Genomic DNA, 230,686 nt, shown 5'->3' with positions numbered 1-230,686 from the left:
GAAACCTTACCTATGTATGAATCTATCTTCTTTGAGTTGCGAGAGCGTGCACGTTTTCATCTAGAAATTGAAAATGAACAAAATCGGCTTAAATTTGAAATTGTTGAACAGCTTCATCAAACTTTTCCTGGTTTAGAAAAATTATTTAGTAGTCGATATTCTATCATTGCACTTAACATCGCAGAACGATTTACTCATCCAGATATGGTGAGAAATATGGATATTGATACTCTTATTTCTTATATATTCAATTCGACTGATAAAGGTCTATCTATGAATAAAGCTGAAAATCACGCACACCAATTGGTTAACATTGCTCGGGAAAGCTATCCGAATGTCGATAGACATTCATTTCTTGTAGAAAAAGCACGGTTGTTAATTAGACATTTAAAACAATCTATACAACATCTTAAACAATTAGATGAAGACATGATTCAATTGGCGCAACAACTTGATTGTTTTGAACATATTCATTCAATACCAGGCATTGGAAAACTATCTGCAGCTATGATTATTGGGGAACTTGGAAATATTACGCGATTTAAATCTAATAAACAATTAAATGCATTTGTAGGCATCGATATCAAACGATATCAATCAGGTAGTACGCAAAGTAGAGACACAATTAATAAGCGTGGCAATAAAAAAGCAAGAAGATTACTGTTTTGGGTGGTTATGAATATAATAAGAGGGCAGCATCATTATGACAATCATGTAGTCGATTATTACTATAAGCTAAGAAAACAGCCTCATGAGAAAGCTCACAAGACTGCCGTCATCGCTTGTATTAATCGTCTCTTAAAAACGATTCATTATTTAGTAATGAATCAAAAATTGTACGATTATCAAATGTCCCCACATTAGCCAACCGTACAATCAAATACAGTGTAACACCTTATTCAAAAAAATTAAATTGAACGGGCTAATTTAGTAATGCTTATTTTAAACATTAAGACTTGACTAATCGTAGGAAAGAGGTTGGGACATAAATCCCTAAAAAAACAGCAGTAAGATAATTTTCAATTAGAAAATATCTTACTGCTGTTCTCTATTTATACAATACTTCGTATTGAATGGCTTCGCTTTCCTAGGGTGCCGTCTCAGCCTCGGTCTTCGACTGGCACTGCTCCCTCAGGAGTCTCGCCATTAATACTACGTATTAACGTGTAATTTTACTTTGAAATACTTTAAAAAAATAAGACACTTTGCCCAACTTGCACATAAATGTAAAATTCAATAAAATAAATTTTCTGTGTTGGGTCCCTTCGTATAATTTAATAAATACTACTAAACTAAATTAACGAGGTGCCTTATGTATAAAAATTATAACATGACCCAACTTACACTACCAATAGAAACTTCTGTTAGAATTCCTCAAAATGATAATTCGCGATATGTTAATGAAATTGTTGAAACGATATCTGATAGCGAATTCGATGAATTTATATGTCCTAATAACAAAAGAATAGGTTTTAAAAGATATGCATACCGTAATGATAGATATAGTTTTAAACGTGACTTCAAGCTATATGAATGTGATGACTGTTCATCATGTTCTTTGAGACATCAATGCATGAAGCCAAATTCGAAATCCAATAAGAAAATTATGAAGAATTATAATTGGGAATACTTTAAAACCCAAATTAATCAAAAGCTTTCTGAACCAGAAACGAAAAAATCTATAGTCAAAGAAAAATTGATGTAGAGCCTGTTTTTGGATTTATGAAGGCTATTTTGGGTTTCACTCGAATGTCAGTTCGAGGAATAAATAAAGTTAAACGAGAGCTAGGTTTTGTATTAATGGCACTTAATATAAGGAAAATAGCAGCTCAACGAGCTGTACATTATAAAATACATATCAAAAAAGCTGATTTCTATCAAATAAATAATAGAAATCAGCTTTTTTACATTGCCTAAGAACTTTAAGGAACTTAATGTCCCAAGCTCTTTTTTGTTATATCTAATTCGTAATTTATGATTGTTTATTCGGTCCTTTGATGTTCACTAAATGTGACTTTAAATCTTGTTCTAATTGTTGTAATTCTTTTTCAGCTAATTGTCGTTCTTCGCGACCGTGTTGTTGAATAATTAATGTTTCTTCAATTGTCTCAATAATGTTACGCTGTGTACGTTTCAATGTATCAAGATCAACAATGCCACGCTCATTTTCTGTTGCAGTTTCAATCGCATTTTGTTTCAACATTTCAGCATTTGCTGTTAATAAATCATTAGTTGTATCAGTGACAGCTCGTTGTGCAGCAACTGCATTACGCTGTCTCATTAATGTAAGCGCAATGGCCATTTGATTTTTCCATAGTGGAATACTTGTCAAAATTGAACTTTGTATCTTCTCGGCAAGTGCTTGATTAACATTTTGAATCATACGAATTTGTGGCGCAGTTTGCAAAGCTATTTGTCTTGAAAGCTGTAAGTCATATATGCGTTTATCTAGTCTATCTATAAATTGCTGCATATCTGCAACTTGTTGAATATCCATTTGATTAGTGGATTGCTGCGCTTGCTGTTGCAATTGTGGTAGCTTTTCATTTTCTAATTGCAACTTTTTTTGCTGTGCAGCAATGATATGCAATGATAAGTCATCAAAGTATTGTTTGTTTTTATCATATAGCGTATCTAATAATTCAATATCTCTTGTTAAATGTGTTTGATGTTTCTGCAGTTGAATCGTTATGCGATCGACTTGAGCACTAACTGATTGCATTCTTGAAAAGATTTCATTGATAGACGACTTTGCTCTGCTAAAAATTCTTTTTAACATAGATGGTTTATCAGTATTTAACTCATTTGGATTAACTGACTTTAGTTTTGACATTAGATCTGACAAAGTATCTCCAATAGGACCAACATCTTTACTTTGTACTTCATCCAACATTTGATGTGAAAATTGAGACATTTGTTTCTGTAAATCAGAACCAAACGCTAATAAACCTTCATTGTCTAAAGGGTTAATTTGTTTACTGATTGTGTCTACCTGTTTTTGTTGTTCAATTGTTAACTTTTCTTTTTGAATAGTAGTATTCGATAATTCTTTATCGCTTATAAAATCATCTAGTGGATGGCTTTCTTTGAAACTTTTATTTTCAGTCATCAATCATCTCTCCAATAGTTGCTATTTTACATCAATCTTGATGATGTTTTTGATGTAACTTATTTAATTCCATTTCAATATCTAAACGTTCATAATCATCTTCGTTGAGACGCTTTAAATCAGCGATTAATGTTCGTTTGACCTCATCCAAAGTAATTCGTGTTTGTTCTAACTTTTGCTGTTCATTAATTGATTTTTTGGGCATTTTTGCTAGACGTGTATATGCATCAACCAAATTTAAAGCATTATCAATATGAGAATAAAAAAAGCCTTCAACTTTATAAAATGATGCAGGTCTCTGTCTAACTGTCGTATAAATAGAACGTGAAATTTGGTATATATCATTAATCTGCCTAAAATCTTTAATTGATCTTATATTGACATACGTTTTTAAAATACCTCTAAGTTTTTGGTGTGTATGATTTAACTGATTTCGAATATAGCGATAGTCTTTTCTAGTCAAACCAATTTCGTTTAAATATTTGCGTGAAGTGAGTTTTTGTATCGGTAGGTATGTCATTAAAAAGCCAACAATACCAATAGACATATCAATTAAAAAAGATACATCAAGTGCAATCATCCCAAATATGCTTGTTAAAAACGCTACAGGAATTCCCACTAACACCCCAAATATATGAGAAATATTATATCTCACTGTCATCTTCCTTTATTTAGCATTTTATATTGATCGAAAATCCGATAATTTTTGATTTAGTTCTAACTCTTCAAGTTGATGGCTTGTTACATTTGATGCTGGTGAGGCACCTTCAATTACACCTTGAATAAATCTCTCTATATCTGCGTCATCCCCTTGTGCATATATCTCTACATAGTCATCTACATTTTGAACAGTACCGACAATGTTATAGTTCATTGCAATGCGTTGTGTAAAATATCTAAATCCGACGCCTTGAACGCGTCCGAATACTTGTAAATGTATATGTCTCATTTTTACCACCTCATAATGTTATTATACGTAGTTTTACTTAAAAAAACTAATAATTACTATAGTTACTACTTTGTTTGTTTCAAGTCGTCAAACTTGATTTTCAGAGGATAAAGGTATAAAAATAAGTATAGAGTTTTTGAAGTATGGAAGGGGTCTTTAATAATGTGGACAGTTACCAAAATTAGAGCCGATTATGAGGGATGGTGGTTATTCAGTGACTGGCCAGAAAACATTGTTGAAAAATATCAATATCAAGATTTTGATGACATGTTTAAGCACTATCAACAATTGATTAATCAATGTAAAGTTCAGTTCGATAATTATGTCACAGGCAAATATAATATTTATGCATTTTATAATAATTGTGACATGAACTATTGCGAAGATTGTGAAGAGGATTTACAAATATTTTATAGTTTCATTGTTTTACAAAATAATGAAGTATATTATAAACTACCAATAATTGATTAAATGAATATTTTTTATTATTGTATTGCAATTTGGTAATAACTGCACTATAATACAAGTTAAGCAGATGATTATTCCATATTGCAAAGAATATTTGAGTGAAATTTGCATGTATTTTTTGTAATATGCGAATAAGCATATTGAATGAATTTTAGTCTTGGAGGTTTCAGATTATGAAACAAGGTACAGTTAAATGGTTTAACGCTGAAAAAGGATTCGGCTTTATCGAAGTTGAAGGAGAAAATGACGTATTCGTACATTTTTCAGCAATTAACCAAGATGGTTACAAATCATTAGAAGAAGGTCAAGCTGTTGAGTTTGAAGTAGTTGAAGGCGACCGCGGTCCACAAGCTGCAAACGTTGTTAAACTATAATTCTTAGATTTGAATCATTGATTTTAACTAACACCTTACCAAGAAGTAAGGTGTTTTTATATGCTTATTACAAATACTTAACGCGATGAGTTTCTCAACCAAATTGAGAACTCTTTTTTTATATCTCCAACATTGTTTGCAATAGAAAAATATATTTATATAATATAATTATGGTGTACAACGACGAGGTGATTTTATGAAATATCTTATCCTTAGTTTAGTTGCTAATTTATTAGTTTTCGGTGTATTATCTGCAATTGGATTAAATATTAATATTTTAGCAGCAATGATGATTGTATTAGTGATTCCGATAATGATTTCTGGGATACTATTTTTCAAAACTAATATTGATAAAACATACATATTTTTTAACATCATATTTATAGACTTTTATTACTATATTTACAATGTACATTTAATGACTTTGCCAAAGTTTAATAATTATATTAAAGCAGAGATGATGGAATTAGAAGATATTGATGTATTAATTACAAGTAAAGATTTTGGATTTGATGAAATTCTGTTTTATACATTATATTTGTTGTTAATTCTTATCGTTTTATATTATTTGAAAAAGCAAGTAAAGCATAAAACCTAATTTCATGATGCTTGTTTAAAGTGTGGTATGTGTATGATGCTTTAAATTAGTTGAATAGGGCTAACTAAATATAAAGGATTAATGACAAAAAGAAATAAATACTTTCTAACTAAAAATGTGCTGTTCTTCCTTTTTTAGAGTATATGTCCAAGCATGTTATCTACAGTCATCTATAATGCATAAAAATTCCCCGAGTCACAGTATAATTTTCTGTGCTTCGGGGATTACTTTGTTTATTTTTATTTTGTATCATTAATAATGAGTTGTCTTAACGATTGTCGCTTTATAACTTCACGTGCTTTGCCATCTTTTAAGAAAAACACAGAAGGCTTTTGCATTTGATTGTAATTGGATGCCATAGAGTAATGATATGCACCAGTTGATAATATAGCAAGATAGTCTCCACGTTTGACTGATGAAGGTAATTTAGCGTCTTTAATAATGATATCACCAGACTCACATAATTTTCCAGCTATAGTTACACTGTCATCTGCTTCTTCATTTCTATTAACAAGCAATGCTTGATACTTTGCGTCATAAAGTGCAGTTCTGATATGATCACTCATACCGCCATCGATTGAAACATATTTATTAATCTCTGGAATTTCTTTAATGGTTCCAACTTCATATAAAGTAACGCCAGCTTCACCTACAATTGATCGTCCCGGTTCAATACCTATTTCTGGTGCATCTATACCTAGAACTTTAATTTCGGATTTTATTGCGTCTGTAATATCTTTAATACCACTTTCGATAGGGAAACTTTCGTCACCTTCAACATATTTAATACCAAAGCCACCACCAAGGTTTAATAATTCAACTTGAATGCCTTGCTCTTTAAGCCAACGTAAAACAATTTTAGCAGTTTCAATAAATGCTTCTGTACCTTCAATCTGTGAACCAATATGACAATGTACACCTTTTAATTTTAAGTGTTTAGATTGTTGGACTTTGTCAATTGCTTTTTTAGCTAAGCCATATTGAATTGATAATCCAAACTTACTATCTTCTTGCCCAGTTTGAATAAATTCGTGTGTATGTGCTTCAACACCTGGATTAACTCGTAATACAACTTGAACCGTATCATTAGCATAGCGGTCTATTAATTCAATTTCTTCTAATGAATCTATAACAAAATAACCGATATTATTTTCTAAAGCATACCTAATTTCATGTTTCGTTTTATTGTTACCATGGAAATGGATGCGACTCGGTTCAAAACCTGCTTCTAAAGCTGTATATAATTCACCTTCAGAAACAACATCTAACTGTAAATCTTCCTCAGCTACAAGTTTGACCATTTGAATGCAAGTAAATGCCTTTGAGGCGTATGAAATATTGTATTTTAATCCACTATCTTTAAATGCTCGATGGTAACGGCGCATCTGTTCTCTAATTTGTAGTTCATCATAAACAATGGTAGGTGTACCAAAGCTTTGCGCAATCGTTTTTAAACTAATACCATCCATTGTTAATTCGCCATTTTGATTATATTTAACAGTCATTTGAAATGTACTCCTTTTTTAAAGAATCATGATTCATAGCACTTAATTGTTCAGAATTTGCACCAACACCTTTAAAGGTATATTCATCGATGCGGATATCATTATTATAAAGAATAACTTCATCTTGTGCATGTACATTGCCATCTACTTCAACAAACATATGGCTCATCATTAATGCACGTATCGGGTAGCGTTTACCATTGATAAGTGCTTCATGTTTAGCACGAGTTCTTAAAATTCCATCGCCATAACCGATATCAATTACAGCTAATTTTGTATTGTTTTTAGTCACTTCAAAGGCAAAGCTATAACCGCAATAATCACCAGCATGTACTTCGCGCACTTGAATAACATGTGCTTTTACAGTTAATGACTGAACTATATCATGTTGATTCAGTGAACTATATGGTCTTGAACCGTATAACGCAATACCTACACGCGCATGTGTATGGTGGGGTAGTAATATTTGTCCTTCCCGATAAAAACTCGCACTATTTTGAGCATGGATTAGGTCGAACTGATAACCTTCAGATAAAAGTGCTTCAACAATTTCCATCCATTGTGAACGTTCAACATTATAATCTGACACATCGAATTCATCAGCATATCCAAAATGGGTCCATAAACCACTAATAATCATTTTTGCATTTTGATTATGATGGTGATCTTTCAATACTTCTTTAATTTCGTTTAAATCTTTAAATCCAGACCGATGTAATAAATTTTCAAATTCTAAGTGAACATGAATACCTGCTAAATCATTTTTATGGTTATAGTAATATGTCAACGACGGCAAAGTCATGTGTATTTGATGTTCACGGACTAAATCAAACTCGTAAACTGCATTCATTAAAAAGATTGTTGCATCTGGAGCAAGTTGTCTAATTTGAATTGCTTCTCGTAGTGATGTTGTGCTAAATGTATCTATACCTGCATGGATAAACTGAGTTACAGCAAATTCTAGGTCATAGTGATATGCATTATTTTTAACAACTGCCATTAATGGCTGATTGTTTTTGACTGTGATTGCATTTTGTAAAAATATTTTCTTATTTACAGACCATGTTGCTGTCAATGTATTACACCTCTTTGTAATTATTTAATAAATTTTCGTAAAAATTAACCACGTTTATTAACACTTTTTCATCAAAATTTAAATGTGATGTGTGCAAACCAGTTACAAAACCTTTATCTTCATTTCGTGTTCCTATAAAAACAAAGTAAGCTGGAGCTAGTTGTTGACCATAAAAACTAAAATCTTCCCCAAATAAGAATGGCGTTGGTTTGTCATAGACATTTAAATCAGCTTTTATTAAGGCGTCCTCAATTTGAGTACGTAATTTCGGACTATTGATTGTAGGGGGATAACCTTCTGCAAATTTAACTTCACAGTCTACATTAAACAGAAGCTTGACACTTTCTGCTATCTTGTGCATTTGATTTTTAACAATTGTTAAATCATCAATATCATATGTACGAATTGTACCTTCTAAATAGCCATTACTTGGTACAGTGTTAATCGCTTCACCAGCTTTAAAATGACCAATATGAACAATATTTCGTTTCAAACCGTTAAGGTGAAATTGTTGAATTTGTGATATTTGAGTTAATACATGTTGTAATGCTTCACCACAAGAATGACCTTGTTCTTTATCAGCAACATGACTTGACAGGCCTGTTAAGAAAAAGCGATACTCTGTTGCGCTGGCCGTAATTTCTTCATCTCTTATCACTGCAATGCCTTCATCAGCAAATGGGTTAACATGAATACCAAATACCGCTTCAATTGGATACTTATCAAAGGCACCGGCTTTTATTAATCGATTTGCACCGCCACCAGTTTCTTCTGCAGGTTGGAAAATGAAAACGACATTTTGCGGTAATTGACCTGCATCTTGCATGTCTTTGCAACGTTGTACAAAAAGCATTAATGCAGTTGTATGACCATCATGTCCACAAGCATGCATCACATGATCAGATTGACTGCGATAAGGCACATCATTTTCCTCTAAAATAGGTAACGCATCAATATCAGCTCTATACGCTATCGTATGTGAGCCATTACCTTCTAAGTATGCAATGACGCCAGTTTCCAATGGGCAATCGTATTTAATATTTAAACTATCTAAAAACGCTTTAATATAAGCAGTTGTTTCAAATTCATGTAAGCTTAATTCAGGATGTTGATGTAAATGACGGCGATGTTTCGTAACAAATTCTAATTCATTCATAATTATCAATCCTTTGTGTTAAATTACTATATAAATAGTGTAACGTATTTCGAAATTTGTGATCATAAGTTTATTCAATGATAAACAATAAGGTTGAGACATAATCGTATCTCAACCTTGAAATTATTATACGTTGACGTCACTAGTCATTCAGTTTTCTTAATGCTGCTACAATCTCTTTTTTAGTATCTTGTACTTCAGAAGCTTGCTTAATCACTTTTGCAGGTGTACCAGCAACAACTGCACCAGCTGGTACATCTTGTGTCACAATCGCGCCAGCTGCAACAATAGCACCTTTACCAACACGTACACCTTCTAAAATAACTGCATTTGCACCGATTAATACATCATCCTCGATTATAACCGGTGAAGCACTAGGGGGTTCAATCACACCTGCTAATACTGCGCCAGCCCCTACATGTACATTTTTACCAGTTGTAGCACGACCACCGAGAGTAGCATTCATATCAATCATTGTACCTTCGCCAACGACTGCGCCAATATTAATTGTTGCGCCCATCATAACGACAGCACCATCTTCAATAATGGCTTGTTCTCTAATAAACGCACCTGGTTCAATTCGTGCATTCGTATTTGTTAAGTCTTTTAATGGAATAGCAGAATTGCGACGATCCATTTCAATTTCTATATCTTCGAATTGACTACCATATGCTTCGTAAAAAGGTTTCCAATCATCCGCTTCACAAAAGATTACTTTAGATTGTTCTGAACCAAATACTTTAAAACTTTCTGGATATGTGATGCCTTCAAAATTACCATTTAAATATACTTTTATTGGTGTAGACTTTTTAGCATCACTTATATATTGAATAATTTCTTCAGCTGTTAAATGTTGTACCATAAAATAATCGATCTCCTTTAATATGTTTATAAGTTGTCAAACGTATAAAAGCCGTTTGGTTTATTAACTAAGCGTTCTGCTGCTTGTATTGCACCATTCGCAAAAATATCTTTTGATTGTGCACGATGCGTGATTTGAATCGTTTCATCAGTGCCAGCAAATAGAACTTCATGTTCACCGACAATCGTACCTCCACGAATAGAATGTATACCAATATCTTGTGGCTGGCGTTTTTCATTTAATTCATGTCTATCATACACAGGTGTTACATTTTCTTTCAAAGATACGATCACATCATACAATTTTTCTAACGTACCACTTGGTGCATCTACTTTTTTATTATGATGTGCCTCAGTCAATTCGATGTCGAAATCATCAAGTAGGGGAACAGCAGCTGCTAAAATTTTAGTCAATGCATGAACGCCATAACTCATGTTCGCGCTGAAAAATACAGGCATATTTTGACTCAATTCATCTAACTTATTAAGTAGTTTTTCTTTCTCGCCAGTTGTTGCCACAACTAATGGCAAATGAAACTCTTCATCTAATAAAGGGAACAGCAGATTTGGATTTGAAAAATCTATTGCAACATCGGCATCTTTAACATCTGCAATATGTTGATATTGTTGATATGGCGTTGTTGCTTTCGGTGTATTTTCAATGACCCCAACGATTTCATGTCCTTTTTCTTCTGCTAATCTAGCAACGCGTTGATTCATTGCACCATAGCCAATTAGTAATATTTTCACTCATTTTCACCCGCTTTAAATGTGTCATATGCTTCACGAAGCACTTTAGTATCTGTATCTTTTAGGCTAACCAATGGTAAACGTAATTCATAGTTTCCAAATCCTAAATAACTTGTTAAAGCTTTAATAGGAATTGGGTTAATATCAACTGATAGGGCTGATAACAGTGTGCCGATTGGTTTAAATTGATCTTGAATATCTAATCCACTTTGTTGAGCATCGTATAACGCTTGAAATTCTTTAGGAATGACATTGGCAATAACAGAGATAACCCCTTGACCGCCACGTTGATAGTATTCGACGACGTTGTCATCATTGCCACTATATAATGCAAATGAATTTGTATCAATGCGCTTTTTCACTTCTTCTAAATACTCAAAATCATTCGTAGCATCTTTTAAAGCAACTATATAAGGATGTTGACTTAATATTTCTACAGTTTCTGGTTCAATTGTCATGTTCGTTCTTGAAGGAACATTGTACAGTACGACTGGTAATTTCACAGCATCTGCAATCGCTTCAAAGTGTTTGACTAAACCACGTTGGTTCGTTTTGTTGTAGTAGGGCGTAATTAACATAATTGCATCAGCCCCTAAGGCTTTAGCTTGGATTGAAGCTTGGATTGACTTTTCAGTATCATTAGTGCCAGTTCCTGCTATGACAGGAACACGTTTATCTACAAGATCAATAACTGTTTTTAGAATGCGTTCTTTTTCATCTGTTGTTAAAGTAGGGCTCTCAGCAGTAGTTCCATTAACGATGATTGCTTGGGCATTATTTTCTAGTAAAAAATTAACGTGTGTTTTCAAAGCTTCAATATTAACTTTGTTATTTGTAAAAGGGGTTGTAAGTGCAACTCCAACACCCTCAAATAAATGTGTCATTTTAATTCGCTCCTTTTAAACGCATAACTTGTTCCAATACTTGTACAGCATTTAATGCAGCACCTTTTAATAAATTGTCTGATGTACACCATACATGGAAAGTATTTTCTAATGAATCATCTCTACGTATACGGCCAACAAACACTTCATCTTTATTAGTAGAATTGATTGCCATTGGATATTCATTGTTCTCTGGATTGTCTACTAAAACAACGCGGTCATCTTGATCAAATAATGCTTTAATATCTTCTGCAGTCGCTTCTTTTTCAAGCGTTACATCAATTTCAACACTATGACTATCTTGAACAGGCACACGTGCACATGTTGCTGTTACTTTTAAGTCTGGCGCATTTAAAATTTTTCTCGTCTCATCAATCATTTTTTGTTCTTCTTTTGTATATCCGTTTTCTAAAAACACATCAATATGCGGTAACACATTATTATAAATTGGATGTGGATATGCTTCTGGTGCTTTACCATTTACACCTTCAGCTAAATCTTTCTTACCTTTCATCCCTGAACCTGATACAGCTTGATATGTTGTATATGCCACTCGTTTTAAACCATAAGCATCTTGCAATACTTTTAATGGCACAACAGACTGAATCGTAGAGCAGTTTGGATTGGCAATGATACCTCTTGTAAAAGTAGGTTCATTGACTTCCGGAACGATTAAATCAATATCTTCTGCCATACGCCATTGACTTGAATTGTCTATAACGATTGCACCAGCTTTTTCAAAGAGTGGGGCAAAGTGTTCGCTTGTACCGCCACCAGCACTCATTAATACATAATCGAAATGTTCACTTGCACGAGCATCAGTTAATTCTTGAACTGTATATGTTTTTCCTTGAAATTCAACTTCTTTCCCTGCAGAACGTGCTGATGAAAATAATACTAATTCATCGAAAGGAATATTTTTACGATTTAATGTCTCCAACATTTTTGTACCTACTAATCCTGTTGAACCCACAACTGCTAATTTTGTCATAACTTGTCACTCCATTTTATAATAATTTCCAATTTTTAGAATATTTTAACAATCATTTTACCATTAAATGTTAAATGCGTCATATAGTTTTTCCACCGCTTGTTGCCCATTAAAATCATCAATGACGTATGAAATACTTATTTCAGAAGTTGTTGTTTGGTAGAAAGGTATATTATTTTCAATTAATGTCAAAAATGCTTTTGATGCCACACCTGACATATCACGCATGCCTGAGCCAATTAATGAAATTTTGACATAATGCTCATTGATTTTATAAGCTAATGCTTCATATTGATTCTTTAATGTTTCAAGAATCATAGAAATTTGATGAAAATCACTATCTTTAATCGTGAAGGATAGTTGTAGTCCATCCAAGTTGACGATTTGTGAAATCATATCAACATTTACAGCACCTTCTTCAAGTTCCGTAAATAGTTGGGTAAGTAGCTGATTGTCAGGTAGGGGATAACTAATTGTTACATGCATCATATGTTTATCCAAAGCCACACCAGCAACTGCTTTTTTCTCTAATATTTCTTCATTTGACATAATCCATGTTCCTTTCACGTTCGATAAAGTTTTTCCTAAATATAAAGGGATATTATAGTTTTTAGCTAATTCAACACTTCTTGTTTCAAGTACACCAGCACCTAAAGCGCTCATTTCCATCATTTCTTCATATGAGACGATGTCTAGTCGTTTAGCTTTTGGTAAAAGTCTTGGGTCAGTGGCATACACACCATCAACGTCGGTATAAATTTCACAAGGTATTTGATTACTAACAGCAAGTGCCACAGCGGTCGTATCAGAACCGCCTCTGCCTAAAGTTGTTAATTCCTGATGTTCATTGATGCCTTGAAATCCAGCAACTACTAAAATATCGTTTTCTTGAAAGGCTTGTTCAAATGTTTGAGGATTAATTTGAGCAATTTTACTTTTTAAATGATGGCCAATGGTTTTAATACCCGCTTGATAGCCAGTCATTGCTTTGGCATTCACACCGATATCATTTAATACCATTGATAAATAAGATACAGTTTGTTGCTCTCCGGTTGTCAATAATAATGCCAGTTCTTGTTGTTTTGGTGCTTTAGTCAAGGTCGATACATTCGTCATTAATTGATCTGTTGTGTTACCCATAGCACTTACAACGACAATTAATTGTTCATCTTGATTGACCCGCTCCTTTAACATTTCAGCGATCCTTTTTATTTTTGTAAAATCACTGACGGATGATCCGCCAAATTTCAACACACTTCTTGTTACCATATAATCCTCCTAATTGTTAGGAAGGGCACACAATAATAAAAAAAGAACAAGTTCGGAATGCGAACTTGCTCTTAATCTATATACAAGTGATGCACTCCATTATTTTTAAATAATGACAAACTCTCAGCTCTTAACCAAAAAGTCCAACAAATTATAACTGCTATTATAATCGCTTCGGCATCGCACCCTTTCAAATTTAGCTGTTAGCAGACAGTAATCTAAACTTTACTCATGATTGATGCGCCTCATCAAAATATTATTAAATTGGTATGTGTTCATTATACATATGACAAATATGAATGTAAACCGATAATTTAGATTTTTTGGAATAACCTGAAAATTCAAGTTATAGCGTTGCTTATATTTTAAAAGGTGGTGATAATGAGACTTTTTGAAAAATAAAATTCAAAATACTTATAGCATACTCCATACTCAATATGCACATTAAATAAATGTACTCTTTTAATGCGGTGATAACTGTATTTGTAATTTAGAGAAGGGGTGTTCACTGTGCTGATGTGCTAAAAAATAAAATAAAAAGGACACCTTGATGCTATAAATATTAGCATCGAGACGCCCAGTTAATGTCTATTAAATTGAATATAGTCTCGGACATGAATCAATGCCCTAGGCCCTGCAATGTTATATTGACAGTAGTTGACTGAATGAAAATGACTTTGTAGCTAGCTTTTTTCAATCCTTGTCGGTGCCACACATAGAGAAATTGGATTCCTAATTTCTACAAACAATACAAGTTGCGGAATAAGTCCCAATATAGAAGGTGACAGTAAGCCAACTTACAATAATGTGCAAGTTGGTCGGGCCTCAACACAGAGATTTTCGAAAAGAAATTCTACATATTATGTTTATTTTAAAACGCCGATTTCTTGCAAGTATTCTTCATATGGAATTTCTTTTGAAACGCCGCCTTGTTTATTTAAATCGATAACACGGTTTGCAATCGTGTTGATAAATTCGAAGTCATAAGAAGTAAAGATGATAGAACCTTTAAATGATTTAAGACCATCATTGACAGCAGTAATACTTTCTAAGTCTAAGTGGTTAGTAGGTTCGTCAAGTAAAAGTACATTCGCACTTGATAACATCATTTTACTTAGCATACAACGTACTTTTTCTCCACCTGAAAGCACACTAGCTTTTTTCTTAACTTCTTCACCACTAAATAACATACGACCTAAGAAACCACGTAAAAATGTTTCTGTTTGTTCATCTTCCGGTGCATATTGTCTTAACCAATCTACAAGGTTCATATTAACGCCCTCAAAGAATTCTGAGTTATCTTTAGGGAAGTAACTTAATGATGTTGTTACACCCCATTTATAAGAACCTTCGTCTGGTTCCATTTCACCAGCTAATATTTTAAGTAATGTTGTTTTCGCGATTTCACTATCTCCAATTAAAATTGCTTTATCATTTGGATTCATTGTGAATGAAATGTTATCTAATACTTTTTCACCGTCAATCGTTTTAGAAAGATTTTGAACGATTAATAAGTCATTACCAATCTCACGCTCAGGCGTGAATTTAACGAAAGGATATCTTCTTGATGATGGTTGAATATCATCTAATTCAATTTTCTCAAGTTGTTTTTTACGACTTGTTGCTTGTTTAGATTTAGAAGCGTTAGCTGAGAAACGAGCAATAAAGTCCTGTAACTCTTTCATTTTTTCTTCTTTTTTCTTGTTTTGTTCTTGAGCCATCTTTTGAGCTAACTGACTAGATTGATACCAAAAATCATAGTTACCAACATAAACTTTAATTTTACCAAAGTCTAAATCAGCGATATGTGTACATACGTTATTTAAGAAATGACGGTCATGCGATACTACGATAACAGTATTATCAAAGTTAATTAAGAAATCTTCTAACCAACTGATTGCTGGAATATCGAGACCGTTAGTAGGCTCATCCAGTAATAGTACGTCTGGTTCACCGAATAAACTTTGCGCTAATAATACTTTAATTTTTTGGTTGTTTTCTAATTCAGCCATTTTTTTATCGTGTAAAGTTGGATCGATACCTAAACCAGATAAAAGGTTAGCAGCATCAGCTTCAGCATTCCAACCATTCATTTCTGCAAATTCACCTTCAAGTTCAGCAGCACGGATACCATCTTCATCACTGAAATCTGGCTTCATATAGATTTCATCTTTTTCTTTCATAACCTCATAAAGACGTTCGTGACCTTTAATTACAACATCAAGCACGCGTTCATCTTCATAAGCATAGTGGTCCTGTTTTAAAACAGCTAGACGTTCATTTTTACCTAATGAAACATGTCCTGTTTGAGAATCTAATTCACCAGATAATATTTTTAAGAATGTTGATTTACCTGCACCATTCGCACCAATTAATCCATAACAATTACCTTCTGTAAATTTAATATTTACATCTTCAAATAGTTTACGATCTCCAAAACGTAAACTCACATCAGTTACTTGTAACATGCATTTTCTCCTTTTTTTCATTCGATATTCTAACGGAAGAATTATATCATATTATCGTCACAGTTTCGACCTCATATAAGTTGTAATGATAGAATGACTCACACATGTTATAATAATAAAGAATACAAGAATCGAAGGAGAATAACATGGCATTAGACAAAGATATAGTAGGTTCTATAGAATTCCTTGAAGTAGTAGGGTTACAAGGCTCAACTTACCTTTTAAAAGGACCAAACGGTGAAAACGTAAAGTTAAACCAATCAGAAATGAACGATGATGATGAATTAGAAGTAGGTGAAGAATATAGTTTCTTCATTTATCCAAACCGTTCAGGTGAATTATTTGCAACTCAAAATATGCCTGATATTACGAAAGATAAATATGACTTTGCTAAAGTACTTAAAACGGATCGCGATGGGGCACGTATAGATGTTGGATTACCCCGTGAAGTGTTAGTACCATGGGAAGATTTACCAAAAGTGAAATCACTATGGCCACAACCTGGTGATCATTTGCTAGTCACATTACGAATTGACCGTGAGAATCATATGTATGGAAGATTAGCGAGTGAATCTGTTGTAGAAAATATGTTTACAGCTGTACACGACGATAATTTAAAAAACGAAGTCATTGAAGCCAAACCTTACCGCGTATTACGAATTGGTAGCTTTTTATTAAGCGAATCAGGTTACAAAATTTTCGTACATGAATCAGAACGTAAAGCTGAACCAAGATTAGGTGAATCTGTTCAAGTTAGAATTATCGGGCATAATGATAAAGGTGAGTTAAATGGTTCATTTTTACCACTTGCACATGAACGTTTAGACGATGACGGCCAAGTCATCTTTGATTTACTAGTTGAATATGATGGTGAATTACCATTCTGGGACAAATCAAGCCCTGAAGCGATTAAAGAAGTATTCAATATGAGTAAAGGTTCATTCAAACGTGCAATCGGTCACTTATATAAACAGAAGATTATTAATATAGAAACAGGTAAAATCACTTTAACTAAAAAAGGTTGGAGTCGAATGGACTCAAAAGAATAATCATTTTTACACGTGTCGTAGGATGCGTGTTTTTTTATTCAATATTAAGTCGGACAGATGAAGTAGTTTTTTAAACATTCCTTTCAAAGTAAAAAATTAAATAATTCAAACGAATAGGCTGGGACATTAAGTTCTTAGGCAATGTAAAAAAGCTGATTTCTATTAATTATTTGATGGAAATTAGCTTTTTTGATATGTATTTTATAATGTACAGCTCGTTGAGCTGCTATTTTCCTTATATTAAGTGCCATTAATACAAAACCTAGCTCTCGTTTAACTTTATTTATTCCTCGAACTGACATTCGAGTGAAACCCAAAATAACCTTCATAAATCCAAAAACAGGCTCTACATAAATTTTTCTATGACTATAGATTTTTTTTCGTTTCTGGTTCAGAAAGCTTTTGATTAATTTGGGCTTTAATGTATTTCAAAGTAAAATTACATGTTAATACGTAGTATTAATGGCGAGACTCCTGAGGGAGCAGTGCCAGTCGAAGACAGGGGCCCCAACACAGAAGCTGACATATAGTCAGCTTACAACAATGTGCCGGTTGGGGTGGCTGAGACGGCACCCTAGGAAGGGACCCGTCATCAAAAATTCTATTTATAGAATTTTACAGTAATGTGCCAGACGGGCAAAGCGAAGCCATTCAATACGAAGTATTGTATAAATAGAGAACAGCAGTAAGATATTTTCTAATTGAAAATTATCTTACTGCTGTTTTTTTAGGGATTTATGTCCCAGCCTCATTTTTTGTGTACATATTTAAATTTCGATAATTTTTCAGGAAGCATTTTAATTTTACTAATGAAGCAATATTTTTTAGATTAACAAAAATTAATATTTACATTTTCTTAACAAATTTTTATGTAACATTTACAGTTTCTAAAAATGAGGTTAATAATTCAAGGTTAAGATAAAGATGTAATCAATACAAATACTATTTGTTGTTCATACAGGGAGGATATTTCAATGAAAAAATGGCAATTTGTTGGTACTACAGCTTTAGGTGCAACACTATTATTAGGTGCTTGTGGTGGCGGTAATGGTGGCAGTGGTAATAGTGATTTAAAAGGGGAAGCTAAAGGTGATGGCTCATCAACAGTAGCACCAATTGTGGAGAAATTAAATGAAAAATGGGCTCAAGATCACTCGGATGCTAAAATCTCAGCAGGACAAGCTGGTACAGGTGCTGGTTTCCAAAAATTCATTGCAGGAGATATCGACTTCGCTGATGCTTCTAGACCAATTAAAGATGAAGAGAAGCAAAAATTACAAGATAAGAATATCAAATACAAAGAATTTAAAATTGCGCAAGATGGTGTAACGGTTGCTGTAAATAAAGAAAATGATTTTGTAGATGAATTAGACAAACAGCAATTAAAAGCAATTTATTCTGGAAAAGCTAAAACATGGAAAGATGTTAATAGTAAATGGCCAGATAAAAAAATAAATGCTGTATCACCAAACTCAAGTCATGGTACTTATGACTTCTTTGAAAATGAAGTAATGAATAAAGAAGATATTAAAGCAGAAAAAAATGCTGATACAAATGCTATCGTTTCTTCTGTAACGAAAAACAAAGAGGGAATCGGATACTTTGGATATAACTTCTACGTACAAAATAAAGATAAATTAAAAGAAGTTAAAATCAAAGATGAAAATGGTAAAGCAACAGAGCCTACGAAAAAAACAATTCAAGATAACTCTTATGCATTAAGTAGACCATTATTCGTTTATGTAAATGAAAAAGCATTGAAAGATAATAAAGTAATGTCAGAATTTATCAAATTCGTCTTAGAAGATAAAGGTAAAGCAGCTGAAGAAGCTGGATATGTAGCAGCACCAGAGAAAACATACAAATCACAATTAGATGATTTAAAAGCATTTATTGATAAAAATCAAAAATCAGACGACAAGAAATCTGATGATAAAAAGTCTGAAGACAAAAAATAATAAGACGCAATTTCAAATGTGTCTTGAAACATGATTTTGATGGTGAATCATTATTTAGAGTACAAAGCTTGATTTATCGAGACGCTGATTTTGACATTCAGTTAGTCTACAAGCTTATCAACTTAAAATAGTGGTTCATCATTATTTTACAAATCTAATTATTTTGGGAGTAATAGAAAGAGGTTTGATTATGACTTCATCTACTAATGTTAAAGCTTTAATCGAAAAAAATAATAATAAAAAAGGGAAGCATAATGACAAAATTATACCAGTTATTTTAGCCGCAATTTCAGCGATTTCCATTTTAACAACACTAGGTATATTAATCACATTGCTTTTAGAAACCATCACTTTTTTCACCAGAATTCCAATAACTGAATTTCTATTTTCTACTACTTGGAATCCTACCGGTTCAGACCCTAAGTTTGGTATCTGGGCATTGATAATAGGGACTTTAAAAATCACAGTTATTGCGACTATATTTGCAGTTCCAGTCGGGCTTGGTGCAGCAATTTATTTAAGTGAATATGCAAGTGACCGTGCACGACGCATAATTAAACCGATATTAGAAATTTTAGCAGGAATACCAACAATTGTGTTTGGTTTCTTTGCATTAACCTTTGTTACACCAGTATTAAGATCTTTCATACCAGGTCTTGGAGAGTTTAATGCTATAAGTCCCGGCTTAGTTGTCGGTATTATGATTGTCCCTCTCATCACAAGTTTGAGTGAGGATGCAATGGCATCTGTACCAAATAAAATTCGAGAAGGTGCCTATGGACTTGGAGCAACTAAATTAGAAGTAGCAACTAAAGTCGTACTTCCCGCAGCAACATCAGGTATTGTAGCTTCAATCGTTCTCGCGATTTCAAGAGCAATTGGAGAAACGATGATTGTATCATTAGCGGCAGGTAGTTCGCCAACAGCTTCATTAAGTTTAACAAGTTCGATTCAAACAATGACTGGATATATTGTTGAGATAGCGACAGGTGATGCAACATTTGGATCAAATATTTATTACAGTATTTATGCTGTAGGGTTCACACTATTTATCTTTACCTTAATCATGAATTTACTTTCTCAGTGGATTTCTAAGCGTTTTAGGGAGGAGTATTAATATGGAAACGACAGATAATAATAGACAATCACTCGTCGATCAACAACTTGTCCAAAAACATTTATCATCCAGAACGGTTAAAAATAAAGTGTTCAAACTCATATTTTTAGCATGTACATTATTAGGACTTGTCGTACTTATTGCGTTGTTAACTCAAACATTGATTAAAGGGGTAAGTCATTTAAATTTACAGTTTTTCACTAATTTTTCTTCTTCAACACCATCTATGGCTGGCGTTAAAGGCGCGTTAATCGGTTCACTTTGGTTAATGTTAAGTATCATTCCATTATTAATCATCCTAGGAATAGGTACAGCTATATACTTAGAAGAATATGCGAAAAACAACAAATTTACTCAGTTTGTTAAAATCAGTATTTCCAATTTAGCTGGTGTACCATCAGTTGTATTTGGGATATTAGGTTACACTTTGTTCGTTGGTGGTGCGGGGATTGAAGCCTTGAAAATGGGTAACAGTATATTGGCAGCAGCGCTAACAATGACCTTACTGATATTACCAATTATTATTGTTTCAAGTCAGGAAGCAATTAGAGCTGTACCTAACTCAGTACGCGAAGCTTCTTATGGTTTAGGTGCTAATAAATGGCAAACGATAAGACGTGTTGTCTTACCAGCAGCGTTACCTGGTATTTTAACTGGATTCATTTTGTCTCTTTCAAGAGCACTGGGAGAAACAGCGCCACTTGTGCTAATCGGTATACCGACTATATTATTGGCAACACCTAGAAGTATATTGGATCAATTTTCAGCATTACCAATCCAAATATTTACTTGGGCGAAAATGCCTCAAGAAGAATTCCAGAATGTTGCATCGGCAGGCATTATCGTTTTACTAGTTATCTTAATCTTAATGAATGGCGTTGCGATTATTTTACGTAACAAATTTAGTAAAAAATTCTAATTTAAACAATCAATCTCATTTATCTATTAAAAAGGGAGTTTTAAATATGGCGCAAACACTTGCACAAACTAAACAAATATCTCAAAGTCATACGTTTGATGTCTCACAAAGTCATCATAAAACACCAGATGATACAAACTCACATTCTGTTATATATTCAACACAAAATTTAGACTTATGGTATGGCGAAAATCATGCATTACAAAATATTAATTTAGATATTTATGAAAACCAAATTACTGCCATTATAGGTCCATCTGGTTGTGGCAAATCAACATATATTAAAACTTTGAATCGAATGGTTGAGTTAGTACCTTCTGTGAAAACAGCTGGTAAAATATTATATCGAGATCAAGACATTTTTGATCAAAAATATTCTAAAGAACAATTACGTACAAATGTGGGCATGGTCTTTCAACAACCTAATCCATTTCCAAAATCAATATACGATAATATTACTTACGGTCCAAAGATTCACGGTATTAAAAATAAAAAAGTTCTTGATGAAATCGTTGAGAAATCATTACGTGGCGCTGCAATTTGGGATGAATTAAAGGATAGGTTGCACACAAATGCATATAGTTTATCCGGTGGGCAACAACAACGTGTTTGTATCGCGCGTTGTTTAGCAATTGAACCTGAAGTCATTTTAATGGATGAACCGACATCAGCATTAGATCCAATCTCAACATTAAGAGTAGAAGAGTTGGTTCAAGAACTAAAAGAAAAGTATACAATTATTATGGTTACACATAATATGCAACAAGCAGCTCGTGTATCAGATAAAACTGCATTTTTCTTAAATGGTTATGTCAATGAATATGATGATACTGATAAAATTTTCTCTAACCCATCAAACAAGAAAACAGAAGATTATATTTCAGGAAGGTTTGGTTGATATATAATGGCAATAATTAGACAGCGATATCAGGAGCAACTTGATGATTTAATAAAGGAATTACGTCGGTTAGGTGCAAATGTCTATGTGAGTATTGAAAATGGTATAAAATCATTAAGTATTGACGATAGAGGCTTTGCACGACAAACAGTTAAAAACGATAAACATATCAATCAATTAAATTATGATATTAATGAGCGAGTTATCATGTTAATTACAAAGCAACAGCCCATTGCGAGTGATTTGCGTATGATGATTTCTTCATTAAAAATCGCCTCCGATTTAGAAAGAATAGGAGATAATGCATCGAGTATTGCCAATATTCGATTGCGTACAAAGATTACAGATGATTATGTGTTAACCCGTTTAAAGACAATGGGTAAATTAGCTATGTTAATGTTAAAGGACTTAGATCAAGCATTTAAAAAGAAAGATACCGTATTAATAAGAGAAATAATTGAGCGTGATGAAGATATCGATGACTTATATAGTCATATTATTAACGCAACGTATCTTATTGATAACGATCCATTTGTCGCTGCACAAGCTCATTTAGCAGCAAGACATTTAGAACGTATTGGTGATCATATTATTAACATCGCTGAAAGTGTTTATTTTTATTTAACAGGTACACATTACGAACAATAACTTAAAGTTATTACTATAAAATCCCTTACGATAAATATATATTTCTATCATTCATAAACCCTCAAAAAACCAAGATTCTCACAATTAGTAATGTGAAAATCTTGGTTTATATTGTTCTACTATAAATTGTCTCGCATCTTAGTTATTTGCTTGCTCAATTTCATCTGTTAATTTTTCAACTTCATCGACTAAATCAGAAATATATTGAATTGTAGATTTAAGTGGCTGTTCTGTAGTAATGTCTACACCTGCAATGTTTGCAAGTTCGACAGGTGATACACTACCACCTTTTTTCAATGTTTCTAACCAAGCATCAACAGCTGGTTGGCCTTCATTTTTAATCTTTTGAGAAACGACAGTTCCGATTGTTAAGCCAGCAGAATACGTATACGAATATAATCCCATATAGTAATGAGGTTGACGCATCCATGTTAATTCAGCACCCTCAGTCATGTCTACTGCATCTCCAAAAAATTGTTTATAAACATTTAGCATTATTTCATTTAATGTCGGCGCATTTAAAGATTCACCTTGATCTACTTTGTGATACACTTCACGTTGATAAGCAGCTTCTAATAAATGGGTAACCATATTATGATAATATGTTCTAGATAAAATTGAGCCAATAACCCAACGCTTAAATCTTGGATTATCACTTGTGTTAAATAAATAATTGGCCATCAACATTTCATTCATTGTAGAAGGGGCTTCAACAAAGTACATTGATGCTTCTGATTCAAGATATGGTTGATGTTTTTGAGCTAATGTAAAATGACCTGCATGACCTAATTCATGTGCTAAGACAAATGCTTCAGCCATTTTACCAGTCCAAGAAATAAACACATATGAATGTGTAAAGTATGGACTTGCACAAAATGCGCCTGTATCTTTACCTTTATTTTGTGCAAAATCAATCCATCGCTGATCGTATGCTTCACGTAACATGTTTGTATAGTCATCACCTAAAACACTTAACGCACCGAAAATATAATTTTTTGAGTCTTCAATTGAAATCTCTGGTTCATAATCAGGGTCTACAGAAATCTTCAAGTCTTCAAAACGCATGTTATCTAATCCGTGAATACGTTGTAAAAGTTTAGCATATTTCTGCATAACTGGTGCCAAGTCACGCATAATCATATCGATTTGACGGTCAAACATATCACGCGTTACTTCTTGACTATGTAATAAATAATCGATGACTGATTCAAATCCACGTAAATCAGCTTCAATTTTTTCTTGTTGTACTTGCATATTATATGTAGCCGCGGTAGTATGCTGATATTTTCGAATCCCATCGCTAAACGATTTGAAACTTTTACGTCTAAACTCAGGCTCTTTATTATCTTCATAATCATTTTCAAACGTAGCATAGTCGACAGGGTACGTTGTACCATCATGTTCAAATGAATCGAATGTAATATCTAGCATTTTTGTCGTGCCGTATAAATCGTAAGGACTGTTTAGCGTAGGTGATAAAGTTGCTAATACTTGTTCTACCGACGCAGATAATTGGAATGGCTTTTGTTTTATTAACTGTTTAATATAGTGTTGATATGGACATGATTCTTCTAATTGTTGAAGTATTTCTTCTGGTAATTCAAGTATTTCTGACTCTACAAATGATAATTGGCTAACAATTTTACCGTATGTAGTAGATAATTTAGCGCTCAATACTTGTGCCTCGATATTACTAGTATCTACACTTAAACGTAGTTCTGCATAATTACTTAAGCGATCTAAGGCAATTAAAATATTTTCTAATTCAGCTAAAGCAGTATTAATTTGTTCGATTGAATTTAATGTTGTTGCATATGTATGATGAAATTGATTTGCTTGTTGTACTAGAGCGTCAATACTTTCATAATATTGTTGATCATCTTTAAATAAGTCTACTAAATCCCATGTTTCTGAAACAGGAACATCTTCTCTTAAAGGTAAACCTTGAGACATATAATCACTCCTTTGGTATAATACATTCATTATACATAATTTTGTCTCCTAAACGATAATGTTACGATTTCCATGTCGCAAGGAACAATGATTTTTCTAATAGTAGATAGAATATTGCTTGAAACTGACTGCTATTGTTTAAGTTTTTAAAAATTTATAATAAAATGTATACAAGGAAAGTAATGAAATAAAAGGAGAATGAATATGACATTATTCGATATGCCTAATTATTTATGGATCACAACATTAATAATGATTTTATTAACAATATTCTGTTGCTTAGTTTTAAATAAATGGTTTGTATCTGCAGTAATTACATTTGTTATATTAGGTGTGCTTGCATTTTTTATTCCAAATTTTCAAGATATAAAATATCAACCATTATTAGGATACGCTGCATTTTTAGCGATTATGAGTTTATTAATTAGTTTTCTATTATGGTATTTTACTAGAAATTGGCGTAAAGAAAGAAAAGCGCGTAAATTAGAAAAGCAAATTGAAAAATACGGCTATGAGGGCGCTGAACTTCGCCGTAAAGATAAAAAATAATATTCGACAACTATATGCACAAAATCATCGACTTTTAAGTTACACTGCAGTAACAATTATTTCGAAAGAGATGGAATACAGTGCTATAGTTGTTTTTGTTTTGACTTTTTTATATTTTACATGGTTGACTTGATTCAAAATATTATATTTTATAATGATTTTGTTAAAAAATTAAATATACTTCAATTTCTTTATGGATAATACTATAATGAACGTTGGTTCTTAATATGTAAGTTGCATATACATGCGCCATTCTCATGTAAAAAGAAAGTGTTAGTAACTTACACAAGGAGGGGGACTATTATGTTCATAATAAAGTCTATGTTGTATAGACTGATGCAAATGATAGTTGTTTTATTTGTTATTTCTACACTTACATTCATTTTAATGAAATTATCACCAGGCAATCCTGTTGATAAAATATTACATCTTGATGTAGCACAAGTGTCGACGGAACAAATAAATGCAACCAAAGATAAATTGGGATTAAATGATTCTTTATTGGTACAGTGGTGGCATTGGATGAATCATTTATTACATTTTAATTTAGGAAAAAGTTTTGAATCAAAAGAACCGGTAACACAGATATTATTCAACTATGCACCCATAACATTACTCATATCATTTTCAACATTAGTAGTGTCGTTATGCATATCTATACCGCTCGGCATTATAGCAGCCAAACGATTTCATAAGTGGACGGATAAAGTGATTAGAGTGATCTCAACACTATCGATTAGTTTACCAGCGTTCTTTATCGGTATTATTTTATTATTTATTGTCACAAATTTAATGAATATAGATAGCGTTATACTAAGTCAGTTTATATTACCTGTAATCACGCTATCTTTAGGTATGTGTGCATACATCATTCGTTTAGTGCGTTCTAATTTATTGATGTTATTGCAAAGTAATATCGTACAAGCATCAAGATTACGCGGTATGAATGAACGTTATATTTTAATTCATGATTTACTAAAACCAACAATTTTGCCGATTATCCCATTACTAGGGATTTCACTTGGCAGTCTAATAGGTGGTACTGTAGTGATTGAAAATTTATTTGATATACCTGGTATTGGTTATCTATTAATGGATAGTATTAAATCTCGAGATTATCCTGTTATTCAAGGATGCGTGTTATTTATTGGCTTCTTCGTTGTTATTATCAATACGATTGCTGATTTATTAACGTTATTACTTGATCCGAAGCAGCGTTTACAATTAGGAAATCCAAAAATCAAAACCAATACACCATTGATATCAGAAAGTAGTGACCGTCATGCATAAAATATTTTCAAAGAATAACCTGATATTTTTTGTATTCGTTGCATTTATTTTTGTGGTAATTGTACTGCAATTCTTTGTCAGTAGTGAAAATGCAACCAAAGTCAATTTATCACAAACTTTTGAACCTATTAGTTGGTTGCATTTATTAGGAACTGATGATTATGGGAGAGATTTATTTACCCGAATTATTATCGGTGCACGTTCAACATTGTTTGTTACTGTTTTAACATTAATAGCTATCGTTGTCATAGGTGTTACACTAGGTCTATTTGCCGGATATAAAAAAGGGTGGATTGAACGATTAGTGTTAAGGTTTATTGATGTTGGTCTGAGTATTCCAGAATTTATCATCATGATTGCTTTAGCAAGTTTTTTTCAACCATCTTTATGGAATTTAGTTATCTCAATTACATTAATAAAATGGATGAATTACACAAGGTTGACTAGAAGTATAGTTAATAGCGAAATGAATAAGCCTTATATAAAAATGGCACAATTATTTCATGTACCTACAAGAACAATATTAATACGTCATTTAACACCTAAAATTATACCGGCTATTATCGTTTTGATGGTCGTTGATTTCGGTAAAATCATTCTATATATAAGTTCACTATCATTTATTGGGTTAGGTGCACAACCGCCAACACCAGAGTGGGGCGCTATGTTGCAACAAGGTCGTGATTTTATTTCGTCTCATCCAATTATGTTGATTGCACCTGCTTCAGTCATTGCTATAACTATTTTAATTTTTAATTTAACCGGAGATGCGCTAAGAGATAGATTGCTGAAACAACGAGGTGAATATGATGAGTCTCATTGATATACAAAATTTAACAATAAAGAATACTTGTGAGAAATCTCTTATTAAAGGGATTGATTTGAAAATTTTTAGTCAACAGATTAATGCCTTGATTGGAGAGAGCGGCGCTGGGAAAAGTTTGATTGCTAAAGCCTTACTTGAATATTTACCATTTGATTTAAGGTGCACGTATGATTCGTACCAATTTGATGGAGAAAATGTTAGTAGATTGAGTCAATATTATGGTCATACAATTGGTTATATTTCCCAAAATTATGCAGAAAGTTTTAACGACCATACTAAATTAGGTAAACAGTTAACTGCGATTTATCGTAAGCATTATAAAAGTAGTAAAGAAGAGGCTTTGTCAAAAATTGACAAGGCTTTGTCGTGGGTTAATTTACAAAGCAAAGATATATTAAATAAATATAGTTTCCAACTTTCTGGGGGCCAACTTGAACGCGTTTACATAGCAAGCGTTCTCATGTTGGAGCCTAAATTAATCATTGCAGACGAACCAGTTGCATCATTGGATGCTTTGAACGGTAATCAAGTGATGGATTTATTACAGCATATTGTATTAGAACATGGTCAAACATTATTTATTATCACACATAACTTAAGTCATGTATTGAAATATTGTCAGTACATTTATGTTTTAAAAGAAGGTCAAATCATTGAACGAGGTAATATTAATCATTTCAAGTATGAGCATTTGCATCCGTATACTGAACGTCTAATTAAATATAGAACACAATTAAAGAGGGATTACTATGATTGAGTTAAAACATGTGACTTTTGGTTATAATAAAAAGCAGATGGTGCTACAAGATATCAATATTACTATACCTGATGGAGAAAATGTTGGTATTTTAGGCGAAAGTGGCTGTGGTAAAAGTACGCTCGCTTCATTGGTTCTTGGCTTGTTTAAACCTGCTAAAGGAGAAATTTACTTAAGTGACAATGCTGTGTTACCGATTTTCCAACACCCTTTAACTAGCTTTAACCCTGATTGGACGATTGAGACCTCATTAAAAGAAGCGTTATATTATTACAGAGGCCTAACTGATAATACTGCTCAGGATCAATTATTATTACAACATTTATCTACTTTTGAGTTAAACGCGCAATTATTGACTAAATTACCAAGCGAAGTGAGTGGCGGACAATTACAAAGATTTAATGTCATGCGTTCGTTATTAGCACAGCCTCGCGTTTTAATATGTGATGAGATAACTTCAAATTTAGATGTTATAGCTGAACAAAATGTAATAAATATATTAAAAGCGCAAACGATTACGAACTTAAATCATTTTATCGTTATTTCTCATGATTTATCCGTGTTACAACGCTTAGTTAATAGAATTATCGTTCTTAAGGATGGCATGATAGTCGATGATTTTGCAATAGAGGAATTATTTAATGTTGATAGACACCCTTATACAAAAGAATTAGTGCAAGCATTTTCATATTAGCTATTTAAGAATGCGATAATTCTAGACTTGTTATAAAATATAGATGAATTAAGTATATTAATTTAGACACTTATCGATTTTATTTTCTTTATTTAAAAATAATAATAAAAAGGAGTATCATTAATGGGATTACTTGATATTGCAAGTATTCGTTCTATAGAAAGAGGCTTTAATTATTATCAAAGTGAATGCGTCATTAACTTAAAATCATTTTCAGAAACGCAGCATGAGGCTGAAGTAAAGGGCAGTGGCAACAAAGTATATCGTTGTTATATTGATATGGAACATCCTAGAAAATCCAAATGTAATTGTCCTCATGCTGATGGAAGACGAGTGATATGTAAACATATGATTGCATTACTCTTTACAGCTAGTCCAGAAGCAGCAAATAAACATATAATGATGTTAAACGAAGTTGAAGAAGACTATCAATTACGCAGAAATATGTGGATTGATAGTCTTAAAGAAATGATTAATGATATGAGTGAAGAAGAACTCCGCGATGCATATTTAAACATGTTAATTGAACATGGAGAAATGGCAGAATTATTTGGATTAGATGAAGAGGAAGAAATGTTCGAGGACGAATTTTATTAAAATAGCCCCTATCGATTGATAATGATTATCATTTGATAGGGGTGTTTTTTATTTATATGATTTTAAGACTTTGCAAATAGCTTGTGTATTATTATTGATGTGTTTGATTTTATCAAGTTTCAATATTGCGTGTGTGTATGCTTCTGATGGTCCTATAATATAGCCACTACTAGCATGTTGTAACATGACAATATCATTGTGGTCATTACCAAATGCTATATATTTAACATCTGCATCAAATATATATTGTAATGCAGTATATTTGTTAATATTTTGCGCTGTTATATCAATGTTATACTCATTTGAATGGTGAATCATTTCCAATTCTTGATGGTATTTATCTAGCTCGTCTAATATAGTTGTAATTTGTGCCGGGTCTATATTTAATAAAATGATCTTGATTGGTGTGTCGATATTTGCAACATCAATACAACTGGCCAGCTTATGTGGATCTAAACGCTCAAAAATCGCGTTCTCAGCGTCAAGTTGTGCAGCATAATTCCAATCATCATCAATAATATAATCTAACTCATACTTTTGAATTATTTTTAAGATATGGTGATATGTATCTGTATGAATTGGTTTGATAACAGAAATCTTTGATTGCTGTGAAATCATAGCACCATTTGCGCCAATTAATGTGTGCTGATGAAATACTGATGGTAAAACTGGCAACAAATCACGAATCGGACGTGCTGATGCAAATATAAGTTCATGACCATCATGTTGTAATTGTAACAATGTATCAATAATAGTCTGGTCAATTAATCGGCCGTCAAAACAAAGCGTACCATCAATATCAAAGACAAATCTCATCAAATCACTCCAAACAATATAATACCATGATTATAGCATAAGTAAGTTATGTGACGATATTAGATAATGATTATGATGTAGGGTACCTTTTGCGTCACACACATTACTTCCTATAATATATATTATGTAAACTAGAATGTGAAATTCCATAAGGGGACTTATATAACTGTATGTTTGTGTAGTGTTTATGTCAGTAAGCTAAATTTACATTCATGTTATGTTTCATTAAACCAATTACTCACGTTTTGGTGCATATTAAATCTTTTATATCGATCATACATCTATCATCATTTTTATTTCTAAAATACAAACTGAATACTTTGCTAGAATTTGTTACAGCAATCATTGCTCATGCATTTTATAAATTACAATTAGACAAATATGACATTTGATATCACACACTTGCAAACACACACACATATATAATCAGACATAAATTGTTATGCTAAGGTTTATTCACCAAAAATATAATACATATTGGCTTGTTTTGAGTCATATTGAATGAATTAAAAAGTATACTCAACTCAATCATTTACAAATAGGTTGCGCAATTCATATTTATATTTATTGCAATCACTTGTTAAACTTGTCATTTAATATATCATTATTCGAGGCTTTATTAAAAAACATATAAAAAAGAGCCTATAGTATCAATAACTATAAGCCCTAACATCATTTACATCTATTTCTTTAATTTTTTACGTAATTTATCCAATGTTGTGAACAACCAATATTTCACTTTATGAATTGGTTTGTAGAAATCCCCTATTAATTCTTCGATTTGTACATTAAATCCACGTTTAAAGCGGTATACGCCATAATCTTCACTGTTTTCCGTAAAATCACCTGATAAACCATAGAAATTATAACGATCATAACCATTATCGAAGCAATAGTTAATCATAAACCAATGCATCATGTATGGTCCCATAAATTGATTATATTTTTCTGATGAACCCCCAGAGAAATAATTCACTTCATATGCATTTGCAAAATAAACGCCAGAAGCAAGGTTTAGAATTGGGCCGTCCGTTTTGCTCAATTCACTTGCATTCAATAATTCATGCTGATCATGATCAATTTGCTTATCTAATTCTGCAATTTTCTTCATTTGTTTATCTGATTTGTTTTCTTTCGCCATCATTTGATCACGACGATTTTCTTTGTCATTCAATTCCTGTTGCAACTTTAACACATATTCATCAAGGTCAATATATGCTAATGGTACTAATACTTTATCTCCATATGTGTCAATAAAGTTATAAAAATAATCATCTGTTTTTGAAACAAATCCAGCACGCTCTTCAGTTTCGCGATATAAATCTAGGAAAAGATTGAACTCATCACGTTCAAGGAATCTTACTTTAACACCATAGTTTATCGCTTTATTAATATTACGTTTACGTTGACTATCAAATGTCTTTTTCAATGTTTCAGGTGTTTTACCTTCAAGGTTTAATACGCCCATCCATCGTACTTGGCTTGATGTATCATACTCAGTTGTAAAGCCATGATGCTCGTAACCATGCGATTTAAACAAGTTTACTAAGGCATCATTTTTCTCGCGACCTTCAAATGGCACGATATCTTTATCATATAGATGATATAACCAATACGGATCTAATTTAACATATAAACATTGATGTTGCTGTAAATATTTATCTAACTCTTTTAAATAATAATCAACTAATCCTAAATCTGAAAAATCCATTACTGGACCACGATTCGAATAGTAAACATAACTTCCCATAGTAGGAATTTTAGAGAAAAGGCTTGCTGCAATTACTTTGTTATTGTCGTCTTTAATACCTAATAAAACTACTTCAAAGCCATCATTCTCACGGGTAACTATATTTTCTTTTACTTGGAAATAATGACTTTCCAATGATGGATTTTGTACAAAGTTGTCAAATTCGGTAACAGTTAACTCTGTAAATTTCATGTTTTGATAATTCCCTTCCTAAAAAATTCTGTCTTTAACTTTTTTAAGTGCGGTATATGCTGCGTAAACAGGTTTATTAATTGGTTTAATAAAGTCACCAACATATTCAATAATTTCAGCATTGTAACCTTTTTTGAATTTAACTACACCAGCATCTTCAGCATCTTCTGTAAATTTACCACTAACACCATAGAAATTATAACGGTCAATGCCATGATTTAATGCATAATTAATCATTTCCCATTGCACTGCGTAACTTCCGGCAAAATGACGGAAAGCATTTGATGTACCACCAGCATAATAAACAACTTCAAATGGATTGATAAAGAAGAAACCAGCAGAGATAGGTAATTCATTACCATGTTCTTCTTGTAGACGTTTACCTTCTTCAATCTTTTGCTCATTAGCATCAAGTTGTTGTTGTAAGTTATCTCGCTTGTTGTGTGCTTTTTTATTTTCAGGACGTTTTTCAATATCCTTTAACGCTTTATTTAAATCTTTATTTAAAATATCACGCTCTTCGTTTAGTTCTTTAATATATTCATCAAAGTTGATATACGCTAAAGGTACTAACACACGGTCTTTGTAATATTTTAAGCGATTGTAGTAAAATTTGTCATCACGATCAGCAAAAGCTTTTGATTCTGACGTATCTTCCATAAATGATCTAAAAATTGGTAGTTCTTCTTCAGATAAAAATCTTACTTTAACACCATTCTTTTTAACTTTTTTCGTGTTTCTTTTTCTAAGTCCATCCATATTTTTAATGATGTCATCTGCTGTTTTATCTTTTAAATCTAACACTGAGTGATAACGAATTTGTAGCACAGGATCAAATCCTTTATGGAATCCAGTATGTTCAAATCCTAAGTTACTCATTTTATCAAAGAACCAATCATTACCAGCATTACCTGTAATCTCGCCATCATGATTCAAGTATTGATATGGTAAATATGGATCGATATGTAGGTATAGACAACGATGTTTTTTAACATATTTTGATAATTCATTAAAGAAAAAGTGTACGAGTTCTTGATTTTCATAATCGATCACTGGACCGCGATTTGAATAAAAATACTTGAACACTTTCATAACAGGTACAGCAGTAAGTAAGCAAGCTGCAATGACCTCGTTATTATTGTTTTTTATTCCCACTAAATGTGTTTCATAACCTTCAGCAAGCTTTAACTCATAGTGGCCAACAGTTTGCGTGAAATGACTGTATGGCATGCTATCTGTAAAGGCACCAAACTCTTTAGCTGTTAAATTTGTAAACTTCATTATCATTACTCCTATTTGTCTCTCGTTAATTAATTTCATTTCCGTATTTGCAGTTTTTCTATTTCCCCTCTGCAAATGTCAAAAATAATAAATCTAATCTAAATAAGTATACAATAGTTAATGTTAAAACTAAAACATAAACGCTTTAATTGCGTATACTTTTATAGTAATATTTAGATTTTTGCATACAATTTCAAAAAAAGTAATATGAACGTTTAGGTTTGCTCATATTACTTTTGTATCATTTCTATTCAATTTTATAATTCACCGTTTTTCAATTTTTCAAACAGTATTCGACTAATTTTTTTAAATCAAGTAAACTTAATTATTCAATGTTTGTTGGATAGATTGTAAATATTTAATGATTTCCTCACGCGTGTTAGATTTAAATCGCTTAACGATTTCGCTACCAATGACGATGCCATCTGCAACCTCTTTTATATCTGCAACATGTTGTGGTGTTCTTATACCAAATCCTGCGACAACTGGCACATTGGCTATCGCTTTAATTGACTCAATTTTTCGTTTTAATTCTGGATGAAACGCACCGTTTTGCCCTGTTGTCGCATTCATCGTCACAGTATAAATAAAGCCTTCCGCATGGGATACGATATCTTTTATACGTTTGTCATCAGTAGTCATCGCAACTAACGATATGATTTTGACGCCATAGTGACTAAATTGTTGTTTTAAACGCTGCGATAATTCATATGGTAAATCAGGAATAATTAAGCCGTAGACACCAGTATCTCGACATTTTTCAAAAAACGCTTGTTCTCCATAATGACAAATAATATTATAATACGTCATTAATACATAGTTACACTTAATTTGATCACCATGTTTTTCTAATTGATTGAAAATATAATCTATCGTGATGCCTTGTTTAATCGCTTGTTGACCTGCTTCCATGATAACTGGACCATCAGCAACCGGATCAGAGAAAGGTACTCCAATTTCAATTATATCTGCACCATTTTCACTCAACAATGTTGCATTTTCAATCAAATCTTTATTGCCCATAATATAAGGTATAAATAATTTAGTCATTTGCAAGACCTCGCTCTGCCATATATTGTCTAATTGTTTCCATATCTTTATCGCCACGTCCAGAAATAGTTACTACAATAATATCTTCTTCCGACATCGTAGGCGCTAGTCTTTCAACATAACTCAGTGCATGTGCACTTTCAATTGCAGGTATAATACCTTCATGTTTTGTAAAGTTGATTAAAGCATTCATTGCTTGTGTATCACTTGCATTTTCAAAAGTTACTCTACCAATATCGTGGTAATAAGAATGTTCTGGCCCAATACCAGGATAATCAAGTCCTGCTGAAATAGAATGTGCTAGTTGCACTTGCCCACCTTCATCTTGAATTAAATACATTTTAGTACCATGTAATACGCCAGGTGATCCTTTGCCAATTGCAAGTGCATGTTTATCAGTATCCTCGCCTTGACCTGCGGCTTCAACACCGTATAATGCAACATCATCTTTAATAAATGGATAAAATGTACCGATTGCATTTGAGCCACCACCGATACATGCTACAATTGCATCCGGAAGTCGACCTTCTTTCTTCAATATTTGTGATTTTATTTCTTTACCAATCACACTCTGAAAATCTCTAACAATCGTTGGGAACGGGTCTGGACCTAATGCAGAACCTAATAAATAATGTGTATCATCTACATGACTTACCCAATATTGCAATGCTTTATTAACTGCATCCGATAAAGTCCCTTGACCATCTTCAACTGCCACAACCTTTGCACCAAGTAATTCCATTCTAAATACATTAAGTTGTTGTCTTTTAATATCTTCACTTCCCATAAAGACAACAAGTTCCATATCAAATAATGCAGCAACCGTAGCACTAGCTACACCATGTTGACCCGCACCAGTTTCAGCAACAAGCTTCTTCTTGCCCATTCTTTTAGCAAGCAACGCTTGACCTAACGCATTATTAATTTTATGGGCGCCTGTATGATTTAGATCCTCTCGTTTCAAATATATTTTAGCGCCACCTAGGCTTTCAGTATATGATGCAGCATATGTAAGTGGCGTCGCGCGTCCTACATACTCTGATAAATAGTATTCCAGTTCTCTTTGAAACTCTGGGTCTGCTTTTGCCTCTTTATAAGCTTTTTTCAACTCAATAATTGCTGGCATTAATGTTTCTGGAACATATTGCCCTCCGTATTCACCAAAGAAACCTAATTCATCTGCTTCCGTTTGTATTTGTTTATTCATTGTCTCTATCTCCTTTCACAATATTTACAATTGCTGTCATTTTTTCTATATCTTTTCGCCCATTTACTTCTATACCTGATGCAAGATCAAAACCTTGATGTGATAATTTAAGTTGATTAACTGTTTGAATATTTTCAGAGTTAATGCCTCCTGCTATCAAGTAAGGTATGTCTTTTATGTGCTTCAAAATAGTCCAGTCATATGTTTGACCGGTACCACCATACGACACTGAGGGTGTGTCGATAATAAATAAATCTACGAACCCTTTATATTTATTTATGTTTTGGATTATGTTTTCATCTGCAGCTAAAGCTTTAGTGATTTTAATGCTTGAATATTTCTTTTTAATTTCCTGTATAAAATCAATAGATTCTGTGCCGTGTAACTGTATTGTGTTAATTGACGTATTGCTTAATACGTGTTCAATTGTTGTTAAATCAGGATTTACCATGACACATACTTTATCGATATGATTTGGAACAGCAGACGCTAACTTTTTTATTTGGGTAATTGTTTGATGCCTTTTACTTTTTTCATAATGGATGAAACCTATCGCATCAATAGGTAATTGACTGGCCGCTGTAACATCCTTTATTGATGTAAAGCCACAAAATTTCAATTTCATCATGACTTCACCTTTTGCATTTTCAGTTGTGGTAAAAATTCAGATAGATTGTCACAACGCATAAGCGCCTCACCTATTAGTAAGCCATCGATACCACTATGCAAGATTTTTCTTACATCAGATGCATCGTGAATACCACTTTCAGAAATATAATAATGATTTGGTTTTTTATTTTCTAAAATAGTATTTGTATGTTCCACATTTGTGACAAATCGTTTTAAGTCCCTGTTATTTACACCAATCAATTTAGCATTAACCTTATAGGCACGTTCTAATTCATGGCGATCATGTACTTCAATTAACACTTCTAGATTTTGCGATATAGCGTAGTTATATAAATCTTTCAATTGTTTATCAGATAAGATGTTAACGATCAATAAAATCATAGATGCACCAGCTTGTTTAGCAACATCAATTTGAAGCGGGTCTATAATAAAGTCTTTGCATAATACGGGTAATGTTGTTTTTGTCGTCAATGCTTGTAATCTTTCAAAACTACCACCAAAGTACTTTTCATCAGTCAAAATGGATACAGCATTAGCACCATACTTTTCATAATCTGAGATTTGTTGCGATAAATCTCGTTCAGGTAAGTCATTAACTGTAGGACTCTTCGATTTGATTTCTGCAATAATTGCTAGCTTTGGTTCTTTCTCAATTGCATTTATAAAAGATTTTTTATTCTGAATCTTCACACTTTTTAAGGTATTAAGTTTGTCTTGATAATAGCCATTTTGTAAAAGTGACTGTTTATATTTAACAATTTCTGATAAAATCGTCATATTATTCACCTCTCATTTGATGGTATTTTTTCAATGCTTCACCATTATCAATCAATGTAGTTGCAAGTTCTATGCCTTCTGCGATGGTATCCACTTTCTCTGCAACATAAAGGCTTAAACCCGCATTTAGTAAGACAACATCACGTCGACTTGACTGATCTTTACCATTCAAGATATTCAGTGTGATTGCTAAATTTTCTTCAGGTGAACCGCCTTTAAAATCACTATTCGGCGCATGTTTCAAACCATAATCAGTCGCATTTAATGTGTAATTTTTGATTTCTCCATCTTCAGTCAATTCATATATCAAATTATCACCAGATAGTGTTGCTTCATCCATACCATTTGCACCATGTAAAACGATTGCACGTTTTCTACCTAAATCTTTAATCGTTTTAGCAACTAACTTTAACTTTGTAGGATCAAAGACGCCTACCATTTGATACGTTAAGTGATATGGATTAATTAATGGACCCACAAGGTTTAATATTGTAGGCTTTCCAATCATTTTTCTAACTGGTTGCATATACTTCATGATTGGATATGATTCAGTTGCACCAATGAATACAAGGTCTTTTTCATTTAATTGGTTAGGTGTATCATCAACAGTTGTTGTTTGTATGTTCATTTGATTTAACAAATCCGTACTACCTGAATTTGAGGTAATACTTTTATTACCATGTTTTATAACTTTTACGCCAGCACTTGCTACAACAAAAGCAACAGTCGTTGAAATGTTGAAACTATTTGACTTGTCACCACCTGTGCCGCACACACACATAGCCCCTTCATAACATGGTTGATGTGGATACATTGTATTAATTAAGCTACGTACAATATATGTTAATTCTTGTTGTTGGATTTCTCGCTCCGAATAGGAACTAAGTAATTCATATTTAATATCAGTTCCAATACTAGGAGAAATAAGTATATCGATTAGCTCTTTAATGTCGCTTTCAAGTAATATAGTTTCAGTTTTTATTCTTGTTAGTAATGTCATGGTTTTCATCCTTCCTTCACTAGATTAATGAAATTTGTAATTATTTTGACACCATAGTCTGTAGCAAATGATTCAGGATGGTACTGAATACCATAATGCGGTCTTTCTTTATGCTCGAATGACTGTATACAATCTTTGGTACGTCCAGTAATTTTCAATTCTTCTGGAAAATTGTCAGGGTTACTTATTAATGAATGATATCTCATAATTGAAAACTGTTCTGGTATATCTTGATATAACAGATGTTGATGATGCGATATAACCTTTAGTGTATCAACTTTGCCGTGCATAACCTTGTCGCCTTTAATGACTTCTCCACCGTAGTAACAAGTCAGTGCCTGAGCCCCTAAACAAATACCTAAAATGGGTTTGTGTTGATAGGTTGATATGATTTTCATTAACTGTTGATCGTCTAATGGATGCCCTGGACCAGGAGATATAATAACAGCGTCCACCGATTGATTCAGCACATTATCATCATCAGGGTATTGAACAATGACGTCAGTATGTTGAGCAACAATATCCACTAGGTTATATGTAAAGGAATCATAATTATCTACAACTAAGATCATGGGCTCACCTCCAATAAGCTTTTAGCTTTCAATTTCGTTTCATTCAGTTCTTTTTCAGGAATAGAATCATATACAACGCCACAACCAGCTTCTACGTTGATATACTGCTCATCTATCATCATCGTTCGAATTGCTAATGCAAAATCTAAGTTATGATTACAATTTATGTATCCAACACCACCACTATAAACGCCCCGTTTATGTGGATATTGTTCATATATTCTTTCAATTGCACGTAATTTTGGTGCACCTGAAACGGTACCTGTTGGTAATAAATTCGCAATAACTGTCATTGGCGATAAATTTTGATTTATTTTACCTGTGACTTCACTTACGATATGCATAACATGTTCATATTTTTCAATAACCATTAATTTAGTAATTTTTGAGGTACCGATTTTACTTACTCTATGAATATCATTACGTCCTAAATCAACTAGCATACGATGTTCGCTGCATTCTTTTGGATCATTAAGTAGTTGTTTCATATTCTCATTATCTATTTGTGTCGTCTCACCACGTTGAATCGTACCTGCAATAGGATTAGTTGTTACAATTTGATCTTTGACACTTACGAAACTTTCGGGAGAACTACCGACAATATATGGTTGATCGATATTAAGATAATACATATATGGACTTGGGTTTTGTCGTTTTAAATTTTGATACAGTTGAAACGAAAGTTGATTTAAATGCTGACTAGCATGATGCGCATATTTGTAAATTCTTGATGGCACAACTTGGAACATATCCCCTTCTGTTATTTTCTCTTTGAAATACTGAATCATTTCGATAAATCTTTCTTCAGAAATGTTTGATTGAATTTCTTTAGTTTTAAAATCAAAATCTTGTGTAGGCATGAATGGTTGGATTTTAGTTAAGTCTTCGATAGACTTAATAACTCGATTCTCAAGATCTGATTTTGTTGAATTTGAAAATTGATTCGTCGCGATGATATATAACTCATCTTTGTAATGGTCAAATACATAAACTTGTTCAACCATATATAACCTTACATCGTGCTGCTTGTGATCTTCTAATTGTATTGATTGCAATTTAGGAAATTCATGTCTTACTAAATCAAAGCTACACGTCCCAACATATCCAGATATAAACGGTAATGACTTAAGTTGCTCATCTTGAATATTATGATAGTCTTCATTTATTTTAGTCGTTAAATAATGGTACGGTCTTTCAATGATTTGATACGATTCTTTTAAAGTGCTTACTGATAATACATCATTATCTAAAGTTAAAGTGCCATAAATATCAAAAATAACAACTGAATAGCGACCTTTAGTTTGTTGTTGATTTGTACTTTCCAAAATGATCTTCTTGGAATGAAGTTGTGCTAAAACTTCGGGCGTTACATTTGCTTTTATTTTTTTATAAAATATATCCATTCTATACGCTCCTTTCAAAAAAGCGCCAGCATCCTTATCAATATAAAGGACGCTGACGCGTGGTACCACCTAAATTAACCGAATATTCGAAATATTCATAGTTCACTCTTTACTATATATAATTTTTCTGTTGCAGACAAAACCCAATTTCATTAATCTCGGTGTTAGTTCACATCATCCACTAACTTTCTGTTGCTACCTTTAATTAACTACTACATTTTGTCTAAATAAAAAGACACCACATAACGCATATACCTGTAAGGACGCGTTACCGTGGTGCCACCTTAGTTAACATAATTCATGTTCACTTTCAAAACTCATTCAATTGTTTTCCAAAGTCCAATTCACAAGATATGGCGTGCTAATTCCCATCACCCATTAGCTTTCTATTTGCTACGTTTCATATCTGCTACTATTTCTTTAGAAAATTCTAATTATTTTTATAGTTCATTATATTACATAGGTCGTTCACATTTGTCAACACTAATTGTTTACTCAATTGGTGATAAGCAATATGCATATAGTAATTTCTCTGTCGCTTTAATAGAATCAATATGTGTTCGTTCCATTGCATGAGATGATTCAATGCCAGCGCCAAATAAACCATGTCTGATATCCGCACCAGCATGTAAAGCTGCTGAAGCATCTGAACCATAATATGGATATATGTCTACTTTATATGGAATGTTATTTATTTTGCAAAGATTAACTAGGTGCGATTTCAATTGCTTATGATATGGACCTGAAGCATCTTTGGCACAAATAGAAACTGTATATTCATCCGATGCTTGACCGTCTCCCAACGCGCCCATATCTAATGCAATATATTCTTTGATTTTCGAATCAATTGATGCATTTGCACCGTAACCTATTTCTTCGTTATTAGAAATATAAAATTGCGTTGTATGTGGTAATATTATTTGCTCTTCTTTTAATTTCTTTAGTAATTGTAGTATCATCGCTACGCTAGCTTTATCATCTAAATGACGAGATTTAATAAAACCTGATGACGTGATAACTGTACGTGGATCAAAGCTAACAAAATCACCTACTGAAATACCTAAACTCTTTGTATCTTCTTCTGATGTAGTTACTTCATCAATTCTTATTTCCATATGCTTTTGGTCTCTAGTTATTTCATGATTATTTCTATATACATGAACACTTGTTTCATGCAGACAAATTGTTCCTGTATATATTTGACCAGCATCAGTTTTAATTTGGCAATATTCACCCTCAATCGCGTTATACGTGAATCCTCCAATTAATTCTATTGCTAAGCGGCCATCTTCTTTAATTTCTTTAACCATTGCACCTAAAGTATCAACATGAGCAGTAATACAGCGTTGTACTTCATCATTTTTGCCTGGCACTGTTATTAATAACGCACCTTTATTTGTTAGTGTTGTTTGATAACCCAAGTCTTTTGCATATTTTTCGACAAATTGAATTGCTTCTTCTGTGTCTCCTGAAGGACTATTAATACCTGTTAATGTTTTAATCATTTCTAATATTGGTTCCATTGATTTACCCCTCCGTTGCCATTGTGTTACTATACTCTTTATTGTAGATGATTTATCTCCGTTTATCTATTAATGCTATTATCGATTTTTATTTACTATTGCACTGTGTCAACAGCTCATTTACAATGTTATTATTCTGAAAATTTCGAAATAAGGTGATTTATATGACAACAGTTTTATTTGTTGGGCTTGGATTAATTGGTGGAAGTCTTGCTAGCAATATAAAATACCATAACCCTAATACTAATATTATTGCATACGATGCAGATACTTCTCAGTTAGATAAAGCTAAATCAATCGGTATTATTAATGAAAAATGTTTAAATTATAGTGAAGCTATTAAAAAAGCCGATGTAATTATTTATGCAACACCTGTTGCTATCACAAATAAATATCTTAGCAAGCTTATAGATATGCCAACTAAACCTGGTGTTATTGTTTCTGATACTGGTAGTACTAAAGCAATGATACAGCAACACGAATGCAATTTATTAAAGCATAATATTCATCTAGTCAGTGGTCATCCAATGGCTGGTAGTCATAAATCTGGTGTACTAAATGCTAAAAAGCACTTATTTGAAAACGCTTATTATATTTTAGTCTATAATGAGCCAAGAAATGAGCAAGCAGCAAACACGTTAAAAGAACTGTTATCACCTACTCTTGCTAAATTTATTGTAACTACTGCTGAAGAACACGACTACGTAACAAGCGTCGTAAGTCATTTACCTCATATCGTTGCATCTAGTTTAGTTCATGTTAGTCAAAAGAACGGTCAAGAACATCATTTAGTTAATAAACTTGCAGCTGGTGGTTTTCGTGATATCACTCGTATAGCTAGTAGTAATGCACAAATGTGGAAAGATATCACCTTGAGTAATAAAACGTATATTTTAGAAATGATTCGACAGCTAAAAAGTCAGTTTCAAGATTTAGAAAGACTAATTGAAAGTAATGATTCTGAAAAATTGTTATCATTTTTTGCCCAAGCTAAATCGTATCGCGACGCACTACCCGCTAAACAACTAGGTGGACTAAATACTGCTTATGATCTATATGTAGATATTCCGGATGAATCAGGTATGATAAGTAAAGTGACTTATATCCTGAGTTTACATAACATATCTATAAGCAACTTAAGAATCTTAGAAGTACGCGAAGATATATACGGTGCTTTAAAAATTAGTTTCAAAAATCCTACTGACCGAGAACGCGGTATGCAAGCATTGAGTGATTTTGATTGTTATATCCAATAATTATTAAGTCTCTTTTGATAAATTCCCATGTATTCTTAGATATTATTGTGAAAATCTATTGTGATATATGAAATATTTATCTTTAGAGACTTATTTTATACGAATCACAGTTATATATTCCTTAAACCGTATAGTCATTACATTTTATGTCCAGCCATTAAACCTAATCTGCCGTGTTTTGTACCTGCTTCTGTAAACGATACTGCTTTGGACACAATACCTTTGCCGTATTTCAAATGTAATTGGTCTATCGTTTTAGCTAGGCATTCGTCACGTTTGCGTTGGTATTCATCTTCAAACAGACTTAACTGTCGCTCATCCTCATTAATAAATTGACTCAAAGATATACTTAGCGTACGATATAGTGCTTGTTTATTACATAATTTATCTGCAAAATGCATTACTACTTTATAAATATCTTTTTCTAAGTTTGTTGGATCTTTCAAAGTATATTGCTTATGTACACCGCCTTCATCACTATAGCCAAAGGCAAAATGTATCGTTCTTGCTACTTTTTTTCTTGCTCGAACTCTGCTAGCAACATCTTCAATTAACTCTTGCATTACTACTTTTGCTTCATCAAAATGATAATCTCTCATTAATATTTGACTTTTGCATATCGATGGATTGCTGATCTTGTGCTTTTCACGTACTTTACTCTGATCTATCCCATTCGCATGTAGATGCATATCAACACCTAAAATACCGAACTCTTTTTTTAAAAATTTATATGGATATTTCGCTAAATCTCCTATAGTAAAAATTCCTCTTTTATTCAATTTGGCTTCTGTTCGACGATTAATACCCCAAAAATCTCGCAAGGGCTGAATTGGCCATAATTTCGTTGGTACATCTTGATATCGCCATTCAGCTATACCATTTTGACTATGCTTCGCTTCAACATCCATAGCAATTTTACTTAATAACATATTAGAACCAATGCCCACAGTACAATAAATGCCTGTTTCTTCATAAATTTCACGTTTAAGTCTTTCGCAAAATGCATGTACTGTAGAACTAAATCTATGATAGCTATCAGTAACATCCATAAAAAATTCGTCAATACTATATTGGTGTAAATCTTCAGGTGGAATATAACGTAATGCAATCTTAGAAATAGCAACTGAAACATTAAGATATTTACGCATACTTGGATTGATAATGTAAATATCATTTCTATGTGGTATTTCAAACAATCGCGACCCTGTCTTGATGCCTAATTCTTTTAATTTAGGTGTCGCAGCCAATATTACAGAACCCTGACGCTTAGTATCTGCAACAACAGCTAACTTTGTTTCTAATGGATCTAGCCCCTTTTCAATACAAGAAACACTCGCAAAAAAACTTTTTTGGTCAATACATAGAACATCCCTATCTTCTAATAAATGATAATTATACACTGTTATTCCTCCCTTACTTGAATCTTATTATATACGAACACGTGTTCTATTTCAACTATTTTAGAACAAATGTTCTGTTATTTTGCAAATGAATTTTTAAGTATTACATGATATACTCAAATTAATAATGATTAGGAGGTTTGGATGATGCCAATCGTCAATGTAAAATTATTAGAAGGTCGTTCGGATGAACAATTAAAAAATTTAGTTAGCGAAGTAACTGACGCCGTAGAAAAAACAACGGGGGCAAATAGACAAGCAATTCACGTTGTTATAGAAGAAATGAAACCAAACCATTATGGTGTGGCTGGCGTAAGAAAGTCAGATCAATAATTCTTCATAAGATGCATGCCAATTAATTCTTTGAAAACGAACAAGGCGACTTCTATCTGAGTATGATAGAAATCGCCTTGTTTATTTTTAATCTTCATCTAAAAAGTCTTTAATAGCTTGTTTATTTGTGTTTTTATTAATCTGTAATGCACTACCATCAGTATTTGTATTGACATCTTCGTATGAGTTCTTGATTGGCACAGTCAATGACTTAACATCTTTTTCACCTCGGATACCAAAACTCAAACCTGTTTGGAAAATCCCTGAATCAGGAATGTTTGTATTCACATAGCCTCTTAAAATACCTGCAACTTTTGGTAATTTAACAACTGTTCTAAAATTAACCATTTCTTTTTTCAATGTTTGCATCACTTGTTGCTGACGTCGCACGCGTCCGAAGTCACCTTCAGGGTCGTGACGGAATCTTGCATAACCAAGTAATTCTTTACCATTCAACCTATGGTTACCCTTTTTCAAAGATACACCAATATTTTTCGACATATCTTTTTCGACATTAATTGGTACACCTTCAGGCATTAATTCATCAATCATTTTCTCAAATCCAGTAAAATCAACTACTGCATAATATTCAGGATTAATTCCTAAATTTTTATCAAGTGTTTTTCTAAGTAGCTCTGGACCACCTAAAGCGTATGCTGAATTAATTTTGTGTTTTCCATATCCTGGAATATCTGCATAAATATCACGCATGACAGACATCATTTTCATCTTTTTATTGATAAAGTCATATTGAACAACCATGATAGAATCTGTTCTTGATTGTCCACCTTGTGCTTTATCTGCACCGAGTACAAGAATAGAAATTTTACCATCATTTTTTACTGGTCCATTAAATTGATGTACTTTAACATCTTTCGCATGTTTCTTGGCATATTCTACACCGCTATTGTAACTATGTACAATATATACAACTAATGCGATAAGTAAAATTACAACAATCAGAAGAATGATAGGTAATTTCCTAATTTTCTTCTTCTTTTTTCGCTTAGGCGCCGAAGTGCGATGTTCACTTTGACGTCTATATTCGTTGTCATTAGTTTCTTTATCCATATTTACCTACCTTATATCTTCAAAAATAGATTTTTGTGTACTATAATAATCACATATTAACGTTATATAAAAACAATTCAAAAAGCAAGTGATTTCTTAATAAATCGTACTAAGGTCTAATGAAAGGATGTCAAAAATGAATATTAATACAGCTTATTTTGCCGGAGGTTGCTTTTGGTGTATGACGAAACCATTTGACACCTTTGACGGCATAGAAAAAGTAACTTCTGGATATATGGGCGGACATATTGAAAATCCTACTTACGAACAAGTAAAATCAGGTACGAGTGGTCATTTAGAAACTGTTGAAATTCAATATGATGTTGCATTATTCTCATACAATAAGTTATTAGAAATATTTTTCTCAGTCATTGACCCATTAGATACAGGTGGTCAATATCAAGACCGTGGTCCTCAATATCAAACAGCTATTTTCTACACTAATGATCATCAAAAAGAACTCGCTGAGACTTATATCGAGCAGCTTAAAAATACGATTAATGCTGATAAGGCAATTGCAACAAAAATATTACCCGCGTCACAATTTTACAAAGCCGAAGACTATCACCAAGATTTTTATAAGAAAAATCCAGAGCGCTATGCAGAAGAACAAAAAATACGCCAAGAATACAAAAATAAGCAATAACATTTATACTTGATGAAACTGATTGGACTGATAATAAAAGTTAGGCGACTTAACTTAAGCTCATTTCAATATTAAAATACGGTACAGATAGGAAACTTAAATATTCTTATCTGTACCGTTTTTTATAAATCATTCTTTATAGAAACCAAAAAATCCAAGCGCATCAGGCATAACTGTATACCTCTTAGCACTTGGATTTTAATTATTTGTGACGTATTACACGCATTACTTTAGAAAGTGATTCCCAAAGCGAATTATCTTTACGATAAACTAAAAAGCGTGGTTCCCAATTCGGATTATATTTAGATTTATAACGACGTAATCCTTGGAAACGATATAGACCGTTGAAATGTTCAAAGACACGGCCTGCAAGTCGTTCTCTTAAATATGAATAATGCAATTGACCAACGTTCGATAACGTTGCCATACCCATATTAAATTTTGTATAACCTTGTTCTTTACTCCAAAGTAACATATGCAAGTATAGACCATCCATTAATGGTAAATCTAACTCTGGCAACCATCTAATTAAATCGACTGAAATGGCATCATTAAAGTATGTTGGCATTAAACTACAAAATGCAATTACTTCATTTTCTTCATTTCGCATTACACCAATTGGCGCTTTAGATAAGTATTCTTCATTAAATTGACCAACAGAGAAATGCATTTCCTGACGATTATCTAGCCATAAATCACTTACATGTTGAAGTTCATTTATAAATTCAGTTGAAAACGGTGGTTCAATAATTTCGAACGAAATATTAAGTTCATCGAATTTATTTAAAGTCGCTCTAAATCCACGGCGTTTTTTACCTGAAGTTGAAAATTGCGTTAAATCAATAATTGCTTCTTCACCTAATTTGAAAAATTGGTTACCGAAATTATGATATAAAGGCATGTGTTGATCTGTAACTTGATAGAATATAACATCATAGCCTAAATACTCAGCGTAATTATAGAATGCTTCTAACAATTCATCAAAGGCATTTTCATCACCTAACGGATCTCCAAGAACCACTAATGAACTTGCTTTATAACGATACATTAAAAATGCTGTTTTATTTTCATTAGTGAAAAACTGCTTGTCACCACTATATATCAAGTGACTCAAATAATTACCGCCGTACTGATTAATAATCTCCTCGCAATCTTCAATTTTAGAAGAAATACGTACTTGGCTAAATTGATAATCAAACAACCATGCAATCATACCTATGATGATAGCGATGATTAAAATCGTAAGCCAGAAGTAATAGCGCAATACAGATGTATGCATTTCAATCGTATAAATATCTAATGCATATAACGTTCCAGCAATAAATATATGGTTAACATATAAAATAAATAAACTGAATAAAAGCATTGCAACTATATTTCTCATTCTTACTGGGCGTTTCAACCTACGTGCTCTACGGAAAGCTACAATAAGCAGAACAAAAATAATAGCTAACCATGTTATTAAAATATATGAAGCGTAAGTGAAGAATGTCGCCACTGTGATTAATAAAATTGAAATCATAGCAAAGATAATGGCACGTCTACTTTGCTTATAAATACCAACTACATTCAGTAAAAGTAATAAACAAGCACTAGTATGAATTGCCAATAGAATATAATACGTTAAGTGATTTCCATCATATAAAGCATCGTAAACAATCGTTAAGTTATTTACAAAAAAGATCATACTTGTAAAGAATACTAAAATTGCTAATGATAATGATGGAATTTTAGCAATAATATCCTTTTGATAAGACATTAAAAATGACGTAACATCTTTAGCAGGAATAAAGTATTTAGATCCCTCAATGTACTTCTTAGCTGATGTACCAAATTCAAATGATGATAAAATTAATGCAATAATTACCGGTACAAAATAGTACGCAAAACGATATAGAAGTAGCATTAATAATACTTTTTCCTCAGGGACACCTAAAGTTTTAAATCCTAGTAATACAACTAAATCGAAAGCGCCGAAACCACCAGGAATAAAGCTGACTAAACCTGATAATGCAGCAATGATAAATATTGCAATAAAGGACATGAATGATACATGAGCGTCAACAATTACACCACAGAAATATAATACAACTGCAGCTGCTAACCATTCAACACACGACACTAAAGTGCAGTACAATCCTACAAAACGATTGTTTTTATCGGGTGGTCTAACCATTGAATAAATAATGAATAATGGTAAGAAAAATGACACTACATATAATACCCATCTTACCCATGTAATCTTATCTAAGATTAAAGATGCATCGAAAACATGGAATACAATTAGCAATGATAATAAGCTTAAACCTGTCAACATTGAAATAAGTATTAAGGATATAAAGTGAACTAATTTCTTTTTATCATGCGTATAGTTTTTATAAACCATTGCTCTAACGCCTGCACCAATAAAGCCACCGAAACCTACAATCGCATTCAATGCATTGATGATATAACTTACTCTTAAAACTTTGCCTAAGGATATATCCATTTTTAAAGCTCTAGATAAAATCACATCATACATTGATAGAATAACAAGCGATGCCCCACCACCAATAAATAGTAACACTAAGGACATACGGTTAATCTTACTAAATTCAACCAACGTATCTTTAAAGTTAATACCAGATAACTCCCGATACAATGTGATTGCTACAAAAATAAATAAAGCTGTAGCAAACGTAATTTTTAAGATTGAAAATATTTTGTTTTTAACTTCCTGATTCATTTTTTCACATCAATTCTAATTATTTCTGTTATAAATCAAAATATATCATATAAACCATAAAAATAGCATATCATTTACCTTTGATTTATATAACACTTTTGTCATATTGATATCTGTATTAAGAAGTAAATAGAAAATATTTCTATCTCAAACAGAACAATATGGTTATCTATACTGATTCATATTTAACATAAAGAAAATGATGAATCAATACTTATGAAAAATATTATTAATTAACAGCCGATTATGAGTGCTTCTTAATATATTAAAAATACCACTTATTTTTATTTTCGACATAATAATGAAGTACTAATCAAGTGGCAAATACTCGTTTCATTATGCATGTGCTTTATAAACGGCTAAACTTTCGTAAAAATTTATAAGCTAAACATGTGCTGATAATCATAAATGTAACTGCCCAACATTATAAGCACCATAAAAAATACCAACAAACATATAGTCATTGGTATTTTTTATTACTTATTCAACTATTTTATTACTTTCTTTAATATCATATTCACCTACATCATTACCATAGAAACGATTGTATCGACGTTTAAATAATTGGAATAAATGAGTAACTAATACTTTTAAAATAGCATATCCCGGAATACCTAAAATAACGCCTACAATACCAAGCAATTTGCCTGCACACAGTAAAATGAAAATGATTGTAAGTGGATGAATCTTAAGTGTTTTACCCATGATATTTGGTGAAATGAAGTGCCCTTCAACAAATTGTACTAAAGTCCATACTACTGCTAATTTTAAGAGCATCCACGGCGATGTTATAGCAGCTATTACAATAGCTGGAGAAATCGCTATAGTAGGCCCTAAATATGGTACAACACTTGTAACTGCCGCAATACTAGCTAATACTAAGCTATATTTCAACCCGATAACCGAATAACCGATAAACAACAGTATACCGATACAGAATGAAACGATAATTTGTCCTTGAATGTATGAACCAACTTGAACACTCATTTTTTCAAGTAGATCATGAAAATCTTTTCGGAATTTCGGTGGCATAATATTCGTTGAAAATTCTTTGAAGTGATGTCCATCTTTAAGCATAAAGAATAGTACAAATGGTGTTGTGACAATCACAACGCCAATATTAGCAATCGTTTCTGCAAACGTTGCAATTTTAGACCCAAAGCCATCTGTAAATTCACTTAACATAGATGGTATTTTCTTAGGTAAAGAATTTAACCAATCATTAATTTGACTATAATACGAAGAGAAAAACGTATTATTTGCTATTTTATCAATAGAATTAATTAATTTTTCTAGATATTGCGGTGAATTTTTAACTAAACTATCTACTTGCGAACCAATAATAGGTATCAATAAATTAACAATTAACGTAATAACACCTACTACAGCTAGATAAATAATAGAAATACCTGCAACTCTTGGTATTCTATAACGTTCCATCATATTTACGATTGGGTTAAATAGATAGAATAGAATTAAAGAGACGATGATAGGTGCTGCTATCGTCTTAAAAACGATGATAAAAGGATCAAAAACATATGATACTTTTTCGAAAATAAAAATAACAATACCCAACAATACTAGCGCTATTAATGAGAAGACTAAATCATTCCCACCAACAAACTTCATATACCGTGATTCGGTAAATTTTAAAAAATTCTTTCTTATATTCTTTTCATTTTCATTCAATTATAGATTCACCACCACTTAAAATATTCATAAGATGTTGTATAAAAACAGTCCACTTATGTAAAATTACTAACATCAATGATACCATACAAATACCCTTTACAGTAACGAAACGCCCGTGTAATACACTTAATTTAGGATTGATTAATCCTTTCTTCAAAATGATGAATGTGTAATGTTAAATATATAATTTCAGACTCACTGATATTAACATCAAATTGTTTTTGTATCATAGTTAAAATTTTATATGCTGTGTTATAGCAAATCGGATAGTGATTTTTAATCATAGACACAAAATCATCTTGTGCATGTATATATTCTTTTCTTCTTAATCGGCGAATTAAAAATTGTACGTGCCTTATAAAACGTTGGTATTGTAATGATTCCTTATCAACAGTTGTCACAAGGTCTGATTCAATGATATCTATACCTTTTTTAATAACATTATTGATCAAGGTCATCTCATGCATAGATAAATCTTCTGTATTAGATGCAATATGTAATGCAATAAATCCTATCTCATCTTCAGGAAAATGTACATCTAATGCTGCATTTAACTGATCAATCACCTGTTTAGCAATATGATATGCATCACTATATAACTGCATAGTTTCCATAACAAATGGATTGCTAATAACTTGATTTTGTTTTAAGCGTTTATAAGCAAATATAATATGATCCGTTAATGAAACTACAAGTTGTTTTGAATCAACATTCATCGCAGTATTAGAAATAAAATTCAACGAATCAATAATTACTTGTAATACATTATCATCAGCGATTTCAACTAAACTTTTATAATGTGCTTTTTGTTGCTCACTTTCTAATTTATAAATTTTCTCTATTGTAATAGTTTGGTCGTTTAACGCCATTCCCTCTTTTTTGTTAAAACCAATACCTTTACCGATTAAAATAACTTCTTGATCATTATTAGTACATACTACGACATTGTTGTTCAATGTTTTAGTAACAATATATTCTCCCATTATCATCACCTATTTTTCTATTATTAAGATTATATATCGGAAATGTCTAACTTGAAAGTATAATAATTTAAATACTTGTGTTCTATTACACGCCTATCCTATATGATATATCTTAATTTAATTTCGATGCCTCTCAAAGTGGAATAACTATAATAAAAAAATCTGACTCCCATATTTACAAATAATTCTATTTATTTATATATTATCTGAATTAATACTCAATACAAACTAAAACGTACTATTAAATTGTGCAAAGCTAAAATAAATTTATATTCATCTATCCAACAATATGTCTTATCAATGGTATAGTCTTTGCACACCAATGGAGGAAATAAATCTCAACCTTACTATATTAATATATAATCAAATCTTAGATTAACTAGTGTAATGATACAGATGATTATTGAGTACAAATTTAAAACCCTGAGATTTTCGCTTTAATTTGAAAACCTCAGGGTTTATTTGATTTTTATATAATGAATCGTTACATTAAAAATATTTATTTATCAGAGTTCTTATATTTGTTAGCGCCCCAAGCACTAATTCCAAATAAGTTAATTTCTAAGTTTTCAGGTTTAAAGACAGGGTTCTTGCCTTCTTTTTTCTGCTTTTGATAATCTTTCATCAATGCAAAAGCTACATTGGACAGTCCTATAATGGAAATAATGTTTACAATTGCCATTAAGCCCATAAATAAGTCTGCCGTATTCCATACTGTTTCTGTTTTTACAACTGCACCGACAAAGACAAGTACTACAACAAGACATCTAAAGATAAATAATATTACACGGTTTGTTGATAAAAATTCAATATTAGATTGACCGTAATAGTAATTACCTACCACAGATGAAAATGCAAACAGTGTAACTGCTATTGTTAAGAAAATACCTCCAGCAGAACCTAAATGCTCATTAAGTGCTGATTGAGTAACTGCAACACCTTGAGGTGCGTTATCACCAAATTTCAATCCTGAATATAGTAAAATCATGATTGCAGTTGCTGTACAAACCAACATTGTATCAAAGAACACACCTAATGATTGGATTAAACCTTGCTTAACAGGGTGTGGTACGGCAGCAGTTGCCGCTGCATTCGGCGCAGAACCCATACCAGCTTCGTTAGAGAATAAACCACGTTTGATACCTTGAAGAACCGCAGCACCTACAGCGCCACCAGTTACTTGTTCGATACCAAATGCACTTTTAATAATCGTACCTATCATAGGAACAATTTGATCTAAATTAAATAGCAATATTACTAAAACCATACCAATGTAAATGATAGCCATAATCGGTACAATTAACGAAGATAACGTAGCAATACTACGTACACCACCAAATATAATAATAGCTGTTACGATTGCTAAAATAATACCTGTGATTACTGGACTAATATTATATTGCGTATTTAACGACTCCGCAATTGTATTAGATTGCACTGTGTTAAATACAAATGCAAATGTAATTGTAATTAAAATCGCAAATACGATACCTAGCCATTTTTGATTTAAACCTTTAGTAATATAGTAAGCTGGACCACCACGGAATCCACCATCTTTATCATGTACTTTATAAACCTGAGCCAAAGTCGCTTCTATAAATGCACTCGCTGCACCTATAAATGCAATAACCCACATCCAAAATACTGCACCTGGACCGCCTAAAACAATCGCAGTCGCAACACCAGCAATATTACCAGTACCAACTCTCGAACCAGCACTAATCGCAAATGCTTGGAATGGCGAAATACCCTTCTTACCATCTTCTAAAGTTTCTGGACGTTCTACTAAAGCTCTAAACATTTCAGGTAACATTCGTAATTGAACGAATTTAGAACTAATCGTAAAGAAGAATCCAGCTGTCAATAATAGACCAATTAAATATTGAGACCATATTAAATCGGTACCAACATGGACAAATTCTTTAAACCATCCAGGTATTAAACTATCGAAATCTTTCAAAATAAACCCCTCGCATCCTCTACATGAATCATGTACCTTCTATAAAATTAGACCGAATTGAAACTTCAGTAAATATAGAGATACATCATCATTTCTTATACAATACAAGAGATTTATATTAGTTTGGTCAAAGTATATCGCTAATTTAACGATAAGTACTTGGTCAGCATTTAATATAAATCCCTTGAATTTAGTCAAAATTTAACATTACTGTATTTTATCATTTAATTTCGTGATTGCATATAGTTTTTAGCTAATATACATGTCTATTACTTCACCAAAATCATCTGTATCTACAATGAATGAGCCATTTGTATATTGTTCAGATTTATGAATATCATTAATTAAACCATGTTCTTCATTTGATTTTGAATATAATGTATATTGACTATGTTCACCTGTCACTACATGTGCAGCTACAATACGATGTGGATTTTTCTTTAATTCTTTTAATAAAGTTATTCCACGTTGTGCTCTTTTAGCAACTTGTAAGATTTTAAAACTAATACGTTTTAACGAGCCGCGTTGTGTGGCCATCAATATAGTATCATTTTCAGAAACACCTTCTGTCATAACAACGAAATCTTCAGCTTTAAGATTTATTGATTTAACACCAGCTGCCCTTAATCCGGTATCTGATAGTTCACTTGTATTATACGTTAATGACATACCTTTATTAGTAATGACGGTAATTAATTGATCTTTTTCAAAGCGCATAACACTAATCAAATCATCATTTTCTTTAACTTTAGTAGCAATTAAAGGTTTATTAAAACGCGTTGTTTTAAATAGAGGCACTGTACTTTTCTTAATCATGCCATTTTGAGTCGCAAAAACATAAAATGCATCTGTATTAAAGTCCTTTTCATTAAAGACATTAATAACCACTTCATCTTCTTCGATAGGAACTATTTGTGATACATGTTGTCCCAATTCTTTCCAACGAATATCTGCTAATTTATGAACCGGTATAAATAGATAACGACCTTTATTTGTAAATACTAGTACGGTATCTTGCGTATTTACTTCTTGATGTTTAAGTAAACTGTCACCATCTTTTAAACCAATATCTTCAACACCGCTAGCATTAAAGCTACGAATAGAAGTACGTTTAATATATCCATGACGTGTCATACTTAAAATAACTTCTTCACTAGGCACCATAACTTCTTTGTCAATTTTAATTTCTTCAATTTCTGCTTCAATTAAAGACAGTCGTTCAGATTTGAATTTCTTTTTAATTTCATTCAATTCTTCTTTTATGACATTCAATAATGCATCATGGTTATCAAGAATATGACGTAATTGTTTGATTAATGCTTCAAGTTCTTTATGTTCACCTTCAAGCGCAACTATGTCAGTATTTGTTAAACGATATAACTGTAACATTACAATTGCTTCAGCCTGTTCTTCTGTGAACTCGTATACTTCGATAAGGTTTTCTTTAGCGTCACGCTTGTTTTTAGAGCTACGAATCAATTCGATTACTTTATCTAAAATTGACAACGCTTTAATCAAACCTTCAACGATATGCATACGTTTTTCTGCATTATCTAATTCAAACTTCGTTCTATTTGCAACAACCTCAATTTGGTGATTCAAATAACTATCTATAATTTGACGAATACCCATCAATTTTGGACGACCATCACTAATAGCGACCATGTTGAAATTATATGAAATCTGTAAATCAGAGTTTTTATAAAGATAATTTTTGATTGATTCACTGTTCACATCTTTTTTCAATTCAATTGCTATTCGTAAACCAGTTCTATCAGTTTCATCACGTACTTCAACGATACCATCGACTTTTTTGTCAGCACGTAATTCATCGATACGTTTTACTAAGCTACTTTTGTTCACTTCATATGGAATTTCAGTAATAATTAACTGTTTACGTCCATTGCGTAAAGTTTCTTCTTCAACTTTAGAACGAACTATAATTCTACCTTTACCTGATTCATAAGCTTTTTTAATACCATCAACACCTTGAATAATACCACCAGTTGGAAAATCAGGACCTTTAATATATTTCATTAATTGATTGACTGTAATATCCGGATTATCAATATATTTAAGTGTTGCTTGAATCACTTCAGCTAAATTATGTGGTGGTATATCTGTCGCGTAACCTGCAGATATACCTGTAGAACCATTCACTAGTAAGTTAGGAAATCTTGATGGCAATACCATTGGTTCGAGTGTCGTATCATCATAGTTTGGAATGAAAGAAACTGTCTCTTTATTAATATCACGTAATAACTCTTCAGCTAGTAAGCTTAACTTAGCTTCAGTGTAACGCATTGCCGCTGGCGGATCATTATCGATACTACCATTATTACCATGCATTTCTATTAAGACATGTCGTAACTTCCAGTCTTGACTTAAACGGACCATTGCTTCGTACACTGAGAAGTCTCCATGTGGATGATATTGACCAATAACATCACCGACTGTTTTCGCACTTTTACGGAAATTTTTATCGTGTGTATTACCACTTGAATACATTGCATATAAAATACGACGTTGTACTGGTTTTAAACCATCACGAACATCTGGCAATGCACGCTCTTGAATAATATATTTACTATATCTTCCAAAGCGATCACCTAAAACATCTTCAAGTGATAAATCTTGAATTATTTCACTCACTAGATTTCCTCCTCATCAAATTGATCATTTTCAAGCACTTGTACTTCAGAATTATCTAAAATACTTTGGTCCTCTTGCATACCAAACTCAACATGCTTTTCAATCCATTCACGTCTAGGTTGTACTTTGTCACCCATTAATGTTGTTACACGTTTAGATGAACGCACTTCATCTTCAACTTGTACACGAATTAAAGTTCGTGTTTCTGGGTTCATCGTCGTTTCCCATAATTGTTCAGGGTTCATCTCACCCAAACCTTTGTAACGTTGTAACGTGAAGCCTTTACCAAGTTCTTTTTGTAATTTATTAAGCTCTTCGTCTGTCCAAGCGTATTCAACTCGCTTTGTTTTGCCTTTACCTTTTTCCAATTTATAAAGTGGAGGTAAAGCAATAAATACACGACCTGCTTGAACAAGCGGTTTCATATATTTGAAGAAGAATGTTAACAATAGCACTTGAATATGCGCACCATCAGTATCAGCATCAGTCATAATAATTACACGATTATAATTACTATCTTCAATTTTAAAGTCAGTACCAACGCCTGCCCCGATTGTGTGGATAATTGTATTAATTTCTTCATTTTTAAAAATATCTTCTAGACGTGCTTTCTCTGTATTAATTACCTTACCACGTAATGGTAATATCGCTTGGAATTTGCGGTCTCGTCCAAGTTTTGCTGAACCTCCCGCAGAATCACCTTCGACTAAATACAATTCATTTTTTTCAGTGTTTTTACTTTGTGCAGGTGTTAATTTACCAGATAGCAAAGTGTCTTTACGCTTGTTTTTCTTACCTGAACGAGCATCTTCACGAGCTTTACGTGCAGCTTCCCTTGCTTGTTGTGCTTTAATCGCTTTTTTCACAAGTGATTTAGACAATTGTCCTTTTTCTTCTAAATAGAATGGCAATTTGTCTGCAACAACTGAATCAACAGCACTTCTAGCTTCAGAAGTACCCAATTTAGATTTCGTTTGTCCTTCAAATTGTAATAATTCTTCTGGAATACGTACAGACACAACAGCTGTTAAACCTTCACGAATATCATTACCATCTAAGTTTTTATCTTTTGTCTTAAGTTCATTAATACGACGTGCATAATCATTAAATACACGTGTCATTGCTGTTTTAAAACCAACTTCATGTGTACCACCATCTTTAGTACGTACATTATTTACAAAACTTAAAATACTTTCTGAATATTGATCATTATATTGGAAAGCTACGTCTACCTCTATACCATTTGCTTCACCTGAAAATGTAGCCACGTCATGCAAAACTTCTTTTCCTTCATTGACATAACTAACAAACTCTTTGATTCCTTCTTCATAATGGTAATGCTCTTGACGCTCTTTACCACTGCGTAAATCATTAAGCGTTATTTTTAAATTTTTCAATAAGAACGCAGACTCTTGTAGTCGTTCGCTTAAAACATCAAAATTAAATGATGTAGATGCTTTAAAAATTGTGTCATCAGGTTTAAATGTTACTTTGGTACCTGTTTTCTTAGTTTTACCTTTTTTCACTAAACCAGAAGATGGCGAACCACCGTTTTTAAAACTTTGATGATATATATTACCATCTCGATGGATTTCAACTTCAAGCCATTCACTCAATGCATTTACAACTGAAGCACCAACACCGTGAAGACCACCTGAAGTTTTATAGCCGCCTTGTCCAAATTTACCTCCTGCATGTAAAACAGTAAAGATAACTTCGACTGTTGGTTTACCTGATTTATGTATACCTGTTGGCATACCACGTCCATTATCTTCTATAGAAATACTACCATCTTTATTAATTGTTACATCTATTTCGTTACCGTAACCATTCAATACTTCATCGACGGAGTTATCGACAATTTCATATACTAGATGATGTAATCCCCGTTTATCAGTTGATCCAATATACATACCAGGTCTTTTACGAACTGCTTCTAACCCCTCTAAAACCTGTATTGAATCATCTGAATAATTATTTTGTTTATTCATTGCCAATGATTTCGCCTCCTGCAAACGTACGTTCGTTTTTAAAACTATACAATAGTTATTCTTATATAAATCAGCGTAAAATGCAAGTATCAATTAACTTTCATAGCTTAATTCCATATATTAATCCCCGTTTTTAAAATTTTTAGCCGTAATTTAAACGAATATGATAAAATAGTCCTAAGATATTAAAGGATGTGTAATATTTATGATGATAATCGTCATGTTACTACTAAGTTATCTTATCGGCGCTTTCCCAAGTGGATTCGTAATTGGAAAATTATTTTTCAAAAAAGATATTAGACAATTTGGTAGTGGTAATACTGGCGCTACTAATAGCTTTAGAGTATTAGGTCGTCCTGCAGGATTCTTGGTAACATTTCTAGATATTTTCAAAGGGTTCATAACTGTTTTCTTCCCTTTATGGTTACCAGTTCACGCAGATGGCCCTATTAGTACTTTTTTTACAAATGGTTTAATTGTTGGCTTATTCGCTATACTTGGACACGTTTATCCTGTTTATTTAAAATTCCAAGGTGGCAAAGCTGTTGCAACTAGTGCAGGTGTCGTCTTGGGAGTCAATCCGATACTTTTACTAATACTTGCAATTATCTTCTTTATTGTATTGAAGATTTTTAAATATGTTTCTTTAGCAAGTATCGTTGCAGCAATTTGCTGTGTGATTGGCTCGCTTATCATTCAAGACTATATTTTATTAGTCGTTAGTTTCTTAGTTTCAATCATATTGATAATTAGACATCGCTCTAATATCGCAAGGATTTTTAGAGGCGAAGAACCTAAAATAAAATGGATGTAACAATTTTTTGACATTAGTCCATCATTGCATATTTTTTTGCAGTTGATGGATTATTTTATTTTTGCAAAAACAATTTTTTTAACTTAAAATTCAACTATACTTAGTTTTTTTACAAGAACATTTGAGACCGAGACATAAATCAATGTCATAGGCTCCACAATGTTATATTAGCTGTAGTTAACCGAACAAAATGCGCTTATAACTAGGTTTTTTCAATTCTGGTCGGGGGTCCCAACATAGAAGCTTATGGAAATTCAGCTTACAATAATGAGCAGGTTGGGGTGGGCTCCAACACAGAGAATTTCGATAAGAAATTCCACAAATAATACAAGTTGGCCCACTCCCATTCTGTAATAAATATAGGAGGTCATTGTTATGCAAATAGAACTTACTGATGCAGCAGTAACTTGGTTTAAAAATGAACTTGAGTTGCCTGAAAATAATAAAGTGCTCGTGTTTTTTGTAAGATATGGTGGCGAATTCCAACTCAAGCAAGGATTTAGTCCTGCTTTTACAGTTGAACCAAAGGAAGATGTTGATATTGGCTATGAACAACAATATGACGATTTAAATGTTGTCGTAGCGGAAAAAGATTTGTGGTACTTTGAAGATGACCACATTATTGTAAATGTAGTTGATCACGAAGATGAAATTTCTTATTCCACAAAATAACTAAAATAAAACGAACTTGTTTACACATTCTGATGTGTCCTGAACCTCGGAAGTTGTACTTTGGTTTAGCACATCTGATGTTGTATGAACAAGTTCGTTTTTGCTATATATTAGCTTATCTTCACGCTAATTACATTAATGTTAACGTATTGGCTATTTTTTATAGATTAATTGTTAATATTGCCTCTCCAAACATTTACAGTAACTTATAAAGAATCAATACCATCCATTATCTCTACTGTTTTCCCTTCATTATTGAGCGTTTGCACTTTACTATAAGCTTCATGCCAATCTGGGAAATAACGATCCAACCGTATAGGCTTAAAAGTATCTTCTTTAATGCAAATCAATTCTGTGGAACCTGTAGTTGCAAGTTCACCTTTTTCATTAAAAATCTCATATTTATACACTGAACGTAATCTCGAATATTTTTCACCCCAAGTTTTAACTTTAACTTTTTCTGGATAAAAAATAGACTTTTTATAATTGACATTGAGGTCAGTCACAGGTGAAATGATTCCTTGTTTTTCCATATCAGCATAACTAAAACCTAACTTCGATATATAATCCAACCGCGCAACTTCAAACCAAGTTGCATAATTCCCGTGATAAATTACACCCATCTTATCAGTTTCAGCATAACGCGCTTCTATTTCTGTAATACTATATATCATTTTAAGCCTTCTTTCAGTTTAACTTTATATCTCATTCTAACATAAAATACAAGAAGAGGCCGGCCAAGAACACAAAGGTTTTGAACCGACCTATTATATCATAAAGTTTATAGAAGTATTTTTGAGCACTATCAAAGTGCCTCAAATACCGATTAAAATTTTACTGTGATATCTATTTTTTATTGCGCTAATTTATTTCTTAAAACCATTTGTAAAATTCCACCGTGACGATAGTAATCCATTTCAACAAGTGAGTCAAAACGAACCATAGCGTCAAATTCTACCAAATCACCATCTTGCTTCTTAGCAGTAACTTTGACGTAGTCATGTGGTTGAACATTTTCATCAATATTAACAGAAATTTCTTCTGTACCATCTAGACCAAGAGAATCAGCTGATTCACCTTTTTTAAACTCTAATGGTAATACACCCATCATAACTAAATTTGAACGATGGATACGTTCATAACTTTGTGCAATAACTGTTTTAACACCTAATAAGTTTGTACCTTTTGCTGCCCAGTCACGAGATGAACCCATACCATAATCGTTACCAGCTAATACAACTAAACCTGTACCATCTTCTTTATATTTCATTGCAGCATCAAAGATAGGCATTACTTCATTTGTTGGCCAATAAGTTGTAAAACCACCTTCAGTACCTGGCGCTAATTGGTTTTTAATACGTATATTAGCAAACGTACCTCGAACCATTACTTCGTGATTACCACGTCTTGAACCATATGAATTAAATTCACGAATAGGCACTTGATGATCTTGTAAATATTTACCAGCTGGCGTATCTTTACCAATTGCACCTGCTGGAGAGATGTGGTCAGTTGTCACAGAATCACCGAATTTACCCATAACACGTAAACCATTTAATGGAACAATCGTACCCGGTTCTTTAGATAATCCTTGGAAGAATGATGGATTTTGAATGTATGTTGAATTAGGATCAAAGTCATATAGAGGTTGATCAGTTACATCAATCTCATTCCATAATTCGTTGTTATTGTATACGTTATTATATTCTTCAATAAATAATTCAGGTGTTACAACACTATCAACGGTATCTGAAACTTCTTTAATTGATGGCCAAATATCTTTCAAATATACATCTTCACCGTCATTACCTTTACCAATAGGTTCATTTTGTAAATCAATATCAACCGTTCCAGCTAATGCATAAGCAACAACTAACTGTGGTGAAGCTAGGTAATTGGCTTTAACAAGAGGATGGATACGACCTTCAAAGTTACGGTTACCAGATAATACAGATGTCACTAATAGGTCCTCATCAGCAATCGCTTTTTCAATTTCTGGTAATAAAGGACCTGAATTACCGATACAAGTTGTACATCCATAACCAACCAAGTTGAAGCCTAAATCATCTAAATAAGGTTGTAAGCCAGCATCTCTTAAATATCCGGTAACAACTTTTGATCCTGGTGCTAGAGAAGTTTTAACGTATTCAGGAACTTTCAAGCCTTTTTCAACTGCTTTTTTAGCAACTAAACCTGCACCTAACATTACATAAGGGTTAGATGTATTTGTACATGATGTAATTGCTGCTATTGCAATATCACCTGTTTTCATTGTAGCCTTTGATCCATCTTTAAAGTTAATTTCAGCTTTCTTATCAAATTCACTTTTATCTAAACCGTGTCCTTGGTTGCCTGCTGGAGCTGTTACAGAATTTTCAAATGATGATTTCATATCACTTAAGAAAATTAAATCTTGAGGACGTTTTGGTCCTGAAAGCGATGCTTCAACTGTTGATAAATCCAATTCGATAACATCTGTATAATTAGGATCTTCTTTCTCAACATCAAAGAACATATGGTTTTGTTTCAAATATTCTTTTACTAGCGCGATATGTTCGTCTGATCTACCAGTTAACTTCATATATTTAAGAGATTCATCATCAACTGGGAAGAATCCGCAAGTTGCTCCATACTCTGGTGCCATGTTTGCAATTGTAGCACGGTCTGCTAGTGGTAAATGTTGTACACCTGGACCAAAGAACTCCACAAATTTACCAACAACACCTTTTTTACGTAGCTCTTGAGTTACTCTTAACGCTAAATCAGTTGCTGTTGCGCCTTGTGGTAATGAATTTACTAGTCGTACACCAATAACCTCTGGAATTGGGAAATAAGAAGGTTGTCCAAGCATTCCAGCTTCAGCTTCAATACCACCAACACCCCATCCTAGTACGCCAATACCATTTATCATTGTTGTATGTGAATCAGTACCAACTAATGTATCTGGAAATGCAGTTTTTTCACCATCTACATCACGAACATGTACAACACTTGCTAAATATTCTAAGTTAACTTGGTGAACTATTCCAGTTGCAGGAGGAACTGCATTGTAATTATCAAATGCTTTCGTTGCCCAATTTAAAAACTGATAACGTTCATAGTTACGTTCAAATTCTAATTTCATATTACGTTCAAGAGCTTCTGGATTTGCATAGCTATCCACTTGAACTGAGTGGTCAATAACTAAATCCACCGGTACTTCTGGATTAATTTTAGTAATATCTCCCCCAACGTCATCCATTGCTTTACGTAAAGAAGCTAAATCAACTACGGCTGGTACACCTGTGAAATCTTGTAAAATAACACGAGAAGGTTTAAATGGTACCTCGCCTTCATTTCCATCTTTTCCAAACTGACTTAAAGCTTTAATATGATCGTCTGTAATTACAAAATCATCTTCTTGACGAAGTAAAGATTCTAACAAAACACGAATTGAATAAGGTAAATTGGAAACTTTAGTAATACCTTGCTCTTCTACAGCTTTTAAATCATAGTAAGTATAACTTTGGCCATTCAAGTCAAAATGTTTTTTTGATTGCTCTTTAAAATTTGCAGCCATTTAATGATCCCCCTTGATACATTTTTATATTTATATGCCTTGATTAAATTGTATTATTATATTTATTGATAAACAACTCATCATGCTTAGAAAACGCTTAATTTAGGTTTTGACTTTTTAATCAGAGTATATAAGCAAAACTTATCATACAGGTAAGGTGTAATAAGTATTTTTTATTAATTGAGAATAATTATCAATTTCGTGAATGATTCAATTCAATTTTCAAACGTATTATTTCATTGAGCAGAAAGAAAATTGTGGCGCCAAACTTTAATATTTCTTTTCAATGTCATTCTTTTGGTGGGAGTGGGACAGAAATGATATTTTCGCAAAATTTATTTCGTCGTCCCACCCCAACTTGCATTGTCTGTAGAAATTGGGAATCCAATTTCTCTTTGTTGGGGCCCATCCCCAACTTGCACATTATTGTAAGCTGACTTTTCGTCAGCTTCTGTGTTGGGGCCCTCACCCCAACTCGCATTGCCTGTAGAATTTCTTTTCGAAATTCTCTGTGTTGGGGCCCCTGACTAGAATTGAAAAAAGCTTGTTACAAGCGCATTTTCGTTCAGTCAACTACTGCCAATATAACTTCGTAGAGCATAGAATATTGATTTATGTCCCAGCCTGAGTTAATTTTTTATAAAAGTATAGTTAATTTTTGTTTATACCGTCAAACTTCACTTTAGCTTTGTCAAACCCCTTTCTATTAAGTTGTCAGAAATAAACCTATCTTAAAATATAAAAAAATCGAGAATTCGTAGTTTAATAACGAAATTCTCGTTCTTATCCTTTTGAATATACTCAATTTTCCACAAAAACAAACAAGTAGTATATCTGTTCTAGCTACTAGAATGACATACTACTTGTTATTAAAATACTTAACTAAACTTTATTAGTTATCTTTTTTCTCTATATTTCTACGTGACTGACGCTTTTCAAGAATGTCAGATTCATAATCTTCTTGTTGACTCTTGATATATTCTTGTAAGCGATGTTTATTCGGAGTCAATGTTAAACCTAGGAATTTACGTTCCTGGTTCGCATCCTTGTAGAAACTTACCATCATGAGTATGACGACAAAGGAGAATGGGAATGCACTTATAATTGCAGCACTTTGAATCGCATTTAAAGCTTCAGCGCCGTTACCGCCACCAGCTAATAAAAGTACAAATGCTATTAAGGCCTGTGAAATTCCCCAAACAACTTTTACCATACTAGATGGATTTAATGAACCAAATGTTGTTTGCATTCCTAATACAAATGTTGCTGAGTCAGCAGATGTAATAAAGAATGATGCAATTAATAATAATGCAATCAACGATAAAACAATGCCAAATGGCACATGATTAAACACTCCAAATAGCTGTGTTTCAGGAGTCATATCAAAAATTTCTTTGTGTTTCTTACCTGTCTCGATGCCTAATACACCAAAGACACTAAACCAAACAAAACTAACAATTGCTGGAACTAGCAAGACACCAGAAATGAACTCTCTAATTGAACGTCCTTTTGAAACTCGTGCAATAAACACTCCAACGAATGGACTCCAACTTAACCACCAACCCCAGTAATAAAGTGTCCATGAAGACATCCATTCACGTTTTTGAGGATTTAAAGCTGCTGTATCAAAACTATTAAACAAGAATGTGTTTAGTAAACTACCCGTAGAGCTAGTTAACATATTTAAAATAAGAACAGTTGGTCCAACAATTAAAGCAGCTACCATTAAAATAGTACCTAAACCAATGTTCAAGTTACTTAAGTATTGAATACCTTTACTTAATCCAGACCATGCACTTGCTATAAATAAGATAGTAACAACAATGATGATAATCGCTTGTACAAACGTATTGTTTGGAACATTGAACAAGTAATGTAAACCACCATTAATTTGTAGAGCACCCATACCTAACGAAACGGCTACCCCAACGATTGTCGCAAATACAGATAAAACGTCAATAAAAATTCCAATAGGACCTTCTACTTTATCACCTAAAAGAGGACGTAAAGTTCTAGATAATAAACCTGGTTCACCTTTACGGAATTGCGAATATGCCAACGCTAACGCAACAACACCATAAACAGCCCAAGCATGGAATCCCCAATGGAAAAATGTTGAACGTAGAGCTTCAGTATAAGCTTCAGTAGTTTTGGGATCTGCTGTAGGTGGCGTAGCAAAGTGCGCCATCGGTTCAGCTGCACCATAAAACACCAAACCTATCCCCATACCAGCACTAAACAACATAGCAAACCATGAAATTGTATTAAACTCAGGTTTGTCATTTGGTTTACCTAGTTTAAGTTTTCCAATAGGACTAAAAATAAGGAATATACAGAAGAACACGATAATCGTAGTAAGAATAAGATAATACCAACCTAACTTTTCTGTAATCCACATTTTAATATTATTGGTAACATAGTTGAATTGTTCAGGTAAAAATGCACCAAGTAATACGACTATAGCAACAACAATTGCACTATAGATGAAGACTGGTGAATACTTCTTTCCATTTGGATTCTCTGGTGAAGAAGAATTCATAATTAATTACTCCCTTCAATTCTATATTTAATTTTATGTAGTAGAATAAAAAGATTATCTAAACATTTTATTCAATAACTCACGCACCTTTATAGGATAACAAAGGTCTTTGCGATAATCAAATTTTCTTGAATAATCTATTTTCTAATTTTTTTATTTGTTGTATAATTGAGGTTACATTTAAAAAAGAGAGGTTGAGTGTAATGTTAAAAGAATTCAAAGAGTTCGCCTTAAAAGGTAACGTCTTAGATTTAGCAATTGCTGTTGTGATGGGTGCAGCTTTCAACAAGATTATATCTTCATTAGTAGAAAATATCATTATGCCATTAATTGGTAAAATTTTCGGATCAGTTGATTTTGCTAAAGAATGGTCATTCTGGGGTATTAAATACGGTTTGTTTATCCAATCTGTTATCGACTTTATTATCATCGCGTTTGCTTTATTCATCTTTGTTAAGATTGCAAATACATTAATGAAGAAAGAAGAAGCCGAAGAAGAAGCAGTTGTGGAAGAAAATGTTGTGTTATTAACTGAAATCAGAGATTTATTACGTGAGAAAAAATAATTTTTAAATAAAAAGAGATGGGCTAAGGTTGTTCTATACATTCCAAAGTACCATCTCTATTTTTTATGTTTTAATTTCTTTTGAATCTTGTTGAACTCTGATATTGATCTGATTTCACTTCTAAAACTAAAGGTATTCTATTTTTCAATTCGCTCACATGTGAAATAATCCCAACCATTCTACCAGTTGATTTAAGATTTAATAAAGTGTCTAACGCTGTTTCAAGCGTTTCTTGATCTAATGTACCGAATCCTTCATCAATAAATATTGATTCTAGTGAAATACCTCCTGATTGCTGCTGTACAATTTCGCTTAACCCTAAAGCTAATGCAAGCGACGATTGGAAAGTTTCTCCACCTGATAACGAGCTAATATGTCTAGACTTATTTGAATGCAAATCAAATACATCAATTTCTAGGCCACTAAGACCATGAGAAACCGCTTCTCGCCTAATTAGTTGGTATCGATTATCTGACATTGTTGCTAATCTCAGATTTGCTTGGGCAATAATTTGATCTAAATAGTAAATTAAGACAAAGTTTTCCAATGTAAGATTTTTGTTATTCTTACCACTGACAATTTCAGCCAATTGAAAAATTTCTTGTTGATCCTTTAATTCTTGATTTAAGTAATTAATATGCGAAACTATAGATTGTGTTTTATTAATATTATTTTGACATTGATAATGAACAGCAGAGTATTCATCTATCAGTGTATTCATCTTTTCTTTTTTTAGCTCATATTCATCTTTTAATTTATCAGAGTCCAATAACTCTTTATCCTTGGTTAATGATTCTAACCTAGCTATTTCCATTTCAAATTCATGATAACGTTTTTTATAAGTATCCCTTTTCTGCTCTAATTCCTCTTGCTCGCCCCTCCAGGCTATTATTTCATTTATATCATTGTCGTCAGTTAAATTCAGCCTCGACATTTCCATTTCAATAGATTGTTCATTCAATTCTAAGTCATTATTGTAAGTTTCTAGTTGATTTTCATAGTGATTTAGATTATTTTGCTCAATTAACTTTCTTTGAGACAATTGCATTAACTTATCTTCAATCTCCTTTGAGAGTTCTTGATGCTGATTCACATCTTGAACATACTTCTTATAATCCACCTCAAAATTAGTGATATTATTATATTTCGAGAGTGTTTCAAATTCAGTGATGAGATCTCGACATAATTTCAACTCAGATTCATTTTTATTTAGACGCAATTGTTTATTATGAATTTGCAACGTTAGATTATCTTTTTCTTCTTTCATTTGTTCTATAAATTTATTAAGATCTCTTTGATTATTCAATGCATTTTCATTTTCTAGCAGACGCTTATTCAATACTTCAAGTGAAAAATCACTTTGCGTTTTAATATTAATATTCGATATTTTTTCATTAACAAATTTAATTTCAGAATTATGCACAGCAATATTCGATTTTATAGCGTGGATATTTGCTTCAATTTCTTTAATTTCATTTTGACGTTTAGCAATACTTTCAAAATCAATATGATGCCCTAAATCCTGAATTTCATTACCACATATCGGACATTGATCTCCAATATTTACAGCAGATTTAATTTCACTTATAAAGCTTTCTTTATCATTTAAGTCCAATTTTGTTTTATCGTAGCGATCTAATTTTATTTCGAGATTCTTCAATATAGATGTTTCTTCATTAATTTGATTCTCTAACTCTTGCTTACTACCTAATAGTTTATCTAATTCAGCTTTAGCTTTTTCATTTTCTTTAATTATATTAATTTCATTATTTATGTTCGTTATCGTATTATTTAGTTCGATAATTTTCTCGTAATCACTTTCGTTATTACCTATTGAATCTTCGACCGTTTCTAAACCTTTAATTAGATCATTTAATTCATCACCTAATTGTTCACCCTCAGTTCTCAAGCGTTCAATATTGAGATAACCTTGTTGATACTTATTAATATCGTTAAATAATACTCTAGTTTTATCAATAAAAGAGATTTTACTTTCAATTAAATCTCCATTTTCTTCTAACATTTTTTTCTCTTTGTCTATGTTTCGCTTATCACAATCAAGATTCAATATTTTATTATTGGTTTTAGAAATATCTTTTTTGCTATTAGCAATTTTAGTTTCAATTTTTTCTCTATTTTCAATATAATTCAATAGGTTTGTAATATCTTGTAACAACTTTAACTTAGCTTCAATTCCCTCTATTTCAGGTTGTTGTTCTTTCAATTGAACGAAATCAATTTTATTTTTGTTGAGTTGATTAATATTATCTTTTAATATATTATTTTCTAATGTTTTCTTTTCTATTATTTCAAATTCTTTAATAGCAGTTTCTTTACTTTCATTTACAGATGCTAGTATTTCTTTCGACCTAGCTTGTAAAAGTGGTATATTTTCAATCAATTTGTCTATCTGTTGAGTGGCAACCTCTAATAAGCCTTTTATATTGTCATCATCAAATGATTCAATTTCTTGCCATAAAAGGTCAATTTGTTGATATCTATTCTCGATTTGAGCTTTTTCTTTTTTTACTTCTTCTTTTAATATTTCTCGTATAGCTTCAAATTTTTCACTGTCAAACAGTGTTCTTAATATCCCTTGCTTTTCACGACTGTTTGATATTAAAAAGCGTTTGAATTCACCTTGAGGCAAAATAAACAATTGTCGGAATTGATCTGCATTTACTCCTAATAATTCAATAATGAATTGGGTACCTGAAATTACTTTACTTTCTCTAATTTCATACTTGCCATCCACCATCTCAAATACATCAAATTTAGCGTTCGTTTTTGTTGTATTACCTTCTTTGATATAAGGGCCTTGTCTATGCACTTTATAAATTCGATGATTTAATTGAAATTCAAATGTTACTGACATCGGCTGTTTACCATCAGCGAAATGACTTCTCAAATCATTTTCTTCTCTTTGTTCAGTTGATGCTTTACCAAACAAGGCATAAGTCATTGCATCAAAAATCATTGTTTTACCCGATCCAGTCTTACCACTTATTAAAAACAATTCATTATTATCAATTTTAGAAAAATCAATTTCTTCTTTTAAAAAGGGGCCGAAATTATTCAACTTTAAATGTAATGGTTTCATTCATTAATCCTCCTTTCTCAATTCGTTTTCTAAAATATTTTTTATCTTTTTAGATTGGATATCCGATAATTCTTTATCAGTTATATGTTTATAAAACATTTCGATAATTGACATGTCATCTTTTTCACTTATTTCTATAGCATTATTTTCTTCATTGTAATTAAAAGTTTCATTCGTCAGCGCTAAAGTATTAGGATAAATTTGTTTTAAACTCATCATTGGATCAGTAATATGAGACATATTTTTAAGTTTAAAATGTAAATAATTATCTTTATTTTTCACATGAACTTTTTCATTAATAACATCATTATATTCGCCTGAGATAATTTCCAATTGTCTAAGTGGCTTAAGAGGAATAAATACATCGTTAATAATGCCATCATTAATTGTTACACGTCTATACCCTTTAGCTTGACCCGCTTCCGAAAATGAATACTGCAATAAGGAGCCACTATATTTAATTTTGTCGTCTTCTATACTAAATGGATGATGCAAGTGACCTAGCATGACATAATCAAATATATCAAAAACACCTTTCTGAACTGATTCAACCGTTCCAATAGTTAATGGTCTTTCAGAATCAGATGTCTTTCCACCTTGAACAGTCAGATGACTAATTAAAATATTGACGGCATCTTCATCAATTTCCGGTGCTATTGTTTCAATACAGCGCGTAATTCCCTGTTGATGTGTTTCAATGGTGTCATCTTCAAAGTAGTGTTTCATTTCGCTCACAGTAGCATAAGGGAGTGTATAAAAATTAACCCCATTTATCTCTATTGGTGAATTAATCGATGTAAAATCTGTTCTTATAAATAACTGATTATGTTCAAACCAACTCGCCCCATAGTTTAACCTCTCTTTACCATCGTGATTTCCACTAATCATAATTATTGGTATACGCAGTTCTAAATTTAACTTTCCAATCGCTTGTTCTAATAACATGATTGCATCTTTACTTGGATATGTTGTGTCATATAAATCTCCAGCTATCACAATGATATCAGGTTCTTCTTCTTTCATTTTTTCTACGAACATATCTAAAATATACGCTTGATCTTCTAAAAGCTGTTTGCCATTTAATATTTTCCCTAAGTGCCAGTCTGCTGTATGTATAATTTTCATTACTGCCTCCATATAGAACATTTGTTCGCTTTTATTTTAATATAATCATTTCACCTTTTCAAGTAAAATTAAAACCACTCATTGACTGATTTAGAAGTCGATCACAAGTGGTTTTAAAAGTAATTAATTGATTAATGTTTTCTTTAGTTTTTTGTATTTATATAGCATTGCTGCTCTCCAAGGAACAATCATACAGAATGCTAATAAAAAGAACATGCCGCCTAATTCTCCAGGATCTATTTCATTACTAATGAATATTTTCATCACAGTACGAATGATAAGTAATGAAATCAAAATAACTGGAAATGCTTTAGATCGTTTCATATAAATTTCTGTACCTTTGACTTCAAATCGAGAAGTCCAAATTAGAACTGTAGAAAAAAGCAAACCAATTATAAAGGCTTCTAGCATTTCCGATCCTGTTAGCCTAAAATATGGAACGACGTACATCAATGCACCGGTCGCCATAAAAAACGGTGGCAAAACTATTTTTTTCTCATTTACCGGATAATTTTGAGCTTTCATACGAATAACTATAACTATAGTTCCCATAAATAAAGCTACAATGATTGAAAATATTAAATAGAGCACGCAGACACCTTCTCGTTAAATAAACTCTCTGTAAATCATACAAAATGAATTATAGCATTTCTCAGTCTATTCGTCATTTTGTTAACTTTAATTTTAATAAACATATTTGTTTTTATTAATTTGATTATAAAAAGAGGCTATTTCCATATCTGGAAAATAGCCTCTATCAATTGCGAATTTACTTTTTCGCACTCTTCATATTTTGATCCATATTTTTATTCATCATCGTCATCATTTGATTAATTTTCTTCTGAGAAGGTTTTTGACCCATTTGCATCATCATCATACGAAGCATTTCTTCGTTGATTGGTGGGTTTTTCTTCAAGTAGTCCATCATATATTTTCTAGCTAAAAGGAAACCTCCAATTAAACCTAAAATTAATGCAGCTACTATAAAAATAATTGCTAACCAAGTTGCCATTGTTTCACCCGCTTTCTTTATCCTACTGAATTTTACTAAATTCATCACATTATTTCAAGAACTAGTTTATTCAAGTATTTTAATATCGATACTAAAAATAATATCAAAAATCATGCTGTTATAACAGAGGTTTTAAAGATTAATCTGAAATAGTATATTTTCAAAACTTATCACTTATGATGTAGTTTGAGTGCTATACTCTAAATTTCAACACTTTAAAAGAAGCCTAAGATTATGCATCCTAGACTTCTAAACATACTCGCTTTATAAATTATTCTTATAAGCTCATAACTTGGTTTAAGATATTTTCTTTTGTAAAGCCATATTTTTCAACTACTAGATCGCCAGGTGCACTTGCGCCAAAGCCGTCAATAGCAATAACTTTACCTGCAGTACCCACATATTTATGCCATCCTAGCGGTGAAGCCATTTCAATCGCAACACGTTTTGTTACGCTTGATGGAATAACTGATTCTTTATATTCTTCAGATTGTTGTTCAAATGCATTCCAGTTAGGCATTGAAACAACACGCACTGATTTACCTTGCTTTTCAAGATCTTTAGCAGCTTCAACTGCAAGATTAACTTCTGAACCTGAAGCTAATAATAGGAATTCTGGTGTCTCTTCAGAGCCATAAACTGTATAGGCACCTTTTCGAACGCCTTCTTCAACTACATCTTCTGGTACATCTAAAACCGGTAAGTTTTGACGTGTCAATACTAATGAAGTAGGTGTAGATTCAGATTCTAAGGCAACTTCCCATGCTACTCTTGTTTCATTACCATCTGCAGGACGGATAACATTCATATTTGGAATGGCTCTTAGTCCAGCTAATTGTTCAATTGGTTCATGAGTAGGACCATCTTCACCTACTGCAATTGAATCATGTGTGAAGATGAACGTAGCATTTAATCCCATAATTGATGATAAGCGTAACGCTGGTTTTAAATAATCACTAAATACGAAGAATGTTGCACCATATGGATGTAAACCTCCATGTGCAGCCATACCATTTACAGCAGCACCCATAGCAAATTCACGTACACCAAACCACACATTTTTACCTTCAGGTGTTTCAGAACTATAATCAGTTGCATCATTTACATTGGATTTGTTTGAACCAGCAAGGTCTGCTGATCCACCAAAGAATGAAGGGACAGTTTTACTGATTGCTTGAATAACAGTACCAGAATCAGCACGAGATGCACCATTATGACCCAGTTCAAAACGTGGTAATTCATCCTTATAATTTTTAGGCAATTTACCACTAATCGCTAATTTAAATTCTTCTGCTAATTCAGGATATGTTTCTGCATATTTTTCTAATAATGAATTCCATTGAGATTCATCTTCATTAGCACGTTTTAACAAAGTATTTTGGAAAATTTCGTATACTTCTTCTGAAACATTAAAACGTTTTTCAGGATCTAAACCGTAATTTTCGAATGTTAATTTTCTTTCATCTTCACCTAAAGGTGCCCCATGAACACCATTAGTTCCTGCTTTATTCGGTGAACCAAATCCGATTGTTGTTTTAACTTCAATAATCGTTGGTCCTTCTTGAGATTTAGCTGTAGTAATCGCTTTATCAATTTCTTCTAAATCATTACCATCTTTAACTAGTAAGTAATTCCAACCATATGCTTCAAAACGAGCTTTTGTGTTTTCAGAAAAAGCTTTGTTTAATTCGCCATCTAATGAAATATCATTTGAATCGTATAAAACAACTAATTTACTTAATTTATTATGTCCAGCAAATGAAGCTGCTTCATGCGAAATACCTTCCATTAAATCACCGTCAGAAGCTAATACATATGTGTAATGATCTACAACATTATATCCTTCTTTATTAAATTTCCCTGCTAGGTGATCTTCTGCTAAAGCTAATCCTACTGACATAGCAAAACCTTGTCCAAGTGGTCCAGTAGTAACTTCTACACCATCTGTATGTCTGTATTCAGGATGACCTGGTGTTTTAGAACCCCATTGTCTAAATTGCTTTAATTCTTCTAATTCTAAACTACCAGAAACATGTAACAAGCTATACAATAATGCTGAACCATGCCCTGCAGATAATACGAAACGGTCTCTATTGAAGTAATCTTTAGATTGTGGATTAAAATTCAGATGACGTGTCCACAAAGTGTAAGCCATTGGGGCAGCTCCCATAGGTAATCCTGGATGACCAGAATTCGCTTTTTCGATTGTGTCGATACTTAGTGCACGTAGCGTATCAACAGCTAATTGATCTTTTTCATTAAACATCTTGTGTATCTTCCCTTCTTCAATTTTATCAAATACATTATAACTTATTTTAAAATAAAAAGATAAGTAAAATACTTATTTCAAGTTATAATGTCAGAAAATTCTTTACAGATTTGTGATTTAATTTTTATTATCTCTTTTTTGTTGTATCTCTTTAATTTTTTCAGGTGTTACATCATTACCTTCTGGATCAATTACTTTAGTATTTTCAATTTGTTGTTTAAACCCTTTTCTAAAACTCTCAAGATAAGCTTTTCTTAAGGCTGTTTGCTCCTTTGCTTCTTCTTGAGTTAATCCTACTTCTTTTTTCTTTTTAGCTAACTCGTTAATTCTTTCGATATTCAAATCAGAATTACTCAATTAAAAAACCTACCTTCAATTTGTTTATTCAATCATTATAATACTTTAACAAAATATAACAAATTTAAGACCAGCAAAAAAGTAATAAAAAAACGCTATTTCGCAAAAATAGGCAAAATAACGTTGTGACAATGTATCAATTTATTAAAGCGAACACTTTCCCATCTCTTTGTTCGCCATTGTTTGTAGGGTCTTTATGTTCGTATGCTTTATTTATCGTATTGTTCTTAATTTGATGGTCAGTCATTTCGTACACTTGTTCCGAGTGAGCACTAACGTTCGCACTTAACAAGAATATTGCAAAGGCTGCACTTGAAACTAAAAATATGATGATATATGTTGATACGTTTTTATATTTATTGTAAAACATCATTTCCACTCCTAGAACATTTGTTTGTATAAGTAATTTATCAGAACTTATGTTCTGTGTCAATATTTTAACGAACAAATGTTTGTTTTGGTTGTGAATTAATGATATACTGTATTTAAATTAATTTAGGGAGTGCCTATATATGAGAGAATTAACAAAACGACAAAGCGAAATATATAACTATATTAAACAAGTTGTTCAAATGAAAGGTTATCCGCCTAGTGTTCGCGAAATTGGTGAAGCAGTTGGCTTAGCATCCAGTTCAACTGTTCATGGTCACCTTTCACGTCTTGAAGAAAAAGGATATATAAGAAGAGATCCAACGAAACCACGTGCTATAGAAATTGTAAGTGATCAAACAAATGATAATATTAATATGGAAGAAACGATTCATGTGCCAGTTATTGGTAAAGTCACAGCAGGTGTTCCTATTACCGCTGTAGAAAATATTGAAGAGTATTTTCCATTACCTGAACACTTAACATCGACACATAATAGCGACATATTCATATTAAACGTCGTAGGCGACAGTATGATTGAGGCTGGTATATTAGACGGAGACAAAGTAATTGTTCGCAGTCAAACCATAGCAGAAAATGGAGACATTATTGTTGCTATGACTGAGGAAGATGAAGCAACTGTCAAACGCTTCTATAAAGAAAAAAATCGTTATCGATTACAACCTGAAAATAGTACAATGGAGCCAATTTACCTCGACAATGTTGCTGTAATTGGGAAAGTAATTGGTTTGTACCGCGAAATGTAATATTTTAAACCGTTATATATTATCGTAATTGTTAAACCCTCATTTTTATAAATTTTGGACCTCTTGAAAAAGTTTCGTTTTCAAGAGGTTTTATTTATTCTAATCTAAATTCAGTTCAAACAGAAATTGCGAATTGTTAGATAATCTCATTCTTTAATATAAATTTTGAATTACAGATTCCTGCAAAATGTTACACAAATTAAAACTCGCCCCCGTAATAATTTACAGGAGCGAGCCATTATTATTTTTTTCTTTCTTTTTTATTAAGTATATCTTTGACGCGTTCAAGTATATCCGCATCTTTTGGTTTATCTGTTGTCATCATGTTTATCTACTTCCTTACAGACAAACATTACCCTTTAATCTCATGCCAAAAACATTAACCAGTATAATTTTCTGTCCAAAAAGGTTGTTTTTCATCATTAAAATCAACACCAACACCTAATATTTTAAACGTATCATTTAAAATATTTTTTCTGTGACCAATAGAATTCATTAATCCTTGATGTGCATAGATACTACTAACTTGACCATATGCTAAATTCTCTCCGGCTGAGTTAAATGTAATACCATCTTTTTTCAATCGATCAAATGGTGATTGACCTTTTAAATTTGTATGATCAAAATAATGATTGTTGGCCATATCTTTACTATGCTTACGAGCAGTTTCAGAATTCTGTTTAGAATACTTCAATGTAGATAATTGATTTTGTTTTCTTTCAGCATTAACTATATCAAAATTTTGTAGTTCAAAACTATCTGCAAGCGATTTCGAAGGTGCTCCATATTGTTCTTTTAATCTATTTTCCATAGCATCACTTACTTGTAAAACAGCTGTTACATTATTACGTCGATGCTTATCATAAAATACCGTCGTATAAATGTGATTTTTATGGAAAACATCATATTCTTTATTATTTTGTTCGTAACGCACTCTAGCTTTAACAATCTCTGCCTCTGGTTCGCCTAATCTTTGCCTTACAACCGATTTCGGTGTATTGTATTTAATTTTTGATTTTGAAGTAATGATATTTTGATTTGTATATAACGCATTTACTTTATCTTTAATATAGCTTACCATGATAAAATTATTGTAATCGTCATCATAATACGTATACCACTTCGTACCATATTCATTAAATGTCACTCTTTTTGGTTTATTTAATGTTTTCTCAACATCTGATTTCGACATGTTCATTTGTATATTATTAAAGGCAAATTGTTGTTTCTTCGGTGTATCCAATTTATTTTCCGCAGAAATTGTTTCTTTATTGATGTGAATGTCAATATATTGTCTTACTTCATTTTGTAAATGAATGAATGGTTTAAATTCTGTTATTGGCGCAATGATAATAATTGATAAAAACGCAACAACAGTTACTATGAATTTTTTAATTTACATCACCTACTATAAATATTAATCTCTATCACCGTTGAAAATAGAGTTTCTAACAATAACATAATCTACAGTACGTAATGATTTCAAGTCTTTTCCACCGGCATATGAAATTGAGCTTTGTAAATCTTGTTGCATTTCTTTTAAGGTATCCATTAATGAACCCTTATGTTCTACAAACATTTTTTTACCTTCTACATTTTTATGTTCGCCTTTTTGAAATTCAGATGCACTACCAAAATATTCTTTATACTGTTTACCATCAAGTTCTACAGTTTCACCAGGTGATTCTTCGTGTGCCGCAAATAATGAACCAATCATGACCATTGATGCACCAAATCTAATTGATTTAGCGATGTCGCCATGCGTTCTTATACCACCATCGGCAATCAAAGGTTTACGAGCTGCTTTACTACATATGTTTAATGCCGCTAACTGCCAACCACCAGTACCAAAACCTGTTTTAATCTTTGTAATACAAACTCTACCAGGACCTATACCGACTTTGGTAGCATCAGCACCAGCATTTTCTAATTCTCTAACACCTTCTGGCGTACCAACATTACCAGCAATAACAAAACTATCAGGTATATGTTTTTTTATATGTTTAATCATGTTTATCACTGAATCTGAGTGACCATGCGCAATATCTATTGTAATATATTCGGGGATTAATTTTTCTTGAGCTAACTTTTCAATAAAATCAAATTCCGCTTTCTTTACACCAACTGAAATAGATGCAAATAAGCCTGAATTTTGCATATGTTTTATAAAAGGTATTCTTGCTTCTTCATCAAAACGATGCATGATATAAAAGTAATCATTTTCAGCAAACCATTTCGCTAATTTCTCATTCATAACTGTTTGCATATTTGCAGGAACTACAGGTAGCTTGAATTTTTTCGGACCAAATTGGATAGTTGTATCACATTCAGACCTACTTTCAACTATGCATTTATTAGGTATTAATTGAATATCTTCGTAATCAAATATTTTCACTTTAAATAGCCCCTTTAAAAACTAATTATTTTTAAATGCAAATTAAAAACCGAATGTTTCCTTATTAATATGAGAAAACATTCAGTTTATAGCATTCGTATATACTGTACATTGTTTTATTGATATTGTAAATGGGCTAAAGTACGAAATTTGATTTTACCAACTTGATTTTTTAACACCTGGAATTTGTCCTTTGTGCGCATGTTCTCTAAACGCAATACGAGACATTTCAAATTTACGTAATACACCTCTAGGTCTTCCAGTTACTTTACATCTTCTAGTTAAACGAGTAGGTGATGAATCTCTTGGTAATTTTCTTAACGCTTCGTAATCACCTTTTGCTTTTAACTCTTTACGTAATTCGTAATATTTATTTACTAACTCTTCTCTTTTTCTCTCTTTTGCTATTTTAGATTTCTTAGCCATATATAGTTACCTCACTTTTTATCAAATCGTAATTATTACGATTTATATAATAACACAATCCTCACATAATTCAACAGTAAAGTTTCATTTCTTTGTTAAATCATTTTCTAAACCATCATATTTAACATTAAAGTGTATTGTCGAACATTTATAAAACATATCCAGAATTACTTCGTACTTATTAAATTCCGCTTTAAAATTTTAAATTCTACTATATTAAATACTCTTTCAAGCATTTGCTAACAACGAGCATTCGCTAACAAAGTGACTTTATAAAATCAGTAATCTATTTCCTTCTATAAATATTCTCAAATTTTAATAAAGTAACAACTAATACAATCATATATTGTTCTATCGATGAAACTCAATTCGTTAATCACTCTTCACAAAAATTTCATAAAAAAGCGAGCTCCCCAATATAATAGGTAAGCCCGCTTTATTTTCAAATCGTCGTATTTGAATGATAAGAATTACTTAGTTTCACGATGTAACGTATATTTGTTTAATCTTGGGCAATATTTTTTCATTTCAATACGCTCAGGATTATTACGTTTATTTTTAGTAGTGATATAGTTACGATCGCCACATTCTGTGCATGCTAATGTTACGTTTACGCGCACGTTAAACACCCTCTCTTGTTAGGAATCTTTACGATTTATTATGATATCATAAACTGCTCAACTACGCAATATAGAAACTACATATCAAATTTATTTTTCAAAGTTTTCGTATGTTTCATCATTTTCAGTTTCAAGATCAATAGAATTTATATCAATACCTAATGCTTTTGCAACACCTTTACCATATTCTGGGTCAGCTTTGTAACAATGACGAATATGACGTCGTTTAACATCATCCGTTACGCCTTCCATTGCATTTGCTGTATTTGTAAAAATTCTTTCTTTAGCGTCCTCTGATTGTAATCTAAACAATTTACCTGGTTGTTCAAAATAATTATCATCATCTTGACGTTGATTATATTCATAGCCGTATCCATCAGTTGGGAATGGTGGCTTTTTATATTCAGGTTGAGAATCAAATTTACCATGGTTATTTGGATAATAATGTGTTCCTCCACCTTGGTTATTGTCAACTACGCGCATTTGACCATCTCTACTAAAAGGACAAATATTTTCAATACCAACACCTTTAGGTTGGTTTACAGGAATCTGCCAATGATTAACTCCTAATCGATATCTTTGCGCATCGCCATATGAGAATAAACGCCCTTGCAGCATTTTGTCCGGAGAAAAATCTAATCCTGGAATAATATTAGTTGGTGCAAACGCAGCTTGTTCAACATCCATAAAGTAATTATCTGGATTTCTATTTAATTCAAACTCTCCAACTTCAATTAGAGGATACTCATCGTGATACCATACTTTTGTTAAATCAAATGGATTATCTTTATGGTTTTTAGCTTGTTCCTCAGTCATTACTTGAATATACATTGTCCATTTTGGATAATCACCTTTTTCAATGGCTTCGAATAAATCGCGTTGAGATGAATCACGATCTGTAGCTATAATTTCAGCAGCTTCTTCATCAGTTAAGTTTTCAATACCTTGTTGCGTTCTAAAATGGAATTTAACCCAAACACGTTCACCAGAATCATTATACATAGAGTATGTGTGAGAACCGAACCCATGCATATGACGTAAATCTTTAGGAATCCCTCTATCTGACATTAAGATCGTTACTTGGTGCAATGCTTCTGGAAGACCCGTCCAGAAATCCCAGTTATTTTGTGCATCTCTCATATTTGTTCTAGGATCTCGTTTCACCGCACGATTTAAACTAACAAATAACTTTGGATCTCTAAAGAAGAATACTGGTGTGTTATTCCCTACTAAATCCCAGTTCCCTTCTTCAGTGTAGAACTTTAACGCAAATCCTCGAATGTCACGCTCCGCATCAGCAGCACCACGTTCTCCTGCTACAGTAGAGAAACGGGCAAACATTTCGGTTTGCTTACCTATTTCAGAGAATATTTTAGCATTCGTATATTTTGTTATATCTTTAGTTACAGTAAATGTCCCAAATGCACCAGAACCTTTGGCATGCATTCGACGTTCTGGTATTACTTCTCTATCAAATTGAGACATTTGCTCTAAAAAGTAAATATCTTGCATTAAAAGAGGTCCCCTAGGCCCTGCTGTCATACTATTTTCTCGATCTGATACTGGATGCCCAAAAACACCAGTTAACTTTTTGTCTTGTTGTGACATAGTCATCCCTCCACAATTTATAATAATTATAATTTAATACATATTATAATTTAACCCCATCAGAATTACAATTAAACATGCTCAAGATGATTAAAAAATCAGAAAATTTTAATTTTTTCGCTTTACAGTGCTAAATAGTTATTGAATAGTACACTTAAAAAGCTTACAATAATGGGTATATTTAAATAGATGGGAGACTAAATATGGAAGATAATAAAATGAACCGTAGTCTTAACTCAAGACACATTTCCATGATTGCTATAGGTGGTGCAATTGGGACTGGTCTATTTGTAGCTACTGGTAATATCATTTCTCAAGCTGGTCCTGGAGGCGCTATACTCGCTTATCTTGTTATTGGTGTCATGCTATATTTCTTAATGTCATCAATTGGAGAGTTGGCAACATTTTATCCAGTATCAGGTTCATTCAGCTCTTATTCAACACGCTTTATTGACTCATCTCTAGGCTTTACCATGGGATGGTTGTATTGGGCATTGTGGTCATTAGTTACAAGTGTTGATGTCATAGTAGCGTCAAATGTGCTTTATTTCTGGGACACATTTAAATTTTTCCACCCCATTACTTGGAGCTTAATCTTTATTACAATTTTACTATTATTAAACATTTTTTCTGTAAAATCATTTGGAGAAACTGAGTTTTGGTTATCATTGATTAAAGTGTTAACAATTATCGTATTCGTTATTTTTGGCTTTTTAATGATTTTTGGTATCTTAGGTGGTCATGCATATGGATTTGAAAACTATACAAAAGGCCAAGCACCGTTTGTTGGTGGTATCTCTGGTTTCTTAGGCGTATTATTAGTCGCCGGATTTTCGGTTGGTGGTACAGAAGTAGTAGCAGTAACTGCTGGTGAATCAGATGACCCTAAAAAGTCTATGCCTAAGGCAATTAAACAAGTATTTTGGCGTATTCTTTTATTCTATGTCTTATCAATTGCAGTAATTGGTGCAATTATTCCGTACACAGATCCATCATTATTAAGAGCAAGTAGTTCAATAAGTCAAAGCCCATTTACAATTGTATTCGATAGAGTAGGCATAGCCTTTGCAGCATCAGTAATCAACGCGGTTATTTTAACTTCATTATTATCCGCTGCAAATTCAGGTGTTTATACAACAGGAAGAATGTTGTATTCCTTAAGTTCAGACAAAAAAGCACCCCAATTTTTAAGTAAATTAAACAAGACAACAAAGTTACCTTTAAGAGCACTATTAACAACTTATGCAGTCGTTGTTATTGTTATTATTTATGCAAACTTTAATTCAAATGCCGTTTTTAATTTACTTGAAATTATTGGTTCAATGATTATAGTTGTTTGGGGATCAAGCATTTGGTCACAAATACGATTGCGACAAGCTATTAAAAAACAAGGTCAAGATCCTAATAAGGTTCTACCATATAAAGCACCTTTTTATCCATTAGGACCAATCATTGTCATCACTACGCTATTATTCTTGCTATTTGGTGGTTCAGTTGAATATATTTTAAAAGATCAATGGTTAAATGCTTTTAAAAACTTTTTACCTTTAATCATTCTAGCGTTGATTTACTTTATTCATAAAATCATTCACAAAACAAAATTTGTAAAGCTAGAAACAATTAATTTAAAACCACACGATTATGACAATCAAAAATAAATAAATAAATAAATTCTCACACGGCAGATGCTTTAGATTATCTATAGCATTTGCCGCTTTTTAATGGTGTAAAGCAGATATACTTTAATATCTTTTTCTAGTATAAAGTGTATTAACTAGTATTCTGTTTATATTTTATTATTACCATGTTACCATTCTTTATTTTAGATATTTTGCATATCGTGTATAATATAGATAACAATAACTTTTCAGGGGTGAAATTCAATGATTGGACAAACAAATTTATTTGATGATGTGCTAAAGCAAGATGAAAGATTTGTTATTGTAGTTCAAGCATTAGAAGAAAAGAACGGACAATTATTAAAGAGAACTTTAAGGGAATATCCCGGTTTAAACCATAAACAAATGAATGATTTATTTATGCACTTAAAGGAATTATTTTCCGAAGAATCATTTGCTGAAAACCAATCAGCGTTCAGTATTACAGTTTATACAAATTTAGATTATACTGCTGACCAAATATATGCTCATGTAAAACGTTTCAGAGGTAAGCATGACTGGACACAAACAGCTAAATAAAATCAAGATGCTTGCAGTGATTTTAACAATTAATGTTAGATTGTCACTGCATTTTTTAATGCATTCGTTATTATTCAGAATGATCAAATTTATTTATCTACCTTCAGTGACTAGTTAATACTTGATTTATTCAAAAAATATACATTTACTCTATTCGTTTGATATCATTACTAATCTAAAATATGTATTTCAAATCCTCCATAGTATAACTGAAGTCATTTTCACAAAAATAAAAAGCCTTAACCACAAGATATCTTATTCAAATATCATGTGTTAAGGCTTATTTTAAAATTTATAACAATTTTTTGAGCGCATGTGGAATACCATTTTCATTATGATCCAACGTAACTTCATTTGCATATTGCTTAAGTTCATCTGATGCATTCCCCATAGCAATAGCTAGACCTGCGACTTCAAACATTGATTTATCATTCATACTATCACCAAAAGCAATGACTTGATCCACCGAATATCCCAATTTGTGACATAACGCTTTAATTGCATTACCTTTTGAAACGTCTTTGGCCATAAATTCTAAGAAGAATGGCTTACTTGTCGTAGCATCTACATTATCATTGAACACACCATTCAAATCAATTCTAGCTTCTGTAATATTCGCTACATAATCTACACCCATGACCTTGGGTACATCGCCTTGAATATACGCTTTGATATCATCAACACGTTTCATCGGTAAACCTGTTAATTCTGCTTCAATATTCATATACTCATGTTCGCTGTCGTAAATAATTTGACCATCATGATATGTAAGAACGAAAAAGCCTCTATCTCGACAATAATCTACAATTTCATCGAAATCTTGCTTACCAATCGATTTACTTACTTCTACTTCTTCATTAGTCATGTTAATCGTTTTACTACCGTTATAACTAATAATATAGCTATGATGTTCAGGTAATTTTAAATCTCTAGCAGTTGGAATCATACCTTCAGTAGGTCTACCAGATGCTAAAACAACATAATAACCTTCATCTTGAATTGCTGTTAAATAATTTGCAGTTTCTTCTGATATCACATTATCTGAATTTAGCAATGTGTCATCCATATCTAAAACGACAACTTTATAATTTGTCATATCGCATTAAATCTCCTCTCTATTCTGCATTTAATACTATTTTACAATATAAAGCGTCTATTGGTATACAATTCGTTCTTTAACACCACTGATATTAATATCGACCAATTCAGAATGGCATGATACTACCTGACTATTTAAAGAGCGAACCAATTCCCCACTATTTTCTTTACGACTAAATATTAAAATAGTTGGTCCAGCACCACTAATTACAGTTGCATAGGCATTATGTTGAATAGCAATTGTTTTCACTTCATCAAATTCAGCAATTAAATGCTGACGATACGGTTCATGAAAGCCATCTTGTTGCATGAGTTTACCTGCTAATTCATAATTGTGCTGTGCTAATGCACAAATCATTGTATTACTAATTGCACTACTTTTAACCGCTTCACTATGTGTTAATTTTTGTGGTAAAGCACGTCTTGATGCTTCTGTTTTTAGTTCATAAGTTGGTATCGTTACAATCACATCCACGTCTGGTATGTCGATATGTGCAACTGACGTTTCTTTCGAGACATCATTATAATATCCAGCGATTAAACCACCATAAATGGTCGGCGCAACATTATCAGGATGTCCTTCGATTTCAGTCGCTAATTGTAATACCTCATGTTTAGACAGTTGGATATCACCAAAATAATTTGCGATATATATAGCTCCTACTAAAGCAGAAGCTGACGAACCTAACCCTCTTGCCAATGGAATATCACTTCTCATTTCGATACATAAATTAGGCAAGTCAACACTATATTTAGAAGCAACTTGTTGTGCTACATGATAAATAAAGTTTGTTTCGTCAGTAGGCAATTGCTTAGATGCATCATCATGGAAAATATATTCCCATTTTGTCCCTGATGTTTCCTTTACAGACAGATGCAAAAATTTATCTAAAGCCATACCTATAGAATCAAAGCCAACTCCAAGGTTGGCTGTTGATGCAGGAATTGTTAACTCCAAAACATTCGACATGTTATAAAGCTCCTTTAATATAATCGATAATGCTATCTTTATCATTTGGCAATGGCTTTATCGGATTATCTAGTAGTGAAATAGCAGTATCAGGATCTTTTAATCCATTACCAGTTAAAATAGCAACTACTTTTTTACCTTGAGGTAATTTACCTTGTCTATGCAATTTAATTAAACCTGCAATAGAAGCATTACTCGCTGGTTCACTAAAGACACCTTCTTTAGTTGTCATTAACTGATATGCTTCTAGAATTTCATCATCAGTAACACTATCTATTAATCCATTTGATTCTTTAAGAGCATTAGTCGCCTTATCCCAACTAGCAGGATTACCAATTCGAATAGCAGTTGCAATCGTTTCAGGATTTTTAATGACTTTATTTTGAACAATTGGTGATGCGCCTTCAGCTTGGAAGCCAAACATTTTCGGCAATTGTGATCCTTTAGCTTCATGATATTCTTTAAAGCCTTTCCAATATGCAGTAATATTACCTGCATTACCTACAGGAATCGCTAAAATATCAGGTGCTTCACCGTCTAATTGTTGTACAATTTCAAATGAGCCTGTCTTTTGTCCTTCGATTCTAAATGGATTGACAGAGTTTACAAGCTCGATTTCGCCACTTTTTGCAATTTCTTTTACAATTTCTAAAGCTTCATCAAAGTTTCCTTCAATAGAAACGATTTCTGCACCATACATTACTGCTTGCGACAATTTACCTAATGCAATTTTACCTTCTGGTATTACGACGATAGCTTTTAAACCTGCTCTCGCTGCATATGCTGCTGCAGACGCTGATGTATTTCCAGTCGAAGCGCATATTACAATTTTCTTACCTTGCTCTTTTGCTTTTGTCACAGCCATTACCATACCGCGATCTTTAAATGAACCTGTCGGATTGGCACCTTCATACTTCACATATAAATCTATACCTAGTATTTTAGACATATTTTCACAATGAATGAGTGGTGTATTTCCCTCGTTCAATGTTAATTTTGGTGTATTTTCATTTACTGGTAAATGTGCTTTAAACTCTTCTACTAATCCTTGCCATCTTCTCATTATAATTAAACTCCTTCTACTGGGTATACTTTGTCAACTTCGTATCCATGCTTAGTGATTAATTCTTCCGGTGATGATTCCAATCCAACTATAACAGCGGCATATGATTGATTATCGTAATTTGCAACTCTTAATGATCGGTGAAATGGTAATATTGCTTTTAACTCATTTTCAAAATTTTCAATTGAACCTTTGACATGATTCACTACTACAAAGAAATTGGATTTTTCTTTAATATTAATTTCTGCATCTGAATCCATCATTTCCCTTGTTTTATCTGTCTTTAATTCAAAATGTGGTGGCAATGTGTGTAAATCTGATTCAAAGAATAATGCTACATTCAATAAATCACTGACAACGGCACTACCTGTTGCTAAACTGCCTGCTCCTTTTCCATAAAACATCGTGTCACCAACAGCATCACCAATGACATAAATCGCGTTATATTCATCCTCTACAGCTGCTAATTGATGCTTTTTATCAATTAACGTTGGTTCTACCGATGCATTAACTTTGCCATTTTCATATATTCCCTTACCAATCAATTTAATTTTATACCCCAGTTGATCGGCTACATTAATATCAGTTAAAGTTACGCCACTAATTCCTCTTCGTTTAACGTCGTTTAATTTAATGACTTGGTTAAATGATAAATATGATGTAATGACAACTTTACGCGCTGCATCTACCCCTTCTACATCATCAGTTGGATCCGCTTCAGCAAAACCAAGTCTTTTCGCTTCATCAAGTGCTTCCTCAAATGTCGTTTGCTCTTTAGTCATTTTAGATAAAATAAAATTAGAGGTACCATTTAAAATTCCCATAAATTTTGAAATATTATTCGCATTCAAACCATTATTTATGGCATTTACGATCGGAATACCACCTGCTACACTCGCTTCAAACTTTAAAGCTACACCATTTTCTTCTGCTAAATCTTCTAAAAGTTTAAGATGTACTGCTAATAAATCTTTATTCGCGGTAATAACATGTTTTTTATTTTTAAGTGCTGTTCTTAACCAATCTACAGTTGGTTCAATTCCTCCCATGACTTCAACGATAATATCTAATGAATCATCATTTAAAATTTCATTAACATCTTCAGTTAAATGATATTGGCTAATATTTAGCGGTCTCTTTTTAGATTTATCTCGAACAAGAATATGCTTTATGACAATATCTTTATTTAATGTATCTTGAATTTGCTGTCGGTTCTCTTCGATGATTTTAACAACACCAGATCCGACAGTACCTAATCCTAATAATGCTATATTTAATTTTTTCATTTTATGTACCTCCGTTTGTGCTTTTGAGAAAAACAAATGTATTATTGAAAAACACTAGATGATAGTATAGTATAGAATTATTCTTTATTTTTGTAAAGTTCGTAATATTCAAAATATAAATACATAATATCATTCTTACTTACAAAACTGAATACAATTTTCTGATTTTTTAGAAAGGTTGGCATGCACTATGAAAGTTTCCAAATTCGGTGGTAGCTCCGTCTCCAATGCTACTCAAATTAAAAAGGTTTTAAATATTGTTAATTCTGATCCAGAGCGAAAGATTGTTATCGTTTCTGCTCCAGGTAAAAGACATGATAATGATATTAAAACAACTGATTTGTTAATCAGATTATATGAAAAGGTCATTAATCATCTTGATTATCATGATAAAAAAAGAGAAATTATTCAGCGTTATGATGATATTGTAAAAGAATTGCAAATGGATGAAAGTATTTTACGGACGATAGATATGACTTTGGAACATTATATTAATCAATTAAAAAATGAACCGAAGAGACTATTAGATGCATTACTTTCTTGTGGTGAAAATTTTAATGCGCAATTGATAGCTTTATATAATAATAGTCAAGGTATACCAACAAAATATATATCACCGAAGGAAGCGGGTATTTTTGTTACTGACGTCCCACAAGAAGCACAAATATTAGATAGTGCTTACTCTGAAATTAAAAAATTAAGAGATTATGATGAGAAACTAATTATCCCAGGATTTTTCGGCGTATCTCATGAAGGATATATAGTTACATTTCCACGTGGCGGATCAGATATAACTGGCGCCATCATATCAAGTGGTGTTAGAGCTACAATTTATGAAAATTTAACCGATGTGTCTGGTATTTATAAAGCTAATCCAAATATCATCAAAGATCCTGAATTAATCGAAGAAATCACTTATCGAGAAATGCGTGAATTATCTTATGCTGGTTTTAGTGTTTTCCATGATGAAGCCTTACAACCACTTTATAAAGATCGCATCCCTGTGGTGATTAAAAATACGAACCGCCCTCAAGATAAAGGTACATTTATAGTGCATGATAGAGAAATAAATGCGAAAAATGTGATTAGCGGTATAAGTTGTGATAAAGATTTTACCGTTATTAATATCAAAAAGTATTTAATGAATAGACAAGTCGGCTTTACTAGAAAGATATTAGGTGTCTTAGAGGATAATAATATTTCATTTGATCATATGCCTTCAGGTATTGATACTATCAGTATCGTTATGCGCTCAAAACAAATTCAAAATAAAGAAACAAAAGTATTAAATGAAATTCGTCAAAAATGTGATGTTGATGAGCTAAGTATTGAGCATGATTTAGCAATTTTAATGATTGTCGGCGAAGGTATGAATAAAGTCATCGGTACTGCAAATAAAATTACACATGCCTTAGCTGAATCAAAAATTAACTTAAAAATGATTAACCAAGGTGCTTCGGAAATCTCGATGATGTTTGGAATTCATGTAGATGATGCTGAAAAAGCTGTATTATCTACATATGAGTTTTGCTATCACGGGGTTGCATTAAAAAACTTGTGTGATAAAAACTAATATAAAAGCAATTCGTAACACATGTATTCAACTGCGTTATGAATTGCTTTTTCTTAATTATTTATTGTTCTCTGGATTGCATCCTTAATACGTTGCTCACCTACTACAAATTTTAAAATAAAAAATTGATAGTAGCTTAATGCATCTATGACACGTTTATAATTGGAATAATGATGATACTGATGGTGTTGCATTAAATCATACATTAGAACGATTTCCGGTTTAATATAATCCACATCCCAATTTAAACTATGGAAGTAAATGTTACTCTTAGGTATACGTATATTCGGATCCAATCTAAAAATCCATTCATCGTTTACTACATCATAAACGAAAATACTCATTATTGTTGTATCATCATATTGCACATAAACTTTTGCAATTTTTGAAAGTGATAAATCTTCTTTAGCTATTGCTTGATCTTGCTTATCTATGTATAGTAACGCATATGATTGCGGAATAACTTTCACAATATCACTTAAACGCTTACGTTCCACGCATATTTCAACAATAGAAGGTAATTTTAATTCATCATTTAAGAAAAGCTGCATGGCAACTTCACCGTGAAATTTAAATAATTGCGATGATGTTTTCATTAAATTGTCCACTAATTGTTCTTTAGCATTCATTTCATTCACTCTCAAATACACCTCCTAAGCAAGCGCTTTCACAAATATCATTATACATTTTAAAATTAATGAATTCAATCTTCAAAATACTATGAGTGACCTAATTCTGTCATTTAAATGACCGTTATAACATAAATTCGACATAAACTTGAATTCACGAATCTTTCACGTCATATTCATTGAACATCAATATCTGTCAGTTTATAATTTGATTATAACAATGATGAACTAAAATCAACTAATAAAAATGTGGGAAATTGAATAACAATTAATCTTTATTAATTATTATTGTATACAAAGTTAAAGAAGTCAAAAAGGATTGGTGAAAAAATGTCTTTTTATGTTGTACTTATCATTATCATTGTAGCATTAATTGGTATATTAGTTTTAAATCAAAGGTATAGTAATAGTAAAATAGATACCGAAGTTTATGCAAGAAAGCAACTTATTAAAAAGAACAAAGCATTAAGTGCAGAAAATGCTGAATTAAGAAGTCAAATGCTGAGTTCTAATAATGATGTTGGCCACCATGCATACAAAAATGCTAAAAGAGAATTACGCAAGATTTTAGATAGCTATCTCGAAAATGGTAAATTAAAATATTACGATATTATCGTTACAAGCAATTTAGCTACTAAACATCCGTTTTTCGAGTATGCACGTTCATTTGATTTTATCATTGTTTCAGATATCGGTTTAATAAACGTTGATGTAAAAAGCTGGGGTGAAAAAACATTTTATCACTTTGATGTACCTGATGAGCATGATACAGAAATAAGCAATAGTAATATTGAAAAAGTTGTCGGTCATTACATTAGCCAGCAATATCATGATCAGTTTAATTCATCAAGAAAGTCTATCTATACTTTTACAGAAACAGTTCAACCAAATCGTGTTATTTATGATTTTTATGACTATGATCCGTATCAATTAGCAGCTAATAATGCTAAAGCATTAAAGGATCATATTGAACAAAACTTTAACTTTAAAGTCCAAAGTACCGGTGTTATTTACTTTAGTGATGGTACAGTTAATATCATTCAAGGTTCTGAAGAAAGAGATAAATATGTTGATACCGTTTCAACAAAATCTTCGTTACGACGTATTATTAGCGAAGCCATAGAGCTATCTAAACACCCTTTAAATAAAGAACAGGTTGATCAAATCACAGCTATATTCAAGTAAAATCAAAGGCATAATAATCCATTACGCTCGATACGCACTATGGTTATTATGCCTTTAAATTATTTCTTTATATAAATTTATGGTAATAATAAATCGATGCTTCAAGTATATTTTACTTTAATATATATAATCACCTATTTAATTATTTACTCCAAATATTTAATTTCTGTTGTTTAGCTTTATTTTGTGCTTCTATAAATACATTTCTATATTTGCCATTTGGTGAAAAATACTTCTCTCTAGCAAGTCCCTTTTCCACTAATTCCTTATTGTACATACGATCTTTACTTATCCATACATACGCCAATGTTCTACCATAGCGATCTTGTTTTTCTTTATCATATTCTAAATAAACATCTTGATTTGTTAATGTCTTCTTACTATAATTTGATGCTTCTTTGCCAAATGGTTGTACAGGCGTATTCGGTTTCACCGTTTCTGGCGTATCAACCCCTATAAGCCTAACTTTAATTTCTTTACCATTTTGATTTGCAATAAATGTATCACCATCCACAACTCTTTGAACATGTACTTTATCTTTACCATTTAAATCTTGTACAGTTTCATAATTTGTTCCCTTTTTAAAAGGACCCGTATGATTCATAAATTGAAATGCTAATACACCTACAATAATGATGGCTACCACAATCATAGCAAGCGATTTATTTGACTTCATTTTGCCACCTACTTCTCTTTTTTCATTCCGATTAATCATATAAAAGTTAAGAAATATCGTCAATAGCCATATCTACATATTTCAATATTTTGGAAAGCTATAGCATGATATAATGTTATTGTTAAGGAGTGAAAATGAATGAACATTTCAAATGAAAATACAGTCACATTAATTGCAGTAATTATCGCAATTATTATTGGTATTTTCCTACAAATATTTTTCAAATTACCATTAATAGTGACGGCAGTACTATCAATTTTATTGGGTATCTTTGCAGGCTTTATCGTTTACCTGATTGTTTCGTTTTATAATAAACGAAAACATTAGTTAACAAATCTAACTTGCGAGTACCAAAATAAAAGTATTGAGTAAGATTTTGATTATTGACTCACTTTCAAAGTCTCTTAAATCAAAACACTCAATACTTTTTTGTTTATATTTAGATCCAACCTTTTTCATTTGCCTTTTTCCAAGCATCAAAACGATTATCTGCAAATAATTTATCAATTATAACAGATGTATAATTTCTAACTGTTCCATCTGTCAAAAATAATTTTTCACTTATTTCTTTACTACTTAAACCATTGCCAATTTCCCTTAATACAATTTGTTCTTTGGGCGTTAATGGGTTTTTATCTACAAAAAATGAAGTCATCAATGTGGCGCTATATTCTTTCTCTCCGTTATTTACTTTATTAATGGTTTCCACCAATTCTTCTATAGAACGTTCTTTTAAAACATATGCATCCACATCATTCACAACTGCTTTTTCAAAGTATCCCGGTCTTTTAAAAGTTGTTACAATAATCACTTTAATATTCAAATGCTTTTTTCTAATTTCCGCTAAAACTTCAAGTCCAGTCATGCCTGGCATTTCTATATCTAAAATAACAACGTTAGGATTATATTCTTCAATAAGTTTCATTGCATCGAGACCATTATCAGTATCTGCTAAAATTTCAAAATCACCATGTAGTTTAATTAATTGAACCATTGCCTGTCGTAACATATTTTGATCTTCTGCAATAATTAAAGATGTCATGCTATTCCTCCTGTTGAGATTTCAATGATTATTTTAGTTCCATTTGTTGAGTCGACTGCTAAAGTTCCATTTAAATGTTGTACACGCTGTGAAATACTTTTCACCTCACAATCACTATCGATACCTTTGCCATCATCTTCAATCATAAGCAGTAATTTATGATTGTTTACAGTTTTTAATTTACCATGAACTTTTGAAGCATTTGCATGTTTAATAACATTATTTATCGCTTCACGCGTAATCATAACTAACATAGATTGTTTAGTAGGACTTAATACTTGCGCTAATTCTTTATTTTCAAATGTAAAATCAATATCAGCATCTTTTAAAACTTTACGTATACTATCAATCTCTTCAATAAATGATGGTAATTTTACATCATCAATAATTTCTCGAACTTTGTTCAATGATTCACGAGATAATTTATTAATTGCTAATAATTCAGCTTTTACTTTTTCTACATCAGTATCTATTAGTTTATAAGCTAATTCTGATTTTAATGATAAACTTGCAAACACATGCCCTAACGTATCATGTAAGTCTTGACCAATTCTATGTCGCTCTTGTTCAGCAATTAATGTATTAATATGTCTATTTTTTTCTGCTATTTCTTTTTGATATTCACGGTTTTTCATTTTTTTAAAATTATCTAGCATTATTAACGATATAACGACATAATAAACCATCATTGCAACAAAATAGTTGTTATACAATAAGTACGTTATTATTGTACATATAATCATTGTTAGTATGAAAAGATTAGTTGCCGTTTTTTTAACATTATTTTTAAAAGTAAATGGAACGGCAAAAGCACTATAAAAGAAAAACAAACTTAGCATTGGATGTACACTGAAAACAAAATAACAAATAATAAAATAATGAATAATCAACAAAATGTAAAACATTAATGTATTAAGTCTATTATTTACTATAACTAATATAAGATACGACAACGAAAAGACAATGACTGATATAATATACAACCATTTGGGACCATATACTTCATTAAAAAATATACCGGCAATAGGAAAAATCAGATAAAGTATAGACGATATTTCAGCAATTGAAGTATCTTTTAAAAATTTCATATTTTATTCCGCCCTTTTAAAATGACTAATACAATATACTGCTATTATACTCCCTAAAGCATACAAGAGTATTATAGCAAATGATATTAAATTGATATGATGATTTGAAGCAATATCTACACCTAGTTTACGCAAATGATAGCTCGGTAAAACATGAGCAACATGTTGAAGCCAATTTGGAAATGTGTTTATCGGAAACCACAATCCACCTAATACTGCTAAACCAATTGTTACGATATTAGCTAAAGCACTTGTTTTTTGAATATCATTTAACAAAGAAAATAATATGCCAAAAGTTATTAATAGAGACGCACCTAACCATAAAAATATTCCTGACTCTAACCATTGAACTGCACTCATTGCAACACCTTTATAAAAATGTCCAACCATAAAAATAACTAATATCGCTATTGCAAATTGCAGCATAGTTTTCACTACTTTTGAAATATAATAACTAGTAAAAGTAAATGGTGTTACCATTAATCTTTGGCGCCATTCATTTTGTTTTTCATTAATAATATCTAATGGAAAAGTTAGTAAACTAAAACTTAACAAACTATAAACCGTCATACTATACATATACTCTTTATAAAATTTAGGTTTAACATCTTCCGGCAAATTCAATATCGAAGTAAATAATATATAGAAAATAACAGGAAATAAAATAGATAATATTAATGTTGTTTTTTTACGCAGTATAACTTTAAATTCGATTTTCAAGTAACTTAGTATCATAATTAGATCCCCTTTGCTTTTTATTGTTGAAGTATGAATCAACAATTGAGACTTTTTGTATTTCAATATCATCCAAATTAATATGAAGTTGTTGAAGATATAAAATCGTATCATTTACATTTGAAGTAATAATTTTGATAGTGCCATTATGATTTTTTTGAATAACTAAATCATCTTTATCTGGTTTTAACTTTCTTTTATATTCATCGGATAACGTAATCTGAGATTGCTGATTGGTTCTAATATGTGACGTTGAATCATTAAGTTTGATTTCTCCATTTTCAATGAGAATAATTTTGTCTGACATACGTTCGACTTCTTCAATATAGTGCGATGTATAGAGTATCGTTCGATTATCTTCTTTTAAATTTTCAATAATTGACCAAAAATATTCTCTAATTTCTATATCCATAGTCGATGTTGGTTCATCTAATAAGATCAATTGTGGTTGTCCGATTAAAGATAATACAAAATCGAGTAATCGTTGTTGACCACCAGAAAGTTTATTTACAAATTGGTTCAGTTGACTAGAATCAAATTTCGTCAGTTCTATTATTTCTTCCAATGGTAATGGATTTTCGTAAAATGATTGATATAAGTTGATAATCTCAATAACCTTTAATTGATCTGGAAACATCGTTTTTTGGAACATTATACTGCGATTTTCACTTTGTAATAACTTGTCTTTATCAAATATCTCACCAGAATTAGCATTAACATTACCAATTAATATATCAATTAACGTTGACTTTCCAGCACCATTTTTTCCAATTAAAGCGATACATTTACCTTGTTCAATATCGAACGAAATATTTTTTAGAACACATCTTTTATTAAATGACTTGTTGATATTAGATATTTGAATCAATTTAATCACCTCTATTTTTTTCTTAATTTAATATTAGTAAATTTATTTGATTTAAAATAGGATACTTTGTCATAGATTTGAAATGACAAATGTCATCATTAGATTTACATAACATATTTATCGTTATTTAATTTTGGATAAAATAAAAAGAGCCTCTATAATCGAGACTCCTTACAAATAAATTATAAAATTGGCGAAACTAATTTTGCTAACGATTCTTTGAATTTAACAGACAGCGGTCTATTGGCATATGATTCTTCAGTAAGTTGTTTTGATTTTGTAATATCATGTTCATAAGCCACCCTTAAATCTTTAGCAAGCTTTTCATCATATACAAAAGCATTGACTTCAAAATTCAATTCAAAACTTCTAAAATCCATATTAGCTGTTCCGACTGAAACCATTTCATCATCTATCAAACACATTTTAGAATGTATAAATCCATTTTCATACGTGTAAATTTTTACGCCACTAGATAGTAAATCTGAAGCATTTGAATATGTCGCCCAATATACTAATGGATGATCTGGCTTACATGGAATCATTAAATGTACATCTACACCTGATTTAGCAGCAATTTTAATGGCATTTATATATGAATTATCCGGAATGAAATATGGTGATTGTAAATATACAGATTTCTTTGCACTCATAATCATTTTTGTATAACCGTATTCAATTTGATGCCAGTCACTAGCCGGGCCACTTGCAGCTATTTGAATTGGTGAATTGCCCAATGGTCCGTTCTTTTTAGGGAAATACTTAACATCATATTCAAATTGTGGACGGTGCGCTTGCGAATTCCAGTCTAAAATAAATCGCAACTGCAGTGCATCAACCGCATCCCCTTGTATACGTAAATGCGTATCTCTCCAATATCCTAATTTTCCTAATCCTAGATATTCATCACCAATGTTAAATCCTCCGACATAACCTAGTTGACCATCGATTACGATGATTTTTCTATGATTTCTATTATTCATTCTGAAATTCAATAACGGTAATTTTGAAGCAAAAAATGCTTCAACTTCTCCACCTAACGATTTAAAATGATCAAAATTTGCCATCTTAACATTTTTAGATCCAACATCATCATATAATATTTTTACTTCTAGACCTTGTTTCAATTTTTCTTCTAAAGCATGTAAAATTCTTTTACCTAAACCATCTAAAGCGAAAGTATAGTACTCTAAATGGATATATTCTTTTGCATTTTTAATATCTTTTAAAACTTGATCATATAAATCATTTCCTTCAATGAAATGATCAACTTTATTATTTTCAGTTAAAAAACCATCTTGATCCATCAAAAGCATACGTACTAAATCATGATGTTTTTGAACTTGTTTGTTATCAGTACCATAATTACCTTTATCAAAGCTTTCTATTTGTTGTTTTAAAAGTCCATCGAAATCCGTTAACACGTTACCATTGTTTTTATTCAATTTGCGTGCCGAAACGGTTCTACCAAAAAACAAGTAAAGAATAAAACCAATCAATGGTAAGACAAAAAGTACAAATAACCACGCCCATGTCGAACTGGCTGTACGTCTATTTCTTTCTAAAAAAATAATAATAAACGCAAGTACCAAATTAATGATAAAGGCAATTGCTAAAATAATGGTAAAAAGTGTTCCTAAATCATTTGAAAATGAAAATTGCATAGTTTATTTCTCCTATAAAGAAAGGCACAAAAAACTTTTGTACCTTTCGTTCCAGATTATTTATTTACAGATAGAGTTAATATTGCATTAAACTCTTCTTCATTATTTGGAAATGTTCTTTCTTCAATTTCTTTTATTGTAATATTTACTAATTTCAAATTTGCAGCTTCTTCAGAACCTAAAAATTCGTTAATATTTGATTCTAATAATTCTAAAGTCTCAGCTGTAAAAGTTTTAAGTTTAATTTGTTCCATTTAAATCCCCTCTTTTCTCTATTTCCTAAATCATAGAACTTTTAACAGTAAAATTCAATCATTAATACATGTGTTCCAGCATGAAAAGTCGCTATGATTAAAAATTAATTAATTTTCTTAATGTATTGTTTGATGTATAATATATTTATTCAACTTCGCGATAATGCGATACAAACTTTAACAATTCACAATACATTTTAAATATCGAACTAGTTTTGAAATTAGTTTATCATATTAAAATGCTGATATTAGTTTTAGGGGGAAATGTAGTGATCTCATTTGAAAATGATTATTTAGAAGGTGCTCATGAAAAAGTATTAAAACGATTAGTAGATACAAATCTTGTACAAGCTTCGGGATATGGCTTTGATCAATTCACAGCTCAGGCAATTGAAAAGATTAAAGATACAATTGATTGTCCAAATGCTACTATCCGTTTTTTAGTAGGTGGAACGCAAACCAATCAGGTTGTTATTAATTCAATGTTAGAAAGTTACGAAGGGGTTATTTCAGCAGACACTGGTCATGTTGCTGTGCATGAGGGCGGTGCAATTGAATATAGTGGACATAAAGTAATTACTATACCCTCTAAGGAAGGAAAAGTTAGTGCTTCAGATGTTGAAACTTACATGGAGACATTTAAAAGTGATTTTAAAAAGGACCATATGGTATTCCCAGGAATGGTATATATTTCTCATCCTACAGAATATGGCACATTATACTCTAAATCAGAATTGAAAGAGTTATGTAAAGTATGTAAGCAATATCAGCTTCCATTATTTATGGATGGTGCACGATTAGGGTATGGATTGATGAGTGACCAATCAGATATGACTATTAAAGACATCGCTAAATATTGTGATGTATTTTATATAGGTGGTACGAAGATAGGTGCATTATGCGGGGAAGCCATTGTTTTTACGAAAAATAATGAACCGAAACAATTTACCACTCGAATCAAGCATCACGGTGCCCTTCTAGCAAAAGGACGGTTAACAGGCATACAATTTTTAGAATTATTTACGGACAATTTATATTTTAATATAAGCAGACATGCTATCGAAATGGCAAATAAGATGAAAGACGGGTTTATAAATAAAGGCTATCGTCTTTACTTTGATTCTCCAACCAATCAACAATTTTTTATTTTAAGTAACGAAAAAATAGCAGAGTTAGAACAAAAAGTTAAATTTGCTATTTGGGAAAAATACGATGATCAACATCGTGTTGTTAGATTCGCAACCAGCTGGGCGACAACCGAAGAAAATTTAAATAAACTATTAGAATTAATCTAATAATGCTGTTATATGTCATCTGGCAAATCATTTATTAATTAATCAAGATCAGTTGAGTAGTTGTGTTTATTTATATATGAAACTGCTCATTTGTAGCCGTTGATGATATAAAATTACATTATTCCAAAACAAGGTACTACAGATTATTGAGTATCTTGTTTTATTTTATATATTTAAAAATGTTAATTTGTGCTGTATTTACTTTAATTTGACGAGATTTGAGAAGTATTATGATGGTTATAGTTATTTTTTGAAAGTGATGTATTAACAATCGAATTACTAAGTATATATTTGTAAGAATATCTATGTTTAGTTTAAATGAAATGCACTATTTAAGTTTTTAATATGGAGATGTTTGTGACTTTTCGATGATTAAGATTTTTATAGGTGTGCATCATTTCAAATAAACTTTGTGTTTAAAATTTAGCTTAGGAAATCGATAGGTTTAGATGAGGATATTGTTGAAGGTGTCTGTATTGTATCCTTAGTTGTTATAAAAGCCCAAAAATAGCACCGCTTTCTCTTTATCTGTGTAGAAAGGATGCTATTCTGTAATTATTTGTATGTCTTTAATATCTGATTCATCAATAGAATAAAAACCTAAATCTGTTTCTAAATCCATGCAATAGTTACCAGAATCACTTTCTAACGGATTTTCAAAATCTATAACAAAACCTTTTAATTTTTCATCATTTTTTAGTGTAACTATAACATTTTTACGATATACATCTTTGATTAACATTTTACTTCTCCTTACTTACAAATGGTACTATATGAGAACCAGTTTTGGAATAATGTATTTTACCATATGCAGCATTAATATATTTTCCACATGCATAAGCTTTTCCTATAGTTTTTTCGAAATTAATTATTTCCTTACGATTAAATCCAAATTTATCCACTAATATTTTGCCAGTCATTGAACATTTCTTTAATAAATCATTTAATTCTTCTATAGAGAGTATTGTATAGCTAGGAAACCTCTCATCATTCTGCAATGCATAAATTTTATTTTTTAAATATAATTTATGACCTAAAAAATATCTATTCTGTTTTTCAGGATTTATTTCTATTTTTATTTTACCACTTTCAATCATTTCTTTAACTTTAAATATTTTTCCGTTGAGTGAATAACATTTTAATAAATAGTTAAAATTGGGTGTAAAATAGCACCTCAATCGTTTATTACAAAAGTATACTTATTTTAAAACTTCAATATATTTGATTTGGCTTTCATCAAAATCATATAAATCTATTCCGTCATCTAAATGTATAGAATCTTCTCCACTTTCGTTATCTATTTCATCGTCATAATTTGTAACTTCTCCAATAAATTTTTGCCCATTAGTTAACTCGATCAATACTTTTTTACCAATGTAAGTCCATAATTTCAATCTTTAACATCCTTTCCATTTGGGATTATGCGGCTCCCAGATTTTGAATAATGCACTGTGTCCCATTGAGTAATTATTAACATTCCATCAATATAGTCTTTCCCTATAATTTTTCCAACTTATTTATATTCGCTATTCTCCACCAAATTCTTTTAAATATGTTAACTTTTGTGATTCTGCTATTATAGTAAATAGTTAAAAAAGTGTATAAAAAAAACCAGCTTCTCTTTATCTGTGTAGAAAGGATGCTATTTTGTAATTATTTTAATAATCTAATACTTTTTATCTCAGTTTCATCAAACGAATAAACAGCAAAATCAGTCTGTATATCTACAACAAGATTTCCTGTTTCGCTCTCGAATTCATTTTCATAGTCAGTTACAAACCCTTCGTATTCTTCATTATTCAAAAGCGTAATAATAACATCTTTACGATATGCATCTTCAATTCTCAATACTTTTCACCTACTTATCAATATAAGGTACTATATGAGCACCTGTCTTCGAATAATGCACTTTTCCCTTTATGGTTTCAATATACACATTTTCGATATGTATTTTTCCAATAATTTGATTAAAATTAATAATCTCTTTCAAATCAAATCGCTCATCACTTAATATTAGATTGCCTGTTGACATTTTTCTCTTAACAATTCACACAATAAATCTATAGAAAGTATTGTATAGCTAGGCAATTTCTTTTTATTTAAAATGGCTCTTTTTTTATTTTCATTATATAGGTGATGACCTAATATATATCTATTTTATTTTCCGCAATTTATTTCTATTTTTATTTTACCATTTTTAATCATTTCTTTCATCTGGTTTTTAGCTTTTTCCTGTAATTATGCTTCTTTTACTTCTACTTGATATTTACCTTCACGCTCTTTAAAGAACTTGTCCCGCCAATTGCCAACATGTGGCATTGTGGTACTTCTACACCAAGGATGCATAGGTGGAGCATTCACACCTGGTATCATATCTTTAACTTTAAATATTTTTCCGTTAAGTGAATGACATAATTTAGATGTTTTACTATCTATTTTGGCAACATATTTATATTCGCCATCTTCACCAAGTTCTTTTAAATATGTTAACTTTTGTGATTCTGCATTTTCAGTAAATAGTTAAAAAAGCGTATAAAAATAGCACCACTTTCTCTTTATCTGTGTAGAAAGGATGCTATTGATATTTAGACTTTGATTGATTAATTTCTTTTTCTAATTCTTCTTTCTTCGATAATTCATCCATATGCTTAAAAAAATCTTCTATAGAAATGTAACCATCTAATTGTTGAATTGACATAATGTATTACTCCTATTTGTCCTTTCGTTTTATATATGTTTTATTATAAAGTTGCTTTAGAATATTATCAACTATCGCTTCATTATTTCTCATAGTTATAGATTGTTTTATATCTTTCATAATTTTATAAACTTGAGACTGATTATATAATGAAGTTTTACTTATATGTTTTACTACACTATAGTTAGTAACAATAGTCGTTGTTTGGATAGATTTATTTCCAATAAACATCTTTAAACCATTCAATGAAAATCCTGATTGTCCAGGATGGTTATGTAACATAACAATTGAATTCGGTTTACTGTTAAATAATAATTCGGTTGCTTTTTCCCCTGGTACAAAGGATACACTATCTTGATCACCATATACTTTTGTAACTTTAGCACCTTTTAATAAATAAGCTACTTCATTTTAGCTAACTTCTCAGCTTCTTGAACCGCATCTTTAATACGTTCATCTGATTTTTTGCGTTCTCTAGCTATACGCTCTTTAATCAATTGTGATACTTCTTCTTGAGAAAATGTTTTCTCATTCTGTTGTGATTGTTCATCACTGTTGTCTAGTTGCTCTTCGTTCTGAGTTACGTCAGTAATATTACTTTCATTTTTCTCCATGAGACATACCTCCGTTTATAGTCTGTCGACTGATATTCCATACTTGCTTTTAAAATGTCATCAGCACGTTTTGGACAATAAAAAATAACCTTCACATTGGAAGGTTAAAAAAGTGTATAAAAATAGCACCACTTTCTCTTTATCTGTGTAGAAAGGATGCTATTTTTCTAATTTTTGTTCTTTATTCTTATTTTCTAATTCTATTGCTTTCTTGTATTCTTTATCCAATAATTCTTGTGACTGTTTATTAGTTATTTCACCATCTAACTGTGCAAAATACATTTTAATCACCTAACTTTATATATTATGTTACCACTATTATATAATCTCTTTAGAATCATATCAATATCCTTATGATTGAATTTTTTTATATTCTTATTTTTATTATATTTTTTAATACAATCAATACAAGTTGATTTGCAATATTCTTTTGTCTTAGTTAAGTACTTTGTTTGACCTTTATTTGTAACAATTGTCAGTGTTTTAATAGAATTATTAAATATAAATAAATACAAGTCTGTAAGAGAAAAACTAGACTGCCCAGGATGGTTATGTAACATAACAATTGAATTCGGTTTACTGTTAAATAATAATTCGGTTGCTTTTTCCCCTGGTACAAAGGATACACTATCTTGATCACCATATACTTTTGTAACTTTACCATCTTTTAATAAATAAGCTACTTCATTGCTATCATTATTTTCTTTGGCATCTTTAAGCAAGGCTTTATGTTGTTCTTGTATAAATTGATTTTCTTCTTTGGTATGTGTTGGAATATCAACATATCTGACTTTATCAATTGCTTGATCAGTAATATATATTTTCTTTCCTAATACTTTAGCTTGTTGTAATTCATCTTTAGTTGTGTCATCTTCTACTTGATATTTACCTTCACGCTCTTTAAAGAACTTGTCTCGCCAATTGCCGACATATGGCACTGTGGTACTTCTGCACCAAGGATGCATAGGTGGCGCATTCACACCTGGTATCATATCTTTAACTTTAAATACTTTGCCGTTGAGCGAATGACATAGTTTAGACGTTTTACTATCTATTTTGGCAACATATTTATATTCGCCATCTTCACCAAGTTCTTTTAAATATGTTAACTTTTGTGATTCTGCTATTTCAGTAAATAGTTAAAAAAGCATATAAAAATAGCACCACTTTCTCTTTATCTGTCTAGAAAGGATGCATTAATACCATGCTATTTTATAATTTTCGGGAAATTCTTGCTTCTCGATAAAGTCTCTTACTACAGAAAAAGACTTATTACGATATAACATAAAATATTCTTCATTTTCTATTTCAGATAATGAGAAATCTATAACCTCTGCATCTTTTTTATTAAAAGTTACTGAACCTTTACCGTTACTTATATCATCTTCAGGTATATATTCATATATTATAACCTGTTCATCTTCTTTCAATTTTATTAATGTAAGCATTTAATCCACCTTCTTTTTTATAAAAATTGAATAATCGTATTTTTTTGATACAATTTTATGTGCATAATCATAGTTGAAATTATACTTATTCATCAAATAATGTTCAAGCGCCTCATGACGCAGCAGTATTAAATCTTGTTTTTTATTGTTTTTCCTTCTCTTAAACGTTGCCAACTTACTGCGATATTATATTCTGGATAATAACTTAAAATCGAATAATTCACTTTGAACATAACAAATCACTCCTTGTACAGTGGTGAAGCAAGTATTATTATTAAATTGTAGGAGTGAAATTCCCTCCTGACTGATTAACGCTCGAATGTCCATTCAATCTTTATAAAGTAGAGATTTATTAAGATTAACAATTTGGTACATTTGAGCTTTTTTATTTCCTTCACTCTCATCTTCTTAAACTTATATGTTCATTATACAAATATAAAAAGCTATAACAATATAATGGAAATGCCCCTTCGAAGTAGACATTGAAAAAATGAAAACTTTGAAGGGAGCATTTCAAGACGATCCATTCCAATCTATTTTATCATTTAAAACTTAACACTCATTTTCCCTTATTCGATGCTAATTTAGTGCAATAAATTCTAAATGAAACGACATACTCCTTTTTCACAAATTGGAATCTACTATTTTTGTATTTTAATCATTATAATATCCATTTACCATATGATTTTTATTAATAGTTAAATCAAATAAACATAGCTTGATTAATTTATACAGTAGTTATATTACAAAACTTTATTGGCATATTCATATAATTTTTCTGTTGTATTTAGGGTTAGATTATCTACTTCGCGTTTGCCCTGTCTTAATTGTGAAAGTACATATTGAGAAACTCCAGTTTTTTTAGAAATTTCATATCCTGTTAAATTACTTTCAATTAATTCAATTATCTTTTTCTTGTATTCTGACATTTTTTCATCTCCATATCTGTACAATGTTTTCTGCTTTTTTTCGAAATTCTGTGAACTTAACGTATTTTTTATCTATAAATGATTTTATTATTTTTCTATTCATTAATGGCTATCATCACTTCATAATAGTTAAATTTTATATTTTCAATTTTTGTTTCTACATATTAACGACTTTTCATCATCAATTACTTTGTCAAAGATAAACGATTTGTCTTGTATACCTTACGCCTTTTACAAAACTTCAATGTTTAGTATTCATTGAAGTTTACAGCCACTTCTAAAGTTTAACCTTTTATGTATTTTTATTAGATTAGTGTCTTTCAATATTCAAACTACTAACTCCAGTAGTCTATTAAATTTGAGATATTGAGATATCTTTAGAATTTAATTTTTCCGGAGTCATATAGACTTCTCAAATACTATACATTTATTTCATAATTTTGAACCCTAATATTACTAAAATAATTATAAACGTCCCTATTAAAAATTCTATTTTCTCTTTTTTATTTGTTTTTCGCACTTTAATAGTCATCTTCATTTTACTAATGGTGAGAAAGTAATATTTTATTCAAAGAATATGACTTCGTATTAAATCAAATCTCACATTCTTATTAGTTTGCAAATTCAATAGTCCTATCAGAATTGAAATCAAAACATTCAAACTATTTTATCGTTTTAACTTCCTCGACCATTTTCACCTCCTTATAATCTATATAAATTATGTTTACCACACGATTCTTTACACTCGAAAAATTAATTTTGTTAAGAAACATTTAGCCATGTAACTTTGTAATAAAAACATTTTCAAATAAATGTACCAAAAACTTTCATGAAATAAAGTATACTTTTCAAATCTATTAATTTTAGAATCATAAAACCAAATGCTATATTACAATATAATTATCACAAATCATCATATATGCCAATTACACAATTTAATATAAAAAATTGTCAATGAAAAATTATGTGCATAAACATTATTACAAAATATGTATAGTATAGAATACTGCATTAAAGTTAACTTATTTACTGTGTTCAGCCTTTTATATCATCGCTTAAAGATCATTCAAGATTTAATGGCAATGATAATTTCATAATATGCATTTTTGATTATTTAACCATGTACAATTTCTAAAACTAAGAGATTATCTTATTGAGGTGGACAAAACGTGGACAGACAACCATGAAATCATTAGAAATTTAATTTCTTGTCCACCTAACCTAACAAAATATTTTTGTTAACATTCTGTTTTATTTTCTAATGTTCTTTGATATTCATATAACTTGATTATCGTTTTAAATTTAGCTTCTTTTATTTTAGTTTTACCTACCTTTAAATCAGTAACTGTTTGACGTGGTACACCTGAGTTTTTTGAAATACTATATGGTGTATTGTTAGTTAATAACTTTTCTATTTCACTTATAATAGTTTCAATCTCATTCATTATTAATCACACTCTCTTTCTATTTATAATTATAATAATCCTAATGCAGTAACTACGTTTAGCAATACATTGTTTCTTTGTAGTTGCCAAACTAGTTAATTCATAAACTAATACCTAATAGTATTGGCGTTTTTTTTATATATTGATAAAATTTCTTGTCTCCATCTATTCTATATTATATTATTTGATAATTTTTTATTTATATTCACATTAAGTTATCCATATTTAATATACTTTAAAATTAGATGACTTAAAAGGCTCACTCCATGATATTTCAAAAATATGGCCTTATTTTAATCTTCAATCATTATTTCTAATTGTTTTTGGTAATTATAGAGTTTTTCCGCTGTTTCTAAAGTTAAATTATTCACTTTTCTTTTCCCGCTTCTTAATTCACTTATACCACCATAAGAAACATCAGTGTCTTGATTAATTCTATAATTAGATATTGATTTATCATTTAGTAATTTTTCTATTGTATTATAAATTTCTTTAAACTGGTTCATAATTTTTGTCAAAATGAAAGAATAATTTATTTTTTTCTAGTTAAATTAATAATAAATAATATTAAAGTTGCAATGTTAAGATAGAGAGTTAATTTTTTCCTTAATTCTCTTGTCATAAATACCACCTCCCTATTTAATGTGGTAAAGGTCTTTTGCCCTTTACCTTTTTAAAAGAACGATTTGATAAAATTAAGTACTTGAATTATTAAGCTCGTCACAGCTATTCGAAATTTAATTTTGCTATTCGTTCTTTTTCTTTAACCATTCTTATCATTTTTTCTCCTATCCTCTTTATAGTTATTTAACATTCCACAAATTGGTGTAAGTGATATGTTTGAGTTCCCATATCCAATGTCAAGATTTATAATTTGCAATTGTAAATTATAATAACCTATATTTTTCAAAATCACTTTGTTTTATGATTAACATCCATCTAAGAGCACCTAAAGGTTTTTATGTAATGTAATAAACATTTCCATTTATACATATACATCTTGTAAAAAAGAAAGAACTCCATATATACTCAAAAGGTATACTGAAGTTCTATATTTTATATAAAATTATTATACTATTTTAAAAAACATAAGTAAATCACTAAACATGATTTCTTTCACTTTTAGAAAACTTTTAATACTATAAAAACACCCACTCAGTCACTAGTTTGGGCAGTTATTGTATGCCTATTGAACTCAATGCTTATATTACAATACCTTTTTCGCATATTCATATAAGATCTTTGCATTCTTTAAGCTTAAATTTTCTATTCTTCTTTCTCCACGGCGCATAGCATTAATATTACCGTAACTTATCCCAGTATCTTTATTAATTTGATAACTCGATATCTCTTTGTTTTCTATCAATTCTTTGATTGTATTGAATATTTCATCATAGCAATTCATAAATTAGATGAGGCGAAATTTTTAATTTTTTAGAATATCAATAGTAGTATAACTAAAATGAAAATACCGATCGATAAACAAAAAGATATTTTTTGTTTTGTTTCTCTTTTCATATAGTATTACCCCCTTAATAATGAGTAGTAAGGTCCCTCTTTTCGGGGTCTTACCTTAGAACGTTCTGCAAATGAATTCGATGAGAAGTAATATGAATATGGCTATTTTCAAGTAATACTCAACGTTTTCGCGACGTTCTTTTATCGCCTCATCTCATCACCTCCAAATATATTAAAATTCATGTGAACTAAAATATAAAATGGTCTTCCCCAGCTTTAAAAAAATAAATACACAAAACATTTACTTGACCAAAAGTTGCCCAAAACTTGACCAAATCCATTTTTTAACAAAAGTGGTCAAGTGAAATCCCATCTTTCCAAATCAAAAAAGAGCTAAAGCAAAACGCTCTAGCCCTTGATATTACTGATTTCCCATCATTGTTTAGCGTATTAATATTGCTTCATGTACTGATCTCTTTCCCATTCAGATACTTGAGTTCTGTAGTAATCCCATTCAATTGATTTTGAATTAATAAATTGATTATAGATATGATTTCCTAAAGCTTTTTTAATAACTTCATTTTCACGCATTGCTTTTAATGCAGTATAAAGTGTTGAAGGTAAGTCTTGAATGCCTACTGCTTCACGTTCTTCACGGTTCATTTCGTAAATATTTTGGTTAACTGGTTCTGGAACTTTTAATTTATTTTTAATACCATCTAGTCCAGCTTCTAAGATTGCAGCTAACGCCATGTATGGGTTTGCAGCTGGATCTACTGAACGTACTTCGATACGAGTAGATAATCCTCTTGAAGATGGTACACGGATTAATGGTGAACGGTTTTTACCACTCCATGCAATATAACATGGTGCTTCATAACCAGGTACTAAACGTTTATATGAGTTTACTAACGGGTTACATACAGCAGTAAATCCGCGTGCATTTTTAAGCACACCTGCTGTAAATTGATATGCAGTTTCCGTTAAGCCCATTTCAGTATTTGGATCAAAGAATGCATTTTCTTTACCTTTGAATAATGAAACGTTAAAGTGCATACCGCTACCATTCACACCGAATAATGGTTTAGGCATAAATGTTGCGTGTAAATTATGTTTACGTGCGATTGTTTTAACAACCAATTTAAATGTTTGGATATTATCACATGCTGTAACAGCATCTGCATATTTAAAGTCAATTTCATGTTGACCAGGGGCAACTTCATGGTGACTAGCTTCAATATCGAAGCCCATATCCTCTAATTCTAAAACAATATCACGACGACAGTTTTCACCTAAATCTGTAGGTGCTAAATCGAAATATCCACCATCATCATTAAGTTCTAAAGTTGGTTCCCCTTTTTCATCCAACTTAAACAAGAAGAATTCTGGTTCAGGCCCTAGGTTAAAGTCTGTGAAGCCTAAATCTTCCATTTCTTTTAATACACGTTTTAAGTTTGCACGAGGATCCCCTTCAAATGGTGTTCCATCTGTTTTATATACATCACAAATTAAACGTGCAACTTTACCTTGTCCAGCAGTCCATGGGAAGATTACCCAAGTATCTAAATCTGGATGTAAGTACATATCTGATTCTTCGATACGTACGAAACCTTCGATAGAAGAACCGTCAAACATCATTTCGTTATCAAGTACTTTTTCTAATTGGCTTACAGGCACTTCAACATTTTTAATTGTTCCTAAAATATCAGTGAATTGTAATCTTAAATATCTTACATTTTCCTCTTCTGCAAATTTACGAATGTCGTCTTTAGTGAAAGTACGTTTTGGCATTTTAAAATCCTCCAAATTTTATTTAATAAATCGGGATAAATCACCACGATTTATTGGCAAAGTTTCTCCAATAGGCTTTTGCGTGGCATCTACAATCATCTTTTTTCTTATCTCTTGTTCATCTGTTGTTAAATGCTCTTGTGAGTCATAAATGATTTGTTTAATCCCTTTGATATTAAATCCTTTTTCTAATAATGATTTAATTTCTAGTAATCTTTCCAAATCATTGAGTGAGAACAGACGTTTTTGACCTTCTGTTCTTTCAGGTTTGATGAGTTCATGTGTTTCATAGTAACGTATTTGCCTTGGCGTTAAATCCGTTAACTTACTTACTACACTCATAGAGAAGACAGCCATATTTCGTCTGATTGCATCATTCGATATCATTGTTCCTCTCCTCTACTTTTGAACTTGTTAATAACTTATCATAATTTTTTTAGGATTTCAAAAATATGTCAGGTTTTCTAACATAAAGCTTAAAACATTGATATAACTGCGATTTCGACTTCTAAAACGACATAAAACAATCTACAGCTAAAATATTTTTTCAATTTTTAAAAATAATCTGATAAATCTCCGCAAAAAATTTCACCCAAAACACATTATCATTTAGGGTGAAATTTAATCTATTATATAAGTCCTTGTTCTTTCAACTGATTAACAGCTCTTGTCACAGCAATTTTAACGTGTTCATATGTTAATCCTCCTTGAACATATGCTTCATAAGGAGGACGAATAGGTCCATCTGCAGATAATTCAATCGATGAACCTTGAATAAACGTACCAGCTGCCATAATAACATCATCTTCGTAACCAGGCATATAACTAGGTTCTGGACTAAAATGTGCATTAATTGGGGATGCGTGTTGAATACTTTGACAAAATGAAATCATTTGTTCTTTCGTTTCAAATTTAACTGTTTGAATTAAATCAGTTCGTTTTTCGTAGTACTTCGGCGTTGTGTTCATATTCATTTTTTCTAAAAATAAACTAGTAAACAATGCACCTTTAAGACTCTGACTGACAACGTGTGGTGCTAAAAAGAAACCTTGATACATTTCAAGCAATGCATTTAATGATGCACCCGCTTCTTTACCAATACCAGGTGCTGTCAATCTATAACCACATCGTTCAATTAAATCTTTTCTACCAGCAATGTATCCACCAATCTTAGCTAAACCACCGCCAGGGTTTTTAATTAATGATCCTGCTATTAAATCGGCACCACATTCTATAGGTTCACGTCTTTCAACAAATTCCCCATAACAGTTATCCACAAATATTAAAATATTAGGATGCACGTTTTTCAACCTAGTAATTACCTTTTCAATTTCATCTAGCGGAATTGAAGGTCTTTGATCATAGCCTTTCGAACGTTGAATCGCTATTACTTTGGTGCGCTCAGAAACCCCATCTAACACACTTTCAATATCGATCTTACCTTCTTTAAGTGCAATATCTTTATACGATACGCCGTGCTCCATTAAACTTTCAATACCATTTCCGTTTACGCCAATGACTTCAAGTAAAGTGTCATATGGACTACCCGTTATATAAATTAATTCATCACCATGTTTTAATAAACTTTGTAATGCAATAGTAATCGCATGCGTACCTGAAATAATTTGCGGACGAACAATTGCATCTTCTGCTTTAAATGCCTGCGCATATATTTCTTCTAAATGATCACGTCCAAAGTCATCATACCCGTATCCTGTTGATCCTTGTAGATCACTTTCGGTTGCTTTGACATGATGAAATGCATTTAATACTTTTTCTTGATTAATATATGCTGTTTCTTCAATTTCTTTAAAATATGGTGCTAACGTTGATTCGACGTCAGCTACTATCTTACTTATATCTTTCATTTGAATTTCGTCCTTTTATTATTTTTTAAATCCTTTTATACGATAAACATTTTCAATTTCATCATATTTAAGTTCAGTCACTAATGTATGTTGTTTTAGAAAATATAATCGATCTGCATTATTCGTCGCAATTGTCTCATCATAATAAGTTAATTGCCTTTTGATTTCATCAATAAATAACGTCTTAACAAGTAATTTATCACCATCATTTTTAGAAGAAACAAAAACATTAGGCAAATCACTTGCTGGACGATTTGATGCATGATCACATAAGTCCTTTTTATTAAAAATAACTATTTGAGAAATATGACTCATATCTAATTGTTTGATTAAATCATTAACTGTGTCATACTGCGTACGGTATTCAGGATGGCTACTATCTACGACATGTACTAATAAATCTGCACCTTTAGCCTCTTCTAAAGTTGATTTAAAAGCTGCAATTAACGTCGTAGGTAGTTTCTGTATAAAACCAACAGTATCTGAAATAATTAAATTAAATCCATCATTTATTTGAATTTGTCGTGTTTTAGGATCTAACGTTGCAAATAATTGATCTTTTTCATATGTCTCTTCATTTGCTAAAACATTAAACCATGATGATTTACCAGCATTTGTATAACCAACTAAAGCTACTTGAAACACCTGATTTTGATTTCTTTTATTTCGATATCTTTCGCGATGTTCTTCTACCGTCCGCAATTGATGTTTAATTTCATTCATACGAGTTCGAATATGTCTGCGATCCATCTCTAACTTCGTTTCACCAGGGCCTCTAGTTCCAATACCGCCACCTAAACGAGAAAGACTTTTACCATGGCCTTGCAATCTAGGTAATAAATAATCAAGTTGTGCTAGCTCTACTTGCAATTTACCTTCTTTACTTCTTGCTCTTAATGCAAATATTTCAAGAATCAACTGAGTTCTATCAATAATTTTTACACCTAAAGCTTCATTTAGTGATTTGGATTGTGCAGTCGTTAATTCATCATTTGTGATGACTACATCAATATCTTTGAACTCAATAAATGCTTGAATTTCTTCAATTTTACCTTTACCAACATAATATTTGCGATCTACACGATCTCTGTTTTGAGTAATTTGACCCAACACTTCAAGTTGGCAAGTCTCTGATAAAGATGATAATTCCTCCATTGTAGACTCAAAATTAAATTGCTTATCATCTTGAGCATGTACACCGACTAAGACAGCTTTTTCTAGTTTATTTTTAGTATCATGAATTTTTTGCTGAGCCATGTTATACATCTCCTTAATAAAATCCTACTCAAAGTATTCTATCATAGAGTTTTAGTAAAGACTATTACACGATTTTATGGTACATTTTAAGTAAATCGAAAGGATGATTCAATGGAGACAATTTATGATTTTGTAGTAGAAACAAATAAAGGTGTTACTTACAAATTAGATGAATATAAGGGTGACGTTATGCTGATTGTCAATACAGCTAGCGAATGTGGCTTTACTTCACAATTTGAAGGTTTACAATCATTATACGAGAAATACAAAGATCAAGGGTTTGTAATTCTAGGTTTCCCTTGTAATCAATTTGGTGGTCAAGAACCTGGATCAGGCGAAGAAGCAGCTCAAAACTGTAAATTAAACTATGGTGTTACCTTCCCTATGCATCAAAAAATAGACGTAAAAGGGGAACATCAATTACCTTTATTTAGATATTTGACTGCGGCACAACACGGATTCTTTAATGAGAAAATCAAATGGAATTTCACTAAGTTTTTAGTGGATCGCGAAGGTAACGTTGTTAAACGATTTGCACCTCAAAAAAAACCTGTTCAAATCGAAAGAGAAATAGAAAAATTATTATAAAATATACTAGCTCATAGCAAATAAAACGCTTCATATAAAGTCGTATCATATATTGACTCGACCTTTATATGAAGCGTTTTTATTACAAACATTCCTCTATTGTATCTTGTCATTTGAACATCATTTAATTGATGTCACATATGACTTTATTTCTATATCTATTTATCATACTTCAAACGTTATGTACACGAGTCATTAAATCGTGCCCATATGATTACAACTTATTCTTCACTTTCAGTAGATGCTTGACCTTCAGTTTCTACTGTATAAGTGCTGATCGCATGTTTGTAAATCAAGTGTTGTTTGCCTTGAGAATTTAAGCTTACGACATACTTGTCGTATTCTTCAATAACACCTTTCATTTGGAAACCGTTTAGAAAGAATACAGTTACTTCAGTTTGGTTTGCTTTAAAATTCTCTAGTGCTTTGTCTTGGATGTTTTCGTTTGCAATCATCTGTCGGACTCCTTTTACTTAATCTGGGTTGTAATCTCATCTAACATCATTTGAAGTGACATATTATCTTTATCTAACCAATGAACACTCATTTTATTCTTGAACCATGTCATTTGTCGTTTTGCATATTGGCGTGAATGTTGCTTTAAATCATTGACAGCATCTTCATAAATCATTTGTCCGTTAATCACAGGTATTAATTCTTTATATCCAATAGCTTGCATACTTTGGCAAGATTCATAGCCTTGTTCAACAAGTTGTTGCACTTCTCTAAATAATCCGTGATCCAACATAATATCAACACGTTTATTTATTCTTGAATATAATGTTTTACGCGACATTTCAATCCCTAATAATAATGTATCATAATTTTCAGTAAATTGTTGCACTTTCTTGCGATTACTCAAAAGTTTTTTTGTTTTTAAATAATATTCAATAGCGCGCAACACTCTTTGGCGGTTGTTAGGGTGAATATTTTCTGCAGAAACCGCATCAAATTGAGCTAAATAATCGTGTAGTTGCTGATTATCTAAATGTTCTAATGCAGATAACTTTTGTTTAACTATGGATAATTGTGCAGGTGTAACTGTTTCATCTTCTAATTCATAATTATATATTAATGATTGAATATATAAGCCTGTTCCACCTGCTATGATTGGAACTTTACCTCTATTCGTTATATCAGTAATTAAATCTTCTGCTAATCGCTTGAATTCATATGCTGAAAATGTATCATCAGGATTCAAGATATCAATTAAATGATGTGGAATACCATCCATTTCTTCAGGTGTTACTTTTGCAGTTCCAATATTCATATGTTTGTAGACTTGCATAGAGTCACCGCTTATGATTTCACCATTGATACGCTTCGCGAGTTCGATGCTAAGCTCTGTTTTACCTGAAGCAGTTGGCCCCACAATTACTACAATAAAAGGCTTATTTTTATTCATATTTAATTCCACTTTCTTTATTTTTTATAAAATTGATTCAACCATTTAAACAAGTCTTCCCAAATTTTGTCATGATCTTTTTCAAATAACACTTCATGACGTTTATGATGATAAAGATTCACTTTAACATTTTTAATGCCAGCTTTTCTATATATATTCGCCAATTTTAAAATCCCTTTACCATAATCACCTAAAGGATCGTCATATCCTGAAACTAATAATATAGGCATGGCATGATTTAACATTTTCATATTTTTTAATTGTGATGTATGTAGCATATAATAGGCTGTTTGATATAATAATTGATTTGACACATTAAATCCACTATATGGATCTTTAATAAAGTTATCTACTTCAATTGGATTACTAGAAATCCAATCACTTTGTGTACGTAATGGACGTATTTTTTTATTAAAACTATTTGATACTAACTGGTTAACCCATTCAACTCGTTTCTCAGCACCATAAATTTTTGTAATCAGTTGTAACACTTTAACGGTTGGTAATCCTTTCCATAATGGATACATACCAGTACCACTTAAAATTAGACCATCAACATATTGCGGATATGTTTCTACAAACAATCTAGCTATAACGGATCCCATTGAATGTCCGATTATAATGTATGGTTTATCAACATTGCCTCTCACTGTTTGCGCTACTTCAAAGGCATCACCGATAACTCGTTTCATATCATCGTAATGCCCTCTTGTTGATTCATCAATATTAATACCATGTCCTCGATGATTATGACGTATCACATCGAAGCCATGCTTTGAAAGTGCATGTGCTAATTTATCGTAACGTTCCATATGTTCAGCCATACCATGAAATATATGAATAATTCCTTTTGAATCTACATCTGTAAAATTCACTTTAACTTCAATATTCGTATTATCTTGTACAGTTAATTTAAATTGTTTTTCAGTCATCATCTCACACCTTTAATAACAACGTTTTTATATTCGCTTTTATTATTATCATACATTTAGTGATGCATAGTTTCAATTGACTAATGTATCTCGTATAAAAAAACTGATGCCCTTAAAACAGGACACCAGTTTATGATTGTACAAATTAATTATTCTTTAACTGCTGGTTGATTATTTCCATGTTGCGCTTCTTTAATTGCTTGCTCAACTTCTTCAGTATATGCTTCAATTTGAGCTGGAGAGTAATCAAGCATATCTGCCATAATATCGATGACAGCATCTTTATAATCTAATACATCTTTAATATTGAAATACATTTTACCAGAACGACGAACTAAGAAATCGTTAGGTTTGTATACCATTTCTTGTTGAATACTATAAACAAGTTCTACATAAATTTCTAATGGTAACTTGCTATCATGGTATTGAGATGTTTGCGCAATGTTGAACAATTCATCAACATTTGAACCATATTTAGATGCTAAACGTCTTGCAACATCTTCATCAATGCCGAATCCTTTAGCTACATCTACTTTTTGCTCTACAAACGCATCAAAGTTCTTGCTACCACCTACATCGCCACCTGAAATTGCCAGACCTTTTGTATTACATGGACTAAATGTTAAACCGTAGTCTTTTTTCAAGCGTTTAGATACTAAATCAACAATGTCTTGAGCCATGTGACGATAGCCTGTTAATTTACCACCTGCAATAGTTAATAAACCTGATTTACCTTCCCAAATTTCATCCTTACGAGAGATTTCAGAAGGGTCTTTGCCTTCTTCGTAAATTAATGGTCTAATTCCTGCCCATGTTGATTCAATATCTTCATCTGTAACATTAACACTAGGGAACATGTAATTAATCGCATCGATTAAATAGTCTCTGTCTTCTTGTGTAGTTAATGGTGAAGATTTGATATTGTCATAGAATGTATCTGTAGTACCTACATACGCTTTTCCTTCACGTGGAATTGCAAAAATCATTCTTCCATCTTTTTCAGTATCAAAGTATACCGCTTGACCTAATGGGAATTTTGATTGATCAATAACAACATGTACACCTTTAGTTAAACGTAATTTTTTATTATTGCGTGCATAATCACCACTTCTAACATCATCAACCCATGGACCTGCTGCATTAACCACTTTTTTAGCCTTAATTGTATAATTTTCATTAGTTAATTTATCTATAACTTTAACACCATTTACTTGTTGATTTTTATCATAAGTGAAGTGTTCAGATTTAGTATAGTTGATAATTTCTGCGCCTTTTTCAGCAGCACGCTTCATAACTTCAATAGTTAAACGCGCATCGTCAGTACGATATTCAACATAGTAACCGCCGCCTTTTAGACCTTCTTTTTTAACTAATGGTTCTTTAGCTAAAGTTTCTTTTTTAGATAACATTTTTTTACGTTCAGACTTCTTAACACCTGCTAAACGATCATACATTCCTAAACCAATTGATGTTGAGAATTTACCAAATGTTCCACCTTTATGCATTGGTAAAAGCATCCACTCTGGAGTCGTAACATGAGGTCCATTTTCATAAACAATCGCACGTTCTTTACCAGTTTCGGCAACTACTCCAATTTGGAATTGTTTTAAGTAACGTAAACCACCATGGACTAATTTTGTAGATCTTGAGCTTGTTCCTTGTGCAAAGTCTTGCATTTCAACTAATGCAACTTTCATTCCTCTTTCACTCGCGTCTAGTGCAATACCTGCACCTGTAATACCGCCACCAATAATTACTAAATCATATTCATCATTTCTTAAATTCTTTTTAATATGTTCTCTCTTAAAAGTAGACAATGCCATTCCAAAACGCCTCCTAAAAAATGTAAAAACGAGAGACTTGTCCCACATAAACAATCCTTCAATTGTACATGTTCGAACAAATCTCTCGCTTCTCGATTCAAATATTAACTTAAATTGATTGTATCACAATGTTTATACAAAAGTCTAATCTACAAGTTTATTCTGTTTTAAAAACTTGTGTTGCTTCAACAGCTTTTTTCCAACCTCTATATAATTTTTCTCTTTCGCCTTCATCCATTTTCGGATCGAATTTTTCTTCTAATTTCCAGTTTTTAGCGATATCATCTTTACTCTCCCAGAATCCAACTGCTAAACCTGCTAAAAATGCAGCACCTAAAGCTGTAGTTTCTTGAATTTCAGGTCTTTCAACAGAAGTATTAACAATGTCTGCTTGGAACTGCATAATAAAGTTATTTTTAACTGCACCACCATCGACACGTAAACTTTGGACATCAATACCAGAGTCTTTTGACATTGCTTCCATAACGTCACGAGTTTGGTAACATAATGATTCTAAAGTTGCACGGATAAAGTGCTCTTTTTCAGTTCCACGTGTTAAACCGAAAATCGCACCACGTGCTTCAGAATCCCAATATGGTGTTCCTAAACCTACAAAAGCTGGAACAACATAAACACCCTCAGTAGAGTCAACTCGTGTCGCATAACTTTCTGATTGTGGTGCTGAATTAATCATTCTTAATCCATCACGTAACCATTGGATTGCTGAACCCGAAACAAAGATGGAACCTTCAAGCGCATAATTTACTTTTCCATCAATACCATAAGCAATTGTTGTTAATAAACCACTTTCAGATTTAACCGCTTTGTCACCTGTATTCATTAACATGAAGCCACCAGTTCCATATGTGTTTTTCACGTCACCACGTTCGAAGCAAGCTTGTCCAAATAATGCTGCTTGTTGATCACCAGCTACACCAGCGATTGGTACTTCTTGACCATAGAAGTGGTAATCAATTGTCTTACCATATACTTCACTTGAAGGTTTAACTTCTGGCAACATATTTTTAGGTACTGTAAGTAGTTCTAATAACTCATCGTCCCATTCTAAATCATGGATATTAAACATTAATGTACGACTCGCATTTGAATAATCAGTAATATGCGCAGCTTTTCCTGATAATTTCCATACTAACCAAGTATCAATCGTTCCAAATAATAGATCGCCATTTTCTGCTTTTTCTCGTGCACCTTCAACATTGTCTAGAATCCATTTAACTTTTGTACCTGCAAAATACGGATCTAAAAGTAATCCTGTCTTATCTCTAAATGTTTGTTCATATCCTTGTTGTTTTAATTCTGAACAAATTGATTGTGTTTGACGTGATTGCCAAACAATTGCGTGATAAATTGGGCGGCCAGTATGTTTGTCCCAAACAACCGTTGTTTCACGTTGGTTTGTAATACCGATACCTGCAATTTGATCAGCTCTAACATCATTTTCATTAATTACTTCCGTCATTACAGCTAACACAGATGTCCAAATTTCATTTGCATCATGTTCAACCCAGCCTGATTGTGGAAAATATTGCTTAAACTCACGTTGTGCTACCCCTGCAATTTCCCCTTTTTGATTGAATAAAATCGCTCTTGAGCTTGTTGTTCCTTGGTCTATAGATAAAATATATTTTTCCATTAGTAGTATCTCCTTTATTAAAAAATAATCGCTAACCCATTGTACAAAATCTGTTAAATTTTGGCGAAAAAATAGCATAATCCATGAATCAAACATGTTAAATTATGCTATTTACGTTTCTTTTTATTTTAGTAAATTGATTCGATATCACCTTTTTTTGATGATTTATTTAAAATGTAACCTAAAATCAAAGTAATAATAACTACAACAATTGCAATTGCACAACCAATATTAAATGTATGTTTATAAAATACAGCGTATACCACTGCACCTAATAAACCACCGGCAATTGGTCCTAAGATAGGAACGATTGCATATGACCAATTTGAACCACCTTTACCAGCTATTGGTAAAATCGCATGTGCAATTCTCGGACCTAAATCACGTGCTGGGTTGATTGCATAACCAGTAGCACCGCCTAAACTTAATCCGATTGCAACAATTAATGCTCCGACAATTAAAGGATTTAAACCATCGGCAATTTTGTTTACACCGATAAATAAAATACCTAAAGTTAATGCCATTGTTCCGATAATCTCACTTAAAAAGTTGGCAAAGTAATTCTTAATAGCCGGTGCTGTAGAGAAAACACCTAATTTCGCGCCAGCTTCTTCTGTCGCTTTCCAATGTGGCAAGTACATTAACCATACAATTGTTGCTCCGACAATTGCACCTAACATTTGAGCAACAATATAACCAGGAACTAATGACCAATCAAAACTTCCGTCTAATGCAAGAGCTAAAGACACCGCTGGGTTTAAATGTGCACCTGAGAATTGACCGACAGCAAACACACCCATTGTAACCGCTAATCCCCATCCAGCTGTGATGACAATCCAATCAGCACCATTCGCAGCACTTCTCTTTAAATTGACATTGGCACAAACGCCACCACCAAAAAGGATTAAGATTGCAGTTCCTAGGAATTCTGCTAAATATACATTCATATTAAATGTCCTCCCAAAAAGACAAAGAGATTCCTACACTAGCAGTTTGGCTCGTAGAAATCTCCCGTCTCTATTCTATGTATTAACTTTTATTATATTTGTTATGATACTATCGATATGAAAGCGTTGTCAATGGTTTTTGTAAAAATTTTGTCAAATTTAATTTTTCAAGTCTTTATAAAAGTAGTTTAATTTGAAAACTAGAAATATCAATCCGCACTAATTTATTTATGACGCCATTTTGTTTAATTGACATTCTTCAGCCATATTTTTTATGACTAGTTGCATTTTTTACTAATAAACACCTCTAAAACTTTAATGATTTTAATCGTTTTAGAGGTGCTAATTATGTTATTTAATTATTCTTTGTATGATACCTTAAATACCTTATTACATATCCCATATGAAAACGGCTTTTTTAATATGTTATATGACTAAATCTCGTGAAAAATGAAATTTTTGCAGACTTATGATTTACCAAAGTTTATCATAACTAGTTGTTACATATTTCGCTCCATTTTTAACAGCTTCATTGACTTCATCTATTGTATTAATTAGGCCACCTGCAATGACTTGTGTGTTTGTTTCTTTCTGAATATGATGAATCGCTTTACTCGCAACACCTGGAAGTACTTCAACAAAATCAGGTTCAACTTTTTTTATCAAATCTATACTGCGTTTCAATGCTTGACTATCAATAATAAATACTCTAAAAATCGTTAAAGTATTTAATGATTTAGCTTTTTTTATTACTTTAGATTTAGTCGATACGATACCTTTTGGCTTGTATTGCTGAATAATAAATTCACTTGCAAATTCATCGTGGCTTAAACCTTTTATCAAATCTATATGAATAAAACACTCTATATGATTTTGCTTCAGCAATTCCATAATACTTTTTATATGTCCTATATGCATATCTAGAAGCACACACATTTTATAGTCTGTTTTAATCAGTTTCTCTAAATCTTTAATGTTTCTTATAGCAGGCAATATGTTGTTATTCACTTGATTCATCCTCTCTACATCACACGCTTAAATAATTTTTCTAATTCGTATTTTGAAAAATTAATGATTATTGGACGACCATGTGGACATGTAAATGGATCTTCCGCTTCTCTTAATTGATCAATTAAATCAGACATTTCATGTTTTTGTAAATAATGATTCGCTTTAATAGATTTTTTACATGACATCATGATTGCTACATCTTCACGTAATTTTTTAATATCTACTTTTTTCTCTTCCAAAATTAGCTCAATCATATCTTTAATGATTTCTTCTATTTCATCTTTAGGGAACCAAACTGGATAGCTACTTACAATATAATCATGACCACCAAAATGTTCTAACATGATACCTACTTGTTGAAGCTCATTTTTATATTGATCAATGACTAATTGTTCATCTTTTGAAAAATGAAATGTTAACGGGATTAATAAATCTTGTACTTCATTGGTAACTTCACCTATTTTATCTCGAAAATATTCATATTTTATTCTTTCTTGAGCTGCATGCTGGTCAATCATGTACATGCCAAATTCATTTTGAGCAATAATATACGTTCCATGTACTTGGCCAACAATTTCCATATATGGAATTCTTCGTTTAGGGTCTTTACTTTTTGTTCCTTTAATATCGTTTACATCATAATAATCATCAGACGCTTTATTCTCATAATTTTGCACAGATGTATCGTCATTCGAATCAAATGTTTGATCCATTTCTTGTAGAATTTCTTGTTGCTTTTTGAAGTAGTCTTCATCTTTTTCACGTGTATTATTATAACCGGAAGATTCATCATCAGCTATTAAACTTTCAGACGTTTTCGTTACGAATGGATTATATGAATCTTCTCTTATAACTATTTCATCGTTTTGATTTTCTACCATAAATGGCTTACTGTTACTTTCTTCAGATGAAAACGTCTTCTCTTGATTATTCTCTGTGTTTTGTCTTTGTTCAAATTCGATTTTTTGTTGTTCGAATGAATGTAACACTTTATTTTTTTTCGGCACATAATCCAAGTTATTTTTAGGAATTAATATACGGTCTTTAAATGCTTCTTGTATTTTGCTCACTATCAATTGATATAGTTGCTCTTCTTTTGATAAACGCACTTCTAGTTTTGTTGGATGAACATTTACGTCTACTAAGATTGGATCCATTTCAATATTAATATAACAAATCGGGAACCTACCTATTGTTAAGAGTGTATGATAGCCTTCTAAAATCGCTTTATTTAGCATAAAGTTTTTAATGTATCGTCCATTAATAAAAATAGAAATATAGTGCTTATTACTTCTAGAATGTTCAGGCTTTGCAACAAAACCTTCAATGTGATAATCACTTGTATCTCCAGATATATGTACTAAATCTCGTGCAACTTTCATCCCATAAATCTCTGCCATCACTTCATTAGTTCGTCCTGAACCATTTGTACTTAACATTGTTTTGCCATCTGAAATGAGTGCTATTCGAATGTCCGGATGGCTCATAGCCATTCTATTGACAATATCTGTTATTTTACCTAGTTCAGTGTATAAACTTTTAATATATTTTAAACGTGCTGGTGTATTATAAAATAATGATTCTACAAGTATATCTGTTCCTTTTTTCGCTTTTGCAGGCTTATGATTTAATATTTCACCATTTTCTACATATATTTCATTTCCATTAGCATTATCCGTGCAAGTCTTCAATGTTACTTTAGCAACTGATGAAATACTGGCTAGTGCTTCACCACGGAATCCTAATGTCCTAATATGAAATAAATCTTCATCTTGATCTAATTTACTAGTCGCATGTCTATGAAATACTAATCCTAAGTCTTCCGCTTCAATTCCGCTTCCATTATCGACTACGCGAATAGATTGGACGCCAGATTCCTCTACTTCAATGCTTATTTCTGTAGCGCCTGCATCTATAGCATTTTCCAACAGTTCTTTCACAACAGAACTCGGTCTTTCAACTACTTCACCTGCTGCGATTTTATTTGCTAATGAGGTTTGGAGTTCTTTAATTTTCCCCATTTTGCAACACCTCTATTTTAATTGATTTTGTAATTCACTTAACTTCACCAATGCCTCAATTGGTGTCATATTAGATAAATTCAAATTTTTAATTTGTAGTTCAATCTCGCTTTCTTGATCATTTTCAAACAAATCAAATGATGCTTGTTCAAAGTCTTTTTGAGATAAAGTATCAGTTGTTTCTTCAACACTTAAGTTTAAATTTTCTTGATTAATTTCAGGTTCATTTTCGACCATTTTTAAATTTGATATCGATGATTTTTTACCAGCAGACGCTTCAAACTCGCTTAGGATCACTTGTGCTCTGCTAATAACTTTTTCAGGTAAATCAGCTAATTTCGCAACTTGAATACCATAACTATCGTCAACTGCACCATCTTTGACTTTATGCAAGAATATAAGTTCACCTTTATATTCATTAGCAGCGACGTGAACATTTTTTAGACTTGGTAATGCTTGATCTAATGTTGTCAATTCATGATAATGTGTTGAAAATAACGTTTTAGCATGCGATGTTTCAGCTACATACTCTATCATTGCCTGCGCTAAAGCTAAACCGTCATACGTTGAAGTACCACGTCCAATTTCATCGAAAATAATCAAACTATCCTCTGTTGCATAAGTTAATGCCTTTTGTGCTTCTAGCATTTCTACCATAAACGTACTCTTACCTGAAACCAAATCATCTGCCGCACCTATTCTAGTGAATATTTGATCAAATATAGGTAACACTGCCTCTTTACAAGGGACATAAGCTCCCATTTGGGCCATTATACTAATTATGGCAACTTGTCTCATATATGTCGATTTACCAGACATATTCGGACCTGTAATTAAATATATAAATGTTTCATTATCTAATCGACAATTATTAGGCACATAGTCATTATAATCCATTACTCTTTCCACTACTGGGTGCCTAGATTCCACTAATTCTAATGTTTTATTTTCACTAAATGAAGGCCTAGTGTAATTATATTTTTGAGCAATTTCTGCAAAGCTCTGTAAACAATCTAGCTCTGAAATAATTTTAGCTTGTTGTTGTAAACGTTCAGTATATTTTTTAACTTCTTCACGTAGCTGAACAAATAATTGATATTCTAATTCGATGGCTTTGTCTTCCGCACCTAAAATGATATCTTCTTTTTCTTTAAGTTCATCAGTTATAAAACGTTCAGCATTCGATAACGTTTGCTTCCTCATATAACCAAATTCACTTGGTTCAAAATTTTGCAAGTTGGCACGTGTTATTTCTATAAAATAACCAAACACTTTATTAAAGCTTATTTTCAATGATTTTATTCCTGTACGTTGTCTTTCTTTGGCTTGTAATTCTGCTAACCATGTTTTTCCGTTTTTTGAAGCTTCAAGATATTCATCTAATTGCGTATTAAAACCAACTTTGAATAGTCCGCCATCTTTAACTGAAATTGGTGGTTCTTCTACTAAACTCTGTTCTAATATATCAAGTAAATCATCAAGGGGTTCTAGTTGATTAACTTGTACAAGCGTATTCTGATTCATAGAATTTAGTAATGCTTTAATATTCGGTATTTCAGAAATGGAATGTTTAAGTTGAATTAAATCTCTCGCATTAACATTTCCGTAACTAACACGCCCAACAAGACGTTCAATATCATACACTTGATTAAGATATGTTCTTAAGGTGTCTCTTTCTATGAAATGAGCACTAAATTCATCAACGATATCTAATCGTGCTTCAATTTGTTCTTTACTTATTAGTGGTCTATCTATCCATTGTTTTAAGCGGCGTGCTCCCATTGGTGTTTTCGTTTCGTCCATTAGCCAAAGTAGCGTTCCTTTTTTTGATTTTAATCGAATGCTTTCCGTTAACTCAAGGTTTCTCTTAGCATAAAAATCCATTTTCATATAATCTATAGCTGCATATTGAACAACATCCTCGATATGCGATAAATCACGTTTTTGTGTATGATGAATATAATCTAGCAATAATTGTGTCGCTTGATACATTAATTTATGTTCAGTTTGATTCACACTATAGATTTCTGATGATAACGTTTCCCTGACTGTTATTGTTTCTGTCACCATATTAATTTGTCTTTTTAAATTATCGGAAATATTGTCATTGATAACAACTTCGTTAGGGTTTATCGTCGTAATTTCATTTAATAAAGTCGCTTCATCATTAAAATGTGTAACCTTTAATTCGCCAGTAGAAACATCACAGTAACTAAGCGCAATTTCAGGTTGATTCATAACAAAACTTAAAATATAGTTATTTTGTTTATCATCTACACCACCTTGCTCCATCACAGTTCCTGGAGTCACAATTCTTACTACCTCACGTCTAACCATACCTTTCGTTTGTTTCGGATCTTCCATCTGTTCACAAATAGCTACTTTATATCCATTATTAACAAGTGTATCTATATAACTATCTGCAGAATGATACGGAACACCACACATCGGAATTGGATTTTCTTTTTTAGCATCTCTTTTAGTCAAAGTAATTTCAAGTACACGTGATGCCTCCTTGGCATCTTCATAAAACATTTCATAGAAATCACCTAGTCTAAAAAATAATAAGCAATCTTGGTATTCTGATTTTATTTTTAAATATTGCTGCATCATTGGTGTAACATTAGACATATTATTTCTTCACAACCCTTGTCTCTTTTTAAAATTTGTCTTTACAATATATTCGTTTGTAAGCTTTTTAATTATTAATTATTTAACTTATACATTTTAACATACTTACTTTTACAAACCTATTCATACCATATAATCACGAAGCATCTTAAATGTATAAGAAAACGCCTCAAACCTAATAAAATGTGTCAATAGCATGTTTAGAATTAAATTAAAATTCTAACATTCAAGACATTTAATTAAGTAAGGGCGTTCAATATTAAAATGAACAATGACTCTGTTTGAAATCATATATCATAAATTTATTTTATAAACCTTTGAAGAATACCACGTTTTTTTAGAGTAATTAATAAGAAATAACTTATAATAGATCCGATAGCACTTGAGACTATGAACGTAATCATTAACGGTTTAATGAAGAAGTCTTGAAGCCCGAGGAAATATGCTAATGGTATACAAATTAAACTTCCGATGACACCAGTTCCAAGTACTTCACCGACCGCGGCCATGAATATATGTTTACGATATATGTAAAACATACTAGCCAATAAAACTCCAATCATACTACCTGGAAATGCAAAAGCTGTACCAGTACCAAAAAGAACTCTTAAAATTGATGATATAAGCGCTTGAGCTAATCCATACCAAGGACCTACTATGACCGCACTTAATACATTTACAAAATGCTGTACTGGTGCTGCCTTAACTGGTCCTAGAGGAATGATGATAATACTGCTTAATACAACATTTATTGCAATTAAAAGTGCAGTTATAGCCAGTTCTCTTGATTTCATATGATTGTTCTCCTTTTTGTTTGTAATTAATCACTATGTTTGGCTTTATTATGGTCATTTAAACGTGTTTCCATTGTTGATACAAACATTTTCAATAATTGATTCGCTTCATATTGTGAAGTTTGAAACTGTTCAACTATGGGCAATGTATTTATTTCTGCTTCTATACTTTGAATGGTATGTTCCGACTGTTCTAGCGCATTTTGTTTCCCGTAATTTTGAAAGTTTACTGCTTGTTTTTGATGCTTTTTTAACATATCCATTTTAGTCTTTATCGTTTGGTTCTGATGAATCTGTGCTTCAATTTGTTGATATGTTTTGATAGTATCCAAATTTTTAATTTTATTTGCAATATTATCCGCTTGTTTCAACACGTCATCTTTATTATACATTTATTGAATCACCATTTCCGGCTCTACTTCCTTTACAAAACTGCCATTTAATGAATACTGTTTAGCTTCATCTATTCGTACTTCCACTAGTTTACCAATCATTTCTTTAGGCGCTTTGAAATTAACTAGCTTATTTTTATCAGTGTAGCCAGCAAGAACCTGATCATCTTTTTTACTACTACCTTCACAAAGTACTGTTACAGTTTGTCCTTCGTACTTACTCATAGCTATTTGTGAATAATGACCAACTTTTTTATTCAAACGTTGCAATCGTTCCTTTTTGACATCTAAAGGTACATTATCTTTCATTTTAGCAGCAGGCGTACCATCACGTTGTGAATACAAGTACGTATATGCATGTTCAAAACCAACTTCATCATACAGAGTTAAAGTTTCTTCAAATTGTTCCTCTGATTCATTTGGATACCCTACAATAATATCTGTAGTTAATGCTACATTAGGAATTCTATCTTTGATTCGTTTTACTAAATCCAAATAACTTTCTCGTGTATATTTTCTACCCATTATTTTTAATACTGCATTATTTCCAGATTGAACTGGCAAGTGGATATGCGGAACGATATTACCACCCTCTGAAATAACATCAATCATGTGATCTGTAAAGTCCCAAGGATGACTTGTTGTGAAACGAACTCTTGGAATCGCTATTTTAGAAATTGCTTGTAAAAGATCTCCTAAGTCATATTCTATATCCTGTAAATCTTTACCATAAGAATTTACATTTTGACCTAAAAGCGTTATTTCTTTGTAACCTTCACGAGCAAGTTCACGTACTTCATCTATAATGTCTTCAGGTCTACGGCTTCGTTCTTTACCTCTTGTAAATGGAACAATACAATATGTACAAAACTTATCACAACCATACATAATATTGACCCATGCTTTAATGTTGCCTTCACGGACTTTTGGAAGATTTTCAATAACGTCTCCTTCTTTAGACCATACTTCAACAACCATTGCTTTAGATAAGTATGCTTCTTCTAAAATTTCTGGTAAATGATGAATATTATGTGTACCAAATATCATATCTACATTTTGATACGATTTTAAAATTTTATTCACTACTGACTCTTCTTGTGACATACAACCACAAACACCGATTAAAATATCAGGTCGTTCTTTTTTCAAATGCTTCAAATTACCTATTTCACTAAACACTTTGTTCTCGGCATTTTCTCTAATCGCACATGTATTAATTAAAATAACATCTGCAGTGTTAATATCAGTCGTTGCTTGATAGCCTAATGCTTCAAGTATACCAGCAATGACCTCAGTGTCATGTGCATTCATTTGACATCCATATGTTTTAATTAAAAATGTACGCTCGTTCCCCATACCGCGATATTTTTCATCAATTTGGAAATCTCTATTATAACGAACTTCTTGTTTACCTCTTTTTTTCGCTTCTTTTAAATTAGGCGGCTGATAAACATGTTCAAAATATTTACTATAATCTTTTTCTGCTTTCTTATCTCTCTCAGCTAAAACATCTACAGAACTTGCTTTTCTTTGTTCTTCGTTCACTTTACAAAATCCTTTCTATTTGCCCGTATCATTTAATAATTATATTAAATTTAACTATAAAGTGCAAAAACAGTTAAAGTTATACGTCATCTCTAACAAGCCAATTCAAATCCAGTTTACTTCACTTTTAATGTTATTCATCATATTTTTCAGTTAAAGTTTCAATAGTGATGCCATCTGGCACATGATAAAACTTAACTTGGCTAATAATACTTGGACATTCAAGTTCCACCATTCGTTCATTTAATGATTGTATTAAAATTAAACATTCATTCATATTTCCTTGTACTGTCGTTTCTAACGGACCTACTCTAAAATGCATACCAGATTCGTCAATTATTTTAATCGCCTCGTCTACATAAGGTATAACATTGTCATTGTTTGGTGTTTTAGGAATTATTTGTATACTCATTAATGTGTCTTTCATTTTTAAAAACTCCTTTATTTTTTGTAATAGTAAAAAACTGAGTAGCATAAATGGATCTGTTATAAATACATTTATACGACTCAGTTTTAATTATTAAATAAATTGTTCAGTTAATGCATTGAAGGTGTCTTCAGTAATTTTGATATCTCTTTTAGCAAGTGGTGTATCATCTAACTCTTTAATTTGAGATTCATATGATGGTGTTTCTTTATCTTGATAAACAATACCAGTTACTAAAGATTCATGTTCAATAACAGTTCTAGTCGCTAATTGTTTATCTGTAGAATCATAATTTTCAATGTCATCAACACTTGTTAAATGTTCTTTAAACCAATCGTATGTGTTAATTTTATTATAAGTCACACATGGTGAAAAGACATTAACGAATGAAAATCCATCATGATTAATTGCATCTTCAATTAGTTTTGTTAATCCTTTAATATCACTTGAAAAACCTTGGGCTACAAATGTGGCACCAGATGATAATGCTAATTCTAAAGGCGCAACATTTTTTTCTATATTACCTTTTGGCGTTGTTTTAGTAACAAATCCTACTGCTGATGACGGCGATGTTTGTCCCTTTGTCAAACCATAAATTTGATTATCCATGACTATATACGTCATGTTCATATTTCTTCTTAAAGCATGGATTGTATGCCCCATACCTATAGCATAACCATCACCATCTCCTCCAGATGCAATAACAGTTAAATCTTTATTCGCCATTTTTACACCTTGAGCTAAAGGTAATGCACGTCCGTGAATAGAATGAACGCCATAAGAATTAATATATCCTGAAAGACGGCCAGAACATCCTATACCGGTGATGATAGCTACTTCTTCAGGTTCTAACCCTATATTTGCGGCTGCTTTTTGAATTGCAGCTTGTACTGAGAAATCGCCACATCCAGGGCACCAGTTAGGCTTAACATTATTTCTAAAATCTTTAAATGTCGCCATCTATACCATCTCCTTTATTTCAGTAGCAATTATTTTGCCTTTTTCTTCGATTTCATGTGGTAGGAAAGGTGTCCCATCATACTTTGTATAATTTTCAATCTTATCATGAATATTGACATTCATTTTTATAATACTAGCCAATTGTCCTTGATAATTGTGCTCCACTACAACGACTTTCTTCGCTTTATTAACTGCATCTTGAATAACGCTTGTTGGGAATGGATGCAATTGTCTAATTTGTATAGTGTTAACTTTTATGCCTTGTTGATTCAAACGGTTACTACCTTCTTGAATTGCACCTTTTGTAGAAATAAAACCGATATAAAGAATATCTGCATCCTCATGTTGTAAGTTAGCTTCTACTGGCGATTCAATTAGTAACTGCTCAATTTTACGCATTCGTTTTTCCATTTGTTGTTGTCTATTTGACGCAGATTCACTAGGTTTACCTTCTTCATTGTGTTCCACACCAGTTATATGATGAATACCTCCTTTAACACCGGGGATAGGTCTAGGAGAAACACCATTGGATGTTAACGCATAACGCTTGAAATAACCTTTATCATCTTCTTCACGTTCAATATCAGATTGAATGATTTCACCACGTTTAATTTCAATGCGATTATAATCTAATTTTTCAACAGTTTGTTTACCTAAAGATAATTGCAAATCACTTAAAACTATAACAGGGCATTGATATTGTTCTGCTAAATTAAAGGCTTCCATAGTTAAATAAAATGCATCTTCTGCATCAGTTGGTGCTACAACTATTTTTGGAATATCACCATGTGTACCATAAATCATTTGCATTAAATCTGACTGTTCTTGTTTCGTAGGTAATCCAGTAGAAGGTCCACCTCGTTGAGTATTAATAATGACTAATGGCGTTTCAGTCATACCAGATAATCCAATTGCTTCCATCATTAAAGATAAACCTGGACCAGCACTAGCCGTAAACGCTCTGACTCCACCATAATTTGCACCAATAGCCATAGTTACAGCAGCAATTTCATCTTCTGTTTGAATAACCGCTCCGTTTACTTTAGATATATTGGCAATCATATATTCCATAACTTCAGACGCAGGTGTAATAGGATATGCCGCCATAAATTGTGAACCTGCAGCAATTGCACCTAATCCAATGGCATCGTTACCAATCATATATAGATGTGGTAGTGCATCTGTTGACTCTAATTCAAAGTCCCCGTCGATTTCAGGTAAGCGGGATTGCATTAATTGATAACCTTCGTTTAATGCTTGGATATTGACTTCAACTACCTTGTCACCTTTTTTAGAAAACATATTAGTAATAAGTTCTTCAAATGTATTTGTATTCAAATTCATCAATGCGCTAGTAGCACCTATTGCAACCATGTTTTTCATTAATGCTGTACCTAATTCTTTAGCGGTTGCTGTAAAAGGTAATTCAATAAGCTGTGCATGACATCCTTCTGGTTTCACAGGTTTAGCCTTGGCATCAGCTAAAATAATACTGTCTTCTCTCATTTCATGATGGTTAACATCAATTGTTTCTTGGTCAAATGCAATCAAAATATCTAAATCATCACTAATTGCATGAACAGGCGTCGTAGAAACTCTAATTTTATTATTCGTATGTCCACCTTTGATACGACTTGAAAAATGTCTATATCCATATAAATAATATCCTTTTCTATTCATAGCCGTAGCGAAGATTTCCCCAGTTGATTCAATACCTTCGCCTTGTTGACCGCCAACTTTCCACGATAATTGTGGTTTCATAGTTATATGCCTCCTATGGATATATTTCATATTAAATGATAACAAAAAGAACCACCGATTTACTATGTAAACAGTGGTACTATATTAAATTCATACTAATGGACGATAGGGTCCAATTCGAATGTTTACTTACGTAATTTTAAAATGTTGAAAATGGATGGTCATCATTTATCAATATACGTTCGATGTGCTTCGTTTTACCTTCTTTGTCTAAATCAATAACAACACCAGATAATACACTTCTACCTTCATTTGGAACAACATGTCTTTGTGGCAAACTAGTGATAAAACGCTCAATTACCTCTGTTTTATTTATTCCTAAAATGCCGTCATAAAAACCTGTCATACCAACATCCGTTATATACCCTGTCCCCTTCGGTAAAATACGTTCATCTGCTGTTTGAATGTGTGTATGCGTTCCAACAACAGCGCTAGCTCTACCATCTAAATGCCATCCCATTGCATACTTTTCAGAAGTTGTTTCTGCATGAAAATCAACAAATATAAACGGAGTTTGTTCTTGTGCTTCCTTGACTAATTGATCTGCCTTTTTAAAAGGATCATCAATATCTGGCATAAACGCTCTTCCTTGCAGATTAATAACTGCAAGTTTAATATCATTAATTTGTATAAATCTCATACCAATTCCCGGCGCTTCATCCGGAAAATTCGCTGGTCTTACTAGTCGTTTTGCTTCATCTATAAAATCATAAATTTCACGTTGACCATATGTGTGATTACCCATAGTCATGAAATCTACACCATTTCTTAGTAATTGTTTATATATTTTTTCAGTCAAACCTTTACCATGTGCTGCATTTTCAGCATTTACAATTGTAACTGTTGGTTTATACTTTTGCTTCAGTTGAGGTATGTACGTTTCAATTGCGTCTCGTCCAATTTTACCTACGATATCCCCTATAAACATTATTCTCATGTTTTGTTCATCCTCTCATAAATACTAGTTTAATTCATACGTTCTAATATTTAAAGTAAATATTAAATTCTTTGAATTATTTTTCTTCAATTATAGAGAGACATTACTTTGTCTGAAAACTTCAATATGTTAGTATTAAGACATCAAAATAAATAGGAGTTGTAAATAAATACATGTCTATTAATATTGATCCAGAAAAATTTGCAGAATTAGTGGTTATGTCTAACCCATCAAAATTCGAAGATGCAGAGGATATAGCTAAAGAAAGTTTAAAGCTTTACATTAATGCATATCGTTTAGCAGAGAGATATTCAACAATTGCAACAAATTGTTATGATACTGCAGAAGTTATAAAAGAATTAAAGAAAACAGATTTACAATTAAAATAACTCAACTTAGAAATAAATCCTAATTAATATTGCAGAAGAGAAGATGTGTTACATCTTCTCTTCTTTTTTATTGGTTAGAAAAGCACTCATCTTTAAAGGTTTACATAATATAAATATAGTAATTATGAAGCCTAAAACATTTTTATTAAAAGCAATAACTTCTTATTTAATATAAGGTCCGTCTTACTTTCAAATAACTACTGTTTACTATAGTTATTACCGATAAAGTGCTGTCTAATTAGATTGAGACTACAACTTAAAAAAGCTCCCTCACTAATTTGTGAGGGAGACAAAAATTATTTCGCATATTCTACTGCTCTAGTCTCTCGAACAACTGTCACCTTGATATGACCAGGATATTGTAATTCATCTTCAATCTGATTTTTAATATCTCTAGCCAATCGATAAGATTTTAAATCATCAATTTCTTCAGGAGATACAATCACTCGGATTTCTCTACCTGCCTGAATCGCAAATGCTTTTTCTACACCATCATAACTTTCTGATAACGTTTCTAAACGTTCTAATCGACGAATATAATTCTCTAATGTTTCTTTTCTTGCACCTGGACGAGCCGCAGACAATGCATCTGCAGCAGCAACAAGGATAGATATAATAGATGTAGGTTCAACATCACCATGATGAGAATGGATTGCATTAATAACCGTTTCATTTTCACCATATTTTTTCGCTAATTCTACACCGATTTCAACATGACTACCTTCTACTTCATGATCAATTGCTTTACCAACATCATGTAAAAGTCCAGCTCGTTTCGCTAATGTCTCATCTTCGCCTAGCTCAGCAGCTAACATACTAGCAAGATGCGCAACTTCAATTGAATGTTTAAGTACATTTTGACCGTAACTCGTACGATAGTTTAAACGCCCTACAATTTTTACTAAGTCAGGATGCATATTATGTGCGTTCACTTCAAATGTAGCTTGTTCACCTGCTTCTCTAATAATATCGTCTACTTCTTTTCTAGCTTTTTCGACCATATCTTCAATTCTACCTGGATGAATACGTCCATCAGATACTAAGTTAACAAGTGCTGTTCTAGCAATTTCTCTTCTTATTGGATCAAAACCAGATAATATAACCGCTTCTGGTGTGTCATCAATAATTAAATCAATGCCAGTTAAAGTTTCAAGTGTGCGGATGTTTCGTCCTTCTCGTCCAATGATTCGACCTTTCATCTCATCATTAGGTAAGTTAACTACTGATACCGTTGATTCACTTGTGTGATCTGCTGCTAATCTTTGTACTGCTGTAGCTAATAATTCTTTTGCTGTTTTATCAACTTTTTCTTTAGCTTCTTTTTCTTTTTCTTTAACAAGTACTGCAATATCTTGTGACAGTTCTTCCTCTACTCTTTGAAGTTGCTCATTAATAGCTTCTTCTTGAGTGAGACCGGAGATGCGTTCTAATTCTTGTTCATGCTTCATTATTAACGTTTGAACACTACTCTCTTTTGCATCTACTTGTTGTTGTTTTTCTTCAATTTTTGATTCTTTTTGCTCTAAAATCTCATCTTTTTTATCTAATAGATCAGATTTGCGCTCTAAGTTTTCTTCTTTTTGAAGAAGTCGGGTTTCTTGTCTTTGAAGTTCGCTACGTCTTTCTCGTAGTTCTGCTTCAGTTTGTTCTCTTAGGATTTGGTTTTCTTCTTTTGCCTCAAGTAATTTCTCTTTTTTGATATTGTCAGCTTCTTTATGTGCTTGATTTACAATATCTTCGGCAGTTTGTCTAGCTTGTGATTGCTTTTGAAGCAACAAATTTCGGGCAACAACATACCCTCCAACAACTCCTAGAATGATCCCCAGCAAAATGAGTAGGAGGCTTAATAAATTCACACAAACACCTCCTTTTCTAGGGTTTGCTCTTTATATGAAATTCAATATGACTTTATGAAATTATATATAAATCATACAAATTAATTGTACGGTTTATAGGAGATAAGTGTCAAGTTATCAATTTGCACTTTTGCACTATATTGAATGCTATTTCTACTATTTTCTAAAGTTTTGAAGCTCGATTATAAAACTATTGATAATGTAATAATAAATAAAATAAAAAACCTTATAGTCTCGATTTGTAGTGTATCCCATAAAGTTAGATATTATTCTAGCTTTATGAGATGAATATCACTTTCAATCAATCCTATAAGGATATTTGCTAAGTTTAACTATAGATATAAATTTGTGTACTATTCTTCGTCAAATAATGACTTTGGTGCATCTTCTGTTTCTTCAACATCACCATCAGATATACCTAATTTTTCTCTCAATTTACGATCAATTTCTTCTTTAATTTGTGGATTTTCTTTCAAGTACATTTTAACATTTTCCTTACCTTGACCCATTCGTTCGCCATTGTAAGAATACCATGCTCCTGATTTATCAACGATGTCGTTTTCAACACCTAAATCAATAAGTTCACCCTCTTTAGAAATACCTTGTCCATACATAATATCAACTTCAGCTACTCTAAATGGTGGTGCCACTTTATTTTTAACGACTTTAATTTTAGTTCTATTACCTACAATTTCTTGTCCTTGTTTAAGCTGTTCTGCACGGCGTACTTCTAGTCTTACTGAACTATAGAATTTTAATGCACGTCCACCTGGTGTAGTCTCTGGATTACCGAACATAACACCAACTTTTTCACGAATTTGGTTGATGAAAATAGCAGTTGTATTTGATTTAGAAATAGCACCTGAAAGTTTACGTAACGCTTGTGACATTAAACGAGCTTGTAAACCAACGTGAGTGTCTCCCATTTCTCCTTCAATTTCAGCTTTAGGTGTTAAAGCAGCAACTGAGTCTACAACTACAATATCAACTGCACCACTTCTAACAAATGCTTCGGCGATTTCAAGACCTTGTTCACCATGATCCGGTTGCGATAAATATAAATTATCGATATCTACGCCTAATGCTTGAGCATATTCTGGATCTAAAGCATGTTCAGCATCGATAAATGCTGCCACCCCGCCATTACTTTGTACTTCAGCAATAGCGTGAAGCGCTACTGTTGTCTTACCAGAACTTTCAGGACCATAAATTTCAATAATTCGTCCTTTAGGATAGCCACCTACACCTAGCGCATTATCTAATGTAACTGAACCAGTTGATGTAGTTGAAACTCGGCGACCTATATTGTCACCCAACTTCATTACGGCACCTTTACCGAAAGATTTCTCCATATTTTTAATTACTGTATCTAAAGCTTTTTGACGATCGTTATCCAAAGCGAGACCTCCTAATTGAAATTGCTATCTTTTAATTATCTTACCAATACTATACAAGGATTCAAAATAAAATACAAGTGTTTTGCGAATATTTGTTCGTATAAAATCTTGAAATCAAAACGCAAAAACGAACAAACGTGCTTATATTTTTATCGATAATACAATTAATTTGTTGTTCTAAGCCAATTTAATAATCTTATGAGCGCATAATTTTGACTTCTGTTCTTTAATAAATTTCTAGATTTAGACATTTTAAATTGCTCAGTTTTAAATTCAAAGTTATTATCATAGCCTATATGGACTACACCATCATACTCTAATAGAATAATTGCTGATGACACATTAAACAATTTATTAACAAATTGCACTGCATCTTTTAATTGCTGCTCAATAGGTTTATTAATATCAACAAGGTTTTCATTGTGATTAATCATACCCTTTAGAACATCGTTTAAATCCACTTCTTTCAATCGATGATATAAAGCACCATTAGTAATACCATCATATATTACAAAAGGTTCATGAATTTTCTTTATTACAGCTTGCTCAATTAATGTGTCATCTGAACCATAATAATATTCTCCAATACGATCAAGAATTTCTTGTTTAACAGGTTGAATCAATGATTGTGCTTGTTCTTTTGAGTCGGCATTTGCAGTCAATCTAATATATACTTCATGACTTCCCGCCAAAGGCGCAATCGTAGGATTAGTCTGTTTATCGATAAGATCTATTAATATTGTTTCTACTTTAGATTCACCTATTCCCGCAAATCTTAATAGTTCAGAATGTATAATTCGATTATGGTTTATAAAATGTGACAACAATTCATTTTTCACCATTGGTTGCATTTCTTTCGGTGGACCTGGTAATAAAATAATTTGTTTGTTTTCAAAATTCACCATCATTCCTGGAGCCATGCCATGATGATTTGTTAATACAGTTGAACCTTCAATTACTAAAGCCTGTTGTTTATTATTAGGTGTCATTTCTTGTCCTTGTTCCTCAAAATAGCTTTCAATATATTTTAAAGAAGGCTCATCAATAACTAAATCTTTACCAACAATCTGGGCCACTGTATGCTTCGTTAAGTCATCTTTCGTAGGACCTAAGCCACCTGTTAAAATAACAGTATCATATTTTTCTAGCGCATGACGTACACTTGATTCTAAACGTTTTTTATTATCTCCAATAACTTTATGTTCTAATACATTTTGTCCAATTTCATTAAATACTTTAGATAGAAATTGTCCGTTGGTATTAGCGATTTGACCTAGCAATAGTTCTGAGCCTACAGCAATAATGGCAATTGACATTTATATCCCCCTTGTATCGTTTAATTCTTTTTTTCATGTATTCCATTTAAAAATTCACATCAATTTTAGATTCAATGTATCAGATGCTACAACACATTTGCCTAAAAAATGAACAAATATCGTTTTACAATATATCATTATAAACAATTGCGTGGCTAATTTCTAAAATTGGGATTAAAAAAACTAGATTCCATATGAAAATGAAATCTAGTATAAACAAATATTTATTTTTGTTTAAAAACATCTCTACCTTTATAAAAGTATTCAATACCAGATAAGATAGTAAAAATAACGCCAATGTATAATAAAATTTGTCCTAATGACAAACCAATCAATGTTGCCAATGGATCACCTAATAACAACCAAGTAATTGCTACCATAGTAACTGCTGTTTTAATTTTACCTAATTGACCAGCTGCACTTACGAATCCTTGTTCAATTTGTAGTAAACGTAAACCAGTTACGGCAAATTCTCTGGCAATAATAATGATTGCTACTACAGAATTTGTTAGTCCTAGTTGCACAAGTACAATTAAAGCACTTGCAACTAATAATTTATCCGCTAATGGATCCAAAAATTTCCCCATATTTGTAACTAAATTCCATTTTCTAGCTAAATAACCATCAACAAAATCGCTAAGGGAAGCCAATATAAAAATAAAACCACTGATTAATAACTCAATCCTTATTTCATATCCTCCTAGAAATGACACATTGCCAAATCCAAAATCAACTAACGCAAACAATATAAAAACTGGTATTAACACTACTCTAAAAACCGTAATCTGGTTCGGAATATTCATTATACATCCTCATTTCTCACTAATTTATTTCTGTTAAAATATTAAAACTAACATGATCCATAACAATAAAGTTATTAAAACTGTAATACCCATGATTACTAATAATTGTATTGGCTCTTTTGATTTACTCTTATAATCTAAGTCTTTATTATTATTGAAAACTGTAATTACTTCGTCCCATTCCGCTTGGTTCGATGGAATTTCATCTTGATGAGCTTGAATTAATTGGTTAGGTTCAATATTTACTACGCTTGCATATTTTCTAATAAATCCTTCGCTGTAATTTTTATTCGGTAGTTGATCGAATTCATTATTTTCAATATGCACTAGCATTTCACGTTTAATTCCAGTACGTTGCTCTAATTCTGTTAAAGTCATTCCTAACCTTTCACGTCTACCTTTTAGCGCTTCACCGACCGTTTTCAATTCATAGCCTCCTTACACTTACTCGAAGAAACCAAAACCACCACCAAACGGATCTCCAAAATCTAAATTATTCTTACTTTGGACTGTCTGTTTCTTCATTTCTTCGTAATGTATTTCTTGATTTTCATTTTCTCTCAATTCGATAATATAGTCAAAATCTTCCATTGTACAAGTACTTGTTTCAACAAATAAATCTGGATGTTCAACGACTTTGATTGATGGTAACGTCATAACTTCGTTAACAAGCTCTTGATGTTTTGGATTAGATTCTCTGGCAGTAACTGCACCATCAATAATGTATACATGATTGGCATCATATTCCCCTTTAATTAGAGAGCTACGTACAGTTTGTTTTATTAAAGTAGAACTAATAAATAACCATCTCTTATGTGCACAAACACTTCCCGCAACAATTGATTCAGTTTTACCAACTCGTGGCATACCTCTAATGCCAATCAACTTATGACCTTCTTCTTTGAACAATTCAGCTAAAAAGTCTACTAACAAGCCTAAATCTTCACGCTCAAATCGAAAGGTTTTCTTATCTTTTGCATCTTGCTCAATATATCTACCATGTCTTACTGCAAGACGGTCTCTTAATTCTGGTTTTTTAAGCTTTGTTATTTCAATTTCATTTATACCACGAGCTATTTGCTCAAAACGTTCAACTTTTTCAAGATTGTCTGTTTTAATTAAAAGGCCTCGTTTACCTTGATCAACACCATTAATTGTAACAATACTTATACCTAACATACCTAATAAACTAGATACATCACCTAAAAGACCCGGTCTATTAATTTCAATTTCGTATTCTAGGTACCATTCTTTTTTCTCTGCAACTGTCATGGTGAACCTCACCCCTTGTTTAATTAACAAATTATGATTCATTGTAATATTCATATTATAACATCAATCATAAAAACATTTGCTCATAAAAATAGTTATATATTTTAAATATACCAAGCACCATTAACTTTCTGTATAGTTCCAGTAACACTTCTAGCATTTGGGTGATATAAATAGGCGCATGTGTGAGCAACCTCACTCGGTAAAACCAATCGCTGTTGTGGTAATTCAGTTATCATTGCTTGAAGTTCATCTTCTTGCCACTCACTTGCCATATTACCGGCTACAAATCCAGGTGCGATAGCATTTACTGTCACTGATGTTAGTGCAAGCTCTTGACTAAGCGCCTTAACGAAACCTAATTGTGCACTTTTCATCGCCGAATAAATAGTTTCCATACTAGCTCCTGTCTCACCCCAAATTGATGAAATTACAATAATTCTTCCATTGGCACTTTGACGTAAAACATCAACGAAATATCTACATAATCGAATTAATTGCAAGACATTTAACTGATAACATGCATCAATATCATGGTCTTTCATATCTTGTAAAACACCATATAAAGACTGACCACTTGCATATATTAAACAGTCTAATGATTTAATGTCACCAAATGTTTTGTCAATATCAATTGTTTGAGATAAATCCGCTTGTATAAAACGAACTTTATCATCACTAAATTTGCTAGTTAATTCATTTATATCAGTACGATAATATTGCACATAAACTTCAAATCCATCAGTTAATAATTGTTTGACTATCTCAGAACCAATTGAACCAGAACCACCTAATACTAATGCTTTCATTACTTTTTAATCTCCAAACGACTATCGACTTGCTGATCTAAATTTAAATATAACGATGACGTTTCATTAATACTATCTAACGTGATATTTTCAACAATGTCTAACATGTCAAACACGCTAACACCTTCAAAATACAATTTAGTATATTGATTAGCAATATATTCAGGTGAGTTTAAACTTGATATGAATTCACCTATAAATTGCTTTTTCAAAAGTTCAAATGCTTCTGCATCTTGGAAATTGCCTTTTTTATCACGCAACTCATCTAATAATAATTTTTTTAATTTATCTGGTTCTTCAGTAGCGCTTGTCACGATTGAAAAACTATAAGTCGGCTCTAGTACAAATTGATAACCAAATGTATCATCGATAAGTCCTTCGTTTAATAAATTCTGATAAAAATCTGTTTCTTCCCCAAAAATTAACTCAAAGAATAATGACATTTCTAAATCACGTTGTACATATTTTTGAGGCGCTTCTTGTAATGGTTTATTTTTAAAACCAAGCATTAGTCTTGGTGATTGAATTTTCATAGATTCAGTAACAAATGCTTCTTTAACATCCTCCGGTTCATCAACAAGTCCTCGTTCGATTTTGGGTTGGTTAACTTTATTACGAGCATCCTCGTGTTGTTTTACTATTCGACATATTGCTTCAGGATCCACATCGCCAACAACAAATAAAACCATATTTGATGGATGATAAAACGTTTCATAACATAGATACAAATCATCTTTTGTAATATCGTATATACTTTCTACACTACCGGCAATATCAACACGTATTGGATGTTGTTGATACATTGCACGCAATGTATTAAACATTAATTTATATCCAGGTTGCTCTTGATACATTTTTATTTCTTCTGCAATAATACCTTTTTCTTTATCAACAGTTTCTTTTGTAAAATAAGGCGTTTCAACCATTGTAAGTAAACGTTTAATGTTGTTTTCAATATTATCAGTTGCACTGAACAAGTAGCTTGTACGATCAAAGCTTGTAAACGCATTTGCTTGTGCATTATCTTCAGCAAATGCAGTAAATAAGTCTTCTTCTTCTTTTTCAAATAATTTATGTTCTAAAAAGTGAGCAACTCCATCAGGTACAGTAACAAATTGGTCTTGTCCAAGGGGTTTGAATTGATTATCTAATGAACCAAATTGTGTAGTGTAAGTGACAAATGTCTTTTGAAAACCTGGTTTAGGGATAACAAATAATCGTAAACCATTTTCTAATTCTTGTTCGAATACTCTTTCGTCTATTAATTCATAATAACGCTCTTTCATTATTTACCCCCTCCTTTTGTCAACACATAGATTGTATCTAAAAATGCTTTTTCAGCAACAGAAACAATATCTTCGCGACTTACCTTCTGTATATCATTTATAAATGTTTCTTTGCTTTGTGGTTGCTCTAATAATATTTGGTTATGCATAATCTCTATAATACTTTTCGGACGATCTTCAGATTCATATCGATGAGAAATGATTACTTTTTTAGCTAACTCTAATTTTTCTTCAGTGAAATCTCCTGCTTTTATTTTTTCAAATTCACTTATAATAGTGTCTTTTGCAGTTTCGTACTTATCACTTGAAACCCCACTCAAAACAAATAAATAGCCATTTTTGCCATCAATTTGTGAATGTATAGAGTACGCTAAACTTTGCTTTTCTCGCACTTCATTAAATAAAACAGATGAAGGATCTCCTCCAAACATCATGTTAAATACAACAAAAGCAGCATATCCACTTTGTCCATATTGTGTTGGAAAACGATATCCCATATTTAATTTAGCTTGATCCACGTCATCATATTCAACAATATAATCAACTTCTTCATCGTGTAAATGATGTGTAGAATGTTGGAATTGATGTTTATCGAATGGTTTAAGTGCAAATTTTTCACGTATTTGTTTCTCAACACTTTCAGGTTCTACATTGCCGACAACATAAACAGAACATTGATCATTATTAATCATTGATTGATATGTATGATATAGTGTTTCAGCAGTAATATGTGGGATTTGTTCTAGTTGTCCTGTAGATAAGTATTTGTATGCTTCATTTTCAAACATATGGTCGAGTAATTTTAAAAACGAATATTGTGCTTTGTTATCTACCATTGCTTCTATTTTTTTGGCTAATAATGTTTTCTCTTGGTTAACAAAATTATCATTGAATGCTTTATTTTCAATTAATGGATTCCAAATGATTTCTTGTAATAAATCTAATCCTTGATTAAATAATGATTCACCGTTTCTTAAATAGCGTTCATTAACAATTTCTAATGAAAATGTAATGACATGCTGATCTTTGAATTTTGAAATTGTACTATTCACATACGCACCATATAAATCGGCTAAGTGATTATTAAACGACTTATCGGTTGGCCATTTCTTAGTTGCTCGAACTAATAATTTGCTTAATAATGATCTAGCTGTAATTGTGTCATATTCTAAAGGTGCCATAAATTTAAAAACTATAGTAGTTGTTTTAAATTTAGTTGTTGGTGAAACTTTGATATGTATATTTGGTTGAGATTGTCTACTCAAATATATAGCCTCCTCTATATCTTCTTACATCTATATTTTTCTAGTGATTTTAAATTGAACTAAGCTATTTTTCATATAATTTAATGAATACAAAATAGGTTCATCTAATTCATTGTAGTGCGTAATTTTTAATAAAATCAAACCTTCGTGTGGCGAAGCATTCAGTACTTCGGATATTCGAGGTTCATAATTTACCGCTTCAATTTCTGTATCAGCATAACAAATATTATGATTACTTTGTTCTTTTATCGCACTTAGAATCGATCCATTGCTCATTTGATACTCTGTACATGTTAATTCTTTTTTAGCAATTTTATCTAAACAATAGACGACCGGTTCTCCATCGGCAGTTCGTAATCGTTCTATAATGGTTACTGGATATCCTTCTTCAACGCTCAACAAATTTGCATCTAACATAGTTGCTGGTTGCTCATCAAAATTTAAGTATTCAGTTCCGCATTCAAATCCTGCATTTTTAATCATTTGCCCAATACTTATAAGTTCATTCAATGGATAAAAGAAAGGGGGCAGTGACTTAACACTTGTGCCCTCTTCAAAATTATCTTTAATGACTTGTTCAGTAATCAATGCCTGAATTGCTTCATAAACATCGTCGGTTTTTACATTTAATTCTCTGGCAATTGATAAATTACTTGGAAGTTGGTCACCATATTCCAATTTATTTTGCTTAATCAAATTTAAAATGTATTGTTTAACGTTATATACCGCATTCATTTCTGACATTTTTTTACACCTCGTCATTATTAAGATCTATTAAAACTTGTCTAGGCTTGCTTCCTTTTTGTGGACCGATTACCTGATTGCGTTCTAAATCATCCATCAACCTAGATGCTCTATTATAACCAATTCTAAATTGGCGTTGTAACAATGATGTACTTGCCTTTTGTTGTTCAACAACAAACAAATACGCTTCATCATATAAAGCATCTTCACTTTTCATTTCCGATTTATCCACTGGTGCATCTGGTTCCATTTCTTTTACATAATTTGCCTGTTGTTGTTCTACTACATAATTTACAACATCTTGCACCTCTTGGTCACTTAAAAACGCCCCTTGAATACGTGTTTGTGATGAGTCACCATTTCCAACGTATAACATGTCACCTTTACCAAGTAACTTTTCTGCGCCGCCAGTACCAATAATAGTTCTTGAATCTGTTTGAGAACTCACAGCAAAAGCTATTCTAGATGGAATATTATTTTTAATGATACCTGTAATTACATCCACAGAAGGTCTTTGTGTCGCTACAATCAAATGTATACCTGCTGCACGTGCCATTTGTGTGATACGTTGAATCGCATTTTCAACTTCTTTACCAGCTACCATCATTAAATCTGCAAGCTCATCTACAATAACAACGATATAAGGTAATTCTGGTTGCTTCTCATCTAATTCTTGATTTTGCTTACGGATTAATTCGTTATAACCTTTAATATTTCTAGTTGATGAATGTTGGAATAAATCATAACGTCTTTCCATCTCAGCTACAATTTTTTCTAAAGCTTGAGCAGCTTTATGAGGATTTGTAACAACCGGAATTAATAAATGTGGAATTCCGTTATAAACATTTAGTTCAACCATTTTCGGATCGATTAACATAAGTTTAACTTCATGCGGTTTAGCATTTAATAAAATACTTGTAATAATACCATTTATACAAACAGATTTACCACTACCCGTCGATCCTGCCACCAATAAGTGTGGCATTTCATTTAGTGGAACAGTAATTGGATCACCTGATATATCTCTTCCTAATCCAACTTCTAGTTTATTATTAGACGGGAATTTTTCATCTAAAACTTCTTTTAGTGAAACTAATGAAATTTTCTCATTTGGCACTTCAATACCTACTGCAGAGCGACCAGGTATTGGCGCTTCAATTCTAACATCTTTTGCTGCTAAAGCTAATGCAATATCATTATGCAAGTTTACAATTTTACTCACTTTAACCCCTTGAGCTGGTTGAATTTCATATTGAGTTACTGCAGGACCAATTTTAATTTGTGTCACTTTTGCATTTACACCAAAATCTTTTAATGTATTCTCTAGTACTTGTCCTTTACGTTGCACTTCAGCTTTAGATGTTGCTTTTTGTTTTGCAGGTTGATTAAGTAAAGTTAACGGTGGAACAACATACGATACATTCGTAACTTCACCAGCTTCTTCAATAGTGTTTTCACTTTCAACACTGTTATGAGTTTGTTCTGTTAATTGTTCTTGCTGATCTGCTTGATGATGATTTACGATGTTATTCGAACTATTCTCTGCATCAAACACTCGCTTTTTCCGACTTGGTTGACTCTGACTTTTACTTTCATTTTCAGTATGCCCATAAATTGGAATATCTCTTTCTTGAGGCACTTCCGTAAAATCACTCACATCTTTTATTTGTGGCTGTTCATTTTGACGTGCCTTTTGTTCTTCTTTAAGTCTCGCTTTTTCTTCACGCTTCAATTGTTTTTCTTGGTTTCTTTCCGACATTTTTTCATTAAATGAACCAAACCAAGCTTTTATATTTTCCAGTACAACTTTTGCGACTTCACGATGTTGATGGTTTGTTAATAAAATAACACTTGAGCATAATAATAAAATAGTAATAATACATACACCAAATAATGAAATTAAAGGTACGCTTAACTCTAATAAATAAAAGCCTAATACACCGCCACCAAAATTTGGGAAATGACTGTGTTGGTATGACTGATACACATAAGAAAGTACAGGTTCTCTTTCAGCTTTGATACCACTATTAAAATGAAAAACTAACTGTGATACAAATAGCAATGCAATTTGCAATACAATCGAACCAGCCGTTCGTCTAGTTTTAGGAATACGTTTAGAGTATGTAATAAAACCAGTTGCTAAGAGTACTAAAATATATGTTAAATATCTACTGTACCCAAATAAATAATTAAAGAAGCTGTCAATTAGACGACCTATTATTCCTAATTGGAAAACACCCAACACCATTAATACAACTACTAAAATAGCTATGACATAACGTATCGGATTATCATTCTTCTTTTTCCTCGAATTTGTTCTTTTTTTTGATGTTGTTTTTTTCTTAGCTGTCGATTTCTTTTTTGCTTGTGCCAATTGACGCACCTCCTTATGTTGCCTTAGTTAAAACGACGTTATTATATATAATTTCCTATTTGATGTTTAGAATATGTAGTCCAAACAGACGATGAAAGAGGTTAGAACAATATCATCTATGTATCAATTTACTTAAGATAACAGATTAATCGTTACCCCTTTCAATTGACCATCATAAAATATAAGTAAATTGTCCATGACAACCATTATATTTCAGTGACTTGTTCTGACCTCTTTTATGTTAATGACTTTTTGATTAAATTTCAGAAATTACTGGAATAATCATAGGACGACGTTTTGTACTCTCGAATAATAGTTTACTAATTTGATCACGCATATTTTGCTTAATTTCAGACCATTCTATGCGTTTTTCTTGTAAACCAGCCTCTACTATTTCACGTACTTTCTCTTCTGCTTCACGTAATAAGTCTTCACTTTCACGTACATATACAAACCCACGAGATTGAATTTCAGGTCCCGCAGCTATACGTCTATTTTTAGGATCTAACGTTACTACAGCAATAAAGATACCATCTTCTGCTAAAAGATGACGGTCTCTCAACACGATATTTCCTACATCCCCAATACCAATACCATCTATTAAAATATTTCCTGAATTTACCTTTTCATTTAATATCATATCTTTACCGTTGTAATTAATGACATCTCCTTTTTCCACAAGGAAAATCTTTTCTGGTGCAACACCTGCTTCAGCTGCTAGCTTCGCATGTGCTATCTGCATTTTAAATTCACCTTGTACAGGAATAAAGTATTCAGGTTTCATAATATTAATCATCATTTTTAATTCTTCCATGCAACCATGACTTGAAGCATGAATCTTCTTGTTATTTGGAATAATATGTGCGCCAGCACGTACAAGCTCATTTAATGTATTCGCAATGATAACTTCCATATTTGCAGAAGCCGTAATTGCTAAAAATACAGAATCGCCTTCTTCGATATTCATAATTTTATGCTTATGTTGCGCCATTTGACTTAAGGCTTCTACAGGTTCTCCTTGCATACCAGTAGCTATAATTATCACTTCATTTTTAGGATAATTATCAACTTCTGTTATAGGAATTAGCAAATCTTTAGGAATGTCGAAATACCCCATTTTACGAGCAATATTAAATGAACTTTCAAGTGATCTTCCTAAAAATGACACTTTACGATTTAGCTTGCTAGCAATATTTAAAACTTGCTGTATACGTATAAAGTTCGAAGCATAACATGAAACAATCAAGCGACCTCGCACTTTTGCAAAAGCGTCATACATATGATGTTCAATCACATTTTCCGGAGTATTATATCCAGGTTTCTCTGCCTCAGTAGAATCACTGATTAAGACAAATACACCTTCTTCACCAATCTCTGCCATACGTTTAATATCTGGTGCATAATGTCCATGTAAACTTTGGTCAAACTTAAATTCACCTGTATACACAATGGCACCATATGAAGTGTGAATACAAACACCTAAACTATCAGGAATACTGTGTGTCGTATTAAAGAAACTAATATTCACGTTTTTGAATCTCATAATTGAATCATTATTAACTGTGTAGTAGCGAACTTTTTTATCAATATTACGGGCTTTCATATTTTCTTTAATTAACGCTATTGTCAATTTAGATCCATATACTGGTGCATCTAATTGTTCTAAAACATAACTCACTGCACCAATCGCGTGCTCATGTCCGTGTGTAAGGAATATACCCTTCAATTTATCTTTATTTTCAAGTACGTATGAAATGTCTGGTATAACAATATCAATACCTAGCATTTCGTCTTCTGGAAACATAAGTCCAGCATCTAACATAAACATTTCATCGTCTACTTCAACGATATACATATTTTTAGCAATTTCGCCAACACCGCCTAATGGTATAATGCGAATATCTTTATTCTTTTTCTTTATTAAACTCAAAATCTTACCTCCTAAATTTGTTACCCGTCCATATATAAACTCACTATTCATTATAAGTTAAAAAACACTTGATGTACACTATTAATCACTATACATACAGGATAATTAACAGTTGCACACAAAATAATAAAGCGTTTTAAAATGTTCAATACAACAAATTCAAATTGGATCACTTCGTAAAAAATGGCATAAAAAAATCACATGACGATACATTGTCGTCATATGACTTTAAATATTATTCTTCTAATGCTCTGTGTGAAGCATTTACTCGACCTTGTTTATCAATTTCAGTAATCTTAACTTCAATTGTGTCACCGATTTTTAATACATCTTCCACTTTTTCAATTCTATTTTTTGAAATTTGTGAAATGTGAAGCAACGCATCTTTACCCGGGAATAGGCCTACAAACGCACCGTATTTTTCAATACGTTTAACAGTGGCTTGATAAGTTTGACCTACTTCCGCTTCACGTGTAATTTCCTCAATGATTTCACGAGCGCGATTTATCATAGCTTGATCAACGGCACCAATAAAGATAGTACCATCTTGTTCAATATCTAATTTAACGCCTGTTTCATCAATAATTTCGTTAATTTTTTTACCACCAGGTCCGATAACATCTCTAATCTTATCTGGTTTAATTGTCATAGTTACAACTTTTGGCGCGTAAGCACTTAATTCAGTACGTGGTTGATCAATTGTTTGTAACATATGATTCATTATTTCTAAACGACCACGTCTCGCTTGTTCTAGAGCCTCTTCGATAATTTCACGCGTTAAACCGTCAATTTTAATATCCATTTGGATTGCTGTAATACCTTCTTTAGTACCAGCGACTTTAAAGTCCATATCACCTAATGCATCTTCCATACCTTGGATATCAGTTAAAATCGTATAGCTATCTTCACGTGTAACAAGGCCCATAGCAATACCAGCAACTGGTGCTTTAATCGGTACGCCCGCATCCATTAATGCTAATGTTGATCCACAAATTGACGCTTGAGATGATGAACCATTTGATTCAAGTACCTCACTTACAATACGAATTGTATATGGGAAATCAGCAGTATCAGGAATAATATATTTTAATGCTCTTTCACCTAACGCACCATGTCCAATTTCACGACGACCTGGCGCACGTACTGGACCAGTTTCACCTACTGAAAAATTCGGGAAGTTGTAATGATGCATGAATCTTTTTTCTTCTTCAGGTCCTAAACCATCAATTAATTGATAATCGCCTAAAGCACCTAATGTTAAAACTGAAAGTGCTTGAGTCTGACCACGTGTAAATAGACCTGAACCATGCGTTCTAGGTAAAATACCAACTTCAGAATCTAATGGACGGATTTCATCAGGTTTACGGCCGTCTGGTCTAATTTTTTCATCTGCAATTAAACGTCGAACTTCTTCTTTCACTAATTCATTTAAAATTGCATAAACTTCTTTAATAAGTAATTCATTTTCTGGATCTTCTTCATCGATAAATTCATTGACGATTTCTTCTTTTAAGTTATCAAGATTTTCATCTCGTTGTTGTTTATCAAATGTTAAAACTGTTTCTTTAAGTCCCTTTTCTTCGGTTAAAGATTTTACACGTTCAACTAGCGCTTCATCACGCTCTACTGGAATAAATTCTTGTTTAACAGGTTGAATGTGGTCGACGATTTGTTGTTGGAAATCAACTAAACGTTGAATCTCTTCATGACCAAAGAAAATCGCCTCTAACATTTCTTGTTCAGTAATCTCACTAGCGCCTGCCTCTACCATGTTTACTGCATCTTTATGACCAGCTACTTCAAGGTCTAAGCGAGAAACTTCTTTTTCTTCTACTGTTGGGTTAATGATATATTTACCGTCAATATAACCCACATTTACACCGGCGATTGGCCCTTGGAATGGAATATCCGACACACTAAGCGCCATAGATGAACCAATCATTGCAGCCATTTGTGGTGAACAATCAGGATCTGCACTTAATACCATGTTCATAATTTGAACATCATGCTTATATCCTTTAGGGAATAAAGGTCTAATTGGTCTATCAATTAATCGCGCAGTTAATGTTGCATCGTCACCAGGACGTCCTTCTCTCTTTTTAAATCCACCAGGAATTTTACCCGCAGCGTACATTTTTTCTTCATAGTTCACTGTTAATGGGAAGAAATCTCCATCACGAGGTTCTTTTGATGCAGTTGCCGTCGATAACACGACTGTATCTCCATAACGAACCAATACAGCGCCATTTGCTTGTTTAGCTAATTGCCCTGTTTCAATCGTTAAAGATCTTCCTGCCCATTCAGTTTTAAAAACTTTCTTTTCTTGAGACATTATAAATCTCCTCTCTTGAATCTAATAGTTATATCATATCATTTATTATCGTATTTTAATATTAGTTATAAAATATTGAATTGGAAAAAAAGAGAGCGGGATATCCATCTATTATTTACAAAATAGACTTATCGTCCCACCCTTATCAGTATAAATATAAGTTATATTTTTTTAAAAAACATACTTTATTTTTAATATCTTGATTATTACTCTAGGTGTACTTATATCATCTTTATCTCATTGTAACCTTATTATTCACTCAATATTAGCTTAACATATAATAAATGTTAATATTTGTAAAAAACTTTTTTAATATAAATTAAGGTTGGAACATAAATATGCCCCAACCTCAAAGACGTTATATTAAGATTAACGACGGATACCAAGTGATTTAATTAATTCACGGTAACGTTGAATATCTTTACTACGTAAGTAGTTTAATAAATGTCTACGACGACCTACCATTTTTAATAATCCACGACGTGAATGGTGGTCTTTTTTGTGTGTACGTAAGTGTTCGTTTACTGCGTTGATTTCTGCAGTAAGTACAGCGATTTGTACTTCTGGTGAACCAGTATCAGTTTCGTGTACACGGTATTCTTTAATGATTTCGTTTTTACGTTCTTGTGAAATTGCCATAATCAATTTCCTCCTTAAAATGTTTGAATACTCCTTAATCCGAGTTAGGCGTTGGAGATTCGACCTACTAAGAAAAAGGTGTGGTATAGATTGTTTATATAACTATACGCAACTCTAGATATTATAAGCTACTTCATCACCAAAATCAACTGCTAATAAATATTTAGCACGCGATTTATCATCATTCATTTGTTTAACTAATGGGTCGATACCATCAAATTTAATCTCAGGACGTAAGAAATGATGCCAATTCACGGTCACTCGTTCACCATAAATATTATCCTCAAAGTCAAAGATATTCACTTCGATGACAACTTCTGCTTTGTTAGGATCATGAAATGTTGGCTTTACACCTATGTTAGCTACCCCTCGATATAATTTATTTTCAGTGCCGATTTCAATACTAACAGCATAAACACCTTTACGAGGCAACAAATAATCATCACTAGGTTGAATGTTAGCTGTTGGGAAGCCAATAGTTCTTCCCCTTTTTTCACCTTGCACTACAGTGCCTTTAATAGAATATATATAGCCTAAAGCATCATTCGCTTTTTGCAACTCACCATTGATTAAATCTTGACGAATAGAAGTTGTAGAAATTTTTTCATTTTCAATTTCTTGTTTACTCACAATTGTCGTATTAAACGCATCATATTCTTGAAGAACAGTCATATTACCTTTTCCAAATTTACCAAAAGTAAAATCAAAACCAGCAATGACTTCTTTTACATTATTTTTAATTATATAATTTTCAACAAAATCTTCAACGCTCACATTAGCAAACCTAGATGAAAAATTAACCACTATACAATAATCAATATCATGTTGGCTAATTTTTTCGATTTTATCTGAAAGTGGCGTTAAATACGTTGTTCGTTTTCTTTTAGGATTCAACACGACAGATGGATGCGGATCAAATGTCATCACCGCTTTTTTTAAACTGCGTGCCTCAGCTATTTCATTTAATATATCAAAGACTTTGTCATGACCTTTATGCATGCCATCGAAAAATCCGAATGCCATTGCAACATCCTCTGTAATATACTGTTTTGATTGTATAGGATGTGTCACTTCTATGACTTTCATAAATTCTATCTCCTTTAATTAAAGACTTTTTTAGGTTTAATTTCTGATTCTTTTGAAGGGTGTACCATATAAATTGCTAATACTTTTTCTGAATCATCATCAATAAATACAATTTGGTCTTTAATTTTGTTATCAAATTCATTTTTATTAAATTTCTGCCCATTTAAAATACGTTTTTTTATGTGCGAATCTTTAATTTTAATGCTTGGCAAACCCTTTAATCCATATTCTAAAGGAAACAATTTATTTTGCAATGAATCCTGCTCATGAAGTTCTTTTATTTGTTCTAATGTAAGGCTATCTTTCAACACAAATCCACCAGACTCGATTCGTGTTAATTTCGACATATGTGCCGGAAAGCCTAATTTCACACCAATATCAGTTGCTAGCGTTCTAATATATGTACCTTTACCACAGATGACGCGTATTTTAAAATGACACTCATTTTCTTTAAAATCTAATTCAGATATACGCCCAATGTCTTTAATATTAACTTTACGCTTTGGTCTTTCAACTGTTTCATTATTACGCGCATATTCATATAATTTTTTACCATTTACTTTGACGGATGAGTACATCGGCGGAATTTGTTCAATGATACCTTTAAAACTTTCTAACAATCGGTCAATATCGTCCTTATTAAAATCTGCTGAGTGTACACCTTTTGTTTCCAATGTATCACCCGTTTGATCTTCAGTCGTTGTACTTCTTCCTATCGATACAGTTGCTTCATAAGCTTTGCCCATATCCATAACATAATCACTAACTCTCGTTGCATTACCTATACATACCGGTAACACGCCTGCAACTTCGGGATCAAGCGTACCCGTGTGACCTATTTTTTTAGTTTTTAATATTTTACGCAATTTGAATACAACGTCATGACTTGTTAAACCGCGCTCTTTATATACTGGTAATATCCCATTATACATATAGTCACCTTCTTTTTTTAAAATATATTTTAATAGCGTATCAACTGAATTTATTCATAAAAAAACTGGAAAATGTTAACTATTTCTACACATCTATGTATTAACTGTTTAATGTTAATATACCGATATTAAGAAATTATCAAACATTTTCCAGATACCTAACACTAAATTATCTATCTTGTTTGTGTAAATCTTGAATCATTCGTTCAATTTTATTACCATATTCGATTGATTGATCATATTCATACATTAATTCCGGCATAATACGTAATCGCATTCTAGAACCTAATTCAGACTTAATGAAGCCTTTTGCTTTATCAAGTGCTTTAAATGTATTTTCTACTTCTTTATCGTTACCTAATACAGTTAAAAATACTTTAGCCTGCGATAAATCATTTGTTAAAACAACATCTGTAATTGTAATAAAACCAACTCGAGGATCTTTGACTTTATTGTTGATGATATCCATTAATTCCTTCTTCATTTGTTCACCAACACGCTCTGCTCTCATACTGCTCATTCTTGTCACCTCTTTATCTTTAAGTTCAATTGTTATTTGCATTTTTTAGTGTAACAATGCTTAAACAATTATTTTAGCTCACACGTTATTTTAATAAATTAAGCCTATAAAATCAAATAAAGTTTGCCGTAAGATAGGCATTTCAACAGAAAATTTTCCAATAATAGTCGACATTATATTTTGTCATTAAAAATCATTCTAGGCCACCACAAAATTTTATACAAAATCATGTCCATATAACGTAACTTTTAATAGGTAATCTATTCTAATAAAAAACCAAAAGCTAGTATCAAATATGCTCCCTATAAAGTAGACACTTAAAAAGTGCAATATTTATAGGGAGCATATCAATCTTAACTATACTTTTAGCTTGTAATTTATTTAATTAACGCTTAATTTCAACCATTTCAAATGCTTCGATAACATCGCCTTCTTTAAGGTCATTGTAGTTTTCAATTGTAATACCACATTCATAACCTTTTGCAACTTCCTTAGCATCATCTTTGAAACGTTTAAGTGTATCTAATTCGCCTTCATATTGAACAATACCATCACGAATAATACGTACACCAGCATTTCGCGTAATTTTACCTTCAGTAACATAACATCCAGCAATAGTACCAACTTTAGAAACTTTGAATGTTTGACGAACTTCAGCTTGTCCGATAACTTGTTCTTCAAATTCTGGATCAAGTAAACCTTTCATCGCTGATTCAATTTCTTCGATAACATTATAAATAACTCTGTGTAAACGCATATCAACATTTTCAGCTTCTGCAGCACGTTTTGCACCACTGTCTGGACGAACATTGAAACCAATGATAATACCATTTGAGGCATTAGCAAGTGTCACGTCTGACTCATTAATTGCACCAACCGCTGTATGAATGATACGAACATTTACGCCTTCAACATCAATTTTCATTAATGATGCAGCTAAAGCTTCAACAGAACCTTGAACATCACCTTTAATAATAACGTTTAAATCTTTCATTTCACCTTGTTTCATTTGTTCAAACAGGTTATCTAATGAAACATTTTTACTTTCTTGACGTTGTTGTACAATGCTAGCTTCGTGTCTTGATTCACCAATACGACGAGCTTGTTTTTCATCACTAAATACAACAAAGCGATCCCCAGCTTGTGGCACATCATTAATACCTGTAATTTCAACAGGCGTTGATGGACCAGCCGTTTTGATTCTTTGACCTAAGTCATTAACCATTGCACGGATACGGCCGTAAGTATTACCAACTACAATCGCATCACCAACATTTAATGTACCATTTTGTACTAATAATGATGCAGAAGGACCACGTGATTTATCTAATTCAGCTTCGATAACTGTACCAACAGCACGGTTTTTAGGATTTGCTTTAAGTTCTTGAACTTCTGCAACTAATCCTATCATTTCTAATAAATCGTCGATACCATCACCACTTAATGCAGAAAGTGGAACGAAAATTGTTTCGCCGCCCCAATCTTCAGGAATTAAACCATATTCAGTTAATTCTTGCATAACTCGATCAGGGTTTGAAGTTGGTTTATCAATTTTATTTACTGCAACAATAATTGGTACTTCTGCTTCTTTAGCATGGTTAATTGCTTCAATTGTTTGTGGCATAACACCATCGTCAGCTGCAACTACTAAAATTGTAATATCTGTTACTTGTGCACCACGCGCACGCATCGTTGTAAATGCAGCATGTCCCGGTGTATCTAAGAAAGTGATTTTTTTGCCATCGTTTTCAATTTGATATGCACCAATATGTTGAGTGATTCCGCCTGCTTCACCTGCTGTAACTTTTGTATGACGAATTGAATCTAATAAAGTCGTTTTACCATGGTCAACATGTCCCATAATTGTTACAACTGCTGGTCTCTCAATTGCTTCTGGATCATCTTTTTCGTCTTCGAAGTAGATTGATAAATCTTCTTCATTAATCACAACTTCTTCTTCAACCTCAACGCCATAATCATCGGCAATTAATTCGATTGTTTCTTGATTTAATGATTGATTGATATTAGCAACAATACCAAGTAAGAATAATTTTTTGATAATTTCTGATGATTCAACATTTAATTTATCCGCAAATTCGCCTACTGTAATACCTTCTTGATATGTCACTTTTGATGGTATTTCTTTTGGAGCAGCTGGTTGATTTTGTGGTTTATTATTCTTGTTATTTTTCTTATTATTTCTATTATTCTTTTTATTGCCTTTGTTGCCTTTATTATTTTGTTGTTGATTCTTTTTGTTATCTTTTTGTTGCCCTTTATTTTGGTTTTGATTGTTTGATTTTTGGTGATTATTTTGAGTGCTTTGTTTATTGTCATTCTTTTGTTCTTTTTTGAACTTTTTATCTAATGCTTTAATTTGGTCATCTTCCAAAGCTTGCATATGATTTGAAACCTCAATATTCATGCTTTTTAACTCATCTATAATCTCTTTACTCTTTAGATTTAATTCTTTCGCATATTCGTAAATTCTTTGTTTACTCATATAATCACTCCTTATGATATTCATCTATCATTGATAGCAACTTTTTAGCAAAGCCTGGGTCAGTAATCCCTACATTAACACGCTCACCTTTTCCAAGTGCTATTCCCAATTCATTTCGATTTCCAAACTTTCTGAATGGAACTTTGTAACTCTTACATTTATCTGTAATTAATTTAGCTGTATTATCAGACGCATCATTTGCAACAATAACGAGCTTTAAATTTCCTTTTTTTATCTCATTAACAATGACTGATTCACCTGTTTTTACTTTACCAGCTCTCATTGCTAATCCTAAAAAGTTTAATATTTGATCTATACTCATTTTGGGATCTCTTCTCTATAAATTAATCTAATAATTTCTTTATAAACAGGATCCAATTGCTCTTTAGATGCTTTAAAATATTTTTCTAAAATTTCTTTTTGTTGTGCTTTTTCAACCATAGCAACATCTTTAGAAACATATGCGCCACGGCCTTGTTTCTTTCCAGTAACATCCGCAAAGATTTCGCCTTCTTTATTAACAACAACACGAATCATATCTTTTTTGGGATGCATTTCATTTGAAAGAATACATTTTCGCATCGGAATTTTTTTCTTTTTCATAGATACTTCACTCCAACCTATTATTCAGATTCTTTCTCTACATTTGTTTCAACTGAAACATCATTTACCTCTTCGGTTGATTCTGTTGTGTCAGCATCTTCTAAAGCAACATCTTCTTCAGTTACTTTTTCAGCTTCAACTACTGGATAGATACCCGCTTCGCGCGCATCTGTTTCTGATTTAATATCAATTTTCCAGCCGGTTAATTTAGCAGCTAGACGTGCGTTTTGTCCTCTTTTACCAATCGCTAATGACAATTGATAATCAGGAACAACAACTATTGTAGATTGATTTGTTTCATCAACAATAACTTCTAAAACTTGAGAAGGGCTTAAAGCATTTTTTACAAATACTTTTGGATCTTCATTCCATTGAACGATGTCGATTTTTTCGCCACCTAGCTCTTCAACAACAGCTTCAACACGTGCGCCTTTGGCACCAACACATGCACCAACAGCATCTATATCATTGTTTTCAGAGAAGACACTAATTTTAGAGCGATCGCCAGCTTCACGTGCTACTGATTTAACAATTACAGTACCATCGTAAATTTCTGGAACTTCTTGTTCAAATAAACGTTTTAATAAACCTGGATGGCTACGAGAAACATAGATTTGAGGACCTTTTGTCGTTTGTTCCACTTTGTTAACATATACTTTGATACGTTCGTTAGGAATATATTTTTCGTTAGGACTTCTTTCTGCTTCAGATAAAACAGCTTCGATACGACCTAAGTTCACATATACATAACGATGGTCAACACGGTCAATAATTCCAGTAAGTATGTCTTCTTCTTTGTCTATAAATTCTTCAAATAAAATTTCACGTTCAGCATCACGAAGACGTTGCATTACTGCTTGTTTCGCTGCTTGAGCACCTACACGACCAAAATCTTTAGGTGTTACATCTTCTTCGTATATATCACCAATTTCATATGCAGGGTTTTTAACAAGCGCTGTACTTAAATCCACTTCATCTCTGTCGTCAAATACTTCTTCAACAACATCTTTACGAGCGATAACTTTGAAAGTACCTTGATCCATATTTAATTCCACACGGACATTTCTTGCACTATCATAATTCTTTTTGTATGCAGTAATTAAAGCTGCTTCAATAGCATCAATTAATACTGCTCTAGGAATCTTCTTTTCTTTTTCTAAATACTCAGTAGCTAATAATAATTCATTACTTGACACGTTTTTTCCTCCTCATCACGTTAAATCATAACTGCGTGACGTGCTTTTGCTATTTTGTCTCTCGGTATCTCTATATCTTTCGTTCTTGCTTTGATTTTAACTTGTACTACAATTGTTTCATTATTGACTTCTTGTAAAATGCCTAACCATTCCTTTTCACCTTCAATTGGTACATATAAAGAAACAAATACAGGTTTAGTTATTGCATTTTGGAAATCTTGTTCTTTTTTAATTGGACGTTCTGCACCAGGTGACGCTACGTCTAAATAATACATTTCAGGAATAGGATCATTTGCATCCATAGCTTCACTTATTTTTTCAGAAGCTAGCGTACAATCATTTAAATCTACGCCACCTTCTTTATCAATAGAGATTCTAAGAAAATGATCTCTACCCTCTTTGACATATTCAACGTCTACAAGTTCAAAATTCAAGTCTTCCATAATTGGTTTAACAATCACTTCTACTTGTTCTGTAATTTTACTCATACAGGCCTCCCTTTTTGGCAAATAGAAAAGAGCGGGAATCTCCCACTCTTCTGCCTGAGTTCACTAATTTTTAAGCAACTTAATTATAGCATAAGTTTATGCTTGAAACAAATGACTTCACTATTAATCAGAGATTCTTGTAAAAGTTTGTTCATTTATTTCACCATTACATTCGAATAGACTCGTAAGACGTTGAAAAGAAATACAGGCATAATTTTATGTCCAGCAACAATTTTGTATTTCTTTAACTACGCCATACGCATTAAATAAATACCTTGATTATTTCATTTTACATATCAAATATCGAAAGTTGAGCTTTATCTGGTAAATTCGGTAATGAGCCTAACTCATCTAAATACTCAATAATTTTCTGAGATAATCCAGCTTTTTTGTTTAAATCTTCTTTTGATAAAAATGGGCCATCGTCACGAGCTTCAACAATTCGTTTCGCAACGTTTTCGCCAAGCCCAGGCACTGATATGAACGGCGGAATAAGTGTATCGCCTTCAATGATAAATTCGAACGCCTGACTCTTTTCTAAACTAATCGGTTGCATGCGATAACCTCGATGCGCCATTTCATTCATAATTTCCAAGACTGTTAATACGTCTTTTTCTTTTTTACCTAGATCCATATAGCGAGAATACATGTCTTTTACAGTATTTCGAATGCTTGTTTTATCTTTAATCATCGTGATTAAATCAAAGTCTGACGCACGAATTGTAAAGTAAGATGCATAGTAATAAAGTGGATGATGTACTTTGAAATATGCGATACGTACTGCCATTAAAACGTATGCTGCTGCATGGGCTTTAGGGAACATGTACTTAATTTTAAGACATGAATCTAAATACCAATCCGGCACTTCATTTTCTTTCATCGTTTCAATCATTTCTTCAGTTAAACCTTTACCTTTACGTACTGACTCCATTATTTTAAAAGCCATTGATGGTTCTAAACCAGCATACATTAAATAAACCATGATATCATCACGACAACCAATTACACTTGATAAATCACATATACCGGTTTTAATTAATTCTTGAGCATTGCCTAACCACACATCTGTACCATGAGATAATCCTGAGATTTGAACTAATTCAGAAAATGTTGTTGGCTTTGTATCTTCTAACATTTGACGCACGAACCCTGTACCGAATTCTGGAACCCCAAACGTACCTGTTTTACATAAAATTTCATCTTCAGTAACACCTAAACTTTCAGGTGTACTAAATATTTGCATGACTTCTTTGTCATCTACAGGTATCGTTTTTGGATCAATGCCCGATAAATCTTGAAGCATACGAATCATTGTTGGATCATCGTGTCCAAGTATATCAAGTTTTAATACATTATCATGAATAGAATGGAAATCAAAATGTGTCGTCATCCATGCTGAATTTTGATCATCGGCAGGATATTGTATCGGCGTAAAATCATAAATATCCATGTAATCAGGTACTACAATAATACCCCCTGGATGCTGTCCAGTTGTACGTTTAACACCTGTACATCCTTTAACGAGTCGATCTATTTCAGCACCTCTTTTGTGGATGCCTTGATCATTCAAATAACCTTTAACATAACCAAAAGCAGTCTTTTCAGCAACAGTACCAATTGTACCTGCACGGAATACTTTATCCTCACCAAATAATACTTTTGTGTAGTTATGGGCATTCGGTTGATATTCACCACTAAAGTTTAAGTCGATATCAGGAACTTTATCTCCCTTAAATCCTAAAAATGTTTCAAACGGAATATCTTGTCCTTCTTTAATAAGTGGCGCTCCACAAGTTTCACACGTCTTATCAGGTAAATCGAATCCTGACCCTACTGAACCATCATTGAAAAATTCACTCGTTTTACAGTTCGGACAAATATAGTGTGGCGGTAACGGGTTTACTTCAGTAATCTCAGTCATTGTCGCTACAAAACTAGAACCTACTGAACCACGGGAACCAACTAAGTATCCATCATCTAATGATTTTTTAACTAAACGTTGCGAAATTAAGTAAATTACCGCAAATCCATTACCGATAATACTTTTTAATTCTTTTTCTAATCGATCAATTACGATTTGAGGCAGGTCTTCACCATACAGTTTACGTGCATTTGCATAACTTAGTTCTCTAATTTCTTCGTTAGCACCTTCCATACGCGGTGTGTATAATTCATCTTTAATAGGAACAACACGTTCAATTCGATCTGCTAATTCGTTTGTATTTTTCACAACAATTTCATGCGCTTTTTCTTCACCTAAAAAATGAAACTCGTTTAACATTTCATCTGTAGTTCTAAAATGTGCTTCCGGTAAAGTTGAGCGATTAAGTGGATTACCAGGTTGTGATGCTATTAAAATTTTACGTGCGATACCATCATGTTCAAACAAATAGTGTGCATTTCCTGTCGCAATAACAGGTATACCCGCTGTGTCACCTGCATGTATTAAACGTTGATAAATTTCATGTAATGTTTCAGTATCTCTAATAAGCTCTCTATCAATTAAATCTTGATAAAGTGCCGGTGGTTGAATTTCAATAAAATCATAATATTTGGCAATTTTTTCAACTTGGCTCTGGTCCTTCTGCATAACTGCCGTAAATAATTCACCTTCATCACACGCTGTACCTACCAATAATCCCTCACGATATTCATCTAACAATGAACGTGGAATTCGAGGTGTACGGTAGAAATACTTCACCAATGATGCACTTACAATTTTAAATAGATTTTTAAGACCTTGTTGGTTTTGTACAATTAATGTGACATGACTAGGTCTTGCACGTTTATATGCATCTTCATTACTGAGTTTTTTGTTGATTTCGTTATGATTTAATACGCCTAATTCTTTCATTTGTTGAACCATTTTTATGAAAATGTAAGCTGTTGCTTCTGTATCATAAATGGCACTGTGATGTTGCGTTAATTCTACGCCATATTTTTTAGCCAAGAAATTCAAACCATGTTTACCATATTCAGTATTAATCGTACGAGATAATTCTAAAGTATCGATAACACCATTCGTTGATGGTCCAAACCCAAGACGTTCATATCCCGTATCGATAAAGCCCATATCAAACGAAGCATTATGCGCTACGAATATCGCATCGCCAACCCATTCTTTAAACTCTGTAAGTACTTCTTCAATCTCAGGGGCATCTACTAACATATCATCAGTAATATGCGTCAAATTGATAATCGTTTCCGATAATCGTTCATGCGGATTACTAAACCTTTCAAACTTATCGATGATTTCACCGTTATGAACTTTCACAGCTGCAAGCTCGATGATTTTATCATACTGATTTGATAAACCAGTTGTCTCAACGTCGAACACAACATAAGTAGCATCTTTTAATACGACATCTTGTGGTTTGTATGCAATCGGAACACCATCATCAACTAACATACCTTCCATACCGTATATCATTTTAATGCCATGTTTTTCCGCTGCTGCGTGAGCATCTGGAAATGCTTGCACAACATTATGGTCTGTAACCGCAATGGCTGGATGTCCCCAGTCTGCTGCCTGTTTAACATACGCACCAATATTGGGTATACCATCCATTTGGCTCATTGCAGTATGCAAGTGGAATTCTACACGCTTTTCTTCAGCCTTATCTTTTTTTGTCGCTTTTTTAATCTCTTCAATATCAGACATCATCATAACTAAATCTCTAATAAATGTATCTTCTTCAATACGACCTTGAGCCCTAACCCATTTACCTACACTTAGCGCTTTAAAATGTTCTAAATCATCTTTGTTTTTACGAGTAAACATTTTTAAAACTAAAGAGTCCGTATAGTCAGTCACTTTAATTTCTACGATATGGCGACCACTTTTAAGTTCTTTTAAGTTTATATCAAAAATGACACCCTCTATTGCAACTTTAAACTCTTCCTCAATAATAGATTCAATTGGTTTAATATTTTCAATTTGAATCGGCTTACCAATTTGACACTTATCGACAGCACTTTCGTTGTTATCTTGTTGTTTCGCTTTTTCAGCTTTCATTTTTTCAAGTTTCTCTGTTGCCAATCGTGCACTTTGTTCGTCTTCTTCTTGAATATGTGCTTCTAAAGAAGCTAAGTTTTGTTCTTGATCATTATCATTTGTTTCGAAGATGATTTTATCGATATCAAAACCACAATTTCTAAACGCTTTGATAAGACTTCCATTACATGCCTTATCAAAATGATTTCGTTCAATGTCATTTGATACCATTACTTTTAATACTTTTCCAGACATAATAAGCTTTTTCTGTTTCAATTGACCTTTAACTTTTGGAGATAAAGCTGTTTGGTCAATACAGTGCCCAAAGTATTTAATTGCATGTTCATCTTGATTCGTGCCATTTGTTACCGTAAAACGACATGTAACGTTGGCGATATCTTTAAACTCTTGCTCTATTGCATTTATAAATAATAAATAATCTTCATGAGCTAAGAATTGTGGTAATGTAATATGAAATTCCCATGTTCTGTTTTTGTTAGAAACATCTATACGTGTCAGTTCACCTGAATTTAAAATTTCAGCATCTAATTGATTTGAAATTTTAATTTGATCAGCAAGCACTTTAAATTTTTGTTGCTCTGTCATTGCCAAGACAATTACCACCTTAAATAGAAATTACTTTTACGTGTTCGAACAATATTTAGATTATGTAGGCATAGTAATGATAGAAAATTAAATGCTTTATATTTGGCTAATCATAATATTGTTAAAACAAATTTATCTTTAATTATACTATGTCTTCAGTCATTTTTCATCGAATAATCATTATATCAAAAATAATAAGAGCAGGACATAAGCATCTGATTTCTTTCAGCTTTTTCCTACTCTTATAATTCATTCGATCTTAATTATTTTAAGTTATCATATTTATTTGTAATGACAGTCATTAAGTCATCAATGTGGACTTCTTCGCTATCACCTGTTAGACGTTCTTTAACTTCTACAATACCTTCCGATGCACGTTTACCAACAACAATTCGCAGTGGTAAACCAATTAAATCGGCATCATTAAATTTGACACCTGCACGTTCCTGACGATCATCGTACAACACATCAAATTTAGTATTAAATTCAGCATATAGTGCATCTGCTAGTTCTCGTTGATCATCTTTCTTAGGATTAATAGAAATTAAATGTAAATCAAACGGAGTAACTGATTTAGGCCAAACAATTCCATTATCATCGTGATTTTGTTCAACAATCGCACTTAGCGTTCTAGAAATTCCAATTCCGTAACAACCCATAATTAAAGGTTGAGCTTTTCCTTGGTTATCTAAGAATGTAGCATTCATTGATTCTGAATACTTAGTACCCAATTTGAATACTTGACCAACTTCAATACCTTCAGCAAAATGTGCAACGCCTGAACCATCACTTAACTTCTCGCCTTCTAAAATAAAACGGAAATCGCCATATTCATCAACGTTGAAGTCTCTGCCTACATTTACATTAATTAAGTGATAGCCATCTTCGTTAGCACCGACAACTAAATTATTTAAATCTTGCACAAAATTATCTGCATAAATTTTGATTTCTTTATCAATAACAGGACCTAGTGAACCCGGATTTGCACCAACTAAATTAACAATTTCGTCTTGTGTTGCTAATTCAATATTATCTGTGCCGAAATAAGATTTTAATTTAATGTCATTAATTTCATGATGGCCACGCACTAAAACCATAATATATTCGCCATCAACTTTGAAAATCATCGTTTTAACGATTTCATCTACTGGTCTACCTAAGAAGTCTGCCAATTCTTGCGCAGTCTTAACATTTGGTGTTTCAATTTTTTCTAAAGGTTGCACAGTAGTATGCTTATGATTTGGTTCGTAAACGACTTCTGCTTTTTCGATATTAGCAGCATAGTCACTTTCTTTACTGTAAACGATTGTATCCTCACCGATAGCACTTAATGCCATAAATTCATGTGTATGGCTACCGCCTATAGCACCTGAATCTGCAACTACTGGTCTTGCGTTAATGCCCACTCTCTCAAAAATACGGCTATACGCTTGATACATATCTTGATACGTTTGATCTAATGATGCTTCGTCAGCATGGAATGAATACGCATCTTTCATAATAAATTCACGCCCACGAAGTAAACCAAAACGTGGTCTCTTTTCATCACGGAATTTAGATTGAATTTGGAATAATGTCATCGGTAATTGTTTGTATGATTTCAATTCATTTCTTACTATTGATGTAACTAATTCTTCATGTGTTGGACCTAATGCAAATCGTCTTCCATGTCTATCTTGTAAACGCATTAATTCTGGGCCATATGCACCCCAACGTCCTGATTCTTCCCATAATTCAGCTTGTTGTAACGCTGGCATTAAAATTTCAACAGAATCGATACGTTCCATTTCTTGTCGCACAATTGCAGTAATATTATTTAACACACGTGTTGCTAGCGGTAAATAACTATAAATCCCACTTGTACTTTGTTTTATCAAACCCGATTTCAATAATAAACGATGACTTTGTGCTTCTGCTTCTGATGGCACATCACGCATCGTTGGTATAAAAACTTTGGATTGCTTCATAATTATTTATCCTCCTAAATTATAAGAAATATCGTCGAATATCATTCCACGTTACTAATATCATAATAACGACCATGAAAATGGCACCAATAGCAATAATCGTTGTTTCCGCTTTTTTATTAACTGGTTTTCTGAAAATCGCTTCATATATAACAAATAAAATACGACCACCGTCTAGTGCAGGAATAGGAATTAAATTCATAATACCTAAGTTTACACTTAATAACGCAGTGTATCCAATTAAGCTAATGATACCCGCTTTAACAACTGAGTCGACGTTATGATAAATACCAACCGGACCATTTAACATATCAAATGAGAATCCGCCCGTAAATATACTAGCCAACATACCGACTACAGCTGTAAAAATTAGTGTACTACCTTTCAAAAAGCTTTCAAATCCATATACAATTGGTTTGAAGAGCGTACGTTCACTCGCTGGTTGGAATCCGAGAACATACTTCGTCTCTGAACTTACTTTAGTCAGTTTTCTTTCAGTCTTTTTAGGTGTTAATTCAACTGACTTCGTTTTACCATCACGTTCAAATTTAACAGTTGTCTTATTATCTTTAACTTTATCCAACGCCTTATCAACATCATCAAATTCAGATATTTTATATTTGCCAATTTGGACGATCTTATCACCTTTTTGCAATCCTGCTTGTTGAGCTGGATACTTATCTGCGACTTGTTCTACAGTAGACGTAGGCGTGCCTTGATAATATGCAAGACCAATAAATAGGACTAAAGCTAATATAAAGTTAAATAACGGTCCCGCAAATAATGTTAAAAATTTCGGCCATGGCTTTTTATGTGCAAATTGTCTGTCTCTCGGAGCAATTTGAACTAAGCTACCATTTTCAACAAAGAAAGACTTTCTAGCAATTTTAAAATGATGTCTTTCATTATCATAAGCAGTGATACCTTCTATGAATAAGTCATCCTTAAAATCACATTTTTTAACTTCGATCGCTTCAATTTGTTGAAACTTATGATGATCATCTAATATGATATGTGTTATTTCATTTTCTTCATTCAGTTTAATTTTAACGTTCATACCGGGCTCGACTGGTGGCTCTTCTAAGCCATCTCCTGCCATACGAACATATCCACCAACAGGCAATAACCTAATAGTGTAAAGTGTTTCATTTTTTCTAAAACTAAAAATTTTTGGCCCCATACCGATCGCAAATTCTGGACACATAATGCCTGCTCTTTTCGCAAAAAACATATGGCCATATTCATGAACAGTTACTAGTACACCAAAAACAATAATAAATGCAATTATTGTAACTAAATAGCTCACTCGCTACACCTCGATTGTTTATAAATTTCTTTTATTTTAAAATTGATTGCTGTATACGTAACATAAGTCATTATAATATGATACTGACAAATCACAAAATATAACGTCTAATTTTCAAAGTTAATATTGCGTATAATTTTCAAAGTTAATATTGCGTATAATTTTCAAAAGGAGTTCTGAGATTCATTAAATTATCTCAGCAACTCCTCTTTACGTTTATTGATTTGTTCTCAGCATTAAGATTGTATTAATAAAATATTTAATAATGGTAACACAAACATAAAGCTGTCAAATCGGTCTAAAATACCACCGTGTCCAGGTAGTATTCGACCTGAGTCTTTAACGCCGAAATGACGCTTAAATCCTGATTCCACTAAATCACCTAATTGACCAAATAAACTTAAAATCAATGTCACTCCAAGTAATATCCATACATTCATATTGAAATCTACAAAATATAACATTGCAAGAGGCACTATCAAACTACAGAACAAGCCACCTATGAATCCTTCGATTGTCTTATTCGGACTTATTACTGGCCAAAGCTTATGTTTGCCCATCATTTTACCAAATAAGTAAGCCCCTGTATCTGTAAGCCAAACAATTAAAAAGGCATATAATATGTAATGTAATCCTTCTGATCTCGTTTCATAAAAGAACATAAAACCAATGCCTACATAAGCCACAGACATTAAGCAAAATGCAGCATCCATAAAACTAAATCTGTTTTTAGATAAGACAGTATAACTTAATACAATAAAGCTCATTGCAATTAAACTTTTTAATTGAATTACTTGTACCCATGGCCCTGCATGTTGTGGCAACATAATGATGATAAGACCAACTGCACTAATTAAACCAGGAACTGAAACAAATTTAATCATATTCATATTCAACAATTCTTTTAATGCAATCAATGCTAATATATTAGCAAATATCATTAACACAAGGCCGCCTTTTAACAAGATAGGCAAGAATACGATTAAGGCAATAATAGCTGTCAGCGTTCTAACTTTCATACTATACTACTCCTCACTCAATCCGCCAAAGCGTCTTTGACGTGACTGATAAATTTTTATACATTTAATTAATTCATCTTCGTCAAAGTCAGGCCATAATTTTTGATTAAAGATAAATTCACTATACGAAACTTGCCAAATCAAGAAATTACTTATTCTTTGTTCTCCTGAAGTACGAATTAACAACTCTGGATCAGGATAGTCTTTTGTCATTAAATGATTGTTTATATATGTTTCATCTATGATATCACTATTTAAACCTTGTTGATGAAGCTCGTCAAACATATTTTTAATACTATGAACAAGTTCTGCTCTGCCACCATAATTAATTGCAAATATTAATTTTAAGCCGGTATTATTAGCTGTCTTTTCTTTAGCATTATTAATTGCTTCTATCGTTGATTTTGGCAACTTATCAGTAAATCCAATTGTTTCAACTTTGACATTTTTTTCAATTAGTTCCGGTAAGAATGTCTTTAAGAAATTGACAGGCAAATTCATAATATAATTTACTTCACTTTCAGGTCTTGACCAATTTTCAGTGGAAAAGGCATATAAAGTTAAGTACTTAACACCAATATCACTAGCTATCCTAGTAATTTTTTTTATTGTTTGCATACCTTCGTAATGGCCTTTAATTCTAGGCATTTTTCGCTTCTTAGCCCATCGCCCATTACCATCCATAATAATAGCGATATGTTCAGGTATATTAGACGAGTCTAATTCTTCATTATAATTATTTATAGTGTTCTTTTTATTTATTAGCTTTTTAAACATGGTCTTTCCTCCGAGCCTGATCATCTCTGTCATATAGTATAAGTTACTAAACAATCATTATCATTTTATCATACTCATTTAATGCATTGAATAAGCAAATAAAAAAACTGTACCAAAGTCTGACTCGGTACAGTTTACACCAGAAATGTGACATACATACTGAGGTTAAAAATTACATAACTTTATTATAGCAATATACCTAATGCCTATTATTTATAAATTATATGTTTAATTAACTTGTTTAAACACCATTTTTATGCTCATTGTGAATTTAAATTATCACATGCATCTTTGATTTAATTAAACATGCCCATTTTAAATGTTACATTATCGTTTAATACTGGCATTTTAATATGTCATTGTATATTAGTTTTATACTGACATAATATCTTTTTCTTTATCAGCAATCATTTGATCAATTTCTTTTATTGAATTGTCTGTTGCTTTCTGAACATCTTCAGTACCACTTCTCAACTCATCTTCAGTAATGTCGCCATTTTTTTCATCTTTTTTCAACTGATCATTCATATCACGACGAATATTTCGAACAGATACTTTAGCTTCTTCACCAATTTTCTTAACATCTTTAACGCGCTCTTTTCTACGCTCTTCTGTTAAGGCAGGTACTGCAATACGTATCACTTCACCATCACTTGTTGGGTTGACACCTAAGTTAGCCGCTATTATCGCTTTTTCGATGTCAGCTACAGAAGTTTTGTCGTATGGAGAAATAACAAGTAAACGTGCTTCTGGAACATTGATGCTTGCTAATTGTTGTACAGGTGTTGGTGCACCATAGTAATCAACTGTTACGCCGTTTAATAAATTTGAATTAGCTCTTCCTGCACTGATATTAGCTAATTCACGTGATAAGCTTTCGATTGATTTTTGCATTCTTGATTTAGTTTCATTAATAATGTCACTCATTATTTTACACCTCTAAATTTATTTTGTAATTAACGTACCTATCTTTTCACCCATAACAGCACGTTTAATATTTCCTTCTTCCATAATAGAGAAAACAGTTAACGGAATGTTATTATCCATACAGAATGAGGATGCTGTTGAATCCATTACTTGTAAACCTTCTTGAAGCATTTGAATATGCGTTAAATGTTCATATTTTACCGCATCTTTGTTTACTTTAGGATCTGCAGAATATACACCATCTACATTATTTTTGCCCATTAAAATAACATCTGCTTCAACTTCTGCAGCACGTAATGCCGCTGTAGTATCTGTAGAGAAGTATGGGTTTCCAATACCTGCAGCAAAAATAACTACGCGTTTCTTTTCTAAGTGTCTAATTGCACGACGACGAATATAAGGTTCAGCCACTTGCTTCATTTCAATAGATGTTAATACTCGTGTATCACAATCCAATTGTTCTAAACTATCTTGTAATGCTAAGGCATTCATTACAGTTGCAAGCATACCCATGTAATCAGCAGTTCCACGGTCCATACCTAAGTCACTACCTGTTTTACCTCTCCAAATGTTTCCGCCACCAACGATTACTGCGATTTCACAGTCCATTTTAGCAACTTCAGCCACTTGCTCAGCAACACTTTTAATAATTACTGGATTTATGCCAAATCCTTTTTCTCCAGCTAACGCTTCACCACTTAGTTTCAAAACTACACGTTTATATTTAGAAATTTGAGCCATTTTCTTATCCTCTCTATCGTGAATATATGTAACATATACAAGTAAAGAAGACACAGTTGTCGTTTTATTAGAATGATTTACATTTTAATAAAGCAACATTAAAGGTGTCTTCTTCCTTGTTTTACTTTATGACAGATTATTTCATTTGTCCTTTAACTTCATCCGCAAAGTTTTCTTCGCGTTTTTCCATACCTTCGCCTACTTCATAGCGTACGAAGTCAACAAGTTTTCCACCTTTTGTTTTTAAGAAAGCTTCAACTGTTACATCAGGGTTTTTAACGAAGTCTTGATCTACAGCACAAATTTCTTGTAAGTATTTACGTAAACGTCCTTCCACCATTTTTTCAACGATGTTTTCTGGTTTACCTTCATTTAATGCTTGTTGTTTTAAAACTTCTCTTTCGTGGTTGATTTCTTCTTCGCTAACTTGTTCAGAAGAAACATATTTAGGGTTGATTGCAGCGATATGCATAGCAACGTCTCTTGCTGCTTCTTCGTCAGTTGAACCTTCAACAACTGTTAATACACCAATGCGTCCACCCATGTGTAAGTAAGCGCCGAAAGCATCGTTATCAGTTTTAGTTCTGATAGCAAAACGACGAACACTTAATTTTTCACCGATTGTTGAAATTGCTTCTTTAATTCTTTCATCAACTGATTTACCATTTGGTAAAGTTGTTTCCATTAAAGCTTCAACAGTTTCAGCTTTTGTATCTAATACTTGATTAGCGATTTCTTTAACTAACTCTTGGAATCCTTCGTTACGAGCAACAAAGTCTGTTTCAGAGTTGATTTCAACGATAACTGCGTCGTTACCTTTAGTTTCTACATGTACTAAACCTTCAGCCGCAATACGGTCTGCTTTTTTAGCTGCTTTAGCAATACCTTTTTCACGTAGGTAATCAATCGCTTTATCGATGTCACCATCAGTTTCAGTTAGCGCTTTTTTACAATCCATCATACCCGCGCCAGTTTTTTCACGTAATTCTTTAACAAGTTTTGCTGAAATAGTTGCCATTCATTATTCCTCCAATAAGTTATCATTTTATATATTATGATTTTAGCATTATTATAGGCAAGATTGCCAATACTCTAATTGAATATTTGTAATTTGCCTCGATTTTCTTTTTAAAAAAGGTGATAAGCATTAATATCTTATCACCCATTTAAACTATATCTAAGTCAGATTCAACAGTTGATTATTCTTCAGTTGCTTCTGTTTCTTCTGATTTTTCTTTTTCATCTAAATCGATGTTTTGTTCTGCAGCTACTTCTTCATTAGAAACGCCTTGTTGACCTTCTAAGATTGCATCTGCCATTTTAGCAGTTAATAATTTAACCGCACGGATAGCATCGTCGTTTGCTGGGATAACGTAGTCAATTTCGTCAGGATCACAGTTAGTGTCAACGATACCTACGATAGGAATATTTAATTTACGAGCTTCAGCAATTGCATTACGCTCTTTACGTGGGTCAACTACGAATAATGCTTGAGGCATTGATTTCATATCACGAATTCCGCCTAAGAATTTGATTAAACGGTCGTATTCTTTTTTAAGTTCTACTACTTCTTTTTTAGGTAATACTTCGAATAAACCATCTTCTTCCATTTTTTCAATTTCAGAAATACGTTTGATTCGTTTTGAGATCGTTTTATAGTTAGTTAATAATCCACCTAACCATCTTTGGTTAATGTAGAATTGACCAGCACGTTCTGCTTCAGATTTAACTGATTCTTGTGCTTGTTTTTTAGTTCCTACGAATAAGACTTGTCCACCATCTTCTGAAACTTGTTTCAAGAAGTTGTATGCCTCGTCTACTTTTTTCACTGTTTTTTGTAAGTCGATGATATAAATACCATTTCTCTCAGTGAAGATATATTTTTTCATTTTTGGGTTCCAACGACGTGTTTGGTGACCGAAGTGAACACCCGCTTCTAGTAATTGTTTCATTGAAATTACTGCCATTATAAATTCCTCCTATTGGTTAATTACCTCCATAGCAAACTATTGTAAAGACAATATACAAATATTGCACCCTTTACACAATCACGTTTGATATGTGTGTATTGGCTTTATAGCCGAAAATAAATATAACATAATGCCGTGTCTAAAGCAAATGTTTTTCAAGAATTTTTTCATAAATTTAAAGGTAATTCTATCATGTTAATGTGGAATATCAATTTGATTGAAAATTAGACAAAAATAAAGAAATGACTTCAACATAATCATCAAAGTCATTTCGTTGACTACCGCCAAGATAACATCGTCACGACTAGGACATTGAATTATGTCCCAGACTCATCGACTTATTTACTTTTTTCTAATTCATCTAAGAATTTTTCTTTTTTAACTTTAATGAAAGTACCTTTCATTCCTAAAGAACGTGATTCAATTACACCAGCACTTTCTAATTTACGTAGTGCATTTACAATTACAGATCTAGTAATACCAACTCTATCTGCAACTTTTGATGCGATTAATAGGCCTTCCGTACCGCCAAGTTCTTCAAAGATATGTTCAATCGCTTCTTTTTCAGAATAAGATAATGAATTAATTGCCATTGTAATAGCAGCTTTATCGCGCGCTTCTTTTTCTACTTCACTATGCTTCTCACGTAAGATTTCCATACCAATAACTGTAGCAGCATATTCACCTAGTACCAAATCATTTTCATTAAAATCATCATATACTCGACCAAGTACTAATGTACCTAATCTTTCTCCTCCACCTAAAATTGGGAAGATAGTTGTACGACTATCTATGAATAATTCTCTGTTTTCAGGTGGAAAAACTGTTAATACATTGTCGATATCAATATTTGATTCTGTTTGTTTAACTTCCATTAATCGTTCTGTATATTCACTTGGGATATGTCTTTCTTCCAACATTTGAATAATTCTTTGACTTTTTAATAATTCATTTAGACTCGACCCTAAAATTTTACCTCGACGCGATACAATAAATACATTTGTTACAGTTACGCTACTAATCGTTTGTGCTACATCTTTAAAATCAACCGCAATACCTTTGTGTTTTTGAAGTAACGTGTTTAACTCTCTCGTTTTAGATAATAAGCTCATGAATTTTTCTCCTTTTGTATATTTTTATAGAATAAATGCACTTAAATCTTTATTTGTTGAAATTGATTTTAATTTATCATCAACATATTGTGGGGTAATATCTACAACTGCATTCGGCATACTTGGTGCTTCGAATGATAAATCTTCTAGCATCTTTTCTAAAATTGTATGAAGTCGACGTGCACCAATATTGTCTGTATCTTGATTTACTTGATAGGCAATCTCAGCTAAGCGAGTAATTGCTTCATCGGTAAAGTTTACAGTAACTTCTTCTGTTTGAAGCAATGCTTCATATTGTTTAATTAATGACAATTTTGGTTCTGTCAAAATTCTTACAAAATCTTCTACCGATAAACTATCAAGTTCAACTCTAATCGGAAAACGACCTTGCAATTCTGGTATCAAGTCACTCGGCTTAGATACATGGAAAGCTCCAGCACCTATAAACAGCATATGTTCAGTATTCACAGTACCATATTTGGTTTGAATAACGCTACCTTCAAGTATAGGTAAAATATCTCTTTGAACACCTTGTCTTGAGACATCTTGACCACTATTATGATTATTCGTCGCAACTTTGTCGATTTCATCTATAAAGATGATACCCATTTGTTCTGCTAATTCAAGCGCTTCTTGGTTAGCGCTTTCTTGATCAATTAGTTCATCCGCATAACTATCAGCTAAGATTTTCCTTGCCGTCTCAACAGCAACTTCTCGCTCAACTTTCTTTTTAGGCATTAATTGATTCATCATCTCTTGCATTTGCTGATTTTGATTTGTACCTAGCATACCTAAAGCACCAGGATCTTGTTCGACTTTAATTCTTACCTTTTCTTTTTCAAGTTTGCCTTCTTCTAGCTGTCTCTTAATTTCAGAACGTTTTGTTTTAATTTCCTCAGTAGGTGGTTCTTCTTCATCTTCGTTATTTTGTCCGAAATTTGGAATTGCACCTCCGAAAAGTGACTCTAAAGGATTATTCGTTTGAGACGCTTTCTTTTTCATACTTGGAACTAATAACTTAACAAGTTTTTCATTGGCCTTAGCTGTTGCTTCATCTTGTACCAATGATTTTTTCTGCGCCTTGACTAATCTTACTGAAACATCAACAAGATCTCTAACCATACTTTCAACATCTCGTCCTACATAACCTACCTCAGTAAATTTAGTAGCTTCTACTTTTATAAATGGCGCGCCGACAACTTTGGCCATTCTTCTTGCAATTTCAGTTTTACCAACGCCGGTTGGTCCAATCATCAAAATATTTTTAGGTGAAATTTCTTGCTTTGATTCCTCATCTAATAAACTTCTTCTGTATCGATTACGTAGGGCAATTGCCACTTTACGTTTAGCATCATTTTGTCCAACGATGTATTCATTTAATTTAGATACGATTTCTTTTGGAGTTAATCTTATTCCAGCTGTATCCATTAATTTCATTCCTCCGTCTTTTAACTAAAATTAATTGCTCGTAATTATTTATCGTGCTCTGATTATTATAGTGTTTCGACAACAATATTATCGTTGGTAAAGACACAAATATCAGCCGCTACTTTCAAGCTCTCATATGCCATTTCTTCAGCAGACAAATGCGATGCATGGCGTTTCAATGCACGTCCTGCGCTTAATGCGTAGTTGCCTCCTGATCCAATAGCGATAAGGTCATCATCTGGGGCAATAACTTCGCCAGTTCCACTGACAACTAAAATTGCATCTTTATCCATTACAATTAGCATAGCTTCTAATTGACGTAATTGTTTATCGCCTCGCCATTCTTGTGCCAATTCAACAGCAGCTCTTTCTAAGTTACCACTAAACTGTTGTAATTTTGTTTCGAATTTTTCAAATAACGTAAACGCATCTGCTACACTACCTGCGAAACCAGCTAACACTTTACCTTCATATAAACGTCGCACTTTTCTTGCCGTTTGTTTCATGATGACTTGTTGACCAAGCGTTACTTGCCCATCTCCAGCCATAGCTGCTTTCCCATTATGTCTTACAGCATAAATTGTTGTTGCATGTAATGTTGTATTACTCATGTTTCATTCTCCTTTTTCGCTCGAGGATGTGCATTTAGATACACTTTTCTTAATTGTTGGTTAGATACGTGTGTATATTTACCAGTTGTTGACAAATTAACATGACCTAATAACGATTGTACTGTTCTTAGGTCTGCACCTTGATTCAATAAATGCGTTGCAAATGTATGTCTGAGCTTGTGGGGATGAATCTCACTCACGCCTGCTGTTCGTTTAACAATATCATTTAAAACATATCGTACACCGCGTTCAGTGATTGCTTCACCCTTCATATTTACAATAAGAAAATCATGATTGCATGACTGAATTGGTTTGAAATGTTCTAAATAATTTTCGATGCTTTGTCTACAATAAGCACCAAACGGTACAAAACGCTCTTTGCTCCCTTTTCCTAATACGGTAACACCATTCGCGTAAAAATCTATATCTTGTTTTTTAATATTCACTAATTCCGAAACACGGATGCCTGTAGCATACAACAATTCAAGAATAACTCGATCCCGTAAATTTTTTGAAGTGTCCTCTTCTACAGTTTTGAATAACGCTTCCATTTCTTCTTCGTAAAAGAATTGCGGAAGATATTTTTCTTTTTTCGGATGCACTAATTGAACAAATGGATTAATAATGTTCTCATCAAGCGTCATCCAATATTCATAGAAAGTTCTTAACGTTGAGATTTTACGAGAAACAGATGTTCTTTTCAAATGATTTGAATATAAATAGCTCAAATAATTTCTAGCATCTCTGTATTCAAAAGTATTCAACTCTAAATGTTCTTGTTCTAAAAATTGATTAAACTGAATTAAGTCATCTTGATATGATTTCAATGTGTGTTCCGAAAAATTCCGTTCAACTTTCAATGTATTTAAAAACGCATCTTGAATATGATTCAATACATTTACCCTCCATCAATAAGAATTGTAGCATATACAGCAAAGGGCTTACAGTAATTTGATAATCAATTCTAAATCTTTTGAGAATTAAATAATTGTAACTAATCGGAAAACCTGTTAATTAGAATACCTCTTTTTTAAATTAATTACTAAAAGTCTTTATTAATAGCCTTGCCATTTATTATTTCATTGCCTTTTAAATAAAGTTTATTTAAAACATTCTCTTACATGTTACATCAATCAACTTATTGCGTGTTATTTATTTAGATATTTTTTGAATGCGAATTCTAAATTGTCAGAAATACGTAACAATTCCAAAATTAAAAAGACTAGGATAAGTATTTTCCATTTAGAAAGTCATTACTTACTCGTTGATGACTTAAGAATGAATAGCATATCTAGTCTTTCTAACTATTTTATAAAGTTTTTTTGAAATTTTCTAAGTAATCCAAAGCTCTATTAGCTTGTGCTTCATAGCGTTCTTTTTTATCTTTAATTCTAGTTTCTAAAGATGGTAATAACCCGAAGTTAGCATTCATAGGTTGGAAATTCTTATTATTTTTAGCATGAGAAATATAGTAAGCCATACTTCCAATCATCGTTTCTCTAGGAAATACTACCTCACCTTTGCCTAATATTTTATGCGCAAGATTGATACCTGCAACTAAGCCGCTAGCTGCGCTTTCTACATAACCTTCAACACCAGTCATTTGTCCCGCAAACTGTATGTTTGGTTGTGAAATCAATTCATATTTCTCGTTTAATACGTCCGGTGAGTTAATGAAGGTATTTCTATGCATCACACCATATCTAACAATATCAACATTTTCTAAACCTGGAATTAATTTAATAACTTCTTTTTGAGCTCCCCATTTTAAATGCGTTTGGAAGCCGACAATATTGTAGAGTGTGCCAGCAGCATCATCTTGTCTTAATTGAACCACTGCATAAGGACGTTTCCCAGTCTTTGGATCTTCTAATCCTACTGGTTTCATTGGTCCAAATAGTAATGTCTTGCGTCCGCGTTCTGCCATTACTTCAAAAGGCATACAACCCTCGAAATATTTTTCTTTTTCAAATGAATTTACAGGCGCAACTTCAGCTTCTAATACTGCATCATAAAAGCGATTAAATTCATCCTCAGTCATAGGACAGTTTAAATATGCAGCTTCACCTTTATCATAACGGGACTTTAAGTAAACTTTATCCATATCAATAGATTCTTTTTCAATAATTGGAGCAGCCGCATCATAGAAATAAAGTTGATCTTTACCAGTAATGTCCACTATTTCTTGCGCAAGGGTTTCTGTAGTAAGTGGTCCTGTTGCGATAATTGTGTATCCATCTGGAATGGCATTAATTTCTTCATTAATAACTGTGATATTTTCATGATTTTTAAGTACTTCAGTTATATAACCTGAAAAATCGTGTCTATCAACTGCTAATGCACCACCAGCTGGAACTCGTGCCTTATCAGCCGCTTCAATAATTATAGAATTCAATCTTCTCATTTCTTCTTTTAAAACACCCACACCATTAGTTAAAGCATTTCCGCGTAATGAATTGGAACATACAAGTTCCGCAAATTTATCAGTATGGTGCGCTGGTGTTTGTTTAACAGGTCTCATCTCTATTAGATTAACTTTAATTCCTCTTTCAGCTAATTGATATGCCGCTTCTGAACCGGCAAGACCAGCACCTATTACATTTACAGTTTGAGTCATTTCTATACTCCTTTTATTGTCATTTATGTCTTTTAATTATGTTGTTATGTTTATATTATCCGCACTTATTTAGATTAATCCATTACTATCTTTAAAATAAGATTCACTAATGATTCTATTTAACAACCTTAAAATGTATCTAGGAAATAAAAATATTATTTCTGCGCTGCCTCTTTATAATCGCAATTTGAACATATTACTTGTGTTGTCTTGCCTTTTTTATTTTCAACAAGATATTGGTTACATTTTGGACAATCTCTTCCAATCGGCTTATCCCAAGAGATAAAGTCGCATTCAGGATATTTCGAACATCCATAAAAGACACGATTCTTTTTAGATTTTCTTTCTACGACGTCACCATCATTACATTTTGGACATTTAACACCAATAGACTTAACTATCGCTTTTGTATTACGACAATCCGGGAAGTTTGAGCAAGCCATGAACTTACCATAGCGTCCCATTTTTATAACCATAGGAGAACCACAAACTTCACAGTCTTCACCGGCTGGCTCATCTTTGATTTCAATCTTTTCCATCTCTTCTTCAGCACGTTCAACATCTTGTTTAAAGCTACTAAAGAAACCGTCTATTACTTTTCTCCATGTAATGTCGCCTTCTGCAATCTTATCAAGTAACGTTTCCATATTCACTGTGAATTCCACATCAATAATCTCTGGGAAGTATTCTTTCACTTGTTCATGAACTATTTCTCCCAACTCAGTAGGAACAAAACGCTTACTTTCTAATTTGACATAGTTACGCTTTTGAATCGTATCTATTGTCGGTGCATAGGTTGATGGTCGCCCAATTTTCAATTCTTCTAGTGTTTTTACTAATCTCGCCTCAGTATATCTTGGAGGTGGTTGTGTATAGTGTTGAGCTGGTTCAATTTGAGTTGCTGTGACTTTATCACCTTGCTCTAATTTAGGCAGTTTATTTTCCTTTTCGCTATCACTATCATCTTTAGTTTCTACATAAAGTGTCATAAATCCTTTAAACTTGATTGTTTGACCATTCGCTCTAAATTTAATGTCACCTTGTGTTATGTCTAATGAGACTGTATCAAGTATTGCTGGAGCCATTTGACTAGCAACAAATCGTTCCCAAATTAATTTGTATAATCGGTATTGGTCTTTCGTCAAAAATGACTTCATATCATCTGGCGTACGCATAGTACTTGAAGGTCTAATAGCCTCATGGGCATCTTGGTCACCTTGTTTCCCTGATGCTTTACGTTTAGAAGTGTAAGATTCACCGTATTTATCAGTTATATACTGTTTTGCTTCAGCTTTGGCAGTATCTGAAATACGTGTAGAATCGGTTCTCATATATGTTATTAAACCAATCGTACCTTGTTTTTTCAAATCTATACCTTCATATAATTGTTGTGCGACCATCATTGTTTTTCTTGCTTTAAAGTTTAATTTACGTGCCGCCTCTTGTTGTAATGTGGAAGTTGTAAATGGGTTTGCTGGATTACGCGTTTTTTCTTTTTTAGTCACGTTTGTAATTTCGAATTGATCTCCATCTAATGCAGCTGTAATTTTCTCAACATCTTTTTTCGTTTTTAGTTTAAAAGGTTTATTTTTATAATGAAGGAATTTAGCATTGAATTTTGATTTTTTGTATCTAAATTCTCCTTCAATAGTCCAATATTCTTCTGGTTTAAAGTTTCGAATTTCATTTTCACGGTCAATGACTAAACGAAGTGCAACAGATTGAACTCGACCCGCTGACAAACCTTTTTTTACTTTTTTCCATAGAACTGGCGAGATGTTATAGCCAACCAATCTATCTAATATTCGACGCGCTTGTTGTGCATCGACTAAGTTCATTTCAATTTCTCTAGGATTTTTAAAACTTTCTTTAACAGCGTCTTTAGTTATTTCGTTGAAAACAACGCGATTTTCTTTAGAATCTTCAAGCTCTAAAATTTTTGATAAATGCCAAGCAATTGCTTCACCTTCACGGTCGGGGTCACTTGCGAGAAAGACGTTTTTCGCTTTTTTTGCATGTTTTTTCAATTCTTTTACAACAGGACCTTTTCCGCGTATTGTTATATATTTTGGTTCGTAATTATCTTCAGTGTCGACACCCATTTGACTTCTTGGTAAGTCTCTGACGTGTCCCATTGAAGCTATAACTTTATATTTCTTACCTAAATACTTTTCAATGGTTTTTGCTTTTGCAGGCGATTCAACAATGACTAAATTATCTGCCAATGTCATTTCCCCCTCGCTAATCTAATTACTAAAGATAAATGATAAACGCTTAATTTTGCTTTTGTCAACGTTTTATATCTAAACAAATCATTTTCCCTGTCTATTTTTTATAGATTTTATTAAAAAATAAATTACAAAGGGTAACAAAAGAAATATGAAGCAACTCGTTATTTTTAGTTTTAAATATAGTAGTCTTCAAATATATCATTAGCGTTTAATACTACCTTAGCACCTTCTTGGATACGTAATAAATTACCTTTTGTCATAGGATTAAACATAGATCCAGGTAAAACATAAACATTTCTATTTTGCTCTAATGCAAAATCTATCGTGATGTGACTGCCACTTTGTTCCTTAGCCTCAGTAATTAAAACCCCTTTTGACAAACCGCTGATAATTCTATTGCGCTCAGGAAATCTATATTTAGCGATTGGTGTATGTGGTGGATATTCGGATATAACTAAACCTTTTTCTTCTATTTTATTTCTTAATGCTAATGTACTTTTGGGATAATGTGTTTGATGGCCAAAGGCTAAAACTGCAATTGTAGGGAGATTGTATTTTAAAGCTATTTGATGTGCCATTGCATCAGCTCCTTGAGCAAGGCCGGAAACAATTGTTAAATATTTGCTTTTATCATTTGATAATAAAAATTCTAAAGACTGTTGGGTATAACTTGTAGAATCTCTTGCACCTACTACTGCCAAATGATGCATATTATTTATTAATTTGATGTTCCCTTTATAGAAAAGAAGTAATGGAAATTGATATATTTCTTTTAATAGCACTGGGTATTCAGAATCCATATATGTAATGTAACTTACTTTTAATTTCTGCAGTTCTTTAATAATATCGTTATGATCAAGTTTTATAAAAGCATAGTATTTACGTAATAAATGAACATTTTCTTCCCTATTCACCCATTCACATAAATAACTATCTTTTTTTCTTCCCTCCTCTTTAATTACATTAGAATATGCCATTAAAAATTGATGAATTTGTTTAGTCGAAAAGTGTGCCCAGTATAACTTAAGCAAAAATAGTTTAATCAATAAATCAACTCCTTTTTGTAATCATACAAAATCATATTCTATTTTTGTTTTACATTTCTAATACAAAAACATTGTCGATGTAATGTTATTTTAAGGAGTAAAAATACTGACTTAAAAAGTGAAAAGTATGTTGGAAAGAATTTAAAATTTCAATTTCCAACATACTTTATAATTAAACCTTATAAATAAGTTTTGCAAATTTATATAGAATTGGTCTTACTGGTTTGATGAAATCACCAATTAATTCTTCAACATGTGCATTAAAACCCTTTTTAAATTGTTGAACACCAAAATCATCCGCCTCATTACTAAAGACGCCTGTTATTCCATAAAAATTATACCTATTAATATTATGTGATTTTGCATATTTTATCATATGCCATTGTAGATGATATGCACCCATATACTGATTATATTTCGGATTTGATCCACTTGATAGATAATAAACTTCATCATCAGTACATATAAATAAAGCAGCAGCTAAATCCAAAACAGGTCCATCTTCTAATATTAGTTCTTCGGTTTTACTAATTCTATTATTAATACTAGATAATTGCATATTTAACTGATTTAATTTTGATTTATTCTTTTTAGAATTTGGATTTTCATTTAATGCTCTGTTCACAGTCATCATTTCATTTTCGATTTTCAATAATTGTATTTTTAATTTATCTTGATATTCATTAAGATTTATACAAGCTATCTTTAACATTGCCTTATCTTTATATATTTCTTGCATTCGTTTAAAATAATCTTCATTCATGAAATGAAAACCATGTTTTTCTTCAGCCATTTGAAACAATTTATAAAATCGATTTGTTTCTTCAATAGATAAATCTTCAACCTTAACACCAATCTCAATAGTCTTTTTTATATTTCTTCTAGTTTGGTATTCCATTTCTTTTAAAAGTTGATTCTCATCTTTATCTTTTAAATCCAATACAGAAATCCACCTAATTTGACTTTTATTTGAATATCCTGTTGTATAACCTTGATGGAGATACCCAATTTTCCCTAGCATCTTTACTATCACTGAATTATTATAATTCTTTATTATCCTACCATTTGCATCTCTTAAATTCTCTATTAAATATGGATCAACAAGAATAAATACTCCTCTATTTTTATAAATGAATTTAGATAATTCTTTAAAAAAGTAACAAACTAATTTAGCATCGAAATAATCAAGTAAAGGACCTCTATGAGAGTAGAAATATTTGTAGAATTTAAAAATTCGTGCCTCTGTTAATAAACATGCAGCTATAACTTCATTTTTATCATTCTTCACTCCCACAATATGTGCTTCATGATTTATTTTATTTCTATAATTATATAATTCTATAGACTGTGTATAATGTTTGAAGTGCTTTTTGGTGTAGTTGGTAAATTCTTCTTCACTTAAAGTTGAAAATTTCATATTTCAATGTCCTGCCTTCGATTTAAATTATGCTTTTTTAAATGGTCTAATAAAAATCATATCATTTTCATAATTATGAACAACTTTATGTGCAACCTCTGCTTTACGCCATCCACCATTATTCCAGTTTTGATCTAAACTTTGGAACTTCATTAATTTTCCATCATAATCACCATTTAAGACAATAGCTGTATGACCATATCCTCCACCAAATCTTCCGCTAAAAACCACTAAGTCCCCAGGTTCAGCTTTGAAAGTTGGTGTGTTGTGATAAATTTTAGCTTCACTATTAAAATTATTTGCATATGGTATATCTTTAGCTCCATATCCTTTTAATCCATGACCATAAAGATGATTCCAATATACATTAACTAAATCGAAACATTGCCATCCATAACTACCGTCGAAATCCCATCCTCTATTCTCTAATGTTTTCAAATAATTTAATGTACTGCTATTACTATTACTTTTATTATTTGAAGACACTGTTTTTGGTTTTGGTTCTACTAATGGTGTCATTGGCACTTTTAATTTTTGACCAATAAATATTAAATTAGGATTTGCTATATTATTTGTATTTTGAATATTTGAAACTGTAGTTTTGTATTTTAATGCTATAGCACTAAGTGTGTCTCCTTTTTTTACAGTATAGATTTGTGTTTTTGGAGCTTCTCTAAAACTGTAGTAACCAAAGTAATTATTAGTAACTTTATTCATTTTCTTCTGATTAGAATTTTGAACTTCTAAGTTTGCAATTTTAATTTCTTTAGTAGGTTCATTGTTATTAACAACTAGATTGTTACCTTGGCTTGAGTTTTTCGGAGTATTTGAAATCTTTATATCTTGATTAATTTCATTTCCATTTGAAATTGCTGATTTGTTGTCTAACTTTAAACTTGTGTCCGATGTTTTAACAGCACCTTCATTTTTTATTTTGTCATTTGTCGTATTTTTATTAGCATTTAACTCTGATTTCGCGAATACATTTTGCTCATACCCTCTTGTAAAATCTTTAGATTTATCAATTTCATCTGCATATGCTTTGTTCGACATACCCAATGCCAAAAACATACCTATTGAAATTGACAAAATTCCAATACTAACTTTTCTAATTGAATAGCGTACTTTACTTTGTTGTTTATTCATGATGTAACACTCCTCGCAATAATATATAAATATTATAACATAGTGCACTATATGTTTTAATAAAAATTTGCTTTGTTTTATAAAGCTATTGAAGGAGGTAAAATAATTAACTTGTCTTTCCAAAATATGAAAAGTGTACTAAAATTCATCGCACGACAAATAGCCCATTTCCGATACTTTTATAAAGTACGGAATGGGCTATAGCCATTTATATCATCTTTTAACTTTATTTATTAACAGTTAATAATGCTTCATAAATACCTGCTTCTTTAGCAGCTTCAATTAATGTTGAACCAATTTCTGAAGGTGTTGCCGCTGTTTTCACACCACAACTATTTAATGTTTTAATTTTCTCTTCAGCAGTACCTTTACCACCTGAAATGATTGCACCAGCATGTCCCATACGTTTTCCAGGAGGTGCTGTTTGTCCACCGATAAAGCCTACAACTGGTTTTGTCATATTCGCTTTAATCCATTCAGCTGCTTCTTCTTCAGCTGTACCACCGATTTCACCAATCATAACAACTGCTTTCGTTTCGTCATCTTCATTGAATGCTTTTAAAACATCAATAAAGTTTGTTCCGTTGACTGGGTCTCCACCAATACCAACAGCTGTAGTTTGACCAATACCTTCTTCAGTCAATTGGTGCACTGCTTCATATGTTAGTGTACCTGAACGTGATACTACACCAACATGACCTTTTTTGTGAATATAGCCAGGCATAATACCAATTTTACATTCATCTGCTGTAATCACACCTGGACAGTTTGGACCAACTAAACGTGTTTTTCTACCTTGTAAGTAGCGTTTAACTTTAACCATGTCTAATACAGGAATATGTTCAGTGATACAAATAACCATATCTAAGTCTGCATCAGCTGCTTCTAAAATTGAGTCTGCAGCAAATGGTGCTGGAACGTAAATGACTGAAACCGTTGCCCCGGTTTCATTTTTAGCTTCTTCAACAGTGTTGAAAACAGGAACGCCTTCAACAACTTGACCACCTTTACCAGGCGTCACACCTGCTACTATTTTCGTACCATAATCAAGCATTTGTTTTGTATGGAAAAGGGCAGTAGACCCTGTAATACCTTGTACCATTACTTTAGTATTCTTATCTATAAATACACTCATCTTAGTGCTCCCATCCTTTCCTTATGCTTCTTTGACTAGTTTAACAATTTTTTGTGCACCTTCAGCCATTGTTGCTGCTGGTTCAATTGCTAATCCTGAGTCTTTTAAGATTTTTTTACCTAACTCAACATTTGTACCTTCTAAGCGTACAACTAGTGGTAAAGTTAAATCTACTTCTTTTACAGCTTCAACGATACCTTCTGCGATAACATCACATTTCATAATGCCACCGAAAATATTTACAAAAATACCTTTAACATTTTCATCACCTAAAATGATTTTAAATGCTTCAGTTACTTTTTCTCTAGTAGCGCTTCCGCCTGCATCTAAGAAATTGGCTGGGTTTCCACCGAAATGATTAATCGTATCCATTGTTGCCATGGCTAAACCTGCACCATTAACCATACATCCGATATCACCATCTAATGCAATGTATGATAAATCATGTTTAGACGCCTCAATCTCTTTCGGATCTTCTTCTTCTAAATCACGTAATTCTACAACATCTTTATGTCTGAATAATGCATTATCATCAAAATTAATTTTAGCATCTAATGCCAATACATCACCATCAGCTGTTATAACTAATGGGTTGATTTCTACGATTGAACAATCTTTTTCAATGAATACATTATAAAGTGCTAATAAGAATTTAGCTGCTTTGTTAACAGATTCTTTAGGAATATTAATATTAAACGCAATTCGTCTTGCTTGGAATGGTGAAAGTCCGATTACTGGATCGATAGTTTCTTTGAAGATCTTTTCAGGAGTCTTCGCAGCAACTTCTTCAATCTCAGTGCCCCCTTCTTCAGACGCCATCAATGTTACTTGGTCAGTCGCACGATCAATAACGAATCCAACGTAATATTCTTTTTGAATAGCACAACCTTCTTCGATATATAAACGCTTAATTTCTTTACCTTCTGGACCAGTTTGATGTGTCACCAAAGTTTTCCCTAATAATTCTTTTGCATATGTTTCTACCTCAGATAAAGATTTAGCAATTTTTACTCCGCCTGCTTTACCTCTACCTCCAGCATGAATTTGTGCTTTTACAACATAAACATCAGAATTTAATTCTTTTGCTTTCTCCACCGCTTCTTCAGCAGTAAATGCTACTCGTCCTTCTGGAACTGCAACGCCCATTGAACGAAATATTTCTTTACCTTGATACTCGTGGATATTCATCTTCCATCCTCCTGTTACTTAGGTTAAGTTCCCTTACAATTATAAAAAATGTAAGCGCTATTGTAAACTTAAATGCTACTTTTTTATCATTTAATTGAATTTTACGATTTACAGTAACGATTTTATAGGTTCAAAGCTTTTTCTATGCTCTTTCATAATGCCAATATCATCGATTGCTAGTAAATGTTGTTTGGTACCATAACCCGCGTTTTTTTCAAAACCGTATTCAGGATAATTTTTAGATAACTGTGTCATATAATCATCACGAAAAACCTTTGCCATGATACTTGCAGCTGCAATGGACACACTTCTTGCATCACCCTTGATTAAAGATACTTGAGGCAGTGCATTATCAAGCGTCATAGCGTCTATCAATAAATGCGTTGGTTGTACTGATAATCCATCAATAGCTCGCTGCATGGCGATTTGAGTAGCTTTATAAATATTAAATTCATCTATTTCTTCAGCTGTCGCGATCCCATATGCAAAAGCAGTAACTTCATTTTTTAGTGCTTCATTTAATTCTAGACGTTTCGTAACAGGTACTTTTTTCGAGTCATCAAGACCCAAATAATTGTGATTTGAATTTAAAATTGTTGCGCATGCAACGACTGGACCTGCTAAAGGTCCTCTTCCAACTTCATCAATACCACAAATAATAGCATTAGGATTCTCTTTTAATATTTCATTTTCAAAGTAAGTCATTTCAACATATTTTTCTTTTAAAGCTTGTTCTTTTTCTAACGCTTTTCTTCGTCTGGCTATGGCATTTTGTACACCTTTTCGCTCATCTAAAAAGCATTCATGATTTTCTAATTCTTCTATTGTATTAACCGCATTAATCAACTGCGTTACTTCTTTAATTGTTAGCGTCATTTGCTAATTCCTCAGTCATATCTTTAAAAATATCAAAACAATAATTTCCTATTTTAGCATTTCGAATATCGTAAATAATCAATTCAATGACTGCCTCGTAATCAATTTCATTACCACGTCGAATTAAGCCACGCTTTTTCCCTATCGCATCAAACCACGCTAAGATTTCTGCATCTTCAGGAACTTCGATTTTATAATGTGCTTTTAAGCGCGCTAAATCATTTTGAATTAAAAAGTTCAGACCATAGATGGCAACTTCATCTAAGTGCACAATACTATCTTTTATCGCACCAGTTAAACTCAACTTCTTACCGACTTCTTCATCTTCAAATTTAGGCCAAAGTATCCCTGGTGTGTCTAATAGTTGTAATGCATTACCAACTTTAATCCATTGTTGTTGTTTGGTCACACCTGGTTTATTACCAGTCTGTGCAATACTACGCTTTGCCAGTTTATTTATTAATGTGGATTTACCAACATTTGGAATTCCAACAATCATCGCTCTAATCGCTCTTGGCTTAAGTCCTTTTGCTTTTTCACGTTCAAATTTTTCAGCAGTCGCCTTAATTGCTGCAGCTTCCACTTTCTTTAAATTTTTACCGTGCTTAGCATCCACTGATACAGGATAGTATCCTTTATCAATAAAAAATTGTTCCCATTTTGACATCTCATTTAAATTAGACATATCTTTTTTATTTAATATAACAACACGTGGTTTTTGGTTAATAACTTCATCTATCATAGGGTTTCTTGAACTATATGGAATTCTTGCATCTACTAGTTCAAACACTACATCTACTTTTTTTAATTGTTCACTTACTTCTCTTTTGGCTTTCGCCATATGTCCTGGATACCATTGAATAACCATTCAATTCACCTTACTTTCGTCAATTCTTTTCTCATTATTAAAATCTATAACCTGTTAATTATAGAACAAATTCATTAATTCAACTATATTTATTTTAACATTGTCACACTTCTTAACAATGCTTTAGATTCAGGTATAAGTGATTATTCCAAGTTTTCTCTAATTAAAAATTTTCATTTAATAAATCTAAGCTGCTTATTAGGTGACATTCATCTTTATCAGTATGACATTTTTATTATTCAATATATTTGTTTAATGATAAACTGAAAATGATCCAAAGTTTAAGTAACTATGATAAGGTATCTGTTCCACAGTCATCTTCGTCTTTACCTATCAAGAACCTCATTAACTTTAGTTTCAGTTAAACTTAATTTTAAATTTGAAAGTTGAGGATAATGTTGTGTTAAAAAAGTGGCTAAATTCAAACGTCAAACAATTCTTTGTTATAACTTTCATTAGTGTAATATTAACGCTTATTTTATTTTCTACTCATATCTATGATTATATTGTGAATGGTACTGTTTTTAGTGGGGCTGGAGATGGATTCCGTCAAATGATGCCATTTCAAATGTATTTGTATGAACATCTAAGTAGTTTTTCTAGTTTATATGATGCATCGTTTGGATTAGGTGGCGATTATATGAAAGGACTATCATATTATTATTCGCTGTCACCTTTAATGTGGCTAAATTTTCTATTCATTAAAATAGGAGAAACGGTTGGTATATTTAATCCGACAGCAATACATTTTTGGCCGACAAACCAACTTATTATGGCTATGATACGAGCTATCATAACATTTGTCGTGACCTTCTACTTATTTAAAATATTACACTTTAAACGCTCAACAAATATGATCGCTACGATTTTATACGGCATGTCAACTGTCGTTATATACTTTAATTTTACTTGGTCATTTTATGGAAATTTATTATATTTATTACCATTATCGATTCTTGGTTTGGAAAGATATTTTCAACAACGCAAAATCGGTATATTCATTGTTGCGATAGCCTTAACACTATTTAGCAATTTTTATTTCAGTTATTATCAAGCTATTATTATAGGTTGCTACTATTTATATCGACTCATTTTCACTTACAAATATGACATTGTCTCTAGAACACAAAAATTAATTTGCGTCATATCTGCTACAGTTTTGAGTGTGTTATCAAGTGTATTTGGTTTATTCACTGGCATTTCTGCGTTTTTGGAAAATGACAGAAAGCAAAATCCCAATGTTGATATACCGTTTTTGACACCACTTGATTATCATTATTTTTTCTTTAGCGATGGATTTTATATTACGATTTCAATTCTTACTATCGTTGCATTATTGTCATTCAAACTGTATCGTTTTTACTTTTATAGACTTTTCGCAATAGTAACATGGATATTATTTATAGGTTCATTATCACAGTATTTCGACAGTGCTTTTAATGGTTTTTCATTTCCAGAAAGGCGTTGGGTGTATATCTTAGCACTATCATCAAGCGCTCTTTGCGGATTGTTTATTCAACATTTATCAACATTAAATATGAAATATTATTTAATCAGAACAATACCCGTATGCATCATCGCATTACTTTATGTATTACTATCACCGACACACCCACTTGCACTTATAGTAGGTATTATCCTGCTAATGGTGCTTGCCGTTATTTTAAAATTTAGTTTATGGCGTTATAAAAAATTAACCGTTGCAATATTAGTATTAATCGTTATGATTCAACAAATCGTCATTTTAGATAACAACAAAAATATGGCAATCAAACCTTATCAACAATCAATATCAACGTTGAAACAACATGATTATCATAGTAACTATGTAAACCAGCTTATAAAAAAGATAAATGAAAATGCAACTGGTCCATTTAATCGCATTGATTATATGTCAGACTATGCATTAAATTCACCATTTATATATCATTATAATGGCATTTCATTATATTCTAGTATTTTTAATGGAGACATATTAAAATATTATGACAAGACACTCCAAATTAATATGCCAATCGATAAAAACAGCACTTATAGATTACTTGGCAATCGTCAAAATTTACTATCACTTTGGAATGTTAATGATCGAATTAGAGTGAATCATGATGACAACTTACCATATGGATTTAAAATTAAGTCTGAACACAAAGACAATAAAGTTCGTTGGATTCATTCTAAAAATACCATCCATTATCCAAGTGCACATATTACAAATAAGGTCTTTTCCAATAAAGAATTAAAATCTCCATTAGATAAAGAACAAGCAATGTTACAAGGGATTGTTTCTAACAATACTAAAGATGTTAATACACATTTTAAAGCCAATAAAAATTTACTATCAGATTCAACAATTAAATTAAATAGTGCAGCCTGGCAATCTCCTACAAAACATTTATTACAAGTTAAACAAAATAATGGTGGTCTAACTGTACAGTTGCCAAAATCAGTTTCTAATCAATTTAAAGATTTGTATTTTGAAATGGATTTAGAATTACTTTCGCCGGATAAAGCTCATGATGTTAAAGTGAATGAATATACACAAGAAAGAAATAAACTCACTTATAAATATCGACGCTTTGTAACACCCGTAACGATACGCATTAAAGCTTCAGATAGAATTAGATTATCATTGCCTAAAGGTAAGTATCGCGTAAATTTAAAAGGGATATACGGCGAAGATTATACCACGCTTAAAGACGCTTCAAATTCATTAGAGGCTGTCAAAGTTAGTAAGACAAAGCAAGGTTATACTATTACTAAAAATAAAAATTCATCTGGGTATATTGTTTTGCCAACAGCATATAATCAAGGTATGAAAGCGACATCAGGTGATCAAAGTCTTAAAGTTGAACAAGTAAATGGTATTATGACCGGCATTAAAGCACCTAAAAATATAACAAAGATTCAATTGAGCTATGCCCCACCATACTATTATTTACTTATAACAATTACTATATTTGGCATTATATGTAGTATTATTTTCACGAGATGGGCAAGACAAAAATAATGTTGCTACGCATATATTTAATAAATCTACTAAGTCCTTTTCAATGGCACTTAGTAGATTTTTGTTTATATAACCATTTTGAGCAAACACGTTATGAATAAAGAAGGGAAAAACAATTACATTATCAGCTTTACTTTACCTAAACAGCAAAAAAAGCCATCTATATCACTCCATAAAAGTGACCTAGATGGCTTTGTTGTTTGAGTCGAATATGACTCATACATAGCTTTGTTTAAATGCTGATTAACGAATTTCTTGGATTCTAGCAGCTTTACCACGTAAACTACGTAAGTAATATAATTTAGCACGACGTACTTTACCACGACGTTTAACTTCGATTTTTTCAATTTTTGGTGTGTGTAATGGGAATGTACGTTCCACGCCAACACCTGATGAAATTTTACGAACTGTAAACGTTTCAGAAACGCCACCGCCACGACGTTTAATTACAACACCTTCGAATACTTGGATACGCTCACGAGTACCCTCAATGATACGTACGTGTACACGTAAAGTATCACCAGGACGGAAACTTGGTAAGTCTGTACGCAATTGTGATTTAGTTACTGCTTCGATTAATTTGTGATTTGTCATTATAAATTCTCCTCTTCAACCTATGTTCTTGCCTCGACAAATATATAGCAGCGGATCATAGTGATTTTTGTGTTTCCACACTCAGAATATGTTAGCACAATACTAACCTTTTTTCAATCCTATTTTATATCTTTCTAATATTTGCTTATCTTCATTAGTTAATGGATATTTTTCAATTAAGTCAGGTCTTTTATTATATGTGCGGATCAACTTTTGCTCATGTCTCCATGCATCAATATTGGCATGATTTCCAGACAATAAAACATCTGGAACTGTTAGACCCTTAAATTCACGCGGACGTGTATATTGCGGAAACTCTAATAACCCATCTGAAAATGAATCGTCTTGATGTGACTGTTCATTACCTAAAACACCTGGAATCAGTCTAACAATAGCATCAGTCATTGTCATTGCCGGTAACTCACCGCCAGTTAACACATAGTCACCCATTGATATTTCATCTGTGACAAGATGTGTTCGGATACGTTCATCGTAACCTTCATAATGTCCGCATATGAAAACGATGTGGTCAGCCTTGCTTAATTCAACAGCTTTCTGATGTGAAAATGGCTCGCCTTGTGGACACATTAAAATAACGCGTGTTTGTTCTGTGACATCTAAGTCTTCCATCGCATTAAAAACAGGTTCAGGCTTTAACACCATACCTTGTCCGCCACCATACGGATAATCATCTACTTGGTTGTGCTTGTTAATTGCATAATCTCTAAAATTAACCGTATTGATTTGTAATTTATTGTTTTCTTGGGCACGTTTCATAATTGAATGATTTAAAACACCATCAAACATTTCAGGAAATAAAGTTAAATAATCAATTTTCATTAATCCAACAATCCTTCCATTGGCGTGATGATAATTTTTTTATTTTCAACATCCACTTCTTTTACAACATCAGCAATATAAGGAATCAAATATTCTTTAGATCCTTTAATCACCCACACATCATTCGCACCTGTTTCAAATATATTAATTACACGACCTATTGGTGTTTCTTGATCATCAAAAACTGTACATCCTATAATATCTGAATAATAAAATTCATTTTCCTCAAGTACGATATCTTCATGATCACGCTCTTGATAAATAGAACTCCCTTTTAAATGCTCAATATCATTAATATTATTAATACCTTCAAATGTAAGCATATGAAGCCCTTTATGCACTCTATGTGACTTAACAGTATATTCAAGGTCGTTATTGTTATGCACAACTGTCAGCACTTGACCGGGTTGAAAACGAACGTCTGTAAAGTCTGAATTGGATTTTACTTTAATTTCACCTTTAATACCATGTGTGTTAACAATTTGACCAACTTCAACTCTCATTCTATTACCTCCAACTCTATGCTTTGAACACTTCTATTTTAATTGAAAATAATTCAAAGAAAAAGGGCACCATTATGGTACCCAATACGTTCTATATTACTAACATGTGATATTCCCAACGTATCATTGAGTAATAACTGTCAGTGTAAACGAGTTATTCTTATTGTTAGAACAATTTTACGCTAAATTACTTAGCTTTCTTTTGTTCGTCAAATTTTTTCATAATACCTTCTTTTGATAAGATATTGTGAACTGTATCAGTTGGTTTCGCACCATCATTTAACCATTTTAAAGCTAACGCTTCGTCAACTTTAATTTCTGGAGCATTAGCGCTCGTTGGGTTATAAGTACCGATTTGTTCGATGATACGTCCGTCACGTGGAGAACGAGCATCTGCTACTACGATACGATAGAATGGATTTCTTTTTGAACCTAAACGTGTTAAACGAATTTTAACTGCCATTTATAAAATCTCCTTTAAGTCATGTTTTAATTTTTATTTTCTACAAGAAATAATATTAACAGGTGTATGAATGTTTGTAAAGAGTTTTTTCTTTACCAGGAAAATTATTGAACCTTTTTCTTACAATAATAACTATGTGATTACTAAATTAGACTGTTAATAGGTTATAAAAATTCATAGTAGCCTTCACCACCTACGTGTTAAGTTAATTTATCTCGTAAGGACATGAATGGTACCACTTCTAACGCACATGTTCCACCAATATAACTTATTAATATTAGCAACAATAACCTCATGTTCTAGCAAATCCGCAATTTCAGTTTTTAATTATTATTGTGTATCTAAAAATATGCACCCCATAAAGTTATATTCTTTAGTATAACTTTCGGGATGCACATCTCATTGCAACAAAAATCAGCGTGTTATATTAAACATTAAAACGGTAAATTCATACCTTTTAACATATTTTGCATTTGATTGCGTTTACCTTTTTTACCTTTACCGCCACCAGTGAATTGTTTCATCATTTTCTTCATATCGTTAAATTGTTTCATCAAACGATTGACTTCTTGTAATGAACGACCAGACCCTTTAGCAATACGCTTTTTACGTGATACATTCAATGTGTCTGGATTGTTTCTTTCAGCCGGCGTCATTGACTGGATAATCGCTTTAATATGATCAATTTGCTTTTCACTCATATTAAGCTTATCTAGCCCTTTCATTTTATTCATACCTGGAATCATTTTCATAATATCATCCAGTGGTCCTAGATTTTTCACCTGATCAAGTTGTTCTAAAAAATCATCTAAAGTAAACGATGACTCACGCATCTTTTTCTCTAAATCTTTTGCTTTTTCTTGATCCACATCTTGTTGCGCTTTTTCAATTAAACTTAACACATCACCCATACCTAAAATACGTGATGCCATACGTTCAGGATGGAATAGCTCTAAACCATCTAACTTTTCACTCATACCAACAAATTTAATTGGTTTTTGTGTCACCGAACGAATAGATAAAGCTGCACCACCACGTGTATCACCATCTAATTTAGTTAAGGTAACACCTGTGACATCAAGTTGATCGTCAAAAGATTCTGCAACATTGACAGCATCTTGACCCGTCATTGAATCGACAACTAACATAATTTCGTTTGGTTTAGCAATTTCTTTTACTTCTTTTAATTCGTTCATCAATGCTTCATCGATGTGTAATCGACCTGCTGTATCAATGATTACAAAGTCTAAATGTTCTTCTTTAGCATGTTTTAATGCATTAGTTACAATTTGTTGTGGCTTTACTTGATCTCCTTCACTGTATACAGGAATATCAATTTGTTTCCCTACTGTTTGTAATTGATTTATCGCTGCTGGACGATAAATATCTGCTGCAACTAACATAGGTTTTTTGTTGTATTTTTTACGCATCAATAATGCTAATTTACCTGCAGTTGTTGTTTTACCAGCACCTTGTAAACCAACCATCATAACAACAGTAGGTGGTTTATTTGACATATTAATCGACGTATTTTCTCCACCCATCAACTGCGTTAATTCATCTTGAACTATTTTAATAACTTGTTGCCCTGGTGTTAATGATTGCATTACATCGGAACCTAATGCGCGTTCTGATACTGTTTTAATAAATTCTTTTACCACTTTAAAGTTTACGTCAGCCTCAAGTAACGCTAATCTTACTTCACGCATCATTATCTTTATATCAGCTTCAGTAAGTTTACCCTTACCACGCATTTTTTGCATCGTCGCTTGCAGGCGTTCTGATAAGCCTTCAAATGCCATATCGATGTCCTCCCTCAATTTATATCTATTCTAAGTCTTCTAATTGTTGAATATAACGTTGTATTTGTTCTGGATTACTTAAATGTTGTTTCATTTCATCATATATTTCTCGGCGTTGCTCAAATTTCTGGTATAATTCCAATTTCTTTTCATAATCTTCAACTAAATCGCCAGTTCTTCTTATATTATCATAAACTGCTTGTCTACTCACATTAAAAGTATCTGCGATTTCACTTAAAGAATAATCTTCGAGATAAAATAATTCCAAATAATTACGTTGTTTATTCGTCAATAAGGATTGATAAAAATCAAACAAATAATTCATTCGTAACGTTTTAACTAAATCATTTTGACCCATGATTATCGTCCTTTTCTTCTGTTACAATTTGATCATTTTCAACTGTTGTTATTTCTTCATTTTGTTCAATCATATCAGCGAATAAGCCGTAGACATAACTTTCAGGGTTAAATGGTTGTAAGTCATCTAATTGCTCACCTAAACCTACATATTTAACTGGAATGTGCAATTCATTACGAATGGCTAATACGATACCACCTTTGGCTGTACCATCTAATTTCGTTAATACAATACCTGTAACATTTGTTACTTCTTTAAAGTTTCTAGCTTGTGACAACGCATTCTGACCAGTTGTAGCATCTAAACATAGTAATGCTTCATGAGGCGCATCTGGCACTGCTCGATTAATTACACGCTTAACTTTTTCTAATTCTTGCATTAGATTTGTTTTATTTTGTAAACGTCCAGCGGTATCACAGATTAAAATATCAACACCTTTGTTTTTAGCGGCATTAATCGCATCATACATAACAGCAGCTGGATCAGAACCTTCACTTTGGCTAATTACATCTACACCAACACGTTCGCCCCAAACTTTCAATTGATCAATAGCACCCGCTCTAAAAGTATCGCCCGCAGCTAACATTACTTTTTTACCTTCCATTTTATATCGGTAAGCTAATTTTCCAATTGTTGTTGTTTTACCAACACCATTCACACCAACCATTAAAATGACATTCAAACGACCATCTTCTAAGTTCATAGCTTCTGAATTATCATCTTCTTGATGGTAAATCTCTACGATTTTTTCAACAATGACTTCACGCAAATCTTCAGTATCTTGAATATTACGTCGTTGTGCTTCCATACGTAATTCTTCAGTTAACGTCATCACTGTATTAAAACCGACGTCTGCAGTGATTAACATTTCTTCTAAAGCTTCAAAAAAGTCTTCATCTACTTTACGATATCTCGCTATCAAATTATTTAATTGTTCTTGGAAATTTTGACGAGATTTTTCGAGTCCTGCTTTAAATTTAGCCCCCATTTTTTGAGCTTCAATTTCTTCAAAATCTTCAATTGATATTAAGCCATCGTCATCAAAATCCGCTTCACTCAACTTGCGTGGCTTCTTTTTCACTTCAGCATTTTCTGCTAAATCATTTACGTCCTGCGTTGAACCTTCAGAATGTGTATCTTCTAATTTGTCTTGACCTTGTTCTTCTGTTAAGGATTTAACTTCTTCATTTTCTTTATTTGTTGCAAACTTATCTTTTAAGCGTTTAAAAAAGCTCATTATTGCTCCTCCTTCAACACATCATCTATTGTATTTAAATTCACACTCACAAGTTTAGTAACACCTGATTCTTGCATTGTTACGCCGTATAACCTATCTGCAAATTCCATTGTTCCTTTACGGTGTGTAATAACAATGAATTGTGTTTCGTCTGATAACTCATTTAAATATTTTGCGTATCTAATAACATTTGCTTCATCTAGTGCAGCTTCAACCTCATCTAATATAACAAAAGGTGCAGATCTTACTTTTAAAATTGCAAATAGTAAAGCAATAGCAGTTAATGCACGCTCACCACCACTCAGTAACGATAAATGTTGCAACTTTTTACCCGGTGGTTGTACCACAATATCAATACCAGCTGTTAAATAATCGGCTTCAGTTAATTGCAATTCTGCATCGCCTCCACCAAACAATTGTTTGAACACAGCTGTAAAATGTCCTTGAATAGCATGGAAAGTTTCTTTAAATCTTTCAGTAACCTCTTGATCCATTTCACTTATAATTTGCTCTAATGTTTCTTTAGCTTTACGAAGATCTGTACGTTGTTCACTTAAAAATGTATAACGTTCATTTAACTCTTCAAATTGTTCAATTGCATTTAAGTTTACAGGACCTAGTTCATCAATCGACATCTTCATTAACTTAACTTTTTTACGTAATGCGTCAATCGATTCATCACTCGTATATTCAGATTTCGCACGTTCAACAGTCAATTGATATTCATCATTTAAATGATCTATCGCATGATGAATTAATACATCTAGCTTTGATTGTTCAGCTTTAATATCTTGGTAGTGATTTTCGATAGCTAAAATATCTTGGTGACAAACTTGTAGTTTAGCTTCTTGCGCATCGATTTGTTCATTCAACTCAATACGTTGTTGTTTCAATTTATCTAATTCATCAGATAAGCGTGTTCTCGTTTCTTGTTGACCATTAATTTGATCTTTAATATTTTGAAAAGCTTGTTCGCCCATCACTTCATCCGAATTAAAGAATGCAATTTTTTCTTTAACATCTTTTAATTGATGTTTAGTTTGTTGATTTTGATTATTTAATCGATCTATTGTCTGTTGTTGTGTTTTAATACGCTCTTTAACCACAGCAAGATCAGATTGTTTCTGATGTAAGGTTTGTTGTGTTTTAGTAACGCTTTCCTTACCTTCTTTAGAAAGTTTTGTGTAGCGTTCAATTTCATCTTCTAGTCGTTTTAAAGATGCTTTAATACTTTCTAGATAAGTTTCTTTTTCACTCAAAGTTTGTCGACTTTTGTCACTCGTATAACCATCATTTTTTTCAAATTCGAATTCTTCATGATCATTTTTTATTTGTGTTTCTTGTGTAGTTAATCTATCGAGCTCCATTTCAAAATGATGCACTTGCTCTTTAAGTGTATTATGCTTTTGACTTTTTTCAAAATACAGTTCACTTAATTGATCACTTTTTATCTTCAACTCTTTAAATTGTTGTTCAAATGATTCTGTTTGACGCAAGTAATCTTCTAATTGGTGTCTCATTGTTGTCAACTCGTCTTTTTGAGACAGAATACTTTTTGACTTACGAGCGCCACCACCAGTCATAGAACCACCAGGATTTACAATATCACCTTCCAAAGTAACAATACGAGTTCGATATTTAATCGCACGTGCCAATTCATTTGCATGCTTTAAATGATCAACGATAATCGTATTACCTAATAAATTCCCGATAATATTTTGATATTCTGGTGCTACTTTAACTGCTTCCGAAGCAATACTAATAAATCCGTTTGCCTCTTTAGCAATAGATTTAATATCAGTCGCTACCACTCTACTCTGTATAACATTTAATGGTAAAAACGTCGCACGACCTAAATTACGTTCTTTTAAAAATTGAATAGCCTGGCGTCCATCTTTTTCTGAATCTACAATGACATGTTGTAATGAAGCACCTAATGCTGTTTCAATTGCCTGAGTTAATTTAGATGGCACATCAATAATTTCCGCAACTGCACCATGAATACCCTTTAATTCTTTATTTTTAGCTTTCAAAATATGTTTGACGCCATTGAAAAAATAAGTGTATTCTTCCTCTTGCGTTGCCAAACTATCAATACGTGTTTTCATTTTTTCGGTATATCGATATGCTTGATACAATTTCTCTTCGTATTCATTTTGTGCTTTTTTTGTATCAGTGAGATCTTTTTCTATATTTTTAATTTCTTTATCTACAGTAGAAAGTTCTTTGTTGGTCTGTTGATATTCTTTTTTAGTCGTTTTTATTTGACCCTGAATATCTTTCAATTGCTCAAAAACTTCAACTAACCGAGAATCTAGTCTTGATTTTTTAGCCTCATTCTCTTCTATAGTATGCTTTAAAAAACGAATATCATTGTTAACATCTGATTGCTCTGACATTAATGTATAGTATTCGTTTTTAATTTCTTCCAATTTTTCATCATGTGCTTCGTCTGAAACATATAGTTGTTCTTCAAGTTCACGAATGACAGCATTGAGTTCTTTTTGTTTACTTTTCAGAGACTTATAAGTATCTTGAGCTTCAGAAATCTCATTTGATATATTTTCTAAAAGCTCCATTAAATTTTCTTGTTCTTCTTCATATCGTGCATTTGTTTCAGATTGATTTTTCTTACGTTCTTCTAAAACATTTAATTGTCCCGTATATTTTTCAAAGGCTTCCGTAGCTTTTACTAATTGATAATTAAGCGATTCAACATCATTATCAAGTTGATGACGTTTACCTTTATATTGTTGAATTTGTTGGCTTAAACGTTGCTTGTCAGCTTCTTTATTTGCTTGTTGACCTTGTAAATCATTTAAACGTTGATCTAATTGTCTATTGTCATTTGTATATTGATCAATATCGTGCACTGTAACTACAATGTCACTATGTTTCATTTGATGTGAAAGTGTCTTATATTCTTTAACTATAGCTGCCTCCTCTTTTAGAGGTTCTACGCGACCTTCCAAATCATATAAAATGTCTTCTACTCTCGTTAAATTATCTTCTGTTTGGTCAAGTTTATTTAATGATTCAGCCTTACGTTTTTTATATTTAAGTACACCAGCCGATTCTTCAATAATTTGACGTCTATCAATTGGTTTAGCATTTAGTATTTCATCAACTCTACCTTGCGAGATAATGCTATACGCTTCTTTTCCCAATCCAGAATCTAAAAATAAATCGGCAATATCTTTTAATCTTGCACGGTCATTATTTATGTAGTACTCACTTTCACCACTTCGATACAATCTTCTTGTTACAATAACTTCGTTTTCATCAACACTGAGCTTTTTAGAATGATTATCTAATCTTAACTGTACTTCAGCATAATTTTGAGCTTTGCGATGTTCTGCACCTGAGAAGATAATATCTTCCATTTTTGAGCCACGTAATGATTTAGCCGATTGTTCACCCAACACCCATTTAATAGCATCTGTAATATTACTTTTACCGCTTCCATTTGGACCAACAATTGCAGTTACACCTTTATCGAATTGAACATTGGTTTGATCTGCAAAAGACTTAAATCCAATGGCATCTATTGATTTTAAATAAACCATCCTAAACTCCTTATCACAATTTTAAAGAACACATGTATACGATATTTTAGTATTTGTATATTTAATTTCGAAGTTGTTCCATAAAATATTAAAAATTCTTCCTTAAATCCTAAATCGAACACCTATATGTCGTATCATATAAATTTCTATTTAATTTGTTTTAATTGCTTATAGGCACTTTCAGCAGCACGTTGTTCTGATTCTTTTTTCGTTTTCCCTTTACCTTCAGCTATTGCTTCCCCTTGCAGAATAACTTCTGAAGTGAATAGACGATGATGTGCCGGTCCCTCTTCTTTTATTAAATTATAGGTTACATCACCTTTATTTTGCTGGTGCACATATTCTTGGAATTGTGTTTTAAAATCTACCACGCCTAATAACTCATTTTGTTCTACATGTGGGAAAATAACTTTCTCAGCAAATTTCCAAACTATATCTAGTCCTTGATCCAAATACAATGCCCCAATAAATGCTTCGAATGCATCTGATATTAATGATGGTCTTGTACGTCCCCCTGTTTTCTCTTCACCTTTACCAAGTAAAATCATTTCGTTCAATCCAATTTTATTCGCAAATATTACAAGTGAGGGCTCACATACAATAGTGGCACGCATTTTTGTTAAATTCCCTTCTGGCAAGTTGGGATGTTTATCAAATAAATATCGTGAAACCGTCAATTCTAATACCGCATCACCCAAAAACTCTAAACGCTCATTATGGTCTAAACGATTCATATTAAAATCATTAATAAAACTCGAATGCGAAAATGCTTGTTGGTATAAATCAATATTTTGATAAGTAAAGCCTAACTCTGTCATTTTAGTATCAAAGCGCTTTCTAAAACGATTAACTATCTCACTTTTCTTTTGTTTAGACATTATTTTATCTCCTTTATGTGTTGCTCTTGAATCATCTTTAATTTTACGTTAAAACTATTGATAATTAAAGAAAAAAACTGAGTCGACAATACTGACGACCCAGATGTAAGATTTATTATTTTTCAAGACTGTTAATAAATTTAACAGCATCACCAACAGTGTTGATTTTTTCAGCTTCTTCATCAGGAATTTCAGTACCAAACTCGTCTTCTAATTCCATTACTAATTCAGCGATATCAAGTGAGTCAGCGCCTAAATCATCTTTGAAAGATGCATCTTCAGTTACTTTATCAGCGTCTACACCTAAACGGTCAACGATGATATCTTTTACTTTATCGAAATTTTCCACGTCGATTCACCTCCTTTAAAAATGCCTATACATAGACTACTATATTTTCCCATTTTAAATTCTAAAAAACAAGTAGAAATTTTAGAAACACTTATCAATTTATTGATTAGTGTTTCTTAGGGAGAAATTCTCGAACCTTATCTAGGTTGCTTAGAATTTCCCCCGCAAAGTTGACTAGGTCAGGCAATTCTCCATTGGATGACCAGTCAACCACTGCGTCAATTAGCTTTAGCTCAGGCGTTCCTCTATCCCAGTTATCAATTTATTGATTACTGCGTCTTTATCTTGAGCTTTAGCTCAAGCGTTCCTCTAATCTTCTTATCAATTTATTGATTAGTGTTTCTTAGGGAGAAATTCTCGAACCTTATCTAGGTTGCTTAGAATTTCCCCCGCAAAGTTGACTAGGTCAGGCAATTCTCCATTGGATGACCAGTCAACCACTGCGTCAATGAGCTTTAGCTCAGGCGTTCCTCTATCCCAGTTATCAATTTATTGATTACTGCGTCTTTATCTTGAGCTTTAGCTCAAGCGTTCCTCTAATCTTCTTATCAATTTATTGATTAGTGTTTCTTAGGGAGAAATTCTCGAACCTTATCTAGGTTGCTTAGAATTCCCCCCGCAAAGTTGACTAGGTCAGGCAATTCTCCATTGGATGACCAGTCAACCACTGTGTCAATGAGCTTTAGCTCAGGCGTTCCGCTTATCAGTTATCAATTTATTGATTACTACGTCTTTATCTTGAGCTTTAGCTCAAATATATTACATGTACATTCCACCATTTACATGGATTGTTTGACCTGTAATATATTTTGCTTTGTCTGATGCTAAGAACGCTACTGTATTAGCAATATCTGTGTCTTGACCAAAACGTGCTAACGGAATTTGAGTTAACATTTGTTCTTTAAGCTCATCACTTAAAGCATCTGTCATATCAGAAACAATAAAACCAGGTGCAACTGCATTTACAGTGATACCACGAGATGCTAATTCACGCGCCGCAGATTTAGTTAAACCAATAACACCTGCTTTTGTTGCAACATAGTTTGCTTGTCCCGGATTACCTACTGCTCCAACAACACTTGATAAATTGATGATAGCACCACTACGTTGTCTTAACATTTGTGGTGTTGCTTTTTGGATACAGTTAAATACACCTTTTAAGTTTGTGTCAATAACATCATCCCACTCTTGTTCTTTCATACGCATTAATAAATTATCGCGAGTAATACCTGCATTATTTACTAAAACATCTAAAGAACCAAATTGGCTAACTACTTCTTTAATCATTGCTTTAACTTCATCAGCATCGGCAACATTTGCTTGAATCGCAAAACTGTCAACACCTTTAGCTTTGATTTCTTCGACTACTGCTTCAGCTTTCTCTTTGCTGCCTGCATAGTTTACTGCTACATTAAATCCTTCTTCTGCTAATTGTAACGCAATACTACGTCCAATTCCTCTTGATGCACCTGTTACTAAAGCACTCTTAGTCATTTTCATTCCATCCTTTCACATCTTCTAAAGTTTGAATTGATGTTAACTTAACATCTCTATTTATTTTTTTAATTAAGCCAGATAAAACTTTTCCAGGACCAATTTCAATAAAATGATCAACACCTTGGTCTATTAGCCATTCTGTTGAGTTAATGAATTGTACTGGTGAATATAATTGCTTGACCATATTAGATTTAATTACTTCTTTGTCAGTTTCACCTTGCGCATTTACATTTTGAACTACAGGAAACTTAGCATCACGCCATTCAAATTGATTAATGTAACTTGAAAAATCTTCTTCAATCACTTTCATTAGCGATGAATGGAATGGTCCAGATACTGCTAAAGGCATGACACGTTTTGCACCTAATGATTTACCTTTTTCTACTAGCTCATCAATTAAAGCTTTGTGACCTGAAACAACAATTTGACCTGGGCAATTAATGTTTGCTGGTTCAATTATTTTGTCATCAGATGATAATGACTTACAAATTTCATCGACTTTATCAAAATCTAATCCCAATACTGCAGCCATGCTTCCTACACCAGTAGGAAATGCTTGCGCCATTAATTGACCACGTTTTCTAACAATTTTAACTGCATCTTCAAATGATAATACGTCAGCTGCAACTAAACTTGAATATTCACCTAAACTATGCCCCATAGTAAAATCAGGATTCAAATTTTTTAGCGCTGCTAATAATGCCGAACTATGCGTCAATAAAGCTGGTTGCGTGTTTTCAGTTTCACCCAATTTACCTTCTTCATCAGTAAACATTGTCTCTAAAATATCAAAGTCTAACGTGTTTGCTGCTGAAGTTAAAATTTCAGTTGCTTGATCATTGTTGTTAAACAAATCTTGTGCCATACCAACTTTTTGGGCACCTTGTCCCGGAAAAATAATTGCTGTTTTACTCATTTGATTCACCTACAGTCTCTTTCATTGTTTGTACAATATTTTGTTCTCCTGCGATTTTCGCTTGTCTAATTGCAGAATAAAAAGCTTTAGCATTTGAACTACCGTGTGCTTTAACTACAGTACCTTCCAATCCTAATAATACGGAACCACCGTATTCTGAGTAATCCATCTTTTTAGCGAATTCAGCTAAATCTTTCTTCAATATTGCACCTGCTAATTTATTTTTAGTACTACTCATAATCGTATCTTTTAACATTTTACCGATTGATTTTGCAGTACCTTCTAAATTTTTAAGGACCATGTTCCCAGTATAGCCATCGGTAACTACAACATCTGTATCGCCATCCATTAATGTCTTCGCTTCAACATTCCCAACAAAATTCAATGAATGATCTTGATTTAATAACTCATATGATTTTTTCGTTAAACTATTACCTTTAGCTGGCTCGGTACCTATATTTAATAATGAGATTTTCGGATTATCAATACCTCTGATTTTTTGAGCATAAATATCCCCTAGTTGCGCATACTGTAATAAGTGTTCAGGTTTAGCATCAGCATTTGCACCAACGTCTAAAAAGACAAAACCTTTTCCATCAATCGTTGGCAATGTTACTACTAAAGCCGGTCTAGCTACACCTTTAATACGTCCAACAATGAATAAACCAGCTGACATTAAAGCACCAGTATTACCTGCTGACACACATCCATCTGCTTCACCAGATTTCACAGCTTCAGCCATTTTTACCATTGAGCTATCTTTTTTACGTTTAATCGCTCTAACAGGCTCATCTTCCATTTCAATCTTTTCAGAACAATGTCTAAATTCGATTCGTTCATGGTTCAGATTATACTTTTTTTCGTCACCGAAAAGTATAATTTCTAGATCTTTAAAGTCTTCAACAGCCTTTTGTACGGCTTCTAATACGATATCAGGCGCATTGTCGCCACCCATCATATCAATTGCTAATTTAACCATAATTTTATCCTCGCTTATCATAAAACATTTTAAAATTTCCTTTGAAAACTAATGTATGTTTAACATATGACTTTACTTCGACGTAATAATGTTTTGCAGTTTGATTTACAACTCGTGCTTCTGCTCTTACCGTATCATTTAATTTTACTTTTTCAATAAATTGAATGCTACTCTCATGAGTTAAAACTGTTGGTTGCTTAATTAGCGCAACACATAACGAATTTGCCTGAGCAAACAGCACATGACCACGCGCAATTCCAGTTTTATGAAAAACAGAATCCGATGTAATATCTAAAATTGATTGCGCTTTAACATTTGGATTGACTTGAATCAAATCACCAATAAATTCTTGTTCTTCAATAGAACTTATTTGGTCATAATTCTTTTCAGCAACTAATTTAATACGCTTCCTTAATTCTGGTATGTTTAAATAAGTGCGATCTAAACGAATTGTTTGTATACTCACTTGAAATAAGTCGCTTAGTTCATGGTCTGTGATGAAGGGATTGCTATCAATTTGTTGTCTGATTGCTTCTCTACGTTTATCTTTCTTTAGTTTCAACGTCTCACCCCTCATTTTTTAGTACCTAGTCTTAAACATTCCTCACATATCATAACACTTTCTATTTAACCGACTCAACAAATAACTGTATTATTTAGCTATTATTTAGTCGAAAATTTATAAATTGTTAAAATACCACTTTACATTTAAATAGTTCAAGTGTCATATCACTCAATTAACGAAGTGTTGCACTCAAATTGACAAATCAGCATGGTAATTAGTCAAAACTACGATGTAATAAATTTTCTTCAACAAAATGACGTAAATGTTGATACGTATTTTCAAAGAATACGCCAGATTGAATAAGTTCAGCTGCTTCATCACGAGCAACTTCTAACATACGATAATCTTCAACTAAATTGGCAACTAAGAAATCTGGCAATCCACTTTGTTTAACACCAAAGAAATCGCCAGGACCACGCATTTCTAAGTCTCGTTCACTCAATTCAAATCCATCCGTTGTTTGTGTCATAATTGTCATTCTTTCAATTCCTGTTTCTGTTTTAGGGGATGCAATTAAAACACAGTAACTTTGCTGGTCACTTCTACCTACACGACCGCGTAACTGATGTAAAGTTGATAATCCAAAGCGATCCGCATCATAAATCATCATAAAAGTTGCATTCGGTACATTAACACCTACTTCAACAACAGTAGTAGAAACTAAAACATCTATCTCATGATTGCTAAACTTTTGCATGACCTCATCTTTTTCATCGGCAGACAACTTACCATGCAATAACCCTACACGGGAAACACCATAATACTGTTGTAAAGACTCGTACAATGCGACAACATTTTGAACATCTTCGAGATGCTCAGAACTTTCTATTAGCGGGCAAATGACATATGCTTGACGACCTTTTTTCAACTCTGAGGTCATTTGCATCAAAACTTTATCGTATTGCTCATGCTTTGCCCAAGTAGTAATGATAGGTTTACGACCTTTTGGTAATTGTTTAATTGAAGACACATCCATCTCACCAAAAACTGATATTGCTAGTGTTCTTGGTATCGGAGTTGCTGTCATAAATAACACATTCGTCATTGCACCTTTTTCTCTTAAAAGCTGGCGTTGATTCACACCAAATCGATGTTGTTCATCTGTAATTACTAAACCAACATTATGGAAAATCACATCATCTTGAATCAAAGCATGGGTTCCAATTAAACAATCAATCGTACCATTTTCAAGTTGTTCTAAAAGTATCTTTCGTTTCTTACCTTTTACTGACCCAGTTAACAATGCAACGTTCATAGAATCTCCAAATAAAGCCATTAAACTTTCAGCATGTTGCTCTGCTAAAATTTCAGTTGGTACCATCAATGCTGATTGATAACCAGCCGTTTTTAACGCATACATACAAATTGCAGCAACTACTGTTTTTCCTGAACCTACATCACCTTGAAGTAATCGATGCATACGTATTGGTGCTTTTAAATCTCTAAAAATTTCATTAACACTGGATTTCTGTGCTTCAGTTAGTTCAAAAGGTAAACGATCAATAAATGATTTAACTTGGTCTAAGTCATAATCAATTTCAATTGCTTCGTCAGATGACTTTTCTAATCTATTTAGCCATTGCATACGTAATTCGAATAAAAACAGTTCAGTAAATGCATAGGTTCTACGAGCACGTAATAAATCCTCTTTACTTTTAGGATGATGTAATGTGTTCAAAGTAAAGTCCAAGGTCTCTAATTTATATTTTTCTCTTAGTTCATCAGTTAACCATTCATGAATTGTCACATCATTTAACGCTTGTCTAATTTGGTCTCGTATTTGCTTTTGTTTAATACCTTCCTTAATACGATAGACTGGTTCTAATTGAACATCTGCGTTTTCTTGAGTTTGTGTCCCTTGTGAATTAAAGAAAACCCTATTACCAGTAATTTCCTGTTTAACTCTATTCCACTTACCTTTAACAGTTATAGTTTGATTTAATTCGATTTTCTTTTTTAAATACGGTTGATTGAAAAAAATACATTTGACAGCAATATTATTTACCATTAAATGAACGGTTAATTTTGATTTATTTCTTCCAAAAAATGCAACTACTGGAGCTGTATATACTTGTCCTTCTATCGTAACGTTAGATTGATCTTCTGCTTGATTCAAATCAATCACTGTATTATCTTCATATCTAGTTGGCAAATAAAGAACAAGATCTTCCACTGTATGAATATTTAGTTGTTGCAATACTTCTATTTTCTTAGGACCTATACCTTTTAATTGTAAAAGAGAATATGGACTTTCTATTAAGTTTACTTTAGCCAAAATAAATCACCTATGTTTTATTTGATTTTACGTATCATTTAGTATGTTATTTATTTTATCATGACTAAGTTGAACATGACATTGTTAGCAACTCGAGAACGATACTTTTAACCCGCAATAACACTAAAATAGCAAAATAAAAAACTACCAACTGATGATTTATCATTGGTAGTTTTTTATTTTAAATTTTTATTCTACTGAAAAGAAATATTGATAAATTGGTTGTCCACCTTCATGAACTTCCACTTCTACATCTGGATATTGCTCTTCGATCCAGTTTATCATGTTATCTGTAACTGCTTGCTCTGCATCTTGACCAATAATCACAGTCAATATTTCACTATCTTCTGCTAACATCTCATTTAACAACTCAGTAACCGTTGTTAATTGATCACTTTGGCTGCTTACAATCTTATCTTCAATCAAGCCCATAAACGCGTCTTTTTTAATCTCAACGCCATCAATTTTCGTATCACGAACAGCGTACGTTAATGAACCAGATTTAACGTTATTTACTGAATCAGCCATTTGCGCTTTATTTTCGTCAAGTGTTGCGTCCACATCATATTGGAATAGTGCGCTTATACCTTGAGGAATAGATTTCGTTGGAATAACAACAGCTTCTGCATCAACAATACTCGCTGCTTGTTCACTTGCCATTAAAATATTTTTATTATTCGGTAAAATAATTGCACGTTTACATTTTGATTGTTCAATGACTTTAACGATATCTTCTGTAGAAGGATTCATCGTTTGTCCACCACTAATGATATGTGTGGCACCCATTGATTTGAATATCTCTGAAATACCTTCACCCATAGAAATAGTAATAATTGCTGTTTCAACCGTTTCCATTTTCGGTTTAGCTGTGTGCTGTTCTTTTCGAATCACTTCACGGTGCTGTTCTCTCATATTTTCAACCTTAAGTTTAATTAATTCACCATATTGTTGACCATAATTAAACACTTTACCTGGGTATTCGGTATGCACGTGAACTTTCACAATTTCTTCATCATTAATGACTAATAAAGAATCACCAAATTGACTCATATCTTGCCTGAATTCTTGTTCATCAAAGGCTTTTTTATTCTTTCCAAAACGAACCATCATTTCAGTACAATAGCCATAAATAATATCTTCAGTATTAATTACACCATGGAAATCATGTTCATCATGTACAAATTCATCTTTATCTATCTTTGCAACTTTAGCTTCAACTTTTTCACCTTTAAGCGCTTTTAAGAATCCTTCGTAAACGCATAACAAACCTTTACCGCCACTATCAACAACACCAACTTCTTTAAGTACAGCTAATAAGTTTGGTGTGTTTTCAAGTGATTCATTGGCTTTTACAATAATGTACTCCATTAATTCTATACAATCTTCAGTATTATTTGCTTTTTCTATTGCAGCTTGCGCAGCATCTTTTGCAACTGTAAGTATTGTACCTTCAACTGGTTTCATAACAGCTTTATATGCCGTTTCAACACCAGCTTGAAAACTTTCAGCTAACAATTTTGAATTAATTTCAGATTCACTTTCAATATTTTTACAAAATCCTCTGAATAATTGTGACAAGATGACACCAGAGTTACCTCTTGCACCCATTAGTAAACCTTTCGAGAATGTTTTACCTAATTCGCCGATATTTTTCGACAAATTATTCTCTACTTCTTCGCGACCTGAAGTCATAGTAAGATTCATATTTGTTCCTGTATCACCATCTGGCACTGGATACACATTCAAAGAATCTACCAAATCTGCATTGTTAGATAAATTTTGTGCCCCTTGTATAATCATATCGGCAAATAATTTACCATTAATTTTGCTAATCATTTCAAGTTGTCCTCCTAAGCTTTCTTGCCTGTATTATTCACACGTACACCTTGTACATATATATTGATTGAATTTACTGATACATTAAGTGATTTTTCCAAAGTATATTTCACTGTTGATTGTACATTATTGGCAACTTCAGATATTTTCACACCGTAACTTACAATAATGTACATATCTATATCCACTACGCCATTATTTTCAGTTACTTTGATGCCTTTAGCATAATTTTCATGTCCTAGTATTTCCGCAATACCATCTCTAACTTGTTGTCTAGATGCCATACCTACAATACCATAACATTCAACGGCCTTTCCACCTACAACCGAAGCAATCACTTCGTTTGAAATATCAATTTTACCGTAATCATTTGAAATCTCTAATGTCATATCTTTGTCCCTCCTAAATTTCAAAGTTTATTATTCGTTTTCCCTAATCACTTTTAAAATTTTACCACTTAGTGTAGTCATAAACGCTTTAAGTTTCATTGATTATTTTTATAAAATATCAATGGTACAACTTATCAGAATGACTTACGCTTAAATCACCTATTATATTTTGAGTAAACTGAATTTACACTCATGACGATTATCTATAGGCGTTTTCTTTTAATAGATGTAGTATCATTAAATAAAAATTTTAAATGTTTCATTCACTTATTTCTCTAAAATATCATACTACATAACTTCACAGTCTACAATTATATCACAAAACTCAGTATTTTTGACTTTTATGTGAAAATTATTCATTGTTTTTCAAATGAAACTATGCTATCTTAATTAAGTATATAAGTAGTTATGTGTATTTATATTTATTAAAGGAGGTACTCATATGGGTAAACAATGTTTCGTAACAGGTCGTAAAGCTTCGACTGGTAACAGACGTTCACACGCTTTAAACTCTACTAAACGTAGATGGAACGCTAACCTTCAAAAAGTTAGAATCCTAGTTGACGGTAAACCTAAAAAAGTTTGGGTTTCTGCACGTGCTTTAAAATCTGGTAAAGTAACTAGAGTTTAATAAATATATTGCACATAAAAAATGTGACCTTATGTGGAGGACACATTTACTTAAGAACTAAGAGCTCAACCTCTTAGTTCTTTTTTTGTTACCAAACAATACATAACGGTTCATAGTGAAATTCGAACTATCAATATAATTTGGTTAATACGTTTAATAATGGTTCTCTGTCAAATTGGACTTATGGGTTCAATATCGATTTTGGCACATAAATCAATGTACTAGGACCTACATTTTTCCTTTCAATAATAAATCACGCCATAATCTTCATTAATTACAGCGTGATTCATCTATTATAATGCTATAAATTCTATCTATAAACGTCACTTTATTAAATAACTCATGCACTTTATTAAAAATCCTCACAAATTTGAATATACTTAATTTAAATCTGTACTTCTAATTTGCAAAATCAACCCATCATGTACAGTTACTTTCGCTTGCAAAGACTCAATTTCATTTGAAATAGTTAAAGTAGAACCTATATTAAGCATTTGTCTAGCTAAATTATATTTAAAACCTGCTAGAGAAAGTTCTACATCATCAGTCATCGGTATAAATGAAATGTACGGATAACTCTTATCTTTTTCAACTGTATGTTGACCTTTAGGCAATAATTCAATTTTATTTTGTTGATCGATAACTTCTATATGAACATCATGTTTATAATATGCTTTTTTCAATAATAACTGAATTGCCCCAAAAAAGTGATCTAATCGTCCGCCTGTTGCACCATAAATTGTAATACTATCAAATCCAAGTGCAACAGCTTTATCAACCGCTAAAGCTAAATCCGTATCAGCTTTTTCAGCTTGAACTGGTTTGATTTGTAACTGTTCTGTTAGAAGTTGGCGTTCTTCTTTACTGACTGAATCAAAGTCTCCCACTGAGAAAAAAGGGATAATTTGATGCTTCAATAAAATCAAAGCACCTCTATCAACGCCGCCCCATTTACCTTCATTACTTTTGGCCCAAATATCTTGCGGCAAGTGTCGATTAGAACATAATAAATTTATATGCATATACACTCAACCTTTCAATGCTTGTGTGACTTTTTTATAATCTTCTTGTTTAAAGAAAAATGAACCTGTTACTAGCATTGTAGCACCATTTTCAACACAAACTTTCGCTGTATCGGTATTTACGCCTCCATCAACTTCAATATCAAAGTTTAATTGACGTTCCATTTTAATAGCATTAAGACCCGCTATTTTTTCTACGCATTGATCAATAAATGATTGACCACCAAACCCTGGGTTAACTGTCATCACTAGTACATAATCAACAATGTCTAAAATAGGTTCAATTTGTGATATTGGTGTACCAGGATTAATTACTACACCAGCTTTTTTATCTAAATGTTTAATCATTTGAATAGCACGATGAATATGAGGCGTTGATTCGACATGAATTGAAATCATATCGGCACCATGTTCTGCAAATGATGCAATATACTTTTCTGGATTTTCAATCATCAAATGTACGTCTATAGGTAATGTTGTGCCTTTTCTTACTGCATCTAATATTGGTAAACCAATAGATATATTAGGCACAAATTGACCATCCATAACATCAAAATGAACTCCGTCGACACCTGCTTCTTCAAGTCGTTTTAATTCATGTTGTAAATCCAAAAAATCAACAGATAATAATGATGGATATAGTTTTGTCATTTAATATCTAACCTTTCTATTTGAAATTTCATTAAATAGTTGTAAATAATGGTCGTATCTAAATTGCGCAATATTCCCTATCTCTAATTGATGCTTAACATTACAATTAGGTTCTTTGATATGATTACAATTCCTAAACTTACATGTTTCACCATATCGATTTAATTCAAGAAAATAATCTTTTATTTCATCTTTATCTATATGATCAAAATCTAAAGCACTGAATCCAGGTGTGTCTGCAATATAACCGTTTTGACGTTCGAATAGTTCGACATGTCTTGTAGTATGCTTTCCTCGATTTAATGATTTTGATATATCATTTGTCTCAAGATTAAGTTCTGGACGATAATGATTTAAGAAAGTGGACTTACCGACACCTGATTGACCACTAAGTACTATAAGTCCAGCTGGCCAAGCTTCTACAATTTTTTTTCGATCATCATCATTTCCAATAAATTCAGTCTCATAGCCAATATTTTCATATATTTTCAACAACTCATTAATTTCGAACTGCTTTTCAATTGGTGTTTTATCTTTTTTAGTCACCAAAACTCTCGCATTTAACTGATACGAATGTGCAATAACTAAAAATCGATCTAATAATTGCGTTGAAAAATTTGGCTCGACAGCACTCATTACAATTACTAGTGTATCTATATTACTTACAGGTGGTCTTTTCAACTCATTTTTCCGCTCAAACACTTGATGAATATAACCTTCGTTAATGTTTTGAACTTCAAATTCCACTATATCACCAACTACCGGTGAAAATTTTTTCTTTCTAAATAATCCTCGTGGTTTTGTATTGAAACGTTCGCCATTAACGTCTACTTGATATACCCCACTAATTGATTTCACTATTCGACCTGTCTTCAAAATGGCACCTCTCGATTAATTTTACTGCATTTATTATATCAAAGACTGGAAAATTAATATATAAATGATCATTTCAAATGATATAAATATTGTGAGAGTGATACAGAATTGATAGACAATGCTCACCTGTATATGATGACATGAAGCATTTTAAAACTACCGCAATCTCAACATAAAAATACCGAGACTTCCAAATAGAAACCTCGGTACATTTACTTCAATTATATTTATACATCATCATAGCTGACTTCTTTTTCAGCTACAGTTTTACCGTCAACTTTAACAATATAACTTGCTGTTTTTCCTTTTTCAATTCTTAAAGGAATGTCTATACGTTGATCACTAGTAATATCGAAACTACCTTTTTCAGTTGAACCGTCATTATCTTTATCTTTAATATAAACTTTAACTTTTTGTGACTTATCATTTTTACCAGTGTATGGTACATCTACCGATTCAGTTGTCGTTTTGACATCTGATGAGTCACTTTTTTTACCTTTAGAAACAACAAATGAAATCGTTGACCCCTCATCTACTGATTTTCCTTTAGGAGATTGAGAAATCACATCACCCTCATCAATATCGTCACTATACTCTTCCTTACTTTCAACTTTAAACCCTTTTTCTTCTAAGGCTTTTTTAGCTTTGCTAAAGGATTTATGTTCAAAGTCTTCTACATAAACTTGCTTAATGCCTAAAGATTCATATAGTTTAATATTAGAATCATGAATAGCGATTTCAGTATTTGCGGTTACACTTTGATTTGCAATGTATCCTTTTGGCGCTTGATTATTATATACTTTTTCAATCGTAACATCTTTAAGACCTAACGATTTTAATTTCTGCAAGGCTTCCTCCTTAGGTAAACCAATGACATTTGGCATTTTAACCTTTTCAGGGCCCTTTGATATAACAACATCAACACTGTCACCACGTTCAACACGTTCACCAGTATTAGGAGTTGTCTTAATAATTTCATTTTCAGGATATTTATCACTATAACTTCTAGAAATTTTACCCAATTTCAGGTTGTTTTTATTGAATATTTGCTCTGCTTCTTTTACAGATTTCCCGATTACATCAGGTGTCTCTTCGTATTTATTACCAAACATTGCCATTGCCACAAAAGAAACAAGTGCAATCATTAACAACGAAAAGATTAGTGATAAGAGCACAATCTTTCGTGTTGATTTCTTTTTAGGTTTTGGTTCGTACACCGTACCTTCTGGCTTTTGGAATTGCTGATGATGAGCAGGCCCATTTACAATAGGTACTTGCGTCGTTTCACGTTTAGGTTGATTCGACTTATGTTCACTAATATGCTTTGCTAGATCTTCTTTTTTCAAAGGTACCGCTATCGTTTTCATTTTATCGAGTTCATAGACATCTTCATTCGCTCGATTTTCATGTAAAACACTACTCAAATCATCTTTCATTTCTTGAATTGTTTTGTAACGATTCGCTTTGTCTTTTTCTGTAGCGCGTAAAATGACATTACTTAAAGATTGCGGAATATCCTTACGTACATCTGTTGTCACATTTGGCACAGAATCCTGAATATGTTTAATCGCAATGCTAACTGCAGTTTCTCCATTAAAGGGTGGTTCACCAACAAGCATTTCATATAACACAATACCTATAGAATAAATATCTGTACATTCATCCGTTGCCTCACCTTTTGCTTGTTCTGGCGAAAAGTACTGCACAGTACCTAACACATGATTAGTCTGAGTTAAAGACGTCTCACTTAAAGCTTTAGCAATTCCAAAATCAAATATTTTCAACGTTTTATTGCTGTCAATTAATATATTTTGTGGCTTAATATCTCTATGTACAATACGCATATCATGCGCATGTTTAATGCCATCCAATATTTGATTCGTAAAATTAATCGCTGTGTCAACACTTAATGGCCCATGACTTTCAATATACTCAGACAAAGTCGGACCTTCGATATATTCCATTACTAAGTAGTAACAGTCATCTTCTTCATCAACATCGATCATACTTACTATATTTTGATGTGATAGCTGTGATGAGTTATGTACTTCTCGTTCAAAACGTTTTAATGTTTCTTCTTTTTCTCTAGGTGGTATAAAAATCGCCTTAATTGCAACTTTAATGTTAAGTATCGTATCTTCAGCAAGATAAACGGTACTCATGCCACCGCCGCCAAGCTTATCTACAATTTTATATCGTTCATTTATTATTTTACCTATCATACTTTATCACCTTCAATAGCCGCGAGTATGAAAGTAACGTTATCTTTCGAATGGTTATCTAATGCCAATTGCATTAATTGATCACCATGATCTTCTATTGTACCTTCTTTTACTAACAAACGCTTAATTTCATTGTCTTTAACATAATCAGTTAATCCATCTGAATTTAATAATAAATAATCATAAAAATTTAATCGCTTAATAAACAAATCTGGACTCACACGTTTATCTGTGCCCATCACCTTCGTAATAATATTACGTTGTGGATGTGTAAATGCTTCTTCCGGCGTAATTTGACCCGTTAAAACAAGATGATTAACAAATGAGTGATCACTAGTAATTTGTTCAATTTGTCGACTATTAATAACATAGGCTCTAGAATCACCGACATTTGCTATCACAACTGATTTTTCAAAAACAAGTGCACAAACACATGTTGTACCCATACCTTTATATTCTGCATTTTCTTGTGCATAGTGATATAACTGAAAATTTATATCTTTTATATTATTACGCAACCAATTTTCAGCTTGATGTTGTTCTATAAGATTTTCCGCTTCAAAACGGGATTTCAACTCATCTGTAACAAATTTACTTGCAACTTCTCCTGCTTTATGGCCACCCATACCATCACACAGAACTAAAAGTTGTTGATTAGTTTGATTATAAAAAATACCACCCGCATCTTCATTCTTATCTCTATGTTGTCCAGTATCAGTAAAAAATTGTGCCTCTAGCATTTGTCTTTACCTCGTTTCTACTTGTCGTTCCTTTGCTCTTAATTGACCACAAGCTGCGTCAATATCCGAACCTTGTTCACGACGTATTGTGGCATTAATTCCTAGTCTCTTTAATTCTTTTTCAAATTTAAAGATATCATTTTTAGCCGTTTTCACATAATTTCTTTCTGGAACATGGTTGACAGGAATTAAGTTAACATGGCAGTTTAAGCCTTTTATTAAATGTGCTAATTCTCTTGCATGTTCTAGTTGGTCATTCACACCACCAAACAGACCATATTCAAAAGTAACACGACGATTTGTTTTTTCTTGATAATATTGAATTGCTTCGATTAACTTCTCAACATTATATGCACGGTTAATTGGCATCAAGCGTGATCGCACTTCATCTTTTGCGGCGTGTAAGCTTACAGCAAAATTAATTTGAATATCTTCATCCGCAAAGTCATATATTCTAGGAATGATACCTGATGTTGATACTGTAATGTGACGTGCACCAATATTTAAACTATTATCATCATTGACGATTCTTAAAAAGTCCATCATTTCATCATAATTTTCAAATGGTTCACCGATACCCATTATGACAATTTGAGATACGCGCTCTTCTGTAGCATCAAGGGCTTTTTGAACTGTTAAAACTTGTGAAACAATTTCGCCAGCTTCAAGGTTTCTTTTTAAGCCGCCAAGTGTAGAAGCACAAAACGTACATCCGATACGACAACCTACTTGTGTCGTTACACATACTGAATTTCCATAATCATGTCTCATTAAAACAGTTTCAATTGTATAGCCATCTTGTAATTCAAATAAGAATTTAATTGTACCGTCTTTACTTTCTTGTTTTACTACAGTTGTTAAAGTTGTAACAGTAAAGTTATCTTTTAAAAGCTGTCTTAAGTCTTTCGATAAGTTCGTCATTTCATCAATCGAATCTACTCTTTTTTGATATAACCATTCAAAAATCTGTTTCGCTCGAAATTTTTGTTGACCTTGTTCAACGAGCCAGTTTTGCATTTCGTCAAATCGCAATGAATATATTGATTGCTTGTCAAAATTTGGAAGAAATTTATTCTTCTTTTTCTTTTCAGCAGTTATCATTCCTAATTGTCCTTTCTTTTTATCTTAGTGATAAAGAATCCATCTGAATTAAAGTCTTGCGGCATGATTTGTAACGTTTTGACCAACTCTCCAGTTATCGGATGTTGAAACGGTTCAAATTCGAAGTTTTTATTATTTTTCAAAAACGTATAAATCACGTTTTCATTTTCTAGTTGCTCTATTGTACATGTGGAATAGATGATTTCGCCACCTATTTTTACATTGTTTTTTACATTTTCCAATATTTCAAGCTGTAAATCAACTAGTGACTCAATATGTTGTTTGCTTTGAGTATACTTAATCTCCGGCTTATGTCTCATTACACCTAATCCGCTACATGGTGCATCAACAAGTATCTTATCGTATGTTTTATCATAAGGTTTTGTCGCATCATGTTGAAAGGCTTTAATATTTGTTAATCGTAATTTTTTTATATTAAAATTAATTAAGTCTATTTTGTGATCATGTATATCTGAAGCGTCAACTTGCCCTTCTGGCATTAAAACTTCAGCAATGTGACAAGCTTTACCGCCAGGTGCACTACATGCATCTAATACGTGATCATGTCGGTCTACATTCATAATGTGTGCAACAAACATTGAGCTTTTATCTTGAATTGAAACGAATCCATCTTTAAATGAACGAGAATGAATAATTGGTTGTCCTCCTATATGGAGACAATAAGGTAAGTCATGATCTTTTTCAACGTCATAACCTTCGTCTTGCAACTTTTCAATAATATCATCTAATGATGCTCGCGTCAGGTTGGCACGCACAGTTGTTGATGTCGTTTCTAAAAATGACTGTAAAATTGTTTCAGTTTTTTCGAGACCATAATGTGTTGCCCAATGATCTATAATCCACTTCGGCATACTATACTCGATTGCCATTCTTTTTTTAGGATCTGCAATTTCATTAAAATCAGGTAAGTCACTACGCATCATTGTACGTAAAATACCATTTACGACATTACCATTATGATAGCCACCGCGTTCTTTTGCTATTTCAACTGCTTCATTAATAATGGCATGATTTGGAACTTTATCTAAATAAACATATTGATAAATACTCATCCATAATAATTGCCTAACCCATGCCTTAATCTTTGTTTTCACAAAAGGCTTTAAATAAAAATCTAACGTATATTTTCTTTTAACGGTTCCGTAGACAATTTCTGTAAATAAGGCTTTATCCATTGCATTTAATTCATTTTCTGACAACACTTCATTAATACGCAAGTTACTATACGCACCTTCATTTAATATATCTTGAATCGTGTCAAAAGCAAGACTTCTCACGTTTTCTATCATATAAGTTTCTTCCCTACTAGTGTGTTTTGCGCACCACTTAAATAATTGGCAGCTAACATTCTCTTTTTCCCAGCCAATTGCATATCTTTAATTGCAACAGCTTCATTATCATTTGTAGCAACAATAATGGCTTTTTTAGTCGTTTCTATAATGGTTCCAGGCTCGTTTATCTTATTAGTCTCAACGAGTTCAGCATCGTATATTTTCAAGTTAGTGTCATCCATAGTTGTATAAGCAACTGGCCATGGGGATAATCCACGAATTTGATTAAACACTTGTCTTCCTGGTTTATTCCAGCTAATTCGCTCATCTTCGCGTCGAATATTGGAAGCAAATGTTGCTTGCGTATCATCTTGAGGTACGCTTTCATTTGTGCCCTCTATAATAGATGGTAAAGTTTCTTTTAATAAATCTGCCCCTAATACACTTAATTTATCATGCATCGTACCGACATTATCATTTTCTTCTATTTTAATTGCTTGTTGCGAAATAATATTACCTGCATCTAATTTTTTAACCATATACATAATTGTTATGCCGGTTTCTTGTTCACCATCGATAATTGCCTGATGAATTGGTGCACCACCTCTATACTTCGGTAACAATGATGCATGTACATTAATTGCCCCAAGTTTTGGTAATGCCAACAATGATTCAGGTAATAATTGTCCAAAAGCAGCAGTTACAATTAAATCTACATCTAATTGAAGCAATTGTTCTAATTCTTCTGATCCACTTAATTTTTCAGGCTGATATACAGGTAAATCATATTTCATTGCAACTTTTTTAACTGGTGGTGGTGTCATAACACGTTTACGTCCAACAGGTCGATCTGGTTGCGTTACGACTGCAATGACATCATGTTCTGCAATAAGCATTTCTAAAACAGTTGTTGAAAAGTCTGGTGTACCCATAAATATTATTTTAGTCATTTATAAAATATGCCTCCACTTCTTTATCTGTTAAAATACGGTCCGCACGTTCTGTAAAAGGGATACCGTTCATTTGATCTATAATATGCAAAATCATTCTTGCTACATCTTCATGTGCAGTTAGTTCAACTTTGTTCCCATTGACGTCATAACTTTCGACAACTATCATTTTACTTCTTGTCACTTCGCCGTAAACATCTGGCAATGTAATTGAACCTTCTAAGTCTGTTATTGTTTCATTTGATTGACTAATAATTTTCGGATTAACAAGTTGTAATAATCCTTCCATTTCCATATCAATAATTGCCACTTGCAATGACTGATTAATTTGAGGTGCACATAAGCCAGCAGCTTCTTGTGCATACATTGTATCTTCTAAATCTTGTAATAATCTTTTTAACGAATCATCAAATTTTTTAACTGCTTGCGCTTTTTTCGTTAAAATAGGATGCGATGCTGGTACTAACTTTTTAATCGCCATAACTCTTACTCCTCAATAAAATTCATCAAACTATTATAACGTAAATATATTAAAAATGCGACCTTACATCATAGAATGTATATTTTTCAATTTGAAGATTGTCATGTGATTCATTACGTATATTTCACACGTAAAATAATACAATGCAACTGAAATGTAATCCTAAATTTATTGTAAGGATTGAATAACTGAAATTTAGATGATTGGGAATGCTTAAACTAGAATGTTTGAACTAAAAGTGGGTATAATAAAAAGAGAAGCTAATGTCATTATAAGCAATTCAACTGGAGGGAAAGAAATGCAAGTAAACAAAGTTATTTATATTTTATTAGCATTGTTCTTAGGTAGTTTTGGTATTCATAAATTTTATGCCGGCAAGAATATGCAAGGTATTCTACACTTAATATTCTGTTGGACAGGTATCCCACACATTTTAGCAATTATTAGTGCAGTGATTACTGTTTTCAAACCTGCTGATGAACAAGGTAATGTCACTTTATAAATTGATAAAAATAAATCCCGATGACAATCATTTATTATTTGCGAATCATAGAGTTATAGTTATTACGAACTCTATATGATAAGCAGTAATGCTGATTGTTTATCGGGATTATTATTGCGATTATTTAATGTAGTACACTATTTATTTTTCACACAGTAAATACTATTTTAAAGAATCATCTGACGCTGTTTCATAGTTTGATTCATACTCTTTAATATATTTACTTAAAACAACAAAATGTGCGTTACCAAAATCACTAGATGCATTTAAGAAATCCATATCTACTAAATTTAAAACTTTTGGATCTGGATTAGACTTGTCTTCATAATTTTTTGGTGAAAAAGTGAAATAGGCCAATGCCGGCAACACTTCATCTTTAGTATCCTTTGATCCATGTGTCATAAATGAAACGCTTGTTAAAGGTACTCCGAAAGATTTGATTTGAGCTACGCTATATGGAACTGGTTTTGGATGATCAAGTTTAGTTAGCTGACTTAATTTTTTTAACTTAGAATAATCGTCATATTTAATTGCATCATCTTTATGTATTACGTAAGATCCTGGTTCGACTGATGCATAAACTAACTTTCCATCTTTATATTTTGTCATAATTTCTGCGTAAAAAACAGGTGTGTTTGAATTGCCAATTTTCTTTCCATCTGGATCTACATACCAATAATCAACTTGTTTTACATCATCGTGTGTTTCAATCACTTTCCTTTTTATACCTTTCTTACCTTTAAAGAATGCATCAACATCTTTTATTGAAGATCCTTTTGAATCTTTAGTAAATCTATAATCTGCAAGTTCCACTTTACCCATTAATTCTTTGTAATCTTTCCATCCTTGAATCCCTTTACTATTCGTAAACGACTTTTCTGTCATTAATGGATCCAACTTATCAAGAGATGGCGCATCTTTAATTCCTTTCATTTTCTTCTCTATTTCTTCATATTTCTCTAAATCTGGATCTTTCTCTTCTTCCGATTCTTTTTTTACAGTTTCTTGTTTTGATTCTTCTGATTTCTTTGATGATAATTTATGATTCCCACCAAAAGAACAACCTGCTACGACTAAAAGCATAATTAAAAGTAAACATCCCAGTGTCTTTTTCATAAACTTTCTCCTCTTAAGTTATTTTGTTTGAATCAAATAAACATACATAAATTTAAAAAACTTATTTATATTGATATTTTACATTAACCATCAATATTTTTAAATACTTTAATTGATAATTTAAGAAAATTGTTTTGTCTAATAATTTAAGTAGTTAAAACATAGATAGATATAAAATAGTTTATAGCCATTAATTTATAAGTGTAAAATTTGCACTATTTCAATTTGCCATTTAAAAATAGTTTGTTTAATCATTAGTACTTTTATTCATCAGTAAGTATGGCGCTTGCATTAAAATCAGAATTCGTAAATGAAAATACTAATAAATTCCTTATCAAACCAAAATCACGTAAGTTATAAAGCCATATAAAAAGACAGAATATAAACTGCTAATTTAAATAGTTAACAGTTGTATATTCTGCCCTTTTTCTGTACTTAAAGTAAAAACAAGACCTTTCATACTCTTAGGAAACATTGATATTAAAGTGTTTTAGTCAAAAAATTACATCATCATCTGTGGATCAATATCAATCTTCAATGCTAATTTTTCTTTTATAAATTTTTCATGGTAATAGTCATCTAAAAATTGAATGGCTTTTAATAATCCAGGTTCACTTTTATATTTCACTAAAATTTGGAATCTAAATTCATTGTTGATTCTCGCAAGTGCTGCCGGAGATGGGCCTAGTACAAGCGCTTTTTCTGTTAAATGCTGTAATAAAATTTTATGAACATGTTGCGATGCTTCCATAACCTTCTTCATTTCTTTATGTGAGATTGTGAAATTAATCAAATAATAATACGGTGGATACTTTCCTAATTTACGATATTCCATTTCCTGACGATAAAATGTTAAATAATCATTTTTTTGAACATCCAATATTGAATAATGGTCTGGATTATACGTTTGAATGATGACTTGACCTGCCTTTTCATGACGACCAGCTCTACCAGCCACTTGCGTTAATAGTTGATAAGTACGTTCGCTCGCCCGAAAATCAGGTAAATTTAACATTGTATCTGCATTCAGCACACCAACTAAAGTAATATTTGGATAATCTAATCCTTTCGCAATCATCTGAGTACCTAGTAAAATGTCACCGTTACCTTTTTCGAATTCAGTCAATAACTTTTCATGTGCACCTTTCTTTGAGGTTGTATCTACATCCATCCTAATTATGCGCGCATCTTCAAATTCTTGTTGCAATAGTTCTTCAACTTTCTGAGTACCAGTACCTACTTGTCGAATGTGTTCACTCTCACAATTTGGACATTGATTCGGTGGCGTCTCTTGGTAACCACAATAGTGACATTTTAATAAGTCTGTCGTTTTATGATACGTTAATGAAATATCACAGTTTGGACATTGCGGTACATATCCGCAATCCCGACATAACATAAACGATGCATAACCACGTCGATTTAAAAATAAAACAACTTGTTCCTTTCGATTTAATCTTAATTGTATGGCTTCACGTAAATCTTTTGAAAACATTGACCGATTACCTTCACTCAATTCTTCACGCATGTCTACTATATCAATTTCAGGTAAAGCTTGTTGGTTCACTCTGTTTGGTAATGATAGCAAATGATAAACGCCTTTTTCAGCTCGTGCATAACTTTCAAGACATGGTGTTGCACTTCCTAAAATGACTGGGCAGTGATGATATTCACTTCGCCATTGGGCAATTTCTCTAGCGTGATATCTCGGATAATCTTCTTGCTTATATGTAGATTCATGTTCTTCATCAATGATGATTAACCCTAAATTTTTGAAAGGTGCGAACACACTTGACCTTGCACCAACACATACTCTCGCACGACCATCCCTAATTTTTTGCCACTCATCATAACGTTCCCCATTAGATAAGCCAGAATGTAATACAGCAACGTCATCACCAAATCGACGTTTGAAGCGTAAAACCATTTGCGGTGTTAGAGCGATTTCAGGAACTAACATCATCGCCTGTTTTCCTTGGCTTAAAACATCTTCTATCGTTTGTAAATATACTTCTGTTTTACCTGATCCCGTCACACCATGAAGTAAAAATGTTTCTTGCTCTTGGCTTACAATTTTAGCTTTAATCGCTTCATATGCTTTATATTGGTCTTCTGTTAATTGCTGTTTTGATTCTTGTTCGAAAACACGATCTTTAAATGGGTCTCTTTCAACAACCGCGTCATATTTTTCAACATAACCTTTTTTGATAAGTCCATCTAAACTGGATTTTGAAAAGCCCATATCCTCAATATCAGTTAAAAATATTGTTTTATGTTGTTCTTCAGACAAGTAAGCATACAAATCGTATTGTTTAATAACTTTCTCCAACTTAGCTAATACTTCATCAGGATGATACCCTTCAATGACACGAACAGCACGCTTGGTTTTTTTAGTTATATTTTGTGTGAGAATCGTTTTTTCTTCAACGATATCATCTTTTAACAATTTCATAAGCAATTGAATATCATTATTTTTTTGCGCATCTTTATAATAATAGTAACCATGCTTATCAAATTTTTGTAATAAAGCTGAAGGTAGCTCTATGTCATCTTTCATCTTAAATGCTTTTTTATACTTCGCTTTAATAGCACTCGGAAGCATCACTTCTAGCATAGAAATACGTTTAATGACATGAGTTGAACCCATCCACTCACTTAAAGCTATTAATTCTGATGTTAATTCAGGTTGTATATCTTTCACTTCTATGATTTTTTTTAACTTCGAAACGTCAAGTTGTGCATCAGGTTCTGCTGTTACTTCCATTACATAACCTTGAATCGTTCTTGGTCCAAAAGGTACAATCACACGCACACCAGGTTGGATGACAGATTCGAGTTGTTCAGGAATTATATAATCAAATTTATAGTCAACGCTCTTCGACGCGACATCGACTATGACTTTCGCTATCATTATTGCCACCTAGTTTCTAGTTCATCTAAAATTTGTGCAGCTAATACTACTTTTTTTCCTTTCTTGATATTTACCTTTTCATTATTTTTAAAATGCATTGTCAATTCATTATCATCAGAACTAAATCCGATAGACATATCCCCAACATTATTTGAAATAATCACATCTGCATTTTTCTTGCGTAATTTTTGTTGTGCATAATTTTCAATATCTTCAGTCTCTGCTGCAAAGCCTATTAAATACTGTGATGTTTTATGTTCACCTAAATATTTAAGAATGTCTTTAGTACGTTTAAAAGATACTGATAAATCACCATCCTGCTTTTTCATCTTATGTTCTAATACATCAACCGGTGTATAGTCAGATACGGCTGCTGCTTTTACAACAATATCTTGTTCGTCAAATCGGCTTGTCACTTGTTCAAACATTTCTTCAGCACTTTGAACATGAATAACTTCAATATCTTTTGGATCCTCTAGTGTTGTAGGACCAGCAACTAACGTCACGATAGCTCCTCGATTTCGCAATGCTTCAGCTATTGCATAGCCCATTTTTCCAGAAGAACGATTGGATACAAATCTGACTGGATCGATAACTTCAATAGTTGGTCCTGCTGTAACCAATGCGCGTTTATCTTGAAATGAACTATTAGCTAAACGATTACTATTTTGAAAATGAGCATCAATAACAGAAACGATTTGAAGCGGTTCTTCCATACGTCCTTTAGCAACATAACCACATGCTAGAAATCCGCTTCCTGGTTCGATAAAATGATACCCATCTTCTTTTAAAATATTAATATTTTGCTGCGTACGTTTATTTTCATACATATGCACATTCATAGCAGGCGCAATAAATTTCGGTGTCTCTGTTGCTAGCAACGTTGATGTCACCAAATCATCAGCAATACCTACACTCAATTTTGCAATTGTATTTGCCGTTGCAGGTGCAACAATGATTGCATCTGCCCAATCACCTAATGCAATATGCTGTATTTCTGAAGGATTTTCTTCTATAAAAGTATCTGTATAAACAGCATTTCGACTTATTGCTTGAAATGCTAATGGTGTCACAAATTTTTGTGCGTGATTCGTTAACATAACGCGAACTTCATACCCAGATTGTGTTAACTTACTTGTCAAATCAATCGCTTTATATGCCGCAATGCCACCTGTAACGGCTAATAATATTTTCTTCATATTCAATCTCCCTTAAATATCACTATGACATTTACGCTTTACATCATCATATGCGCACAAATGCTCATTACTTTTTTATAGATACAAATTTAGTATTATTATAACATCAATCATTGAATAAACTAAAAAAACACACCTACATAGGTGCGTTTGATTTGGATATCCCTTGACGTATTTGATGTACGTCTAGCTTCACATATTTTTAATGGTCGAAACTATTCTTTACCATAATAATCACTTGAAATAACAGGGCGAATTTTACCGTCAGCAATTTCTTCTAACGCTCTACCAACTGGTTTAAATGAATGATATTCACTTAATAATTCAGTTTCAGGTTGTTCATCAATTTCACGCGCTCTTTTCGCTGCAGTTGTTGCAATTAAATACTTTGATTTAATTTGTGACGTTAATTGGTTTAATGGTGGATTTAACATTATTTTTTAGCCTCCAAAATCATTTTTCTATACTTAGCTTCTACGCGCTCTCTTTTTAAGTGCTCAGCTTCTACAATACATTGAATTCTATTCTTCGCAAGTTCTACTTCATCATTAACTACAACGTAATCGTATAAATTCATCATTTCAACTTCTTTACGCGCTTCGTTAATACGACTTTGTATTTTCTCATTGGATTCTGTTCCTCTACCTACTAATCGCTCTCTCAAGTGATCTAAACTTGGAGGTGCTAAGAAAATAAATAACGCATCTGGAAATTTCTTTCTAACTTGCTTTGCACCTTCTACTTCAATTTCTAAAAATACATCATGACCTTCGTCCATTGTATCTTTAACATATTGAACTGGTGTACCATAATAGTTGCCTACATATTCAGCATATTCTATAAATTGGTCATCTTTAATTAAAGCTTCAAACGCATCCCTAGTTTTAAAAAAGTAATCTACGCCATCAACTTCACCTTCACGCATTTGACGTGTTGTCATTGAAATAGAATACTTATATGATGTACTTGGATCTTCAAATATTCGTTTTCTAACAGTACCTTTACCTACTCCAGATGGTCCTGATAAAACGATTAACAATCCTTTTTCATTATCCATGCCTTACGACCTCTCTAAGCTAATCTTCTATTATTTAAATATGATATCACATTGTTCTTTATATTGTATAGCATATTTGAAATTGCATGCCATAATTTCTATTAAGTCTAACAATATCGTTATATTGCACGATTAATTTTAATTAAATAAATTGAATTGCGAACTTTTAGATAATGTAAAATGTGTGGCATAATGTATGGTTCAATAACTATACCGAAAAGTTACAATCATGTTAAAATGAAACGAATGATATGAAGAAGGTGGAAGATAAATTATGGCTTATGATGGCTTATTTACAAAGAAAATGGTTGAGTCTCTACAATTTTTAACAACAGGACGCGTTCACAAAATCAATCAACCTGATAATGACACGATACTAATGGTTGTACGTCAAAATAGACAAAACCATCAATTGTTATTGTCAATCCATCCAAACTTTTCAAGATTACAATTGACTACTAAAAAATATGATAATCCATTTAATCCACCCATGTTTGCGCGTGTTTTTAGAAAACACTTAGAAGGTGGTATTATCGAATCGATTAAGCAAATTGGTAATGATCGTCGCATTGAAATCGATATAAAGAGTAAAGATGAAATTGGCGATACTATTTATCGCACTGTCATCCTTGAGATTATGGGTAAACATAGTAACTTAATTTTAGTAGATGAAAATCGCAAAATAATTGAAGGATTTAAACACTTAACACCAAATACGAATCACTATCGTACAGTAATGCCAGGATTTAATTATGAAGCACCACCTACTCAGCACAAAATAAATCCGTATGATATTACAGGTGCAGAGGTGTTGAAATATATCGATTTTAACGCAGGTAATATTGCTAAACAATTATTGAATCAGTTTGAAGGATTTAGCCCTTTAATTACGAATGAAATCGTTAATCGTCGTCAATTTATGACTTCATCAACATTACCAGAAGCATTCGACGAAGTAATGGCAGAAACCAAGTTACCACCTACTCCTATTTTTCATAAAAATCATGAAACAGGTAAAGAGGATTTCTATTTTATAAAGTTAAATCAATTTAATGATGATACAGTTACGTACGATTCATTAAATGATTTACTTGATCGTTTTTATGACGCGCGTGGCGAACGTGAACGCGTTAAACAACGTGCGAATGATTTAGTTCGATTTGTTCAACAGCAGTTGCACAAATATCAAAATAAATTAGCGAAGTTGATAGAAGAATATGAGCAGTCTAAAAATAAAGATACTGAACAGTTATATGGTGAATTGATCACTGCTAATATATATCGAATTAAGCAAGGCGATAAAGAAGTGACGGCATTGAATTATTATACGAATGAAGAAGTTGTCATTCCTTTAAATCCTACAAAATCCCCATCAGCAAATGCTCAATATTATTATAAACAATATAATCGTATGAAAACGAGAGAACGTGAATTACAACATCAAATTCAATTGACGAAAGACAATATAGATTATTTTTCAACAATCGAACAACAATTACATCATATTTCTGTCCATGACATTGATGAAATTAGAGATGAATTAGCAGAACAAGGCTTTATGAAACAGCGTAAAAATCAAACTAAGAAAAAGAAAGCGCAGATTCAATTACAACATTATGTATCAACTGATGGCGACGATATATATGTTGGTAAGAATAACAAGCAAAATGATTATTTAACAAATAAAAAAGCTAAAAAAACTCACACATGGTTACACACAAAAGATATTCCTGGTTCACATGTCGTTATATTTAATGATGCACCAAGTGATACGACAATCAAGGAAGCGGCTATGTTAGCAGGATACTTTTCAAAAGCTGGTAATTCTGGACAAATACCTGTTGATTACACATTAATTAAAAATGTGCACAAACCATCAGGTGCAAAGCCTGGGTTTGTAACATATGACAATCAAAAAACTTTGTATGCTACACCTGATTATGAACTTATTCAAAAAATGAAACAATCATAATCAAGTTGTCGACAAATAAACACCTCACAAAAGAAAGTAGTCCTTTCTTATGGTGAGGTGTTTATTTATTATTTAATGCGTTCATTGAAACGAAGTATCGTGTTTTTAAATAACGTATCATCATTTAAGTTACAAATTATCTTTGTGATTTTAAAAATGAGTGAAACTAAAATGCTAATGTGTACTTAAAATAGAAATACATAGGTAAAACGCATGCATAAGAAAAAGTGTTTCTTTATCATTCAACGCTGTGCGAATCCTTTTACTCAGGTAATGCTAATTGAAAACTTACTCCAAACTTATCTTGAACCCAAGCAAACTCTCTGTATGGTGGCATATTCGTTTTTGGCATTAAAATGGCACCTTCATCTTTTAATCCATTAAATAGTCGTTCCATTTCAATAGTATCTTTTACTGTAACAAATAATGAAATCGCAGGATTCATTGGTAATTCTGTGCCACTATTAGCATCAATCGCCATGAATACTTGTCCATTTAATGTAAATATTGAGTGTTGTACAGTCCCGGGATCACCAGGTCCATTTTCACCATACTTAGCCATTGTTATAATCTCACTATCTTCAAATAAGCTTGTGTATAGTTTAACAGCTTCTTCAGCTTGGTTATTAAACATTAAAAATGTCGTGATTTTTGGAATATCCATGCTATGCCTCCTATAGATTGAACTTCTATAACTACTATTATCTTAACATAATTAAAATGACAAAAGCGCGTCGTACCGTTATGTGCACGAATGACTAACGTCTTATTGGCCTGTTGATTAAATCACATAGTTAACGATAAAAATTACGCAAGATTAAAAATATGATACATATGTTAATAAATGATACTTATCATAGGTATTAATGTTTTGACTTATTGTCAAATTTGATTACAATTAAAATTAAGTTAAAGGAGGGACGTTATGTTACATTATGTGATTCCAGTATTAGTCCTATTACTCGTATTCTTAATTGGTTGGATTTTAATAAAGTTAATTATCCGCTAATAAATTTTTTATATAATAAAAGCTATAGTGTTTGTAATATTCGGATGCGGTTAAGCAGCCCCTGATATTAAACACTATAGCTTTTTTGTTTTTAAATTTGTCCTTGTTTACGTAATATATCCTTTACATGTTTAAATAAATCATCATTATGATCTATAGTTGTTTTATTTTTTATATGTTTTTGCTTCGTTGAACTTTCGTCGACATCGTGACTACTAGATAGATTGGAATCATTTGAATGATTGATAAATTCGTTACAATGTTTTATCTTCCCATATAAATCATTAGATGTTTTGTCATTCATTTGTTGAATTCCTCCTTCTAGTGTCTATATTATGCTAAGTTGTCTCTCCATTCAACTAATGTTTGGATATCTTCACTAGAAATTTTACCTTCATTTTCAGCTACTTCAATTAATTCATTGTAATCACTTAAAGTGTAAAAAGGTAGTTGAATATTGCTAAATGTATCATCTGCTTTTTTCAAACCGTAAGTAAAGATAGCTACAACACCTAATACTTCTGCACCTGCTAGTTTTAAGGCTTCAACTGCTGTGACTGAAGATCCCCCTGTCGAAATTAAATCTTCTATCACAACTACTTTTTTACCTTCACTTTTAGCACCTTCGATTTGATTTTGCTTACCATGACTCTTATTTGATGAACGAACATAATTCATTGGTAATTTTAATTTTTCAGCAATAAAAGCTGCATGTGGAATACCAGCTGTTGCAGTACCAGAAATAACTTCTACTTCAGGAAAGTGTTCTTTAATTAAGTTAATTAAACCATCGCGGATTGCGCCTCGAACTAAAGGATAACCTAACGTAACACGGTTATCACAGTAAATCGGTGATTTAATACCTGAACTCCATGTATATAAATCATTTGGTGATAATGTTACAGCTTCAATATCTAATAATGATTTTGCAATTTCTTTAGCCATTATACTAACCAACTTTCTTTAATTTTATGATAACTTTCGACTGGATTGTCACTTTGTGTAATCGGTCTACCGACTACAATATGCGTCGAACCAAGCTGTCTTGCTTCTTCCGGTGTCGTAATACGGTGTTGGTCATCTTGAGATGCACCTTTAGGTCTAATACCTGGTGTTACTTTTAAAAATGATGTACCTAACTTTTCAGTCAACATACGACTTTCAAGAGGTGAACAAACAACGCCATCTAAACCAGCTGCATTTGCTAACTTGGCATAATTTAAAACGGCCTCTTCAATCGATGTTTGTATATTTTGTTCGTGTCGTAACATGTCTTCTGTTGTTGACGTAAGCTGTGTTACTGCAATAATTTTTGTATCTTGATTATGTTTTCTTAATCCTTTAATGGCCTCAGACATCATTTTTACGCCACCAGCAGCATGAACATTTACCAGATCAACATTCAATTTAGCTAGTCCTTCCATCGCCTTACCAACTGTATTAGGAATATCATGCAGTTTTAAATCTAAAAATACATCATGGCCTCTTTCTTTTATCTCATTAATTAATTGAGGACCTTCTTGATAAAAAAGTTCCATACCTACTTTTACGAATAATGATTCATCAAATAAATCTAAAAATTGATTTACTTTTTCTTTTGATTCAAAATCTAATGCAATAATTGGTAAATCTTTCATCATATATGTCTCCCTTTATATTAAGAAATTCATTAAAATAATGAGGCTGTAATATAAACTTCTTTAAGTAAATGGTTAATTACAGCCCCACCGATACAGTTTGATTGATTTACATTTGACGCATTGTAAATGTCATACTTTCAATTACATTCGTTAAGGCATTAGCTGTATCTAAAGATGTCAAACATGGAATACCATTTTCAACTGTAGTACGTCTAATTTGGAAGCCATCCCTTTCTACTTCTTTACCTTTAGTCATTGTATTTATAACGATTTGAACATCACCATTTTGAATACGTGTTAATAAATCATTTTCGCCACCAATTTTGCCTACTACTTCTGCAGGTATGTCATACTCAGCTAATTTATTAGCTGTTCCAGACGTTGCTAAAATTTTATAGCCAACTTCATTTAAGCGTTGTGCCAATTTAACAACTTCCTCTTTATCTTTGTCACTGACGGTCATTAATACTGTACCGTGATCTTTAACTTCAACGCCACTACCTGTTAACCCTTTGAATAACGCCTTTTCTAATGTAGTATCTTTCCCCATCACTTCACCTGTTGACTTCATTTCAGGTCCTAAAGTAATATCAACATTTTTCAATTTATTAAAACTAAATACCGGTGCTTTCACAAAGACACCCTCAGCATATGGTTGAACCCCTTCTTGATAACCCATATCTGTTAGTTTTTCCCCAATGATTGCTCGCATAGCTAATTGTGCCATTGGAATATCAGTAATTTTACTTAAGAATGGT

General features: G+C 32.2%; 217 protein-coding genes, 3 pseudogenes and 1 riboswitch (2 of these 221 running past the window's edge). Of the genes and pseudogenes, 38 read left to right on the top strand and 182 right to left on the bottom strand.

The features are described 5' to 3' along the window. Both KI230_RS07005 and KI230_RS07000 read left to right on the top strand, forming a co-directional pair. On the top strand, positions 1 to 864 hold the 3' portion of the coding sequence (locus tag KI230_RS07005) for an IS110 family RNA-guided transposase (protein WP_276392259.1). The gene continues 336 nt to the left of window position 1, outside the view; the window shows 864 of its 1,200 coding nt (coding positions 337-1,200); its start codon lies beyond the left edge, outside the window; the stop codon is at positions 862 to 864. A gap of 571 nt (positions 865 to 1,435) precedes the next feature. Next, positions 1,436 to 1,917: pseudogene (locus KI230_RS07000) on the top strand (transposase); the annotation flags it as partial. A 55-nt stretch (positions 1,918 to 1,972) separates the two neighbouring features. Here KI230_RS07000 and KI230_RS06995 read toward each other — a convergent pair. Genes KI230_RS06995 through KI230_RS06985 form a run of 3 tightly spaced genes read right to left on the bottom strand, consistent with a single transcriptional unit; the run spans position 1,973 to position 4,058 of the window. After that, on the bottom strand, positions 1,973 to 3,109 hold the full coding sequence (locus KI230_RS06995) for a toxic anion resistance protein (RefSeq protein ID WP_000138413.1): 1,137 nt from the start codon (positions 3,107 to 3,109) through the stop codon (positions 1,973 to 1,975). A gap of 31 nt (positions 3,110 to 3,140) precedes the next feature. Then, complete coding sequence (locus tag KI230_RS06990; protein WP_001788788.1) at positions 3,141 to 3,770, bottom strand: 5-bromo-4-chloroindolyl phosphate hydrolysis family protein; 630 nt, start codon at positions 3,768 to 3,770, stop codon at positions 3,141 to 3,143. A gap of 18 nt (positions 3,771 to 3,788) precedes the next feature. After that, the gene (locus tag KI230_RS06985; RefSeq protein ID WP_001215907.1) at positions 3,789 to 4,058 is read right to left on the bottom strand and encodes an acylphosphatase; all 270 of its coding nucleotides are present in this window, start codon (positions 4,056 to 4,058) and stop codon (positions 3,789 to 3,791) included. Positions 4,059 to 4,220: 162 nt separating this feature from the next. Between KI230_RS06985 and msaA the strand changes: the two genes are divergently transcribed. The 3 genes from msaA (at position 4,221) to msaC (ending at position 5,498) form a co-directional block, all read left to right on the top strand. Further along, the gene (gene msaA, locus KI230_RS06980; protein WP_000269923.1) at positions 4,221 to 4,529 is read left to right on the top strand and encodes a regulatory protein MsaA; all 309 of its coding nucleotides are present in this window, start codon (positions 4,221 to 4,223) and stop codon (positions 4,527 to 4,529) included. 170 nt (positions 4,530 to 4,699) lie between these two features. Further along, positions 4,700 to 4,900: a cold shock protein CspA gene (gene cspA, locus KI230_RS06975; RefSeq protein ID WP_000809131.1), complete on the top strand. Its 201-nt coding sequence runs from the start codon at positions 4,700 to 4,702 to the stop codon at positions 4,898 to 4,900. Between the two features lie 196 nt (positions 4,901 to 5,096). Then, positions 5,097 to 5,498: a sarA expression modulator MsaC gene (gene msaC, locus KI230_RS06970; RefSeq protein ID WP_000876202.1), complete on the top strand. Its 402-nt coding sequence runs from the start codon at positions 5,097 to 5,099 to the stop codon at positions 5,496 to 5,498. A gap of 239 nt (positions 5,499 to 5,737) precedes the next feature. Here the strand turns inward: msaC and lysA are convergent, their stop codons facing one another. The 9 genes from lysA to KI230_RS06925 all read right to left on the bottom strand — a co-directional run bounded on the left by lysA (position 5,738) and on the right by KI230_RS06925 (position 16,457). After that, positions 5,738 to 7,003, bottom strand: coding sequence for a diaminopimelate decarboxylase (gene lysA / locus KI230_RS06965; RefSeq protein ID WP_000216946.1), 1,266 nt, complete (start codon positions 7,001 to 7,003; stop codon positions 5,738 to 5,740). After that, positions 6,993 to 8,078 (bottom strand): alanine racemase, encoded by a 1,086-nt coding sequence (locus KI230_RS06960; RefSeq protein WP_000127594.1) that lies wholly within the window; start codon positions 8,076 to 8,078, stop codon positions 6,993 to 6,995. Before KI230_RS06960 ends, lysA begins: the two co-directional genes overlap by 11 nt. Positions 8,079 to 8,082: 4 nt before the next feature. Then, positions 8,083 to 9,234 carry an amidohydrolase gene (locus KI230_RS06955; RefSeq protein WP_001003793.1) on the bottom strand — a complete coding sequence of 384 codons (1,152 nt, stop codon included), beginning with the start codon at positions 9,232 to 9,234 and terminating at the stop codon, positions 8,083 to 8,085. A 142-nt stretch (positions 9,235 to 9,376) separates the two neighbouring features. Next, positions 9,377 to 10,096 (bottom strand): 2,3,4,5-tetrahydropyridine-2,6-dicarboxylate N-acetyltransferase, encoded by a 720-nt coding sequence (dapD, locus tag KI230_RS06950; RefSeq protein WP_000249839.1) that lies wholly within the window; start codon positions 10,094 to 10,096, stop codon positions 9,377 to 9,379. Positions 10,097 to 10,122: 26 nt separating this feature from the next. After that, positions 10,123 to 10,845, bottom strand: coding sequence for a 4-hydroxy-tetrahydrodipicolinate reductase (dapB, locus tag KI230_RS06945; RefSeq protein WP_000698231.1), 723 nt, complete (start codon positions 10,843 to 10,845; stop codon positions 10,123 to 10,125). Continuing rightward, the gene (gene dapA / locus KI230_RS06940) at positions 10,842 to 11,729 is read right to left on the bottom strand and encodes a 4-hydroxy-tetrahydrodipicolinate synthase (protein WP_000149258.1); all 888 of its coding nucleotides are present in this window, start codon (positions 11,727 to 11,729) and stop codon (positions 10,842 to 10,844) included. The genes dapB and dapA overlap by 4 nt, the downstream gene beginning before the upstream one ends. A 1-nt stretch (position 11,730) precedes the next feature. Beyond that, the gene (locus KI230_RS06935; protein WP_000163541.1) at positions 11,731 to 12,720 is read right to left on the bottom strand and encodes an aspartate-semialdehyde dehydrogenase; all 990 of its coding nucleotides are present in this window, start codon (positions 12,718 to 12,720) and stop codon (positions 11,731 to 11,733) included. Between the two features lie 63 nt (positions 12,721 to 12,783). Continuing rightward, positions 12,784 to 13,989 (bottom strand): aspartate kinase, encoded by a 1,206-nt coding sequence (locus tag KI230_RS06930; protein ID WP_000258714.1) that lies wholly within the window; start codon positions 13,987 to 13,989, stop codon positions 12,784 to 12,786. Positions 13,990 to 14,070: 81 nt separating this feature from the next. After that, positions 14,071 to 14,246: riboswitch (Lysine riboswitch) on the bottom strand. A gap of 609 nt (positions 14,247 to 14,855) precedes the next feature. Next, a complete protein-coding gene (locus KI230_RS06925) occupies positions 14,856 to 16,457 on the bottom strand; it encodes an ABC-F family ATP-binding cassette domain-containing protein (protein ID WP_000942300.1) in 1,602 nt (533 codons plus the stop codon). 146 nt (positions 16,458 to 16,603) lie between these two features. On the opposite strand from KI230_RS06925, the gene cvfB reads away from it, so the two are divergent. Beyond that, positions 16,604 to 17,506: an RNA-binding virulence regulatory protein CvfB gene (gene cvfB, locus KI230_RS06920; RefSeq protein WP_045176525.1), complete on the top strand. Its 903-nt coding sequence runs from the start codon at positions 16,604 to 16,606 to the stop codon at positions 17,504 to 17,506. Between the two features lie 134 nt (positions 17,507 to 17,640). On the opposite strand, the pseudogene KI230_RS06915 reads toward cvfB, so the two are convergent. Further along, positions 17,641 to 17,932, bottom strand: a pseudogene (locus KI230_RS06915) (transposase); the annotation flags it as partial. Positions 17,933 to 18,480: 548 nt separating this feature from the next. On the opposite strand from KI230_RS06915, the gene KI230_RS06910 reads away from it, so the two are divergent. The 5 genes from KI230_RS06910 (at position 18,481) to phoU (ending at position 23,046) form a co-directional block, all read left to right on the top strand. Beyond that, the gene (locus tag KI230_RS06910) at positions 18,481 to 19,464 is read left to right on the top strand and encodes a phosphate ABC transporter substrate-binding protein PstS (RefSeq protein WP_214958240.1); all 984 of its coding nucleotides are present in this window, start codon (positions 18,481 to 18,483) and stop codon (positions 19,462 to 19,464) included. Positions 19,465 to 19,654: 190 nt separating this feature from the next. Beyond that, on the top strand, positions 19,655 to 20,581 hold the full coding sequence (gene pstC / locus KI230_RS06905; RefSeq protein ID WP_000204625.1) for a phosphate ABC transporter permease subunit PstC: 927 nt from the start codon (positions 19,655 to 19,657) through the stop codon (positions 20,579 to 20,581). 1 nt (position 20,582) lies between these two features. Continuing rightward, positions 20,583 to 21,500 carry a phosphate ABC transporter permease PstA gene (pstA, locus tag KI230_RS06900; protein ID WP_000450292.1) on the top strand — a complete coding sequence of 306 codons (918 nt, stop codon included), beginning with the start codon at positions 20,583 to 20,585 and terminating at the stop codon, positions 21,498 to 21,500. Positions 21,501 to 21,546: 46 nt separating this feature from the next. Continuing rightward, positions 21,547 to 22,398, top strand: coding sequence for a phosphate ABC transporter ATP-binding protein PstB (pstB, locus tag KI230_RS06895; RefSeq protein ID WP_000079447.1), 852 nt, complete (start codon positions 21,547 to 21,549; stop codon positions 22,396 to 22,398). Positions 22,399 to 22,404: 6 nt separating this feature from the next. Beyond that, entirely contained in the window at positions 22,405 to 23,046 is a 642-nt protein-coding gene (gene phoU / locus KI230_RS06890; RefSeq protein ID WP_000974847.1) for a phosphate signaling complex protein PhoU, read from the top strand. A gap of 138 nt (positions 23,047 to 23,184) precedes the next feature. Here phoU and pepF read toward each other — a convergent pair whose 3' ends face one another. After that, the gene (gene pepF / locus KI230_RS06885; protein ID WP_000077576.1) at positions 23,185 to 24,999 is read right to left on the bottom strand and encodes an oligoendopeptidase F; all 1,815 of its coding nucleotides are present in this window, start codon (positions 24,997 to 24,999) and stop codon (positions 23,185 to 23,187) included. 204 nt (positions 25,000 to 25,203) lie between these two features. Here pepF and KI230_RS06880 point away from each other — a divergent pair, with 204 nt between their 5' ends. The 7 genes from KI230_RS06880 (at position 25,204) to KI230_RS06850 (ending at position 29,712) form a co-directional block, all read left to right on the top strand. Then, entirely contained in the window at positions 25,204 to 25,548 is a 345-nt protein-coding gene (locus KI230_RS06880; RefSeq protein WP_000171798.1) for a 6TM ABC transporter family protein, read from the top strand. Further along, positions 25,496 to 25,681 (top strand): hypothetical protein, encoded by a 186-nt coding sequence (locus KI230_RS06875; RefSeq protein ID WP_001791844.1) that lies wholly within the window; start codon positions 25,496 to 25,498, stop codon positions 25,679 to 25,681. The genes KI230_RS06880 and KI230_RS06875 overlap by 53 nt, the downstream gene beginning before the upstream one ends. Positions 25,682 to 25,851: 170 nt before the next feature. Continuing rightward, a complete protein-coding gene (gene nikB, locus KI230_RS06870) occupies positions 25,852 to 26,838 on the top strand; it encodes a nickel ABC transporter permease (RefSeq protein ID WP_000469949.1) in 987 nt (328 codons plus the stop codon). After that, entirely contained in the window at positions 26,831 to 27,661 is an 831-nt protein-coding gene (nikC, locus tag KI230_RS06865; protein WP_000548932.1) for a nickel transporter permease, read from the top strand. The genes nikB and nikC overlap by 8 nt, the downstream gene beginning before the upstream one ends. Further along, on the top strand, positions 27,648 to 28,421 hold the full coding sequence (locus tag KI230_RS06860; RefSeq protein WP_000052310.1) for an ATP-binding cassette domain-containing protein: 774 nt from the start codon (positions 27,648 to 27,650) through the stop codon (positions 28,419 to 28,421). The genes nikC and KI230_RS06860 overlap by 14 nt, the downstream gene beginning before the upstream one ends. Beyond that, complete coding sequence (locus KI230_RS06855) at positions 28,414 to 29,115, top strand: ABC transporter ATP-binding protein (RefSeq protein ID WP_000571247.1); 702 nt, start codon at positions 28,414 to 28,416, stop codon at positions 29,113 to 29,115. The genes KI230_RS06860 and KI230_RS06855 overlap by 8 nt, the downstream gene beginning before the upstream one ends. Before the next feature lie 123 nt (positions 29,116 to 29,238). Beyond that, positions 29,239 to 29,712, top strand: a complete 474-nt coding sequence (locus tag KI230_RS06850; protein WP_000523668.1) for an SWIM zinc finger family protein — start codon at positions 29,239 to 29,241, stop codon at positions 29,710 to 29,712. Positions 29,713 to 29,760: 48 nt separating this feature from the next. On the opposite strand, the gene KI230_RS06845 is transcribed toward KI230_RS06850, so the two are convergent. The 11 genes from KI230_RS06845 to KI230_RS06795 form a co-directional block, all read right to left on the bottom strand. Beyond that, on the bottom strand, positions 29,761 to 30,528 hold the full coding sequence (locus KI230_RS06845; protein WP_001213020.1) for a Cof-type HAD-IIB family hydrolase: 768 nt from the start codon (positions 30,526 to 30,528) through the stop codon (positions 29,761 to 29,763). Positions 30,529 to 31,210: 682 nt separating this feature from the next. Further along, the gene (gene femB / locus KI230_RS06840) at positions 31,211 to 32,470 is read right to left on the bottom strand and encodes a glycine glycyltransferase FemB (RefSeq protein ID WP_000673098.1); all 1,260 of its coding nucleotides are present in this window, start codon (positions 32,468 to 32,470) and stop codon (positions 31,211 to 31,213) included. A gap of 18 nt (positions 32,471 to 32,488) precedes the next feature. After that, positions 32,489 to 33,751: a glycine glycyltransferase FemA gene (femA, locus tag KI230_RS06835; protein ID WP_000673309.1), complete on the bottom strand. Its 1,263-nt coding sequence runs from the start codon at positions 33,749 to 33,751 to the stop codon at positions 32,489 to 32,491. A 321-nt stretch (positions 33,752 to 34,072) separates the two neighbouring features. Then, complete coding sequence (gene trpA / locus KI230_RS06830; protein ID WP_000163627.1) at positions 34,073 to 34,801, bottom strand: tryptophan synthase subunit alpha; 729 nt, start codon at positions 34,799 to 34,801, stop codon at positions 34,073 to 34,075. Beyond that, positions 34,794 to 36,008: a tryptophan synthase subunit beta gene (trpB, locus tag KI230_RS06825; protein ID WP_001041342.1), complete on the bottom strand. Its 1,215-nt coding sequence runs from the start codon at positions 36,006 to 36,008 to the stop codon at positions 34,794 to 34,796. The genes trpA and trpB overlap by 8 nt, the downstream gene beginning before the upstream one ends. Then, positions 36,001 to 36,633, bottom strand: coding sequence for a phosphoribosylanthranilate isomerase (locus KI230_RS06820; RefSeq protein WP_000768190.1), 633 nt, complete (start codon positions 36,631 to 36,633; stop codon positions 36,001 to 36,003). Before KI230_RS06820 ends, trpB begins: the two co-directional genes overlap by 8 nt. After that, positions 36,633 to 37,415: an indole-3-glycerol phosphate synthase TrpC gene (trpC, locus tag KI230_RS06815; RefSeq protein ID WP_000154119.1), complete on the bottom strand. Its 783-nt coding sequence runs from the start codon at positions 37,413 to 37,415 to the stop codon at positions 36,633 to 36,635. Before trpC ends, KI230_RS06820 begins: the two co-directional genes overlap by 1 nt. A gap of 1 nt (position 37,416) precedes the next feature. After that, positions 37,417 to 38,415, bottom strand: coding sequence for an anthranilate phosphoribosyltransferase (gene trpD / locus KI230_RS06810; RefSeq protein WP_000173839.1), 999 nt, complete (start codon positions 38,413 to 38,415; stop codon positions 37,417 to 37,419). Between the two features lie 5 nt (positions 38,416 to 38,420). After that, positions 38,421 to 38,987 carry an anthranilate synthase component II gene (locus KI230_RS06805; RefSeq protein ID WP_000604817.1) on the bottom strand — a complete coding sequence of 189 codons (567 nt, stop codon included), beginning with the start codon at positions 38,985 to 38,987 and terminating at the stop codon, positions 38,421 to 38,423. Further along, positions 38,984 to 40,390 carry an anthranilate synthase component I gene (locus tag KI230_RS06800; RefSeq protein ID WP_000350967.1) on the bottom strand — a complete coding sequence of 469 codons (1,407 nt, stop codon included), beginning with the start codon at positions 40,388 to 40,390 and terminating at the stop codon, positions 38,984 to 38,986. Before KI230_RS06800 ends, KI230_RS06805 begins: the two co-directional genes overlap by 4 nt. Positions 40,391 to 40,881: 491 nt before the next feature. Beyond that, positions 40,882 to 41,913: a M42 family metallopeptidase gene (locus tag KI230_RS06795; protein WP_000433365.1), complete on the bottom strand. Its 1,032-nt coding sequence runs from the start codon at positions 41,911 to 41,913 to the stop codon at positions 40,882 to 40,884. A gap of 164 nt (positions 41,914 to 42,077) precedes the next feature. On the opposite strand from KI230_RS06795, the gene KI230_RS06790 reads away from it, so the two are divergent. Further along, positions 42,078 to 43,169 (top strand): prephenate dehydrogenase, encoded by a 1,092-nt coding sequence (locus KI230_RS06790; RefSeq protein ID WP_000214289.1) that lies wholly within the window; start codon positions 42,078 to 42,080, stop codon positions 43,167 to 43,169. Positions 43,170 to 43,306: 137 nt separating this feature from the next. Here KI230_RS06790 and KI230_RS06785 read toward each other — a convergent pair whose 3' ends face one another. Next, positions 43,307 to 44,569, bottom strand: coding sequence for a Y-family DNA polymerase (locus KI230_RS06785; RefSeq protein ID WP_000283016.1), 1,263 nt, complete (start codon positions 44,567 to 44,569; stop codon positions 43,307 to 43,309). A 147-nt stretch (positions 44,570 to 44,716) separates the two neighbouring features. On the opposite strand from KI230_RS06785, the gene thmT reads away from it, so the two are divergent. Continuing rightward, the gene (gene thmT / locus KI230_RS06780) at positions 44,717 to 44,902 is read left to right on the top strand and encodes a 2-hydroxymuconate tautomerase (protein ID WP_001123276.1); all 186 of its coding nucleotides are present in this window, start codon (positions 44,717 to 44,719) and stop codon (positions 44,900 to 44,902) included. A gap of 87 nt (positions 44,903 to 44,989) precedes the next feature. Here the strand turns inward: thmT and KI230_RS06775 are convergent, their stop codons facing one another. After that, positions 44,990 to 45,973 (bottom strand): LCP family protein, encoded by a 984-nt coding sequence (locus KI230_RS06775; protein ID WP_000356975.1) that lies wholly within the window; start codon positions 45,971 to 45,973, stop codon positions 44,990 to 44,992. 136 nt (positions 45,974 to 46,109) lie between these two features. Here KI230_RS06775 and msrA point away from each other — a divergent pair, with 136 nt between their 5' ends. Further along, entirely contained in the window at positions 46,110 to 46,619 is a 510-nt protein-coding gene (gene msrA, locus KI230_RS06770; protein ID WP_001024830.1) for a peptide-methionine (S)-S-oxide reductase MsrA, read from the top strand. 202 nt (positions 46,620 to 46,821) lie between these two features. Here the strand turns inward: msrA and mprF are convergent, their stop codons facing one another. The 7 genes from mprF to parE all read right to left on the bottom strand — a co-directional run bounded on the left by mprF (position 46,822) and on the right by parE (position 58,622). Then, positions 46,822 to 49,344: a bifunctional lysylphosphatidylglycerol flippase/synthetase MprF gene (mprF, locus tag KI230_RS06765; protein ID WP_214958354.1), complete on the bottom strand. Its 2,523-nt coding sequence runs from the start codon at positions 49,342 to 49,344 to the stop codon at positions 46,822 to 46,824. A 480-nt stretch (positions 49,345 to 49,824) separates the two neighbouring features. Further along, positions 49,825 to 51,033, bottom strand: a complete 1,209-nt coding sequence (gene cozEb, locus KI230_RS06760; RefSeq protein ID WP_001004752.1) for a cell elongation protein CozEb — start codon at positions 51,031 to 51,033, stop codon at positions 49,825 to 49,827. Then, positions 51,026 to 51,193 (bottom strand): hypothetical protein, encoded by a 168-nt coding sequence (locus tag KI230_RS06755; protein WP_001788758.1) that lies wholly within the window; start codon positions 51,191 to 51,193, stop codon positions 51,026 to 51,028. The genes cozEb and KI230_RS06755 overlap by 8 nt, the downstream gene beginning before the upstream one ends. Further along, entirely contained in the window at positions 51,168 to 52,019 is an 852-nt protein-coding gene (glcT, locus tag KI230_RS06750) for a glucose PTS transporter transcription antiterminator GlcT (protein ID WP_000505015.1), read from the bottom strand. Before glcT ends, KI230_RS06755 begins: the two co-directional genes overlap by 26 nt. 499 nt (positions 52,020 to 52,518) lie before the next feature. Continuing rightward, complete coding sequence (gene alsT / locus KI230_RS06745) at positions 52,519 to 53,979, bottom strand: glutamine transporter AlsT (protein WP_000651160.1); 1,461 nt, start codon at positions 53,977 to 53,979, stop codon at positions 52,519 to 52,521. A 249-nt stretch (positions 53,980 to 54,228) separates the two neighbouring features. Next, on the bottom strand, positions 54,229 to 56,631 hold the full coding sequence (parC, locus tag KI230_RS06740; protein WP_001289552.1) for a DNA topoisomerase IV subunit A: 2,403 nt from the start codon (positions 56,629 to 56,631) through the stop codon (positions 54,229 to 54,231). Beyond that, positions 56,631 to 58,622, bottom strand: coding sequence for a DNA topoisomerase IV subunit B (gene parE, locus KI230_RS06735; protein ID WP_001548666.1), 1,992 nt, complete (start codon positions 58,620 to 58,622; stop codon positions 56,631 to 56,633). The genes parC and parE overlap by 1 nt, the downstream gene beginning before the upstream one ends. Positions 58,623 to 58,827: 205 nt before the next feature. On the opposite strand from parE, the gene plsY reads away from it, so the two are divergent. Together plsY and KI230_RS06725 are read left to right on the top strand one after the other, a co-directional pair. Beyond that, a complete protein-coding gene (gene plsY, locus KI230_RS06730; protein WP_000972779.1) occupies positions 58,828 to 59,436 on the top strand; it encodes a glycerol-3-phosphate 1-O-acyltransferase PlsY in 609 nt (202 codons plus the stop codon). 375 nt (positions 59,437 to 59,811) lie between these two features. Further along, entirely contained in the window at positions 59,812 to 60,108 is a 297-nt protein-coding gene (locus KI230_RS06725; protein WP_001165377.1) for a HesB/YadR/YfhF family protein, read from the top strand. A gap of 206 nt (positions 60,109 to 60,314) precedes the next feature. On the opposite strand, the gene menI is transcribed toward KI230_RS06725, so the two are convergent. The 3 genes from menI to KI230_RS06710 all read right to left on the bottom strand — a co-directional run bounded on the left by menI (position 60,315) and on the right by KI230_RS06710 (position 66,206). After that, the gene (gene menI, locus KI230_RS06720) at positions 60,315 to 60,782 is read right to left on the bottom strand and encodes a 1,4-dihydroxy-2-naphthoyl-CoA hydrolase MenI (RefSeq protein ID WP_214958353.1); all 468 of its coding nucleotides are present in this window, start codon (positions 60,780 to 60,782) and stop codon (positions 60,315 to 60,317) included. 179 nt (positions 60,783 to 60,961) lie between these two features. Continuing rightward, a complete protein-coding gene (gene acnA, locus KI230_RS06715; RefSeq protein WP_000729744.1) occupies positions 60,962 to 63,667 on the bottom strand; it encodes an aconitate hydratase AcnA in 2,706 nt (901 codons plus the stop codon). Positions 63,668 to 64,559: 892 nt separating this feature from the next. Next, entirely contained in the window at positions 64,560 to 66,206 is a 1,647-nt protein-coding gene (locus KI230_RS06710; RefSeq protein ID WP_001088978.1) for a BCCT family transporter, read from the bottom strand. 203 nt (positions 66,207 to 66,409) lie between these two features. On the opposite strand from KI230_RS06710, the gene mscL reads away from it, so the two are divergent. Next, a complete protein-coding gene (gene mscL, locus KI230_RS06705) occupies positions 66,410 to 66,772 on the top strand; it encodes a large conductance mechanosensitive channel protein MscL (protein WP_000910489.1) in 363 nt (120 codons plus the stop codon). Positions 66,773 to 66,842: 70 nt separating this feature from the next. On the opposite strand, the gene sbcC is transcribed toward mscL, so the two are convergent. From sbcC to sosA, 8 genes are all read right to left on the bottom strand, one after another. Then, entirely contained in the window at positions 66,843 to 69,872 is a 3,030-nt protein-coding gene (sbcC, locus tag KI230_RS06700) for an exonuclease subunit SbcC (RefSeq protein ID WP_049296478.1), read from the bottom strand. 3 nt (positions 69,873 to 69,875) lie between these two features. Next, positions 69,876 to 70,997 carry an exonuclease subunit SbcD gene (sbcD, locus tag KI230_RS06695; protein ID WP_000691303.1) on the bottom strand — a complete coding sequence of 374 codons (1,122 nt, stop codon included), beginning with the start codon at positions 70,995 to 70,997 and terminating at the stop codon, positions 69,876 to 69,878. Positions 70,998 to 71,120: 123 nt separating this feature from the next. Next, positions 71,121 to 71,588 (bottom strand): CcdC family protein, encoded by a 468-nt coding sequence (locus KI230_RS06690; RefSeq protein ID WP_000966142.1) that lies wholly within the window; start codon positions 71,586 to 71,588, stop codon positions 71,121 to 71,123. 93 nt (positions 71,589 to 71,681) lie between these two features. Further along, positions 71,682 to 71,780: a hypothetical protein gene (locus KI230_RS06685; protein ID WP_031824583.1), complete on the bottom strand. Its 99-nt coding sequence runs from the start codon at positions 71,778 to 71,780 to the stop codon at positions 71,682 to 71,684. Then, a complete protein-coding gene (locus KI230_RS06680; protein ID WP_000246909.1) occupies positions 71,767 to 72,009 on the bottom strand; it encodes a YneF family protein in 243 nt (80 codons plus the stop codon). The genes KI230_RS06685 and KI230_RS06680 overlap by 14 nt, the downstream gene beginning before the upstream one ends. 277 nt (positions 72,010 to 72,286) lie before the next feature. Next, positions 72,287 to 74,275: a transketolase gene (gene tkt, locus KI230_RS06675; RefSeq protein WP_000481436.1), complete on the bottom strand. Its 1,989-nt coding sequence runs from the start codon at positions 74,273 to 74,275 to the stop codon at positions 72,287 to 72,289. Between the two features lie 120 nt (positions 74,276 to 74,395). After that, a complete protein-coding gene (locus KI230_RS06670; RefSeq protein ID WP_000071351.1) occupies positions 74,396 to 74,635 on the bottom strand; it encodes a DUF896 domain-containing protein in 240 nt (79 codons plus the stop codon). 136 nt (positions 74,636 to 74,771) lie between these two features. After that, positions 74,772 to 75,005: a DNA damage-induced cell division inhibitor SosA gene (gene sosA, locus KI230_RS06665; RefSeq protein WP_000499650.1), complete on the bottom strand. Its 234-nt coding sequence runs from the start codon at positions 75,003 to 75,005 to the stop codon at positions 74,772 to 74,774. A 142-nt stretch (positions 75,006 to 75,147) separates the two neighbouring features. Between sosA and lexA the strand changes: the two genes are divergently transcribed. Then, positions 75,148 to 75,771, top strand: a complete 624-nt coding sequence (gene lexA / locus KI230_RS06660) for a transcriptional repressor LexA (RefSeq protein ID WP_001208755.1) — start codon at positions 75,148 to 75,150, stop codon at positions 75,769 to 75,771. Between the two features lie 379 nt (positions 75,772 to 76,150). Here the strand turns inward: lexA and KI230_RS06655 are convergent, their stop codons facing one another. The 5 genes from KI230_RS06655 to KI230_RS06635 form a co-directional block, all read right to left on the bottom strand. Continuing rightward, a complete protein-coding gene (locus KI230_RS06655; protein WP_214958356.1) occupies positions 76,151 to 77,167 on the bottom strand; it encodes a CAP domain-containing protein in 1,017 nt (338 codons plus the stop codon). Positions 77,168 to 77,188: 21 nt separating this feature from the next. Continuing rightward, entirely contained in the window at positions 77,189 to 78,166 is a 978-nt protein-coding gene (gene guaC, locus KI230_RS06650; RefSeq protein ID WP_000688120.1) for a GMP reductase, read from the bottom strand. 156 nt (positions 78,167 to 78,322) lie between these two features. Then, positions 78,323 to 78,592: a 30S ribosomal protein S14 gene (rpsN, locus tag KI230_RS06645; protein ID WP_001085655.1), complete on the bottom strand. Its 270-nt coding sequence runs from the start codon at positions 78,590 to 78,592 to the stop codon at positions 78,323 to 78,325. A 470-nt stretch (positions 78,593 to 79,062) separates the two neighbouring features. Further along, positions 79,063 to 79,212, bottom strand: a complete 150-nt coding sequence (gene rpmG, locus KI230_RS06640; RefSeq protein WP_001265708.1) for a 50S ribosomal protein L33 — start codon at positions 79,210 to 79,212, stop codon at positions 79,063 to 79,065. 90 nt (positions 79,213 to 79,302) lie between these two features. Further along, entirely contained in the window at positions 79,303 to 80,820 is a 1,518-nt protein-coding gene (locus KI230_RS06635; RefSeq protein WP_000082539.1) for a catalase, read from the bottom strand. Between the two features lie 203 nt (positions 80,821 to 81,023). Here KI230_RS06635 and KI230_RS06630 point away from each other — a divergent pair, with 203 nt between their 5' ends. The 3 genes from KI230_RS06630 to KI230_RS06620 all read left to right on the top strand — a co-directional run bounded on the left by KI230_RS06630 (position 81,024) and on the right by KI230_RS06620 (position 83,018). Continuing rightward, the gene (locus tag KI230_RS06630) at positions 81,024 to 82,478 is read left to right on the top strand and encodes an amino acid permease (RefSeq protein ID WP_000389954.1); all 1,455 of its coding nucleotides are present in this window, start codon (positions 81,024 to 81,026) and stop codon (positions 82,476 to 82,478) included. Positions 82,479 to 82,624: 146 nt separating this feature from the next. After that, positions 82,625 to 82,729, top strand: a complete 105-nt coding sequence (locus KI230_RS06625; protein ID WP_001791424.1) for a hypothetical protein — start codon at positions 82,625 to 82,627, stop codon at positions 82,727 to 82,729. Next, the gene (locus KI230_RS06620) at positions 82,704 to 83,018 is read left to right on the top strand and encodes a hypothetical protein (protein WP_000580198.1); all 315 of its coding nucleotides are present in this window, start codon (positions 82,704 to 82,706) and stop codon (positions 83,016 to 83,018) included. The genes KI230_RS06625 and KI230_RS06620 overlap by 26 nt, the downstream gene beginning before the upstream one ends. 292 nt (positions 83,019 to 83,310) lie before the next feature. Here the strand turns inward: KI230_RS06620 and KI230_RS06615 are convergent, their stop codons facing one another. The 4 genes from KI230_RS06615 to KI230_RS06600 are packed head-to-tail and all read right to left on the bottom strand — an operon-like array spanning position 83,311 to position 87,435. Next, on the bottom strand, positions 83,311 to 84,114 hold the full coding sequence (locus KI230_RS06615; RefSeq protein WP_000186313.1) for a Cof-type HAD-IIB family hydrolase: 804 nt from the start codon (positions 84,112 to 84,114) through the stop codon (positions 83,311 to 83,313). A gap of 57 nt (positions 84,115 to 84,171) precedes the next feature. Continuing rightward, positions 84,172 to 85,086 (bottom strand): homoserine kinase, encoded by a 915-nt coding sequence (gene thrB, locus KI230_RS06610; protein WP_000073182.1) that lies wholly within the window; start codon positions 85,084 to 85,086, stop codon positions 84,172 to 84,174. Position 85,087: 1 nt separating this feature from the next. After that, positions 85,088 to 86,149, bottom strand: coding sequence for a threonine synthase (thrC, locus tag KI230_RS06605; RefSeq protein ID WP_001255460.1), 1,062 nt, complete (start codon positions 86,147 to 86,149; stop codon positions 85,088 to 85,090). 5 nt (positions 86,150 to 86,154) lie between these two features. Beyond that, positions 86,155 to 87,435, bottom strand: a complete 1,281-nt coding sequence (locus KI230_RS06600; RefSeq protein WP_000735864.1) for a homoserine dehydrogenase — start codon at positions 87,433 to 87,435, stop codon at positions 86,155 to 86,157. Between the two features lie 190 nt (positions 87,436 to 87,625). On the opposite strand from KI230_RS06600, the gene KI230_RS06595 reads away from it, so the two are divergent. Further along, positions 87,626 to 89,008 carry an aspartate kinase gene (locus KI230_RS06595; RefSeq protein ID WP_214958352.1) on the top strand — a complete coding sequence of 461 codons (1,383 nt, stop codon included), beginning with the start codon at positions 87,626 to 87,628 and terminating at the stop codon, positions 89,006 to 89,008. Positions 89,009 to 89,061: 53 nt separating this feature from the next. Here KI230_RS06595 and KI230_RS06590 read toward each other — a convergent pair whose 3' ends face one another. Next, a complete protein-coding gene (locus tag KI230_RS06590) occupies positions 89,062 to 89,637 on the bottom strand; it encodes a hypothetical protein (protein ID WP_001803470.1) in 576 nt (191 codons plus the stop codon). A gap of 330 nt (positions 89,638 to 89,967) precedes the next feature. On the opposite strand from KI230_RS06590, the gene KI230_RS06585 reads away from it, so the two are divergent. After that, positions 89,968 to 90,822, top strand: coding sequence for a hypothetical protein (locus KI230_RS06585; protein ID WP_000011823.1), 855 nt, complete (start codon positions 89,968 to 89,970; stop codon positions 90,820 to 90,822). A 142-nt stretch (positions 90,823 to 90,964) separates the two neighbouring features. Here KI230_RS06585 and nucI read toward each other — a convergent pair whose 3' ends face one another. Further along, complete coding sequence (gene nucI, locus KI230_RS06580) at positions 90,965 to 91,498, bottom strand: thermonuclease NucI (RefSeq protein ID WP_214958351.1); 534 nt, start codon at positions 91,496 to 91,498, stop codon at positions 90,965 to 90,967. Between the two features lie 138 nt (positions 91,499 to 91,636). Here nucI and KI230_RS06575 point away from each other — a divergent pair, with 138 nt between their 5' ends. Next, positions 91,637 to 91,825: a hypothetical protein gene (locus KI230_RS06575; RefSeq protein WP_001027139.1), complete on the top strand. Its 189-nt coding sequence runs from the start codon at positions 91,637 to 91,639 to the stop codon at positions 91,823 to 91,825. Positions 91,826 to 91,937: 112 nt separating this feature from the next. Here the strand turns inward: KI230_RS06575 and KI230_RS06570 are convergent, their stop codons facing one another. From KI230_RS06570 to KI230_RS06545, 6 genes are all read right to left on the bottom strand, one after another. Then, the gene (locus KI230_RS06570) at positions 91,938 to 92,540 is read right to left on the bottom strand and encodes a response regulator (protein WP_000202390.1); all 603 of its coding nucleotides are present in this window, start codon (positions 92,538 to 92,540) and stop codon (positions 91,938 to 91,940) included. After that, complete coding sequence (locus tag KI230_RS06565; RefSeq protein ID WP_000670307.1) at positions 92,537 to 93,628, bottom strand: sensor histidine kinase; 1,092 nt, start codon at positions 93,626 to 93,628, stop codon at positions 92,537 to 92,539. Before KI230_RS06565 ends, KI230_RS06570 begins: the two co-directional genes overlap by 4 nt. A gap of 3 nt (positions 93,629 to 93,631) precedes the next feature. Then, positions 93,632 to 94,363 carry an ABC transporter permease gene (locus KI230_RS06560; RefSeq protein WP_000603963.1) on the bottom strand — a complete coding sequence of 244 codons (732 nt, stop codon included), beginning with the start codon at positions 94,361 to 94,363 and terminating at the stop codon, positions 93,632 to 93,634. After that, the gene (locus KI230_RS06555) at positions 94,332 to 95,240 is read right to left on the bottom strand and encodes an ABC transporter ATP-binding protein (protein WP_072384901.1); all 909 of its coding nucleotides are present in this window, start codon (positions 95,238 to 95,240) and stop codon (positions 94,332 to 94,334) included. Before KI230_RS06555 ends, KI230_RS06560 begins: the two co-directional genes overlap by 32 nt. Positions 95,241 to 95,413: 173 nt before the next feature. After that, positions 95,414 to 96,895 carry a cardiolipin synthase gene (gene cls / locus KI230_RS06550; RefSeq protein WP_214958350.1) on the bottom strand — a complete coding sequence of 494 codons (1,482 nt, stop codon included), beginning with the start codon at positions 96,893 to 96,895 and terminating at the stop codon, positions 95,414 to 95,416. Positions 96,896 to 96,951: 56 nt separating this feature from the next. Next, entirely contained in the window at positions 96,952 to 97,149 is a 198-nt protein-coding gene (locus tag KI230_RS06545; protein WP_000435070.1) for a hypothetical protein, read from the bottom strand. Between the two features lie 269 nt (positions 97,150 to 97,418). Here KI230_RS06545 and KI230_RS06540 point away from each other — a divergent pair, with 269 nt between their 5' ends. After that, positions 97,419 to 98,444 (top strand): threonine aldolase family protein, encoded by a 1,026-nt coding sequence (locus KI230_RS06540; protein ID WP_000622704.1) that lies wholly within the window; start codon positions 97,419 to 97,421, stop codon positions 98,442 to 98,444. A gap of 544 nt (positions 98,445 to 98,988) precedes the next feature. Here KI230_RS06540 and KI230_RS06535 read toward each other — a convergent pair. From KI230_RS06535 to hflX, 22 genes and pseudogenes are all read right to left on the bottom strand, one after another. Next, on the bottom strand, positions 98,989 to 99,186 hold the full coding sequence (locus tag KI230_RS06535) for a hypothetical protein (RefSeq protein WP_000905625.1): 198 nt from the start codon (positions 99,184 to 99,186) through the stop codon (positions 98,989 to 98,991). Between the two features lies 1 nt (position 99,187). Further along, entirely contained in the window at positions 99,188 to 99,541 is a 354-nt protein-coding gene (locus KI230_RS06530; protein ID WP_000572947.1) for a polymorphic toxin type 50 domain-containing protein, read from the bottom strand. Between the two features lie 102 nt (positions 99,542 to 99,643). Continuing rightward, entirely contained in the window at positions 99,644 to 99,838 is a 195-nt protein-coding gene (locus tag KI230_RS06525; protein ID WP_000780596.1) for an LSm family protein, read from the bottom strand. Further along, entirely contained in the window at positions 99,835 to 99,945 is a 111-nt protein-coding gene (locus tag KI230_RS13840; RefSeq protein ID WP_285801376.1) for a hypothetical protein, read from the bottom strand. Before KI230_RS13840 ends, KI230_RS06525 begins: the two co-directional genes overlap by 4 nt. Positions 99,946 to 100,097: 152 nt before the next feature. Beyond that, a complete protein-coding gene (locus KI230_RS06520; RefSeq protein WP_001217295.1) occupies positions 100,098 to 100,292 on the bottom strand; it encodes a hypothetical protein in 195 nt (64 codons plus the stop codon). 10 nt (positions 100,293 to 100,302) lie between these two features. Next, a pseudogene (locus KI230_RS13765) lies at positions 100,303 to 100,949 on the bottom strand (minor capsid protein); the annotation flags it as partial. 70 nt (positions 100,950 to 101,019) lie between these two features. Next, a complete protein-coding gene (locus tag KI230_RS13835) occupies positions 101,020 to 101,142 on the bottom strand; it encodes a hypothetical protein (RefSeq protein WP_000027399.1) in 123 nt (40 codons plus the stop codon). Positions 101,143 to 101,543: 401 nt separating this feature from the next. Beyond that, positions 101,544 to 101,756: a hypothetical protein gene (locus tag KI230_RS06500; protein WP_001566611.1), complete on the bottom strand. Its 213-nt coding sequence runs from the start codon at positions 101,754 to 101,756 to the stop codon at positions 101,544 to 101,546. Beyond that, on the bottom strand, positions 101,723 to 101,851 hold the full coding sequence (locus KI230_RS06495) for a hypothetical protein (RefSeq protein ID WP_031835011.1): 129 nt from the start codon (positions 101,849 to 101,851) through the stop codon (positions 101,723 to 101,725). The genes KI230_RS06500 and KI230_RS06495 overlap by 34 nt, the downstream gene beginning before the upstream one ends. A gap of 64 nt (positions 101,852 to 101,915) precedes the next feature. After that, on the bottom strand, positions 101,916 to 102,038 hold the full coding sequence (locus KI230_RS13830) for a hypothetical protein (RefSeq protein ID WP_000273438.1): 123 nt from the start codon (positions 102,036 to 102,038) through the stop codon (positions 101,916 to 101,918). A gap of 5 nt (positions 102,039 to 102,043) precedes the next feature. After that, complete coding sequence (locus KI230_RS06490) at positions 102,044 to 102,883, bottom strand: minor capsid protein (protein ID WP_072384902.1); 840 nt, start codon at positions 102,881 to 102,883, stop codon at positions 102,044 to 102,046. 69 nt (positions 102,884 to 102,952) lie between these two features. Further along, a complete protein-coding gene (locus KI230_RS06485) occupies positions 102,953 to 103,204 on the bottom strand; it encodes a hypothetical protein (RefSeq protein WP_000956747.1) in 252 nt (83 codons plus the stop codon). Positions 103,205 to 103,332: 128 nt separating this feature from the next. Next, positions 103,333 to 103,437 carry a hypothetical protein gene (locus tag KI230_RS06480; RefSeq protein WP_000477492.1) on the bottom strand — a complete coding sequence of 35 codons (105 nt, stop codon included), beginning with the start codon at positions 103,435 to 103,437 and terminating at the stop codon, positions 103,333 to 103,335. Between the two features lie 510 nt (positions 103,438 to 103,947). Then, positions 103,948 to 104,133 carry a hypothetical protein gene (locus tag KI230_RS06475; RefSeq protein ID WP_000006110.1) on the bottom strand — a complete coding sequence of 62 codons (186 nt, stop codon included), beginning with the start codon at positions 104,131 to 104,133 and terminating at the stop codon, positions 103,948 to 103,950. 427 nt (positions 104,134 to 104,560) lie between these two features. Next, a complete protein-coding gene (locus KI230_RS06470; RefSeq protein WP_001788716.1) occupies positions 104,561 to 104,671 on the bottom strand; it encodes a hypothetical protein in 111 nt (36 codons plus the stop codon). 700 nt (positions 104,672 to 105,371) lie between these two features. After that, positions 105,372 to 105,578 carry a hypothetical protein gene (locus KI230_RS06465; RefSeq protein ID WP_001002340.1) on the bottom strand — a complete coding sequence of 69 codons (207 nt, stop codon included), beginning with the start codon at positions 105,576 to 105,578 and terminating at the stop codon, positions 105,372 to 105,374. A 293-nt stretch (positions 105,579 to 105,871) separates the two neighbouring features. Further along, complete coding sequence (locus tag KI230_RS06460) at positions 105,872 to 106,096, bottom strand: hypothetical protein (protein WP_001789892.1); 225 nt, start codon at positions 106,094 to 106,096, stop codon at positions 105,872 to 105,874. A 689-nt stretch (positions 106,097 to 106,785) separates the two neighbouring features. Beyond that, a complete protein-coding gene (locus KI230_RS06455) occupies positions 106,786 to 106,983 on the bottom strand; it encodes a hypothetical protein (protein WP_001788714.1) in 198 nt (65 codons plus the stop codon). 503 nt (positions 106,984 to 107,486) lie between these two features. Next, positions 107,487 to 108,827: a type I glutamate--ammonia ligase gene (gene glnA / locus KI230_RS06450; protein ID WP_001126603.1), complete on the bottom strand. Its 1,341-nt coding sequence runs from the start codon at positions 108,825 to 108,827 to the stop codon at positions 107,487 to 107,489. 18 nt (positions 108,828 to 108,845) lie between these two features. Then, positions 108,846 to 109,214 (bottom strand): MerR family transcriptional regulator, encoded by a 369-nt coding sequence (locus KI230_RS06445; RefSeq protein ID WP_000624945.1) that lies wholly within the window; start codon positions 109,212 to 109,214, stop codon positions 108,846 to 108,848. 242 nt (positions 109,215 to 109,456) lie between these two features. Beyond that, complete coding sequence (locus KI230_RS06440; protein WP_000652047.1) at positions 109,457 to 110,695, bottom strand: methionine gamma-lyase family protein; 1,239 nt, start codon at positions 110,693 to 110,695, stop codon at positions 109,457 to 109,459. A gap of 18 nt (positions 110,696 to 110,713) precedes the next feature. Continuing rightward, on the bottom strand, positions 110,714 to 111,952 hold the full coding sequence (gene hflX / locus KI230_RS06435; protein WP_000068588.1) for a GTPase HflX: 1,239 nt from the start codon (positions 111,950 to 111,952) through the stop codon (positions 110,714 to 110,716). A gap of 111 nt (positions 111,953 to 112,063) precedes the next feature. Between hflX and KI230_RS06430 the strand changes: the two genes are divergently transcribed. Beyond that, positions 112,064 to 112,540, top strand: coding sequence for a glutathione peroxidase (locus KI230_RS06430; protein ID WP_000448085.1), 477 nt, complete (start codon positions 112,064 to 112,066; stop codon positions 112,538 to 112,540). A 221-nt stretch (positions 112,541 to 112,761) separates the two neighbouring features. Here KI230_RS06430 and hfq read toward each other — a convergent pair whose 3' ends face one another. The 16 genes from hfq to KI230_RS06350 all read right to left on the bottom strand — a co-directional run bounded on the left by hfq (position 112,762) and on the right by KI230_RS06350 (position 131,780). Beyond that, entirely contained in the window at positions 112,762 to 112,995 is a 234-nt protein-coding gene (gene hfq / locus KI230_RS06425) for an RNA chaperone Hfq (RefSeq protein ID WP_000561358.1), read from the bottom strand. 14 nt (positions 112,996 to 113,009) lie between these two features. Next, a complete protein-coding gene (gene miaA / locus KI230_RS06420) occupies positions 113,010 to 113,945 on the bottom strand; it encodes a tRNA (adenosine(37)-N6)-dimethylallyltransferase MiaA (protein ID WP_001641463.1) in 936 nt (311 codons plus the stop codon). 17 nt (positions 113,946 to 113,962) lie between these two features. After that, the gene (locus KI230_RS06415; RefSeq protein ID WP_000136947.1) at positions 113,963 to 114,877 is read right to left on the bottom strand and encodes an alpha/beta fold hydrolase; all 915 of its coding nucleotides are present in this window, start codon (positions 114,875 to 114,877) and stop codon (positions 113,963 to 113,965) included. Between the two features lie 149 nt (positions 114,878 to 115,026). Next, positions 115,027 to 116,700 carry a glycerol-3-phosphate dehydrogenase/oxidase gene (locus KI230_RS06410; protein ID WP_001218596.1) on the bottom strand — a complete coding sequence of 558 codons (1,674 nt, stop codon included), beginning with the start codon at positions 116,698 to 116,700 and terminating at the stop codon, positions 115,027 to 115,029. 157 nt (positions 116,701 to 116,857) lie between these two features. Then, the gene (glpK, locus tag KI230_RS06405) at positions 116,858 to 118,354 is read right to left on the bottom strand and encodes a glycerol kinase GlpK (protein WP_000417377.1); all 1,497 of its coding nucleotides are present in this window, start codon (positions 118,352 to 118,354) and stop codon (positions 116,858 to 116,860) included. Positions 118,355 to 118,482: 128 nt separating this feature from the next. Further along, positions 118,483 to 119,301, bottom strand: a complete 819-nt coding sequence (locus KI230_RS06400) for an MIP/aquaporin family protein (RefSeq protein ID WP_001103743.1) — start codon at positions 119,299 to 119,301, stop codon at positions 118,483 to 118,485. A gap of 474 nt (positions 119,302 to 119,775) precedes the next feature. Next, entirely contained in the window at positions 119,776 to 120,318 is a 543-nt protein-coding gene (locus KI230_RS06395) for a glycerol-3-phosphate responsive antiterminator (RefSeq protein ID WP_001077635.1), read from the bottom strand. A gap of 5 nt (positions 120,319 to 120,323) precedes the next feature. Further along, on the bottom strand, positions 120,324 to 122,333 hold the full coding sequence (gene mutL / locus KI230_RS06390; protein WP_000516263.1) for a DNA mismatch repair endonuclease MutL: 2,010 nt from the start codon (positions 122,331 to 122,333) through the stop codon (positions 120,324 to 120,326). 12 nt (positions 122,334 to 122,345) lie between these two features. After that, the gene (mutS, locus tag KI230_RS06385) at positions 122,346 to 124,964 is read right to left on the bottom strand and encodes a DNA mismatch repair protein MutS (RefSeq protein ID WP_000073352.1); all 2,619 of its coding nucleotides are present in this window, start codon (positions 124,962 to 124,964) and stop codon (positions 122,346 to 122,348) included. Between the two features lie 302 nt (positions 124,965 to 125,266). Next, positions 125,267 to 125,758, bottom strand: coding sequence for an energy coupling factor transporter S component ThiW (gene thiW, locus KI230_RS06380; protein WP_000842179.1), 492 nt, complete (start codon positions 125,756 to 125,758; stop codon positions 125,267 to 125,269). Positions 125,759 to 125,784: 26 nt separating this feature from the next. Further along, complete coding sequence (locus tag KI230_RS06375; protein ID WP_000282386.1) at positions 125,785 to 126,150, bottom strand: YlbF/YmcA family competence regulator; 366 nt, start codon at positions 126,148 to 126,150, stop codon at positions 125,785 to 125,787. After that, a complete protein-coding gene (gene miaB, locus KI230_RS06370) occupies positions 126,151 to 127,695 on the bottom strand; it encodes a tRNA (N6-isopentenyl adenosine(37)-C2)-methylthiotransferase MiaB (protein WP_001001521.1) in 1,545 nt (514 codons plus the stop codon). Between the two features lie 133 nt (positions 127,696 to 127,828). Next, a complete protein-coding gene (locus KI230_RS06365) occupies positions 127,829 to 128,122 on the bottom strand; it encodes a thiamine-binding protein (protein WP_000655669.1) in 294 nt (97 codons plus the stop codon). Positions 128,123 to 128,215: 93 nt separating this feature from the next. After that, positions 128,216 to 129,082 carry a 2-oxoacid:ferredoxin oxidoreductase subunit beta gene (locus KI230_RS06360; protein ID WP_000190140.1) on the bottom strand — a complete coding sequence of 289 codons (867 nt, stop codon included), beginning with the start codon at positions 129,080 to 129,082 and terminating at the stop codon, positions 128,216 to 128,218. After that, positions 129,083 to 130,843: a 2-oxoacid:acceptor oxidoreductase subunit alpha gene (locus KI230_RS06355; RefSeq protein ID WP_000804320.1), complete on the bottom strand. Its 1,761-nt coding sequence runs from the start codon at positions 130,841 to 130,843 to the stop codon at positions 129,083 to 129,085. 139 nt (positions 130,844 to 130,982) lie between these two features. Further along, positions 130,983 to 131,780 carry a TIGR00282 family metallophosphoesterase gene (locus KI230_RS06350; RefSeq protein ID WP_001222105.1) on the bottom strand — a complete coding sequence of 266 codons (798 nt, stop codon included), beginning with the start codon at positions 131,778 to 131,780 and terminating at the stop codon, positions 130,983 to 130,985. 173 nt (positions 131,781 to 131,953) lie between these two features. On the opposite strand from KI230_RS06350, the gene KI230_RS06345 reads away from it, so the two are divergent. Then, entirely contained in the window at positions 131,954 to 132,169 is a 216-nt protein-coding gene (locus KI230_RS06345) for a hypothetical protein (protein ID WP_000026308.1), read from the top strand. 296 nt (positions 132,170 to 132,465) lie between these two features. On the opposite strand, the gene rny is transcribed toward KI230_RS06345, so the two are convergent. The 46 genes from rny to ylqF all read right to left on the bottom strand — a co-directional run bounded on the left by rny (position 132,466) and on the right by ylqF (position 186,502). After that, the gene (gene rny / locus KI230_RS06340) at positions 132,466 to 134,025 is read right to left on the bottom strand and encodes a ribonuclease Y (protein ID WP_001050913.1); all 1,560 of its coding nucleotides are present in this window, start codon (positions 134,023 to 134,025) and stop codon (positions 132,466 to 132,468) included. A gap of 353 nt (positions 134,026 to 134,378) precedes the next feature. Further along, entirely contained in the window at positions 134,379 to 135,422 is a 1,044-nt protein-coding gene (gene recA / locus KI230_RS06335; RefSeq protein ID WP_000368166.1) for a recombinase RecA, read from the bottom strand. Positions 135,423 to 135,586: 164 nt separating this feature from the next. Further along, positions 135,587 to 136,738 (bottom strand): CinA family nicotinamide mononucleotide deamidase-related protein, encoded by a 1,152-nt coding sequence (locus KI230_RS06330; RefSeq protein ID WP_000020363.1) that lies wholly within the window; start codon positions 136,736 to 136,738, stop codon positions 135,587 to 135,589. 224 nt (positions 136,739 to 136,962) lie between these two features. Next, entirely contained in the window at positions 136,963 to 137,541 is a 579-nt protein-coding gene (gene pgsA, locus KI230_RS06325; RefSeq protein ID WP_001025093.1) for a CDP-diacylglycerol--glycerol-3-phosphate 3-phosphatidyltransferase, read from the bottom strand. A 33-nt stretch (positions 137,542 to 137,574) separates the two neighbouring features. Beyond that, positions 137,575 to 137,967, bottom strand: coding sequence for a helix-turn-helix domain-containing protein (locus KI230_RS06320; protein ID WP_000859443.1), 393 nt, complete (start codon positions 137,965 to 137,967; stop codon positions 137,575 to 137,577). A gap of 18 nt (positions 137,968 to 137,985) precedes the next feature. Continuing rightward, the gene (locus KI230_RS06315; RefSeq protein ID WP_000214890.1) at positions 137,986 to 138,813 is read right to left on the bottom strand and encodes a YmfK family protein; all 828 of its coding nucleotides are present in this window, start codon (positions 138,811 to 138,813) and stop codon (positions 137,986 to 137,988) included. 104 nt (positions 138,814 to 138,917) lie between these two features. Beyond that, positions 138,918 to 139,622 carry an elongation factor P 5-aminopentanone reductase gene (gene ymfI, locus KI230_RS06310; protein WP_000646234.1) on the bottom strand — a complete coding sequence of 235 codons (705 nt, stop codon included), beginning with the start codon at positions 139,620 to 139,622 and terminating at the stop codon, positions 138,918 to 138,920. Beyond that, the gene (gene yfmH / locus KI230_RS06305; RefSeq protein ID WP_000664779.1) at positions 139,622 to 140,908 is read right to left on the bottom strand and encodes an EF-P 5-aminopentanol modification-associated protein YfmH; all 1,287 of its coding nucleotides are present in this window, start codon (positions 140,906 to 140,908) and stop codon (positions 139,622 to 139,624) included. The genes ymfI and yfmH overlap by 1 nt, the downstream gene beginning before the upstream one ends. After that, positions 140,908 to 142,173: an EF-P 5-aminopentanol modification-associated protein YfmF gene (gene yfmF / locus KI230_RS06300; RefSeq protein ID WP_000089942.1), complete on the bottom strand. Its 1,266-nt coding sequence runs from the start codon at positions 142,171 to 142,173 to the stop codon at positions 140,908 to 140,910. Before yfmF ends, yfmH begins: the two co-directional genes overlap by 1 nt. 30 nt (positions 142,174 to 142,203) lie before the next feature. Continuing rightward, complete coding sequence (locus KI230_RS06295) at positions 142,204 to 142,917, bottom strand: GntR family transcriptional regulator (protein WP_001293306.1); 714 nt, start codon at positions 142,915 to 142,917, stop codon at positions 142,204 to 142,206. Between the two features lie 4 nt (positions 142,918 to 142,921). Beyond that, positions 142,922 to 145,291, bottom strand: a complete 2,370-nt coding sequence (locus tag KI230_RS06290) for an FtsK/SpoIIIE family DNA translocase (RefSeq protein WP_000035773.1) — start codon at positions 145,289 to 145,291, stop codon at positions 142,922 to 142,924. A gap of 256 nt (positions 145,292 to 145,547) precedes the next feature. After that, the gene (rnjB, locus tag KI230_RS06285) at positions 145,548 to 147,221 is read right to left on the bottom strand and encodes a ribonuclease J2 (RefSeq protein WP_000052590.1); all 1,674 of its coding nucleotides are present in this window, start codon (positions 147,219 to 147,221) and stop codon (positions 145,548 to 145,550) included. Positions 147,222 to 147,456: 235 nt separating this feature from the next. Beyond that, positions 147,457 to 149,553 carry a polyribonucleotide nucleotidyltransferase gene (gene pnp, locus KI230_RS06280; RefSeq protein ID WP_000076693.1) on the bottom strand — a complete coding sequence of 699 codons (2,097 nt, stop codon included), beginning with the start codon at positions 149,551 to 149,553 and terminating at the stop codon, positions 147,457 to 147,459. A gap of 369 nt (positions 149,554 to 149,922) precedes the next feature. After that, entirely contained in the window at positions 149,923 to 150,192 is a 270-nt protein-coding gene (gene rpsO / locus KI230_RS06275) for a 30S ribosomal protein S15 (RefSeq protein ID WP_001018328.1), read from the bottom strand. A gap of 114 nt (positions 150,193 to 150,306) precedes the next feature. Beyond that, positions 150,307 to 151,278, bottom strand: a complete 972-nt coding sequence (gene ribF, locus KI230_RS06270) for a riboflavin biosynthesis protein RibF (protein WP_000864185.1) — start codon at positions 151,276 to 151,278, stop codon at positions 150,307 to 150,309. Between the two features lie 14 nt (positions 151,279 to 151,292). Beyond that, on the bottom strand, positions 151,293 to 152,210 hold the full coding sequence (truB, locus tag KI230_RS06265) for a tRNA pseudouridine(55) synthase TruB (RefSeq protein WP_000282304.1): 918 nt from the start codon (positions 152,208 to 152,210) through the stop codon (positions 151,293 to 151,295). Positions 152,211 to 152,379: 169 nt separating this feature from the next. After that, positions 152,380 to 152,730, bottom strand: coding sequence for a 30S ribosome-binding factor RbfA (gene rbfA / locus KI230_RS06260; protein WP_000097322.1), 351 nt, complete (start codon positions 152,728 to 152,730; stop codon positions 152,380 to 152,382). A gap of 385 nt (positions 152,731 to 153,115) precedes the next feature. Next, complete coding sequence (infB, locus tag KI230_RS06255) at positions 153,116 to 155,233, bottom strand: translation initiation factor IF-2 (RefSeq protein ID WP_000043635.1); 2,118 nt, start codon at positions 155,231 to 155,233, stop codon at positions 153,116 to 153,118. Between the two features lie 4 nt (positions 155,234 to 155,237). Continuing rightward, positions 155,238 to 155,555, bottom strand: a complete 318-nt coding sequence (locus KI230_RS06250; protein ID WP_000020853.1) for a YlxQ family RNA-binding protein — start codon at positions 155,553 to 155,555, stop codon at positions 155,238 to 155,240. Beyond that, positions 155,552 to 155,836: an RNase P modulator RnpM gene (gene rnpM, locus KI230_RS06245; protein ID WP_000727423.1), complete on the bottom strand. Its 285-nt coding sequence runs from the start codon at positions 155,834 to 155,836 to the stop codon at positions 155,552 to 155,554. Before rnpM ends, KI230_RS06250 begins: the two co-directional genes overlap by 4 nt. 20 nt (positions 155,837 to 155,856) lie before the next feature. Next, the gene (gene nusA / locus KI230_RS06240; RefSeq protein WP_000097457.1) at positions 155,857 to 157,032 is read right to left on the bottom strand and encodes a transcription termination factor NusA; all 1,176 of its coding nucleotides are present in this window, start codon (positions 157,030 to 157,032) and stop codon (positions 155,857 to 155,859) included. Positions 157,033 to 157,052: 20 nt separating this feature from the next. Further along, a complete protein-coding gene (gene rimP / locus KI230_RS06235) occupies positions 157,053 to 157,520 on the bottom strand; it encodes a ribosome maturation factor RimP (RefSeq protein WP_000036631.1) in 468 nt (155 codons plus the stop codon). 289 nt (positions 157,521 to 157,809) lie between these two features. Then, a complete protein-coding gene (locus KI230_RS06230) occupies positions 157,810 to 162,120 on the bottom strand; it encodes a PolC-type DNA polymerase III (RefSeq protein WP_214958355.1) in 4,311 nt (1,436 codons plus the stop codon). A gap of 263 nt (positions 162,121 to 162,383) precedes the next feature. Further along, a complete protein-coding gene (locus tag KI230_RS06225) occupies positions 162,384 to 164,087 on the bottom strand; it encodes a proline--tRNA ligase (protein WP_000814112.1) in 1,704 nt (567 codons plus the stop codon). A 19-nt stretch (positions 164,088 to 164,106) separates the two neighbouring features. Continuing rightward, complete coding sequence (gene rseP / locus KI230_RS06220) at positions 164,107 to 165,393, bottom strand: RIP metalloprotease RseP (RefSeq protein ID WP_000121122.1); 1,287 nt, start codon at positions 165,391 to 165,393, stop codon at positions 164,107 to 164,109. A 236-nt stretch (positions 165,394 to 165,629) separates the two neighbouring features. Beyond that, positions 165,630 to 166,412: a phosphatidate cytidylyltransferase gene (locus KI230_RS06215; protein WP_000868413.1), complete on the bottom strand. Its 783-nt coding sequence runs from the start codon at positions 166,410 to 166,412 to the stop codon at positions 165,630 to 165,632. A gap of 6 nt (positions 166,413 to 166,418) precedes the next feature. Beyond that, positions 166,419 to 167,189, bottom strand: coding sequence for an undecaprenyl pyrophosphate synthase (gene uppS, locus KI230_RS06210; RefSeq protein WP_000473699.1), 771 nt, complete (start codon positions 167,187 to 167,189; stop codon positions 166,419 to 166,421). Positions 167,190 to 167,561: 372 nt separating this feature from the next. After that, positions 167,562 to 168,116 carry a ribosome recycling factor gene (gene frr / locus KI230_RS06205; protein WP_001280006.1) on the bottom strand — a complete coding sequence of 185 codons (555 nt, stop codon included), beginning with the start codon at positions 168,114 to 168,116 and terminating at the stop codon, positions 167,562 to 167,564. 18 nt (positions 168,117 to 168,134) lie between these two features. Further along, entirely contained in the window at positions 168,135 to 168,857 is a 723-nt protein-coding gene (gene pyrH, locus KI230_RS06200; protein WP_000057330.1) for a UMP kinase, read from the bottom strand. 136 nt (positions 168,858 to 168,993) lie between these two features. Beyond that, positions 168,994 to 169,875 carry a translation elongation factor Ts gene (gene tsf, locus KI230_RS06195; protein ID WP_000201387.1) on the bottom strand — a complete coding sequence of 294 codons (882 nt, stop codon included), beginning with the start codon at positions 169,873 to 169,875 and terminating at the stop codon, positions 168,994 to 168,996. Between the two features lie 34 nt (positions 169,876 to 169,909). Continuing rightward, positions 169,910 to 170,023 (bottom strand): hypothetical protein, encoded by a 114-nt coding sequence (locus tag KI230_RS06190; protein ID WP_001789890.1) that lies wholly within the window; start codon positions 170,021 to 170,023, stop codon positions 169,910 to 169,912. 33 nt (positions 170,024 to 170,056) lie between these two features. Further along, on the bottom strand, positions 170,057 to 170,824 hold the full coding sequence (gene rpsB / locus KI230_RS06185) for a 30S ribosomal protein S2 (protein WP_000268484.1): 768 nt from the start codon (positions 170,822 to 170,824) through the stop codon (positions 170,057 to 170,059). A 198-nt stretch (positions 170,825 to 171,022) separates the two neighbouring features. Next, positions 171,023 to 171,115 (bottom strand): hypothetical protein, encoded by a 93-nt coding sequence (locus tag KI230_RS06180; RefSeq protein WP_031788481.1) that lies wholly within the window; start codon positions 171,113 to 171,115, stop codon positions 171,023 to 171,025. Between the two features lie 50 nt (positions 171,116 to 171,165). Next, positions 171,166 to 171,939, bottom strand: a complete 774-nt coding sequence (codY, locus tag KI230_RS06175) for a GTP-sensing pleiotropic transcriptional regulator CodY (protein WP_214958349.1) — start codon at positions 171,937 to 171,939, stop codon at positions 171,166 to 171,168. Positions 171,940 to 171,963: 24 nt separating this feature from the next. After that, on the bottom strand, positions 171,964 to 173,367 hold the full coding sequence (gene hslU / locus KI230_RS06170) for an ATP-dependent protease ATPase subunit HslU (RefSeq protein WP_000379054.1): 1,404 nt from the start codon (positions 173,365 to 173,367) through the stop codon (positions 171,964 to 171,966). A 65-nt stretch (positions 173,368 to 173,432) separates the two neighbouring features. Beyond that, on the bottom strand, positions 173,433 to 173,978 hold the full coding sequence (gene hslV, locus KI230_RS06165; protein WP_000072681.1) for an ATP-dependent protease subunit HslV: 546 nt from the start codon (positions 173,976 to 173,978) through the stop codon (positions 173,433 to 173,435). Further along, positions 173,975 to 174,871 (bottom strand): tyrosine recombinase XerC, encoded by an 897-nt coding sequence (gene xerC / locus KI230_RS06160; RefSeq protein ID WP_001015597.1) that lies wholly within the window; start codon positions 174,869 to 174,871, stop codon positions 173,975 to 173,977. The genes hslV and xerC overlap by 4 nt, the downstream gene beginning before the upstream one ends. A 416-nt stretch (positions 174,872 to 175,287) precedes the next feature. Beyond that, positions 175,288 to 176,595, bottom strand: a complete 1,308-nt coding sequence (gene trmFO / locus KI230_RS06155; RefSeq protein ID WP_000195259.1) for a methylenetetrahydrofolate--tRNA-(uracil(54)-C(5))-methyltransferase (FADH(2)-oxidizing) TrmFO — start codon at positions 176,593 to 176,595, stop codon at positions 175,288 to 175,290. A gap of 155 nt (positions 176,596 to 176,750) precedes the next feature. Next, the gene (gene topA / locus KI230_RS06150) at positions 176,751 to 178,826 is read right to left on the bottom strand and encodes a type I DNA topoisomerase (protein WP_001557331.1); all 2,076 of its coding nucleotides are present in this window, start codon (positions 178,824 to 178,826) and stop codon (positions 176,751 to 176,753) included. Between the two features lie 173 nt (positions 178,827 to 178,999). Next, positions 179,000 to 179,872: a DNA-processing protein DprA gene (dprA, locus tag KI230_RS06145; RefSeq protein ID WP_045177422.1), complete on the bottom strand. Its 873-nt coding sequence runs from the start codon at positions 179,870 to 179,872 to the stop codon at positions 179,000 to 179,002. 172 nt (positions 179,873 to 180,044) lie between these two features. Continuing rightward, complete coding sequence (gene fmhC / locus KI230_RS06140) at positions 180,045 to 181,289, bottom strand: FemA/FemB family glycyltransferase FmhC (protein WP_000672869.1); 1,245 nt, start codon at positions 181,287 to 181,289, stop codon at positions 180,045 to 180,047. 27 nt (positions 181,290 to 181,316) lie between these two features. Then, complete coding sequence (locus tag KI230_RS06135; protein WP_001041673.1) at positions 181,317 to 182,435, bottom strand: LysM peptidoglycan-binding domain-containing protein; 1,119 nt, start codon at positions 182,433 to 182,435, stop codon at positions 181,317 to 181,319. 226 nt (positions 182,436 to 182,661) lie between these two features. Further along, complete coding sequence (gene sucD, locus KI230_RS06130) at positions 182,662 to 183,570, bottom strand: succinate--CoA ligase subunit alpha (protein WP_000110251.1); 909 nt, start codon at positions 183,568 to 183,570, stop codon at positions 182,662 to 182,664. 21 nt (positions 183,571 to 183,591) lie between these two features. Then, a complete protein-coding gene (gene sucC, locus KI230_RS06125; protein WP_001020799.1) occupies positions 183,592 to 184,758 on the bottom strand; it encodes an ADP-forming succinate--CoA ligase subunit beta in 1,167 nt (388 codons plus the stop codon). A 108-nt stretch (positions 184,759 to 184,866) separates the two neighbouring features. Continuing rightward, complete coding sequence (gene rnhB, locus KI230_RS06120) at positions 184,867 to 185,634, bottom strand: ribonuclease HII (protein ID WP_000176400.1); 768 nt, start codon at positions 185,632 to 185,634, stop codon at positions 184,867 to 184,869. Continuing rightward, entirely contained in the window at positions 185,618 to 186,502 is an 885-nt protein-coding gene (gene ylqF / locus KI230_RS06115; RefSeq protein WP_000236720.1) for a ribosome biogenesis GTPase YlqF, read from the bottom strand. The genes rnhB and ylqF overlap by 17 nt, the downstream gene beginning before the upstream one ends. A gap of 400 nt (positions 186,503 to 186,902) precedes the next feature. Between ylqF and yfhO the strand changes: the two genes are divergently transcribed. Further along, complete coding sequence (gene yfhO, locus KI230_RS06110) at positions 186,903 to 189,509, top strand: lipoteichoic acid-specific glycosyltransferase YfhO (RefSeq protein WP_000915232.1); 2,607 nt, start codon at positions 186,903 to 186,905, stop codon at positions 189,507 to 189,509. A gap of 243 nt (positions 189,510 to 189,752) precedes the next feature. Here the strand turns inward: yfhO and rplS are convergent, their stop codons facing one another. The 17 genes from rplS to KI230_RS06025 all read right to left on the bottom strand — a co-directional run bounded on the left by rplS (position 189,753) and on the right by KI230_RS06025 (position 208,556). Then, a complete protein-coding gene (rplS, locus tag KI230_RS06105) occupies positions 189,753 to 190,103 on the bottom strand; it encodes a 50S ribosomal protein L19 (protein ID WP_000181404.1) in 351 nt (116 codons plus the stop codon). Between the two features lie 102 nt (positions 190,104 to 190,205). After that, complete coding sequence (gene trmD / locus KI230_RS06100) at positions 190,206 to 190,943, bottom strand: tRNA (guanosine(37)-N1)-methyltransferase TrmD (protein WP_000687330.1); 738 nt, start codon at positions 190,941 to 190,943, stop codon at positions 190,206 to 190,208. Then, positions 190,943 to 191,446, bottom strand: coding sequence for a ribosome maturation factor RimM (gene rimM, locus KI230_RS06095; protein WP_001261987.1), 504 nt, complete (start codon positions 191,444 to 191,446; stop codon positions 190,943 to 190,945). The genes trmD and rimM overlap by 1 nt, the downstream gene beginning before the upstream one ends. Positions 191,447 to 191,633: 187 nt before the next feature. Next, entirely contained in the window at positions 191,634 to 191,909 is a 276-nt protein-coding gene (rpsP, locus tag KI230_RS06090; protein ID WP_000268754.1) for a 30S ribosomal protein S16, read from the bottom strand. A 434-nt stretch (positions 191,910 to 192,343) separates the two neighbouring features. Next, a complete protein-coding gene (gene ffh / locus KI230_RS06085) occupies positions 192,344 to 193,711 on the bottom strand; it encodes a signal recognition particle protein (RefSeq protein ID WP_000863481.1) in 1,368 nt (455 codons plus the stop codon). A 25-nt stretch (positions 193,712 to 193,736) separates the two neighbouring features. Then, complete coding sequence (locus KI230_RS06080) at positions 193,737 to 194,069, bottom strand: putative DNA-binding protein (RefSeq protein ID WP_000531320.1); 333 nt, start codon at positions 194,067 to 194,069, stop codon at positions 193,737 to 193,739. Beyond that, positions 194,056 to 195,306, bottom strand: a complete 1,251-nt coding sequence (gene ftsY, locus KI230_RS06075; protein WP_000007687.1) for a signal recognition particle-docking protein FtsY — start codon at positions 195,304 to 195,306, stop codon at positions 194,056 to 194,058. The genes KI230_RS06080 and ftsY overlap by 14 nt, the downstream gene beginning before the upstream one ends. After that, positions 195,306 to 198,872: a chromosome segregation protein SMC gene (gene smc / locus KI230_RS06070; protein WP_138277893.1), complete on the bottom strand. Its 3,567-nt coding sequence runs from the start codon at positions 198,870 to 198,872 to the stop codon at positions 195,306 to 195,308. The genes ftsY and smc overlap by 1 nt, the downstream gene beginning before the upstream one ends. A gap of 146 nt (positions 198,873 to 199,018) precedes the next feature. After that, positions 199,019 to 199,750: a ribonuclease III gene (rnc, locus tag KI230_RS06065; protein ID WP_000043237.1), complete on the bottom strand. Its 732-nt coding sequence runs from the start codon at positions 199,748 to 199,750 to the stop codon at positions 199,019 to 199,021. A gap of 115 nt (positions 199,751 to 199,865) precedes the next feature. Next, the gene (locus KI230_RS06060; RefSeq protein WP_000426914.1) at positions 199,866 to 200,099 is read right to left on the bottom strand and encodes an acyl carrier protein; all 234 of its coding nucleotides are present in this window, start codon (positions 200,097 to 200,099) and stop codon (positions 199,866 to 199,868) included. A gap of 759 nt (positions 200,100 to 200,858) precedes the next feature. Beyond that, a complete protein-coding gene (gene fabG / locus KI230_RS06055; protein WP_000167263.1) occupies positions 200,859 to 201,593 on the bottom strand; it encodes a 3-oxoacyl-[acyl-carrier-protein] reductase in 735 nt (244 codons plus the stop codon). After that, positions 201,586 to 202,512, bottom strand: coding sequence for an ACP S-malonyltransferase (fabD, locus tag KI230_RS06050; RefSeq protein WP_000047348.1), 927 nt, complete (start codon positions 202,510 to 202,512; stop codon positions 201,586 to 201,588). The genes fabG and fabD overlap by 8 nt, the downstream gene beginning before the upstream one ends. Next, the gene (gene plsX / locus KI230_RS06045; RefSeq protein WP_000239749.1) at positions 202,505 to 203,491 is read right to left on the bottom strand and encodes a phosphate acyltransferase PlsX; all 987 of its coding nucleotides are present in this window, start codon (positions 203,489 to 203,491) and stop codon (positions 202,505 to 202,507) included. The genes fabD and plsX overlap by 8 nt, the downstream gene beginning before the upstream one ends. 4 nt (positions 203,492 to 203,495) lie before the next feature. Beyond that, positions 203,496 to 204,068, bottom strand: coding sequence for a transcription factor FapR (fapR, locus tag KI230_RS06040; RefSeq protein ID WP_001548538.1), 573 nt, complete (start codon positions 204,066 to 204,068; stop codon positions 203,496 to 203,498). A gap of 202 nt (positions 204,069 to 204,270) precedes the next feature. Further along, on the bottom strand, positions 204,271 to 206,331 hold the full coding sequence (gene recG / locus KI230_RS06035) for an ATP-dependent DNA helicase RecG (RefSeq protein ID WP_001151509.1): 2,061 nt from the start codon (positions 206,329 to 206,331) through the stop codon (positions 204,271 to 204,273). A 189-nt stretch (positions 206,332 to 206,520) separates the two neighbouring features. After that, positions 206,521 to 208,167 (bottom strand): fatty acid kinase catalytic subunit FakA, encoded by a 1,647-nt coding sequence (fakA, locus tag KI230_RS06030; protein ID WP_000623902.1) that lies wholly within the window; start codon positions 208,165 to 208,167, stop codon positions 206,521 to 206,523. 14 nt (positions 208,168 to 208,181) lie between these two features. Further along, complete coding sequence (locus tag KI230_RS06025; RefSeq protein WP_000171418.1) at positions 208,182 to 208,556, bottom strand: Asp23/Gls24 family envelope stress response protein; 375 nt, start codon at positions 208,554 to 208,556, stop codon at positions 208,182 to 208,184. A gap of 442 nt (positions 208,557 to 208,998) precedes the next feature. On the opposite strand from KI230_RS06025, the gene rpmB reads away from it, so the two are divergent. After that, positions 208,999 to 209,187: a 50S ribosomal protein L28 gene (rpmB, locus tag KI230_RS06020; protein WP_000517908.1), complete on the top strand. Its 189-nt coding sequence runs from the start codon at positions 208,999 to 209,001 to the stop codon at positions 209,185 to 209,187. A 380-nt stretch (positions 209,188 to 209,567) separates the two neighbouring features. On the opposite strand, the gene KI230_RS06015 is transcribed toward rpmB, so the two are convergent. The 9 genes from KI230_RS06015 to KI230_RS05975 all read right to left on the bottom strand — a co-directional run bounded on the left by KI230_RS06015 (position 209,568) and on the right by KI230_RS05975 (position 218,522). Next, positions 209,568 to 210,209, bottom strand: coding sequence for a thiamine diphosphokinase (locus tag KI230_RS06015; protein ID WP_000547910.1), 642 nt, complete (start codon positions 210,207 to 210,209; stop codon positions 209,568 to 209,570). A 6-nt stretch (positions 210,210 to 210,215) separates the two neighbouring features. After that, the gene (rpe, locus tag KI230_RS06010; RefSeq protein WP_000164332.1) at positions 210,216 to 210,860 is read right to left on the bottom strand and encodes a ribulose-phosphate 3-epimerase; all 645 of its coding nucleotides are present in this window, start codon (positions 210,858 to 210,860) and stop codon (positions 210,216 to 210,218) included. Beyond that, positions 210,861 to 211,736, bottom strand: coding sequence for a ribosome small subunit-dependent GTPase A (gene rsgA, locus KI230_RS06005; RefSeq protein ID WP_000847936.1), 876 nt, complete (start codon positions 211,734 to 211,736; stop codon positions 210,861 to 210,863). Positions 211,737 to 211,963: 227 nt separating this feature from the next. Beyond that, complete coding sequence (gene pknB, locus KI230_RS06000) at positions 211,964 to 213,958, bottom strand: serine/threonine protein kinase Stk1 (RefSeq protein ID WP_000579564.1); 1,995 nt, start codon at positions 213,956 to 213,958, stop codon at positions 211,964 to 211,966. After that, the gene (locus KI230_RS05995) at positions 213,955 to 214,698 is read right to left on the bottom strand and encodes a protein-serine/threonine phosphatase Stp1 (RefSeq protein WP_000888494.1); all 744 of its coding nucleotides are present in this window, start codon (positions 214,696 to 214,698) and stop codon (positions 213,955 to 213,957) included. Before KI230_RS05995 ends, pknB begins: the two co-directional genes overlap by 4 nt. A gap of 6 nt (positions 214,699 to 214,704) precedes the next feature. Beyond that, positions 214,705 to 215,799 carry a dual-specificity RNA methyltransferase RlmN gene (rlmN, locus tag KI230_RS05990; protein ID WP_000626897.1) on the bottom strand — a complete coding sequence of 365 codons (1,095 nt, stop codon included), beginning with the start codon at positions 215,797 to 215,799 and terminating at the stop codon, positions 214,705 to 214,707. A 2-nt stretch (positions 215,800 to 215,801) separates the two neighbouring features. Next, entirely contained in the window at positions 215,802 to 217,109 is a 1,308-nt protein-coding gene (rsmB, locus tag KI230_RS05985) for a 16S rRNA (cytosine(967)-C(5))-methyltransferase RsmB (protein ID WP_000572241.1), read from the bottom strand. Further along, entirely contained in the window at positions 217,106 to 218,041 is a 936-nt protein-coding gene (gene fmt, locus KI230_RS05980; RefSeq protein WP_000161291.1) for a methionyl-tRNA formyltransferase, read from the bottom strand. The genes rsmB and fmt overlap by 4 nt, the downstream gene beginning before the upstream one ends. After that, positions 218,034 to 218,522, bottom strand: coding sequence for a peptide deformylase (locus KI230_RS05975; RefSeq protein WP_000985290.1), 489 nt, complete (start codon positions 218,520 to 218,522; stop codon positions 218,034 to 218,036). The genes fmt and KI230_RS05975 overlap by 8 nt, the downstream gene beginning before the upstream one ends. 298 nt (positions 218,523 to 218,820) lie before the next feature. On the opposite strand from KI230_RS05975, the gene KI230_RS05970 reads away from it, so the two are divergent. Continuing rightward, complete coding sequence (locus KI230_RS05970; protein ID WP_001198024.1) at positions 218,821 to 219,024, top strand: TM2 domain-containing protein; 204 nt, start codon at positions 218,821 to 218,823, stop codon at positions 219,022 to 219,024. A 162-nt stretch (positions 219,025 to 219,186) separates the two neighbouring features. Here the strand turns inward: KI230_RS05970 and KI230_RS05965 are convergent, their stop codons facing one another. From KI230_RS05965 to gmk, 5 genes are all read right to left on the bottom strand, one after another. Continuing rightward, positions 219,187 to 220,140 (bottom strand): hypothetical protein, encoded by a 954-nt coding sequence (locus KI230_RS05965; protein WP_000751703.1) that lies wholly within the window; start codon positions 220,138 to 220,140, stop codon positions 219,187 to 219,189. Between the two features lie 502 nt (positions 220,141 to 220,642). Beyond that, positions 220,643 to 223,051 (bottom strand): primosomal protein N', encoded by a 2,409-nt coding sequence (priA, locus tag KI230_RS05960; protein WP_214958348.1) that lies wholly within the window; start codon positions 223,049 to 223,051, stop codon positions 220,643 to 220,645. After that, entirely contained in the window at positions 223,051 to 224,250 is a 1,200-nt protein-coding gene (coaBC, locus tag KI230_RS05955; RefSeq protein ID WP_000722165.1) for a bifunctional phosphopantothenoylcysteine decarboxylase/phosphopantothenate--cysteine ligase CoaBC, read from the bottom strand. Before coaBC ends, priA begins: the two co-directional genes overlap by 1 nt. 215 nt (positions 224,251 to 224,465) lie before the next feature. Further along, positions 224,466 to 224,684, bottom strand: a complete 219-nt coding sequence (gene rpoZ, locus KI230_RS05950; RefSeq protein WP_000933956.1) for a DNA-directed RNA polymerase subunit omega — start codon at positions 224,682 to 224,684, stop codon at positions 224,466 to 224,468. Next, a complete protein-coding gene (gmk, locus tag KI230_RS05945; protein WP_000368226.1) occupies positions 224,684 to 225,307 on the bottom strand; it encodes a guanylate kinase in 624 nt (207 codons plus the stop codon). Before gmk ends, rpoZ begins: the two co-directional genes overlap by 1 nt. Positions 225,308 to 225,581: 274 nt before the next feature. On the opposite strand from gmk, the gene KI230_RS05940 reads away from it, so the two are divergent. Further along, positions 225,582 to 227,279 (top strand): Rqc2 family fibronectin-binding protein, encoded by a 1,698-nt coding sequence (locus KI230_RS05940; protein ID WP_000312761.1) that lies wholly within the window; start codon positions 225,582 to 225,584, stop codon positions 227,277 to 227,279. Between the two features lie 262 nt (positions 227,280 to 227,541). On the opposite strand, the gene KI230_RS05935 is transcribed toward KI230_RS05940, so the two are convergent. The 5 genes from KI230_RS05935 to carB all read right to left on the bottom strand — a co-directional run. Then, complete coding sequence (locus tag KI230_RS05935) at positions 227,542 to 227,943, bottom strand: VOC family protein (RefSeq protein ID WP_000354184.1); 402 nt, start codon at positions 227,941 to 227,943, stop codon at positions 227,542 to 227,544. A gap of 436 nt (positions 227,944 to 228,379) precedes the next feature. Next, complete coding sequence (locus KI230_RS05930) at positions 228,380 to 228,592, bottom strand: hypothetical protein (protein WP_000998557.1); 213 nt, start codon at positions 228,590 to 228,592, stop codon at positions 228,380 to 228,382. Between the two features lie 29 nt (positions 228,593 to 228,621). Next, positions 228,622 to 229,233, bottom strand: a complete 612-nt coding sequence (pyrE, locus tag KI230_RS05925; protein WP_001040245.1) for an orotate phosphoribosyltransferase — start codon at positions 229,231 to 229,233, stop codon at positions 228,622 to 228,624. Further along, positions 229,233 to 229,925 carry an orotidine-5'-phosphate decarboxylase gene (gene pyrF / locus KI230_RS05920; RefSeq protein ID WP_000654059.1) on the bottom strand — a complete coding sequence of 231 codons (693 nt, stop codon included), beginning with the start codon at positions 229,923 to 229,925 and terminating at the stop codon, positions 229,233 to 229,235. Before pyrF ends, pyrE begins: the two co-directional genes overlap by 1 nt. Before the next feature lie 109 nt (positions 229,926 to 230,034). Beyond that, positions 230,035 to 230,686, bottom strand: the final stretch of a protein-coding gene (gene carB / locus KI230_RS05915; protein WP_001126264.1) for a carbamoyl-phosphate synthase large subunit. 2,522 nt of this gene lie beyond the right edge of the window; the window shows 652 of its 3,174 coding nt (coding positions 2,523-3,174); the start codon falls outside the window, past its right edge; it ends in the stop codon at positions 230,035 to 230,037.

Source organism: Staphylococcus sp. MZ3 (genome assembly GCF_018622755.1).
GTDB classification, from domain to species: domain Bacteria; phylum Bacillota; class Bacilli; order Staphylococcales; family Staphylococcaceae; genus Staphylococcus; species Staphylococcus aureus.
This window is presented reverse-complemented; position numbering and strand designations above follow the sequence as displayed.

Coding starts and splice junctions, on each gene's coding strand:
- KI230_RS06995 (WP_000138413.1), bottom strand. CDS start 3,109: ATGACTGAAAATAAAAGTTTCAAAGAAAGCCATCCACTAGATGATTTT.
- KI230_RS06990 (WP_001788788.1), bottom strand. CDS start 3,770: ATGACAGTGAGATATAATATTTCTCATATATTTGGGGTGTTAGTGGGA.
- KI230_RS06985 (WP_001215907.1), bottom strand. CDS start 4,058: ATGAGACATATACATTTACAAGTATTCGGACGCGTTCAAGGCGTCGGA.
- msaA (WP_000269923.1), top strand. CDS start 4,221: ATGTGGACAGTTACCAAAATTAGAGCCGATTATGAGGGATGGTGGTTA.
- cspA (WP_000809131.1), top strand. CDS start 4,700: ATGAAACAAGGTACAGTTAAATGGTTTAACGCTGAAAAAGGATTCGGC.
- msaC (WP_000876202.1), top strand. CDS start 5,097: ATGAAATATCTTATCCTTAGTTTAGTTGCTAATTTATTAGTTTTCGGT.
- lysA (WP_000216946.1), bottom strand. CDS start 7,003: ATGACTGTTAAATATAATCAAAATGGCGAATTAACAATGGATGGTATT.
- KI230_RS06955 (WP_001003793.1), bottom strand. CDS start 9,234: ATGAATGAATTAGAATTTGTTACGAAACATCGCCGTCATTTACATCAA.
- dapD (WP_000249839.1), bottom strand. CDS start 10,096: ATGGTACAACATTTAACAGCTGAAGAAATTATTCAATATATAAGTGAT.
- dapA (WP_000149258.1), bottom strand. CDS start 11,729: ATGACACATTTATTTGAGGGTGTTGGAGTTGCACTTACAACCCCTTTT.
- KI230_RS06935 (WP_000163541.1), bottom strand. CDS start 12,720: ATGACAAAATTAGCAGTTGTGGGTTCAACAGGATTAGTAGGTACAAAA.
- KI230_RS06930 (WP_000258714.1), bottom strand. CDS start 13,989: ATGGTAACAAGAAGTGTGTTGAAATTTGGCGGATCATCCGTCAGTGAT.
- KI230_RS06925 (WP_000942300.1), bottom strand. CDS start 16,457: ATGTTACAAGTAACTGATGTGAGTTTACGTTTTGGAGATCGTAAACTA.
- cvfB (WP_045176525.1), top strand. CDS start 16,604: ATGGCATTAGACAAAGATATAGTAGGTTCTATAGAATTCCTTGAAGTA.
- KI230_RS06910 (WP_214958240.1), top strand. CDS start 18,481: ATGAAAAAATGGCAATTTGTTGGTACTACAGCTTTAGGTGCAACACTA.
- pstC (WP_000204625.1), top strand. CDS start 19,655: ATGACTTCATCTACTAATGTTAAAGCTTTAATCGAAAAAAATAATAAT.
- pstA (WP_000450292.1), top strand. CDS start 20,583: ATGGAAACGACAGATAATAATAGACAATCACTCGTCGATCAACAACTT.
- pstB (WP_000079447.1), top strand. CDS start 21,547: ATGGCGCAAACACTTGCACAAACTAAACAAATATCTCAAAGTCATACG.
- phoU (WP_000974847.1), top strand. CDS start 22,405: ATGGCAATAATTAGACAGCGATATCAGGAGCAACTTGATGATTTAATA.
- pepF (WP_000077576.1), bottom strand. CDS start 24,999: ATGTCTCAAGGTTTACCTTTAAGAGAAGATGTTCCTGTTTCAGAAACA.
- KI230_RS06880 (WP_000171798.1), top strand. CDS start 25,204: ATGACATTATTCGATATGCCTAATTATTTATGGATCACAACATTAATA.
- nikB (WP_000469949.1), top strand. CDS start 25,852: ATGTTCATAATAAAGTCTATGTTGTATAGACTGATGCAAATGATAGTT.
- nikC (WP_000548932.1), top strand. CDS start 26,831: ATGCATAAAATATTTTCAAAGAATAACCTGATATTTTTTGTATTCGTT.
- KI230_RS06860 (WP_000052310.1), top strand. CDS start 27,648: ATGAGTCTCATTGATATACAAAATTTAACAATAAAGAATACTTGTGAG.
- KI230_RS06855 (WP_000571247.1), top strand. CDS start 28,414: ATGATTGAGTTAAAACATGTGACTTTTGGTTATAATAAAAAGCAGATG.
- KI230_RS06850 (WP_000523668.1), top strand. CDS start 29,239: ATGGGATTACTTGATATTGCAAGTATTCGTTCTATAGAAAGAGGCTTT.
- KI230_RS06845 (WP_001213020.1), bottom strand. CDS start 30,528: ATGAGATTTGTCTTTGATATTGATGGTACGCTTTGTTTTGACGGCCGA.
- femB (WP_000673098.1), bottom strand. CDS start 32,470: ATGAAATTTACAGAGTTAACTGTTACCGAATTTGACAACTTTGTACAA.
- femA (WP_000673309.1), bottom strand. CDS start 33,751: ATGAAGTTTACAAATTTAACAGCTAAAGAGTTTGGTGCCTTTACAGAT.
- trpA (WP_000163627.1), bottom strand. CDS start 34,801: ATGACTAAATTATTTATACCTTATATTATGGGCAATAAAGATTTGATT.
- trpB (WP_001041342.1), bottom strand. CDS start 36,008: ATGAATAAACAAATACAAACGGAAGCAGATGAATTAGGTTTCTTTGGT.
- KI230_RS06820 (WP_000768190.1), bottom strand. CDS start 36,633: ATGAAATTGAAATTTTGTGGCTTTACATCAATAAAGGATGTTACAGCG.
- trpC (WP_000154119.1), bottom strand. CDS start 37,415: ATGACGATTTTATCAGAAATTGTTAAATATAAACAGTCACTTTTACAA.
- trpD (WP_000173839.1), bottom strand. CDS start 38,415: ATGACATTACTAACAAGAATAAAAACTGAAACTATATTACTTGAAAGC.
- KI230_RS06805 (WP_000604817.1), bottom strand. CDS start 38,987: ATGATCTTAGTTGTAGATAATTATGATTCCTTTACATATAACCTAGTG.
- KI230_RS06800 (WP_000350967.1), bottom strand. CDS start 40,390: ATGGATATATTTTATAAAAAAATAAAAGCAAATGTAACGCCCGAAGTT.
- KI230_RS06795 (WP_000433365.1), bottom strand. CDS start 41,913: ATGGAACCAATATTAGAAATGATTAAAACATTAACAGGTATTAATAGT.
- KI230_RS06790 (WP_000214289.1), top strand. CDS start 42,078: ATGACAACAGTTTTATTTGTTGGGCTTGGATTAATTGGTGGAAGTCTT.
- thmT (WP_001123276.1), top strand. CDS start 44,717: ATGCCAATCGTCAATGTAAAATTATTAGAAGGTCGTTCGGATGAACAA.
- KI230_RS06775 (WP_000356975.1), bottom strand. CDS start 45,973: ATGGATAAAGAAACTAATGACAACGAATATAGACGTCAAAGTGAACAT.
- msrA (WP_001024830.1), top strand. CDS start 46,110: ATGAATATTAATACAGCTTATTTTGCCGGAGGTTGCTTTTGGTGTATG.
- mprF (WP_214958354.1), bottom strand. CDS start 49,344: ATGAATCAGGAAGTTAAAAACAAAATATTTTCAATCTTAAAAATTACG.
- glcT (WP_000505015.1), bottom strand. CDS start 52,019: ATGGGAGAATATATTGTTACTAAAACATTGAACAACAATGTCGTAGTA.
- parE (WP_001548666.1), bottom strand. CDS start 58,622: ATGAATAAACAAAATAATTATTCAGATGATTCAATACAGGTTTTAGAG.
- plsY (WP_000972779.1), top strand. CDS start 58,828: ATGATGATAATCGTCATGTTACTACTAAGTTATCTTATCGGCGCTTTC.
- KI230_RS06725 (WP_001165377.1), top strand. CDS start 59,812: ATGCAAATAGAACTTACTGATGCAGCAGTAACTTGGTTTAAAAATGAA.
- menI (WP_214958353.1), bottom strand. CDS start 60,782: ATGATATATAGTATTACAGAAATAGAAGCGCGTTATGCTGAAACTGAT.
- acnA (WP_000729744.1), bottom strand. CDS start 63,667: ATGGCTGCAAATTTTAAAGAGCAATCAAAAAAACATTTTGACTTGAAT.
- KI230_RS06710 (WP_001088978.1), bottom strand. CDS start 66,206: ATGAATTCTTCTTCACCAGAGAATCCAAATGGAAAGAAGTATTCACCA.
- mscL (WP_000910489.1), top strand. CDS start 66,410: ATGTTAAAAGAATTCAAAGAGTTCGCCTTAAAAGGTAACGTCTTAGAT.
- sbcC (WP_049296478.1), bottom strand. CDS start 69,872: ATGAAACCATTACATTTAAAGTTGAATAATTTCGGCCCCTTTTTAAAA.
- sbcD (WP_000691303.1), bottom strand. CDS start 70,997: ATGAAAATTATACATACAGCAGACTGGCACTTAGGGAAAATATTAAAT.
- KI230_RS06680 (WP_000246909.1), bottom strand. CDS start 72,009: ATGGCAACTTGGTTAGCAATTATTTTTATAGTAGCTGCATTAATTTTA.
- tkt (WP_000481436.1), bottom strand. CDS start 74,275: ATGTTTAATGAAAAAGATCAATTAGCTGTTGATACGCTACGTGCACTA.
- sosA (WP_000499650.1), bottom strand. CDS start 75,005: ATGTTTTACAATAAATATAAAAACGTATCAACATATATCATCATATTT.
- lexA (WP_001208755.1), top strand. CDS start 75,148: ATGAGAGAATTAACAAAACGACAAAGCGAAATATATAACTATATTAAA.
- rpsN (WP_001085655.1), bottom strand. CDS start 78,592: ATGGCTAAGAAATCTAAAATAGCAAAAGAGAGAAAAAGAGAAGAGTTA.
- KI230_RS06635 (WP_000082539.1), bottom strand. CDS start 80,820: ATGTCACAACAAGACAAAAAGTTAACTGGTGTTTTTGGGCATCCAGTA.
- KI230_RS06630 (WP_000389954.1), top strand. CDS start 81,024: ATGGAAGATAATAAAATGAACCGTAGTCTTAACTCAAGACACATTTCC.
- KI230_RS06625 (WP_001791424.1), top strand. CDS start 82,625: ATGTTACCATTCTTTATTTTAGATATTTTGCATATCGTGTATAATATA.
- KI230_RS06620 (WP_000580198.1), top strand. CDS start 82,704: ATGATTGGACAAACAAATTTATTTGATGATGTGCTAAAGCAAGATGAA.
- KI230_RS06615 (WP_000186313.1), bottom strand. CDS start 84,114: ATGACAAATTATAAAGTTGTCGTTTTAGATATGGATGACACATTGCTA.
- thrB (WP_000073182.1), bottom strand. CDS start 85,086: ATGTCGAATGTTTTGGAGTTAACAATTCCTGCATCAACAGCCAACCTT.
- thrC (WP_001255460.1), bottom strand. CDS start 86,149: ATGAGAAGATGGCAAGGATTAGTAGAAGAGTTTAAAGCACATTTACCA.
- KI230_RS06600 (WP_000735864.1), bottom strand. CDS start 87,435: ATGAAAAAATTAAATATAGCATTATTAGGATTAGGTACTGTCGGATCT.
- KI230_RS06595 (WP_214958352.1), top strand. CDS start 87,626: ATGAAAGTTTCCAAATTCGGTGGTAGCTCCGTCTCCAATGCTACTCAA.
- KI230_RS06590 (WP_001803470.1), bottom strand. CDS start 89,637: ATGAATGCTAAAGAACAATTAGTGGACAATTTAATGAAAACATCATCG.
- KI230_RS06585 (WP_000011823.1), top strand. CDS start 89,968: ATGTCTTTTTATGTTGTACTTATCATTATCATTGTAGCATTAATTGGT.
- nucI (WP_214958351.1), bottom strand. CDS start 91,498: ATGAAGTCAAATAAATCGCTTGCTATGATTGTGGTAGCCATCATTATT.
- KI230_RS06575 (WP_001027139.1), top strand. CDS start 91,637: ATGAACATTTCAAATGAAAATACAGTCACATTAATTGCAGTAATTATC.
- KI230_RS06570 (WP_000202390.1), bottom strand. CDS start 92,540: ATGACATCTTTAATTATTGCAGAAGATCAAAATATGTTACGACAGGCA.
- KI230_RS06565 (WP_000670307.1), bottom strand. CDS start 93,628: ATGAAATTTTTAAAAGATACTTCAATTGCTGAAATATCGTCTATACTT.
- KI230_RS06560 (WP_000603963.1), bottom strand. CDS start 94,363: ATGATACTAAGTTACTTGAAAATCGAATTTAAAGTTATACTGCGTAAA.
- cls (WP_214958350.1), bottom strand. CDS start 96,895: ATGCAATTTTCATTTTCAAATGATTTAGGAACACTTTTTACCATTATT.
- KI230_RS06545 (WP_000435070.1), bottom strand. CDS start 97,149: ATGGAACAAATTAAACTTAAAACTTTTACAGCTGAGACTTTAGAATTA.
- KI230_RS06535 (WP_000905625.1), bottom strand. CDS start 99,186: ATGTTAATCAAAGATGTATATCGTAAAAATGTTATAGTTACACTAAAA.
- KI230_RS06530 (WP_000572947.1), bottom strand. CDS start 99,541: ATGATTGAAAGTGGTAAAATAAAAATAGAAATAAATCCTGAAAAACAG.
- KI230_RS13835 (WP_000027399.1), bottom strand. CDS start 101,142: ATGTCAATTCAACAATTAGATGGTTACATTTCTATAGAAGATTTTTTT.
- KI230_RS06500 (WP_001566611.1), bottom strand. CDS start 101,756: ATGGAGAAAAATGAAAGTAATATTACTGACGTAACTCAGAACGAAGAG.
- KI230_RS13830 (WP_000273438.1), bottom strand. CDS start 102,038: ATGTATTTTGCACAGTTAGATGGTGAAATAACTAATAAACAGTCACAA.
- KI230_RS06485 (WP_000956747.1), bottom strand. CDS start 103,204: ATGCTTACATTAATAAAATTGAAAGAAGATGAACAGGTTATAATATAT.
- KI230_RS06480 (WP_000477492.1), bottom strand. CDS start 103,437: ATGTTCAAAGTGAATTATTCGATTTTAAGTTATTATCCAGAATATAAT.
- KI230_RS06475 (WP_000006110.1), bottom strand. CDS start 104,133: ATGTCAGAATACAAGAAAAAGATAATTGAATTAATTGAAAGTAATTTA.
- KI230_RS06470 (WP_001788716.1), bottom strand. CDS start 104,671: ATGAAGATGACTATTAAAGTGCGAAAAACAAATAAAAAAGAGAAAATA.
- KI230_RS06465 (WP_001002340.1), bottom strand. CDS start 105,578: ATGAATGAGATTGAAACTATTATAAGTGAAATAGAAAAGTTATTAACT.
- KI230_RS06455 (WP_001788714.1), bottom strand. CDS start 106,983: ATGAATTGCTATGATGAAATATTCAATACAATCAAAGAATTGATAGAA.
- glnA (WP_001126603.1), bottom strand. CDS start 108,827: ATGCCAAAACGTACTTTCACTAAAGACGACATTCGTAAATTTGCAGAA.
- KI230_RS06445 (WP_000624945.1), bottom strand. CDS start 109,214: ATGATATCGAATGATGCAATCAGACGAAATATGGCTGTCTTCTCTATG.
- KI230_RS06440 (WP_000652047.1), bottom strand. CDS start 110,695: ATGAAAGATATAAGTAAGATAGTAGCTGACGTCGAATCAACGTTAGCA.
- hflX (WP_000068588.1), bottom strand. CDS start 111,952: ATGGCTCAGCAAAAAATTCATGATACTAAAAATAAACTAGAAAAAGCT.
- KI230_RS06430 (WP_000448085.1), top strand. CDS start 112,064: ATGGAGACAATTTATGATTTTGTAGTAGAAACAAATAAAGGTGTTACT.
- hfq (WP_000561358.1), bottom strand. CDS start 112,995: ATGATTGCAAACGAAAACATCCAAGACAAAGCACTAGAGAATTTTAAA.
- miaA (WP_001641463.1), bottom strand. CDS start 113,945: ATGAATAAAAATAAGCCTTTTATTGTAGTAATTGTGGGGCCAACTGCT.
- KI230_RS06415 (WP_000136947.1), bottom strand. CDS start 114,877: ATGACTGAAAAACAATTTAAATTAACTGTACAAGATAATACGAATATT.
- KI230_RS06410 (WP_001218596.1), bottom strand. CDS start 116,700: ATGGCATTGTCTACTTTTAAGAGAGAACATATTAAAAAGAATTTAAGA.
- glpK (WP_000417377.1), bottom strand. CDS start 118,354: ATGGAAAAATATATTTTATCTATAGACCAAGGAACAACAAGCTCAAGA.
- KI230_RS06400 (WP_001103743.1), bottom strand. CDS start 119,301: ATGAATGTATATTTAGCAGAATTCCTAGGAACTGCAATCTTAATCCTT.
- KI230_RS06395 (WP_001077635.1), bottom strand. CDS start 120,318: ATGAATCAAGTGAATAACAACATATTGCCTGCTATAAGAAACATTAAA.
- mutL (WP_000516263.1), bottom strand. CDS start 122,333: ATGGGGAAAATTAAAGAACTCCAAACCTCATTAGCAAATAAAATCGCA.
- mutS (WP_000073352.1), bottom strand. CDS start 124,964: ATGTCTAATGTTACACCAATGATGCAGCAATATTTAAAAATAAAATCA.
- thiW (WP_000842179.1), bottom strand. CDS start 125,758: ATGAAATCAAGAGAACTGGCTATAACTGCACTTTTAATTGCAATAAAT.
- KI230_RS06375 (WP_000282386.1), bottom strand. CDS start 126,150: ATGTATAATAAAGATGACGTGTTGAAACAAGCGGATAATATTGCAAAT.
- KI230_RS06365 (WP_000655669.1), bottom strand. CDS start 128,122: ATGAAAGACACATTAATGAGTATACAAATAATTCCTAAAACACCAAAC.
- KI230_RS06360 (WP_000190140.1), bottom strand. CDS start 129,082: ATGGCGACATTTAAAGATTTTAGAAATAATGTTAAGCCTAACTGGTGC.
- KI230_RS06355 (WP_000804320.1), bottom strand. CDS start 130,843: ATGAAACCACAATTATCGTGGAAAGTTGGCGGTCAACAAGGCGAAGGT.
- KI230_RS06350 (WP_001222105.1), bottom strand. CDS start 131,780: ATGAGAATAATGTTTATAGGGGATATCGTAGGTAAAATTGGACGAGAC.
- KI230_RS06345 (WP_000026308.1), top strand. CDS start 131,954: ATGTCTATTAATATTGATCCAGAAAAATTTGCAGAATTAGTGGTTATG.
- KI230_RS06330 (WP_000020363.1), bottom strand. CDS start 136,738: ATGTCAATTGCCATTATTGCTGTAGGCTCAGAACTATTGCTAGGTCAA.
- pgsA (WP_001025093.1), bottom strand. CDS start 137,541: ATGAATATTCCGAACCAGATTACGGTTTTTAGAGTAGTGTTAATACCA.
- KI230_RS06315 (WP_000214890.1), bottom strand. CDS start 138,813: ATGACAGTTGCAGAGAAAAAAGAATGGTACCTAGAATACGAAATTGAA.
- ymfI (WP_000646234.1), bottom strand. CDS start 139,622: ATGAAAGCATTAGTATTAGGTGGTTCTGGTTCAATTGGTTCTGAGATA.
- yfmH (WP_000664779.1), bottom strand. CDS start 140,908: ATGAAAGAGCGTTATTATGAATTAATAGACGAAAGAGTATTCGAACAA.
- KI230_RS06295 (WP_001293306.1), bottom strand. CDS start 142,917: ATGTCAGAAATGAATGCGGTATATAACGTTAAACAATACATTTTAAAT.
- pnp (WP_000076693.1), bottom strand. CDS start 149,553: ATGTCTCAAGAAAAGAAAGTTTTTAAAACTGAATGGGCAGGAAGATCT.
- rpsO (WP_001018328.1), bottom strand. CDS start 150,192: ATGGCAATTTCACAAGAACGTAAAAACGAAATCATTAAAGAATACCGT.
- ribF (WP_000864185.1), bottom strand. CDS start 151,278: ATGAAAGTCATAGAAGTGACACATCCTATACAATCAAAACAGTATATT.
- truB (WP_000282304.1), bottom strand. CDS start 152,210: ATGTATAATGGGATATTACCAGTATATAAAGAGCGCGGTTTAACAAGT.
- rbfA (WP_000097322.1), bottom strand. CDS start 152,730: ATGAGCAGTATGAGAGCAGAGCGTGTTGGTGAACAAATGAAGAAGGAA.
- infB (WP_000043635.1), bottom strand. CDS start 155,233: ATGAGTAAACAAAGAATTTACGAATATGCGAAAGAATTAAATCTAAAG.
- KI230_RS06250 (WP_000020853.1), bottom strand. CDS start 155,555: ATGAGTATAGATCAAATATTAAACTTTTTAGGATTAGCAATGAGAGCT.
- rnpM (WP_000727423.1), bottom strand. CDS start 155,836: ATGAAAAAGAAAAAAATTCCGATGCGAAAATGTATTCTTTCAAATGAA.
- rimP (WP_000036631.1), bottom strand. CDS start 157,520: ATGAGTAAAATTACAGAACAAGTAGAAGTGATTGTTAAACCAATTATG.
- KI230_RS06230 (WP_214958355.1), bottom strand. CDS start 162,120: ATGACAGAGCAACAAAAATTTAAAGTGCTTGCTGATCAAATTAAAATT.
- KI230_RS06225 (WP_000814112.1), bottom strand. CDS start 164,087: ATGAAGCAATCCAAAGTTTTTATACCAACGATGCGTGATGTGCCATCA.
- KI230_RS06215 (WP_000868413.1), bottom strand. CDS start 166,412: ATGAAAGTTAGAACGCTGACAGCTATTATTGCCTTAATCGTATTCTTG.
- uppS (WP_000473699.1), bottom strand. CDS start 167,189: ATGTTTAAAAAGCTAATAAATAAAAAGAACACTATAAATAATTATAAT.
- frr (WP_001280006.1), bottom strand. CDS start 168,116: ATGAGTGACATTATTAATGAAACTAAATCAAGAATGCAAAAATCAATC.
- pyrH (WP_000057330.1), bottom strand. CDS start 168,857: ATGGCTCAAATTTCTAAATATAAACGTGTAGTTTTGAAACTAAGTGGT.
- tsf (WP_000201387.1), bottom strand. CDS start 169,875: ATGGCAACTATTTCAGCAAAACTTGTTAAAGAATTACGTGAAAAAACT.
- KI230_RS06190 (WP_001789890.1), bottom strand. CDS start 170,023: ATGGGTGATAAGATATTAATGCTTATCACCTTTTTTAAAAAGAAAATC.
- rpsB (WP_000268484.1), bottom strand. CDS start 170,824: ATGGCAGTAATTTCAATGAAACAATTACTAGAAGCGGGTGTTCACTTC.
- codY (WP_214958349.1), bottom strand. CDS start 171,939: ATGAGCTTATTATCTAAAACGAGAGAGTTAAACACGTTACTTCAAAAA.
- hslU (WP_000379054.1), bottom strand. CDS start 173,367: ATGGATACAGCTGGAATAAGATTAACTCCAAAAGAAATCGTATCTAAA.
- hslV (WP_000072681.1), bottom strand. CDS start 173,978: ATGAGTAATACAACATTACATGCAACAACAATTTATGCTGTAAGACAT.
- trmFO (WP_000195259.1), bottom strand. CDS start 176,595: ATGACTCAAACTGTAAATGTAATAGGTGCTGGTCTTGCCGGTTCAGAA.
- topA (WP_001557331.1), bottom strand. CDS start 178,826: ATGACATTGGCAGATAATTTAGTCATTGTTGAATCGCCTGCAAAAGCA.
- fmhC (WP_000672869.1), bottom strand. CDS start 181,289: ATGAAATTTTCAACTTTAAGTGAAGAAGAATTTACCAACTACACCAAA.
- KI230_RS06135 (WP_001041673.1), bottom strand. CDS start 182,435: ATGAATAAACAACAAAGTAAAGTACGCTATTCAATTAGAAAAGTTAGT.
- sucD (WP_000110251.1), bottom strand. CDS start 183,570: ATGAGTGTATTTATAGATAAGAATACTAAAGTAATGGTACAAGGTATT.
- sucC (WP_001020799.1), bottom strand. CDS start 184,758: ATGAATATCCACGAGTATCAAGGTAAAGAAATATTTCGTTCAATGGGC.
- rnhB (WP_000176400.1), bottom strand. CDS start 185,634: ATGACGCTAACAATTAAAGAAGTAACGCAGTTGATTAATGCGGTTAAT.
- ylqF (WP_000236720.1), bottom strand. CDS start 186,502: ATGGTTATTCAATGGTATCCAGGACATATGGCGAAAGCCAAAAGAGAA.
- rplS (WP_000181404.1), bottom strand. CDS start 190,103: ATGACAAATCACAAATTAATCGAAGCAGTAACTAAATCACAATTGCGT.
- trmD (WP_000687330.1), bottom strand. CDS start 190,943: ATGAAAATTGATTATTTAACTTTATTTCCTGAAATGTTTGATGGTGTT.
- rimM (WP_001261987.1), bottom strand. CDS start 191,446: ATGAGAGTTGAAGTTGGTCAAATTGTTAACACACATGGTATTAAAGGT.
- rpsP (WP_000268754.1), bottom strand. CDS start 191,909: ATGGCAGTTAAAATTCGTTTAACACGTTTAGGTTCAAAAAGAAATCCA.
- ffh (WP_000863481.1), bottom strand. CDS start 193,711: ATGGCATTTGAAGGCTTATCAGAACGCCTGCAAGCGACGATGCAAAAA.
- KI230_RS06080 (WP_000531320.1), bottom strand. CDS start 194,069: ATGGGTCAAAATGATTTAGTTAAAACGTTACGAATGAATTATTTGTTT.
- ftsY (WP_000007687.1), bottom strand. CDS start 195,306: ATGAGCTTTTTTAAACGCTTAAAAGATAAGTTTGCAACAAATAAAGAA.
- smc (WP_138277893.1), bottom strand. CDS start 198,872: ATGGTTTATTTAAAATCAATAGATGCCATTGGATTTAAGTCTTTTGCA.
- rnc (WP_000043237.1), bottom strand. CDS start 199,750: ATGTCTAAACAAAAGAAAAGTGAGATAGTTAATCGTTTTAGAAAGCGC.
- fabG (WP_000167263.1), bottom strand. CDS start 201,593: ATGACTAAGAGTGCTTTAGTAACAGGTGCATCAAGAGGAATTGGACGT.
- fabD (WP_000047348.1), bottom strand. CDS start 202,512: ATGAGTAAAACAGCAATTATTTTTCCGGGACAAGGTGCCCAAAAAGTT.
- plsX (WP_000239749.1), bottom strand. CDS start 203,491: ATGGTTAAATTAGCAATTGATATGATGGGTGGCGACAATGCGCCTGAT.
- fapR (WP_001548538.1), bottom strand. CDS start 204,068: ATGAGGGGTGAGACGTTGAAACTAAAGAAAGATAAACGTAGAGAAGCA.
- fakA (WP_000623902.1), bottom strand. CDS start 208,167: ATGATTAGCAAAATTAATGGTAAATTATTTGCCGATATGATTATACAA.
- KI230_RS06025 (WP_000171418.1), bottom strand. CDS start 208,556: ATGACATTAGAGATTTCAAATGATTACGGTAAAATTGATATTTCAAAC.
- rpmB (WP_000517908.1), top strand. CDS start 208,999: ATGGGTAAACAATGTTTCGTAACAGGTCGTAAAGCTTCGACTGGTAAC.
- KI230_RS06015 (WP_000547910.1), bottom strand. CDS start 210,209: ATGCATATAAATTTATTATGTTCTAATCGACACTTGCCGCAAGATATT.
- rpe (WP_000164332.1), bottom strand. CDS start 210,860: ATGACAAAACTATATCCATCATTATTATCTGTTGATTTTTTGGATTTA.
- pknB (WP_000579564.1), bottom strand. CDS start 213,958: ATGATAGGTAAAATAATAAATGAACGATATAAAATTGTAGATAAGCTT.
- KI230_RS05995 (WP_000888494.1), bottom strand. CDS start 214,698: ATGCTAGAGGCACAATTTTTTACTGATACTGGACAACATAGAGATAAG.
- rlmN (WP_000626897.1), bottom strand. CDS start 215,799: ATGATAACTGCTGAAAAGAAAAAGAAGAATAAATTTCTTCCAAATTTT.
- rsmB (WP_000572241.1), bottom strand. CDS start 217,109: ATGATAGAAAACGTGAGAAGTCTTGCTTTTGACACGATTCAAGATATA.
- fmt (WP_000161291.1), bottom strand. CDS start 218,041: ATGACTAAAATAATATTTATGGGTACACCAGACTTTTCAACAACTGTT.
- KI230_RS05975 (WP_000985290.1), bottom strand. CDS start 218,522: ATGGCGATTAAAAAGTTAGTACCAGCATCGCATCCTATTTTAACGAAA.
- KI230_RS05970 (WP_001198024.1), top strand. CDS start 218,821: ATGCAAGTAAACAAAGTTATTTATATTTTATTAGCATTGTTCTTAGGT.
- KI230_RS05965 (WP_000751703.1), bottom strand. CDS start 220,140: ATGAAAAAGACACTGGGATGTTTACTTTTAATTATGCTTTTAGTCGTA.
- priA (WP_214958348.1), bottom strand. CDS start 223,051: ATGATAGCGAAAGTCATAGTCGATGTCGCGTCGAAGAGCGTTGACTAT.
- coaBC (WP_000722165.1), bottom strand. CDS start 224,250: ATGAAGAAAATATTATTAGCCGTTACAGGTGGCATTGCGGCATATAAA.
- rpoZ (WP_000933956.1), bottom strand. CDS start 224,684: ATGTTAAATCCACCATTAAACCAATTAACGTCACAAATTAAATCAAAG.
- gmk (WP_000368226.1), bottom strand. CDS start 225,307: ATGGATAATGAAAAAGGATTGTTAATCGTTTTATCAGGACCATCTGGA.
- KI230_RS05940 (WP_000312761.1), top strand. CDS start 225,582: ATGGCTTATGATGGCTTATTTACAAAGAAAATGGTTGAGTCTCTACAA.
- KI230_RS05935 (WP_000354184.1), bottom strand. CDS start 227,943: ATGGATATTCCAAAAATCACGACATTTTTAATGTTTAATAACCAAGCT.
- KI230_RS05930 (WP_000998557.1), bottom strand. CDS start 228,592: ATGAATGACAAAACATCTAATGATTTATATGGGAAGATAAAACATTGT.
- pyrE (WP_001040245.1), bottom strand. CDS start 229,233: ATGGCTAAAGAAATTGCAAAATCATTATTAGATATTGAAGCTGTAACA.
- pyrF (WP_000654059.1), bottom strand. CDS start 229,925: ATGAAAGATTTACCAATTATTGCATTAGATTTTGAATCAAAAGAAAAA.